The sequence below is a fragment of the Corynebacterium sp. c24Ua_83 genome (assembly GCF_039907245.1).
GTDB lineage: Bacteria > Actinomycetota > Actinomycetes > Mycobacteriales > Mycobacteriaceae > Corynebacterium.
On record NZ_JASBOI010000001.1, the window covers coordinates 115,344 to 341,101 of the forward strand.

Genomic DNA, 225,758 nt, shown 5'->3' on the forward strand with positions numbered 1-225,758 from the left:
TGGCGTCGGCACCGAAGACCAGACGAACAGGCAACCGCCGTGGAGTGCAACGCAAGGTAACGCAGAAAGGCGATTGCGAAACTCCATTATGAGTACGAAGAAGCAGAACATCCAAGCAGAGCTCGTTGACCCGGATGCCGGTGTGTGGGAAGTAGAGGCCACCATTGATAACGGCGACTTCGGCACCCGCAGCATCCGCTTTGAAACCGGGCTGCTGGCCCGCCAGGCCGCTGGGGCAGTGACGGCCTACCTGGACGAGGACACGATGCTGCTGTCCACCACCGCCGCCTCCCGCCAGCCGCGCGAGGGCATCGATTTCTTCCCGCTGACCGTGGACGTGGAAGAGCGCATGTACTCCGTCGGCCGCATCCCGGGTAGCTTCTTCCGCCGCGAAGGCCGCCCCGGCACGGATGCGATCCTGGCCGCCCGCCTGATCGACCGTCCGCTGCGCCCCACCTTCGTTCGCGGCCTGCGTAACGAGGTGCAGGTCATCGTGACCGTCCTGTCGATGGATCCGAAGGATCGCTACGACGTGCTGGCTATCAATGGCGCTTCCGCCTCCACCCAGCTGTCCGGCCTGCCGGTTTCCGGCCCGGTGGGTGGCGTGCGCATGGCGCTCGTCGTGGACGCCGACCACCCGGATGGTCAGTGGGTTGCTTTCCCGACGCGCGAGCAGGAAGAAAAGGCCATCTTCGAGCTGGTCGTGGCTGGTCGTGTAACCGAGCCGGTGAAGCCCGCCCGTGGCCGCGGTCGCGGTCGTGGCAAGGGGGCGGGCAGCGGCGAGCCGAACGTTGCCGTCATGATGGTCGAGGCCGGCGCTACCGACACCGTCGTTGAGCGCATCGCCGAGGGTGCACCGGCGCCGACCGAAGAGGTTGTGGCGCAGGGTATCGAGGCCGCTAAGCCGTTCATCGCCACGCTCTGTGAGGCGCAGGACGCTCTGGCCAAGGCTGTGGACGCCGAGACGCGCGAATTCGAGCTGTTCCCGCCCTACGGCGAGGACGTTTTCGCCTCTGTCCAGGCGGAAGCACTGGATGCGCTGGAAGACATCATGGCCATCGCTGACAAGCAGGAGCGCGACGAGGCACTGGCCGCGAACATGCAGGCCAGCGTCGATGACCTGCTGCCGGAATTCCCGGAGCGCGAGGCGGAGATCCGCGCGGCCCACAACGAGGTCACCAAGACCGTGGTGCGTCGCCGCATCCTGGAGGATGGCTTCCGTATCGACGGCCGCGACAGCACCACGATCCGCGACCTGGGCATCGTCGTCCAGCTGCTGCCGCGTGCGCACGGCTCCGCCCTGTTCGAGCGCGGCGAGACCCAGATCCTGGGCGTGACCACGCTGGACATGCTGAAGATGGAACAGCAGATCGACTCTCTGGGCCCGGAGACCACGAAGCGCTACATCCACCACTACAACTTCCCGCCGTACTCCACCGGCGAGACCGGCCGCGTGGGCTCCCCGAAGCGCCGCGAGATCGGCCACGGTGCACTGGCGGAGCGCGCATTGACGCCCGTGATCCCCAGCCGTGACAACTTCCCGTACACCATCCGCCAGGTCTCGGAGGCTCTGGGCTCCAACGGTTCGACCTCCATGGGTTCCGTGTGCGCCTCGACCCTGAGCCTGTACAACGCCGGCGTGCCGCTGAAGGCGCCGGTGGCGGGTATTGCAATGGGTCTGGTGACCGGCAAGGTTGGCAAGGCCGGCAAGGACAAGTACGTCACCCTGACCGACATCCTGGGCGCCGAGGATGCCTTCGGCGACATGGACTTCAAGGTCGCGGGTACTCCCGACTTCGTGACGGCTCTGCAGCTGGATACCAAGCTCGACGGTATTCCGTCCGACGTGCTGGCCGAGGCACTGCAGCAGGCGCGCACCGCGCGCCTGGAGATCCTGCAGCTGATGGGCGAGGCCATTGACTCGCCTGATGACATGAGCGACCTGGCCCCGCAGATCACCAGCATTAACATTCCGCAGAACAAGATCGGTGAGGTCATCGGCCCGAAGGGCAAGACCATCAACCAGATCACGGAGGAGACAGGCGCGAACATCACCATCGAGGACGACGGCACGGTGTTCATCTCCGCCGTCGGCGGGGAGGCTGCGCGCGAGGCGGAGGAGAAGATCAACGCCATCGCGAACCCGCAGCAGCCGAAGGTGGGCGACCGCTTCCTGGGCACGGTAGTAAAGACCACCGCGTTCGGTGCATTCGTTTCCCTGCTGCCGGGGCGCGACGGCTTGATCCACATCTCCAACCTGGGTGGCGACCGCCGCATCGAGCGGGTGGAGGACGAGGTCTCGGTGGGCGACAAGCTCGAGGTGGAGATCGCGGACATCGATAACCGCGGCAAGATCTCCCTGGTCCTGGTCGAAGACAACTAGCCGCTAGCTACGGGCTAATTGAGAGCTATTAAGGAGCGATTGATCTATGACTCGCATTGGTGTTTTGGGTGTCCGCGGGCGTGTGGGCAGCGCCGTTGTAGCCGCCGTTGAGGCTGACGCGAACCACGAGCTGGTGGCCGCCATCGACCATGGGGATGACCTGCAGGCGCTGGTGGATAACAAGGCTGAGGTCGTGGTGGACTTCACCGTTCCGGATGCCGTGATGGGCAACCTGGAGTTTTGCATTAATAACGGCATCCACGCCGTCGTCGGTACCACCGGCTGGACGGAGGAGCGCTTCGAGACCGTCCGCGGTTGGCTGCAGGAATCCCCGGAGACTGGGGTGCTCGTTGCCCCCAACTTCGCCATCTCCGCCGTGCTGACCATGAAGTTTGCGGAGATCGCAGCGCCCTTCTTCGAGTCCGCCGAGGTCGTGGAGCTGCACCATCCGAACAAGGTGGACGCGCCTTCCGGTACTGCGGTGCACACCGCGGAAGGTATCGCGCGCGCTCGTAAGGCCGCCGGTCTGGCCGAGCAGCCGGACGCCACCACGCAGTCCCTGGACGGGGCGCGTGGTGCTGACGTGCAGGGAGTACCGGTGCACGCCGTGCGCATGACCGGCATGGTTGCCCACGAGCAGGTCATCTTCGGCACCAAGGGGCAGACCTTGACCCTGAAGCAGGACTCCTACGACCGCGAGTCCTTCGTGCCGGGAATCATGATCGGCGTGGACAAGATCGGGGAGAACCCGGGTCTGACCATCGGTTTGGAGAATTTCCTGGGCCTGGACGGCGACGTCAACGGCGGTGCTAAGGCCTAGTTCATGGCTACTGTTGCACCCCTACAGATCGACCTGGTGGGTCACACCGCCTTCGATTCAGTGCCGGACCTGGACTGGCAAACCGACGCAGACGACAGTGCCGCTTTGGTCGAGTTCGCGGGCAGGGCTTGCTACGAAACGTGGGATAAGCCCAACCCGCACACCGCGACGAATGCGGCCTACGTCCGCCACATTATGGACGTCGGCCACACCACGCTGCTGGAGCACGCCAGCGCCTCGATGTACCTGCGCGGGGTTTCTCGCTCCTGCAGCCACGAGATCATGCGCCACCGGCACTTCAGCTTCAGCCAGCTTTCGCAGCGCTACGTGCCCGCCGACGAGGCACGGGTCGTGGTGCCCGAAGCGGTAGCCGGCAATGAGGACTTGAAGAAGCTATTCTTGCAGGCAGCGGATGTGGCATACGACGCCTACCGGGAGATCCTGGATGGCCTGGGCGAGGACTTCGCCGAGGAGCCAAACGCCGTGTTGCGCACGAAGCAGGCGCGCCAGGCGGCCAGGGCGGTGCTGCCGAACTGCATCGAAACCCGTTTCGTCATGAGCGGCAATTTCCGTAGCTGGCGGCACTTTATCGCCATGCGTGCCGCCGAGCATGCGGATCCGGAGATCCGTCGGATCGCTGTCGCGTGCTTGCGTAAACTGCAGGAAGTAGCGCCAAACGTGTTCGAGGACTTCTCGATCACGCAATTGCACGACGGCGGGGAGATGGCGACGAGCCCGTACGTAGGCGAATCCTAAGGGCGGCGGGTCTTAGGGCCGTCAATTACAACCCGCCGAAATTAACCACCCAAATACGTGAGTTTCTCGCGAAGGAAGGTAGTCTGGGAAGTCATGAGTACAGGTAACGCAGCAACAAGGGGATCCGCGCACTTCGGAACTATCTCTCTTGCGATGGTGACCCCCTTCAAAAAGGACGGCTCCATCGACTTGGACGCGGGCGTGGCACTTGCTGGCCACTTCGTGGATGAGGGCTGCGATTCTTTGGTCTTGGCCGGAACTACCGGAGAATCACCCACCACGGGTGCGACCGAGAAGCTTGACCTGCTCAGAGCAGTACGATCCGAGCTCGGCGACCGCGTTAAGCTGATCGCCGGAAGCGGGTCTTATGACACAGCTGTCACCGTAGAAATGTCTCGCGCATCGCAAGAGGCGGGGGCTGACTCTCTGCTGGTTGTGACTCCTTACTACTCCCGTCCCAGCCAGGAGGGTATCTACCAGCACTTTAAGACCGTTGCGGACGCAGTGGATATTCCAGTGTGCGTCTACGACATTCCCTCTCGTTCCGTCGTCCCGGTGGAGCCGGAGACCCTGCACCGACTGGCCGATCATCCACAGATCGCCGCCGTCAAGGATGCAAAGGGAGACCTGGCCGCCGGCATGGAGCTGATTGAGAACACCGACCTGGCTTGGTACTCGGGCGACGACCCGCTGAACCTGCCCTGGTTGGCCGCAGGTGCCACCGGCTTCATCTCTGTGATTGGCCACGTAGCAACGCGACAGCTCAAGCAGATGAGGGATGCGTTCGACGCAGGCGACATTGCCACCGCCCGTAGCATCGCAGTGCAACTGCAGCCGCTACAGAAGGCACAGGCCCGCCTCGGGGGCGTGACATTCGCGAAGGCAGCACTGAAGCTAAAGGGGAAGGACGTGGGTGCACCGCGTCTTCCCATTATCGAACCAACAGCAGCTGAGATGGATCAGCTGGCTCAAGACCTGCAGGCAGCAGGGGTATAGGGAAAATATGACTGAACAACGTTCCCGAGGCCGCAAGGTTACTCGGAAGGCCGCTCCGCCGAGCGCGGAAGCGGAAGCACAATCGGATAACACCGCTGTCTCCAACGCTGAGGCTGCGACGGTTTTCAACGATGGTGGCGTCGCTAAGAACAACGCCAACAACAACTCCGGCGGCAACGATAACAACGGCTCTGCCGATAACGGCGGCAACAAGAACAACAACGGTGGCGGCAACCGCAACCGTAATCGTCGCTCCCGTGGTCGCGGCCGTGGCAACGGTGGTAACAACGGCAGCAATAACAGCAACAACAGCGGCAACCGGAACAACGGCGGCGGCAAGGGCCGCGGCCGGGGTCGTGGTGGCGACCGTCGCAAGGGCGCGCTGAAGACCATGCAGGGCGCGGACCTGACGCAGCGCCTGCCGAAGCCGCCAAAGCAGCCGAAGGGCAGCCTGCGCATCGTCGCGCTGGGCGGCATCTCCGAGATCGGCCGCAACATGACGGTTTTCGAGTACGAAGGCCGCCTGCTGATCATCGACTGTGGCGTGCTGTTCCCGAGCTCCGGTGAGCCGGGCGTGGACCTAATCCTGCCGGACTTCAGCTACCTGGAGGACAAGTGGGACCGCGTGGAAGCGCTGGTCATCACCCACGGCCACGAGGACCACATCGGTGCTATCCCGTGGCTACTGAAGCAGCGCGCGGACATTCCGATCATTGCCTCCCGCTTCACCTGCGCCTTGATCGCAGCGAAGACTCAGGAGCACCGCCAGCGCCCGAAGCTGATCGAGGTCGACGAGAACTCCCACGAGAGCCGTGGCCCGTTTGACCTGCGCTTCTTCGCAGTGAACCACTCCATCCCGGACTGTCTGGGCATCGCGCTGAAGACCGGCGCTGGCCTGCTGGTGCACACCGGCGACATCAAGCTGGACCAGACCCCGCTGGACGGGCGTCCGACGGATCTTCCTGCGCTGTCTCGCTTCGGCGACGAGGGCGTCGACCTGTTCCTGTGTGACTCCACCAATGCCACCACCCCGGGCGTTTCCGGCTCCGAGGCTGACATCGCGCCAACGCTGAAGCGCCTGGTGCGCGACGCTAAGCAGCGCGTCATCATCGCCTCCTTCGCATCGAACGTCTCCCGTGTGCAGTCGGCCGTGGATGCCGCCGTGGCGGCCAACCGCAAGGTTGCCTTCAACGGCCGCTCCATGATCCGCAACATGGAGATCGCAGAGCGCATGGGCTACCTGAACGTCCCGCGCGGCACCATCGTCTCTATGGACGAAGCCTCCAAGATGGCTCCGCACAAGGTCGTGCTGATTACGACCGGTACGCAGGGCGAGCCGATGGCCGCGCTGTCGCGCATGGCCCGCCGCGAGCACCGCCAGATCACCGTCCGCGACGGCGACCTGATTATCCTGTCCTCCTCCCTGGTTCCGGGTAACGAGGAAGCAGTGTTCGGCGTGATCAACATGCTGTCACAGATCGGCGCGACCGTGATTACGGGCCGCGACGCGAAGGTACACACCTCTGGCCACGGCTACTCCGGCGAGCTGCTGTTCTTGTACAACGCCGCCCGCCCGCGCAACGCGATGCCGGTGCACGGCGAGTGGCGCCACCTGCGCGCCAACAAGGAGCTGGCGATCAGCACGGGCGTGAACCCGAACAACATTCCGCTGGCGCAGAACGGCGTGGTTGTCGACCTACACAATGGTCACGCGAAGGTGGTCGGCCAGATCACCGTCGGTAACTTGTACGTCGACGGCACCCGCATGGGCGATATCGACAGCGGCGTTCTGGAGGACCGCACCGCGATGTCCGAGGGTGGCCTGATTTCCATCACCACCGTCATCGATAACCGCACCGGGCGTCCGCTGGAGGCTCCGAGCGTGCAGGCCAAGGGCTTCTCCGATGATGCCCGCGACATGCTCAAGGAGATCCAGGAGAAGGTCGACAACGTCATGATCGACCTGGCTGGCGAGGGCGAGAACGATCCCTACCGCATGGCACAGGCCATCCGCCGCAAGGTGGGCAAACTGATCTCCGACAAGTGGAACCGCAAGCCGATGATCGTGCCTACCGTTGTGCCGATGAGCTCCGAGATCGTCGAGGAACTCGAGGAAGAAGAGGCGCGCGAATCCGTATAGCCTAAGGTTTCGCTACGCTGGGGTGGCATGGAACACAACATGAACACCTCCCAAGCGGAACGCGAAGCCCTGGCGAACCTTCTACAGCAGTCCAGTCCAGACGCACCTACGTTGTGCGCGGGCTGGACTGCTCGCGATTTGGTGGTCCACCTCGTTATCCGCGAGTACCGTCCGGATGCTGCCGCTGGCATGTTCTTCAAGGGGCTTGCCAATCGTCTGGATTCCGTCAGCCACGATTACGAGTCCAAGCCGTACGCAGAGCTGGTGGAGATGTACCGCAACGGTCCGCCGACGTGGAACCCATTGCGACTGGCGGACAAGTACGCCAACCTCGCCGAGAACTTCGTCCACCACGAGGATCTGCGCCGTGGGGGAGGGGAGTACGCTCCCCGCGACCTACCGCAGTCCGCCCGGGATGACCTGTGGAAGGCAGTGGGGAAGATGGCGAGGTTTTTCCTGCGCTCCTCGACCATTCACGTGGTGCTGGAGCGTACCGACGCCTCCGCGCCGACGGTGGTTCGTGCGGGTGCCGACACCACCGACGAGGTGCGGGTAAGCGGCGAAGCCGGGGAGCTGCTGATGTGGCTCTATGGCCGCGACGGCGCGGTGGACGTGGTTCTGAACCCTGCGGATGAGGGCACGACCGCGCGCATTAAGCGCCACGTGTTCTAAAAAGTTTTCCGCTGAATCTGAGCATCTTTTTAGAACAAAGCGCGTGTTGCTCATGTGACTACTGTGATCAGTGCGACTAGAGTGGTGGCCATGTCTGTCACTAGTCGTTCTCGCAGCTCTGCGCCCCGCGGAAGGGGCGCACACGCCAACCGGCCGGGCTCCGGCCGTCGCGGTGGGTTTGAAGATACTCGATCCGCAGCGCCGGTCGGTGCCGGTTATTCTGGCTATGCCGGGGGCGAAGACTTCGAGAGGACCGGCAGCGCCTTCGGCGTGGTCGGCCACTCGCTGGGGTCTGCGTTTAGTGGAGCGGCACGGGGTATCGGTGGCTTGACTCGCCGCCTAGCGACCCGCCGTGACGCAGGTGACTTTGATTCTTATGACGACGCAGATTTTCTAGAGGAGGCGGAAACCCAGGTGATCTCCAAGAAGGGGAAGCAGCGGAGTTCGCGCAATAGTCAAGTCAAGAAGCTTGATTCGGGTCGTGGTTCGCGCGCTGGTGACGGTTGGACGCCGGACACTGAGGACGATGGTTTTGACGCCGACTTCAGCGCCCAAGACCCCAGCGAAGGTGCAGGACCGATGCGCATCGGCGGCTCCTACGACGGTGCGGCCATCGGCGTGTTCGCCGTAGCCCTAATCCTGGCTGGAACCCTCTGGTTTGGAGTGGGCGGTGCCGTGGGTAACGGCATCGCGGGAATTCTCACCTGGATCATCGGCGCGGGCGGATACGTAGTCCCGATCGCCATGGTCTTCGCCGCCTGGGTATTGATGGTCGGCATCGAGCGCACCCAGCGTTCCACCGTCCGCCTGTGGATCGGCTCCGCGCTGGTAGTTCTGCCGATGCTGGGGCTCATTCATATCTTCGCCGGCCAGCCCACTGATAGTGCCGGAAAGGCGAGCGCGGGCGGCCTTGTCGGCCAGGCTATCGGTACGCCGATGGCCGTTGGCTTTAGCGTCTACCTGGCCGTTCCTCTGCTACTGCTGGCCATTGTGTACGGCGCACTGCAGCTCACGGGTCTGACGGTAAAACAGATCTATACCCTTGCAGCTGACTTCCTGGGTGTGGGCAGTTGGCGTGATGGTCGCGGTAGCGATGGTTACGCCGACTACGAAGACCAATCCAACGACGTTGACGAGGACGATCAGTATGGCCACGTCGATCGTCAGATCACCCGCGCCGCCCGCCGGACGCCGATGGACAACTACCCGGTGGAGGAACAGGGGAGCGACGTAGACGACGCGGCTGACTCCAACGAGACCCTGGTGCTCGACACTGCGTCCTCCCGCGCACCGCAGCGTCGCAAGCGCACCCAACCGAAGTGCCCCCAGCCAAAGCGCCCGGAGTCTAAGCGCACCCAGCCGAAGCCTGCACCACAGGTAGAGGACGTCGCAGAGCTGCTGGATGACGACGAGGCAGAGTCCAAGCCTGAGCCCAAGCGGGATCCCGTAGCCGACTCCCGTGACTCGGTGCGACAGGCCATCATCGCCCGCTCGGGGATCGACGCTGCTGCGGTTCCAGCCTCCACGCCGAAGTCGGAGCTGGAAGAGGACGTGGCTGAGGGCGTCACAGATAAGGTCGCAGAGAAAGCCACAACGAACAAGGAAGAAAGCGACTACGCGCTGCCGTCGACGGACCTGCTGCTCAACGGCGATGCGCCGAAGACCCGCAGCGAAACCAACGATCGGATGATCGAGGCGATCACCGAGGTGTTCGAGGAGTTCAACGTCGACGCGCAGGTGACGGGCTTTAGCCGCGGGCCGACAGTGACCCGCTACGAGGTAGAACTCGGCCCGGGCGTGAAGGTCTCCAAGATCACGAACCTGCAGTCCAACCTGGCGTACGCGGTGGCGACCGACAACGTGCGCCTGCTGACCCCGATCCCGGGCAAGTCCGCAGTGGGCATTGAGGTGCCCAACACCGACCGCGAAATGGTGCGCCTCGGCGACGTGCTGGAGGCGCCGAAGGTGCGCGGTGATGCCGACCCGATGGTCATCGGCCTGGGCAAGGACATCGAGGGCGACTTCGTGGCCCACTCGATTCAGAAGATGCCGCACCTGCTGGTGGCCGGCTCCACCGGTTCCGGTAAGTCGGCCTTCGTGAACTCCATGCTGGTTTCCCTGCTGACCCGCGCCACGCCGGACGAGGTACGCCTGATCCTGGTGGATCCGAAGATGGTGGAGCTGACCCCCTACGAGGGCATCCCGCACCTGATTACGCCCATCATCACCCAGCCAAAGAAGGCGGCTGCCGCTCTTACTTGGCTGGTTGAGGAGATGGAGCAGCGCTACATGGACATGAAGGCCAGCCGCGTGCGCCACATCAAGGACTTCAACCGCAAGGTTAAGTCCGGCGAGATCACCACCCCGCTGGGCTCGGAGCGCGAGTACCGCCCGTACCCGTACATCGTGTGCGTAGTCGACGAGCTGGCCGACCTGATGATGACTGCCCCGCGCGAGATCGAGGACTCGATCGTGCGCATCACCCAGAAGGCGCGCGCCGCCGGTATCCACCTGGTGCTGGCAACGCAGCGCCCGTCCGTGGACGTGGTCACCGGCCTGATCAAGACGAACGTTCCTTCCCGACTGGCCTTCGCCACCAGTTCCTCCACCGACTCCCGCGTGATCCTGGACCAGGGCGGCGCAGAGAAGCTGATTGGCATGGGCGATGGGCTGTTCATCCCGCAGGGCGCGGGTAAGCCGCAGCGCATTCAGGGCGCCTTCGTGACGGACGAGGAGATCAACGCCGTCGTGGAGGCCGCCAAGGACCAGGCCGAGCCCGACTACACCGAGGGTGTCACCGAGGACAAGGCCGCCGAGGCGAAGAAGGACATCGACCCGGACATCGGCAACGACCTGGAGGATCTACTGCAGGCAGTGGAGTTGGTGGTCACCAGCCAGTTCGGCTCGACCTCGATGCTGCAGCGCAAGCTGCGTATCGGCTTTGCCAAGGCCGGGCGCCTAATGGACCTGATGGAGACCCGCGGAGTGGTCGGACCGTCCGAGGGTTCGAAGGCGCGTGAGGTGCTGGTAAAGCCCGAGGAGCTCGACACGATGCTTTGGATGATCAAGGGCGCAAACCCCGAGGACGCACCCAAGGAGGTCATAGAGGCAGATGCCGAGGGTGTCGAAGGCGTTCACGACGGCGATGATTCCGGCGATGACGGCACGCGCGTGGTCGCAGCTAACCCGCCGAGCGGAGCCGTGTAGCTCCTATGGCGCAACCGGCCTCTGGCGGGTGTAGAGTAGTCGGCAGTTGGAGGGGAGTACCCTAACGCCAAGTATGCTTGGCGCCCTCGACATTGATCGTCAGCACGGAAGGTTGCGGTAAAGCCGCGGACCTCCCGGTCATGTCGGCTCGTAACTTTCATGGAACGGGCAGGGGAGACCTCCGGTCTATTTAGTGATGAGTTTTTATCGACCGGAGGTTTTCCATGGAAGTAAATGCCTTAACGTGGACCATCACCATCCTGGTGGTCGCCGGATTCTTTGTCTTCGATTTCTACAGCCACGTCAAAACACCCCACGAGCCGAGCATCAAGGAGTCGGCGCTGTGGAGCCTGTTCTACGTGGCTCTCGCCTGCCTCTTCGGCGGCTTCCTCTGGCTAACCTGGGGTGAGCCAGGTAACCCGCACCAGCACGGCCTGGAGTTCTTTGCCGGTTATATCACCGAGAAGGCCTTGAGCGTGGATAACCTCTTTATCTTCGCGCTTATCCTGAGCTCCTTTAAGATCCCCCGCAAGTACCAGCAGAAGGTGCTGCTCATCGGCATTGCGCTGGCGCTGATCCTGCGTGGTATCTTCATCGCCCTGGGCGCGGCGATCATCGAGGCGTGGTCCGACGTCTTCTACCTGTTCGGCCTGTTCCTGCTGTGGACCGCGGCGAAGCTGCTGTGGGACGAGGTCTCCGGCGAGGAGGAGAAGGACCCGCAGGACATGATGGTCATCAAGATGACCCGGAAGTTTATCCATGTCTCGGATCACTACGAGTCGGACCGTTTGTGGTTTAAGGAAAACGGCAAGAGGGTTTTGACGCCACTTTTCATCGCCCTAGTGGCCATCGGCTTCGTGGACGTGCTGTTCGCCCTCGACTCCATCCCTGCCATCTACGGCATTACCAGCGAGCCGTACATCGTGTTCACGACCAACGCCCTGGCCCTGATGGGGCTGCGACAGCTGTACTTCCTGCTGGATGGCCTGCTGGAACGCCTGGTGTACCTCGGCTACGGCCTTTTCATTATCCTGGCCTTTATCGGTACCAAGCTGATCCTGCATGCGCTGCACGAGAACAACCTGCCGTTTATCAACGGGGGCAAGGGAGTTGCCGTTCCTGAGGTTTCCGTGGAGCTGTCGCTTATCGTCATCGTCGGCGTGCTGGTGGTTACCACGGTCCTGAGCATGACGGTCGGCAAGAAGAAGCTGGCCGAAAACGAAGAGAGCTCCACGGTAGGATAGGTACTTGTGAATACTTCAGCACCGCGATCTTCGTTTGGCACGTTCGTCCACAGCGTGAGCTTGCCGAATGTACTCACGTGCATTCGCATCGCCCTGATCCCGGTGTTCCTCTGGCTGATCCTGACCTCGGGGGATTGGGACGTAGCGGGAGCCGAGCCTGACCGCGCCCACCGTTGGTGGGCACTGCTCGCCTTTAGCCTGCTGATGTTCACCGACCAGCTGGACGGTTACCTGGCTCGGCGCTACGAGGTCATCACCGACTTCGGCAAGCTGGCCGACCCGATCGCGGATAAGGCACTGATGATCTCCGCTTTCGTCAGTCTGAACATTTTGGGCGAGCTGCCGTGGTGGGTCACCGCGATCGTCGTGGTACGCGAGCTGGGCATTACCGTTTGGCGCATGGTGTTGGCGCGCAAGGGCAATGTCGTTCCGGCCTCCAAGGGCGGAAAACTGAAGACGGTTCTGCAGACCCTGGCGGTGTTCCTCTACATCCTGCCGTTCGGCGGGGTCGTGCAGACCATCGCTGTGATCGTGATGGGTGTGGCCGTGGTGCAGACCGTTGTCACCGGCGTGCAGTACATCCTTGACTCGCGCAAGGAAAACGCTTAAATGACGGTGAACCCTGCCGCCGAACACCTGGTCCGGGAGTTCACCCGGCGAGGGCTGACAATCGCGACGGCGGAATCCCTGACCGCAGGGCTGTGCGCGGCCACGATTGCAGAGGTGCCTGGGGCTTCGGCGGTTTTACGCGGTGGCGTCATTGTCTATGCAACAGAGCTCAAGCACGACCTGGCGGGAGTGAGCGAGGAAACCCTGCGCGCGCATGGACCGGTGGCAGCGGAGACCGCGGCGGAGTTGGCAAAGGGGGCGGCGCGGCGTTGCGGAGCAGATGTTGGCGTGGCGCTGACGGGCGTGGCCGGGCCCGACCCGCAGGATGGGCACCCGGTGGGAGAGGTCTTCATTGGGATCTACGATTATGCGCGGGGGGCGCGGGTGGAGAACCTGTACGCAGAGTTCGTGCGGCGGCAGAGCGAAGGAGAGTTCGCAGGGCTGGATGCGGCGCAGCTGCGTGCGAAAATTCGCCAGTTCAGCGTAAACCGCGCGCTGGAAATGGCTAGCGCGTAAACTGGCGGGAACAAATGCGCCGCCCGAGACGTTGGGATGATTGATGAGTCACAATACTATGGTCATGGATACGGTTGCGGTGGAGCGTCCGGCCGAGCGGATGCCCGCGGACGAACCGCTGCTGCGGGAGGCGCTGGGGGCGACCCTGAAGGAATACCGCACCAATAACGGTTTTACGTTGCGGCAGCTGGCCTCGCTGGCAAATGTCAGCCCGGGCTACCTGTCCGAGCTGGAGCGTGGCCGCAAGGAAGTTTCCTCTGAGCTGCTGGCCAGCGTGTGCCATGCGATGGCCGTTTCGGTGGCTTCGGTGATCCTGGAAGCTGCGTCGATGATGGCTCTGGATGCGGCGGCTGCCGAGCTGGCTGCGAACATGGCGGCGGGGGCTGTCGAACGAGCCTAAGTGCAGGGGTGTGCGACGGATTCTTGGTAGTATTATCCGCGCAAAAGAAATATTTTTAGCCCGTTTTTACCTCTCAATGAAGGAGCAATAGCTCATGGCCAATCCGTTCGTGAAGGCGTGGAAGTACCTGATGGCGCTCTTCGACAACAAGATCGAAGAAAACGCTGATCCGAAGATTCAGATCGAACAGGCCATCGCAGAGGCGCAGAAGCAGCACCAGGCACTATCCCAGCAGGCAGCGGCTGTTATCGGTAACCAGCGTCAGCTGGAGATGAAGCTGAACCGCCAGCTCGAAGAGGTAGAGAAGCTGCAGGCCAACACCAAGCAGGCGCTGAACCTCGCCGACAAGGCTCGCGCACAGGGCGACCAGCAGAAGGCCATGGAGTATGAAAATGCCGCCGAGGCCTTTGCTGCACAGCTGGTGACGGCGGAGCAGTCGGTGGAGGACATGAAGAGCCTGCACGACCAGGCTCTACAGCAGGCCGCGCAAGCCAAGCAGGCCGTGGAGCGCAACTCCATGCAGCTGCAGCAGAAGGCCGCAGAGCGCACCAAGTTGCTGAGCCAGCTCGAGCAGGCGAAGATGCAGGAGAAGGTCGCCGATTCCCTGCAGTCCATGAACGCCGTTACCTCGAATGGTTCCCCGAACCTGGATCAGGTGCGCGAGAAGATCGAGCGCCGCTACGCCAACGCTTTGGGGCAGGCCGAGCTGGCACAGAACTCCGTGCAGGGCCGCATGGCGGAGGTCGAGCAGGCGGGCATCCAGATGGCCGGACACTCCCGCCTGGAGCAGATCCGTGCGGAGATGCAGGGCGGCGCGAACAATCAGCTGGGCGGCGCGCAGCAGCAGGAGGCCATCGAGCAGGCCCAGCCGCAGGCGGGCAACGTCAGCCAGGACGCAGTGGCCGAGCGTATGCGCCAGCTGCGAGGCGAAAGCTAGTTTTCAGCTAGTTACCGACTCCGCGGGACTTCAGCGCCTCGCCGAGGCGGCGGGCTCGCAATAGGCTACGAACAATCACCGGCACGCCGAAGGCAAGCACGGAGCGCGATGCGCCCCGTGCTTTTCTTGCGTCTAGCACCTCGTTGACCGTCAGCGCCGTCAGCGGAATCAGGCGGATGGTCAGCGCCACCAGCAGACTGATCGTTTCCACGGGCAGGCCTATCTTGCCCAGCGGGCGCAGGCCCGCCTCGACTGCATCCATGAGCTGCCCAATGGTGGTGGTCAGGGTCAGCAGGGTCGCCATGGCCACCGCACAGAGGATCACCACAAAGTAGGTCAGCGCGGTGGGGAAGTCCCGCTGCCACCACAGCAGCGCGGCGAAGGCCAGCAGCAGCACGGCGGGCGCCAACAGCTGGCGCAACGCTAAGCTCACCGGGATTCGCGCCACCACGTAGCACGCGACGGTGAATCCGGCGACAACCCCTGACTGCCACGGCGCGGTCGCCCAGATTCCGCTGCCGACCAGGAAAAAGAAGAGCAAAAAAATTTTTAGACCCGGGCGGGCGCGGTGCAGAATCGACTGCCCCGGGTGGTACACCGACAGCGGAACGTTGATGTGCAGGGACTTTGCCATAACTTACCTACCCGCCGAAGCTCGCCACGTAGTCGGCAATCACGCGGTCGGGCGGGCCGTCGCCGCGTACCTCGCCATCGGAGATCCACAGAACGCGGTCCATGCCTTCTACAAGCTCCAGGTCATGAGTCACCACGATCAGCTGCTGCGGTAGCTCCGCCAGCCTGCGGGCGATCATTTTTCGGTTGCCGAGGTCCAGCAGGGTGGTGGGCTCATCTGCGATCACCAGCTCTGGCTCCACGACCAGCACCGAGGCCAGAGCCAGCAGTTGTTTTTCGCCACCGGAAAGAAAATGGGGGGAGGCGTCCGCGAGGTGCTCCAGCCCCATGGCGCGCAGCATGGCGGTTGCCCTTTCTTCTCTTTCGCGGCCACTTTTGGTGGTTGCGCGCAGAGAGAACGCGACGTCCTCGGCAACCGTGGGCATGATGATCTGGTTGTCGGCGTCACTAAAGACGAACCCCACCTTGCGCCGCACCTCGCGTCCGCGTTTGGCTACATTGAGCCCAGCGACGCGCACCTGCCCGCTGGTGGGTTCGGCGAGTCCGTTGATGAGACGCACCAGGGTGGACTTGCCGGAGCCGTTAGCGCCGATGATGCCGATTCGGCGTTCGTTGAGGGAAAGGTTGATGTCTCGGAGGACGGTCCGCTGGCCTGTTGAGGTATCGAAGGTGACGCCCACGTTTTCGAACTCGATTTGGGGCATGTTCTAGGCCTTGCGCTTCGTTGGCAGCAGGTCTGGCACTGCCTTGGTGACGGTCAGCGCGATGGCGACGGCGATTGTGACCTTGATGAGGTCTCCGGGGATGAATGGGGTGTTGGCCGCCAGGGCGGTGCTGAAGTCGTAGCCGAGGCGCACCATCAGGCCGATCGAACCACAGAGGTATTGGATGATCACGCCAACGATGCCCGCGAGGAAGAACACGGCGGTACGTGCCCTCGCGTTGCGTGGAGCGTACTGGGCGATCAGGCCGATGACGAAGGCGGCGATGATGTAGCCGACGATGTAACCGACGGTGGGACCCGCGACGGCTGCGGCTGCGGGTTTCCAGCCGGCCATGTTGGGGACGCCGACGAAGCCCACGGCGATGAAGAGGGTAGTGGCCAGGCCGCCGCGCCAGAAGCCGAGGATGAGGGAGGCCAGGACTATGCCCATGTTTTGCAGGACGATAGGCACGCCGGCCACGCCGACAGGCAACTGCACGCCGCCGAGGACGATAATGAGTGCTGCGAAGACAGCGATGTACGCGAGATCTACCGCCTTAAATTTTGTAGTTTCTGAGGATGACATAAGTATGATGATAACCCAGATGAGCCAAAACTTGAACACCGTTCAAGGCGAGGCTCTTGGGTGGGGGTGTACATTGGTAGACCATGCGCAGAACAGAGTTTGATCGGCTGACTTTGGGCGAGTTCGGCGATAGCTTTCGGGCTTTTATTGCGGATACTCACGTGCTGAGTTCGCTAGGGGATACGCCTGCTGCTCTAATCGAACAGGGGTATGATCCGCGCGATGTGTGGTTGGCGCTGTGTGATGATTTCGACGTGCCCGAAGAGCGTCGCCTGGGTGAGGATATCTAGCCTTTTCTTTATTGACGCCCACAGTCTGGACTGGTGGGATGGTCAGTTAAACAATCGAACAAAGGTTCGTGTAGGGTGTGTGTCGGAAACGATGGTTGTCCGCGCGGTCGAGTACAACTATCAATGAACCTTTTCGGAGTACTCCCGGTCTAAGGAGATCGGGGGTGCGAAGAAGATGACGATATTGAATACACCGGAATTGAACACACCGGACGTCACAGCAGATGTAAGGAGCAGCAACTCTATGCCACCGAAGAAGAAGCAGACCGCCGCGGCGGGGAAGGATCGGTCGAAGGCGCTGGAGCTTGCGATGGCGCAGATCGAGAAGGATTTCGGCAAGGGTGCGATCATGCGCCTGGGCGACGACACTCGCCCGCCGATCCAGGCGATTTCTTCTGGCAACATCGCAATTAACGCGGCGCTGGGCATCGGCGGTTTCCCGCGCGGTCGTGTGGTGGAGATCTACGGGCCGGAGTCCTCCGGTAAGACCACCGTGGCCCTGCACGCAATCGCGGAGGCGCAGCGTGTCGGCGGCATCGCGGCTTTCGTGGATGCGGAGCACGCGCTGGACCCGGAGTACGCCCGCGCGCTGGGTGTGGATACCGACGCGCTGCTGGTCTCCCAGCCGGACACGGGCGAGCAGGCGCTGGAGATCGCGGACATGCTGATCCGCTCGGGCGCCATCGACATCATCGTGGTGGACTCCGTGGCGGCGCTGACGCCCAAGGCGGAGATCGATGGCGAAATGGGCGACTCGCACGTTGGCCTGCAGGCCCGTCTGATGAGCCAGGCGTTGCGCAAGATGACCGGCGCGCTGTACCAGACGGGTACGACCGCGATCTTCATTAACCAGCTGCGTGAGAAGATCGGCGTGATGTTCGGTTCTCCGGAAACCACCACCGGTGGTAAGGCGCTGAAGTTCTACGCTTCCGTACGCTGCGATATTCGCCGTATCCAGGCGCTGAAGGATGGCCAGGACGTGGTGGGCAACCGAACCCGCCTGAAGATCGTGAAGAACAAGGTCTCGCCGCCGTTCAAGATCGCGGAGTTCGACATCCTCTACGGCGAGGGCATTTCGCGGGAGGGCTCCATCATTGACCTGGGTGTGGAGACAGGCCTGATTAAGAAGTCCGGTTCCTGGTTCACCTACGACGGCGACCAGCTGGGCCAGGGTAAGGAGAAGGCCCGCGAGTTCCTCAAGAACAACCCGGGCCTGTCCGCGGAGCTGGAGGACCGTATCGCCCGCGAACTGAAGATCGGCCCCTACGCTAAGATGAAGGGCGAGACGGCTGGGGAAGCCGCTGAGGATCAGGCGGACGAGGACAAGCCCATAGAGCTGAGCCCGAACTTCGACGATGACGATGCCAACTGACGATGCCGATTAGGCAAAGCGAGCGCGACCAAAAGGTAGAAGCGCTACGGCAGGCGATCGCCAACTACTCGCCCGGCGAGGGCGAGCTGTTCCTGGATGCGGCGGAGGAGGAAAGACTCGCGCCGATCAAGGCCAAGGCGGTGCGCTTGATCAATCACCGAGCACGCTCCACGGAGGAGCTGCGCCAAAGGCTGCTCGATGCGGAGTTCGAGCCCGAGGGCGTGGAGGAGGTCATCGACCGCTGCACGGCAAACGGGATGCTCGACGATGCTCAGTTCGCCAAAGAGTGGGTGCGGCAGCGGGAGAAGAATCAAAAGAAGTCCGTCGCCGTGCTGCGCCGGGAACTACAGCGCAAGGGCATCGCCGCAGTACTGATCGAGGACGCGCTGGCACAAGTGGACGAGGAATCCCAGGAGCAGATCCTGGAGGAGCTCGTAGCCAAGAAGGCAGCCAGCGTAAAAACCCGCCCCGCCGACCGCAAGGAATACGACAAGGCACTGCGCCGAGTAGTGGGCGTGGCCGCCCGCCGCGGATTTCCGCAAGGCGTAGCCCTGGCATATGCTCGCCGCGCGCTAGACGCACGAATAGAGGAGCTGTAGCGGGCGTCACTAGCTAAGACCTCACTTTTCTAAACGCGGTGGGCAAAGGGGTAGGGTAATCCACGTGACACAGACGATTCAGACGCAAACGAGCGAGAACTCTGGCGCCGGTCGCACCTACGAAGTGCGCACCTTCGGCTGCCAGATGAACGTCCACGATTCCGAGCGACTGTCCGGCCTGCTGGAAGACTCCGGGTACGTGCCCGCAAACGAGGGCGCCACGCCGGACGTCGTGGTGTTTAACACCTGCGCCGTCCGCGAGAACGCGGACAAGCGCCTCTACGGAACCCTGGGTCAGATGAAGGCCATCAAGGACGAGCACCCCGGCATGCAGATCGCCGTGGGCGGATGCATGGCGCAGAAGGACAAGCAGACCGTGGTGGACAAAGCCCCCTGGGTCGACGTGGTCTTCGGCACCCACAACCTAGGCTCGCTGCCCACCCTGCTGGAGCGCTCGGCGCACAACCACAAGGCAGAGGTGGAGATCTTCGACGCGCTCGAGGAATTCCCCTCCGTGCTCCCCGCCAAGCGTGAATCCGCCTACGCCGGCTGGGTTTCCGTATCCGTCGGCTGCAACAACACCTGCACCTTCTGCATTGTGCCCTCGCTGCGAGGCAAGGAGCAGGACCGCCGCCCTGGCGAGATCCTGGCCGAGGTCAAAGCGCTGGTGGAGCAGGGCGTGAGCGAAGTGACGCTGCTTGGGCAGAATGTGAACGCCTACGGCGTGAGCTTCGCCGACGAAACGCTGGAGCGCGACCGCACCGCATTCTCCAAGCTGCTGCGCGCCTGCGGGGAAATCGAAGGCCTGGAACGCCTCCGCTTCACCAGCCCACACCCGGCCGAGTTCACCGATGACGTGATCGACGCGATGGCGGAGACCCCCGCCGTGTGCCCGCAGCTGCACATGCCGCTGCAGTCCGGGTCGGACAAGGTACTGAAGGACATGAAGCGCTCCTACCGCTCCAAGAAGTTCCTGGCGATCCTCGACAAGGTGCGCGAGCGCATCCCGCACGCGGCGATCACCACCGACATCATCGTCGGTTTCCCCGGTGAAACTGAGGAGGACTTCCAGGCGACCATGGACGTAGTGGAGAAGGCCCGCTTCGCCAGCGCCTTCACCTTCCAATATTCTCCGCGACCCGGCACTCCGGCCGCGGAGATGGAAAACCAGGTGCCGAAGGCCGTCGTGCAGGACCGCTACGAGCGCCTCCTCGCACTGCAGGAGCGCATCAGCGAAGAGGAAAACCGCAAGCTCATCGGCACCACGCAGGAACTGCTGGTGCAGGCCGACGGGCGTAAGAACGACCGCACCCACCGCCGCTCCGGGCGTTCCCGCGACGGCCGCCTCGTGCACTTCACGCCCGAAGGCGACATCCGGGCAGGTGACGTTGTGGAGGTTGTTATTACTGACGCCGCGCCGCACTTCCTCATCGCCGACGGCGGAGTCGCGAGCCACACGCGCACCCGGGCGGGGGACATGACAGAGTTGGGAGAGACTCCGACTACGGCGCCTGTGGGCGTCGGACTAGGAATGCCGAGCATAAAGAAGCCCGAGCCGACGGCGGCGGGCGGATGCAGCACGGGAGGATGCGGCTGTGAGTAGTGAGAGCAAGAGCGCCAAGAGCTCCGAACAGGAAGCCGGAGATGACGCGCTGGCGCAGTACCGAGGCGACCTCAGCGGTGCCGAGCGCAAGATAGCCGGGCGCGTGGTGCTGGGCCGCTACGTGCCGCTGATCGTCTTCGGCTTCCTGGTTCCCCTCGTTATCATCTTCCTGCCGCACGCGGGCGACGTGCGCGGCTACGACGTGCTGTTTAACACCCAGGTGGCGCAGGACGGCGCGACGGCTAAGCCGGAAATGATTTTCTCCTGGCTGCGCCTTATCGCGATCCTTTTGACCATCGGAACCCTGGTTTCGAAATCGTGGATCGTGGCGTGGGTGAACTGGGCCTTTGCAGGTGTGGCCTGGTGGTACAACGTGTTTGCGATTTGGGTGCGCCAGACCCAGCCGCCGACGGAGTCGGGCGACGGCCCGGCCATCCCGCTGCTGTTCAGCCTGGTGGGTCTAACGGTGCTTTTCTACGCACTGTCTGCGGTTGTATTTCAAAAGAATCCCCTGCAGCGGGCGCTAGCTGCAGCGCGCCGCGAGGAGGCCCACCGCGACGAAGAATCCCGCCTGGCACAGCAGCGGCTGCGCACGGGCATCGAGGACCGCGAGGATGCGGAGATCGTCGATGACCGCCGCGCCCGGGCGAAGGCCCGCCGCGAGCGCAAGGCCGAGCTCGAAAAGAAGGAGAGCGAGCCCCAGCAGGAGAGCGAGGAGGACTAGCCCTCCACGGCGGCAGCGGCGGCGTTTGCCCACTCCTGCCACTGCGCGGCCTGGCCGCGTAGCTTCTCCGCCTTCGCGGACTTACCGGCCTTCTCCGCGGCCTCGGCCTCGCGGTTGAACTGGTCCACCTTTGCCTGGAACTGGGCCACGCGCGCCTGGGCCTCCGGGTCGGTGCGGCGCCACTCGGCATCCGCAGCCTCCTCCACACGGGCCTCAATGGCCTTGATCTTGTCCTCGAATTCACGCACGCGGCCGCGCGGTACGAAGCCGATCTGTTCCCACTTTTCCTGCAGCTCGTGCAGAACCTTGCGGGCCTTGTCCACTCCGTGCGCCTGCGGATCAACCTTCGGGGAGTACTCGTCGATGAGGGCCTGCTTGGCTTCCGCGTTGGCCTCGAACTCCTTGTCGCGCTCGGCGGAATCCGCCTTGCGGGCGGCGAAGAACACGTCTTGTGCCTTGCGGAATCGCCCCCACAGTTGGTCGTCCACGTTGCGCGGGGCGCGGCCTGCGGCCTTCCACTGGCTCATCAGGTCACGGTACTTGGCGCTGGTTGGCCCCCAGTCAGTGGAATCCTGCAGCGCCTCGGCCTGTTCGATCAGATCTTCCTTCTTTAGCCGCGCCCGCTCGCGGTTGCGGTCCAGCTCGTCGAAGTGCGCCTGACGCTTGCGGTTGAACTCGGAGCGAGCCTTAGAGAAACGCTTCCACAGCTCGTCGTCGGTGGAGCGCTCCACGCCCTTGATGCTGCGCCACTGCTCTACGATCGCGCGGATGCGCTCGCCGGAGCGCTTCCAGTTCACGGTGGACGGGTCGGCTGCGGCGATGTCCTCGACCTCTCCCAGCAGCTCTTCCTTCTGCGCCAATGCGGAATCGCGGCGCTCCTGCTTCGCCTCCGCGACCTGCTTCTCGGCGGTCTGGGTGCGCTGGGAAACTTTTTCTAGGCGGGCATCCAGCGCGGCAATGTCGCCGATGACGGCTGCGGTGGGAAGGGAATCCTGCAGAATCTTCGCGTCGTGGCGGATAGTCTGGGCTTGTTCCGGGTGGCTTTGCAGACGCGCCTCGAGCATCTGCACCTCGGTGCTGAGGTCGTCGTAGCGGGCGCCGAAGTGCTTCAGCCCTTCTTCGGGAGTACCGGCCTTGAACTCGCCGATCTGGCGCTCGCCGTCGGCGGTCTTCAGCCATGCCACGCCGTCCGCATCCACGCGGCCGAACTTCGCGGGGTCGTTCTTGGGGATGCTGACACCCCCGGTCTGCACTCCCTTCAGCCCAGGCTTGGCGCCTGGCTTGGGCCCCGGCTTTGGGCCGGGCTTCGGGACCGGACGAGGATTCGTGGGATCAGTCATTGCGGGTACTCCTACCTAAAACCAAAACATGCCAATCGCCTTATACGCTTTCTAGCCTTGTAGCCTCTTAGCCTCTCAGCTTCGTATAGGGCAATGAAGTAATTATTACACCAGCCGCACCGCTAGACTGGGTTTCTATGAGTTCTTCCACTGAGATCCGCCCGATCGCAGTCGTTGGCCCCACCGCCTCTGGCAAGACGGCGATCTCCCTGGAGCTGGCCAAGCGGCTGGACGGGGAGGTGGTGAACATCGATTCCATGCAGCTGTACAGCGGCATGGATATCGGAACGGCCAAGGTTCCGCCGTCAGAGCGACAGGGGATCCCGCACCACCAGCTGGATATTTGGCCGGTGACCAAGCCCGCAAGCGTCGCAGAGTACCGCGCGGGGGCGATCGAGACGGTGGAAAAAATTTTTTCCAGGGGCAAGACGCCCATCATCGTCGGCGGCTCCATGATGTACATCCAGGCGCTGGTGGACGAGTGGGACTTTCCTCCCACGGATCCGATGGTGCGCGAGAAGTGGCAGCGCGAGCTCGACGTCCGTGGGGTGGCCGCCATGCACCAGCACCTGGCGACGATCGACCCCGAGGCCGCGCGCATTATCGAGGACAACGATCCGCGCCGCACCGTCCGCGCCCTCGAAGTCATCGAGTTGACCGGCAAGCCTTTCGCGGCCTCACAGCCGCCGAAGAATTCCACGCCCCGCTGGAACATGCGCCTGTTGGGGCTGAACGCGCCTGCCGAGTGGCTGAACCCCCGCATCGAGTTGCGCGTGCGCCAGATGTTCGACCAGGGTCTGGTGGATGAAGTACGTGCCCTGGTTGCCGATGGGTTGGTCCGCGAGTCCACCGCCGGTCAGGCCATCGGATACGCGCAGGTGCTGGACTATTTCGCGGGCGAGCTCACTTTTGAGGAAGCCGTGGACCGCACGATAACCGGCACCCGTCGCTATGCTCGACGGCAGCGTTCCTGGTTCCGCAGGGATAAGCGCATTATTTGGATTGACGCCAACTCGCCCGACCCGGTCCGCGCGGCCACGGAAGCGCTAGGGATTGGCAGCCAGCAGTAAGCAAGGCCATTATTAAGCAAGGGAAGTGTTCCGCATGATCGAATTCATCAAGGCCCACGGCACGGAGAACGACTTCGTTGTCCTGATGGACGAGGCGACCCAGATAAAGCTCACCGAGGAGCGCGTGCGGCACCTTGCTGACCGCCGGGCCGGGATCGGCGGCGACGGCGTGATTCGCATTGCCACCGGCGACGCGCTGGTGGGTGCGGGCGTGCTGGCCGAACTGCCCGCGGGCGTGCGCGGTGACGAATGGTTCATGGACTACCGCAACGCCGACGGCTCCCTGGCAGAAATGTGCGGCAACGGGGTACGTGCCTTCGCCCATGTGCTGTGCCGACAAGGGAAGATCACCGTCGGTGAACAGTTCGGTATCGGCACCCGGGCGGGCCGCAAGCTGGTGGAGGTTCACGAGCTGAGTGGGGAGAACCAGGAGCACGCGATCGTGAGCGTGGAGATGGGCGCCCCGGAAGTGCTGGGCGTGTCCACCGCACAGGTGGGAGACATGAAGGTCGCCGGCCTCGGCGTGGATATGGGCAACCCGCACCTAGCCGCGGTGGTGCCGAACCTCACGGCGCAGGAACTGCAGGAGCTGCCGATCGACCAGCAGGTGCAGTTCGACCCGGAGTTCTTCCCGGCGGGGGTCAACCTCGAGGTACTCACGCCCCTGGACGATGCGGGCGCGGTGCACATGCGCGTCCATGAGCGCGGGGTGGGGGAGACTCGCTCCTGTGGCACCGGCACTGTCGCCGCCGCTGTTTCTGCCCTTGCTGACGCCGAACTGGCAACAGGCACCGTCACCGTGCACGTTCCAGGGGGCACCGTGGAGGTGGAGGTCTCCGAGGATGGCTCGGTACTCCGCGGGCCCTCGGCGATTGTGGCCTGGGGCCAAACAGTCCTCTAGTGGCCCCCGCAGCCGCAGCTACCGGAGCCGCAGGCGCCGCCGCAGCCAGCGGCATCCACGGTGCTGGCGGTGAACTGCACGGTACCGGCCACGATCAACGGGGCATCGGACTGTGCGAGCTCCTCGTCGACCGCATCCTCGGGTAGCACCACCGTGAACTCGAAGGGGGAGGTCACGGTGGCAGTCCAGAACTTCTGCCCCGTCAGAGCGTTGACCTTGCGGGACCAGTCAGTGGCCTCCACCGCGATCTCCGCCGTGGCATGCGGGGCAGCAGACGGGGAGTTGATGTCCCGCAAACCACTCGAATCCACCACGCCGACCTTCAGGCCGCCGTCCTTGGCGAACTCAGTCGAGTCCCCGTACACGCGCACGGAATTGGCCAGAGCCCCAATGTGGAACTGGTGGTACTCCAACGAGGGGGCGTCCACAAGCAAAGGGCCTTGAGCGATGGTGGCGGTGAGGGAAGCGATCGTCGGGGCCTGCTGACCGGAGATCTGCAGCATGGGGCTATCGTCCACAACGTCGAGCACGCCGATGATGTCGTTCAGCATCGACAGGTGCGCCGTGGCGGGCACTCCGCCGGTGTAGCTGGCGAAGGAGCCGAAGGGCTCGACGGCAAGCACGACCATGCGGGCGCCCGAGGGGTCGTCGAACTGCAGAACCTGGCCGCCGCGAACCTCACCCGACACGCCCAGGTTGCCGGAGCCATATGCGGCCTCGAGGGCCTGCTGCCACTTGGGGAAATCCATACCAATGCTGCGGAGTTCAGGAATCATGCCCACCACTCTAGTCCGCCGCACCAAATTTCCTATTTACCGCCCCTGACAGGTAAAAATAGAGCGTAATGACGGAAAAGATGGATAAAACCGAACACACTACACACCTTTATGATTCGCACGCGGCGCCCACGGTCGGCGAGCTCGATCTGGAGGAGCGCTCGAGCCTCCGACGGCTATCCCGCGGAGTAAATACCTACACAGACGAACAGTCCGACGGCTACGACGTTGAGTACCGCAAGCTGAGGCTGGAGAAGGTCGTGCTGGTCGGCGTGTGGACCACCGGGACGATCGCGCAGGTGGAGGCGAGCCTGGAGGAACTGCGAGCCCTAGCCGAAACCGCAGGCTCCGAGGTGGCGGAGATGCTCTACCAGCGGCGCGACAAGCCCGACTCCGGAACCTACATCGGCCGCGGCAAGGTCGAGGAGCTGAAGTCCGTGGTGCAGGAAACCGGCGCCGATACGGTGGTCTGCGACGGTGAGCTGAGCCCGGGCCAGATGATCGCGCTCGAGAAGGCACTGGACGTCAAGGTGATCGACCGAACCATGCTGATTCTGGATATTTTCGCCCAGCATGCGAAGTCCAAGGAGGGCAAGGCGCAAGTCTCGCTGGCGCAGATGGAGTACCTCATCACCCGCGTGCGCGGTTGGGGTAGCGCGCTGTCCCGGCAGGCGGGCGGTCGCGCGGGGTCCAACGGTGGCGTGGGCCTGCGCGGTCCGGGTGAGACGAAGATCGAGGCGGATCGCCGCCGCCTGCGTTCCGACATGGCGAAGCTACGCAAGGAGATTGCGGCGATGAAGACCTCTCGCGAGGTCAAGCGAGAGCGGCGTGACGCCTCGGCCATCCCTCAGATCGCGATTGCGGGATACACGAACGCGGGCAAGTCCTCCCTGATTAACGCACTGACGGGTGCGGGTGTGTTGGTTGAGGATGCCCTGTTCGCCACCCTGGATCCGACGACGCGCCGCGCGAGCCTGGCGGACGGTCGCACAGTGGTGTTCAGCGACACGGTGGGCTTCGTCCGTCACCTGCCCACGCAGCTGGTGGAGGCGTTCCGTTCCACTCTGGAGGAAGTCCTGGCCGCCGATGTGGTGCTGCACGTTGTGGATGGCTCCGACCCGTTCCCGCTGGAGCAGATCAAGGCAGTGAACACCGTGATCGGTGGGATCGTGGAGGAATCCGGGCAGGAGGCGCCGCCGGAGATCTTGGTCATCAACAAGATCGACGCAGCCGACCCGCTGGTGCTGGCGGAGCTGCGGCACCGCATTCCGGATGCCGTGTATGTGTCCGCGAAGACAGGGGAGGGCATTCCGGAATTGGAGGCCCAGCTGGAGTTGTTCCTCAACTCGCTGGATTCTCACGTGACCCTGCACGTTCCATTTGACCGTGGCGATGTGGTGGCCAAGGTCCACGAGCTGGGAACGGTGATTGCGGAGGATTACGACGCGGCCGGAACCAAGCTGGACGTCCGGCTGCCGAAGGTGGTCGCCGCCGAGCTGGAGGAATTTGTCGTCACTGAGTAGCTAGTCGGGCGGAGCTAGTCGGCAAAGGTGACGTCGATGCCTAAGCTTCTTAGTTCGTTGACGTACAGCTCGGGGGCGCCGCGGTCGGTGACGATGGCGGCGATGTCATCGATGCTGGCGAAACTGACGAGGTAATCGAGGCCGAACTTGGTGGAATCGCACAGGGCGACTACCGAATCGGAGTTGGCGACCATGGCGCGCTTGATTGCCCCCTCTTGAGCATCTGGGGTGGATAGGCCGTGGTCGATGGTGAGCGCGTTGGTGCCGATAAAGGACACGTCCGCATGTAGTACACCGAGGGCGCGGGTGGCTAGGTCGCCGACGACGGCCTGGGAGGCCGCCCGGACGTGCCCGCCGATCAGCTGCACATCGCAGCGCGAGGATTCCGCCAGGGTAGTGGCGATGAACAGCGAGTTCGTGACGATGTTCAGCTTCGGCGCCATGAGCTTCGGGTCGTTCGTTGCGTTGGCTTCCGCGATTGCTTCGGCGAATACGCCCGTGGTGGTGCCTGCGTCGATGAACACGGTTCCAGAGGGTGGCAGCAGCTGCACCGCTGCCCGGGCGATTGCGCGCTTGGCCCCGAGGGCGGCCTTCGACCTGGTGGCGAGCGTGGTGAAGTCCGTACGGAAGTTTTGTACGGGCACGGCGCCGCCGTGGACGCGGAAGAGCTCGCCGCCGTCGTCGAGGACCGCTAGGTCTCGGCGAATTGTTTCTGCGGTGACGCCGAACTTCTCCGCCAATTCATTCACAGTTACCCTGCCGTGAATGGCGGTGAGGGAGAGTATCTGACGGCGCCGTTCTGCTGATTCCATAAGCGTCATTTTAGTTGCTTGCGGGCTGGAAACGGCGGCGTCAGAACCAATGGGGGGAACCTAGATCTTGCGCAGGACCGCGGCGACCTTGCCCAGGATCGTCGCTTCCTCGGCGGGAATGGGTTCGAACAGCGGATTGTGGGGGATCAGCCACAGGCCGTCGGAATCCTTTTGGAACTCCTTGACCGTTGCCTCCCCGTCGATCATTGCCGCCACGAAGTCGCCGAACTCGGCGACGGACTGCGAGCGGACGACAACCCAGTCACCGTTGAAAATGCCCGCGTCGTGCATCGATTCGCCCACGACCTGAAGCAGGAATAGCTCGCCATTCCCCACGAGCTCCTGGGGGAGGGGGAAGTGAGCCTCAACGTTCTGCTCTGCGAGGATCGGGGCGCCGGCAGCGATCTGGCCGACGACCGGAACGTAAGTTGCCTCCGGCATGATCTCGCCGTCGGCGGCCGGCTCCGGAGCCGAAGCGTTGGCCTTGGGCTTGCTGGTGTTGTTCTTCGTGCCCTCGTTGCCCAGCTGGCCACCGTCGAATGCCCGCACGTCGACGGCGCGGGGGCGCTTGCCATCACGGCGAAGGTAGCCGCGCTTCTCGAGTTGGGTGAGGTGGTAGGAAACCGAAGATGTGGAGTGCAGCCCCACTGCGTCCGCAATCTCGCGGATGCTCGGTGGATAGCCACGGATGACCGTCGAATCCTTAATGACCTCCAGAATGCGGCGCTGGCGGGTGCTCAAGGCAGGCTTCTGGCCATCCTTCTGGGCCTGCTTCTCCGCACGCTTGTCGGCTTCCGACTTCGGCGGGCGGCCAAGCCGCGGGCGCGGTGTGGGGCTATCGGTGGAATCGTCGGTGCTCACGGGATCTACCTCGCTCGGTATTCGGTGTGGATTCGGTACTCGGCAGTAGCTGTTCGCTTCAGCTGTCTCAATCGACTTTACCCGATAAAAGGAGAATTTCTAGTGTGTGTGTTCGAAAAAGTTTAGATTCCGCTAGACACGTTCGAACGGGCGTGCTAAATTTCTGAGTGCAACCGGAATTAGAACACGTGATCTAGTGTTCTATTAAGTATCCACAACATGTCTGGCGCGGATGGTTTACTGTGAATCGCAGCGAAGCAAGTCTTGTGCACCGCCTCGAAGGTGGCGCCGATGCGCTGCTGATATGCCGCCAATACACCAAGGAGTAAGTAGATGACCACCTCGATCGTACGCCCTGCAACGTCTCGCCAGTCTGCGACCTTCCGTTCTTCTGCCACGCGCGCCCGGGTGACGCGCCACGATCGGGTAGCCCCGCTGCGCCAGCCGCGGGTGCTTAAGCCGGATTGGGATCAGGTGAGTGAGGGGCGCAAATCGAACACCTACGGCTACTCTACGGCGCCGGTAGCCCGTTCGATATCCAGGGAGAGGGCTGCGCGGATTTCGGGCGCTAACGAAAGGGTGTTCGAAGTACAGCCGAACCGTATCGAGGCGATTCGGGCGCGTGTGGATCGCGTGGTTCACTCTCCGGGTGCGACCATGGTGTCCTTGGGGGCAATGTCCGCACTAGTTGGCCTCGCGCCCATGCTGATCCCTTAAGGAGGATCCATCTAGGTGGCGAACAAGTCTGTCGCGTCTGTAGCTTCTGTATCTTCTGTCCCGTTGAGGTGAAGGACTAAGCTGGGTGGCGTGTTGTGCCCCTCTTGCAGTTCTGAATCCTCCCGCGTAGTCGACTCGCGCTCTATCGAAATGGGCGTATCCATTCGCCGCCGCCGTGAGTGCAGCGAGTGTCAGACGCGTTTCACGACCATCGAAAGATCCGTCCTGTTGGTGGTCAAGCGAAACGGGGTGACCGAGGAGTTCAGCAGGGAAAAGGTCATCAAGGGCGTTCGGCGGGCATGCCAAGGGCGAGACGTCTCTGATGACGCTTTGAAGCGCCTTGCACACGAGGTGGAGCAGGCAGTGCGCGTGGCACATGGGTCACAAGTCCCCGCTAACCAGATCGGCTTGGCGATCCTCGACCCGTTGCGCACCCTAGACGAGGTTGCATATCTGCGCTTTGCCTCGGTGTATAAGTCCTTCAACTGCGCCGAAGACTTCGAGCAGGAGATCGAATCCCTGCGGGCGCACCGCCACGCCCTAGCTGAGCCTCAACTGGAACCCACCGACGAAGAAAACTAGCGGCGAGGATAACCTAGCGAATCTTCTCCAGCTTCTTCCGGATTCGCTGCAGGGAAACCGAATGAGCCGTGCCGAGGTTCTGGGCGAAGAGGCTGACCCGGAGCTCCTCGATCATCCAGCGCACCTCCTTAATCTGCGGCGAGGCAGCCCGCGCAGTAGGTAGGCGCTTCTTGGTCTTTTCTAATAACTCGAAGGCCTCCTGGACCTCATCGTCCAGATCCTCCTCCTTGTCCGGATCCGTCTTCATCAGCTCCAGGCGTGCACGCATCGCCTCCACATAACGCGGAACATGGCGCATGTGCTCAATGCCATTACGAGCGATAGCGTGCTTGCCCAAGAAGAAGTCGAGTTGTGCGCGCATATCGTCGATAGCCTCGCCCGACCAGCCCTTAAGCTCCGCTGACATATCGGCTACCGCCAGCACCGCAGGAGCCAGGGCAACGACATACTGCCGCACCCGGCCCGGCCCCTGGGATCGTGCGGTCCCAACTACCTCCTCGCACTTCTCCGGATCGCGGATCACCGGCCCCAGCTTCATCAGCATGTCGCGGCATGCCAGCGCCACAACGTCGTTCACAAGGCCGTCCACGCCCCCGGGAGTATTCTCCATGGCCACCCGCTGGCGCAGCGGCAGCCCCTTGATCATCTGCTTCGGCGACACAGTGCAGGCCGCAACCATCATGTTCAGCACCGTCGTAAACTGCTGGCCGTCCGCCGCCTGCTTGGTGGGGAAGGCCTTCAAGGTCACCCGGTCCTTGGCTGCTCCCTCTGCGCCGCGCTTAGAGATGACGATCGCAGGGTAGGTGTTGAGGGTCTGGCCATCCACCACCGTTTCCACCGTCTCCGGCAGCACGCCGATGCCATCCACGGTCCACTCATCTGCAGTGGCCAGCACGCCGGTGGACGTTCCGGCCTGCTTCTTCGACCCCTTCCGGCGCGACGGCGTATGCTGCGCCGCATCGCTCGGGGCAGCGGTCTTGGAACGCGCGGCGGCCTGCGCAATCGCGGACGTGACCTGCCCGGCCAGCTTGTTCTGCAAGTACTGCAGGTCGCGCGATTTCTCGATCACATTGCCACGGCGGTCGATGGCGGCAAACTGCATGCGTAAGTGCCCGGGAACCCGAGACCAGTCGAAGTCCTGTGCAGAGATCCCCTGGCCGCCGAGCTCGCGCAGCGCCTCGGCCAGCGCAAACCCAAACTCCCCGTCAAAGGGAACCATCCGACGCAGAGCAGCAGCGGCGAAGTTGCTGGCGGGCACCACACTCGTGCGCAAAGGCTTGGGCAGGGAACGGATAAGGGCGATCGCCAGCTCCTCCCGCATACCGGCCACCAACCAGCGAGTTTCCGGTTCGGAGACGTTCGCCAGCAGGGGTATCGGCACGCGCATTGTCATGCCGTCGTCCGGGTCGCCAGGCATAAAGACATAGCTGAGCTCGAACTCCAGGCTGCCCTGCCGCCACACGTCGGGGAACTCATCGGCAGCCTTCGCCGCCTCCTCCGAGTCGATCAGCGCGTCGAGCGTGAAATCCAGCTGGTGCGGGTCTTTATGGCGAGCCTTCTTCCACCAGGAATCAAAGTGCCGGGAGGAAACGATCTTCTCTGGCAAGCGGGCGTCATAGAAATCAAAGAGCGCTTGATCGTCGACGACGATGTCGCGGCGGCGAGCCTTGTCCTCCAATTCGGTCGCCTCGGAGAGAAGGTTCTGGTTGTGGGCGAAGAAATGGTGGCGGGTTCTCCAATCGCCCTCCACAAGCGCGTGCCGAATGAACAACTCGCGCGCCAATGCCCGGTCCACCTTCGACGCATTGACCATCCGGTCGGCGACGATCGGCAACCCCAAAAGCAGCACCTTTTCGTGCACCATTGCCGCCCCGCGGGAGGACGACCACACCGGCTCGGAATAGTTGTACTTCACCATGTGCGGGGCGATTGCCTCGATCCAGCTCGGGTCGATGGGCCCTACGGTGCGGGCGAACACCTGCGAGGTTTCCACCAGCTCAGCGGCCATAAGCCACTGCGGGGGCTTCTTGGACACGTGCGAGGAAGGGTGCACCACAAAGTGCGAGCCGCGGGTGCCGGTGAACTGCTTGGAGTTGCCTTCGCGCATTCCCACGTGTGTCAAAAGGCCGGTAAGGATGGACTTGTGAACCAGATCCTCGTCGATCGCCTCCGGCTCGAAAACCAGCTCCCTCACGTGGCGAATATTCGGAATCTTCCAGCTAAGGTCCTGCACGACAGACAGCATCTGGCGCACCAAATCCATCCACTCGCGGACGCGCACGTAGTGGATAAACTCCCGCTGGCACAGCTTGCGGAACTTGTTCGCGGACAGCTCCTGGCGCTGTTCCTGCAGGTAGTTCCAGAGCTTCAGCAGGCTCACAAAGTCGGAGTTCGCCTTAAAACGCGCGTGCATTTCGTCAGCCTGTTGCTGCTTTTCCAAGGGGCGTTCGCGCACGTCCTGGATGGACAGGGCGGACACGATGACCGCGATGGGCTCGATGATGTTGTTCGCATGCCCGGCCGCCAGCATGCGCGCGAGCCGCGGATCGGTGGGGATGCGCGCCATGTCGCGGCCGATGGGGGTAAGCGCCGCGTCCTTTGTTGACGCCAACGCTCCGAGTTCCTGCAGCAGAGCCACACCGTCACGGATGGATTTGCTGTCGGGTGCCTGGAGGAACGGGAAGCGTTCAATATCGCCCAAGCCGAGGGCGGCCATGGACAGGATCACGCTGGACAGGTGGGTGCGCAGGATCTCCGGGTCGGTGAACTCGGGGCGCGCCTCGAAGTCCTCTTTGGAGTACAGGCGGATGGCGATGCCGTCGGCGATGCGGCCCGAGCGGCCGGAGCGCTGCTTGGCGCTGGCCTGGCTGATGGGCTCCACCGGCAGGCGCTGAACCTTGGTGCGGTTGGAGTAGCGGGAGATGCGGGCATAGCCAGTGTCCACGACGTAGTGGATGCCAGGAACCGTCAGCGAGGTTTCCGCGATGTTGGTGGCCAGCACGATGCGGCGGCGTGGCCCGGTGCGGAACACACGATGCTGCTCGGCGTTCGAAAGGCGGCCGAACAGCGGTAACACGTCTACTTTGCGTGCCCCGCCGGCGCCGGCGAACTCACCTTCCAGTGCCTCGGCGGCATCGCGGATCTCGCGTTCGCCGGAGAAGAAGCACAGGATGTCGCCCTCGCCGGCGCGCATCAGTTCCTTACACGCAGCGACGAGTCCGTCCAGGGGGTCGGTCTCCACCTCGATGACCTCGCCGGTTTTCGGGTTCTCCCGTTCCGTCACGAGCGGGCGATAGCGAATCTCCACCGGGTAGGTACGCCCCGAGACCTCGATGATGGGGGCGGGGGAGCCGGAGGCGTCCGCAAAGTGCTTTGCGAAACTCTCAGGGTCGATCGTCGCGGAGGTGATGATGACCTTCAGGTCGGGCCGCTTCGGCAGTAGCTGCTTGAGGTAGCCGAGAAGGAAGTCGATGTTAAGGCTGCGCTCGTGGGCCTCGTCGACAATGATCGTGTCGTAGTCGCGCAGCAGGCGATCACGCTGGATCTCGTTGAGCAGTACGCCATCGGTCATGAGCTTTACGGCGGTGTGCTTCGAGATGGTATCGTCAAAGCGGATTTTGTAGCCGACCAGGGAAGTATCGTCGCTGATCTGTTGGTCGAGTTCCTCCGCGATGCGCTCGGCCACGCTGCGGGCCGCGATGCGGCGCGGCTGGGTGTGACCAATGACCTTGGTGCGTCCGCGGCCGAGTTCCAGGCACATCTTGGGAATCTGGGTGGTTTTACCCGAGCCGGTCTCACCGGCGATGATGACCACCTGGTTGTCCTCGATGGCCTTTTTGATGTCTTCTCGCCGCTCAGAGACCGGCAGGTCGGGGTAGGTAATCGGCGGAATGGTGCGGATGAATTGCGGGCGGCGGCGCTTGTTTGAGCGTCGCCGGGAGCGCCTGCGCCCCTGCGGCTTGCCCTGGGCGCGGCCTTCGTTGGTGGGGGAGGCCGACCCGTGCGCGTCCGTCATGTGTGAATCACCCGTCTCGCTTGCCAGAATTTCCCCGTGTTAAAGGGGCTGAACAGGCCGATTCTAGCAATGAGCCTCCAGGGGAGGAACCTGCACCCCTGAACAGTTTTTACCCCCAAACAATATTAGAGGACCATAAATGTTTGATTAATATACACAAACTATCCCGTAGCCCCATGGATTCGGTCTAGTCTTTCGCTAGTCAAAACAATCTAATCTTTTAAGTAGTTTTGAGAAGCGAGAGACCTCATGTGTGAACACGGCCAGAACGCCACCCCGAACAATCTGCAGAACCCGCTGAAGTCCCAGCTCAGCCGCCGCAACTTCTTCCGTGGAATGGCTGCGGTATCCGGCACCGTACTCTGGGTCTCCGCCGGTGCGCCAGGAGCAAGCGCGCAGGAAGCTAGTGGCAGCAGTGGAGGAGGCTTCCACGTCGGCCGCGGTCTGGCGGACATGACCGGCGAGCCATGGGGCGCCGGTATGTTCGGCTACGCCGTGGACGAGCAGAAGACCGTCGGCATCCAGCGCCGCCAGTACGCCCGCGCGTTTATTTTTGTTGACGCCAACCACGACAACTCCCGTTTCGTCCACGTCACCTGCGACGTTGGGCTGATGTTCCAGTCTATTCACCTGGAGGTGCTCCGCCGCCTCAAGGAGAAGTTCGGGGATCTGTACGACCAGACCAACGTCCTACTCACGGCCACCCACACTCACGTGGCTCCAGGTGGCACGTCCCAGCATTTGATGGTCGATATCACCCACGGTGGCTTCCGCCCGAAGACCTTCGAGGCCACGGTGGCGGGCATTGTTACCGCCATTGAACGCGCGCACGCGGACATCCAGCCCTCAGACGTCACGGTTGCTGAGACGACGGTCGCTGATGCGGGCGTCAATAGGTCAAAGACCTCGTGGGACCGCAACCCCGAAGAGGACAAGAAGGCGCTACCCAACGGGGTGGATACCCGCAGTGTGACCCTCCATGTTTCGCGCGGCGGCAAGCAGGTTGGCTTGATCAACTGGTACTCGCTGCACCCGACGAGCTTCGGCGCGGAGTACAAGCACATCGCAGGCGACAACAAGGGCTACGCAGCCTGGGCGACCGAGGAAGCTCACGGAGTGGTGCACCGCTATCCTGAGGACGCGCCGTTTGTCGCTGCCTTCGCCAACATGACGCCCGGTGACATCACGCCGAACATGGGGTTGACGCCCAACTCTGGGCCGGGAGCAGACGAGCGCGTATCTGCGCAGATCCTCGGCGAGCGGATGATGGCGGCGACCAATGACCTAGGCAAGGACTGGTCGGCAGGCGGTATCGACGGGCGCATGCGATGGGTGAACTGCCCGCAGCTGGTGGCCAGCCCGCGCTTTACCCCGGACAAGAAGGAGCACAAGCTGGGGCCGGCGATTCTGGGTGCGGCTTTTGCTGCGTCTTCGCAGGAAGACGGCGGCGGTGTGCCCATCCTGGGTTTCAATGAGGGCGAGCGCGGCGGTAACCCGTGGGTGCGCGACCTCAACAACTTCCTTTCGCCCCAAGAGATCAAGGATATCCACGGCCCGAAGGAGGGCCTGCTGCCGATGGGCTACATCGACGGCATGATTCAGCAGGTTCACCCGTTCACGATCCACCGGCTGGGCTCGTTTGTACTGGTGAGCCTCGGTTTCGAACCGACGGTCACCAGTGGCTTGCGCATGAAGCGAACGGTCGCTGCGGCGCTGGGTGTGTCGGAGAACACCATCGTGGTGCAGGGGTACACCAACGCCTACGGCCACTACATCACCACGCCCGAAGAGTATGAGGCGCAGAGTTACGAGGGTGGCGCGACAATCTTCGGCCAGTACCAGCTGCCCGCATTCCAGGACGTTCTCGATGAGATGGCGCGGGCGATCAAGGAGGGCAAGCCGGTGGAGGTCGGGCAGCCCGCGGGTGATCTGACGGGGCTGATCCCGAACGTGCCGGGCAGCGACAACTGGATGGATGCGCCGCCGCCGGGCAAGAAGTTCGGAGAAGTGCTGGAGGCGCCTAAGGAAGTGAAGGCCGGCTCGCAGGCGCGGGTGGTTTTCGTAGGTGCGAACCCGAACAACGACATGCGCCACGGCGAGGGCTACATGACGATCGAGGACGCCAGCGGGAAGGTGGTTGCGGACGACTCCAGCGAGAACACTCTGATTACCTTCGAAAACTCTTTCGGGCAGACCCGCACCACCGTCGAGTGGGGCACGCGCGATGTGCGGCCCGGCAAGTACACGGTGCGGCTTAAGGGGGATTGGAAGGCGTTCTTGGGCAAGCTTTCGCCCTTTGAGGGGACCGCTGAACTACAGGTGAGCTAGATATAGGGCAAAGGTACTTATTTTTCCGATGGTAATTATACTTTTCTAATAATTGCTGTAGAGTTGAGGACGTGGTTCAAAGAGAGTATCGACCAACAGTTGCCCAACTACGTACCTTCGTGACCATCGCCGAACACGGTCACTTCGGCACCGCCGCCTCGCACCTGGGGATCTCCCAGCCGTCGCTGTCTCAAGCGCTGGCAGCGCTGGAGGCGGGGCTTGGCGTGCAGCTGATCGAACGATCCACTCGCAAGGTCATCGTCACCCCGGTGGGGCGGGGACTGCTGCCATTCGCGCAGGCGACGCTGGAGAGCTTGGAGACCTTCGTCACCCACGCCCGCGGCGCCCACGGCGGCCTGGTCGGCTCGCTGGCCATCGGCATGATCCCCACCGTCGCGCCGTACATCCTGCCCGACGTGCTGCACACGGTTAACGACGTTGCCCCGAAGCTGGAGCCGCGCATCGTGGAGGAAAAGTCCCCGCTGCTGGTCGACGCACTACGCCAGGGCAAGATCGACGTTGCCGTGCTCGGCATGCCTGGTGAGGGAGGCGGGTTGAACACCGTTGACCTGTACACCGAAGAGTTCGTCCTGGTTCTGCCTGAGGGGCACCCTCTGGCCGGTCGGAAGGATCTGGCGGTCGACGAGTTGAAGAACATCGAGCTGTTGCTGCTGGACGACGGGCACTGCCTGCGCGACCAGATCCTGGAGCTGTGCCGCACCGTGGACATGGCCAACGACCCGCGCCATTCCGTGACCCGCGCCGCAAGCCTGTCCACGGTAATCCAGCTGGTAGCTGCCGGTTTGGGTGCGACCCTGGTGCCGCTGTCCGCGGTGGCTGTGGAGTGCCAGCGCCCGGGAATTTCCCTGGCGACGTTCGCCGGCGGTGCCGTGCGCGCCGGCCGTACGATCGGCATGGCCTACCGCTCCAGCTCCACGCGCATCGACGACTATGCGGCGCTGGGGGAGATCGTGGCGCAGTCCTTCAACCACGTGGCGAAGGATAGCCGCCGCGTGTTGGAGACCTTCCTCTAAGCCAGTGGGTTAAGCCAGTGGATTCAGCCCGGGGTTAAACCTGCGGGCTAGCCCTGCACGATCGTGAGCTCCGACAGGCGGATCTCACCGGCCTCGTCCGTCGCGGCGAGGTCCACCACACCCTCGAGCGCCCAGCCGTGGTCGCCTTCCGGATCGTCGATGATCTGACGGACGAACCAGCTTCCGGCCTCGGAGCCGGTGCCCCGCTTGATAAGGATGTTCTTATTTGACCGCGCGGCGGCGTCCACACCAACATCCGCATACTCGTCGAAGTAGTCGTCCATCGCGGCGGGCCAGTCCGGCGGCGAGTCCAGGTATTCGTCCATCTCCGCAAGCTCGCGCTCCTTCTCGAAGGCGAAGAGCTCCACGTGGCGGAAGAAGTAGTTGCGCACCATGCGGGTCAGGGCCTGCGGGTTCGCGGACAGCAGGTTCGTATCCTCCACCCCATAGGCGTGCTCGGCGACCTGATCCTCCGTCAGCGGGGCATCCGGGTCGGCCATCTGCACCCACTCGTCGATGAGGGAGGAATCTACCTGGCGGATCAGTTCGCCCAGCCACACGAGGATGTCGTCGAACTCCTCGGAGCGGTAGCTTTCCGGAACCGAGTGCTCCAGCGTGCGGTAAGCGTCCGTCAGGTAACGCAGCACCACGCCCTCGGAGCGGCCCAGCCCGTAGGTGGACACGAAGTCGGAGAAAGTCATGGCCTTTTCCACCATGTCGCGCACGATGGATTTCGGGCTGATCTGAAAGTCCCGAGCCCAGGGGTTTCCTTCGCAGAAGGTGTCGTAGGCCTGGTCTAGCTCGTCGGCCAGCGGCATGGGCCAGGTGATGTCTTCGACGATGGCCATGCGTTCGGTGTAATCGACGCCCTCTGCCTTTAGCGCCGCGATCTCCTCACCCCGCTCCGCTTTCTGCTGGGCTATAAGCACTTGTCGGGGATCCTCCAGCACGGCCTCAAACGTCGAGATGACGTCCAGGGCGAAGGTTTCGGATTCCGGATCCAGCAGCTCCAGGGCGGCCAGAGCGAAGGGGGAGAGCGGCTGGTTCAGCGCGAAGTCGCGGCTTAAGTCCGCGGTCAGGCGTGCATCCTTGCCGCTGGGAGTATCGGCCGCATACTCCTCGACCACGTCGGCGTTGATAAGCCCGCGATACAGTTCGATCGTTCGCAGGATGGCCTTGTTCTGCTTCGATCGCGTGTCATGGTTGGTACGCAGCAGGTGCTTGAGCGCCTCGAAGGTCCACTGGTCGCGGGCAACCACGTTCAGCAGCATCGAGTTGCTCATGCGGAACTGACTGGTCAGCTCCTCTGGCTCCGCGTGGGTGAGCCGCTCGTAGGTCGACTCGCTCCAGGTTGCTTGACCCTCCGGAGCCGAACGCTTGCGCAGCTTCTTGATCTTCTTAGGGTCGCTTCCGGCGCGTTGGCGGAGGCGGAAGTTCTCGATCTCGTGTTCCGGGGCTTGGACCACGACGGTGCCTTCCGTGTCGTAGCCCGCGCGGCCTGCTCGCCCGGCGATCTGGTGGAACTCGCGGGACTTCAGCACGCGGTGCTTCATCCCGTCGTACTTCGTGAGCCCCGTCATCAGTACGGTGCGGATCGGCACGTTGATGCCCACGCCCAGGGTGTCGGTGCCGCAGATGATCTTCAGCAGGCCCTTCTGGGATAGGCGCTCTACCAGGCGCCGATACTTCGGCAGCAGGCCCGCGTGGTGCACACCGATGCCCTTGCGTAGCAGGCGGGAAAGGGTCTTTCCGAAGGCGGATGTGAAGCGGAAGTCGCCGATTTCCTCGGCGATGGCGGCCTTTGCTTCGTCGTTCACCAGTTTCATGCTGGTCAATGCCTGGGCGCGCTCGATGGCCTCGCGTTGGGTGAAGTGGACAATGTAGATCGGAGACTTACCGTCGCTAATAAGCTCTTCCACCGTCTCGTGGACGGGGGTGTAGACGTAGTGAAAGTCCAGCGGCACGGGCCGGGTGGTGCCCGTCACCAGGGTGGTCTGGCGGCCCGTGCGCTCAGTGAGGTCATCCTCCAGCCACTTCGTATCGCCCAGGGTGGCGCTCATCAAAAGGAACTGCGCCTTGGGGAGTTCCAGCAGCGGAACCTGCCAAGCCCAGCCGCGATCCGGCTCGGAATAGTAGTGGAACTCGTCCATCACTACCTGGTCGATCTTCGCCTTCGCGCCATCGCGCAGGGCAATGTTGGCAACGATTTCGGCGGTGGCGCAGATGATCGGTGCCCCGCCATTCACTGTGGCGTCACCAGTCATCATCCCGACATTCTCCGGGCCGAAGGTTTGGCAAAGGTCGAAGAACTTCTCGCTCACCAGGGCCTTGATCGGCGCGGTGTAAAAGCTGCGCTGCTTGCGTGCCATGGCGATAAAGTGCGCGGCGATGGCGACCATGGACTTGCCCGAGCCGGTGGGGGTGGCCAGAATGACGTTGTCCTGGGCGACCAGCGCGGTGGCCGCCTCCTCTTGGGCGGGGTAGAGGCTAATGCCGCGGTCGCGCGTCCAGCCGAGGAAGGATTCCAGAATTGCGTCGTCGATTAGCGACTCTGGAACCTCGTCCAGGTCCGGAAGTAGTTCTGCTAGTTCGGCGGCAATACCCACTGTTTTCTAGTTATCCTCTTGCTCGTCGGCGTCAGCGCCGGTGTCGGGCTGGTCGGAGTCAGCGCGGTTCTCGTCGGACATGTTCTGCAGGAACGCCTCGAACTCCGCGCCCAGCTCTTCGCCGGTTGGGATGTCCTGGCCCGGCTTCAGCAGGTTGTTCTCTCGCTTGCGACGCATGCGTTCCATCTCTGCGTCGTATTGGTGCTCGAGGGCGCTGACGACCGTGGCGATCTCCTGGGAGTCCTCCACCTGGTCCTGGAGCTGGTGCTGCACCCGCTCCAGTTCCTTCTCCAGCGCCTTCAGCGGCAGGTCGCGGTCCGCGACTTCCCCGAAGGCCTGCAGTAGGCGCAGCGTCGCCTCCGGGTAGTCCGAGGCCGCAATGTAGTGCGGTACGTGGGCGGTCAGCCCGATCGTCTCGAACCCGTGGCGGTTCAGCTTCTTCTCCGTCTCCAGCGCGGCCGCGCCCGGGACGATCATCCGGGAGTCCCAGGTGTGGAAGTCCTGGATCAGCGAGGAATCCGAAGCGTGCGCGGAGATCACCAGCGGCCTGGTGTGCGGCACCGTCATCGGCGCTGAGTATAGGGAGGCAACCATGCCTACTTGGCCACGCCGGGCCAGGTCCACCACGGCATCGCTAAACGCGCCCCACTTCAGATCCGGCTCGAGTCCACTGAGCAGCAGGAATGGGCGACCCTGCGTGTCCTTCACAAGGTGCAGGTCCAGGCGCACATCGTCGCTATCCACAACCTTGGAGTTATCGATGGTCACACCGGGCCGGCGGGAGCGGTAATCGATCAGCTCGTCTACCTTGAACGAGGCCACTGGGCTGTGTTCCAGGGCGGCTAGCAGGTGGGAGCTGGCGCTGGAAACGGCCTGTCCCGCGTCGGCATAGCCCTGCAGCGCGACCAGCATCGGTAGCTCTTCGGCGCCGTCCTCAGCGCCGCCAAGCCCCGCGGTAGCGTCCGCAATGGAGGGGCGGTCGAACTGGATCGGAGCCGGGTATTCCATCTCGTACATCCGACCCGCGGCCTTGCGCTCGTGGCGACCATTCATAGTTTCGCTCTCCCTTCCGGCGGAACCCTTGTCCAACCAAGCACTGTCTGCCAAGCCTATCAGGCAGTTCGGACAACCTAGCCCGAGACGGCGCGTATTTCGAACAGCTAGAAAGCTGTATTCACAGTTTTGAGTTATCCACAGGCCCCTGGGGCAACGCCTAGTCCAGCGGCCTCCGCGGCCGCGTCAAAAAATTTTCTCGGCGAGTATCTGCGGTATGAGCAACTCACCAGAACACAACGATCAGAACGCACAATCTATTCCCGCGCCCGCCACCTCCGCTACGCCAGCTCCCTCGGTTCACCTCGGGGCCGACAAAGGAAAGCTCATTGCGGCCATTCCGTCGCTGTTGGGCTTCCCGCCCGTCGATTCGATGGTCATCATCGGCCTCGTCGCCTCCACCGAACCCACCGAACCGATCAACACCGGCACTACCGGCCCCGCCCCGCTGCCAGAGAACCACCGCCGTTTCCGCATCGGCCCCGTCCTACGCTGCGACCTTATCCCCGCAGCCGTGACCGAAGCGGCTCGCGGCCTCATCAATATTCTTTGTGACGCCCCAGCGGCAGAGGCCATCATTCTGACCATCGGAGACATGGATGATCGCCTGCGTGCCTGTGTAGCCTCCGCCATCAAGCAGCTTCAGGACGGATGTGTGGAAGTTCAGTCGGCATTGGAGGTGTCGCGAATTGCGACGGGGGAGGCATGGACTGACGTGTTGGACGGCGAGACGGGCACCGTCGCCAGCGTGGAAACCAACGAGCTGGCGGACATCAGCGCACTCAGTGGTGCGCGCCGCATGGGCGACAGAGAGGAAATGGAACGCTGGCTAGATCCCGCGAACATCGCAGCACCGGATTGGATGTTGCAGGATCGCGGGGAAGCCACGACGGTCGACCTGATCCAGGTACTAGTCGGGGTGGCTGCCGTGGCGGAAGGCCAGCGAGTGCTGGAGGAGGAGTGCGAAGACGAGTACCTGATCGATAGCCTCGCCGCGATCTGCTGCGACGAATTTCTGCACACGGTAGTTATCGCATGGTCGCTCGGTGTAAACAGCGCCATCCTGCGGGAGATGTTGGCAAGTACCGCGCGGCGGACGACGGGATCGGTGCGACGACGGGTGATGTTGATTCTGGCACTGGTGGCGTCGGCTAACGACGAAGGAGTGCTGGCCTACCACACGCTTACGCGCCTGCTGGAGGAGCTCGAGGCGGACCTCTACACCGAGGATGCGTGCGCGAAGCTGGATCTGTTGGAGCACGCCGACGATCCGGCTGCGCTGGCTGCCGACCCCGAAGCAGCGCTGGAAGACATTTTGCGTGGCGTGGAGGATGCCGATGAGTCCGACATGCAGCCACAGCTCAGCACCCTCGATGAGTTCACCGCCGACATCGCGATCGCGGCGCTGGACGCGCACCAGAGGGGCAAGATCAAGCTGCTGCTGTCCAAGGCCGTGCGCGCGGCATGTACGGTCATGGCGAATGTGCAGATGGATCTGGACGCAGCGGAGGATCCAGATGATCCGCGCAGCCAAGGCGATACGGACGATTCTGGCGAGTCGGAAGGAGCCGGGTGGGTTCCGGAGCGCAGCTACATCACAGTCCGGGAGTATGCCGGACTTGATCTCGCCTGGGAGTACGAGCGCCTACTGCAGACCGTGGACTGGGATGCGGTTAACGCTGTGCGGAATGCAACCTATCACCCAGTTGTCCGCTAAACGCCCAGGCATCCGAAATGATCGTATGCAGGTCGGAGCGGGTCGGGTTCCATCCGAGCTCGGCCTTCGCCTTGGCGGAGGAGGCGATGAGGGTGGCGGGGTCGCCTGCACGGCGCGGGGACTCCACGGCCGGAATCGGGTGGCCAGTTACCTCGCGGCAGGTGTCGATCACCTGGCGCACGCTAAAGCCATCACCGGAGCCGAGATTGAAGATGCGGTGCTGGCCGGCAGCGTTAGAGGCCGCGGCTAGCAGGTGTGCGTCCGCCAAATCCCGAATATGAATGTAATCGCGCACCGCAGTCCCGTCAGCGGTGGGGTAGTCGGTGCCGAAGATGGAGATGTGCTCCCGGTGGCCGAGGGCTACCTGCAGCACCAGCGGAATCAGGTGCGTCTCTACCTTGTGGTTTTCCCCAATGTCGCCGTACGCGCCGGCGACGTTGAAGTAGCGCAGGGAAGTCGCGGCCAGCCCGTAAGCGTTGGCATAGGAGGTGATCATGTGGTCGATCGCCAGCTTGGATGCGCCATAGGGGTTGGTGGGGGCGGTGGGCATATCCTCTGTAATCGGAACCTGCTCGGGTTCCCCGTAGGTAGCGGCGGTGGAGGAGAACACGAGGTTCTGCACTCCGTGCTCGCGCATCTGATCCAGCAGGTACAAGCTGGTTCCCACGTTGTGGTGCCAGTAGATGTCCGGCTTTTCCACCGACTCGCCGACCAAAGAGCGGGCGGCGAAGTGCATCACGGCGGCAACGTCACCGGCTGCGAAGACGTCGGAAATGACGTCGCGGATGTCACCCTGAACAAAGGTAGCGCCCTCTGGCACGGCGTAGTCGTTGCCGGTGGACAGGTCGTCGACGACCGTCACGCGGAAGCCGTGTTCCAGCAGCACGCTGGCACACACGCTGCCGACATATCCGGCACCGCCGGTGACGACAATGTGGGAGGAAGGGGATAGGGCAGAAGAGGAAAGATCGATGCTACTCACATGCCCCACGCTACCGCACTGATTAGCTAACCTTCTCCACTCGCACGGCGTGGCCGAGTTCTTCCGGAATTACCATGGCGCCGTTGTCGTTGCTGAACTCCAGGCCGTCCTCGGTGGCAACCAAGCTCACAACGCTGCCCGGGCGCATGTCAAGCGCATGGAACTTAGCCATCAGCTTGTACTCGACCTGGATGATTTCGTTGATGCTGAGGATCTTCACCTGGATCGGCTCCGACGGCTCAATGTCGGAGGCGCGCTGCGAGGTTCCCTCCTGCAGGGCGTTAACCTTCTCCAGCATCTCCGCGCGCTCGGCCTCCGGGATGCCCTCCACCAGCTCGTCCAGCCCCGGGATCGGGTTGCCGAACGGGGAGGTGGCGTATTCGCTGAGCACCTTTACCAGCTGCACCTCGACCTCGTCGCCCATGACGTGTTCCCAACGGCAAGCCTCGTCATGCACCTTTTCCCACGGCAGGCCGATCACATCAGTAAGCAGGCGCTCTGCCAAGCGGTGCTTTCGCATCACGGCGGTGGCCAGTGCGCGCCCCTGCGCGCTGAGCTTTAGGGAGCGATCCTTCTCGACGGTCAGAAGTTCGTCGCGCTCCATGCGGGCGACGGTCTGGCTCACGGTCGGACCGGACTGGTCGAGCCTCTCGGCGATACGGGCGCGTAGCGGTGGGATGCCCTCTTCTTCCAACTCGTAAATCGTTCGGAGATACATCTCAGTGGTATCGACGAGATCCCTCACGTGCGCTACGCCCTTTCTGTGCTTGTTGACTTCTCACGATTATAGCCCCGTCCACATTGGGAGCGGGGCAGAAGTGTAGGTACTGGTTCTACAGCGGGGTTAAACCGCGTACTCGCGCAGCTTGTCCGCCCGGTCGCCTTCGCGCAGCTTCGCCATGACCTCGCGTTCGATCTGGCGGACGCGCTCGCGGGACAGCCCGAAGCGACGGCCGATCTGGTCCAGCGTGCGGGGCATCCCGTCATCCAGGCCGTAGCGTAGCTTGATCACGTCCTGCTCGCGCTCCTCCAAGGTGCCCAGGACTGCGCGCACATCGGAGTGGCGCAGGGAAGCAACCACGGCGGTTTCCGCGTCAGTCGCCTCGGAATCTTCGATGAAGTCGCCCAGCGGGGCTTCCTCGTCGCTGCCGACTGGCATGTCCAGGCTCACCGGATCTCGGGACTGCTTCAGCAGCATCTCGATCTTGGACTCCTCGATGCCGGACTCCTCCGACAGCTCTTCGTTCGTGGCTTCGCGGCCCAGCTGCTGGTACATCTCCCGCTTGATGCGGGACAGCTTGTTGACCTGCTCGACGAGGTGGACGGGAAGGCGGATGGTGCGGGACTGGTCGGCCATGCCACGGGTGATGGCCTGGCGAATCCACCAGGTCGCGTAGGTGGAGAACTTAAAGCCCTTGGTGTAGTCGAACTTTTCCATCGCGCGGATCAGGCCCAGGTTGCCTTCCTGGATGAGATCCAGCAGCGGCATTCCGCGGCCGGTGTAGCGCTTCGCTAGGGAGACGACCAGGCGCAGGTTTGCCTCCAGCAGGTGGCTGCGGGCTGCCTTGCCCTCGCGGGCGAGAACCTTCAGGTCGCGCTTCTTTGCGCGGGTTAGCTTCTCGGCGTTGGCCAGCAGGTACTCGGAGTACAGGCCTACTTCGATCCGCTTCGACAGTTCGACTTCGTCCTCGGCGGTCAGCAGCGCGGTCTTGCCGATGCCGTTGAGGTAAACGCGAACCAAGTCCGCCGACGGGTTCTCGTTGTTGCCGCGCCGCCGACCCTTGTCTTCCTTTTTATCGCTATCGTCGGCCGAACCGCCGTTGCCCCTACCGCTGTTGATGCCGTTGTACTCGTCATCAATCATGGAGTTTTTCATAGTGCTGGTGTGCCTCCCGTGGCTCGATAGCGCTCAAGCTCTTCAAGATTTTTCTCGTTTTGTGCCGAAGCTCTAAGGGGTTAACGGACATCTTCGATGAATTGTTCCCCACCCACCCCCTAGGAGGGAACCGTGCTTACCCCCGCAATAGGGTTTAGCGTCGCGTTTCGCCGCAGATGCGGTCGCTAATATGCCCTTCTAACTGGCGAAATGCGGGTCGGTGCGGGCCGGTCTACGTTTCTACCAGCACGGTGAACGGCCCCTCGTTTACGCTAGAGACCTTCATCATGGCTCCGAATCGGCCTGTTTCTACAACTATTCCCCGCTGGCGCAGTAGTTCGGCGATGCGGTCGAACACCGGTTGCGCGGCCTCGCCCGGTGCCGCGTTCGCCCAGGAAGGTCGCCGCCCCTTCTTTGTCTCGCCCATGAGCGTGAACTGACTGACCAGTAGAATCTGCCCGCCCACTTCCTCAACCGAGTGATTGCGCGGGCTATCCCATGGCTCGCCAGCAGCGGGCAGTAGGCGCAGTTCGGCGATCTTCCGCGCCATCTTTTCCACAGCCGCCTCTGCCACGCTCTCGTCTGCAATGTCGGCCACGCCGATGCCGACGAGGGCCAGCAATGCAGGGCCTTGTACCGATCCGACGACCTCGCCGTCCACGGTCACCTCTGCACTGCTGACTGTGCTCACTACTGCTTTCACCGTTGTTCTGCCTTCCTTCCAAAAAATTTTTCCGGGTTCTAGAGCATCCAGGTTCTAGAGGTTGCCTCTAGTACAGATCACGCAAATCTTCCGGCACGATCATTCCGTGCCGCACTAGGTCCACCGCGATCGGCACCAGTTGATCCACCAGCTCCTCGGCGCTGATCCCCAGCTCGTCGCCGTGCACCGCGTGATAGAACTCGGCCACGTCGCGCAGGTTTAGCCCCTCCCAGCTGAGCCCTGCCAGAATCGTTGCCAGCACACCGTCGACCTCGTGCGACCAGCCCGGGCCGTCGATGCGGGTTAGTCGCGCGCTCTCGTCGCCGAACCCCTGGTCGGTGGCGCTCGCTGTTTTTTCTAGTATGACGCCCCGTCCCAGCCGGTAGCGGCTCTCCGCCACCGCTGTGGCAGCGGAGCGGCCGGGAACCTCCAGCTGGTCGATCCACCGGCAGCGAGCGAACCACTGGGCGGCCTCCAGGCCGAGGTACGCCCCGGCCGGTAGCGCATGGTCGAGCGACTCGACGGTCAGCTCGGTGGCACCCTCGAACTTTTCAATGTGGATCCAGCCCAGGCCGATGCGGGTGATCTGGTGGTGGGCGAAGAAGTCCAGCCATTCCGTGGTTCGTAGTTGGCCCGCGGTGCTCCGGGGATCGATGCTTTCATCGCGCAGCCAGGTGGTCACGTAAGTGGCAACGTCCACCTCGTCGCGCTGCAAAACCCAGGCGCGGGCGCCCTCGTCGGGCAGCCAGCCGAGGATCCGTTCGGCGGCGGAGCTGGCAGCATTGCTGCCTTCCTCGCCGAGCGCCCAGCCGATCAGCAGGTGCGCGTGGCCTCCCGGCGCCAGGTGCTGAACTGATTGTTCGACCACTAGCTTGCTGGCTGCGTCGAGTGGCAGGCCGGAGTCGCGGTACACGTGCCCTTCTTCCGCATCCAGATCCACGGAAGGGCCGATGACGAAGGGAGGGTTGGCGACGATGACGTCGAAGGACTGAGCGCTAAAGGGCTCGAACCAGGAGCCCTGCACCCAGCTGACCAGCGGTGATTCCAGGCCTTGTGCAGCGGCGGCCACGCAGGCGTAATCCAGGGCGCGGGCGTGGATGTCGCTGCCAAAAATTTTTGGCGGCTCGGCTCCGGCGTTGGCGGCCAGCACCAATGCGAGTACGCCGGAGCCCGTGCCGAGATCCAGCACCCTTGCATCTGCAGGCAGCTGGGGGATGGAGTTGAGCAGTGACAGGGGAGCGTTGCCGACTCCGGGAACGTGGCCCGGGCCGGGAACGCGCTCTTCCAAGGAAGCGTCCGGATCCGACAGCACCAGCACCTCTGTGTCACCGTGAGCCGGGTGGTGGACAGGCCGGATGTCCAGGTTCAGGCGTAGCAATTCTGCACTGTCATCTGCGTCTTGCGCGGATTGCTGCTCCACGGGGATCAGCGCATTCTCCGCCACCAAGCCGGAGGTCACCTCGGCCCCGACGAGATCCCGGAAGAAGGCGGCAGGCTGGGGGCGTCGTAAATAGACAGCAGCGACGAGCTGGGCGGCCGCGGACCCGCGCCGCGACAGGTGCCACGTGGCGGCCGCGGGCGAACCCGATTGGGCGGCGGCCACTCCCTCCACGCCGAGCGCCTCCAAGATCAACACAGAGCCGTATCCTCGCTCGACTAGGGTGCGAACCAGCTGTTCAGTGGCTTTACCGGGCGTGCACAGGGGAAAGTCGGGCATTGAAGTTCCTTGATGAGTCAGTGCTAGTTGGGCGCTAGATCGGCGTTAGGAAGAGGACTGATCGGGGTTGTACTCGATGATCTCCGGGTGCGAGGAGTTGGATTCCAGCATGGGGCGGGAAGTCTCCCCGGCAAGAGCAGCGCGCTGGGCACGACGCTGCTCACGGACGAGGGCAGGCTTGTAGACCTTGTTCGTGGTCTCGTCCACCTGGCCGGATTCGTTGGCTAGCAGCACGGCGATCCAGGGCAGAGGCAGGCTTACCGCCGCCACGCACACCGCGAGGGCGGCGTTATGGGTGAGCAACATCACCAACGCGGCGAGGGCGAGGATGGGAATGCGCAGAAGCTGCAGCACGGCGTAAAGCCTGCGACGGTGGTGCCATCCCTGCAAACGCGAACTCTTGGCATCGGTGATAATTTCCACCTGTGAAGCTCGCTTGGCCCGGGACTCACCTCCCGTTTTCCTTTTTCGTGCATCAGCCATAGACCTAACGCTAGTACGCAGCTGGAAAACAAGCAGATTCAGGGGCATGATGGTGAACTGTGAGTAACCCAAGTACGACAACGATTGAGCGCCCCGAAGTCAACACGGATACGACGACGGATGACGATGTACCGAAGTTCTTCCACTACGTGAAGAAGGACCAGATCGTCGAATCCGCCGTGATGGGCAAGCTGGTCGTGGCTCTGTGCGGCGAGACCTTCCCCGTGCGCAAGCAGGCCAAGCCGGGATCGCCTGTCTGCCCGGATTGCGAGCAGATCTACAAGGGGCTGCGCAAGAAGTGAAGCACCTCCGCCTATGGCAGCAGGAGGCACTGAACAAGTACGTCGAGGCCAGCCCGAAGGACTTCCTGGCCGTGGCGACCCCGGGGGCGGGTAAGACGACCTTCGCCCTGACGATTGCACGGTTGCTACTAGATACCCGTGCAGTGGACCGGCTGGTTATCGTGGTGCCCACCGAACACCTGAAGGTGCAGTGGGCGCAGTCCGCCGCGGAGCGGGGAATCGCGCTCGACGCCGAGTTCACCAACTCCTCGCCGTTCAACAACGCCTACGACGGCGTGTGCGTGACCTATGCCCAGGTGGGCATGAAGCCTACGAAGCACTACCAGGTAGCCACCGCCAAGAAGGCGCTGGTGATCCTGGACGAGATCCACCACGCCGGCGACGCAAAAAGCTGGGGAGACGGCGTGCGCATGGCCTACGAGCACGTGGAACGCCGCCTCGCGCTGACGGGTACGCCCTTCCGCTCCGACGATTCCCAGATCCCCTTCGTGCGCTACGAAGCCGTGGAGGGCGCCGACGGCGCGCTCGTGTCCTCCGCCGACTACACCTACGGCTACGCGGATGCGCTGAAGGACGGAGTCGTCCGCCCGGTGGTGTTCCTGGCCTATTCCGGCCAGGCACGCTGGCGCAACTCCGCCGGCGAGGAGTTTGAGGCACGCCTGGGCGAGCCGCTGAACGCAGAGCAGACCGCGCGGGCGTGGCGCACCGCGCTGGACCCAAAGGGCGACTGGATCCCCGCCGTACTCAATGCCGCGCAGACGCGCCTGCAGCAGCTGCGCGAGACCATTCCCGACGCGGGTGGCCTGGTGATCGCCACCGACAAGACCACGGCGCGCGCCTACGCGCGGATTCTGGAGCGGATCAGCAACACCCCAGTGACGGTGGTGCTCTCCGACGAGGCGGGGGCTTCCGAACGCATCAAGGAGTTCTCCGCCAGCACCGACGAGTGGATGGTCGCCGTGCGAATGGTCTCCGAGGGCGTGGACGTACCGCGCTTGGCCGTGGGCGTGTACGCCACATCTTCTTCCACACCACTGTTCTTCGCTCAGGCCATCGGCCGTTTCGTGCGCTCCAGGAGGCCAGGGGAGTCGGCGTCAATCTTCCTCCCCAGTGTGTCCGTACTCCTAGAGCTAGCATCCAAGATGGAGCAGCAGCGCAACCACGTGCTCGGCAAGCCCCACCGACAGAACGAGGGCTGGGACGACCAACTCCTACAACAAGCCAACCAGGAGCAAAACGAGCCGGAAGAGGACAAAGGCTACGAGTCCGTCGGCGCCGAGGCCGAGCTAGACAGTCTCATCTACGACGGTTCGACCTACGGCACGGCCACCTTGAGCGGGTCGGAGGAGGAACAGGCATACCTTGGCCTACCCGGTCTTCTGGACGCCGAACAGATGCGTACGTTGCTGCGTCAGCGCCAAGCCGAGCAGTTGGACGCGCGGGCGAAGGAAGAGGAAGAGCGCCGCAAGCAGGAGAAGCAGAGGCCGGCCGAAGAGGGCAGTGGCGCGGACTTGCGCAATAAGCGCGTGGCCAGCGAGGAACTCCCGGCCCTGCGCAAGGAGTTGAACGCCCTGGTGTCTATGAAGTCCGCCCGCACCGGCAAACCGCATGGGCAGATTCACAACGATGCGCGGAGAAACTGCGGCGGGCCGTCCACGGCGCTGTGCACGGCACAGCAGCTGCGCGACCGCATTGCTTACCTAAGAGACTGGTGAGGATGGATAAGGGGGACACCGGGAAAGTGGGGTAAGATACACCGCGGCAAGCAACGGCGGTGTATCGCCGGATGCCTAGAGGCAAGCGATCCCGGAGGGAAGGAAACGGCACGATGGCTCGAGAAGACTACATCGATCTGGATAAGTCCAACGCGCAGGAGGTCGAACTCCAGAAGATCGCGCCGCGCAAGGTCAGCGGCCTGAGCCTGGCTGCCCTGATCGTGGGCATCCTGTCGATCCCGGCGGCGATGTTCCCCCTGATCGGCATCGTGGTGGCAGCGGTGGCGATCTTGGTGGGAATCGCGTCGGTGGTCATCGCGAACCGCCGGGGCACGCAGCGCAGCTACGCGATTATCGGCCTGGTGCTGGGGGTATTGGCCATGGCCATCGCGATCTTCTTCACCCAGGTGGCCATGAAGAGCATGGAGGGTTGCGAGGATCTGCGTGGCACGGAGTTCTCCGACTGCGTGAAGAACAACCAGGACTAGCGCAGAGCTAGTCTAGAGCTGGCCCAGAACTAATCCAGGTAGTCGCGCAGCACCTGGGACCGCGACGGGTGGCGCAGCTTGGACATCGTCTTCGACTCGATCTGGCGGATGCGCTCGCGGGTAACCCCGTAAACCTGGCCGATTTCGTCTAAAGTGCGCGGCATCCCGTCGGTCAGGCCGAAGCGCAGCTTCACCACGCCGGCCTCGCGCTCGGACAGTGTGTGCAGCACATCCTGCAGCTGATCCTGCAGCAGGGTGAACGAGACCGCGTCGACGGCCACGACGGCCTCCGAGTCCTCGATGAAGTCGCCCAGCTGGGAATCGCCCTCGTCGCCGATGGTCTGGTCCAGGGAAATCGGCTCGCGGGCGTACTGCTGGATCTCCAGCACCTTGTCCACGGTGATGTCCATCTCGCGCGCCAGCTCCTCCGGAGTGGGCTCGCGACCCAGGTCCTGCAGCAGCTCGCGCTGAATGCGGCCCAGCTTGTTGATGACCTCGACCATGTGCACCGGGATGCGGATGGTGCGGGCCTGGTCGGCCATGGCGCGGGTGATCGCCTGGCGAATCCACCAGGTGGCGTACGTGGAGAACTTGTAGCCCTTCACGTAGTCGAACTTCTCGACTGCGCGGATAAGACCCAAGTTGCCCTCCTGGATCAGATCCAGGAACGCCATGCCGCGGCCGGTGTAACGCTTGGCCAGGGACACCACGAGGCGCAGGTTGGCCTCCAGCAAGTGGTTCTTAGCGCGGCGCCCGTCGCGGTCGATTTCGCGCAGGTCGCGGCGGTGCATCGGGGAGAGCTTCTCGCCCGACTCCTTGATCTCCTGCAGACGATAAGCGGCGTACAGGCCGGCCTCGATGCGCTTGGCCAGGGAGACCTCTTGCTCCGCGTTCAGCAGCGCGACCTTGCCGATCTGCTTCAGGTACGCACGCACCGAGTCCGCGGAAGCCGTGAGCTCGGCATCCTTTCGAGCCTGACGCAGCGCTGCGGATTCGTCTTCATCCCAGACGAAGCTGCCGTCCTTCTTGTCGTCTTCCTCGTCGGAATCCTCGGAGTCTTCGTCGTCCTCGTCATCATCGTCGAGGTCGTCGTCATCGTCCTCGAGATCGTCGAGATCCTCCAGGTCGTCGAGGTCTTCGTCCTCATCCATGTCCTCGAGCGCATCGAGGTCATCCGGAGCATCTGCGTCCTCGTCATCGTCGAAGTCGTCCCGTTCTTCTACGCTATCCGGCGCATCCTGCTGCTTGGCCGAAGTAGCGGCGGTGCCGGCTGCAGCTACGTCCTCCTCGAGGACCTCCTCAGCCGCCTTTGCCGCCTTGGTGCCGCGCTTCGCGGTAGTCTTCTTCGCCGTCTTCTTGGCAACCTTGCGCGTGGTCTTCTTCGCGGTTTTCTTGGTTGCCTTCTTGGCCGTCTTCTTCGCGGCCTTGCGCGCAGTCTTCTTGGCAGCCTTCTTTGCGGTTTTCTTCGCCGCCTTCTTTACGGGAGTGGACGCCTGCTCCTCCTGCTCGGCAACAGATTCAGCAGCCTTTGCCGTAGCCTTCCGCGCGGTGGCCTTCTTGGCAACCGTCGACTTCTTCGCCACCTTTCGGGCAGTTTTCTTCGCTGCCGTCTTCTTTGCAACCTTGCGCACAACACCCTCGGTGCTGTCTTCGCCGGTGGTGGTCGAGTCGTTCGCTGCCACGGAAGCCCTTTCACTCGTATTGCATGGTGCACTGAAATGGCCTCCCTAAAAGGCCACATTCCTAAAAGGAATTAGGGTGCACCGGGTTGCGGCATACCCGCAACCGGATGGTCTAGGAGGGTCGTTGAAACCCCTGCTGTGCTAATCGACCGCCCATTATAACTCAAATTGCAGCATGGCGTTGCAACCATCCCTGGTACGAAGCGGTTGCTTTCTAGCGGGTACTAGGGCTTGATGCCATCTTGTACGGCCATTGCAGCGCCGATAATGCCCGCCTGATTGCGCAGCTTCGCCGGGATAACTTCCTCTTCGACAGTCAGCAGCGGAACCCACTTGTCGGCCTTGCGAGAAATACCGCCGCCGACGATAAACGTCTTCGGGCTGAACAGAGCGCTGTAGGCGTGCAGAACCTCGTCCACGCGCGCGGCCCACTTCTTATAGGACAACTCCTCGCGATCCTTCGCCGCGGAGCTGGCATACCACTCGACGTCACCGTTCTCGTCGTGGGGCAGGTGGCCGAGCTCGGAGTTGGGGAACAGGTTTCCATCACACAGCATGGCCGAGCCGATGCCGGTTCCGAAAGTGAGCATCAGCACCGCGCCTTCCTTTGCGCTTTCCTCGCCGTACTTGACCTCGGCCAGTCCGGCTGCGTCGGCGTCATTAAGAACAGCGATCTCCCGCTCGCCGAGGTGGCGCTTGAACAGCTCCTGCATATCGGTATCGATCCACGACTTGTCGATGTTCGCCGCGGAGCGAGCCTTCTGATCCTTGACCACGGCGGGCACCGTTACGCCCACAGGGCCATCCCATTCGGCCATGTCCATCAGCTTGCGCACGACCTCCGCCACTGCATCCGGGGTGGAGGGCTTCGGGGTGAGGATCTTAAAACGCTCGGTGACCAGCTCGCCGGTGTTGAGGTCTACTACGGCGCCTTTCACTCCGGATCCACCGATGTCTACGCCGAAACTCAGGTTCTGCTCTGCCTTGTCCTCAGTCATGCCCATAACACTACCTTGAAGATATTGGGCTGCGCTCGGCATCGGGGTCTAGCAGTCTGCCCCGTGGAAGGTGGCTGTGAAGAGTGATCAGGAATGGCAAGGTGGAGAACATGGAAAACACGGGTTCAGCAAGTATGAGCGCTAAGGCGCGTGAGGTAGCGACGATTCTCCAGCGGGCAGAATCCAACCAGGCGCCCCTGCGAGTGTTCGACGAGGTGTCGACGGCGGGGGAGGCTGGGGCGTCCACAAGAGAAAAAACCCTTAGCCCTGCCGACCTGGAGGCAGTAGCCCTCGAGGTGGCGCGCGAGGCGGCTGTCCTTATTCGACGCCGTCGTGGCGAACTCGCCGACGAGCACGGTCACGTCGGCGTGGTGGGGACGAAGACCTCCGAGGTGGATCCGGTGACGGAGGTAGACCAGGCCAGCGAGAAACTCATTACAGAGCAGCTGCTGCAGCGGGTGCCCGGATCCCGCGTGCTCGGTGAGGAAAGCGGCTTGAGTAGCGAGGACAGTGCCCCGGGGGAGGTTCTATGGATCGTCGATCCGATCGATGGAACAGTGAACTTCCTCTACGGGGTTCCGGCCTATGCCGTGAGCATCGCCGCAGTGGTGAACGGTCAGCCAGTAGCCGGAGTGGTGGTGGACGTGACAGGCCAGGTTGCCTACGTGGCGCATGCGGGCGGGCCGGCGCGGCGCTTGAAGGACATTGCCGATAAGGGCGCGGCCGTTACTCTGCGCGTGGAACCGGCGGAGCAGGAGGCAGCGCCTGGTGGAGCACTGGGGAAGGCGCTGGTTGCAACCGGCTTTTCGTACGTGGCTGAGGATCGCCGCCGCCAGGCGGAGCGGCTGACCCGCCTGCTGCCGCAAGTCCGCGACATTCGACGGATCGGCTCGGCCGCACTGGACCTGTGCCGTGTGGCAAGTGGGGAAGTAGATGCCTACTTTGAACACGGGTTGGGCCCGTGGGACCACGCTGCGGGGTGCCTGATTGCCGCGCGTGCCGGAGCCATTAGCGTGGCCCCGGATTATGACGTGACGAAGGAGGCGAAGGCGCTTGTATTGGCAGTGAAGCCGGGGGTGGCTGCGGAGCTGGCTGAACTGCTGGTGGAATAGCCGCGGGGGGAGCCATTTACCCCTATCGGGCGCCAGTGCGCGCGTGAAGGTGACAAGGGGCGTGCATGTGCTCTAGGATCCGCGAACAGTGAGACGAACTAAGGCAATTTTCAGCCAGCCCTGCTGGCTGTTTTGCACTCCATCTGATCGACACAACCGACGTGAGTAAGGACCCAATATGGCCACTGACTACGACGCGCCGCGCCGACGTTCCGAAGACGACATCGAGACCGACTCCCTGGAAGGCCTGAAGGCCGCAGAGAAGGCCGAACCGGCCGTTTCCGATACGGATGATGGAGAGATCGTCGAGCCCTTCGACGTACCCATGGCGGATCTTTCCGGCGAGGAGCTGTCCGGCTCTGTAATCCCGCGCCAGAGCGACGAGTTCACCTGCAGCGTGTGCTTCCTGGTGCAGCACCGCAGCTGCATTGCAGAAACCGTCGCCGACGGCGAGTACATCTGCAAGGACTGCGCTTAAGCTGCGTTAGTAGATCGGGCGACCAAGCTGCTCCAGAACCTCCTGAGGTTCCTTAGTGGAGATCAGCCAGTAGGGGGTTGGGTCGTCCGGATCGTCCAGGACGAGCATCGCCATCGTCGGGATCCAGTTCTTGTGCACAACATAGGCGGCCGGATCCAGCTGGCGGCCCATAGCGGCGCGCTTGGCGGTAGGGGGAATAACTAGGCTGCGGCTGACCACACTTGCGGGGAGTCTTGCCGGGCCGACATGCAACCAACGCTCGCCGGAGCTATCTTCCGTGACCTCCACCTTCGTGCGGGAGAAGTAAATAAGCGCCCACACTGCCAGCGCGCCGGAAACCACGAGGGCGACGTAGAAGGCCCACATCGGACGGCCCATTTGCGCCTGCCACGCAATGATTGCGACTACGCCCGCGGCGAACAGCCACCACACTAGGGGTACGCGCTGGTGCTCCGAATACAGCAGCTTTTCCTGCTGAGTGTCCGATGCCAATTGAATATCTCCTGATAGATCTGTTCGCTTTGCGTGCTGCCTAGTAATTCTAGCCCGTGGGGGTTCGGACATCGTAACTTCGGTTGGGTACTTGTAGTCTTGGTGACCGTGACCCTTAAGCAAAATGGACAAACCGGAAATGACGCCCCGCTGCGTATCGTTCGCCTGGACAAGGAGCTGCCCTTGCCGCGCCGCGCCCACCCGACGGATGCCGGCATAGACCTCTACACGGCCCAGGATGTGACCATTGCCCCTGGGCACCGGGAGCTGGTCGGCACAGGCATCGCCATCGCATTGCCTGTAGGCACAGTGGGGCTGGTGCACCCGCGCAGTGGGCTCGCGCTGAAGAAGGGGCTTTCCATCGTCAATGCCCCGGGGACGATTGATGCGGACTATCGCGGGGAGATCAAGGTATGCCTGATCAACCTGGATCCTGAGCAGCCCATTGAATTGGCGCGCGGGGAGCGGATTGCACAGCTGCTGGTGCAGGAAGTCAGCCTGTGCGACGTCGAAGAGGTCGAGAGCGTAGAGCAACTGGGGGAGACCGTGCGGGGCGAGTCCGGCTATGGCTCCACTGGGGTTTAGACTCGCAACGCTTAGCTGCACTCGAAGTAACTTAAGAAGCCAACAGAAGACGGAGTTTTGAGATGTTTGGTCGCAAGAGTAACGACGACAAGAATCAAGTAGAGGAAGCTGTTCAGCCGCAGCAGGATCAGCCAGAAAACGACTTTGGTCCGTTTGACGGCGACACGGTGAACTTCCAGGACTTCGACTTCTCGGATTTTGCCGCGGGAGCTTTGGATCTGGGCTCCATGCTCATTCCGGTGCCGCACGGCGGTGAGGTCAAGGTGGATATGGGGCCGGAGGGGCCGCAGATGATTCACCTGGAGATCGACGGTGGGCGCATTACCCCGATTGCCTTCGCTGCACCGCGAAACGGTGACCTGTGGGCCGAATCTGTCGAGGAGACGGTCGCGGGCATGACGAAGGACGGCCTGGACGTTCACGTCGAGGACGGCCCGTGGGGCCAGGAGATCTGCGCGGTAGCCGGTGAGGGGCAGATGCGCCTGATCGGCGTGAACGGTCCACGTTGGATGTTCCGGGCGACGCTGGCCGGAGAGAAGTCCAAGGCGGACGAGTTGGCCAAGGTGGGCCGGGAGATCATCGCACGTACCTTTATCCGCCGCGGCAGCGACCCAATTCCGGCCGGCCAGCCTTTGCCGGTGTTGATGCCGCAGGCCATGGCGGATGCTCTGCAGGAGCAGCTGCAGGAGCTGGCCCACCGCCAGAATGCCGAATCCCAGGGAGCTACCCGGAATCTGGGCGAGGATCTGCAGTAATGGCAGGAAAGACAGAGCCGCAACAGGGCGGCGATGCAGCCCAGGCCACCCTGCTGGAGCAAATGGGAGGCCTGTCCGGACTGGTCTCCTCCACGTTGCCCGTGCTGGTTCTGGTGCCGGTAAACAGCCAGTGGGGTCTGGGACCCGCGCTGATTTCTGCGCTGGCGGTTGCAGTGTTGATTCTGGTGTGGCGCGTAGCGCGCAAGGAGAACCTGCAGCCGGCGATCTCCGGCTTCCTCGCGGTCGCGCTGTGCGCAGCGATCGCCTGGATCATGGGGGATGCAAAGGGCTATTTCGCCTACGGCATCTGGTACTCGCTGGTGGCGGGCATCGCATCCATTATTTCGATCTTTGTTCGCTGGCCGCTGGTCGGCGCGGTATGGCGCGGCATCAATGGTGACGATCACCGCTGGCGCACGAACCGCCGAGCAGTGCGGGCCTTCAACATTGCCACCCTTGCATGGGCCGTGGTGTTCTTCGCCCGCTTTGCCGTTCAGCAGTGGCTCTATGCTGGCGATAAGACTGACGCCCTCGGGTACACCCGCATCGCAATGGGATGGCCCCTGACGCTGGTAGCAGTGGCGGTCACCGTTTGGGCAGTGAAGGCAGCGAACCGAGCGGAGGGGCGGCACTCGGAGAAGCCGGGCGAAGACACGCAAGACCTACAGCAGGTCGAGGCGGAAAGCATGGAAGAAGGTATCGAAGAGGTGGAGACCGATGGGCGTCACTAAGAAGGAAGAAGTAGTGATCGACCTGGCGGGTCCGGCGAACGGCGGCACCGTGATCGGCCGACTGGACGGGCAAATCGTGTTCGTGCGCGGTGGACTGCCGGGCGAGAAGGATGTGACGGTGGCGCTGGATCCGGCGCGGAACTCGAAGTCTAAGAAAGGTTTCCGCAACGGCGAGGCTGTAGCCATCGGACAGCCGAGCCCCCACCGTGTGTCCCCGGCATGCCCGGCAGCGCAGGCCGGGGCGGGATGCTGCGACCTGGATTTCGTGGACGCCGCCGGGTCGCTGGACTATAAGAAGCAAGTGGTGCTGGATCAGCTGGCTCGCGTGGGGAAGATTGATGCCGAAGCCTTGCAAGAGGTCACGGTCAACGCCGAGAGCCTGCAGCCCTTCGCAGGCTCGCGCACGCGCGTGCGTCTCGCCGTGGATGGGGAGGGCAACGTCGGCCAGCGGGCGCGTGGCTCGCACCAGGTGGTGCCGGTGGAGAACCCCTGCGCGCAGTGGAGCGAAGCCCTGCGAAAGGGGCTGGCGGAGGAGATCGAACAGCTGCGAGCGGCCGGGAAGCTGGTTTTCAACTCCGAGATCGCCGTCGCCGTGGCAGACGACGGCACCCGGAAGATGGTGCAGCTGCGGGGCAAGGCCACTGATGGTGCGGGTGAGATTCCCACCGTTTCCCGTACCGTGCACTTTGGTGCCGGCCTTGACAGGGAGTTCGACGTGCGGTGGGAGAGCCAGGTGCAGGATTTCTGGCAGGCGCACCGCGCCGCTCCGGAGTTCTACTCCGCCTGGATCGCCCGCCACATCCCGCCGGTGGCGCAGGGGGAGAAAACGCAAGGGGCAAAGCCTAAGCAGTCGATTGCGTGGGATCTGTACGGCGGCGCCGGGGTATTCAGCGCGGCACTGTCCCGCAAGGCCGACCGGGTTATCTGTGTGGACGTGGCAGGCAGCGCCAGCGAGGCGGGGGCACGGGCCCTGGCGGCAGCTGGCATCGACAATGTTGAGTTCGTCGGCGGTGACGTGGCGGGTCTGGTTCCCCAACTGCCAAGCGGAGGATCCGTGCACGCTGTGGTTCTGGACCCGCCGCGCACGGGTGCGGGCACGCAGACGGTTGCCGATATTGCCAAGGCCCGCCCGCGGCACGTCGTTCACGTGGGATGCGACCCGGCCACCGCCGCCCGCGACCTCGCCGCTTGGATCGACAACGGCTACGCAATTAAGGAGCTGTGCGTGGTGGATGCCTTCGGCCTTAACCACCACGTAGAACTGCTGGCATATTTGGTTCCGGACCGCCGCGGTCGCGCCGGCTCTTAAACCCCGGTGGGGGATTCTTTCAAAACACTTGAGCGCAGTTAGAATGGACGGACACAACATTCGGCGCGAGACATGAGGACGGAGAAGAGTAGTTTCACATGGGAATTCTCGATAAGGTGTCTTCGCCCGCTGACCTCAAGGGGCTGGACACAGACCAGCTAGAGCAGCTGGCCGCGGAGATCCGCGAGTTTCTTATCCAGAAGGTCTCCGCAACCGGCGGCCACCTGGGACCAAACCTGGGCGTTGTAGAGCTGACGATCGCCATGCACCGGGTATTCGACTCGCCTTCGGACCCGTTGATTTTCGACACCGGCCACCAGTCCTACGTGCACAAGATCTTGACTGGTCGCCGGGATCTATTCGACACGCTGCGTCAAAAGGACGGGCTCTCCGGCTACCCGGATCGGGCGGAGTCTCCACACGACTGGACTGAGTCCTCCCACGCTTCCGCCTCGCTGTCCTACGCCGATGGTCTGGCCAAGGCTTTCGAGCTGACCGGCCAGGTCCACCGCCACGTTGTCGCCCTAGTTGGCGATGGCGCGTTGACCGGTGGCATGACGTGGGAGGCGCTGAACAATATCGCCGCCGCGAAGAAGCGCAGCCTAGTCATCGTCGTCAACGACAACGGCCGCTCCTATTCGCCCACGATCGGCGGTCTCGCCGAGAACCTGGCCGCGCTGCGCCTGCAGCCGATGTACGACCGGGTGATGGATACCGGCAAGTACGCCCTGGGTCGAATGGGCTGGGTGGGCGACCGCGCCTTCCAGGTGATTCACGGCCTCAAGGAGGGCGTGAAGCACACCGTCATCCCGCACGAGATGTTCCCGGAGCTGGGCCTGAAGTACATTGGCCCCGTCGATGGCCACGACCTCAAACAGGTCGAGAACGCTCTGCGCTACGCCAAGGACTACGGCGGCCCCGTGATCGTCCACACCGTCACGCAGAAGGGCAAGGGCTTTGACCCCGCCGAGCAGGACGAGGCCGACCAGATGCACTCCACCGGCGTGATCGACCCGATCACCGGTGAGTCGATGGCGAAGAAGACCGAGGGCGCGATCAGCTGGACCAAGGTGTTCTCCAACCATCTGATCGACATTGCCAACGAGCGCGAGGATATCGTCGCCATCACCGCCGCCATGGCTGGTCCGACCGGCCTGGCCGACTTCGCGAAGGTGCACCCCAGCCGCACCTACGACGTCGGTATCGCCGAGCAGCACGCGGTGACCTCCGCCGCCGGCCTGGCTCTCGGTGGTCTGCACCCGGTGGTGGCCGTCTACTCGACGTTCCTCAATCGCGCGTTCGACCAGCTCTTGATGGACGTCGCCCTGCTGAAGCTGGGCGTCACCCTCGTCCTCGACCGCGCGGGCATCACGGGCTCCGACGGCGCCAGCCACAACGGCATGTGGGATCTGTCGATCACCGGCATCGTCCCCGGCATCCACGTCGCCGCCCCGCGAGACGCGCGAACCCTGGAGCTGGCCCTCGACCGCGCAGTGGCCATCGACGATGCTCCGACTGTCGTGCGCTTCCCGAAGGGCAATGCCCCCGCCGACGTGCCCGCGGTCCGAGAAGAAGCCGACTACGACCTGCTGTTCGAGCAGGGCGGCGAGCAGACCGACGGTCGCGTGCTCATTGTCTCTTTCGGAGCTCTTACGGACCAGGCTTTGGGCGCTGCGCAGGCTCTTTGTGACGCCAACTTCTCCGCCACCGTCGTGGATCCCCACTGGGTAGTCCCCACTGCGGAAAGCTTGCTGGAGCTCGCCCGCGACTTCGACCTCATCGTCACGATCGAGGACAACGGCGTGCACGGCGGAGCGGGCAGTCGCCTGCACTACGACCTGTCCCAGGCGGGCATCGACGTGCCCGTCCGCAACCTGGGCGTGCCGCAGGAATTCCTGGCCCATGCCTCGCGCGGCGAGGTGCTGGAGGAGCTTGGCCTGGACGTCGAGACGGTCGCCCAGACCGTCGTTGGATACGCGGAGAAGCTCTAGCCCGCGTACACCGCCGCGACGGCGGGCGTTGTTGCGTTAAGCAACACCTCCACCTGCCAGGGCCGCAGGCCCAGGGCGGTCCACTTGTCGCCGAGTAGTTGCTCCCATTCCGCGACCGGGTCCTCGGCGCCTTCCAGCGCGCCGGTATCTTCGGCCAGCCAGCAAGACCAGGCGGCTTGGCGCAGATTCTTCCTCGTCACAATCGTGTCCAGGCGGATCTGTAAGGCATCCGCTGCGTTATCGGCCGCGGAGAGAATCGCTTCGGAGTAGGCAGCCGCGCGGGGGTATTCCTCAGGCCAGACCTTGTGGTCCGGGATGCCGCGCGTGGGGTTTCGCGGCGGCAGGAACTGTTGGGTCTCGAGATCCTGGGGATCGGACATGAGGGCGTCCGAAAGAAGCTCGGCCAATTGCCTGCGAGCCCGAGGTTTCATGCGCGCCCGGGAGTGATGCAGGCAGGAGTTTAACTGCCGCAGCGCACCGGCCCGGTCCCGATCGGCGCGGCCGGCGATGTCCACGAGGTCGCGGCTGCGCAGGATAGCCTCCGGGGAGATGTCGCCGCGGCGGGCCATGACATCACGGGATTCCCAGAGGTCGTGGGCGATCCGGCGGGGCAGGGCGCGGCGCAGCGAACTCAAACCCTTGAGGCCCGTCCAGTCGTTGGCGGACAGGGGAGAGGCAGAGGCCAGCACGTGTGCGCACTCCTGGGCATACCACTCGGTGCGGCCGGTCTCGGCGAGGTCATCCAGGCAGCGTTCCAGCAGCTCCAGCAGCCATTCGACGTCCAGGGCGGCGTAGTTCAGCATCGCCTCGCTCAGCGGCCTGCGCGACCAGTCCGCGTTGCCCTTATCCTTGGGCACCTCAATGTCGAAGTAGGCCTTCAGCATGCCGGAAAGACCAATGCGCTCGGCACCGAGGATCTGCCCGGCAATCTGCGTGTCGTGCAGTACCTGTGGGTGCCAATCCAAGGCCAGCAGGCAGGGCAGGTCGGTGTGCGCTGCGTGGAGCACCCATTCGGCTTCGTTCACGACCTTGGCCATGTCGCGGGTAGCTCGGGGTTCAGCCTCGGGATCAATCAGGAAAGTGCCGGAGCCGTGGCGGCGCAGTTGGATCACGAACGCGCGATCGTCGTAGCGGTAGGCAGAGGCGCGCTCCGTGTCGATGGCGATGGGGCCAGTGCCCGCGGCGAGTGCGCGGGCGACGTCGTCGATGTGCTGCGGGGTATCCCGCAGAACCGGGGTGCCGGTGGCGGGGACAGAGACAAAACTCACGGCTATAACGATACGTCAGCCCGCCGGCTGGCTCGCCCCGGAGCCTCTCGCCGGTACTAGGAGTCGTTTGCGGCCGCGGTGCTTGCGGGGCGGGCGCCGAAAGCCAGGCTGGTCACGCCCTCGGGCGGCAGACCTGCGACGTTAGCCAGCACCTCCGCGAAGGCTTGGACGTGGCCGGTGAGGTCGGAACCGGTGGCGGTCCAGGAGGCGCGCATCTCCAGCTGGAAGGCGCGCGGCGGGCCGCCGATCTCGCCGTAGCGGACGGAAGCGGTGGAGGTCACCGTGCCGCCGAGGTCGGTGTATTCGCAGCTGGGGGAGTCCAACTGCTCCTTGAGCCAGTCCCACGCCACGTCCGGCAGCAGGGGGTCGGAGGCCACGGCGGCATCCATGTCCGCCTGGATGTAGGCGACCATGCGCATGCGCTTGCCCTGCCACTGCTCCTCGCCCTGCGGGTCGTGCAGCAGGATCAGGCGGCCGAAGGCATCGCCGGCGGGGGTTCCGGTGCTCTCGTCGCTGTCTTCGTCGGCGGGCAGCACCTCGAGGCCGATGGCGTGGCTGAGGGGTGCGAGGTTGCGGGGTGGTCGGATGTCTCCGACGCTGATGCCACGACGCACTTGTGCTTCCGACATGGAGCGCACCGCTTCGTGGAAGTACTCTGGGATCTCAGTCTCTTGGCTCACAAGGCCTAAACCTAGCCTTTAAGGTTTGTCGCGTTTGTGAGGCGCGCCGAGGGCGCTGGCATAATGGCATCTATGACGAGTGAGCCTTTTGATTGCCCCATCCAAGCTGATACTGCTGCCGCGGAGTCGCGGCGTCGCGCCCACAAGGACGCGCCGTTCCTCGCCGCAGCGCGCGGAGAAACCCCAAGTCGCCGCCCGGTGTGGATGATGCGCCAGGCCGGCCGCTCCCTGCCGGAGTACCGCGAGATCCGTAAGGATTACGGCATGTTGGAATCGTGCTTTAATCCGGAGCTGCTTGCGGAGATTACCTTGCAGCCGGTTCGCCGGCACGACGCTGACGCTGCGATTCTGTTCTCCGACATCGTGGTACCGCTAAAGGCGGCAGGCGTGGACTTGGATATCGTTGCCGGCCGCGGCCCTGTTGTGGAGCATCCGGTGCGCACGGCAGAGGAGGCAGCTGCCCTGCCGATCGTAGAGAGCAGTCAGCTCGACAGCATCGTCGAAGGTATCGGCGGTGTGCTACAGGGACTGCGTGACGACCAGGTTCTCATCGGTTTCGCAGGCGCGCCCTTTACCCTCGCCTCTTATCTCGTTGAGGGTGGCCCCTCGAAGAACCACGAGGTCACGAAGGCTCTGATGTACTCGCAGCCGGATGTGTGGCACGCCCTGATGCGCCGATTGACGCCAACTATTATCCGCTTCCTGCAGGTTCAGGCGGAGGCTGGCGTGGATGCCCTGCAGTTGTTTGACTCCTGGGCCGGCTACCTGACTGCGCGGGACTACCGTGAGTTCGTCCGCCCGTACTCCACCGAGATTTTCAATGCGATGCGCGCCTACGGCGTGCCGATGATCCATTTCGGAGTGGGCACCGGGGAGCTGTTGGGCGACATGGCTCTGGCCGGCCCCGACGTGGTGGGCGTGGATTGGCGCGTGCCGCTGGATTCCGCCGCCACGCGCGTATCCGCCGCGCTGCAGGAGGCCGACCCGACTGCGGAGCCGGCCACCCGCGCCAAGGCGCTGCAGGGCAACCTGGACCCGGCCGTACTGTTCGCCGGTTCGGACGTTGTAGAGGCGCAGATCGGACGCATCTGTGCCGAGGCCGACCGCGCCATCGAGCGCGGCCAGGCACGCGGACATATCTTCAACCTGGGCCACGGCGTTTTGCCGAACACCGATCCCGATGCCATCACCTGCGCCTTCGAGGAGGTTCACAAGCGATGAAGGCCAACCAGTTTTCCTGCCACTTCGAGAAGCTAGACACGTCCGGTCTTGAGGGGATGCGCGTCGCCGTGATCGGCGGCGGCATCGCGGGTCTGGCCGCGGCCTGGGAGCTGCGCCGCCAGCTGGGTCCGAACGCCCGCATCCTGCTGACCGAGGCCTACGACCGCCTGGGCGGGAAGCTCAAGACCGTGAACTACGCCAACGGTCCAGTGGACATGGGAGCGGAGGCCTACATGGGCTTCCGCGAGGACTTCACTGAACTGGTTGAATCCGTTGGGCTGGGGGATCAGCTGTGCGTGCCCTCTGGCCTGCCGAGCGGTTTCTATGTGGACGGCGCGCTGGTGGATATTCCGCGGCGCACGTTGATGGGCATCCCTTCCCGCGGTGCCGACGTTTCCGAGGTCGTGGGGCAAGACGGTGCTGCGCGCATCGACGGCGAGCGTAACGGCCAGCCGATGACCTGGACGCCGGGGCAGGACACGTCGGTCGGACAGTTGGTGGAAGCCCGCTTGGGCCGCATCGTGGTCGACCGTTTGGTCTCCCCGCTGCTGGGCGGCGTGTATTCCTGCAATGCTTTCGACCTGGGAGTCCGCGCCACGCTTCCGCAGCTGGCGGCGGAGTTGGATCGCCGTGGCGCGGAGGGCCAGCCGTTCTTCCTGGTCGATACCATCGAGCACCTTCTTTCCCAACGCCCCGAGCCCCAGGAGGGCGAGAAGCCGAAGCCCGTCTTCCGCAGCCTGCGCGGGGGTTACGCCAGCCTGGTAGACGCGCTGGTGCGCCACGCAAATCCGGAGCTCCTGCGCAACACCGCCGTGGAATCCATCGGCCGGACTCGCGGCGGGTACTACATCGATCCGATCGGCGAGTTCGATGCCGTCATCGTCGCCACCCCGGCGCCCACCGCGTCGGCCATCTTGCAGTACATGGCTCCCACCGCCGCGGGCGTGCTGGGTGAGATCGATCTCGCCAGCAGCGTAGTCGTCGGCATGCGCATGGCTTCCGCCCACGGCATCCCGGAGCGTTCGGGGGTTCTTTTGGGTAGTGACGCCCCTACGGAGGCGAAGGCCTTCACGTTCTCGTCTCGTAAGTGGCCGCACCTGGCCGAGCGCGGGGGCGCCTTTGTGCGGGCTAGCTTCGGCAGCTTTGGCAACCCGTGGCACTTGGACGTAGATAACCGAGCCCTGCTGAGCTTCGCGGTTGAGGATCTGGAGCGCATCACCGGCGAGCGGAAGACCCCGGAGGAATACTTCGTCCAGCGCTGGTGGGGTGGCCTGCCGCGCTATGGCGTGGGCTACATGGATGCAATGTCCAAGGCTTACGCCGAGGTGTTGGACATTCGCGGGCTGGCATTGGCCGGTTCGATGCTCAACGGCGTGGGCGTGCCCGCAACCGCCGCTTCGGGCGTGGAGGCCGCGCGGGAGATCATCCGCGAGATGGCGTGATCCACCCCACGCCTAGCTCCTCCGGAGGGTGATCTCGCGTAGATTGGATTTGGTATAAGCCGTTAACGGCTGCCATAGAACCTATGAATGGAACTCAGAAAGGCTAAAGAGGCTAAACACCATGACTGAACTGAACGCGCAGGAAATCAAGCGTCTCAACGCCGTCGTTCGCTTCGCCACCTACTCGGTCTTCAAGATCGAGCCGGGCGTGCTGGGGGATCGCGCGGAGGTAGCTGCTGATTTTCAGGCATTCATTGATTCCTTTGAGGATGAGGACCTGGTTATCCGCGGTGTCTACGACCTGTCCGCACTGCGCGCCGAGGCCGACGTCATGATCTGGTGGCACGCGGAGAAGATGCAGGATCTGCAGGTGGCCTACCGCCGCTTCCTCAAGGAAACCAAGCTGGGGCAGGCCTGCGAGCCGGTATGGTCCAACACCTGCCTGCACCGCCCGAGCGAGTTCAACAAGGCTCACCTGCCGTCCTTCATTATGGGCGAGGAGCCGGGCGATTGGATTTGCGTCTACCCGTTCGTCCGCAGCTACGAGTGGTACACCATGGATCGTGCGGAGCGCTCCCGCTTGCTGCGCGAGCACGGCAAGGCCGCCCTGGGCTTCGACGAGGTTCGTGCTAACACCGTCCCCGCCTTCGCACTGGGTGACTACGAGTGGATCCTGGCCTTCGAGTCCCCGACGCTGGAGCGCATCGTCGAGCTTATGTACAAGATGCGCTACACGGAGGCGCGTCACCACGTGCGCGAGGAAATCCCGTTCTTCACCGGCCGCCGTGTCAACGGCGATAAGGAGGAGCTGGCCAGCTTCGTGGAGTCGCTGGCCTAGCCGCCTAACTAATCGGCCGGATCTTCGGCCGGCTGCAGCGTCAAAGCAATGCTGTTGATGCAATAGCGCAGATCGGTGGGCGTGGGGTAACCCTCGCCCTCGAAAACGTGGCCCAGGTGGCCCTCGCACTGCGCACAGAGAACCTCGATGCGGCGCATGCCGAGGGAATCGTCGACGCGGGTAATGACCGCTTCCGAATCCTTCGGGTCAAAAAAGCTCGGCCAGCCGCAGTGCGAATGGAACTTCTCGGTCGAGCGGAACAGCTCTGCCCCGCAGCCCTTGCAGGCGTACACACCCTCCGTCTCCGTGTCCGTGTATTCGCCCTTGAAGGGGGCCTCAGTCCCGGCCCGGCGGAGCACAGCGAACTCCTCGGGGGTCAGACGCTCGCGCCACTGCTCGTCAGTGAGCTTGCGGAAATCAGCGGTCGGGTTCAACTCAGCCATCAGTATCTTCTCCTGTCCTAGTCTTGTCCCGGTAGAAAAGACCGTTCGTGTGTACATCGCCTAGGGGGTGGACGTTGTGGCGTCGTTCCCTAAAGAACCACATCGTAGAGACCACCGCAGCGGCGACCAGTAACAGTGACCAACCAATAGTGCCGCGCGTATATTCCGCCACCCGGCCGTAGTTGACCCACCGATCCGAGGACCAGGAGTCGTGGCTGAAGAAGAAGTACACCCCCAGCCACGCCACGGGGGTGTGCATCACGGAGCGGGGGGACAGAACCGTGAAGAGCAGCGGCAGCAGCAGCATAGAGTAGTACATCTGGCCCAGGCTGCTAATCAGGAACACGCCCGTCAGAAGCACGCCGGCGGTGCTTGCGGCCCACATCACCGGATCACGGTCGCGGAAGCGCAGCAGCATCGCCAGCGCCACGAGGACGCAGATCTCGGCCAGGATGCGCCACAGCCAGATCGTCCAGTCCGGGAAGCCGAAATACACGCCCACGCCGGGGATCGACGAATTGGCGAAATCCCGCACCCCGCCGAGGTAGGGCAGTAGCTTGTCGATGTAATCGCCCGCGTTTGTGGTGAGCGGCCAGGCGATGACGTTCATGGCGACCGGGATCGCCAGTCCAGTGGCGATGGTGGACAGCTGGCGGCGCATCAGGGGAATGAAGAGCAGCGGCAGGAACTGCGGCTTGATCGTAATGGCTAGGCCGATGACAATACCCGCCAGCACGCCTCGGTTGTTGATAAGCAGCCACAGGAACAGTGCCTCGGCCAGCAACAGTACACCGTTGATGTTGCCGAACCCGAGGGTGTTGGCGATCGATTCGGAGCTGAAGAGGAAGAAGATGCCGACGGGCAGAACCCAGGAGCGCAGGGAATAATCAAAGAGCTTCGTGAGCACCACGACCGCCAGCACCGCCGCAACGCCGTTGCCGACCACGTACACGGCCCGCGCGAGGTCGACGTTCGTTAGCAACGACAGGGGGCTCAGCAGCAGCGTGGCGCCGGGGGAGTAGAGGTAGTGCGGATCCGTGGAGGAGTAGTCCTGGTCGTAGATCGCCTCCTGGGCGCGGAACTTGTACAGCGCTGAGATAACCGTGCCGAAGTCGTCGGTGAGTCGCGAGTTCCAAGGGTGAACGAATACGCGATGGATAAAGGTCATTACAGCCAGCGGCCAGAACACCCAGCAGAGGATCTGGGAGGTGTCCACGCGGCTTTCTGCACGTGTAGAGGAAGATTTCTCGGCGTTCATCGCCGACTAATTTTAGCCCCCGAATCTCCCCGGGAGCGCTGCCACGCCGCTGCTGAGAGATGAAAAAGGGGCCCGCGGGCCCCAAAAAAGTTTGGAGCGGATGACGAGACTCGAACTCGCGACCCTCACCTTGGCAAGGTGATGCGCTACCAACTGCGCTACATCCGCGTGCGAAAGGTTCTAATCTTTCGCAGGTGGATCCGAAGATCCTGTGCGCGATACTGGGATCGAACCAGTGACCTCTTCCGTGTCAGGGAAGCGCTCTCCCGCTGAGCTAAACGCGCCTAAAGTTCACTATGTGTAAAAGAATGTGGAGGTGGAAACGGGAATCGAACCCGTGTACACGGTTTTGCAGACCGTTGCCTAAGCCACTCAGCCATTCCACCGCGGCAAGAGATTCTTGCTCGTGGCCCACTTTAGTGAACCGTGGAGCGGATGACGAGACTCGAACTCGCGACCCTCACCTTGGCAAGGTGATGCGCTACCAACTGCGCTACATCCGCGTGCGAAAGGGTTTAAAGCCTTCGCAGGTGGATCCGAAGATCCTGTGCGCGATACTGGGATCGAACCAGTGACCTCTTCCGTGTCAGGGAAGCGCTCTCCCGCTGAGCTAAACGCGCTAAAACAACAACCCAAGCCCCGAAACTAGCTCGGGATATTGCTTGAGCGTGGAGCGGATGACGAGACTCGAACTCGCGACCCTCACCTTGGCAAGGTGATGCGCTACCAACTGCGCTACATCCGCATAAGCGACCTCGAACGCTAAAAAGCAATTCTTCGTCGCTGCGACAACAAACACTAGCCTGTTAGTCGCCTAGTTCACAAATCCCCAGGTAGATAAGGGCTTCGGGAGGCTGCTCTCGCGCCGATTAAACACCGCTGAACTACAGTCTTGCAATTCAACGATGTGGCACGAGGGCGGCTAGAAAGTGGCACCTGCCTACGGGTTTTGGTCTTGTTTAGCGCCTAGTGGTACCTTTCTCTCTTGAAGGTTCCATAGCTCAGTGGAAGAGCGTTCCGCTCACACCGGAAAGGTCGCTGGTTCGAACCCAGTTGGAACCACAATTCACCGCCTGGCATTCTCGCTGGGCGGTTTTCTTTTTCTCCCCCAGGTGCCCCCGAGGGGGGTATGGCCTGGGAACTCTTTGCCCGCGGCGCCCGACTACTTGGGTAGCGCCGGGAAAACTCGCAGGATTGAGCTCAGTCTTTTCGGCGCTATGGTGTCAGCAGTGTCGTGACAGAAAGGTTCACCGTTTACATGCCTCGCCGTTTTTCTTCTTTTGGACGCCCCTTCGCCCGCATCCTCGCGGCGTCTGGAATGGTTGCCGCCGTTTCCGTGGGTTTCAGTGCTCCAGCCTCTGCCCATGACGTCGTGGTGAAGTCCACCCCGGAGGCCAACTCCACGGTCGATCATCTGCCGGAAAAGATCGTCCTGAATTTCTCGGGCGAGCCGCAGGAGGGCTTCAACACCATCGCGCTGTCGCACGATGGTGAGGTGCTTTTCCGCGACGAGCCGACGGCCGATGGCCGGGAGTTGTCCGTCGATGTTCCGGCTGATGTGCAGGAGAAGAAGGACGGTGGCGAGTACACCGTTGGCTACCAGATCACTAGCTCCGACGGTCACTCCACCCGTGGCAGCCTGAAGTTCAATCTGGCTTCCGCGGATGGCGGCGAAGGTAGCAGCAGCGGCGGAAGCCAGTCCGAAGGGGGCTCCGAGGAGGGGGCACAGGGGGAGCAGTCCCTGAGTGTTCCTTCTTGGTTATTGCCTTTGGGCGGTATCGTCGTAGTTGTGGGTGCTTTGGCAATCGCCATCGCACGCTTTCGCGACTTGAAGGACGACTAGCCGACAGTAGGGTAGAGCGTTCCTCATGTCCGATTAGTTGACGATTACCTGATCAGGAGATTTCCCGTGAAGAAGTTCCGCTCTGCAACCGCTGCCGCTCTGGCTCTGACCACCGCCCTTGCACTGTCCGCTTGCACCCCTCCTAATGAGAATGACGGCGACCAGCGCGAGGACACCGCAACCACCGGCCCGGCTAGCCCGAGCATCCAGTCCACCGAGGAAGCAGCTACCGACTCGTCCGAGTCCGAGGCTGAAGAGACCGACGCTACCGATGCGGAGGAGACCGACGCTTCCGTAGAGACTGAGATGGACGGCGCTGAAGTGGCCACCGATAACGCCGAGGCAACCGCCACCGGCGCAGCATCCGCGTCGGGTGCCACCAACTAGCACGCGAAACGCTAGAGATCGCGTATAGCGTGTCCGGGATTGAGCCCCGGACACGGCAATGGTTGGGAAGCCCGCACGCCTTTTAATTGAAAGGTTTGTTATGTCCCTGACCTCCCTGAATAACACCAAGAAGCGCGCCGCAGCCGTGGCCGCCGTCGCCTTGAGCAGTGCGCTGTTCCTTTCCGCGTGCTCGGACGATGGGGAAGACAAGAACGACGCTTCCACCTCGGCGGAGGCTACTGAGTCCGCAGAGTCCACTGAATCTGCTGGGTCCGCGGACGACAAGGCTGCCGACGAGCAGGCGCTGGAGTTCGAGGACTCCTATGTCACCGCCAAGCCTGCAGACAAGAACATGACGTCTGTGTTTGGCACTCTGCACAACACCACCGACAAGGACATCACCATCACCGAGGTGAAGGGCGACATTGACGGTGCGAAGTACGAGCTGCACGAGGTCAACGCTGACGGTGAGATGCAGCAGATCTCCAGCCTGACTATCCCCGCGGGCGAGGATAGCGTGCTGGAGCCGGGCGGAAACCACATCATGATCATGGACGTCTCCGACGAGATCGCCGCCGGCGATGCTCTGTCCTTCACCCTGGTCGACGAGGACGGCAATGAATACAAGCTGGAGAACGTTCCGGTGCGTGTCCAGCAGTCCACCCACGAGCACTACGGTGACGAAGATGGCGGCAACATGGAAGGCATGGAGCACGGCGGCAACATGGAAGGCATGGACGGCATGCAGCACGGCGAAGAGCACGGACACGAGCACTAATACCCATGCATGACCCCGCACGTTTTCGTTCTTCCATTTCTGACGCCCCCACCCCCGAGCCTGCCCAAGGTGTGAAAGTCACTCGCCGCGGCTTCTTTGCGGGACTGGGAATGACCGGCGCCGCATCCGTCCTGGCAGCTTGCAGCACGGCAGAAGACTCTGCTGGAACAGCTGGCAATGGTGGTGCTGGCGATGGGGCGTCAATAAGAAAGATTGATTTCGACGGCCCGCACCAGGCGGGCATCCGGGAAGACTCGCAGAACCACGCGCTGTTGGTGGCCTTTAACCTCAAGAGGGACGGGCTACCGCGCGGTGGGCTGAAGAAGAACCTGGAACGCCTGATGCGCATTTGGACCGGTGATGCGCGCTCCATGACTCAGGGGCAGGTCGCCCTGGCGGATCTGGAGCACGAGCTATCGATCGCTCCGCAGAATCTAACGGTGACTGCGGGGTGGGGCCCCAAGTTGATCAAGGATGCGGGCTTGATCGACGAGGCTCCTTCCTGGGTGAAGAAAAACCTCAATGGGCTGCCGAAGTTCAAGGGAGACAAGCTCGACCCGGACTTTGGTGGCGCCGACGTGGTCCTGCAGATCTGTGGCGACGACCTAACGGCCGTGAGCCATGCCGCGCGCGTGCTGACCCGTGGCGGTCGTGACTATGCGACGCCGAAGTGGACCCAGCGCGGATTCGTGGACTCGCCGACAGGCGAAACCCCGCGCAACCTGCTGGGCTTCAAGGATGGCACCGCCATTCCCCGCACCGACGAAGAATACGACGAATCTATCTGGGACGATCAGGGCGGCAGCGCCATGGTTGTCCGCCGGATCGTGTTCGACATGCCGGGGTGGGAGCAGCTGGATCGCAAGTCCCGCGAGGTCGTGTTCGGACGGCACGCAGACACTGGTGCACCGGCGGGAGCGAAGGACGAGTTCGACCCGGTGGATCTGAACAAGACCGGCGATGATGGTTTGCCGATGATCGATGAGCGCAGCCACGTGGGCATCTCCGCAGGCGAGGGCACCCATATGCGGCGCCGCGCCTACAACTGGGACAACGAAGTCACGCCCCTGGGCAACAGCGGGCTGATTTTCATCTGCTTCCAGGCCGACCCGGACGAGGCATTCACGCCTCTGCAGAAGCGCCTCGCGGAGAAGGACCGGTTGAATACGTGGATCACCCACGTCGGTTCAGCGGTGTTCTGGGTACTTCCCGGCACGCAAAACGGGGCGTACTGGGGGCAAGAGATCCTGGAGGGGTAGAATCTACGGGCGTTGAGGACTGTCACCAGGTATGTGACCGTCACTAAAGCCCGAGAAGGAGCACGATCCACAAGTGAGTACCCCCGAAATCACCCCAGTCGCCGTTACTTTCCGCGTTCCGGCCGGCACCCCGGCCGGAGCCGCCATGCGCGAGCTGGGCCTTCCCAACAAGGGTCCGGAAGCCATCGTTTGTGTGAAGGAGACCGAGGGGGAGGATGCCGGCCAGCTGCGCGACCTCTCCTGGGCGCCCCAGCAGGATGCGGAAGTCGCCGCCGTTCCGGCGAACACCGATGAGGGGCGCGGCGTAATCCGCCACTCCTGCGCCCACGTGCTCGCGCAGGCAGTGCAGAAGGAATTCCCCGGCACCAAGCTGGGAATCGGCCCGGCCATCGACAATGGCTTCTACTACGACTTCCAGGTTGCAGAGCCCTTCACCCCGGAGGATCTGAACAAGCTGGAAAAGACGATGAAGAAGATCATTAAGTCCGGCCAGAAGTTCGAGCGCAAGGCTTATGCCGACGCAGAGCAGGCTCGCGCGGAGTACGCAGACGAGCCCTTCAAGACCGAACTGATTGCCGACAAGGGCAACGTGGATCCGGACTCCGACGAAGCCACTGAGGTCGGAACCGGCGAGCTGACCGCCTACAGCAACGTAAACCCGCGCACCGGGGAGGTCGAGTGGTACGACCTCTGCCGCGGCCCGCACGTGCCGACCACCCGCTACATCCCGGCTTTCGCCCTGACCCGTTCCTCCGCCGCCTACTGGCGCGGTGACCAGTCCAAGGCCGGGCTGCAGCGCATCTACGGCACGGCCTGGGAGTCGAAGGAAGCCCTGGCGGAATACCAGACGATGATGGAAGAGGCCGAGAAGCGCGACCACCGTCGCCTGGGCCAGGAGCTGGACCTGTTCAGCTTCCCCGACGAGATCGGCTCCGGCTTCCCGGTATTTCACCCGGACGGCGGCATCGTGCGCCTGGAGATGGAGGAGCACTCCCGCAAGCGCCACATCGCCTCCGGCTACAGCTTCGTCAATACCCCGCACATCACGAAGGGCGACCTGTTCCAGAAGTCCGGCCACCTGGATTTCTACTCCGACGGCATGTTCCCGCCCATGCAGCTGGATGGGGAAACCGACGACGAGGGCAACGTCACCAAGCCGGCGCAGGACTACTACGCCAAGCCCATGAACTGCCCGATGCACAACCTGATCTTCGCCTCGCGCGGGCGCTCCTACCGCGAGCTACCGCTGCGACTGTTCGAGTTCGGCACGGTGTACCGCTACGAGAAGTCCGGTGTGATTCATGGCCTCACCCGTGCCCGTGGTTTCACCCAGGACGACGCGCACATCTACTGCACCGAGGATCAGCTGGAGCAGGAGCTGACCACCGTGCTGGAGTTCATCATCTCCCTGCTGCGCGACTACGGACTGGATGACTTCTACCTGGAGCTATCCACCAAGGATCCGAACAAGTTCGTGGGTACCGATGAGATCTGGGAGCGTTCCACGCAGATCCTGGAGCGCGTGGCCACCAAGTCCGGCCTGGAGCTGGTGCCGGACCCGGCAGGCGCGGCCTTCTACGGCCCGAAGATCTCCGTCCAGGCCCGCGACGCCATCGGGCGTACCTGGCAGATGTCCACCGTGCAGTTGGACTTCAACCTGCCGGAGCGCTTCAACCTGGAGTACACCGCGCCGGACGGCTCCAAGCAGCGCCCGATCATGCTTCACCGTGCGCTTTTCGGCTCCATCGAGCGCTTCTTCGGCGTGCTGCTGGAGCACTACGCCGGTGCGTTCCCTGCATGGCTGGCCCCGCATCAGGTCGTGGGCATCCCGGTCGCCGACGAGTTCAACGAGTACCTGGAGAACTTCGCCGCAGACCTGCGGGCTCAGGGCATCCGCGCGGAGGTCGATACCTCCGACGACCGCATGCAGAAGAAAATCCGCAACCACACCACCGGCAAGGTGCCTTTCATGCTGCTGGTCGGTGGGCGCGATGTGGAGGCGAACGCGGTGAGCTTCCGCTTCCTGGACGGTACCCAGGTCAATGGCGTGCCGCGCGAGGATGCGCTGCGCATCATCTCCACCTGGATCGCTGAGCGCCGCAACGACCAGCCAAGCTCGGAGCTGGTCCAGCCGTTGGTGGAGGCTTAACACCGCAGTGGAGCAGCAGCAACAGCAGACCGAAGCGTATGTGGACTTAGGCGTGGGCTCCCAACCCGACCTGCAAGGCGGGCTGGAGCGACTGTGGGCGCCCTACCGCTCCCAGTACATCGCCAAATCCAAGCGATCTGCCGACCCCTTCGCCACGCTGCCGGAGCTTTCGGACGAGGAGGCGCTGATTGTCGCCCGCGGCAAGTCCGTCTACTGCGTGCTGAACCTGTACCCGTATAACCCCGGCCATATGCTGGTGGTTCCTTATCGCCAAGTGGCCGATTACACGGAGCTCAGTGACGCAGAAACCGCAGAGCTGGCGGAGTTTACGAAGATTGCGCTGAAGGCACTGCGGGCGGTTTCCAAGCCCGATGCGGTGAACGTTGGCCTCAATTTGGGCAAGGCCTCCGGAGGCTCCATTCCGACACACCTGCACCAACATATAGTGCCCAGGTGGGCCGGTGATGCTAACTTCATGACAGTCATGACGGGCACCAAGGTGTTGCCACAGACGCTGCGGGAGACCCGTGCGCTGCTGGCGAAGGCCTGGGAAAGCGTTACCCGTTCCACCGACTAGCGGTTCAAACCATTAGGGAGAATAACTTCAGCGATGCTTAGCGTGCACGGCCGTGGCCCCGCCGCGGTCATCATTGAACCGATCGCCCGGGTGCTGCACAAGATGGGGATTACCCCCAATGCAGTGACCGTTTTCGGCACCCTGCTGGCGATCGGTTTCGCGCTCTGGCTGATTCCCTCTGGTCACCACTTCGCCGCCGCCGTACTCATCGGTCTGACGGTCGCCACCGACATGGTGGACGGCACGATGGCTCGCATGCGCGGCGGCGGCACCCGCTTCGGCGCCACGCTAGATGCCACCTGCGACCGCCTCAGCGACGGCGCCATCTTCGGCGCCCTGGTTCTCTGGTTTGGCCTGCAGGAGCCCGCGAACGTGGTGATGATGAGCGTCTGCCTGGTCATCCTTGTCGCCAGCCAGGTCACCAGCTACGTCAAAGCCCGCGCGGAGGCCTCGGGCATCAAGGTCGTGGGAGGGCTCATCGAGCGGCCGGAACGCCTCATTATTTCCCTGGTCGCCGTCGGTATCGGCGGCCTCGGCGTGCCTCACGTTCTGGCGTGGGGGCTGTGGATCCTCGCCGCTGGTTCGCTGTACACGGTTGTCGAGCGGTTGGTGATTGTTGCTCGTTCGGACGCCGCGTCCCAGACCATCGCCGCCCCAGAAGGGGCCCGCGAGTTCCCCGCCGAGGGGAGTGAGGGTTAATGGGCGAGCGGCTATCCGCCGCGGCGTATATCGCTGGCTGGAAGATAACCTCCAAGCTGCCGAAGCCGGTGGCGAAAGCATTGTTCGAATGGGGCGCGGACGTGGCGTCCAAAAAGGGCAAAGGCCCAGAACAACTGCGCCGCAACCTCGCCCGAATCGTCGGGCCGGAGAACGTCACGCGCGACCTGGTGCGCCGCTCCATGCGCAGCTACATGCGCTATTGGCGCGAGGCCTTCCAGCTGCCGGCGATGGCCGGACGCGAGCTGGCGGAGGAGCTCAACCGAAACTTCGTGCCCGGCTCGCTGGGGCTACTGCACGCGAGTGCCGAATCCGGCCGGGGCACCGTCATCGCCTTGCCGCACGCGGGCAACTGGGACATGGCCGGGGTGTGGCTGGTGCACCACTACGGGACCTTCACCACCGTGGCCGAGCGCCTGAAGCCGGAGATCCTGTTCGAGGCTTTCGTGGATTATCGCGAGTCGCTGGGCTTTGAGATCATCGCGCTGACGGGCGCGGACGTGCCGCCCTTGGAGCGGATGGAGGAAGTGCTGCGCGGCGGCGGGACCGTGTGCCTGATGGGGGAGCGCGACCTGACCGGCCACGGGATAGAGGTGGAGTTCTTCGGGGAGAAGACCTCCATGCCTGCCGGGGCGGCGCTGCTGGCACAGCGCACCGGGGCGAACCTGTTCACCGCGCGAGTGGCGTTCCGCGGCGGGTCCACGGACCCCCGTCCCGAGCGTCGAGGCACGCCGGAGACCTGGGAGCACGAGGTCACTCCCGTAGAGGTGGAAGGGCGGAGCCTGCAGCAGATCGTCCAGCAGATGGCGGATAACTTTGCCCGCGGCATCGCCATGGATCCGCAGGATTGGCACATGCTGCAGCCGCTGTGGTTCTCGGACCTATCGGAGGCGCGCCGCAAGCGCCTGGGGTTGGGTGAAGAAGACCAGCCGGAAGGGCAGGGCCAATGAGGGTAGGAATGGTTTGCCCGTACTCCTTCGACGAACCGGGCGGCGTGCAGATCCACGCCATCGACCTGTGCACGGAGCTGCGCAAGCGCGGACACGAAGTCAGCCTGATCGGCCCCGGCAAATCCACCGAGGGGCTGCCGGATTTTGTGGAGCTGGGTGGTTCCAGCATTCCGATTCGCTACAACGGCTCGGTCGCACGCCTGAGCTTCGGCCCGCGGACGAAGAAGCACCTGAAGCAGTGGATCCGCGATAACCAGTTCGACCTTTTGCACATCCACGAGCCGAACTCCCCGTCCTATTCGATGATGGCCATGGCCGTGGCGGAAGGGCCGATCGTGGCGACGTATCACGCCTCGGCCAGCGAGTCGAAGATCCTTAAAGTGGCGCTGCCTTTCCTTCGCCCGTACCTGGAGCGCATCCACGGTGGCATCGCGGTTTCCGAGGAGGCCCGCCGCTGGCAGGTGGAGAACCTGGCGGGCGACCCGGTGCTGATCCCCAACGGCGTGGAGACCTCCGTCTACCGGAACGCTGAACCCCTGGCCGGGCTGGGAACAACTGGGCAGCCCCGGCCGCGTCCGCGCCTGATGTTCTTGGGCCGTTTCGAGGAACCCCGCAAGGGCCTGCAGATCCTGTTGGAGGCCATGCCGCGGATCGTCGCGGAGGTGCCGGACGTGGAACTGCTGATCGCCGGTGGCGGCGACATTGACGCCCTGGTTGAGCGCGTGCGGAAACTCGGTCTGTCCGTCTGTGTGGGGTTGGGGTCCAGCGCTAAACCTAGTGACACCCACGTGCGCGTTCTCGGGCGTGTCAGCGACGCGGACAAGGCCAGCGCGCTGAGCGCAAGCGATGTCTACGTGGCTCCGAATACGGGCGGCGAGAGCTTCGGCATCGTCCTGGTGGAGGGCATGGCGGCTGGGGCGGCGGTGCTGGCCAGCGACATCCCGGCCTTTGAAGCCGTCGGCCAGCACGGAAGGTCTGCGCGCCTGTTCCGCAATGGTTCGGCCGAGGACCTGGCCGAGAAGGCTATCGGCCTGCTGCGCGACGACGCGGGCCGAGGCAAACTCATCGCGGCCGGGGCGCAGCGCGCCGTAGATTTCGATTGGCAGACGGTCACCGACCAGGTGGAGCAGGTGTATGACACGGTGACGGTCAAGGGGCGAAAGGTGACACTCGCATGATCACGATTCCCGTGTGGGGCTTCATTGTCGCGGTGGTTTTGATCCTCGCGATCGTTGCGGGCGTGTGGGCTTCAGGGATGGCCAGCCGGCTGAACCGGTTGCACATCCGCACGGACTCCGCGCGCGTGAGTCTGGAGGGGGCGCTGCACTCCCGCTCGAGCGTGGTTGCCACGCTGCAGCCGGAGCTAGGGCAGGACGTGGCGCACGTGAACCGCGTGGCACTGCGGGCCACCGACATGGGCGCGCGGAGCGAGGCGGAGAACGAGCTGCTGAGCGAGCTGGATTCGCAAGTGTGGACCAACCCGAACTTCCTGGAAGCCTCGGCGAAGGTAGATCTGGCGGCCCGCTTCTACAACGATGCGGTCTCCGATACCTTGAGTGTGCGTTCCCGCCCGCTGGTGCGCGCCCTGCGCCTGGCCGGCCGGGCGCCGCTGCCGGAGTATTACGAAGCCCTTCTGTCCAGCCCCGCACCCAACGAAGATTCCGCCGATAACGGGGGCTCAGCGGAGGGTAAGTTCTAATCCAATCCCGATAGTGGGATTGGAAAGTAGACAGGTTAGACTAGAGCCGATCTAAAACTCTTCATAGATGGGAAGTTAAGCATCGTGACCAATAACTCTTCTGCTGCGAACACCGGTACCGCTCGCGTGAAGCGCGGCCTGGCCGACATGCTCAAGGGCGGCGTGATCATGGACGTCGTTACCCCGGAGCAGGCAAAGATCGCCGAGGATGCCGGCGCTACCGCCGTTATGGCGCTGGAGCGCGTGCCCGCCGATATTCGCGCCGAAGGTGGCGTTTCCCGCATGTCCGACCCGGACATGATTGAGGGCATCATTAATGCCGTCTCGATCCCGGTTATGGCCAAGGCCCGCATCGGCCACTTCGTCGAGGCACAGGTTCTGCAGTCCCTGGGCGTGGACTTCATCGACGAGTCCGAGGTACTCACCCCGGCCGACTACAAGAACCACATCGACAAGTTCGACTTCGAGGTTCCCTTCGTCTGCGGCGCTACGAACCTGGGCGAGGCGCTGCGCCGCATTAACGAGGGTGCGGCCATGATCCGCTCCAAGGGCGAGGCCGGCACCGGTGACGTCTCTAACGCAGTCACCCACATGCGCACCATCCGGGCGGAGATCAACCGCCTGACCTCCATGGCCGAGGACGAGCTGTACGTGGCCGCCAAGGAGCTGCAGGCTCCCTACGAGCTGGTGCGCGAGGTTGCTGCCAATGGCAAGCTGCCGGTCGTTCTGTTCACCGCCGGTGGCATCGCCACCCCGGCTGACGCTGCGATGATGATGCAGCTGGGCGCCGAGGGTGTCTTCGTCGGCTCCGGCATCTTCAAGTCCGGCAACCCGGAGCAGCGCGCCCGCGCCATCGTGCAGGCCACCCAGAACTACGACGACCCGGCTACCATCGCCAAGGTCTCCCGCGGCCTGGGCGAGGCCATGGTCGGCATCAACGTCGACGAGATCCCGCAGCCGCACCGTCTGGCGGAGCGCGGCTGGTAATGTCTCCGCACCGTCCGAAGATCCTGGATGTCCTGGATCTAGAGCGCATCGACCGCGACATCTTCCGCGGCAGCCCGCTGCCGTCGAAGCTGGCGCGCACGTACGGCGGCCAGGTTGCCGCGCAGGCCCTGGTCGCGGCCACCCGCACCGTCAGCGAGGATTTCGTCGTGCACTCCCTGCACGGCTACTTCGTTGGCCCGGGCAACCCCGATGCATCGACGGTGTTCTTGGTCGACCGTGTCCGCGACGGTCGGTCCTTCGTCTCCCGTTCTGTGAAAGTTGTGCAGGACGGCAAGGCGATCTTCAGCATGCAGGCCAGCTTTCACATCCGCGACGATCACGGCCCGCAGCACTCCGACGAGATGCGCGCGGTGCCGGATCCTGAGTCGATTGCGATAGATACCGAGTCGCTAACCAGCGTCCAGCGCCTGTTCCGCGACGAATGGGCCGACTGGGACGTGCGCATCGTCCCGTCGGAGGACTACGAGCACAACAAGTACACGGCCTCCCAGCAGGTGGTGTGGTTCCGCACGAAGTCTAAGCTGCCGGATATCGACACCCTGCACGTCTGCACCCTGGCCTACATGTCGGACATGACGCTGCTGTCGTCGGCGCTGGTGCCGCACCGCCCGGCGGAGTTCCAGGAGGCCTCGCTGGACCACGCCATGTGGTTCCTGCGCCCCTTCCGCGCCGACGAGTGGCTGTTGTATGACCAGGTTTCCCCGTCCGCCCACGGTGGCCGTGCGCTGACCCACGGGAGGATCTTCAACCAGCAGGGCGACCTGGTGGCCGTGGTCACCCAGGAGGGGCTGACCCGCACCCTGCGCGACGGTGCCCAGTCGGTGCCGTTGAAGGATCAAAAGGAGCAGTAGGCAGATGATCATTGGTGTGTTGAGCGTGCAGGGCGGATTCGTCGAGCACATGCGTAGTATCGAGCGCCTGGGCCACGAGGCCCGTGCTGTTCGCCGCCCCGAACACCTCGAAGGCCTCGACGGGCTGATCATGCCCGGCGGCGAGTCCACCACCATGTCCAAGCTGCTGGAACTCGGCGGAATGCTGGAGCCTCTGCGGACGCTGGTTGCCGACGGCCTGCCCGTGTTCGGCACATGCGCTGGGCTGATTCTGCTGGCCGATCGGGTCTTGGACACTCGTAGTGACGCCCACAGCTTGCACGCCATGGACATCACAGTGCGGCGCAACGCCTTCGGCCGGCAGGTGGACTCCTTCGAGACCCAGCTGCCGTTCGGGGACATCGACACGCCCGTCGAGGCCGTTTTTATCCGCGCACCCAAAGTGGAGGAAGTGGGCGACGGGGTAGAAGTTGTGTCCACTTTGCCGGATGGCACGGTCGTCGGCGTGCGGCAGGGGCACGTGCTGGGATGCAGCTTCCACCCGGAGCTTTCCGAGGATGACCGCGTGCACGAGTACTTCCTACGGATGGTTAAGCAGTACGGCGTGGAATAGCTGCCGCATAGCTTCGGCGGTTGGGACGTGGGGGCGTCATAAAGAAAAAGCGACGTGCGTGACGGCGGCTACACCGTAGGGGTCTAGTATGGAAGCGAAACAGACGAACCCGACTACCGAAAGAGGATCATGGCCGGCCACTCCAAATGGGCAACTACCAAGCACAAGAAGGCTGCCAACGACGCAAAGCGTGGCAAGGAATTCGCCAAGCTGATTAAGAACATCGAAGTGGCGGCCCGTACCGGTGGTGGTGACCCCAGCGCAAACCCGACGCTGCAGGACGCGATCACCAAGGCCAAGAAGTCCTCGGTGCCCAACGACAACATCGAGCGCGCTCGCAAGCGCGGCTCCGGTGAAGAGGCCGGCGGCGCTAACTGGGAAACCGTGATGTACGAAGGCTACGGCCCGAACGGTGTGGCCATGCTCATCGAGTGCCTGACCGATAACCGAAACCGCGCCACTACCGACGTGCGCACCGCCATGAACAAGAACGGCGGCAATATGGCGGACGCGGGCTCCGTTTCCTACCTGTTCACCCGCAAGGGCGTGGCAGTGCTGGACAAGGGCGAGAACACCGAGGACGACATCCTGCTCGCCGTGCTGGACGCCGGCGCGGAAGAGGTCAACGACATCGGCGAGAAGTTTGAGGTCGTGTGCGAGTCTTCCGACATCAACGCGGTTCGAGACGCGCTGAAGGATGCCGAGATCGACTACGACTCCATCGAGCTGGACTTCCGCGCGTCCATGGAGGTTCCGGCGGACGCCACCACCGCGAAGAAGGTGTTCAACCTGATCGACGCGCTGGAGGATTCCGACGACGTGCAGAACGTGTTCACCAACATGAACATGCCGGATGACGTGCTGGCGGAGCTGGACAGCGAATAATTAAAACACGTGTGCTATTCTTAGCTACACGATGAACACTCCACATAATTCCGCCTGGGGTAGCCCCACCGGTGGCCCGACCTCGCTGGCCGGGCTGCGCGTGATGGGAATAGACCCTGGGCTGACGCGCTGCGGACTATCCGTGGTGCAGGCGGGGAAGGGGCGGGCCGTGTACCCCGTGGCCGTGGGGGTGGTGCGCACTCCGTCGGACATGCCGGTGGAGCGGCGCCTCAACAAGCTCTTCGACGCGGTGGAGGAGTGGTTTGACGACTACCAACCGCACGTAGTGGCGCTGGAGCGCGTGTTCGAGCGCTCCAATGTTTCCACGGTGATGAACACCGCCCACGCCTCCGGTGTGTTGATGCTGGCCGCCGCCAAGCGCGGGGTAGATGTGCACATGTACACCCCCAGCGAGGTGAAGAAGTCCATCAGCGGCAACGGCCGGGCGGATAAGGCGCAGATGACGCGCATGATTACCCGTATCATGGGGCTGAGCGAAGCACCCAAGCCGCCGGATGCGGCCGATGCGCTGGCGCTGGCCGTATGCCATTGCTGGCGGGCGCCACTGAACCATCTAGTAAAGGGGAAACCATGATCGCATCGCTGCGCGGAACTGTGATTGATAAGGGCCTGGACTACGTGACCATCGAGTGCGCGGGCGTGGGCTACCAGTGCACCGGCACCGCCACCACCATCGCGGAGCTGCCGCGGGGTGAGGAAGTCTTCGTGACGACCACGATGGTGGTGCGCGAAGACTCGCAGACGCTGTACGTGTTCAAGGATGCGGACGAGAAGCGCGCCTTCGCCACCCTGCAGTCCGTCTCCGGCGTGGGCGCACGCCTGGCGTTGGCGATCCTGTCGGTTATTAGCCCGCAGGAACTCGCCCGGGCGGTATCCAACGGCGACCACAAGAAGCTGCAGAAGGCCCCCGGCGTGGGCAAGCGTTTGGCCGAACGCATGGCTGTGGACCTGAAGGGCAAGGTCGCGGACCTGGTAGAGATCGCAGATGCTGGGGGTGACGGAGTGGCCGGTGCCGCGGGCGTTGCCGGGGATGGCCAGGCCGTGGCGGCGGACGTGCGGGAACAGGTCCTCGAGGCGCTCGTGGGGCTCGGGTTCACGGAGTCCAAGGCCGGTACCACCATCGACGCAGTATTGGCCCAATGGTCCGCCCCGCAAGCCCCGGATGCTTCCGGGCTGCTGCGCGCCTCGCTGGCGGCAATTAAATAGGCACATGTAAATAGGCACATGCAAGCCCAAGTACGCTGCCGAAGAATAGGGGAGACTGGAGACCATGAGCGACACCGAGCGCACAGAGTTTGAACTTCCACCGGGCGTGGGGCCGGGCGCCGCACCCGGTGGCCAAGGCTTTGCACAGAACGCGGATCTGGACCCGCAGCGGTCCGCCGGGGAATCGGACATTGATACTTCGCTGCGCCCCAAGTCACTGGATGAGTTCATCGGCCAGCCGAAGGTGCGCACGCAGCTGGACCTGGTGTTGGGCGGCGCGCGCTCCCGCGGGGTAGCCCCCGATCACGTGCTGTTGGCCGGCCCGCCCGGGTTGGGCAAGACCACCATGGCGATGATCATCGCCCAGGAGCTCGGCAGCTCGCTGCGCATGACCTCCGGCCCCGCCCTCGAGCGCGCGGGCGACTTGGCCGCCATGCTCTCCAACCTGATGGAGGGCGACGTGCTGTTTATCGACGAGATTCACCGCATGGCCCGCCCCGCCGAGGAGATGCTCTACATGGCGATGGAGGACTTCCGCATCGACGTGATCGTTGGCAAGGGCCCGGGCGCCACCTCCATCCCCATCGAGATCGCCCCGTTCACCCTGGTGGGCGCCACCACCCGTGCGGGAATGCTCACCGGGCCGTTGCGCGACCGCTTCGGCTTCACCGCCCAGATGGAGTTCTACGACACCGCCGATCTAACCCGGGTCGTCACGCGCGCTGCGGGAATCTTGGGGGTAGAAATTACTGGTGACGCCGCAGCGGAGATCGCCTCCCGTTCCCGCGGAACCCCGCGCATCGCCAACCGACTGCTGCGCCGGGTGCGCGACTTCGCGGACGTGAATGCCGACGGAAAGATCACCGTCGAGGTTGCGCGTGCCGCGCTGCTGGTCTTCGACGTGGACGAATCTGGTCTGGATAGGCTCGACCGGGCGGTCATCGAAGCCCTGGTGAAAGGCCACGGTGGTGGCCCTGTGGGCGTCAATACCCTTGCGCTGGCGGTAGGCGAAGAACCGTCAACGGTCGAGGAAGTCTGCGAGCCCTACCTCGTGCGCGCCGGAATGGTCAGCCGCACCCCGCGAGGGCGCGTAGCGACGGCGGCGGCGTGGCGGCACATCGGTTTGGAACCGCCTGAGGGCACAATCGGGCTATAGCGGGGTAAAGAGGATGTGGAACGGGCATATGGCAAAATTGTCACTATGCCATTTGAAATTATTCTCATCGTCCTTGTCCTACTTGTGTTCGTCGGCTTGCCGCTGGTCCAGATCCGCAAGCAGAACAAGCGGATTCAGCAGATCCGCCAGTTTCAGGATCAGCTGGGCCCGGGCATGGTCGTAAAGACCACCTCCGGCCTCCACGGCCGCGTGGTCCACGTGGGGGATACGACCGTCGACCTGGAGATCGCGACAGGCGTGGTGACCACCTGGGAGAAGGTTTCCATCCTGGAGACCGTCGACTCTGTGGAGCCGGGCTCGCAGCAAGAGACGCAGCTGACCGAAGAAAAAGAAGACTAACTAGCTGGTTCGGTATTCCGTTTGTCCGAACCCAGGCGTTAGTATCACGGGGTTAGATTTTTTAGTACACCGGCCGCGCGTGTTCGCGGCTGGATTGCAGGAGACTTAAAGCGGTGGCAAAGAAGAAAAAGAGAACTGCTGCACAGGGCGGCTTCGCGTGGCCGAAGCGGGCGCTCGCCGCATTCGTGGTGCTCGTCCTCATCGTACTGGGCTTGATCATGTTTACGGGAAACAAATCCTTCGAGCCCAAGCTGGGTATCGACCTGCAGGGCGGTACCCGAGTGACGTTGGTTCCGCAGGGGGATACGCCCACGCCGGATCAGCTGAGCCAGGCGCGCACCATTCTGGAAAACCGCGTGAACGGCATGGGCGTTTCCGGTGCCTCCGTGGTGACCGACGGCAACAACCTGGTCATTACCGTTCCTGGATCGGACGCGGGCGAGGCGCGCTCGTTGGGCAAGACCTCGCAGCTGCTGTTCCGCCCCGAATCGCAGCCGGGGCAGCCCAGCAAGGACTTCCCACAGGCCTTGAAGAAGATGGCGAACCGCTGGGTGGAGAACGGAATTATCACCCCAGAATTCGCCAACGAGCGCCTTGGGCAAATGGTTAAGGCATTCCCACAGCTCGGCCTGGAGGATGCGCCGAAGGAACTGAAGGTCTCCGCCAAGCCACCGGCGGAGCCAAAGGATTCTGTCGAGGAGCAGGAACGCCGCGACAAGCAGGTCGAGGTGCTGAAGGCAGACCGCCAGAGCATGGACGGAAACAAACAACAGGCAGCCGGTGCGCTGCTGGACTGTGAAGCTAACGATCCCATGGCAGGCTCCGACGATGCGGACAAGCCGTTGGTCACCTGTAGCGACCAGGGCCCCATGGTTCTGGGCCCGGCGCCGCTGCTGAAAGGCGAGACCGACGAGAAGAACGGCGAGCGCCTGACCGGCGAGATGATCGACACGAACTCGCAGATCACCGGCGGCCTGCAACCGAATTCGGCGCAGATGGCCATCACCTTCAAGTTCAAGACCGGCGAGCAGACCCCGGGTGGCGAGACCTGGTACGCACTCGGCCAGCAGATGATGGGCAAGCGAGTGGCCATCACCCTGGACTCCAAGGTCATTTCCGCACCTGAGATCCAGTCGCCGACGCCCCCGGGCGAGGTCTCCCAGATCACGGGTAGCTTCTCCGAAAAGGAAGCCCAGGATCTGGCCAATAACCTGCGCTACGGCGCGCTGCCGCTGAGCTTCGTCGGTGAGAACGGCGAGCCGGGTGGCACTACCACCACGATCTCCCCATCGCTGGGTGCCGCCTCCCTGAAGGCCGGCATCATCGCCGGTCTGGTGGGCCTGGTTTTGGTTGGCCTGTACGCACTGGCCTACTACCGCGGTCTGGGTGTTGTGGCCATCGTGTCCCTCGTCGCGGCGTTCGCCCTGGTGTACGGATTCATTGTTCTGCTGGGGCGTTGGATTGGCTACAGCCTGGATCTGGCGGGCATCGCCGGCCTGATTATCGGCCTGGGCACCACGGCCGACTCCTTCGTGATCTACTTCGAGAGGATCAAGGACGAGATCAAGAACGGCGCTACGTTCCGCTCCGCAGTGCCACGCGCCTGGCAGCGGGCCCGCAGCACCATCGTCACGGGTAACATCGTCTCCCTGATCGCCGCCGTGATTCTGTACTTCTTGGCTGTCGGAGACGTCAAGGGCTTCGCGTTCACCCTGGGTCTGACGACCGTGTTCGACCTGGTGGTGGCGTTCCTGCTGACCGCCCCGCTGCTGATCCTGATGTCCCGCCGACCGCACTTCGCCTCGCCGAAGCTTAACGGCCTGGGCGCGGCCTACCGCGTTGCGGAGCGCAAGTACGGGCGGAAGCCCCACGAGCGCGCCGTGCGGGCTAAGTCGGCCAAGAAGGCTGATAAGGCCGACAAGGCAGAGAAGCCAGAGAAGGCTGAAGACCCGGATGATTCGCAATCTAAGGCGTCCACAAAGGCAGACACCCCGGCCACCGACGACAAGGAGGGGAAGTAAGTGAGTAACCCCGAAACCCTAAGCGTGAAAGAGTCCGAGGCCGTGGAGTCCGCGGAGCTTTTGGCGGCCGAAGCCACCCCGGTCGACGCGCCCGATACCGAGGCGGCGGGCTTCTTCGAGAAGCTCTATAACGGCAACGGCGGGTTCGCCATTGTGCAGAACCGCGGTCGCCTCTATGGCATCCTCGTCGCGGTGGTAGTAGCTTGTCTGCTGTCCATCCTGGTGCGCGGCTTCTCGCTGGGCATCGACTTCGAGGGCGGTACGCGCATGACGATGCCACCGGCAGGCGGGGCCACCGAATCTAGCGTTTCCGAGGTCTTCGAGGAGGCCACGGGCATCGCCCCGCAGTCCACTCAGACTGTCGGTAGCGGTGATGCCGAGTCCATCGAGATCACCTCCGAGCGCCTGAGCGAGGAGCAGATCCGCGAGGCCCGCTCGGCGCTGTTTAACGAGTACCACCCGAAGAACAATGTGGGCGAAGTAACCCAGGATGCGATTAGCGATTCCACCGTCTCCGAGTCGTGGGGTAGCAGCATCACCAAGAAGATGCTCATTGCCTTGGGCGTATTCCTGCTGGCGGTGTTCCTCTACATCGCGGTCCGCATGGAGCGCGACATGGCCGCCGCGGCCATCATCTGTCTGCTGATCGACCTCACTGTCGTCTCCGGTATCTACGCGCTGGTCGGCTTCGAGGTTTCGCCCGCTACCGTGATCGGCCTGCTGACCATCCTGGCGTACTCGCTCTACGACACGGTCGTGGTGTTCGACAAGGTGCAGGAAAACACGTCCGGCCTGTTTGGCTCGACGCGCGCCACCTATGCCGAGGAAACGAACCTCGCCATCAACCAGACGATCATGCGCTCGATCAACACATCCATCTTCTCCCTCGTGCCGATTGCCTCGCTGCTGATCGTGGCCGTGGGCATCATGGGTGTGGGCACGCTGAAGGATCTTGCTCTGGTGCAGTTCATCGGCGTGATCGCCGGTACGTTTAGCTCCATCTTCTTCGCTGCACCGCTGCTAGTGACGTTCAAGATGCGCCAGCAGAAGTACAAGCAGCACGAGGCTCGAGTAGAGCGCGCCCGTTCCCTCGCGGTGTCGAAGGAGGGTTCTTCTGATGAGGACGCCGCCGTGGAGACTGCCGAAGACACCAGCGAAAAGGTGAGCGTTTCCGCCGCAGGCGCGGATGCAGACGAGGCGAAGAAGGCCGGAAAGCGTAGTGTATCCAGCCCGAATGCCCGCCTGGCAGATGATTCCACGGAGGACTTCAAGCGCGAGACCCACAACGAAGATGCCGGAAGGTCCTGGCGCCCTGGCATGTAGCTGGGAAAATCCGCAGGCCCTAAACGTTTAGATGTGTTGGAAGAAGGAAGGCGACCAGTGAACCGCAAGCGGCATGCAGTACGGTCTACCGCAGCCTTGACGCTAACCGCAGCCCTGGCTACTGCCGGGCTGGCTGCCTGCTCCGGGGACTCCCCGCTGAGTAACCCTCCGGAGCAGTTTGGGTACGTGCTCACGAGCGACCTGGTGACTTCCAACGCGGGCACGACGGTGGGGGTGGCGACGGATGCCGCGAAGGTTTCCGCCCGCCTCTACCCGGGAGCTTTCATCGCCGGGCCGCGCGGACAGAACCTGCCGAATGGCGACTTGGTGACGGCTAAGCCGGCCCCCGGGAATCCTCGACAGGTGGACTACACCATCAACGAGAAGGCCACCTACTCGGATTCAAAGCCGGTGGTCTGCGATGACTTTCTGCTGAGCTTGCAGGCCAACTCTCGCCCGGATCTCTTCGGCTCTGACATGCCGTTGTTCGGCCAGGTGGAGAAGATTGATTGCGCAGCGGGCGCCAAGCAGTTCAGTGTGCACTTCGCCGACAAGCGAGGTGAACGTTACCGCGAGCTGTTCGGTCCAGGCACGGTGCTGCCTTCCCATACCGTGGCCGAGAAGGCCGGGGTGGAGGACGTTGTATCCGCCATTGAAAATAAGGACGAACAAGCGCTGACGGAGCTGGGTAAGGCCTGGCAGGATGTGTTCACCTTCTCGAAAACTGATCCTTCTCGGGTGCCGACCTCCGGGCCGTACAAGATTACCGCGCGGAAGGTAGATGGCTCGCTGAAGCTGGAGAAGAATCCCGAGTGGAACGGCGTGGAACCCGCCCAGTCTCCGGTGTACCTCTGGCCGCAGGGGGCGGACGTAAAGGAGCTGGCGGAGCACAATCAGCTTTCCGTGGTGGATACTAACCGCGGCGCCGGGGAAACCCCTGGCAAGGTGGCCGAGGAGTTCGGGCTAAACGGTGATGAGTTCCGCGTGGTTGAGAGCAACTCGGAGCGCGTGGATACTCTGCGGATCTCCGACCTGGGCCCGCTGCAAGCCCCCGAGACTCGCAAGGCCCTGAATGCCTGTATCGACCGCGAGGCTATCGCTAAGGCCGTGGAGGAGGAGGCCGGCGCCGCTGTGCAGCCAACCGGCCTGCGGGTGATCGGCACTGAGCACCCGCTACGCGCCTACTTGGACGACATCAATGGGCGGAACACCAAGGTCAATGTCGATGCGGCTCGCTCTAAGCTCGACGGGATGACTATCCGCCTGGACTTCCTCGATTCGGTGCCGCGGTATAAGAAGATTGTTGACGCCCTTAAGTCCCAGTGCGCCAAGGCAGGGGTAAACATTGAACCCGTGCCCCGCTCGGCCGATGACTACGGCCTGCTGGGCGTGGATTACGACGTTGCCCTCGACACCCGTTCCGCTAACGGTCGGAATTCGGCGGTGAACGCCACGCCGGGCTCCGGGCTCAAGGAGATCCGGGGTGCGGAGACTGCGTTGGCTGACGACGCCATGACCCTGCCGCTGGCCACCGAGCCGCGCACCATCCTGGCCGAGGTTCATGCGGCTAACATTCTGGATAGCTCCTCGGATACTGGGGTGAGCTGGAATATGGATCGCTGGGTGGAGTCCGACGAGCCAGTGGCGACCGGCCGTGCCTCTGACGAAGGCAGCGACGGGGCAGAGGGAACGGACGCTAGTGAGCCCCCCGTAGCTCCCGAAGAGGAAGAACCCAGCAAGTAAGCCCCCACCTGTAAGGCTGGCTGGGGCGTTAAGGTAGGAAATGCCCGTGCCGCCGCAGATCCCTCGCAGCCAAAAGAGAGAAAGAGACCCAAGAGCTTGACTTCCGCCTCCCACGCCGACCACGCCGGCCAAGACAGCAAACCGCAGCGAGCAGAAAGCGCGGCGAGCGCATTGCGCCGCAGCATCCGGGTTGTCCCGGACTTTCCCTCGCGAGGCATTGTTTTCGAAGACCTGACCCCCGTGCTGGCAGATCCGCATTCTTTCAAGCTCTTGGTGCAAGACCTGGCGGAGCACTGCCGCAATTTTGACATCGATCTGATCGGCGGATTGGATGCCCGCGGCTTCCTGCTCGGAAGTGCCGTCGCCTACGAGCTGGGCGTGGGCATCCTGGCAGTTCGAAAAGGCGGCAAACTGCCGCCCCCTGTCCACCATGTGGACTACGCTTTGGAGTACGGCACGGCCTCACTAGAGATCCCGGCTGACAACGCGATCCCGCTGCAGGGCAAGAACGTCTTCCTCATCGACGACGTGCTCGCTACGGGCGGTACGCTCGCTGCCTCGCGCGAGCTGTTGGAAAACGCCGGGGCAAAGGTCTGCGGACTCGGCGTGGTGCTCGAAGTATCCGCGTTGGACGGTCGCGATCGTCTGAAGGATCTTCCGCTCTACGTGGTCGACCAGGCCGTCTGATAGCCCTCAGGGGTAATTGGCGCAGGTGGCGTCAATAAAAAGAAGAGAAGAAACAGGCAGGACTTTAAGCGGCTATGAGCAACGAGAAGGGTTCGCTGTGGATGGCGGCTCGCATTGCGCGAAGCCTCACCGGCACCGGTAAGCCAAAGATCAACCCGGTACTGGGGCCGCTCATTTCCGTGCACAGGCGCTTTCACCCGCGCGCCGACCTCGCCCTGCTGAACCGCGCTTATGCCACCGCCGAGAAGCTGCACGAGGGCGTGAAGCGCAAGTCCGGCGAGCCCTACATCACGCACCCGCTGGCGGTGGCGACGATCGCCGCGGAGATCGGCATGGACACAACCACCGTGGTAGCGGCGCTGCTGCACGACACGGTGGAGGATACGGACTACTCCCTGGAGGAGCTCTCCCGCGACTTCGGCAGCGAGGTCTCCCGCCTGGTGGACGGCGTGACGAAGCTGGACAAGGTGGTGCTGGGATCCGCGGCGGAGGCGGAGACCATCCGCAAGATGATCGTCGCCATGGCGGAGGATCCGCGCGTGCTGGTGATCAAGGTCTCCGACCGCCTGCACAACATGCGCACCATGCGCTTCCTGCCGCCGGAGAAGCAGGCGAAGAAGGCGCGCGAGACGCTCGAAGTTATTGCCCCGCTGGCCCACCGCCTGGGCATGGCGACTGTGAAGTGGGAGCTGGAGGATCTGGCTTTCGCCATCCTCTACCCGAAGAAGTACGACGAGATCGTGCGCCTGGTTGCCGACCGCGCCCCGAAGCGCGACCAGTACCTGGCGAAGGTGAAGCAGGAGATCGAGCTGGCCATGTCGCGCAGTTCGCTGCACGCCACTGTGGAGGGCCGCCCGAAGCACTACTGGTCGATCTACCAGAAGATGATCGTCCGCGGCCGCGACTTCGACGAGATCTTTGACCTGGTGGGCGTGCGCATCCTGGTGGATAGCGTGCAGGATTGCTACGCGGCTGTGGGTGCCATCCACACCCTATATCAGCCGATGCCGGGGCGGTTCAAGGACTATATTTCCTCCCCGCGCTTCGGCGTGTACCAGTCGCTGCACACCACCGTGATCGGCCCGGACACTAAGCCGCTGGAAGTGCAGATCCGCACCCACGAGATGCACCACAACGCCGAATACGGCATCGCGGCGCACTGGCGATACAAGGAAACCCGCGGCAACAACAACAGCGAGTCCGCAGAGGTGGACCAGATGGCGTGGATGCGCCAGCTGCTGGACTGGCAGAAGGAGGCCGCGGATCCGAACGAGTTCCTGGATTCGCTGCGCTACGATCTGTCGACGAACCAGATCTTCGTGTTCACGCCGAAGGGCGATGCCATTACGTTGCCGAACGGTTCCACGCCGATCGACTTTGCCTATGCGGTGCACACGGAGATCGGGCACCGTTGCATTGGTGCGAAGGTCAACGGCAAGCTGGTGGCGCTGGAATCCAAGCTGAACACCGGCGACAAGGTGGAGGTCTTTACCTCCAAGGACCAGAACTCCGGGCCGTCGAAGGACTGGATGAATATCGTCGTTTCGCCGCGCGCGAAGGCGAAGATCCGCCAGTGGTTCGCCAAGGAGCGGCGCGAGGAAGCGGCGGAGAAGGGCCGCGACCTGCTGGCCGCCGAAGCGCAGCGGGGTGGCCTGGCGGTGCACCGCCTGTTTACTCACGAATCCCTGCGCCTGTTGGCCAGCGACATGAACTACCAGGATGTCGAGGCGCTCTACACAGCAATTGGTCGGGGAGAGGTCACCGCCGGGCACGTCTGCCATCGACTGGTTGAGGGGATGGAGCCGGAATCCGAGGCCGATGATGTTCTGCAGTCGGGCTCGGCGACCTCGAAGATTGCGAACACCCCGCAGGAAGGCCGCGGCGATGGTTCCGGCATTCTGGTGCAGGGCGAGGCGGATTTCTCCGCGAAGCTGGCGAAGTGCTGCACCCCGGTGCCGGGCGATAAAATCTTCGGGTTCATCACCAAGGGCGGTGGTGTAAGCGTGCACCGCACGGACTGCACCAACGCTGAGAAGCTGCACCAGGAGTCGCAGCGGATCATCGAGGTCTCGTGGGCCAGCAGCTTCCACAATGCGGTGTTTATGGTCACGATCCAGATCGAGGGGCTGGATCGCAACGGTTTGCTCTCTGATGTGACGCGCGTGGTCTCTGACCAGAAGGTGCCGATCATCGCCACGAACTCGCACACCGCGGGCGATAGAGTGGCGACGATCCGCTTCACCTTCGAGGTGTCGGATACGAAGCAGCTGGGCTACATGATGAACCAGCTGCGAAACGTCGAGGGTGTCTACGACGTCTATCGCGTCACGACGGGCGGCTAGCCCAGAAGGCTAGCCCAGCAAACTAACCCAGCACTGCAGACTCGATGTTGATGTCCTCGGACGGGGAGGCATCGCCCTCAGGCGCCTTTTCCATCAGCTTGTCCAGCACCTTCAATCCGGCCTCGTCGATGGTGCCGAAGACGTTGTAGCTCGGCGGCAGGGTGGTGTCGCCGGTGACCAGGAAGAACTGGCTGCCGTTGGTATCCGGGCCGCTGTTGGCCATCGCCAGGGTGCCGCGCTTGTAGTTGGCCGGGGAGTCGGCCTTGTCCTCGTCCACGCCATTGCTCGGGAATTCATCCGCGAAGGAGTAGCCCGGGCCGCCTGCGCCGGTACCCTCGGGATCGCCGCACTGCAGGATCGTCATGGAATCGGACTTCACGGAGCGGTGGCACTTGGTGGAGTCATAGAACTTCTTCTCTACCAGGTGCTTGAAGGAGTTGGTGGAGCACGGGGACTTGTCGTTGGCCAGCTCCAGGCCGACCTTCTGGCCGTTCATGGTCAGGGTGACCTTCTCGGTTCCCTTGGCAGTCACGTCCTCGCCGTTGGGCAGTCCGGCGTCGCTGAGCTCGCCCTCCGGATCCTTCTTGTACTCGCACTTCACCGTGTCACCGTAGGGCTCCTTGGGGCCTGCCGGCAGCGCCACGGGCTTCACATCCGGCTCTTCGGACTGCTGCTGCTCGCTCTCGGCGACCTGGTCTTCCTCTTCGTCAGAGGAGTAGGTGGCGGCGAACCAGATTCCGCCGACGATGACCACCAGCACGGCGAGGGTTGCTGCGACCACGCCCAGCGGCGCGATTTTGGCCTTGCGCTCGCGGGACTTTAGAGCTTTCTCTAGCTCCGACAGCGCCTGGTCACGCTGGGCCGCGTTCGGGTAGTTGTTGTCAGACACGTTTTTCTAGGACCTTTCTTGTGCTAGATACGGTGCTCCATTATGCCCTACGTACTGGCCGATTCGGGTGAAGGGGCACGGGCTCGTTGCTGTTTTCGCTAGGGTTTAGTGGCATGAGCACAGACGCAACCCTCCTGCCGGATACTACGCAGATCCTTTCTTTTCCTGCCGGCCCTTTCGAAACCAATTGCTATGTGGTGATTGATGGTTCGGACGCCACCAGCGGAGAAAACTCCCCGGCGGTCGTTATAGACCCGGGGTTGGGGGCGTTCGAGAACATCCAAAGGCTCGCCGAGGAGCACAAGTTCTTCGTCGAGAAGGTCGTTCTGACCCACGGGCACATCGACCACATCCGCGACGCGGGAGCGTTCGGGGTGCCGGTGTACGTCCACGAGTTGGATCGCTTCATGCTAGAGATGGATCAGTCCGCCGGGCCGCTGTCACAACATTTCGACGTGGCCAACATGCCGGCGATTGAGGACATTCGTCACCTGGGAGATTCCATCAGTATTGGCGGCGCGGAGTTCGAGATTCATCACATGCCGGGCCACTCACCGGGGCATGTCATGTTCCGCGCGAATGGGCTGATCTTCGGCGGCGATGTGCTGTTCCGCGGGGGAGTGGGCCGCACCGACCTTCCGGGATGCTCGCCCGAGGACATGATGCTGAGCCTCAAGAAGCTCACCACCGATTTCGCCGACGAGGACATTGTGCTGCCGGGGCACGGCCCGCACACGACCATCGGGGAGGAAAAGCGCACCAATAGCTTTCTGGCGGCAGTGCAATAGCCGTTTAGTAGACTGTTTACTTGTGACTGAGAGCGAGAAGAAGCAACAGAAGTCCCAGAAGGCTCAGAAAGACAAGGCCGAGAAGTTTAAGGCGCTCAGCGCGCCGAAGGGCGTGCCGGACTACGTGCCGCCAACATCGGCGGAGTTCAAGGCGGTCAAGGATGCGTTCACCTCCGCCGCGCACGCCGCAGGCTACGAGCACGTGGAGCTGCCGATCTTCGAGGAGACCTCTCTGTTCGCCCGTGGCGTCGGCGAATCCACCGACGTCGTGTCGAAGGAAATGTACACCTTCGCCGACCGGGGCGGCCGTTCGGTGACCCTGCGGCCGGAGGGCACGGCGGGCGTCATGCGTGCCGTCATTGAGCACAACCTGGACCGCGGCCAGCTCCCCGTCAAGCTGGTCTACAACGGCCCCTTCTTCCGCTACGAGCGCCCCCAGGCCGGCCGCTACCGCCAGCTGCAGCAGGTGGGTGTGGAGGCTATCGGCGTGGACGACCCGGCTCTGGACGCCGAGGTTATCGCACTGGCGCACCGCTGCTTTACCTCAATCGGGTTGAACGGCTTTCGTCTGGAGCTGACCAGCCTGGGCGACTGGGACGACCGCCCCGCTTACCGGCAGAAGCTGCAGGACTTCCTGTCCACGCTGCCGCTGGACGAGGAGACCGAGCGTCGCGCGCAGCTGAATCCGCTGCGCGTCCTGGACGATAAGCGCCCCGAGATGCAGGAGATGCTGGCCGAGGCTCCCTTGATGCTGGACCACCTCAGCGATTCCTCCCGCGAACACTTCGAGACCGTGACCGGGCTGCTGGACGACCTGGGCGTGGGTTACACCATCAACCCGCGGATGGTGCGCGGCCTGGACTACTACACGAAGACCTGCTTTGAGTTCGTCCACGACGGCCTGGGCGCACAGTCCGGCATCGGTGGCGGTGGCCGCTACGACGGCCTGATGGCTCAGCTGGGCGGGCAGGATCTTTCCGGAATCGGCTTCGGGCTGGGAGTTGATAGGGCGTTGCTGGCGCTCGAAGCGGAGGAGAAGAGGGCGTCAACAGGAAGAAGGGTCGATGTCTACGGCGTGGCACTCGGCGCGGAGGCCAAGCGGCGGATGGTGGGCATCGTGGACGACCTGCGTGAGCGTGGGGTCGCCGCCGATATGTCCTACGGCGACCGCGGGCTGAAGGGAGCCATGAAGGGCGCCGACCGTGCTGGTGCGCTGTATGCCCTGGTGCTGGGGGATAAGGAGCTGGCCGAGGGCACGGTGACGGTGAAGGATCTCGGCGCTCACGAACAGCACGAGGTGGATCTGACCGCCGTCGTGGAGCTGCTGGCCGAGAAGACGGCAGAAAAAACTGCTGGCGTCTAGCAGAACGGCTGAGCACAAGACCGAGGTAACACCGGTCACATCCTTACTCTCGCGTAACACCACGCGGGGGTATTTTTGGTGAATTAAAGTTTAAGTCTTTGATTACTCTATGTGAAGCGCCTGGTCACAGTGTAATTTGCGCAAAGGTTTGCGCGGACAAGAACAGGTAACGGTGGTTAGCTCTCCTTCGTTGCAGCACGCCTTTGCTGCGCAACCTTTAGTGATTCGTTTCAACGAGGAGAAACCCAAAGTGTTCAAGCTGTCTCGCCGCAGTTCCCGTGCCGTCATGACCCTGGCCATGGCGCCGACCCTGGCCCTCGCGGGGCTGAATGTTCCCGCATACGCCGCTGAGGCTGACCAGGTAAGTCTTAACATCATCGGCGTCACCGACTTCCACGGCCACCTATCCCAGGCTAAAGATCGCAAGGGAGAGATCAGCGAGCCCGGCGCGGCCGTGATGGCTTGCTACGTGAACAAGGAACGCAAAGAGAACCCGAACACCAGCTTCGTTTCCGCAGGTGACAACATTGGTGGTTCTCCTTTCGAGTCCTCCATTCTGAAGGACAAGCCGACCCTGGATGCGCTGAACGCCATGGAACTAGAGGCTTCCGCCGTGGGTAACCACGAGTTCGATAAGGGCTGGTCAGACCTGAAGGATCGCGTAGGTGTTGACGGCGACAAGCTTGCGAAGTTCCCCTACCTGGGTGCAAACGTCAAGGGAAGCGACATGGCGCCGTCCACGGTTATCGAAAAAGGCGGCGTGAAGATCGGATACGTCGGCACCATCACTGCGGACACCCCGAACCTGGTTTCTCCGGACGGCATCCAAGGTCTCAGCTTCTCCGAACCGGTGGCTGCGACTAACGCAGAAGCCAAGCGACTGAAGGAATCTGGTGAGGCGGACGTAGTCATCGGCCTGGTGCATGAGGGGATGGACAACACTAAATTCTCCGAGGACGTGGACGCAGTTATTGCCGGCCACACCCATGTGCTACGCAAGCTCGACGGTAAGCCAGTGCTGGTGCAGCCGGCCAACTACGGCATGGATCTGGCCGACATCGACATCGTTTACGACAAGGCGGCCAAGAAGGTTGTGTCCGTCACCGCCGAAAACCGCAGCGCCAAGGACATGATGGACGTATGTGGCGATACTCCGGATGAGGACGTGGCGAAGATCGTTTCCGCGGCAAAGGACTCGGCGAAAACCGAGGGCGAAAAGGTCGTTACCACCCTGAAGAACGACTTTTACCGCGGCGCGAACTCCGACGGCGAATCCGGCGGTAACCGCGGTACCGAGTCCTCCCTGAACTCCATGATCGCGGACGCCACCCTGTACGGCGTTAACAAGCTGACCGACTTGAAGGCCGACCTCGGCGTGATGAACGCCGGTGGCGTCCGCGCTGACCTGGCCTCCGGTGACGTGACCTACGCAGAGGCTTTCGCAGTTCAGCCCTTCGGCAACTCCCTGGGTGTTGTGGAGATCACCGGTGAGCAGCTGAAGCAGGCCCTCGAACAGCAGTGGAAGCCGGGCGGGGAGCGCGCAATGCTGGCGTTGGGCTTGTCCAAGAACGTGCAGTACGCATACGACCCGGATGCCGAGCAAGGCAAGCGCATCACCTACGTTTCCGTCAATGGCAAGCCTCTTGACCCGAGCAAAAAGTACCGCGTGGCCGGGTCCAGCTTTCTGCTGAACGGTGGTGACAGTTTTGATGCATTCAAGGGCGGCAAGTTCCAGGACGCGGGTCAGATGGACATCGATGTGTTCAACCGCTACCTGAAGGACAATAAGGACATCGCCGTTCGCCCGAACCAGACCTCCGTCGGCGTGCAGCTGTCCGGCGCGGCCGTGGATGAGGCGCAGATTTCCGATGAGGCCCTGCGCGGGAACGTACTGGCTCCGACAAAGGACGTCACCGTCAATCTCAGCTCTCTGGCTTACACCGGCAAGGAAAAGAAGCCGACCACGGCGACCGCTAAATTCCTGCGCTGCGAGGGGGAGAAGGCCATCACCGTCGGCGAGGCCTCAGCCAACACCGACAACACCATCACCGATGGCCTTGACGAAACCGGTAAGGCCAAAGTCAACCTGACGGTTCCAGAGGAGGCAGCGTTCCTGCAGATCACCACCGATGCTGGCTCTAAGCTCAACTATCCGATTTCGGTTGAGGGCAAGCTCGACGTCGATCGTGGCTGCGGTGCAACGTCGGACGAGAACTCGGGTGCAGAAGGCTCCCTATCCGGTTCCTCCACCGGCGGCATCATCGGCGCCATCCTGGGCATCCTCGCCTTGATCATTGGTGGTGCTACGGCCATCGCATGGGTGCAGAACAACGGTGGCGTTCCGACTCATGTCTTGCCGAAGTGGGCCCGCGACCTGCTGAAGATCTAACCCGCCGTAACCAAATCCCCAATCACATCTAGCTCCCGCTTCACCAGCGGGAGCTATCTTCACCAGAAAGCAGGATCTAGATCCATGAAGGCTCGTTTCAAGACCATCACCTCCGTGGCCACCTTCAGCGCGCTGGCCCTGGGAGCCAACGTCCTCACCGTCCCGACTGCCCTGGCTACCCCGGACGGCGATAACGTCGTCATCAGCGCTGTCTATGGCGGCGGCGGAAACAAGGGCGCGACCCTGAAGAACGACTACGTTGAGCTGTTCAACCCCACCGATAAGCCGATCGAACTCGATGGGTGGACCGTCCAGTACCTCTCCGCCAGCGGTAACAACAACGGCAAGCCGATCGCGCTATCCGGCACCATCCAGCCGAAGGGCTTCTATCTGATCAAGGGCGCTGCGGGTAAGGGCGGTACCCAGGATTTTGTTGCTGACGCCACCGGGGACGATTTGGCCATGGGCGGTACGAACGGCACCGTCGTCCTGGCTGACTCTTCCGAGAAGTGGGCCGCTGGAAACCCAGCAATCGACATCGTGGGTTATGGCAATGCGCAGGTGAACGAGACCGCTGGCACCGCGGCTCTCTCTAACACCACGGCTGCTGCCCGTAATGGAGATGGGAAGGACACCGACGACAACAGCGCCGACTTCACCGTCGGCGATCCGAAGCCGCGTTTCAGCGGTGGCGACGCCCTGGATCCGAACGCGGAAGCCCCGGACAATCCGGGTAATCCAGAAAACCCAGAGCAGCCGGAGAACCCGAAGCAACCTGGCGAACCGGAGCAGCCGGGAGACGCCGAGGAACACAAGATCTCCGATATTCAGGGAACGGGGGAGAAGTCCCCGCTGGTGGACAAGAAGGTCAAGACGGCCGGCTGGGTCACCGCAAGCTACCCTTCGGGTCGCCTGGATGGCTTCGTCATCCAGGAGGGCGGCGCGACACAGTTGCGTAAGGCTGGCGAAGCATCCCAGGCAGTGTTCGTCTACACCGGCAAGGGCGGCACCCCGGCGGACCTCGGCAAGTGCGTCGTAGTCACCGGCGAGGTGGGGGAGCACTACGAGTCCACCCAGCTCGGCTCTGCCGAGTACACCGAGTCCGACAACCCGTCAAAGGACTGCGGCGAGAAGCCGGAGCCGATCACGGATGCTGTTCCTTTGGACGAGGCGACCCGCGAGGCCAACGAGCACATGATGTTCCAGCCTTCCGCTACCTACACCGTCACCAACAACTACGAGCTGAACCAGTACGGTTCCGTAGATCTTGTGGAGGGTAACGAGCCGCTGTACCAGGCGACCTCCAAGGTGGCACCGGGGAAGGAAGCCCAGGACTATGAGGCCGAGAACGCCAAACGCGTAGTCACCCTCGACGACGGCGCTACGCTGAATTTCTTCCGCAACAAGGATGCGCAGAACACCCCGCAGCCCTACCTGAAGACCGCCGAGGGCATCAAGTCCCTTCGCGCCGGCGACCAGGTGAGCTTCTCCCAGCCGACGGTGCTGTCCTATGGCTTCAACAAGTGGTCCCTGCAGCCAACCTCCCAGATCACGGGCGAAACCGCGCAGGCGGATCTGCCGATCAGCTGGGAGGACTCCCGCCCCGCCGAGGAGAACGGCCCCGAAGAGGTCGGCGGCAGCCACTCCATCGCCAGCTTCAACGTTCTGAACTACTTCACCGATCTGGGTCAGGATCAAGGCAACTGCGGCTCCTACAAGGATCGCGAGGGGAACCCTGTTACCGCCGACAAGTGCGACGTTCGCGGTGCCTACTCCGAGCAGGCGTTCAAGGATCAGCAGGCCAAGATCGTCAAGGCGATCAACACCCTGGATGTTTCGGTCCTGGGCTTGGAGGAGATCCAGAACTCCGCCAAGTTCGGCAAGGACCGCGACGCAGCGCTGAAGCACCTGGTCGACGAGCTCAACGCGGCCGGTGGCAAGTGGGAGTACGTTAAGAGCCCGGCCACAGTCGCCAAGAACGAGGATGTCATCCGCACGGCCTTCATCTACCAGCCGGACAAGGTCGAGCCGGTCGGGGAGTCCAAGATCCTCGACGTAGAGGCTTTCGACCAGATCGCTCGCCAGCCGCTGGCGCAGCAGTTCAAGAACAAGGGTGCGAAGGACGAGCAGGCTTTCGTCGCCGTCGTGAACCACTACAAGTCCAAGGGCAGCGTGGCTCGCGGCGACGCGGATAAGGGAGATGGTCAGGGCAACAACGCCCAGCTGCGCGCAGAAATGTCCAGCCAGCTCGTGAAGTGGCTGAGCGAAGACGCGGACTTCAAGGACAAGCCGCAGTTCATCCTGGGCGACTTCAACGCCTACGCGAAGGAGGATGCCATCCGCCTCATCGAGGAGGCCGGCTACACCAACCTCGAGACCAAATTCGACGCCGGCCATTCCTACCAATTCGGTGGCCGAGTGGGCTCCCTGGACCACGTCCTAGCCAACGAGAAGGCCACCGAGATGGCCACCGGCGCGGACGTGTGGGACATCAACGCCGACGAGTCAGTTGCCTTCGAGTACTCTCGCCGCAACTACAACGTAGTGGACTTCTACGAGCCGAACGTGTTCCGTGCCTCGGACCACGACCCGATCAAGGTGGGCTTCAACGCCCCGGGCGCGGCCCCGCAGCCAGGCCCGGCCCCTGACGACTCGACCAACCCGGACAAGCCGGGCGGGTCCTCGGGTTCCACTGGTTCCACCGGGTCCTTGGGTGGTTCCAAGACGGAGCTCAGCGGCTCCGCTAAGGCAGGCATCATCACCACGATCATCCTGGGCATTATCGGACTGGGCGCCGCCGGTGCGGGCCTGTGGGGATGGGTGAACCACCTGATCCCGGCCAGCGCAGTGCCGAACTGGCTGCGCCCGTACCTGCCACCGCAGCGTTAAGAGCGCTGCAGGCGGGGCGCCGCAGGGCTACGTGTGCGGGGCTTAGCGCTGGAAGTCCTGGTGGCAGGACTTCATGGTGCCGCCCTGGTAGCCGCGCATGAACCAGTCCACGCGCATTTCGGAAGACCCGTGAGTCCACTTGTCAGGATTTACTTCTTGTCCGGCGCTGGACTGGATGGCGTCATCGCCAATAGAGCGAGCAGTAGTGATGGCCTGCTCGACCTGCTCCTGGGTGAGGGGCTCCAACAGAGCGTCCTCGCCCTTGTCGGCGTTCTGGGCCCACACTCCGGCGTAGCAGTCGGCCTGGACCTCCATTTTCACCGCGTTGGAATCCTCACCCGGGTTATCGTAATCGCTCAAGCCCAGGGTGCCCTCCAGGTTCTGAATGTGGTGGCCGAACTCGTGGGCGGTGACGTACATCTGCGCGAATGGGCCGTTGGATCCACCCATTTGCTTCAGCTCGTCGAAGAATGGGACGGACATGTAGACCGTCTCGTCGCCGGGGCAATAGAACGGGCCGGTACTAGCGAGGTTCGCAGAGCCACAGCGGGTGCTGGTCTGCCCCTCGGCGAGCACCAGGCCCGGCTCGCTGTACTTCTTGCCAGCCTCCTCGGGCAGAGCCGAGCTCCAGAACTGGTCGACCGACTTCGCCGTGGCCAATACACGGCAATCGTCGTTGTTGTTGGCGTCTTCGGCAGTTTTGCAGTGCTCGAAGCCTTCGCCCGTGCGACTGTTGCTGACGCCCGCACGTTGATCCGCGCTGTTGTTCCCGCTCAGCATTCCCAATCCACCGTTGAAGAGGAACACGAGAACAGCGGCAACGATGATTCCGGGAATGCCGAAGCGGCGGGCGAGGGCGCCAAAAAGCAGGCCGGTGAACAAGCCGCCACCTCCACCCTGATTGCCACCCCCACCGCCGAAGCCGAATCCGCCCCCGCCGGATCCCGTGCCTCCGCGCTGCCCACGATCGGAATAGTTGTTCAGATTGTTGTTAAAAGTCACATGTGAATCGTGCCATACCCGGGCGACGTATACACCCTATTGCAGACAAGGTAAGCTGTAAGGCCGAAAAGGCTAAAAATCGAGGAAGGACTATAGGAACGTGCTGCGCACACACCTGGCGGGCGAACTGCGCCCAGAGAATATTGGTGATGAAGTGACCCTGACCGGCTGGGTTGGTCGTCGACGCGACCACGGTGGCGTCATTTTCATCGACCTGCGCGACCGCAGCGGCGTGGCACAAGTCGTCTTCCGCGAGTCCGAGGTGGCGGAGCGTGCGCACGACCTGCGCAGCGAGTACTGCCTGAAGGTAACCGGCGTGGTCGAGGCTCGCCCGGAGGGTTCCGAGAACCCGAACCTGGCCTCTGGCGGCATCGAGGTCAACGTGTCCGCGTTGGAGGTTCTGAACGAGGCGGCGGCGCTGCCGTTCCAGATCGACGATCCATCTTCCTCCGGCGAGGTAGGCGAAGAGACCCGCCTGAGGTACCGCTACCTGGATCTGCGCCGCAAGACCCAGGGCGATGCGCTGCGCCTGCGCTCCCGTGTGAACCAGGCTGCCCGTGGGGTTCTGGCCGAGCACGACTTCACGGAGATCGAAACCCCGACGCTGACCCGCTCCACCCCGGAGGGCGCCCGTGACTTCCTGGTACCCGCACGCCTGCGCCCGGGAACGTTCTACGCCCTGCCGCAGTCCCCGCAGCTGTTTAAGCAGCTGCTGATGGTGGCTGGCATGGAGCGCTACTACCAGATCGCCCGCTGCTACCGCGACGAGGACTTCCGCGCCGACCGTCAGCCGGAGTTCACCCAGCTGGACGTCGAGATGTCCTTCGTGGACCAGGAAGACGTGATCTCTCTGGCAGAGGAGATCCTGGTGGCGATCTGGAAGGAGATCGGCTACGAGATCTCCACCCCGATCCCGCGCATGACCTACGCCGATGCCATGAAGTACTACGGCTCCGACAAGCCGGACCTGCGCTTCGACATCCAGATCACCGAGTGCACCGACTTCTTCAAGAACACCACCTTCCGCGTGTTCCAGAATGAGTACGTCGGCGCCGTCGTCATGGACGGCGGTGCTGACCAGCCTCGCCGCCAGCTGGATGCCTGGCAGGAGTGGGCTAAGCAGCGCGGCGCGAAGGGGCTGGCCTACATTCTGGTGGGCGAGGACGGCGAGCTGTCTGGCCCGGTGGCCAAGAACATCACTGACGAAGAGCGTGCGGGCATTGCCGAGCACGTCGGTGCCAAGCCGGGCGACTGCATCTTCTTCGCCGCAGGCGAGGCCAAGCCGTCCCGCGCCCTGCTGGGCGCTGCCCGTGGCGAGATCGCTAATAAGCTGGGCCTGATCAAGGAGGGCGACTGGGCCTTCACCTGGGTTGTCGACGCCCCACTGTTCGAACCGGCTGCGGATGCCGCCGCGTCGGGCGACGTGGCCCTGGGCCACTCCGCCTGGACTGCCGTGCACCACGCCTTTACCTCTCCGAAGCCGGAGTACCTGGATAGCTTCGACGAGAACCCGGGCGAGGCCCTGGCCTACGCCTACGACATCGTGTGTAACGGCAACGAGATCGGCGGCGGTTCCATCCGTATCCACCAGCCGGACGTGCAGGAGCGCGTGTTCAAGGTCATGGGAATCACCGAAGAGGAAGCCCGCGAGAAGTTCGGCTTCCTGCTGGATGCGTTTGCCTTCGGCGCCCCGCCGCACGGCGGCATCGCTTTCGGTTGGGATCGCATCGTCTCCCTGCTGGGCGGCTTCGATTCCATCCGCGACGTCATCGCCTTCCCGAAGTCCGGTGGCGGCGTGGATCCGCTGACCGACGCCCCGGGCGAGATCTCCGCGGAGCAGCGTAAGGAATCCGGTATCGATTTCAAGCCGAAGAAGGGCCCCAAGGGCCAGAAGGAAAAGTAGGCGAGTAGTAGTGCAATCAGTCGAGTCCACTGTCGAGGCGGCAACCCAGGTTTTGGCGAACCGCTTCGGAGGTTCACCCGAACTCAGCGATCCGCAGGATCTGGGTGGGAGTGGCTCCTCGATGGTTCTGCGCTGCCGGATTTCCGCCGACCCCTTCCTGCAGGAACGCACGGTGGTTATCAAGCAGCTGCCGCCGGAAAGCGAAGGGGACGCGGGCGCCGCGAACGCTCATGGCAGCGGCGGGGCCGGCGATGGCTCCAACGAGGGTGCCGGCGACGCAGGGGAGTTCGGCCCGGATGCCCTGGGCATGCTCCGTGAGGTCGTGGCCTACCAGTACACCAACACCCTGGCGGAGACGGTACGCCCCGGCCCTGTACTGCTGGCTTATGACATCGACCAGCGCCTGCTGGTGCTGTCGGACGCGGGCGATGGCACGAGCTTTACAGACGTGCTGACCCTGCAAGATTCCAAGTCCCGCATCGGAGCCCTGCGTAAGCTCGGCCGTTCGCTGGGCAAAATGCACGCCGCCACGTTCGGTGGCGCGCAGTCTTACTCCACCCTGATGCGCCGCCAGTGCCAGCGCCATAACATCAGCCCCGAGGTGATTGAAGAGTCCGACATCGACGTCGGCGAGCTCATTCAGTCTGGCGTGGACCTCATGATTTCCAACGGGCTGACTATCGACCCGGTGGTGCAGCGCTATGCCTCTAAGGCCGCCGAGCGGCAGAGCAAGTCCGAGTTCCTGGTCTTCACCCCCTTCGACCTGGCGCCGGACAACGTCATGCTCACGGACAACATCGTGCTGCTGGACTACGAGTGGGCCGGCTTCCGAGACGCGGCCTTCGACGTCGCCTGCGTGGTGGCGGGGTTCCCGCAGGATAATTCCACCCCGGCTTTGGATGAGCCGGAGACCACGGAGTTCCTCGCTGCCTGGCGGGCGGAGGCGCAGCAGATCTGGCCTGCAATCTCCGACGACGAGGTCTTCCACGACTGGGTCATGTCCGCGCTAATCGGCTGGGCTTTCTTGTCGCTGATCATGATGTACTACGGTCGCCTTTCCATGGCCAAGCACTCCTCGTTCGTCTTCGGTGAAGAGTCCGACAACCAGGAGGTTTCGCGCTCTATCCGCCACATGTCGGAGGAGCAGCTTGAGGATTTGGCCACGACGGTGGAGGCCATCCAGCGCTTCTCCCGCCGACGCGAGTCCAAGAGCTTCGCGGCGATCGGCGAGTTTGCGCAGGTTCTGTTGAAGGTGCTGTCGCAGCTGGGAGCCTTCCCGAACGAGCGCGAAGACTAGCGCCCGCCGACTAAAGCCGATGGACGATCTGTTTTCCCAAGGTCAGCAAGGCAACGGCGCCGATCCCACAAACGGATCCGGCGCACACTCCGCCGAGGCCTACTTTCACCCCGGCTCCCACGCCCCACTGGCGGTTCGCATGCGCCCCCGCAGCCTCGACGAGGTGGTCGGCCAGGACAAGGTTCTCGGCCCGGGCTCGCCGCTGCGCCGCCTGATCGAGGGCCACGGCGATACCTCCGTCATCCTCTACGGCCCGCCTGGCGCCGGCAAGACCACCATCGCCAGCCTCATCTCCCAGGCTTCCGGCCGCCGCTTCGAGGCCTTGAGCGCCCTGAACTCCGGCGTCAAGGAAGTCCGCGCGATCATCGAGCAGGCCCGCAAGCGCCTGGTCATGGGCGAGCACACCGTGCTGTTCATCGACGAGGTGCACCGATTCTCCAAAACCCAGCAGGACGCGCTGCTCTCCGCCGTCGAAAACCGCACCGTGCTGCTGGTCGCCGCCACCACCGAGAACCCCTCGTTCTCTGTGGTCTCGCCGCTCTTGTCGCGGTCGTTGCTTGTCCAACTTTCTTCTCTTAGTGACGCCGACATCCGCACCGTACTGCAGCGCGCTCTCGACGATGAGCGCGGATACGCCGGCCGACTGCGGGTGACCCCCGAGGCCATGGACCAGCTCGTCGCCATGGCTGCCGGTGATGCCCGCCGTAGCCTGACGTACCTGGAGGCCGCGGCCGAGGGAGTCGAGCCGGAAGGGGAGGACGGAGTGGCGGAGCTGGTGGCGTCACAAGTAAAAAAGTCCCTTAACAAGGCAGTGGCGCGATACGACCGCGACGGCGACCAGCACTACGACATCACCAGTGCCTTCATTAAATCCATCCGCGGTTCGGATCCGGACGCCGCGCTGCACTACCTAGCCCGCATGCTGGAAGGCGGCGAAGATCCGCGCTTCATCGCCCGTAGGCTGGTTATCCACGCCAGCGAGGACATCGGCATGGCCGACCCGCAGGCGCTTCAGGTGGCGGTGGCGGCGTATCACGCGGTGAGCTTCATCGGCATGCCGGAGGCACGGCTCAACCTGGCGCAGGCTACGATCCACCTGGCGACCGCGCCGAAGTCCAACGGGGTGATCGCGGCCATCAACTCCGCCATTGGGGACGTGCAGGCGGGCAAAGGCGAGGCCGTTCCGGCTCACCTGCGCGACGGCCACTACCAAGGGGCGAAGGCGCTGGGTAACGCGGTGGGATACGTCTATCCGCACGACGATCCGAAGGGCGTGGTGCCGCAGCAGTACCTGCCGGACGATCTGAAGGACGCGGTGTACTACCGGCCGACAACCCACGGCAACGAAAAGACCATTGCCGCGCGCTTGAGTAGCCTTAGGGCTATCGTTCGCTCCTTCCTGACCCGGGGGTAGAATGTACGCATTCCATTTACAGTCGACATAGAACTCTACGAGGTAAAGCCACCGTGCAAACGCATGAGATCCGCCAGCGCTTCATCGAGCACTTCACCAAGGCCGGGCACACCGAGGTACCCAGCGCATCGCTGATCCTGGACGACCCGAACCTTCTGTTCGTGAACGCCGGCATGGTTCCGTTCAAGCCCTACTTCCTGGGCCAGCAGAACCCACCGTTTGAGAACGGCACGGCGACCTCCATCCAGAAGTGCGTGCGCACTTTGGACATCGACGAGGTTGGCATTACCACCCGCCATAACACGTTCTTCCAGATGGCGGGCAACTTTTCCTTCGGCGCGTACTTCAAGGAAGGTGCGATCACGCACGCCTGGACGCTGCTGACCGATCCGGTGGAAGAAGGCGGTCTGGGCCTCGACCCGGAGCGGTTGTGGGTCACCGTCTTTACCGACGACGACGAGGCTGCGGAGATCTGGAACAAGAAGATCGGCGTACCCGAGCACAAAATCCAGCGCCTCGGCATGGAGGATAACTACTGGTCCATGGGTATTCCCGGCCCGTGCGGCCCCTGCTCGGAGATCTACTACGACCGCGGCCCGGAGCACGGCCAGGAGGGTGGCCCGATCGTCGACGACACCCGCTACATCGAGATCTGGAACCTCGTGTTCATGGAGAACGAGCGCGGCGAGGGCCTGGGCAAGGGCAACTTCGAGATCGTCGGCAAGCTGCCGAAGAAGAACATCGATACCGGCCTGGGCATCGAGCGCGTCGCCTGCATCCTGCAGGACGTGGACAACGTGTACGAGACCGACCTGCTGCGCCCCGTCATCGACGTGGCCCAGGAGGTCACCGGCGCGAAGTACGGCGCAGACCAGGCCAACGACGTGCGCTTCCGCGTGATCGCCGACCACTCCCGCACCGGTCTGATGCTGATGCTCGACGGCGTGACCCCCGGCAACGAGGGACGCGGCTACATTCTGCGCCGCCTGCTGCGCCGCATCATCCGCTCCGCCCGCCTGCTGGGTGCAACGGGGGAGACCCTGGAGAAGTTCATGGACACCGTGCGGGAGACCATGACGCCCTCCTACCCGGAAATCGCCGAGAACTACGAGCGCATTCGCGCCGTAGCTCTGTCCGAGGAGAAGTCCTTCCTGAAGACCCTGGAATCCGGCTCCCAGATGTTCGACAACTGGGCCCACGGCGCGAAGGAACGCGGCGAGGATACAGTCCCGGACGACGTTGCTTTCTCCCTGCACGACACTCACGGATTCCCGATCGACCTGACCCAGGAGATGGCCGCCGAGGCCGGTCTGAAGGTGGACATCGACGGCTTCCACGACCTGATGGCGGAGCAGAAGGCCCGCGCCAAGGCCGATAACAACGCCAAGAAGCTGGGCCACGTGGATCAGACGATCTACCGTCCATTCGTGGATAACCACCCGACCGTGTTCACCGGCTACGAGAACCTAGCTGACGAAGCTTCCGTGCTGGGCATCATCCGCGACGGCGCACTGGTGGAGACTGCCCCGGAGGGCGCTGCCGCTCAGGTGATCCTGGACCGCACCCCGTTCTACGCCGAGGCCGGCGGCCAGATGGCCGACCGCGGCGAGCTGTCCACCACCTCCGGTGCTGCCCGGGTGGAGGACGTGCAGAAGGTCGGTAAGAAGGTCTGGGTACACCACGTGACCGTCAGCGGCGGCGAGCTGGCCGTGGGGCAGAAGGTGCAGGCCACGGTGGACAAGGCGTGGCGCCACCAGGCACGCCAGGCGCACTCCGGCACGCACCTGATCCACGCCGCCCTGCGTGAGGTGCTGGGGCCGACAGCCGTCCAGGCGGGCTCCATGAACAAGCCGGGCTACCTGCGCTTCGACTTCAACTACGGCGAGCAGCTGACCGAGCACCAGCTGAACCAGATCGAGGAGATCGCCAACGGCGCCGTGGATAGCGACTACCAGGTGAACACCATCGAGACCTCCCTGGAGGAAGCCAAGGCGATGGGCGCCATGGCTCTGTTCGGCGAGAATTACGGTTCCGAGGTGCGCGTCGTGGAGATCGGCGGACCGTTCTCCATGGAGCTGTGCGGCGGTATCCACGTGGAGCACTCCTCCCAGGTCGGCCCGATCTCTGTACTCGGTGAGTCCTCCGTCGGCTCCGGCGTGCGCCGCATCGAGGCCTACACCGGCATGGATTCCTTCCGCTTCCTCAGCACCGAGAAGTCTCTGGTGGCCGGCCTGGCAACCAGCCTGAAGACCCCGAGCGAGGAACTGCCGGAGCGCATCGACGCGCTCACCGCCAAGTTGAAGGCCGCCGAGAAGCAGATCCAGCAGCTGCGCGCCCAGCAGCTGCAGGGGCAGGTAGGCCAGCTGGTAGAGAAGGCTGAGACTATCGGCGAGGTCAAGGTCCTGGCCGAGGAGCTGCCGGAAGGCGTGGCCGCAGGCGACCTGCGCACCCTCGCCATGGATGCGAAGAACCGCCTGGGCTCCGAGCCCGCCGTCGTGGTATTCGCCTCCGTGGACGGGGAGAAGGTTCCTTTCGTCGCCGCTGCGAACGATGCTGCCGTGGACAAGGGCATCAAGGCCGGCGAGCTCGTCAAGGCCTTCGGGGAGAAGGTTGCCGGTCGCGGTGGCGGTAAGCCGGCCATGGCGCAGGGCTCTGGTTCGGACGCCGCCGGCATCCCCGCCGGCATCGAGGCTGTCAAGAGCGCGCTGCGCGGATAGTCGGCCGGGGAGTTTTCGCTGATGCAGACCGAAAGGCCAGACCCAGCCACCGACCCCGGCCGTGGCCGGAGGCTCGGCCTCGACGTGGGCACCGTGCGCATTGGGGTGGCGATCTCGGATCCGGACTGCATCCTCGCCACACCCGTGGAGACCGTCCAGGCCACCGCGGACGACGCGGATGTGCAGCGCGTGGCGGAGATCTGCCGCGAGAATTTCGTGGTGGAGATCGTTGTTGGTCTGCCGGTCGCGCTGCGCGGGAACCATACACAAAGCACCCTTAATGCCGAGGAATTTGCCCGCTTGGTTAAAGATGAATTGCCGGACATTCCGCTGCGCATGGTGGACGAAAGAATGTCTACGATGGCCGCTACGCAGGCGTTTCACGCCTCTGGCGTCAATAGTAAAAAAGGCAGAAAGAAGATCGACCAGGCAGCAGCGGTACATATTCTGCAGGGGTGGTTAGACACGCGGCGGCGCGCGCTTTCCTAAAATTTACCAATTCGTGAGAAAATGACCGGCGACGCTTAACACCGTCAGGCTCAGCTTGTATCTGACGTCAAAGAGAAAACCTAAGAGTTTAACCCGGTACGAAAGGCCACACTGACCTATGGGACCGACCCGTAAAATGCAGCCGAAGTTTAGACGGCGCCGTCAGCTTGCCGCCGCGCTGGCTCTCGCTCTGGTCGTCCTCCTGATCGGTACATGTGCCTACGTCTGGTACCAGCGCGACGTTGTGGCTGTGCGCGACTACGAGGGTGAGGGTAATGGCAACGTCGTCATGGTTCGCGTGAGCCCCGGTGACTCTGTGGATAGCTTGTCAGAGCAGCTGGTGGAAAAGGACGTGGTGGGTTCCCGCCGAGCGCTGATGTCCGCTGCGGAGCGTAAGGAACCGGAGCTTCAGGCAGGCTACTACTCACTGCAAGAGCAGATGTCCGCCGACAAGGCCCTGGAGTGGCTGTCTAGCGATGAACGCCGCCGGGGCGTGGTTGACATTCCGAATGGCCTGACCCTCCATGACGTCCAGGTGGTAGACGGAGATAACCGCAAGGGTATCTTCACGTTGGTCTCCGAACAGACTTGCCAGGACGAACAAAACTGTGTGTCCGTCGAGGATCTGCAGAAGGCGGCGGCACAGACCCCGCCGGAGCAGCTAGAGATCGCTGATTGGGCTTTGGATAAGGTGAATGCGCGCGGCGATGATCCGAAGCGCATCGAGGGCTTGATTTCTCCCGGCGTGCATCTCTTCGACCCGACCAGCAGCCCGGAAGAAATCCTCAAGACTCTGCTGAAGACTTCCAAGGAGCAGTACGAAAACACCGGCTTGTTGTCTTCCGCAGAAAAGGTTGGCTTAAGCCCCTACGATATGCTGGTGGCGGCATCTCTGGTGGAGCGCGAGGCTCCGGAAGGCGACTTCGACAAGGTCGCCCGCGTGATCCTGAACCGCCTGCACGAAAGCCAAAAGCTGGAGTTCGACTCGACGGTGAACTACGACCTGAGCGAGGTTGAGGTCGCCACCACGGACGAGGATCGTAGGCGGTCGACCCCGTGGAATACCTACGCCAAGGAGGGCCTGCCGGAAACTCCGATTTCCTCGCCTGGCCTACAGGCTCTGCACGCAATCGAGAACCCGGCCGAGGGCGACTGGCTGTACTTCGTTACGGTGGACAAGGACGGTCGAACGGTCTTCAACCGCGATTTCGATGCCCACGAACGGGCTATTGAGGAATCCCGCCGCAACGGTGTGTTGGATTCGAACCGCTAGTCTTCGAGCTAAACCGCTAGCTAGCCAGAACTAGCTAGCACTGGCTAAAACTAGCCGAGACTCAAGAGCAATCTTCATAAGCAAAGGGTGAATCTGTATGTCCGCCGCAGGCCACGTGCTGTCGGTAGATGAGTTCCTGGAGACGCCCGGTATGCGCTGCGCGGTGCTGGGCAGCCCGATCGAGCACTCGCTGTCCCCGCAGCTGCACAGCGCCGGGTACGGCGCGCTGGGGCTGGAGATGGATTATTACCGCGTGGAGGCGGGGGAATCGCGCGATATTCGCCGCCTGTTGAGCGAGTCCGGCGATCAGGTCCGCGGCTTCTCCGTGACGATGCCCGGCAAGCAGGCGGCCTTGGAGTTGGCGGATTTGGCGACGAACCGTGCCCAGGAGATCGGCTCCGCCAACACGTTGGTGCCGCAGGGCGATGGCCAGTGGCTGGCCGACAATACGGACGTGGACGGTGTGACCCGCTGCCTGGAGCACCTCTACGACGGGGACACTTCCGCTCTGCAGGGTGCCAAAGCGGTGATCGTCGGCAACGGAGGCACTGCCCGCCCGGCCGTTGCAGCACTGGCGGCAGCCGGGGTCACCGAGATGACGGTACTGGCGCGTTCCGAGCGCGCCCTGAACCTGCAGGCCGTGGTGGAAACTATGGGCATGGAGTTTTCCTGGTCCCGCTTCGAGGAGGCCGACATCGCTGGGATCTGCGCCGATGCCGCCGCCGTGATCTCCACGATCCCAGCCCATGCCGCCGAGGAGCTGGCCGAGGGGCTGTGCGCGGCCGCGGGCATCGTGGACGTGATATACGATCCCTATCCCACGCCGCTGCTTTCCGCGGCCAAGGCGAAGTCGATCCCGCACGCCGACGGTCTGCGCATGCTGGCGGGCCAGGCTGAGGAACAGTTCCGCCTGTTCACGGGCCACCCGGCTCCGGAGGGGCTGATGCTGGATACCGTGCTGCGAGCCAAGGGGCAAGCCTAGTTTCTCGCCCTTGTGGATAACTTTTCGCTATCCACAGGCCGGACTTTCTCGAGGCCGTGCGCACGGGGTCTGTCCGCGCGCCTGGCTATTCTTCCGAAGCGTGAATGCATTCCAGCTTCTTTCCTGGTGGCCGCTGCTGCCTTTCGTGCCGTGGGGTATCGCCCTTTTTATTATTGACGCCCGCACCTCCCGCCTTCCGAACCATTTGACTCTTCCCGCCATACCCGCTGCCGGGTTCGTGTCCGTGCTCATCCCCGGGGCGAACGGCTGGGCTCTGCTCGGCGGGGTAGCCTGGTGGGCGGTGGCCTTCGGGCTTCCGCTGCTGCACCCTCGGCTGGCCGCCGGTGGTGGGGATGCAAAGCTCGCGCTTACGACGGGAACACTGGCCGCTATCGTCACTCCTTTGGGCGCCCTGGCCGCGATGGGTTTGAGCGGTGTGTTGCACTGCTTCCTTAGCGGTGGGCAAAGAGAAGGCGGCGATAGGGCCAGCCCCCACGGCCCGGCGATGTTGGTGGCGACGGGGGCGGTGGTGGTGGCGTCATTAATCCTCCGTTAATAATCCGGGACGTCATTGAAGCTAAGGCTGCATATGGCCTGTATCATGCTCTTTATGCTTCGTTGGACTACTGCAGGTGAATCGCACGGCCAGGCCCTTATTTCGATGATCGAGAACCTCCCGGCCGGTTTGTCGGTAACTCGGGAAGATGTTTCTTATCAGCTGGCCCGCCGCCGTCTGGGATACGGTCGCGGAGCGCGCATGAAGTTTGAGGCTGACGAGGTGACTTTTGTCGGTGGTGTGCGCCACGGCAAGACCCTCGGCAGCCCGGTTGCCGTCATGATCGGTAATACCGAATGGCCGAAGTGGACGACGATCATGTCCGCAGACCCGATCGACGAGTCCGATCCGGAGATCGCAAAGGAGATGGCCAGTGGTCGCGGTGCGAAGCTGACCCGCCCGCGACCGGGTCACGCCGATTTCTCTGGCATGGTGAAGTACGACCACGAGGAGGCACGCCCCATTCTGGAGCGTTCCTCCGCCCGCGAGACTGCCGCCCGCGTGGCCGCCGGTACTTTTGCCCGCGCCCTGCTGCGCGAGGTGCTGGGTGTGGAGGTGCTCTCGCACGTCATCAGCATTGGCCGCTCGGAGCCCTACGAGGGGCCGAGCCCGGAGTTCTCCGACCTTGAAGGCATCGACGCTTCACCGGTGCGCGCCTTCGATTCCGCAGCGGAAGAATCCATGATCGACGAGATCAAGGCCGCCAAGAAGTCCGGCGATACTCTCGGCGGCATCGTCGAGGTCGTTGTTAAGGGCCTGCCGATCGGCCTGGGCTCCCACATTTCCGGTGACGAGCGCCTGGATGCCCAGCTGGCCGCCGCCCTCATGGGTATTCAGGCGATCAAGGGCGTGGAGATCGGCGATGGGTTCGAGGAGGCCCGCCGCCGTGGCTCCGAGGCGCACGACGAGATGGAGGCAGCTGCTGGCGGTGGCGTACACCGCCTGAGCAACCGTGCCGGCGGCTTGGAAGGCGGCATGACCAACGGCGAGGAGCTTCGCGTCCGCGCCGCCATGAAGCCGATCAGCACAGTCCCGCGCGCGCTGAAGACCGTGGATATGGCCACTGGCGAGGCCGCCACGGGCATCCACCAGCGTTCCGACGTGTGCGCAGTGCCGGCTGCCGGTGTGGTGGCCGAGACCATGGTCGCCCTGGTGCTGGCCCGCGCCGTACTGAAGAAGTTCGGCGGCGACTCCGTGGAGGAGACTAAGCGCAACGTGCAGTCCTACCTGGAATACGTAGATACCCGCCTCGACTGGTCCGCTGACGCCAGCGACGTGGCCGACGGGGAAGTGGCGGACGGAGAAATCCGATGAGCCCCCGCGCGGTACTGGTGGGGCTTCCGGGCTCCGGTAAGACGACCATCGGTAAGCGCCTGGCCAACGCGCTAAACCTGCAGCTCGTGGACACCGACCACATGCTCGAGGAGAAGCTCGGCAAGACCTGCAACCAGATCATGGGCGAGCTCGGGGAGCCGGGTTTTCGCGAACAAGAGGCCATCGTGGTGGCTGAAGCCCTGCAGACCGACGGAATCGTCTCCCTCGGGGGCGGGGCAGTGGTCACCGAAAGCACCCGAAAGCTGCTCGCCGACCACACGGTGGTGTACCTCAACGTCTCCATCGACGAGGGCGTGCGGCGCACGTCCGGCTCTAACACCCGCCCACTGCTGAACGTCGCCGACCCGCGTGGCAAGTACGCGCAGCTTTTTGCGCAGCGGTCGGCGTACTACGAGGAAGTCTCCAACTTTATGGTGCGCTGCGACGGCAAGGAGCCCCGCCGCGTGGTCACCGACATTCTGATGTTCATCGAAGAAGTGCGCCTGGAGCGGCTCAACGAGCGCGATGCTTCCCACCCAACCCGGACCATTTAGTCCGGGTCCAATATTCCGGCCCCGTAATCAGAACTCACATAAGGATCCTCTCCAACCATGACCAACACACAGCCCGCAGACTTTCAGCAGCAGCGCATTAAGGTGGCCTCCCAGTCGCCCTACGAAGTGGTCATCGACCGGGGCATCGACTTCGCCACCGAGGAGATCCTGAAGGCCGCGGGAACCACGGCCAACTACCTGATCATTCACCAGCCCGCACTCGCAGACCGCGCCGCCGAGCTGTCCCAGCGCCTGACCGATGCCAGCTACGCCGCGCACACCCACCAGATCGAGGACGCAGAGTCGGCGAAGACGGCGCAGTCCGCCGCCGAGTGCTGGGATGTCTGCGCGCAAGTTGGCCTGAGCCGCGCCGATACCATCATCGGCCTGGGCGGCGGCGCCGCCACGGACCTAGCGGGCTTCATCGCCGCCACTTGGATGCGCGGGATCAAGGTCGTGCACTATCCCACCACCTTGCTGGCGATGGTGGACGCTGCAGTCGGCGGCAAGACCGGCATCAATACGCCCGCCGGCAAGAATCTGGTGGGCGCTTTCCACGAGCCCAGCGCGGTCATCGTCGACCTGGAGGTTCTGGAAACCTTGCCGGATGCAGAGATGGTCGCCGGCTCGGCAGAGATCGTCAAGGCGGGCTTCATTGCGGACACGGAGATCCTGGACATCTACGAGGCCGACCCGCAGGCCGCGCTGGATCCGCACGGCAGCTTGCCGGAGCTGATCGCCCGAGCCATCCAGGTGAAGGCCGACGTTGTGGCGGTGGACCTGAAGGAATCCAGCCTGCGCGAGATCCTCAACTACGGCCACACCTACGGCCACGCGGTCGAACACCACGAGGACTACCGCTGGCGCCACGGCCAGGCAGTTGCCGTGGGCATGATCTTCGAGGCGGAACTGGCCAAGGCGGCTGGGCTGCTGAGTGAGGCAGACGTTCGGCGTCACCGCGACATCCTTAACGCGATAGGTCTGGCGACCAGCTACGACGGCGCCGAGCTCGACGAGCTACTGGCGGCGATGGGGCGCGACAAGAAGAACAAGGGCGGCAAGATCCGTTTCGTGGTGCTCGAGCAGATCGGCAAGCCCACCCGCCTGGAAGGCCCCAGCGAGGAGCTGCTGCGCGCGGCCTACGCCGCTAGCGTGGAAGCATAAAAGGGCCGACAACCAACTAGGAGGAGACAGCGATGAATGCAGCACAGCCGCAGGCGCCGAAGGTGTGCGTGATCAACGGCCCGAACCTCAACCGCCTAGGCAAACGCCAGCCGGAAGTCTACGGCACCACCACGCTGGCCGATGTGGAGGACCTGCTGGCCCGCGAGGCGGCGTCCTTGGGCATCGAGGTAGACTTCTTCCAGTCCAACCACGAAGGCGAGCTGCTGGATCGCGTGCACCGCGCCGCCGACGAGGGAGCCGCGGTAATCATCAACCCCGGCGGCTTTACCCACACATCCGTCACGCTGCGCGACGGGCTGGCGGAGATCGCCGACGGAGCGGGCTTCGTGGAAGTTCACATCTCGAACGTGCACGCACGCGAGGAGTTCCGCCACCACAGCTACCTAAGCCCCCTGGCCAGCGGAGTGATCGCCGGCTTGGGCATCTACGGTTACGTCGCCGCCCTGCGGTTCTTCGCACAGTAGAAACTGTCGGAAGGAGAGTTGGAAGTTTATGTCTAAAGAATTTTTTGACGCCTATCGCGCCCGCCGCAACAAGGCCACCGCAAAGATCCAGGATTCTGAGCACGCAGCCTTGCTGATCAGCGACTTGAAGAATGTCCGCTACTTGACCGGCTTCTCTGGATCGAACGCGCTACTGGTAATCCGCGAGGACGGCCAGCACCTGCTACTGACGGACGGGCGCTATGACACGCAGATCCGCGTCGAGACCGGCGAGCCGGAAGACATCTCCATCGAAATCGGCGGCAAGCTGTTCGACCGTGCGGCCGAGTTTGCGGGGAAGGACTTCGCCGTGGAGCCCAGCCTGGACTACGGGCAGGCCCGGGCACTGGACAACCCGCCGGTGCTTTCCTCAGTGGTAGAGGATCTGCGCCTGGTCAAGGACGAACTGGAGATTGAGGCTCTGGCCGCGGCCGGCGAGCTGGCCGATAGCGTATGGCGCTCCTTCATCGAGGACGACGGCATCCGCGAGGGCATCACGGAGATCCAGGCGGCAGCCGAGTTGGAGTTTCAGCTGCGCACCGCCGGCGCCGACGGGCTGAGCTTCGACACGATCCTGGCCAGCGGCTTGAACGCCACTAAGCCGCACGCGGGAGTCTCCCGCGAAAGAATCGTTCCCGGCCTGGTGACCGTGGACTTCGGCGTGTACCTGGACGGCTACGCCTCCGACCAGACCCGCACGGTCTGCGTGGGCGAGCCCGACGAGCTGGCCCGCGAACTCTACGACGTGGTCTACCGCGCCCAGAAGGCCGGCGAGGCGATCCTGGCCCCGGGGGTGGCGCTGCGCAACGTGGACGCCGCCTGCCGCGACGTGATCACCGACGCCGGCTACGGGGAATTCTTCGTGCACTCCACGGGACACGGCGTGGGCCTCGACGTGCATGAAGCCCCGCGGGCAGCGGCGGGCGTCAATCCCGAAGACGAGCTAGTAGAAGGCATGACGGTAACGGTCGAACCGGGCATCTACATCCCCGGCAAGACGGGCCTGCGCATCGAGAACACGTACGTCATCACCAACGATGGGGCGCGTAGCTTCAACGTCTCGCCGACGGAACTCATCGTCGTTTAGGTTTGGGCGGCTGCTAGACTGTAGCAGCCAAAAATTTTTAATACTCGCAATCGCAATCTCAATAAGGAGACCATTCGTGGCAACCACCGCTGACTTCAAGAACGGCCTTGTGCTCAAGGTTGATGGCAAGCTGCAGCAGATCGTCGAATTCCAGCACGTCAAGCCGGGCAAGGGCCCCGCATTCGTGCGCACGAAGCTCAAGGATGTCGTCTCCGGCAAGACCATCGACAAGACCTGGAACGCAGGCGTCAAGGTGGAGACCGCTACCGTTGACCGTCGCGACATGACCTACCTGTACAACGATGGCACCAGCTTCGTTCTGATGGATGAGAAGACCTATGACCAGATCGAGCTGGCCCCGCACCTGATGGGCGACGGTGCTAAGTTCCTGCTGGAGAACACCAGCGTCCAGGTTTCCTTCCACGAGGGCGAGCCGCTGTTTGCCGAGCTGCCGGTATCCGTGGAGCTGAAGATCGAGCACACCGACCCGGGCCTGCAGGGCGACCGCTCCACCGGCGGCTCCAAGCCCGCCACCCTGGAGACCGGCGCCGAGATCCAGGTGCCGCTGTTCCTCGAGACCGGCAACGTCGTTAAGGTGGACACCCGCACGGGCGAGTACCTGTCCCGCGTAAACAACTAAGGCAGCGACTGTTTTTCACCCATGACTGAAGAACGCACAGCTGATAACAAAGCAGCTAAGGCCGCTGCCTTTAAGCGCCACGGCTCGCGCTACAAGGCGCGTCGTCGCGCCGTGGACATCTTGTTCGAGGCAGAGTTCCGCGATATCGACCCGGTGGAGATCGTCGAGGAGCGCATTTCCCTGGCTAAGGACTCGGCAAATCAGGTCAAGCCCGTACCGGAGTACACCCAGCAGATCGTGCCCGGCGTGGCTACAAATCTGGATGCGCTCGACGAGGCCATTGCGCTGCACCTGTCCAGCGACTGGCAGTTGGATCGTCTACCCGCAGTCGACCGCGCGGTGCTGCGAGTGGCGGCGTGGGAGCTGAAATTCAACGATGACGTGCCCCCGCAGGTAGCTGTGGTTGAGGGAGTTGAGCTGGCCAGCGAGTATTCCCACGATAAGGCGCCCAGCTATATCCACGCGGTGCTGGATGGCATCAATAAGGACCTGCAGCTGCAGGCGGATATGAAGATCGCCGACGCGGCCGCGGCTCAGCGAGCTGAGAATGCTGAGGGCGCTGCTGCCGACGCCGCTACAGCGAGCGATGACTTGGACGGGTTACTCGACGGAGTCGTTCAAGAGTCCGACGAAGCGTGATAGACTTCTAGTCGTCAAAAAGTAGACATCCTTTAACGGACCGCACAGAGAGGCGGGAAAGGAGGTCACGATGAACTCGACGGCTGGGGAAGCTGACGTCACCCTACTCGACGCAGATCAAGTTTCCCGTACTGTCGCGCGCATCGCGCACCAGATTATTGAAAAAACGGCGCTGGATGGAGAAGACTCCCGGCGCGTAGTTCTACTCGGCATTCCATCGGGGGGAGTGCCGCTTGCGGCCCGCCTGGCCGAAAAGATTCAGCACTTTACGGGGGTTGAAGTATTCCAGGGTTCCCTGGACATCACCCTGTATCGCGACGATTTGCGGAACACCGCCCACCGTGCGCTCAAGCCCACCAAGGTCCCCGCGGAGGGGATTGATGACGCCATCGTCGTCCTGGTCGACGACGTCCTCTACAGTGGCCGTTCCATCCGTGCCGCACTCGATGCACTCACGGACATCGGTCGGCCGTATTCCGTCCAGGTGGCGGTGCTGATTGACCGCGGTCACCGCAAACTGCCGATCCGCGCGGACTACGTGGGCAAGAACATTCCGACCGCCGCGGACGAGGACGTGACGGTGAACCTCGCGGAGCTGGACGGGGTAGACAACGTGGTGTTGACCCGCAGGCCAGGCACTGGGGAAGGAAGCAACTAAGCCATGAGGCACCTGATTAGCATTGCCGATCTGAACAAGTCTGAGATCTTAGGCCTGATGGACGAGGCCGACCGCTTCGCCGAGGCCCTCGAGGGCCGCGAGATGAAGAAGCTGCCTACGCTGCGCGGGCGCACAATCTTCACCCTGTTCTACGAGAATTCCACCCGCACCCGATCTTCTTTCGAGACCGCGGGCAAGTGGATGAGCGCGGACGTCATCAACATCTCCGCCTCCAGCTCGTCGGTGAAGAAGGGCGAGTCCCTGCGCGATACCGCGCTGACCCTGAAGGCCGTGGGTGCCGACGCGATCATCATGCGCCACCCGTCTTCCGGCGCGGCTCGGCAGGTAGCCGGTTGGTTGGACGATACGGCCATCATTAACGCAGGTGACGGTTCCAACCAGCACCCCACCCAGGCTCTTTTGGACGCCACCACGATGCGCAACCGCATCGGGGAGATTAGCGGCACGAAGGTAGTGATTGTCGGGGATATCCTGCACTCCCGCGTGGCTCGCTCGAATGCGCAGCTGCTCACAGCCCTCGGAGCGGAGGTGGTGTTCGTGGCACCCCCGACGCTGGTGCCGCTGGGTATTGAGCACTGGGGTGCGGAACCGGACAGCGTGCGCGTGAGCTACGACTTCGACAGCGAGATCGCCGACGCGGACGTGGTGATGATGCTGCGTGTGCAGGCCGAGCGCATGCACGGCGGTTTCTTCCCCTCGCACCGCGAGTACGCCACTCGCTACGGCCTTTCCCAGGCCCGCACGGAGCGTATGCAGGAGGGCGCGATCATCATGCACCCGGGGCCGATGCTGCGCGGCATGGAGATCAACTACGACGTTGCCGATGCCCCGCAGACCGTGGTGCTGAACCAGGTTACCGCGGGCGTGCACGTGCGCATGGCGGTGCTGTTCACCCTGCTAGTTGGAGAAGAGGGCTAGGCGCACATGGCACAGACGGATAAGAAGACTTTCGATGAAGGAGCTTTGACGATGACCTCCGAGTACCCGGCCACCGGCGAGCTGGCGGGCCACCCCACCGGCGCCGAGAACGCAGTGCTGCTGCGTGGCGTTTTGCTCTACGGCGAGGGGGAGAAGCAGGACGTGCTGATCCAGGACGGCGTGATCGCCGAGATCGGCGCGGACCTGGCTAGCTCTGCACCGCTGGGCGTGGAGGTGCTGGACCTGGACGGCCAGGTGCTGCTTCCTGGCCTGGTAGACATGCACGTTCACCTGCGCGAGCCGGGTCGCGAGGATACCGAGACCATTGCCACCGGCTCCGCGGCCGCCGCCCAGGGCGGCTTCACGGCCGTGTTCACCATGGCGAACACGGCACCGGTCACGGACAACCCCGCCATCGCGGAGATGGTGTGGTTCAAGGGCCAGAACACGAACCTGTGCGACGTGCACCCGATCGGCTCGATCTCCAAGGGGCTGGAGGGCAAGGAGCTCACGGAACTCGGCATGATGGCCGATTCCGACGCGAAGGTGCGCATGTTCTCCGACGACGGCAAGTGTGTCGACGACCCCCGCCTTATGCGCCGCGCCATCGAATACTCCAAGGGTATGGACGTGCTACTGGCCCAGCACTGCGAGGAGCCCCGCCTGACTGAGGGCGCCGTGGCCCACGAGGGCGAGACCGCCGCCCGCCTGGGCCTGGGTGGCTGGCCGCGCGTGGCCGAGGAATCCATCGTCGCCCGCGATGCCATCATGGCCCGCGACTATGGCGGCCGCCTGCATATCTGCCACGCCTCCACGGAAGGCACCGTGGAACTGCTGCGCTGGGCCAAGGCCCAGGACATTCCGCTCTCCGCGGAAGTCACCCCGCACCACCTACTGCTCACCGACGCGCGGCTGGAGACCTACGACGGCGTGAATCGCGTGAACCCGCCACTGCGCGAGCAGCGCGACGTGGAGGCCCTACGCGCCGCCCTGATCGACGGCACTGTCGACTGCGTGGCCACCGATCACGCCCCGCACGGCTCCGAGGACAAGTGCTGCGAGTTCGACCAGGCTCGTCCCGGCATGCTGGGCATCGAGACCTCGCTGGCGCTGATCGCCAAGATCTTCGTCATCGACGGCGACGAGGACTGGCGCTTCGTCGCCAAGGTGATGTCCGAGCGCCCGGCGGAGATCACCAAGCTGCCCGGCCACGGCCGCCCGATCGCGGTAGGGGAGCCGGCGAACCTGTGCGCGGTGGACATGAACCAGAAGTGGACGGCGCACGGCAAGGACATGGCCTCCAAGGCCAACAACACCCCGTACGAGGGAATGGAAATGCCGGTCAAGGTGACCACCACGCTGTTGCGAGGCAAGGTGACCTGCAAGAACGGCTCAGCAGTGAACTAAGTACCCACGAGTGGGCGTCAATACAAAAGAACCAAACACAACAGCTAAGAGTTAAAGGAAACAAGCACAATGAGCTACACGCCAGCAGCACTGGTTCTCGCCGACGGGAAGATCTTCCGCGGCCGCGCATTCGGCGCGACGGGCCGCACCCTGGGCGAGGCAGTATTCACCACCGCAATGACCGGCTACCAGGAGACCATGACCGACCCCTCCTACCACCGTCAGATCGTGGTGGCGACCGCCCCGCAGATCGGCAACACGGGCTGGAACGACGAGGATTCCGAGTCCCGCGGCGACAAGATCTGGGTCGCCGGCCTGGTTATCCGCGACCTGTCCCGCTCCGTGAGCAACTGGCGCGCCGACCGCAGCCTGACTGACGAGATGGAGACCCAGGGCATTATCGGCATCCAGAACGTCGACACCCGCGCCATCGTGCGCCACCTGCGCGACAAGGGCTCCGTCGCCGCGGGAATCTTTAGCGGTGACGCCCTCACCTCCGACGAGGACATGCTCAGCCAGGTGCAGGCTCAGCCGTCCATGGCGGGTGCGGACCTGTCGGCGGACGTCAGCACCGACGAGCTGTACGTGGTGGAACCGGAGGGGGAGACCAAGTACACCGTCATTGCCTACGACATGGGCATTAAGACGAACACCCCGCGGGAGTTCTCCAAGCGCGGCGTACGCAGCGTGGTCGTGCCCTCCAACACCAGCTTCGAAGAGGTGCAGAAGCTGATGGCCGAGTACAACGCCACGGGCGTGTTCATCTCCAACGGCCCGGGCGACCCAGCGACGGCCGACGCGACGGTGGAGGAGCTGAAGAAGATCCTGGCGGCCAAGATTCCTTTCTTCGGCATCTGCTTCGGCAACCAGCTGCTCGGCCGCGCTCTGGGCATGGAGACCTACAAGCTGAAGTTCGGCCACCGTGGTACCAACGTGCCGGTGCTAGATCACCAGACCGGCCGGATCGACATCACCGCGCAGAACCACGGCTTCGCCCTGAAGGGCAAGGCGCTGGAGAAGTTCGACACCCCGTTCGGCGAGGCGCAGGTGACGCACACTTGCCTGAACGACGACGTCGTCGAGGGCGTGGCACTGCTGGACGGCAGCGCATTCTCCGTCCAATACCACCCAGAATCTGCAGCCGGCCCGCACGACGCAAACCCACTTTTCGATAAGTTCTTCGCGAACCTCGAGAAGAACAGCTAACGCAACAGAGCCAAGTTAAGCAACAGCCAGCAACAGCTAGTAACACCGAATTAAAGGGAAAACCAATGCCACGTCGCGAAGACATCAACCACGTACTCGTCATCGGCTCCGGCCCGATCGTCATCGGCCAGGCCTGCGAGTTCGACTACTCCGGCACCCAGGCCTGCCGCGTGCTCAAGGAAGAGGGCCTGCGCGTTACGCTGATCAACTCGAACCCAGCGACCATCATGACCGACCCGGAGTTCGCCGATAACACCTACATCGAGCCGATCGCCCCGAAGTACATCGAGAAAATCTTCCAGGAGCAGCAGGCCGCCGGCCACAAGGTCGACGCAGTCCTGGCCACTCTGGGCGGCCAGACCGCACTGAACGCTGCGATCCAGCTGGATCGCCTGGGCATCCTCGACAAGTACGGCGTGGAGCTGATCGGTGCGGACATCGACGCCATCGAGCGCGGCGAGGACCGCCAGAAGTTCAAGGACATCGTGGCGAAGATCGGCGGCGATTCCGCCCGCTCCCGCGTGTGCCACAACATGGACGAGGTCCACGAGACCGTCGCCGAGCTGGGTCTGCCAGTCGTCGTTCGCCCGTCGTTCACAATGGGTGGCCTGGGCTCCGGCCTGGCCTTCAACGAAAAGGACCTGGAGCGCATCGCCGGCGGCGGCCTGGCTGCCTCCCCGGAGGCCAACGTTCTGATCGAGGAGTCCATCCTCGGCTGGAAAGAGTTCGAGCTAGAGCTGATGCGCGACGGCAAGGACAATGTCGTGATCGTCTGCTCCATCGAGAACGTGGATGCGCTGGGCGTGCACACCGGTGACTCCATGACCGTCGCCCCGAGCATGACCCTGACCGACCGCGAGTACCAGGTGATGCGCGACCAGGGCATCGCCATCCTGCGCGAGGTCGGCGTGGATACCGGCGGCTGTAACATCCAGTTCGCCGTGAATCCGAAGGACGGGCGCATCATCACCATCGAGATGAACCCGCGCGTGTCCCGTTCCTCCGCCCTGGCCTCCAAGGCCACCGGCTTTCCGATCGCGAAGCTGGCCGCCAAGTTGGCCATCGGCTACACCCTGGACGAGGTCCGCAACGACATCACCGAGGTCACCCCGGCCGCCTTCGAGCCGACCCTGGACTACGTGATCGTCAAGGCCCCGCGCTTCGCCTTCGAGAAATTCCCCGGCGCCGACGACACGCTGACCACCACCATGAAGTCCGTCGGCGAGGCCATGGCCGTCGGCCGCAACTACATCACGGGCCTGAACAAGGTCATGCGTTCCCTGGAAACCAAGCAGGCCGGCTTCTGGACTGTTCCGGACGAGGAGTTCGCCGGCGAACGCGCCACCGACAAGCAGGCCGTGCTGGAGGACCTGAAGCGCCCGACCGAGGGCCGCATGTACGACGTGGAGCTGGCCCTGCGCCTCGGCGCCACCGTCGAGGTGGTCTACGCGGCCTCCGGCATTGACCCCTGGTTCCTGCATGAGCTCGCCGGTCTGGTGGAGTTCCGCAGTCGTCTTATCGACGCCCCAGTCTTGGACGTCGACCTTCTCCGCGAAGCGAAGTACATGGGTCTGTCGGATAAGCAGATTGCAGCGCTGCGCCCGGAGCTGGCGGGCGAGGACGGCGTGCGCGCACTGCGCTGGGCCCAGGGCATCCGCCCGGTATTCAAGACCGTGGACACCTGCGCCGCTGAGTTCGAGGCGAAGACCCCGTACCACTACAGCTCCTACGAGCTGGATCCGGCCGCCGAATCCGAGGTTGCCCCGCAGCCGGACAAGCAGAAGGTGCTGATCCTGGGCTCCGGCCCGAACCGCATTGGCCAGGGCATCGAGTTCGACTACTCCTGCGTGCACGCCGCCCTGGAGCTGTCTCGCGTGGGCTATGAGACCGTCATGGTCAACTGCAACCCGGAGACCGTCTCCACGGACTACGACACCGCCGACCGCCTGTACTTCGAGCCACTGACCTTCGAGGACGTCATGGAGGTCTACCACGCAGAGGCCGAGTCCGGCGAGATCGCAGGCGTGATCGTGCAGCTGGGTGGCCAGACCCCGCTGGGCCTGGCGCAGCGTCTGGCAGACGCTGGCGTGCCGGTCGTTGGCACCTCCCCGGAGGCCATCAACCTGGCCGAGGATCGTGGCGAGTTTGGCAAGGTGCTGGAGCAGGCTGCCCTGCCGGCCCCGGAGTTCGGCACCGCCACTAGCGTGGAGGAGGCACACGACGTGGCCGCCCGCATCGGCTTCCCGGTGCTGGTTCGCCCGTCCTACGTGCTGGGCGGACGCGGCATGGAGATCGTCTACGACGACGAGAGCCTGTCCAACTACATCCAGCGCGCCACTGAGATCACCAACGACCACCCGGTTCTGGTGGACCGCTTCCTGGACTCTGCCATCGAGATCGACGTGGACGCCCTGTGCGACGGCGAGCACGTGTACCTGGCCGGCGTGATGGAGCACATCGAGGAGGCCGGCATCCACTCCGGCGACTCCGCCTGTGCGATCCCGCCGATGACCCTGGGCGCGGAGGACATCGACAAGGTGCGCAAGGCCACCGCCAAGCTGGCTCACGGCATCGGCGTGAAGGGTCTGATGAATGTTCAGTTCGCGCTGAAGGACGACATCCTCTACGTCATCGAGGCCAACCCGCGCGCCTCCCGCACCGTGCCCTTCGTCTCAAAGGCCACGGGCGTGCAGCTGTCCAAGGCGGCCGCGCGCATCATGCTGGGCACCAGCATCCCGGACCTGATCGAGGAGGGCATCCTGCCGCACGACCGCGACGGCGGCTCCCTGCCGCAGGGCCACCCCATCGCCGTGAAGGAAGCCGTGATGCCCTTCAACCGCTTCCGCAGCCCGGAGGGCCACGTGCTGGACTCCTTGCTGAGCCCGGAGATGAAGTCCACCGGTGAGGTCATGGGCCTGGACGACGACTTCGGCACCGCCTTCGCAAAGTCCCAGGAAGCCACCGGCGACCTGCCGACCGAGGGCACCGTCTTCGTCTCGGTGGCCAACCGCGACAAGCGCACGGTGCTCCTGCCAATCCAGCGCCTGTACTCGCTGGGCTTCAAGATCCTGGCCACCCAGGGCACCGCCGCCATGCTGCGCCGCAACGGCGTGGAGTGCGAGGTCGTGGCCAAGATCTCCGACGAGCGCCGCGCCGCCGCGGAGAACACCCCGCTGGTCGATGCTAACGGCGAGCCACTGCGCACCGTGGGCGACTGGATCAAGGACGGCGACGTCGACCTGATCCTGAACACGCCGGCGGGCTCCGCCGGGGCGCGTCACGATGGTTACGACATCCGCTCTGCTGCGGTGAACATGGGCGTGCCGTGCGTGACCACCGTCCAGGGAGCCGTGGCAGCCGTCCAGGGTATCGAGGCCCTGCAGGGCGCCGAGCCGACCGTGCGTGCCATTCAGGAGGTCGATCACTCGTGACCACGAGTGCGAGCTCGGTAGGCCGCCCAACCTTCGGCGAGCGCTTCCTGGAGCGTTCCCAGGACCACGGGCAGCTCTGTGTGGGCATGGATCCGCACGTGGGCATCCTGGAAGACTGGGGCTTAAAGGCCGACGTGGCCGGACTGGAGGCCTTCAGCAAGACCTGCGTGGAGGCCTTCGCGGACGTCGCCTGTGCGGTCAAGCCCCAGGTGGCCTTCTACGAGCAGTTCGGCTCGGCCGGTTTGGCCGTGCTGGAGCGATCGATCGCGGAGCTGCGGAAGGCCGGGGTGTTGGCTATTGCCGACGCCAAACGGGGCGACATTGGCTCGACCATGGCCGGGTACGCACGGGCGTGGTTGGATCCGGATTCCCCGCTGTGCAGCGACGCTGTGACCGTATCCCCGTGGTTGGGCTTCGACTCCCTGCGCCCCGTTATCGACTTGGGTGAGCAGCACGGCAGGGGAGTGATCGTCCTGGCCGCCACATCTAACCCGGAGGCGCGGGGTCTGCAACGCTCCTGCTTTGACGGCACAGACACTAACTTGGCCCAGTACATTGTGGACCGCGTGGCCGCGGAAAACTCCCAGCATCCTGGGGCTGGCAACCTCGGCGTAGTCGTAGGCGCGACTCTGGCGGAGCCACCGCGCTTGGACGAGGTGGGCGGCATGGTTCTGATGCCGGGAGTCGGCGCCCAGGGAGGCACCATGGACGATGTGCGACGTATCGCTGGGGGAGACCAGACGGCGTCACTAGTATCGCCCAACGTTTCCCGCGGCGTACTGCGCGCAGGGCCTGAGGTTGCGGATCTGCGCAACGCCGTGGCCGAGCAGGCGGCAACGCTACGGCTCTAGAGCTGTGGCTTTCGGTCCCGTTGTTCTGATGGCCATAATCGGCCATTAGCAGGGGCTTTTGCTACTCGTCATGGATTCAGGTGTTACACTGATACACATTGTTTGAAAGCTGCTCGCGTAGCGCCCCGCCTGCACATATAGGCGGTTCGGGTGAAGCGTGTACAGTAGTCGAGAACATGAGTCCGAAAAATGAATCTCGGTGTGTCAGCTTGGCATTTTCCACCGAGAGGATTTAATATCCAGCGTTGCTTGGAATACCGTTTGGGCTCTACAGCATGCTGGTTATAGACCAGAAAAACTTTCCATCCTTTAAGACGAGAAAAATTTAACGGAGGCACCCGTGGCACTTCCCCAGTTGACCGATGAGCAGCGCGCAGCAGCGCTGAAGAAGGCAGCCGAGGCACGCAAGGCACGCGCAGAACTGCGCGAGAAGCTGAAGCGTGGCGGCACCGACCTGAAGCAGGTCCTGAAGGACGCCGAGACCGACGAGACCCTGGGCAAGATGAAGGTTTCCGCCCTGCTGGTTTCCCTGCCGAAGGTTGGCAAGGTGAAGGCCAAGGAGATCATGGAGCAGCTTGAGATCGCCGAGACCCGTCGCATCCGCGGCCTGGGTGACCGTCAGCGCCGTGCGCTGCTGGAGCACTTCGGTTTCGAGGAATAGTCTTGAGCCAGGACCTGAATAGCGGACGGATCGTCGTACTGGCGGGCCCTTCTGCGGTGGGTAAGTCCACTGTTGTGCGGCGCCTGCGCACCGACGTTCCGGACCTGTTTTTCAGTGTGTCCATGACGACCCGCGGCCCGCGACCTGGCGAAGTCGATGGCGAGGACTACATCTACGTCACCCGCGAACAGTTCGAACAGAACATTGCGGCAGACAAGATGCTCGAATGGGCGGAGATCCACGGAGGCCTACAGCTTTCCGGCACGCCGCGCGAACCCATCGAAAAGGCGCTGGCTGAATCCCGTCCGGTACTCGTCGAGGTAGACCTCGAGGGCGCGCGCAACGTCAAGAAGATGCTGCCCCAGGTGCAGACCGTCTTCCTGGCTCCGCCGTCGTGGGAGGTACTGGTTGACCGTCTGACCGGTCGCGGAACCGAGACGCAGGACGTCATAGAGCGCCGCCTGCAGACCGCGAAGGTCGAGATGGCCTCGCAGTCCGAGTTTGATCACGTGGTTGTGAACGACGACGTGGATCAGGCTGTGGCAGCCATCAGCGAGATCCTTCGCTAGCTGGCCGCAGAGGGAACAATACAGCCCATAAGCTCCAGTGACGCACACTCCAGTCCCGCGCTTTGAAGAACTAAATAAATAATCAAACAACCCACCAAAGAAAAGGTGAATACCGTGGAAAACCAGGACGTGAATGCGAACGATAGCGTGTTCGATCCTCCTGTAGGCATCACCAATCCACCGATCGACGAGCTGCTGACGAAGGTCTCCTCCAAGTACGCCTTGGTCATCTTCGCCGCTAAGCGCGCACGTCAGATCAACGACTACTTCCAGACGGTCGACGAGGGCGTCTTCGAGTTCGTCGGACCTCTGGTGACCCCGGATGTTCACGAGAAGCCGCTGTCCATCGCCCTGCGCGAGATTAACCGGGATCTGTTGGAACACACCGAGGGTTAAACCAGCTAGGCTGATTCGTTGTGAACGTTGCATCAGCTGAATTGAACACCAAGCCGCTCCGCGTCGTCATCGGCGTAGGGGGCGGCATTGCTGCGTATAAGGCCGCTCATCTGGTCCGCTACTTCACCGAGCGCGGCCACCAGGTGCGGGTGATTCCCACCCGCTCTGCACTGAACTTCGTGGGTGCCGCCACCTTCGAGGCTCTCTCGGGCCAGCCGGTGGCCACCGATGTTTTTGACGCCGTGGACAAGGTGCAACACGTCCGCCTGGGGCAGGAGGCTGACCTGATCGTCGTGGCTCCGGCCACCGCGGACCTGATGGCGCGGATCGCCCATGGTCGCGCTGATGACCTGCTGACCGCCAGCTGCCTGGTCGCCACGTGCCCCGTGGTGCTGGCACCCGCGATGCACACCGAGATGTGGCTGAACCCGGCGACCGTGGACAACGTCGCCACGCTGCGCCGTCACGGCCTAACGGTGCTGGACCCCGCCCACGGGCGGTTGACGGGTACGGATACCGGTGCGGGGCGCCTGCCGGAACCGGAGCAGATTGGCGAGCTGGCGCTCACCGTCCTAGCAGACCGCGAGGCCTTCACCCGCGACCTGGAGGGCAAGAAGGTCGTCATCAGTGCCGGTGGTACGCACGAGCCCCTGGATCCCGTTCGCTACCTCGGCAACGCCTCTTCCGGCCGCCAGGGCTACGCGCTAGCGGAGGTTGCCGCCCAGCGCGGCGCCGAGGTCACCCTGGTGGCCGGTGTCACCGAGAATCTGCCCACTCCCATCGGCGCTGAGGTGGTGCGGGTGAAGACCGCCCGCGAGATGCAGCAGGCCGTCATGGAGCACGCGCCAACCGCCGACGTCGTGGTCATGGCCGCGGCTGTGGCCGACTACCGTCCCGCAGAGGTGGCGGGGTCGAAGATGAAGAAAGGCTCGGAGGCCGACCTGTCCACCATCCAGCTGACCGAGAACCCGGACATCCTCGCGGGCGTGGTTGAGGCGCGCAGGCGGGGAGACGTGGCGTCCACAACAAAGATCGTGGGCTTCGCGGCAGAAACCGGCGACGAAAACAGCACCCCGCTCGACTTCGCCCGCAAGAAGCTCGAGAAAAAGGGCTGCGACATGCTGATGTGCAACGCAGTGGGCGACGGCAAGGTCTTCGGCCAGCCGGATAGCTCGGGCTGGATCCTGCGCCCGGACGGTGAGGTCATCGACGTGCCGCAGGGGCCAAAGACTGGGGTCGCTGCCGCTATCTGGAAGGCCGTGTGCGAGACTCTCTAGGCAGCTACGTGACAAATACAGACAGCTTGGTCTAGTATGTGTCCATTGACTTAAAAGTCTTCAGTAATTCAAACGTATAAAAGGAAGATCCACGTGTCTTTGCGCCTGTTTAGTAGCGAGTCCGTCACCGAAGGGCACCCCGACAAGATCTGCGACGCGATCTCCGACAAGATTCTCGATGCGCTGATTGCCAAGGACCCCGAGGCGCGCGTGGCCGTTGAGACCGTCGTGACCACCGGCCTGGTGCACGTCGTCGGCGAGATTCGCACCACCACCTACGTAGAGATCCCCGCGCTGGTGCGCAAGACCCTGCTGGAGATCGGCTTCAACAGCTCCGACATGGGCTTCGACGGCTCCACCTGTGGTGTCAGCGTGGCCATCGGCGAGCAGTCCCAGGAGATCGCCCAGGGTGTCGATACCGCCCTCGAGCACCGCTCGCACGACGCGGAAGGCGGGACGGAGCTGGACGAGATCGACCGCCTCGGCGCCGGCGACCAGGGCCTGATGTTTGGCTACGCCACCAACGAAACCCCGGAGTACATGCCGCTGCCGATCGCGCTGGCACACCGCCTGTCCCGCCGCTTGACCGAGGTGCGCAAGAAGGGCATTGTCCCGCACCTGCGCCCCGACGGCAAGACCCAGGTGACCTTTGCCTACGACGCGGAAGGCGCCCCGGTGCGCCTGGATACCGTAGTGGTCTCCACGCAGCACGACGCGGGCATCGAGCAGGAGTGGCTGCACGAGCAGATCCGCACTCACGTCGTCCAGCACGTGCTGGACGAGGCGGGCTTGAGCGGCAACCTGGCGGACACCGACTACACGCTGCTGGTGAACCCCTCTGGCTCCTTCGTGTTGGGCGGCCCGATGGGCGACGCGGGCCTGACCGGCCGCAAGATCATCGTGGACACCTACGGCGGTATGGCCCGCCACGGTGGCGGCGCGTTCTCCGGCAAGGATCCAAGCAAGGTGGACCGCTCCGGCGCCTACGCCATGCGCTGGGTTGCCAAGAACATCGTCGCCGCCGGCCTGGCCGACCGTGCGGAGGTGCAGGTGGCCTACGCCATCGGCCGGGCGACACCGGTGGGCCTATACGTGGAGACCTTCGGCACCGAGAAGGCGCCGGTCGAGGCGATCCAGGATGCCGTTCGCCAGGTGTTCGACCTGCGCCCGGCCGCGATCCTGCAGGAGCTGGATCTGAAGCGTCCGATCTACGCCCAGACCAGCGCCTATGGCCACTTCGGCCGCACCGACTTGGACCTGCCGTGGGAGCGCACGGACCGGGTGGAGGCGCTGCAGAAGGCCGTCGCCGCCGCTCAGCAGGCCCAGCAGGCTCAGTAGTTTAAGCAGGTTTAAAGCACAGTGGACCAGCCCGTCGCCCGCGTACTGCCGATGCTCGGCGTGCCACACCTCGACCGGCTTTTCGACTACGCGGTGCCTGCAGACATGGACGCGCATGCCCAGCCGGGTGTGCGCGTCCGCGTTCGTTTCTCCGGCCGGTTGGTCGATGCGTTCGTCATCGAGCGCCGCCGCCGAAGCGACCACCCTGGCGAGTTGCGCCAGCTGGAGCGCGTGATCAGTCCCATCGAAGTGTTGCCGAAGCCCCTGTGGGAGCTCGTGAACACGCTCGCCGAGCGCTACGCGGGCGTGCGTTCGGACATCTTGCGTTCCGTCGTGCCATCCCGCCACGCTTCGGCGGAGAACGCTGGGTTGTTCGCCGACGGCGCAGCCTGGGAGGACCTCGGGGCCAAGCTCCAGTCGGTCGAGCAGGCCGCCACCGATTCCTACGCTGCCGCCGAGGAGGCTTTGGCGCCCTATACTCACGGCGCGGCGTACCTGTCCGCGCTCGTCGAGGGCAAGGCTGCGCGCGCTTGTTTATTGACGCCCCCAGGCCGCGACATCCCCACCCTCATCGCGGCCATCACCGCCGCCGTGGCCTGGAATACGCAGGGGAGCGTACTGGTGGTGACTCCCAACCAACGTCTGGTGGATCGACTGGTGGCGGGGCTGAAGGAGCACATGAACCCCGCCCAGGTGATGGAGCTAACGGCACAGGTGGGGCCGAATGCGCGCTACCGCCGCTACCTCTCAGTTCTCGCGGGCCAGGCGCGCGTGGTGGTGGGCACACGCTCTGCGGCGTTGCTGCCCGTTGTCGCGCCCCGACTGATGGTTCTAATAGGCGAGGCTGACGACAACCTGGTGGATCCTCGCGCCCCGTACATTCACGCGCGGGAGGCGCTGGCGTTGCACGCGCAGCGCACCGGGGCGGGGTTATTGATCGCCGGGGTGCATCGCTCGGCCGAGGTACAGCAGTGGGTAGATAGCAGGTTGGTGTATCCGCTGCTTCCTACGCGGGAGGTTCTGCACGATGCCATGCCGTGGATCCGCGGCCTGGGGGAGACCGATAGTGCGACGGAGCGGGAGCTTCACGCGCCCGGGGCGCGCATTCCCTCCATGGGCTTCGAGGCGCTACGCGAGTGCGTGGATAACGGCGTGCCCGCGTTGGTGCAGGTTCCACGGCGGGGATACGCGCCCGCGCTGGCGTGTGCGAAGTGCCGTACGCCCGCCCGCTGCCGGCACTGCAACGGGCCTTTGGAGTTGCCCACGAGCGCCGAGGCCGCCCCGCCGCGCTGCCGCTGGTGCGGGCTGACCGCCGGGCTGTTTACGTGTTCCGATTGCGGCAACCACAGCGTGCGACTGTCCGTGATTGGCCACGACCGGACGGTGGAGGAGCTGGGGCGGGCATTCCCCGGGGTGCCGATCATCGCCAGCGGCGGTAAGAACGTGATCGATAACGTCCGGCTGCGCAAAAGTATCGTCGTGGCCACACCCGGTGCAGAACCTACCGTGGAGGGTGGCCTGTATGGCGCCGCGATCCTGGTGGATCCGTGGATCCTGCTGGGCAGGCAGGATCTCCGCGCCGCGGAGACCGCGCTCCGGCACTGGATGGAGGCCGCCGCCCTCGTCGCCCCGCGGAGCCAGGGCGGCAAGGTGGTCTTCGCCGGGGCTGCGAACCTGCCGACGGCTCAGCAACTGATCCGCTGGGATCCCGTCGGATCTGCGCGCGGGGAGCTGGCGCACCGGGCCGAGGCCGCCTTCCCGCCCGCCTTTAGCGTGGCCGCGATCGACGGCACCACCGCTGCCATCGAAGCGCTCGAGGCGGCGTGGGACTTGCCCGAAGGCGCGGAGGCGCTGGGTCCGGTGGAGCTGCCGCCCGGCGTGCGACTGCCCGCGGGGATCGACCCTCACGACCCACAGGCCAGAAAGTCCGCACGCAGGCTGCTGGTGCGCGTGCCCGCCGACCAGCGGATAGCCCTCGGCCAGGCCCTGCGCAGCGCGCAGTCGGTGCGGACCATCCACCGGGGCTCTCGAGCTGCCCAACCGGAGGCCCTGCGGGTTGTCATGGATCCCGTGCGCATCGGTTAGGGTTAATAACCATGACCGTGCTTAACATGCGCTACTTCGGGGACCCGGTTCTCAAGACCGTGGCGGACCCCGTCAAGCCAGAACAGATCCAGGATGCCGGAACCCGGCGGCTGGTCGAGGACATGCTGGAAACCATGGATCACTACGGGGGAGTGGGCCTGGCCGCCAACCAGATCGGCATCACCCGCCGCATCTTTGTTTTCGATTGCGACGGCGACCGCGGCCACGTGATTAACCCCACCTGGGAGGCCGTGGGCGACGAAACCCAGACCGGCGGCGAGGGCTGCCTTTCCATCCCCGACGTCCACGGAGACGTCACCCGCGCCCAGCGCGTGCGCCTGCGGGGCGTGACCGTCGACGGCGAGCAGGTAGACCGCGAGGTCACGGACCTTATGGCCCGGTGCGTGCAGCACGAAACCGACCACCTGGACGGCGTTCTGTTCATTCAGCACCTCTCGGCTGAGCAGCGCCGCGAAGCAATGAAGCAGATCCGCGAATCGGAGTGGTTTAAGCAGTGAAGATCGTCTTTGCCGGAACCCCGGAACCAGCCGCCGTGGCCCTCGAGCACCTCATCGCCGATGAGCGCATCGAGGTCGTTGCGGTGGTTACCCAGCCGGACGCCAAGCGGGGCCGCGGCCGTAGCCTGCGTCCATCGAAGGTCGCGGAGGTCGCCGAGGAGGCCGCCATCCCGACCTACAAGTGGCCGAGTCTTAAGGCCGGAACCGAATCTGGTGACGAGGCCCGGGCCGTTCTGAGCGACCTCGCAGCGCAGGGGGTAACCGCAGCCGCCGTCGTAGCCTACGGAAACCTGATCCCCAAGTACATCCTCGACGTCTTTGAGCACGGCTGGGTGAACCTGCACTACTCGCTGCTCCCACGCTGGCGCGGTGCCGCGCCCGTGCAAGCCGCCCTGGCGGCGGGCGACGAGACCACTGGCGCCTCCATCTTCCGCATCGAGGAAGGCCTGGACACCGGGCCTGTCGCCGCCCAGCTGACACAGACGATCGGCCTGGAGGACACCGCCGACGACCTGCTGGCCAGCCTGACCTATGCCGGCCGGGAACTGCTGGCCGATACGCTCGTCGCCATGGACGAAGGCACGGCCGAGCTTTCCCCGCAGGAAGATTCGCAGGCCACCCACGCACCGAAGATTCACCCCGCGGACGCGCAGATTGACTGGTCTCAACCGGCCGAGGTGATCCAGCGTGTCGCCCGCGCCCACACCCCGGCACCCGGTGCGTGGACCTTGCTGGACGGCCAGCGATACAAGATCGGCTTGCTGCTGCCCGGTGACACAGCAGAGTTTGCTGGGCTTGGCGCTGGCGAAGTGGTGGCGTCACCAAAAAAGGTTTTTGTCGGCACCGGCACCGACCCGCTAGAGATCACCCGCATCCAGCCTCCGGGCAAGAAAATGATGGAAGCCGCAGCGTGGGCGCGCGGCCAGCAAGAGCTGCTGGCAGGCCGCCCGACGTTTAGCGCGCAGGAGACGGGGGAGTAGGGCCATGGGAGGCTTCAGGTCTCGTTCCGAATCCGCCCGCAGCGGCGAGGGGCAGCGCAAGAAGGCGACGGGCTACCAGCAACGCCGCCCCGAGCACAGGCAGCGAAAGAGCAGGTCGCGGGGATCCGGAGACAAGGTGCGCGACGTGGTTTTCGGCGTGCTGCGCGATGTCACGGTCGACGGTGCTTTCGGCAACCTCGCACTGCCCAAGGCGCTGCGGGAGTCGGGTATCAAGGGGCGTGACGCCGCGTTTGCGACCGAGCTGACCTATGGCACGCTGCGGGCGCGGGGGTTGCTGGACGCGATCATCGAGGACGCCGCCGGGCGCAAGATCGAGAAGATCGATTCCGTGGCCCTGGACGCTCTGCGCCTGGGCGCGTACCAGATCCTGCGCACGCGGGTGGAGAACCACGCCGCGGTGAACACCTCGGTGGAGTTGGTGAAGGCCTTCAGAGCAGGCCAGGCCTCCGGGTTCGTCAACGGCGTGCTGCGGGCGCTGACGCGCAAGAAGCCGGAGACGTGGATCGAGCGCGTGGCACCCGGCGACAGCCTGGCCGACCTAGCCCTCCGTAACGCGCACCCCGAGTGGATCGCCGAGGTCTTCGCGGAAGCGCTGGGCGTGGACCCCGCGACTGATGCCGGCCGCGCCGAGCTCGAGCGCGCCCTGGCTGCCGACGACGCCCGCCCGATCGTGCACCTGGCCGCCCGCCCCGGGCAGATCAGCGGCGAGGAACTGGCGCTAATCACCGGCGGCACGGAGGGCAAGTTCTCGCCCTACGCGGTCTACCTGGACGAGGGCGCCCCAGGCGAAGTCGCCCCTGTGCGCGAGGGGATGGCCAGCGTGCAGGACGAAGGCTCCCAGCTGATCGGCTTGGCCACCACCCGCGTTCCCGTCGCCGACAATCTGCCCGCTCGCTGGCTGGACTTGTGCGCGGGCCCGGGCGGCAAGACCGCCTTCATCGCCTCAGTGGCCATGTCGGAGCAGGCCACCGTGGATGCAATTGAGATCGCAGATCACCGCGCCAAGCTGATTGAGCAGACGACTCGCGACCTGCCCGTGCGCGTGCACGTCGGCGACGGCCGGAAGCTGGAATCCATCGGCCTGTATGCCCCGGAGGGCGGATTCGCGCGCGTGCTTATCGACGCACCCTGCTCCGGCCTGGGGGCGCTGCGCCGCCGCCCGGAGGCTCGCTGGACCAAGGATCCGCAGGACGTCGCCCCGCTGGTCACGCTGCAACGAGAGCTGCTGGTCAGCGGCCTTGCGGCCACCGCCCCCGGCGGCGTGGTGATCTACTCCACCTGCTCGCCGCACCCCAAGGAAACCTCGGAGGTCGTCCGCTCCGTCGCGGCCCGCACGGGCGCGGAGATCCTGGACGTCACCGAGCTTCTACCCGAGCTGGCAGAGACGAACACCGCCCAGACCGCACCATTCGTGCAGCTCTGGCCGCACATCCACGGCACGGACGCGATGTTTTTCGCCGCCCTGCGCCCCGCCAACAACGGTACAAACACAAGCATTAGCACTAGTACTAGCCAAGAGTGAGGAAGCCCAACCCATGTCCGATTCCCGCACCCCGCTGATCGCCCCATCCATCCTCGCCGCCGACTTCGCCAATCTGGCCCAAGAGGTTGCCCGCGTGCCGAACGCCGACTGGTTGCACATCGACGTGATGGACAATCACTTCGTCCCGAACCTCTCCTTCGGCCTGCCCGTGGCCAAGTCCCTGCTGGCGCACACGGACAAGCACCTGGACGTGCACCTCATGATCGCGAACCCGGAGAAGTGGGCGGAGGACTACGCCGACGACTTCCAGTCCGTGACCTTCCACCTGGAGGCCGTCGCGGACGTCGATACCGCCATCGCTCTGGCCGATAAGCTGCGCGGTCACGGCACGATGGCGGGCATCTCCATCAAGCCCAACACCCCGGTGGAGCCGCTGCTGGACCACCTGGATCGCTTCGACCTCGTGCTCGTCATGAGCGTGGAGCCCGGCTTCGGCGGCCAGAAGTTCATGCCCGAGGTACTGGACAAGGTCCGCAAGCTGCGCAGCCGGATCGATGCCGACGGCCTGGATACCCTCATTGAGATCGACGGTGGCATTGGGGCTGAGACCGCCGCCGAGTCCGCCGCCGCGGGCGTGGACGTGTTCGTCGCCGGTTCCAGCGTGTTTGGCAAGCCGGACCCCGCCGCGGCGGTCGATGAGATCCGCGCCAGCGCCAAGTAGCTCTATGGATCTTTCTCTTTTTTCTGACGCCCACAGTCTCGGCTGGCAAGCGGCCCAGCTAGCCAGCCCGAACCCGCCGGTGGGCGCGGTGATCGAGGATTCCTCCGGGCAGGTGGTGGGCCGCGGGTTCACGCAGGCCCCCGGCGGGGCGCACGCGGAGGTCGGCGCCCTGCAGCAGGCAGGGGAGAAGTCGCGGGGTGGCCGGGCGATAGTCACCCTGGAGCCCTGCAACCACACTGGCCGCACTGGCCCGTGCGCAGAGGCCCTCATCCGTGCCGGCATACAGCGGGTGGACTTCCTTTTCGCGGACCCAAATCCAGCTGCTGAGGGTGGCGCCGCCACGCTCCGCGCCGCGGGCGTGGAGGTTCACGGCCCCTATTTGCCGCATCCGACGGCCAGCGATGAAGCAAAGCTGCCCGCGTGGTCGGAGATGTACAGCGTGGAGCCCTGGTTGATTTCCGAGGCCCAGCAGCGCCCGCACGTGTGCCTGAAAATGGCCTCCACGCTGGATGGCCGGGTGGCCGCAGTGGATGGAACCAGCCAGTGGATCACCGGCGAGCCAGCGCGCGTGGCGGTGCACGAGGATAGAACCCGCCGCGACGCGATCCTGGTGGGCACCAGAACCATTGCGGCGGATAACCCGCGGCTGACCGCCCGCGATGCTGACGGGCGGCCCTTCCCCGAGGAGCTACAGCCGCTGCGGGTCATCATGGGGACTAGCGACATTCCCGCAGAGGCGGCGGTGTTCGCCGCGCCCGGGCACGCCCTGCATCTGCCAACCCGCGACGTGCACGAAGTACTGGCGGAACTCTGGAAGCGCGAGGTGCGCACCCTGTTGGTGGAAGGCGGAGCTCAAGTAGCCGCAGCGTTTGTGAAAGCCGGCGTAGTGGACGAGGTTCAGTACTACGCGGCCCCGGCGGTATTGGGGGCGGGGGTGGCGTCACTAAGCGATGGCGAGAACCGCCTCGGCCAAACGATCGGGGACATCCGCCGCTTCGTCCCGCGTGAGCTGCAGGTTTTCGGCCAAGACCTGCGCTGGACGATGACCACGCCCGGGCGCACCCCCTGATACTGGGATCAACCCACAGTGGGATAATGTGTATGTAATCACATACACAAAATTTAAGGAGCGCGTATGTTCACCGGGATCATCGAGGAGGTCGGGCGGGTAGCCGCGATCGAAGAAGCCGGGGATTCTTTAAGGATGCGCTTCACCGCACCGGGTGTGCTGGTAGACGCTAAGCGCGGCGATTCCATCGCCATCAACGGCGTGTGCCTGACCGTGGCCGAGCTTGCGCCCGAGGAGTTCACCGCCGACGTGATGCAGGTGACGCTGGACTACAGCGCCTTAGGGCACGTTTCCGTCGGCGACCGGGTGAACGTGGAACGCGCCATGGCCAGCGGCCAGCGCTTCGGCGGGCACATCGTACAGGGCCATGTGGACGGCACAGCGACCCTGCGGGAGCGCCGCCCCTCGGAGCACTGGGAGGTGTTTCGCTTCCAGCTGGAGGATCCCCAACTGGCGCGCTACGTGGCCAAGAAGGGTTCCGTGGCGATCAACGGCACGTCGCTGACCGTGGCGGAGGTGGCCGAAGCAGGCGGGACTAGCCCGGCCGAGGCGTGGTTCGAAGTTTCCCTGATCCCGACCACCCTGGCGGACACGATGCTGGGGGATCTGAACCCGGGCGATACGGTGAATGTGGAATGCGACGTGCTGGCAAAGTACGTCGAGCGGCTGGCACAGCACGGCGCGCAGGATAATCAGTAAAAGGCATAGAGGGCATCAATGAGCACGAGCGAAACTAGCGAACCCCAAGACATCGAACTGGATTCCGTGGAGCGCGCCATCGCTGACATCGCGGCGGGCAAGGCCGTGGTGGTCGTCGACGACGAGGACCGGGAGAACGAGGGCGACCTCATCTTCGCCGCGGAGCTGGCCACCCCGGAGCTGATGGCCTTCATGGTGCGCCACAGCTCTGGCTATGTGTGCGTGGGCATGGATAGCGCCGACTGCGACCGCCTGGGGCTGCCGCCGATGGTGGCCCGCAACGAAGACGTCCGCGGCACCGCCTACACCGTGACTGTTGACGCCGCCGAGGGCGTGGATACCGGCATCAGCGCCACCGACCGCGCCCGCACCGTGCGCCTGCTGGCCGACCCTACGTCCACCGCCGCCACCTTTAACCGCCCCGGTCACGTGGTGCCGTTGCGCGCCAAGCGCGGGGGCGTGCTCGTGCGCCAAGGCCACACCGAGGCCGCGGTGGATCTGGCCCGCGCGGCGAACCTGGCGCCGGCCGGCGCGCTCTGCGAGATCGTCTCTGAGGAAGATCCCACGACCATGGCCCGCCTGCCGGAGCTGCGCCGCTTCGCCGACGCACACGACCTGGCCCTGATCAGCATCGAGCAGCTTCAGGACTGGCGCCGCCACCACACCCAGACTCTCGAGCGCGCCGTGGAAACCCGCCTGCCGACCGTCCACGGCAACTTCCGGGCCATCGGCTACGTCAACATCATCGACGGCACGGAACACGTGGCGCTGGTCAAGGGCGATGTGAGCGCAGCCAACGAGGAGCCAGTTCCGGTGCGCGTACACTCCGAGTGCCTGACCGGCGACGTCTTCGGTTCCCGCCGCTGCGACTGCGGCGACCAGCTTTCCGCCGCCCTGGACTACATCGAGGCCAAGGGCCGGGGAGTGGTCATCTACCTGCGCGGCCACGAAGGCCGGGGCATCGGCCTGCTGCCGAAGCTGCGCGCCTACGTGCTGCAGGACGAGGGTCTGGATACCGTCGACGCAAACCTGGAGCAGGGCCTTCCGGTGGACGCCCGCGAGTACAGCGCCGCCGCGCAGATCCTCAAGGACCTGCAGGTGCAGGCGGTCGCGCTGATCTCCAACAACCCGGACAAGATCCACGACCTGGCCAGCCACGGCGTGAACGTGACCAAGCGCATCCCGGTGGAGCTCAACGCCAACGAGGACAATGTGGTGTACCTGCGCACGAAACGCGACCGCATGGGCCACCAACTCGATACCCTGGACTAGAACCCACTAGAAGAAAGAAGGAGCCCGGTAACCGTGGCACATAACGGAGTCGCCGACGTCCAGCTCAAGGCCGGTTCTGCCTATGGCATGACCGTGGCCGTCATCAGCGCATCCTGGAACGCCGACATCACCGACCAGATGCACGAGCACTCGATCGCCGCCGCCAAGGAGGCCGGGGCGCAGGTCTCAGAGTGGCGGGTCGCCGGGGCACTGGAGCTGCCGGTTGCCGTCGCCGCGGCATGCAAGCGTTTTGACGCCGTAGTGGCGAACGGCTGCGTGATCCAGGGGGAGACCGAGCACTTCCGCGTGGTTTGCGATGCCGTCACCTACGGCCTGACGCGGGCGGGCATGGACTCGGGAACGCCCGTTGGCAACGGCGTGCTGACCGTCGACACCCATGAGCAGGCGGTGGACCGTGCGGGTGGCGTCGATGCGAAGGAGGACAAGGGGCGCGACGCAGCGGTCGCCGCTATCCACACCGCGCTGGTGCTACGCCAGATCGAGCGTGGCGTTTAGGGGCTACCACCCCGGACAGAGTAGGGTGGATTGCCGTGAGCGATAAGGAGAATTGGGAGCTTGAAGTATCCTCGCCCTTCTTGAAGAAGCTGGCGTGGATTCTGGTCGTGCTGATCATGACGGTGCACATCTTCATGGCCATCGTCGTGGCCGTGGGCGATACCGGCGTGACGGTGACGAAGGCCGACCAATGGGGGTTCATCGGCATCGGCCTGGTCTTCTCTTTCGTAGCGTTATCCCTGCTGCGCCCGCACGTCAAGGTGAACAGTGAGGGCGTGGAGGTGCGCAACATCGTGAACGGGCAGTTCTACCCGTGGGAGATCATCCACGGGCTGTCCTTCCCGCAGGAGGCCAAGTGGGCCCGCCTGGAACTGCCCGACTTTGAGTTCGTGCCGATGATGGCGCTGAACATCTACGACAAGCAGCTGATCGCCCAGCGTGTAGAGGACTTCCGCCAGCTGGAGGATCGCTACATGCCTTTCGATGACTAGCGTTTCCTACCGCCCCGAACCCGGCAGCATCCCCACCGACCCGGGGGTTTATACCTTTCGGGACGCCCACGAGCGCGTCATTTACGTCGGCAAGGCCAAGAACCTACGCGCCCGGCTGTCCAACTACTTCCAGGATCTCGACCAGCTGCACCCGCGCACCCGGGCGATGGTGCAGTCCGCTAGCCACGTGCAGTGGACGGTGGTTTCCAGCGAGCTGGAAGCGCTGAACCTGGAGTACACCTGGATCAAGCGCTTCAACCCCCGGTTCAACGTGATGTACCGGGACGACAAAACCTATCCCATGCTGGCGATCAGCGTGAAGGAGCAGATCCCGCGCGCATTCATGTACCGCGGGCCCCGGCGCAAGGGCGTGCGTTACTTCGGGCCGTACCCCAAGGCGTGGGCGATTCGGGAGACCCTCGAGTCGCTGACGCGCGTGTTTCCGATCAGAACGTGCTCGGCTGGGGTGTATAGGCGTCACGAAGCATTGGGAAGACCCTGCCTCCTGGGCTACATCGATCGCTGTAGTGCCCCGTGCGTGGGCAAGATCACCCCGGAAGACCACCGCGCGCTGGTGGATCAGTTCTCCAGCTTCCTGGCGGGCAACACCGAGCCCGTGCTGCGCAGGGTGCGTAAGGAAATGGAGCAGGCCAGCGAGAACCTGGACTTTGAACGCGCCGCATCCTTGCGCGACCAGCTACAGGCCATGCAGAAATCCATGGAGCGGCAGGCGGTGGTGTTCTCCGACAACACGGACGCCGACCTGATCGCCTTCGTGGCCGACGAACTGGAGGCCGCGGTGCAGATCTTCCACGTCCGCGGCGGCCGGATCCACGGCCAGCGTGGCTGGGTGGTCGAGCGCGAGGACTTGAGCGAGGAGAAACTGGTCGCGGACTTCATCACCCAGTTCTACGGCGAGACCGCGGAGCTGGCGAAGGCGACGGAGACCCAGGTGGGAGGTGCCTCCGGCCCGGAGGTGGACCGGGACCTTGCCCGCGCCATCAACCCGGCCGCCGCACAGGACCTGGGCGACCTGGTGGGTGACGTGCAGGTAACACCCGTGCCCCGCGAAATTCTGGTCCACGCGATGCCGGAAGATGCCGACGACCTGGCAGCGTGGCTGACAAGCCTGCGCGGCTCCAATGTGCAGATCCGCGTGCCTCAGCGCGGCGACAAGAAGGCGCTGATGACCACCGCGGAGACGAATGCCACGCAGGCGCTGGCGCAGCACAAGCTGAAGCGTGCGGGCGACATCACGGCTCGTTCGGCGGCGCTCAAGGAACTGCAGGAAGCACTGTGGATGGACGAATCCCCGCTGCGCATCGAGTGCACCGACATCTCCCACATCCAGGGCACCGACGTGGTGGCCAGCCTGGTGGTCTTCGAGGATGGCCTGCCGAAGAAGGCCGACTATCGCCGGTACAAGATCCGCGACGCAGCGGGTGACGGGCACTCCGACGACGTCGCCAGCATCGCAGAGGTCGTGCGCCGTCGATTCAAGCGCTATCAGCAGGACAAATCCGCGGTGCCCGCGGGCGACGATGCGGGCGATCTGCTGGAAGGTGAGACGGAGCTGGAAGACAGCGCCCCGGAAGGCACGGACCCAGCAGCCGAGAAGCGCAAGTTCGCCTACCCGCCGCAGCTTTTCATCGTGGACGGCGGCCTGCCGCAGGTAAACGCCGCCCAGGAGATGCTCGACGAGTTAGGCGTGAACGACGTCACCCTGGTGGGCATCGCCAAGCGCCTGGAGGAAATCTGGGTGCCGGGGGAGGAGTATCCGATCATCGTACCCCGCAACTCTCCCGCGCTATACCTGGTGCAGAACCTGCGCGACGAGGCGCACCGCTTCGCCATCACGTTCCACCGCCAGCAGCGCAGCGCCCGCATGCGCCGCAGCAAGCTGGACGATATTCCAGGGCTGGGACCGAAGCGCCGCAAGCAGCTGGTCAAGGAGTTCGGCTCCGTGGCGAGGGTCAAAGAAGCCAGCGTGGAGGACATTGCCGCGCTGCCGGGCTTTGGCCCCAAGTTGGCGCAACTCATTCACGATGCGCTGAATGCTGGGTAGGATCGGGGACATGAGCGCATCAACGCAGCAAGAGCCCAGTTTGATCCTTATTACGGGCATGTCTGGGGCGGGGCGTCGAGCCACTGCCGCAGCCCTGGAGGAGCTCGGGTGGTACGTCGCAGACAACCTCCCGCCCGAGCTCATTGTGCGCATGGTCGAGCTCAGTTTCTCTGAGGATTCGCCGATCGAGAAGCTGGCGATCGTCACCGACGTGCGCTCCCGCGACTTCGCCGGCAACCTGACCAGCGTGCTGCATGACCTGCACACCGGGGGCCGGCGCCCGACGGTGCTGTACCTGGATGCCACCGACGAGGCGCTGATCGCCCGCTTCGACGCCGTCCGCCGCACCCACCCGCTGCAGCAGAAGGGCACATTGCAGGACGGCATCGACCGCGAACGCGAGATGCTGACCAGCATCCGCGAGCGCGCCGACATCGTGCTGGACACTACCAACCGCAGCATCCACGATCTGCGCCGCGAGCTGGAGAAGTTCTTCGCCGCCGCCGACCACTCGAGCGTGCGCATCAACGTGCAAAGCTTCGGCTTCAAACACGGTCCGCCGAAGGACATCGACATGTTGCTGGACGCTCGTTTCTTGCCGAACCCTTATTGGGATCCGGAGCTGCGGCCCTTTAAAGGTATTGACGCCCCCGTCTCCGACTTCGTGCTATCTCAGCCGGGCGCGGAAGCGTTCCTCGACCACATCGTCGGGCTCATCCATTCGGTGCTGCCGGGATACCGCAAGGAGGGCAAGTTCTTCGTCTCCGTGGCCATCGGCTGCACGGGTGGCCACCACCGCAGCGTGGCAATTGTCGAAGAGCTGACCCGCCGCCTGGCCGACGACGGCGTGCTGGTGAACCTGTCCCACCGGGACCTGGAACGTTAGGAAAGGGGCCGGAGACAAACCATGAATACTTCCGAGAAACCCGGCAAGCCCATTGCGAACATCGCTTGCCTTGGCGGCGGGCACGGGCTGTTCAACACACTGCGTTCGGCGCGCACCATTGCCGACTACGTTTCCGCCATCGTGACGGTTGCCGACGACGGCGGCTCTTCGGGCCGCATTCGCCGCGAGCTGGGATCGCTCCCGCCGGGCGACCTGCGCATGGCGCTGGCGGCTTTGACCAAGGATAATGAGCGCGGGCGAATGTGGGAGGAAGTCCTCCAGCATCGCTTCGGAGGCTCCGGGGCGCTGAAGGGACACGCGCTCGGCAACTTCCTGATCACCGGCGTGGCGCAGGTGATGGGCAGCGAAATGGACGCACTCGACGAGATCGGGCGCCTGCTGGGCGTCGAGGGGCGGGTGATCCCCATGAGCAACGAGCCGCTGGACCTCGAGGCCGAGGTGCTGGGGCTGGAGGAGGATCCGCGCGAGGTCGTGGCCGTCCGCGGCCAGGTGGCGGTTGCCTCTACCCTCGGCGAGGTGCGCCGCGTGAAGCTGTACCCGGAAAACCCGCCAGCCTCGAAGGAGGCCGTGGAGGCGATCCTGACCGCCGATCTGGTTTCCATGGGACCGGGATCCTGGTTCTCGAGCGTTATCCCGCACATACTCGTGCCGGAGATCGTGGACGCGCTGAACCAGACAAAGGCCGTCAAGGCGCTGGTGCTGAACCTGGTCCCGGAACCGGGGGAGACCGCAGGCATGTCCTTGGAACACCACATCCACATGGTGCGGCAGCACTGCCCGAGCCTGCAGATTGACGTTGTCATCGTCGATCTGTCAACGATGCCAGTGGCCGCCACTCGGCGTCATATCGATAGAGCCGCAGCAGCACTCGGCGCCAAAGTCATCTACCGTGACGTGCGAGAGGACGACAACCGGGGGCGCTGGACCGACCGGCACAACCCGGCGAAGCTCGCCGCCGTGTTGCAGGAGGTATCCGGGGGCGTGCAGGACCTCCCGGAGCGGGAGTAGCTTTCCCGGCTATAATCAGATGCTTTGAGCACTGATTGCATACGACCAATCGGGACAATCGAAACCAAAGAGACCAAGGAAGGGAAGCCCGTGGCACTGACGGCTGATGTGAAGGCAGAGCTAAACCGAGTTCTGGTGACCCGCCACGACGTGATGACCGCCGAGGTCGCCAGCCTGCTGCGCTACACGGCCGCCCTGCACCTGGTGGGCAAGAAGATCGTGGTGGAATCCGAAGTCGACTCGGCAGAGACCGCCCGGCGCCTGACCGACATGGTTGAGCAGCTGTACAAGATCGAGCCGGAGCACCAGATCATCGGCGCCGGGAACCTACGCCGCCGCCCGCGCCACGTTCTGCGCTGGACTGAGGGCGGCATGGAGCTGGCCCGCCGCACCGAACTGATCGACCGCGTGGGCCGGCCTGTTCGCGGCCTGCCGCGCTTCATCATCGGCGGCACCTCGGAACAGTGCGTGGCGGCCTGGCGCGGCGCCTTCCTGGCCCACGGCTACATCACCGACCCTGGGCGCTCCTCGGCGCTGGAGGTACAGACGCCCTCCAACGAGGCGGCACTGGCGCTGGTGGGAACCGCCCGCCGCATCGACGTGACGGCCAAGACGAAGGAGGCCCGGGGAGTTAACCGCGTGGTCATCCGCGACGGCGATTCGATCGGGCGGCTGCTGATGCTCATGGGAGCCAAGGAGACCCGCGAGGTCTGGGAGAAGCAGCGCCGCACCCGCGAGAACCGGGCTAAGGCCAACCGGTTGGCCAACTTCGACGATGCCAACCTTCGCCGTAGTGCGCGTGCCGCCGTGGCCGCCGCGGCCCGCGTAGAGCGCGCCCTGGAGATCCTGGAGAACGACGTGCCCCAGCACCTGGCCCAGGCCGGCCAACTGCGCGTGGAGCACAAGGAGGCCTCGTTGGAGGAGCTCGGCCGACTGGCGGAGCCGCCGATGACGAAGGACGCGGTGGCGGGCCGCATCCGCCGCCTGCTGTCTATGGCGGACAAGCGCGCGGAGGAGCTGGGGCTGCCGGATACGCACTCCGCGGTGACCTCTGAACTGTTTAACGACGTGGACTAGTACCCCCGTCCCAAAGGGGGTTAGTAATCCCTGCGAAGCTGGTGGGGCGCAGGTACTCTCGGAGGTGTCGGCGTGAGGGTCGAGGGCTTGGTTTATTGAGCCGTGGGCCTTGGCGTCTAGATCGAAGTAAATGTAGACGCTCTGTTTAGGAGATCAACTTATGACTATCCGTGTTGGCATTAACGGCTTTGGCCGCATCGGCCGCAACTTCTTCCGCGCTATCCGTTCCCAGGGCGCTGACATCGAGGTCGTCGGCATCAACGACCTGACCGACAACAAGACCCTGTCTGTGCTGCTGAAGAACGACTCCGTGATGGGTCGCCTGGACGCAGAGATCGAGTACGACGACGAGTCCATCACCGTCGACGGCAAGCGCATCGCCGTTTCCGCTGAGCGCGAGCCGAAGAACCTGAAGTGGGGCGAGCTGGGCGCGGACATCGTCATCGAGTCCACCGGCTTCTTCACCGACGCTGAGGCTGCCAAGGCTCACATCGAGGCCGGCGCCAAGAAGGTCATCATCTCCGCCCCGGCGAAGAACGAGGACGCAACCTTCGTCGTCGGTGTTAACCACACCGATTACGACCCGGAGAACCACCACATCATCTCCAACGCATCCTGCACCACCAACTGCCTGGCTCCGCTGGCTAAGACCCTGGACGAGGAGTTCGGCATCGTCAAGGGCCTGATGACCACCGTCCACGCTTACACCGGCGACCAGCGCCTGCACGACGCTCCGCACAAGGATCTGCGCCGCGCCCGCGCCGCAGCCGTGAACCTGGTTCCGACCTCCACCGGTGCTGCAAAGGCCGTCTCCCTGGTTCTGCCGCAGCTGAAGGGCAAGCTGGACGGCTACGCAGTCCGCGTTCCGGTTATCACCGGCTCCCTGACCGACCTGACCTTCGAGGCTGAGAAGCCGGTCACCGTCGAGGCCGTGAACGCTGCGTTGAAGAAGGCCGCCGAGAACGAGCTGAAGGGCATCGCTAAGTACTCCGACGACGCTCCGCTGGTCTCCACCGACATCGTCGGCGACCCGCACTCCTCCGTCTTCGACTCCGGCCTGACCAAGGTCATCGACAACCAGGTCAAGGTTGTCTCCTGGTACGACAACGAGTGGGGCTACTCCTGCCGCCTGGTCGACCTGGCCACCTACGTCGGCGAGCGCCTCTAAGGCGCTTACCGGCTGAAAGTCCCCTTTAGGACGATTTAGGACAATGACGGGTTCGGCTCCGATCGCCGCACGTTAGCGCGTCGCGCCGATCGAGTCGACCCGTTTTCTCTTATTCATACAAACCCGCTTTAACCCCATAAGAATCAACCCCAGCAGAAAATTCAAGGAGCTTCCCATGGCCATCAAGACCGTTCAAGATCTGATCAACGAGGGCGTACAGGGCCGCCACGTCCTGGTCCGCGCTGACCTGAACGTCCCGCTGTCCGACGGCAACATCACCGACCCGGGTCGCATCGATGCCTCCGTGCCCACACTGAAGGCTCTGCTGGAAGCCGGCGCCCGCGTCGTCGTCTCCGCCCACCTGGGCCGCCCAAAGGGCGAGTTCAAGGAAGAGTTCTCCCTGGCCCCTGTCGCCGAGGCTCTGGCCGAGCGCCTGGACCAGTGGGTACCGCTGGCCACCGACGTCACGGGCGAGGATGCCCACGAGCGCGCCAACGGCCTGGACGACGGTGACATTCTGCTGCTGGAAAACGTCCGTTTCGATGCCCGTGAAACCTCGAAGGACGAGGCTGAGCGAACAGAGTTCGCCGCCGAGCTGGCAGCCCTGACCGGCGACAACGGCGCCTTCGTCTCCGACGGCTTCGGCGTGGTTCACCGCAAGCAGGCCTCCGTGTACGACGTGGCTAAGAAGCTGCCGCACTACGCCGGCGGCCTGGTGGAGGCCGAGCTGAACGTGCTGCGCAAGGTGTCGGAGAACCCGGAGAAGCCCTACGCCGTCGTGCTGGGTGGATCCAAGGTCTCTGACAAGCTGGGCGTCATCGAGGCTCTCGCCCCGCGCGTGGACAACCTCATCATCGGCGGCGGCATGTGCTTCACCTTCCTCGCTGCCAAGGACTACGAGGTCGGCGGCTCCCTGCTGCAGGAAGACATGATCGACACCTGCAAGGACCTGCTGGAGCGCTTCGGCGACGTCATCGCGCTGCCTACCGACGTTGTGGTCGCAGAGCGCTTCGACAAGGACGCTGACCACCGCACCGTCGACCTGAACTCCATCCCGGCGGGCTGGATGGGCCTGGACATCGGCCCGGAGTCCGTCAAGGCCTTCGCCGAGGTTCTCTCCAAGTCCAAGACCGTCTTCTGGAACGGCCCGATGGGCGTATTCGAGTTCCCTGCGTTCGCTGAGGGTACGCGCAGTGTTGCTCAGGCGATTATTGACGCCACCGCTGCGGGTGCTTTCTCGGTCGTCGGCGGCGGCGACTCGGCTGCAGCTGTGCGCACCCTGGGGCTGGACGAGGAGGGCTTCTCCCACATCTCCACCGGCGGCGGCGCCTCCCTGGAGTTCCTGGAGGGCAAGGAGCTGCCCGGCGTTTCCGTCCTGGAGAGCTAAAGCAGCCCCCGACGTTTGCAACAAGAACAAGCTGCGCCAAGCAGCAGCCATCTAGAAAGAACCAGATCTAGAAAGAACTAGAGAGGCATAGACTTTCATGACCGCACGCAAGCCCCTAATCGCCGGCAACTGGAAGATGAACCTGAACCACCTGGAGGCCATGCAGGTCGTCCAGAAGTTCGTCTTCGCACTGCCGAAGGAATACTACGAGTCCGTTGACGTGGCCTTCATCCCACCGTTCACCGACATCCGCTCCGTGCAGACCCTGGTCGACGGGGACAAGCTGGCCATCACCTACGGCGGCCAGGATGTTTCCCAGCACGCCTCCGGCGCCTACACCGGCGAGGTCTCCGGCGCGATGCTGCAGAAGCTCGGCTGCACCTGGGCCATCGTCGGCCACTCGGAGCGCCGCCAGTACCACAGGGAAACCGACGAGGTAGTGGCAGCCAAGGCCCGCGCCGCACTGGATAGCGAGCTGCAGCCAATCGTGTGCGTCGGCGAGCAGCTGGACATCCGTGAAAAGGGTGAGCACGTCGAGTTCGTCAAGGAGCAGACCAAGGCCTCCCTGGCCGGCCTGTCCGCGGAAGATTTGGCCAAGACGGTCATCGCCTACGAGCCGGTCTGGGCCATCGGCACCGGCAAGGTTGCCTCCGCCGAGGACGCGCAGGAAGTCTGCCACGCCATCCGCGCGCTCGTTGCAGAGCTGGCGGGCGAGGAGGTTGCCGCTGGTATCCGCATCCTCTACGGCGGTTCCGTGAAGACCGACTCCGTCGGAGAGCTGGTCAGCCAGCCTGACGTCGATGGCGGTCTGGTCGGCGGGGCGTCACTAGACGGCGAAGACTTTGCCCGTCTAGCTGCCGCAGCGGCTAAGGCAACCGCTTAAGAAGCGATAGAGATGAGCAAAGACACGATCCGCGGCACCGCAATTCCCGTCGCTCCCGAGGAGATTGCCCACCCCGAGATCAGCCCAACGGTGCGGGACGATACCCGCTACCTGGGGCGCATCTTGGGTGAGGTCATCCGCGAGCAGGAGGGCGACTACACCTTCAACCTGATCGAAAACACCCGCAGCGCGGCGTTCGACCTGCGCTACGGTGAGATGCCTATTGAGGAGCTCGCCGAGCAGTTCAACACGCTGCCGACAGAAAAGGCGCTGCCGGTTATCCGCGCGTTCTCGCACTTTGCGCTGATGGCTAACCTGGCAGAAGACCTGTACGTCGAGCGGGTGCGCGACCTCGAGGAGGACCGCGGCAACACCGCGCCGCGCTCCACGCTGGCCTACACCTGGCAGGAACTGCACAACCGCGAGGTGCCGGTGGAGAAGGTCGCCGAGACCATGGCGAACGCCCTGGTAGCGCCGGTACTGACGGCGCACCCGACGGAGACCCGCCGCCGGACCGTGTTCGACGTGCAGACCGACATAATCAAAATGATGCGTCGGCGCGCACGGGTGCTCAAGGAGCTGAAGCTCAACCCCGATTCGGTGCGTTCGGCACGCCAGCTGGCCGAGATCGAGCTGGTGATCCGCCGCAGGATGACGCTGCTGTGGCAGACTTCCCTGATCCGCAGCGTGCGTCCGCGCATCGAGGACGAGATCAAGGTGGGGCTGCGCTACTACGGCATCAGCCTGCTCAGCGAGATCCCGGCCATCAACCGCCGCGTGAACGAGCACATGAAGGAGCAATACGGCGACGTGGTGCCCCGTACCGCGGTCGCGCGCCCCGGCTCGTGGATCGGCGGTGACCACGACGGCAACCCGTACGTGACGGCGGAAACGGTGAGCATAGCCACGACCTTCGCCGCTCGCACTATCTTCGACCACTACCAGAAGACCATCTACGCGCTGGAGCACGAGCTCAGCTTGTCCTCCAAGTTCATTGACACGACCGAAGCGCTGGAGCAGCTGGCCGACCGTGGGCGCAACGACGTGCCTTCCCGCGTGGACGAGCCCTTCCGCCGCGCCCTCCACGGTATGCGTGGGCGGGTGGCTGCCACGGCCAAGCACACCCTGGGCGAGCCGGTGGTCTCCGGAGGCATCCACAAGGGCCACGAGCCCTATGCCAACCCGGCGGAGCTGCTGGCGGACATCGACACGGTGGATCAGGCCCTGCGCCATTCCATGGACGACCTGCTGGCCGATCACACCCTGGCGGATCTGCGGGAAGCCGTGGAGACCTTCGGCTTCAACCTGTACTCGCTGGACCTGCGCCAGAACTCCGAGAGCTTCGAGAACGTGCTGACGGAAGTCTTCGCCCGCGCAGGCGTGGCGGAGAACTACGCCGAGTTGGACGAGGACGCGAAGGTGGAGTTGCTGCTGACCGAGCTGGCCAGCCCGCGGCCCCTATCCGATCCGGAGGCCGAATGGTCGGAGGAGACGGCCCGCGAGCTGGGCATCTTCCGCGCCGCGGCGCAGGCTGCCAAGAAGTTCGGCGTGGAGGTGGTGCCACATTGCATTATCTCGATGGCCTCGTCCGTCTCCGACGTGATCGAGCCGATGATCCTGCTGAAGGAAGTCGGTCTGATCCAGGCGAACGGCGAGAACCCGCAGGGGTCCGTGGACATCATCCCGTTGTTTGAGACGATCGATGACCTCTCCGGTGGTGCGGACATCATGCGCCAGCTCTGGCAGTTGCCGCTGTACCGCAACTACGTAGCGGGGCGCGGCGATATCCAGGAGATCATGCTCGGCTACTCCGATTCCAACAAGGACGGGGGCTACTTCGCCGCCAACTGGGCGCTGTACGACGCGGAGTTGGCGCTGGTCGAGGCCTCCCGCGAGGCCGGGCTGTTTCTGCGCCTGTTCCACGGGCGTGGTGGCACCGTCGGACGCGGCGGCGGCCCTTCCTACGACGCAATCCTGGCGCAGCCGAAGGGCGCGGTGCAGGGTGCGGTGCGCATCACCGAGCAGGGCGAGATCATCTCCGCCAAGTACGGCGACCCCGCCAACGCCTCCCGCAACCTGGAGGCCCTAGTGGCCGCCACCCTGGAGGCCAGCCTGCTGCCCGTCGACGATCTCAACGATCCGGACGTCGCCTTCGAAACCATGCGGCAGATCGCGGAGGAATCGAGGAAGGCCTACTCCGCACTCATGCACGAGGATCCGGGCTTCATCGAGTACTTCACCACCTCTACGCCGCTGGCGGAGATCGGCAGCCTGAACATCGGCTCCCGCCCCTCCTCGCGCAAGCAGACCACCGCGGTCTCGGATCTGCGCGCCATCCCGTGGGTGCTCAGCTGGTCGCAGTCGCGCGTGATGCTGCCCGGTTGGTTCGGCGTGGGCAGTGCCCTGAAGCGGTGGATCGAGGATGGTTCTTCTGTTTCTGGTGACGCCACCTCGCGCCTCAACTACCTGCGGGAGCTCCACAGGCGCTGGCCTTTCTTTGACTCGGTGCTTTCTAATATGGCCCAGGTGATGTCGAAGGCGGACCTTTCCATCGCGCAGCTGTACTCCGAGCTGGTGGGCGATAGGGAAGCGGCGGAGCGAATCTTCGGCGTGATCGTCGAGGAGTACAAGCTGACTGTGGATATGTTCCTGCAGATCACCGAGCGGGAAACCCTGCTGGCGGACAACCCAGAGCTGGTCAGCTCCGTGCGCAACCGATTCCCGTACCTGGTGCCGCTGAACCTGCTGCAGGTGGAGCTGCTGCGCCGCTTCCGCGCCGGCGACGATTCCGATAGCGTGCGCTCCGGCATCCAGCTAACGATGAACGGTCTGGCCACCGCGCTGCGCAACTCGGGTTAGGTAACTCGAGATAGCAAGGGAGCTAGTACGCCGCACCCCGCGTGGCAGGTTGTCACGCGGGGGCTACAGCGGGTAAATTCGTGGTGTTAATTGAAAGTTTTAGTTAGTCGATTTCAAAAGAAGAGTTGAGGGTAGGGCATTGATCCTAACGCTGCAGATCATCCTGGTTATCACCAGCTTGCTGATGGGCCTTTCCGTGTTGCTGCACAAGGGTAAGGGCGGCGGCCTGTCCAGCCTGTTCGGTGGCGGCATGCAGTCCAACCTGTCCGGTTCCACCGTGGCGGAGAAGAACCTGGATCGCCTGACCGTGGGTACCGCAGTGATCTGGCTGCTGGCCCTGATCGGCCTGAACCTGGTTCTGCACTACGGCCTGGCCTAGCAGCCAGACCGCTTAAACAACTTAAAGCAGCGGGTTGGCGGCCTCGTCAACCCACAGCAGCGTCGCCTCCGTTCCGGAGGCCAATGCTGCGGGCCACTCGGCGCCATTGCCGCCGTTAAACACCTGGCCCGCAGCTTCTTTCTTTTCCTCGCCGCTGACCAGCAACCACACCTGCCGGGAGCGATTAACCGCCTGCATGGTCAGGCTGATGCGCTCCGCCGGGGGCTTCGGGCACTCGCGCACCGCGACCACCGAACCCTCGGCGTGCAGTAGCGCGTCGGTGTGCGGGAACAGCGAGTTGATGTGCCCCTCCGGCCCCATCCCCAGCAGGTGAATGTCGAAGCCCTCGGGGGCCACCTGATCCACCGTCTTGCCGTAGAACTCGGCGGCGGAATCCAGCGCCGGGCCGTCGGCCTCCTCGCCGGCGGCCAGGGCTGGGACACGGAACACGTTCAGCGAGGGGATGTTCACATGGCGCAGCAGTGCATCGAAGGCCTGCTTGTCGTTTCGCTCCGGGTCGCCGGCGGCCAGGAAGCGCTCGTCGCCGAAGAAAACATATACCTGGGACCAGTCGATCGCGGTGACGGGGAAGTCCTCCGCCGTCTGCTGCGCTGCGTGATCCAGGGCGGCGATCTCCGCCAGGGTGTCGATGCCCGCCCCGCCGCCGGTCAGCACCACGCGGACCATGCCGTCGCCCGTCACGGTATCCCCGGTGCGCTGCAATTCCGCCACGGTGTTGATGAACTCGCGGGCCGCGGCGGTTGCGAGATCCTGCTTGTTGTCGCGGGGGCGCAGCTCCACCCCCGTCTTGTCGCTGACAACTGCGGTGCGGCGGCTATTCTGCGTGGGCTTCATCGTAGAGACTCCTGACCATCGAAGGTGTTATAGGTTTCGCGGGCATCGCGGGAGGTCCAGCGGTCCAGCTTGTCCTCCTGCGGCCCGGGGGTTTGCGCGCCACGATACTGGGAAGTGCGGGGACCGCGGTCCGGGCGGTTCACGCGCACCAGGCCGCGGAGGGCATGCCCGAAGGCGTAGTCCGGATCCAGGTGGCGCAGCTCCTCGGCCAGGCAATCGGCCAGTGCACGCCTGCCGAGGGTGACCATGGACTTCTGGTCGCCGACGGTCAGCGATACCGTGTTGGCGTCAATAGCCTCAACCTCAATGGCCCCCACCTGGCGGTGCAGCACCGCCTTTTCGATAGAGATCAGGCGATTGCCCTCCGCGTCCTCGCCATAGCGCCCATCGACCGTAACGTGCCTGGTCAACGGCACATCCAGGCGCTCGGCCAGCCAGCCGGCGGCGATGTCCACGGACGGGTCGTGCTTCGGCCCCCACACCTCGGCGGACACGATCGGGTGGTGCGGCGGCTGGTCCAGCGCGGAGGCCAGGAGCCCACGCCACAGGGTGATGCGGCTCCACACCATGTCCGAATCCCCGCGGGTGTAAGTCATGCGACGGCGGTAGAGGGCATCTTCATCCTCGTCCGTCAACGAGTCGGTTATGCGGCGGGTCGCCAGCGCACCGATGGGGTCGGCCGCCGGGTTGCGTGGCCCAGTGCCAGGCCACCAGGCCACGATAGGAGTGTCGGGCAGCAGCAGGGGAGTCACGACGGAGGCGCGGTTGGCGGACAGCTCGCCGTGCAGGTGCATGATGATGATCTCGGAGGCGCCCGCATCGCCGCCAATGCGCAGCTGCGCGTCCAGCAGAGACTCCTCGCTGCGGTGCGTGACCAGCACGATCACGCGGGCGGGGTGCTCGCGGGAAGCGTCGTGGGTGGAGCTGATGATGCGGTCGAGATCGTCGTCCTCACTGGTGACGACGATGAGAGTAAGCACGCGCCCGCTCGTGACGTCGCCGCGTTCCTCACGCAGCGCGCGGATGCGCCGCTCGATGTCTTTGGTCTTGGTGTTCGGAAGGTCGATGATCATGGGCGTTTAGTGAGCGCTCCTCGCGCGGTCGGAGGGGTAGGTGGGGGAACGAAAAAGGTTCTAAGGGCGACGCCACTGCCGCCCGGACCGGGACAGGATCTCTTCGGCGCCCTTCGGCCCCCACGTGCCGGCGGGGTAGTCTTCCGGGCGCCCGTGAAGGGCCCAGTGGTCCAGGATCGGATCCAGGATCTTCCAGGAGAGCTCCACTTCCTCGTTAGTGGGGAACAGGCTCGCCTCGTCCAGCAGGGCATCCAGGATCAGGCGCTCGTAGGCCTCGGGGGATTCCTCGGTGAAGGACTCGGAGTAGCTGAAGTCCATGTTCACGTCGCGGACTTCCATGGCCGAGCCCGGCACCTTGGAGCCGAAGCGCACCAGCACGCCCTCCTCGGGCTGCACACGAATGACCAGCATGTTGTTGCCCTGGGCGGTAGTCTGGCCCGGGCCGAACGGCAGGTGCGGAGCCTCCTTGAACACGATGGCGATCTCCGTCACGCGGCGCCCCAACCGCTTGCCGGTACGCAGGTAGAACGGCACCCCGGCCCAGCGACGGGAGGAGATCTCGAAGGTCGCGGCAGCGTAGGTCTCCGTGGTGGACTCCGGGTCGAAGTCGTCCTCTTGGCGCAGCCCTTTCACCGGGATCGAGCCCTGCCAGCCAGAGGTGTACTGCCCGCGGGCCGTGGTTTGTGCGAAAGGCCCCACCGGGGTGGTTGCGCGCAGCACCTTCACCTTCTCCGCCTGCAGCTCCTCCGGGTTGAACGTCACCGGCTCCTCCATGGCGATCAGCGCCAGCAGCTGCAGCAGGTGGTTCTGAATCACGTCGCGGGCCGCGCCGATGCCGTCGTAGTACCCAGCGCGTCCGCCCAGGCCAATGTCCTCGGCCATGGTGATCTGCACGTGGTCCACGTAGTGCGCGTTGAACATCGGATCGAACAGCTGGTTGGCGAAGCGCAGCGCCAGGATGTTCTGCACCGTCTCCTTGCCCAGGTAGTGGTCGATGCGGAACACGCTGGATTCCGGGAACACGCTGTTCACGATCTCATTGAGTTCGTGGGCCGACTGCTCATCGTGGCCGAAGGGCTTCTCAATGACCACGCGGCGCCAGCCGTTGTGCAGCTCGCCCAGCTCCGGATCCGGCTTGGCCAGCCCCGAGCGCTCGAGTTGGTGGCATACGCTGGGGAAGTGGTCCGGCGGGACGGACAGGTAATAAGCCCAGTTGCCGGCGGTGCCGCGTTCGTTGTCGATCTCCCGGGTTTTCTCCGCGAGGGCGTCAAAAGCAGAATCGGTGGTGAAGTCGCCGGTGACGAAGAAGATGCCCTCGGCGAGGCGATCCCACACGTTCTGGCGCCACGGGGTGCGCGCGCGATCCTTGACGCACTCCAGAACCTGCTCCTCGAACTGCTCCTTCGACCAGTCCCGGCGGCCGTAGCCGATCAGGCTGAAGCCGGGTGGCAGCAGGCCGCGGTTCGCCAGGTCGTAGACGGCGGGCAGCAGCTTCTTGCGCGCCAGGTCGCCGGTTACGCCGAAGATCACCAGGCCGCAGGGGCCGGCGATGCGCGGCAGGCGCTTATCCAATTCGTCGCGTAACGGGTTGCGCCATTCCTCGGCGGAAAAGGGAAGTTGCACTTGTCTAAAGTCCTATTTTCCTTGGTTGGTGGGTGGGTGAGTGCCGGTCGAGCTGTTTTGAGCTACTTGGCTTCTAGCTGCGCGGAGAGGGTGTCCAGCAGCTCGTTCCAGGAGTCCACGAACTTCTCCACGCCCTCGTCCTCCAGCACGGTCCACACCTCGGCCAGGTTTACGCCCACCGCGTCCAGGCCGGCGAAGACTGCGCGTGCGTCCTCCGCTGTACCGCTGAGGGAATCGCCGCGGATCTCGCCGTGGTCTATCGTCGCATCCAGGGTGTTCTCCGGCATCGTGTTCACGGTGCGCGGTCCGGCCAGCTCGGTCACGTACAGGATGTCTGGGTACTCGGGGTTCTTTACTGAGGTGGACGCCCACAGTGGTCGCTGTACATGCGCTCCCTTGTCGGCCAGCGCGGTCCAGTCGGGGTTGTTGAGCAGGCGCTCCTCAAAGGCCGCATAGGCCAGCTGCGCGTTAGCCACGCCCGCCTTGCCCTTGAGCTGCTTGGCCTCGTCGGTGCCGATGCCATCCAGGCGCTTGTCGATTTCGGTGTCCACGCGGGAGACGAAGAAGCTGGCCACGGAGTGGATCTTGGTGAGGTCCTTGCCCTCCTCGGCAGCGCGGGCAATACCGGCGATGAAAGCCTCCATGACCTGGATGTAGCGGCTGACGGAGAAGATCAGGGTCACGTTCACGCTGATGCCCTCGGCCAGCACGTCGGTGATGGCGGGCAGGCACTCCTGCGTGGCGGGGATCTTGATCATCAGGTTCTCGCGGCCCACCTTCGCAGCCAGCTCCTTGGCCTGGGTGACGGTGGCCTCGCGCTCATTGGCCAGGCGCGGGTCCACCTCGAGGGAGACTCGGCCATCCACCCCATCGGTCTTCTCGTAGATGGGCAGGAAGACGTCGCAGGCGGCCGCCACGTCGTCCGCCGCCATCTCGAACACCGCGCTTTCGGCAGGGGTACCAGCGGCGGCGAGCTCGCGGAGCTGCTCGTCGTAGGCCGTGCCCTGGGACATCGCGTTGGCGAAGATGGCCGGGTTCGTGGTCACGCCGACCACGCCCTTGTTCTCAATGACCTCGGCGAGGTTGCCGGTGCGCAGGCGGTCGCGGGACAGGTCGTCCAGCCATACGGAGGTACCGGCTTGTGCAAGTGCGTCGATGTTGGCGGGGGTGCTCATATAAGGAATCAGTCCTTGCTGTGGGGGTGGGGTTGTGGGGTTTACTTGTTCGCCGCGATGGAGTCGTGCGCGGCGGCGACGACTGCCTCGGAAGTGATGCCGAACTCGCGGTAGAGCGTCTGGTAGTCCGCCGAAGCGCCGTAGTGCTCCAGGGAGACCGTGCGGCCGTTCAGGCCGACGAAGCGGTGCCACGGCATGGAGATGCCAGCCTCGACGGAGACGCGAGCCGTCACGCTGCTTGGCAGGACCTGCTCCTGGTACTCGGCATCCTGCTCGAGGAACCACTCCATGACCGGCATGGAAACCACGCGGGTGCCCACGCCCTGGCTCTCCAGCTCCTTGGCGGCCTCCACGGCCAGCTGTACTTCGGAGCCGGTGGCCAGCAGGATGACCTCCGGGGTGTCCGTCGATTCCTCGACCAGCACGTAGCCGCCGCGGACCACGCCCTCGGCGGCCTTGTCCTGGGTTCCCTCCAGCACGGGCACGTTCTGGCGAGTCAGGACCAGAGCCTTCGGGGACTCCTCGGCCTGCAGGGCAGCCACCCAGCCGGCAGCGGTCTCGTTGGCGTCCGCCGGGCGGATAACCGCCAGGTGGGGGATGGCGCGCAGGGAGGCCAGGTGCTCGACCGGCTGGTGGGTGGGGCCGTCCTCACCCAGGCCGATGGAGTCGTGCGTCCACACGTGGTAAACATCCGACTTCATCAGGGCGCCCAGGCGCACCGCGCCGCGGGCGTAGTCGGAGAACTGCAGGAACGTTGCGCCGTACGGGCGAGTCGGGCCGTGCAGGGCGATGCCGTTCAGGATGGCGACCATGCCGTGTTCGCGGATACCGAAGTGCAGGTTGCGGCCGCCCGGTTCCGCGGTGAAGTTGCGGGTGCTGATGGCCTCCGGCCCGAAGCTCGGGGAGCCCTTAATGATTGTGTTGGTGGAGCCGGCCAGGTCGGCAGAACCGCCCCACAGCTCCGGCAGGGTCTTACCCAGAGCCTGCAGGGTGGCCTCCGAAGCCTTGCGGGTAGCCAGGGACTCGCCGGCCTCCCAGCTGGGAACCTCGGCATCGAAGCCCTCCGGAAGTTCGCGGGAGTACAGACGGTCGAACAGAGCCTTGTTCTCCGGGTTGTTCTCCGCCCAGGCGTCAAAAAGAACCTGCCACTGCTTGTGCGCCTCCGCGCCACGATCGATCAAACCGCGGGTGTGGGCAATTACGTTGTCCTCCACCGGGAATGGCTCGTCCGGGAAGTCCAGCGCCTGCTTGATGCCCGTGATCTCCTCCGCGCCGAGGGCAGCGCCGTGGGAGGCTCCGGTATCCATCTTCGTCGGGGCGGGGTAGGCGATGACGCTGCGCAGGCGGATGAAGGTGGGGCGGGAAGTCTCGGCCTTGGCGCGCTCGATTGCGTCCAGGATGCCCTCGACATCCTCGCCGGTGACCTCGAGGGTCTGCCAGCCGTATGCGGCGTAGCGGGCGGAGACGTCCTCGGTGAAGGCGATCTCGGTCTGGTCCTCGATGGAGATGCCGTTGTCGTCCCAGAAGACAATGAGGTTGCCCAGCTGCTGGGTGCCCGCCAGGGAGGAAGCCTCGGAGGTTACGCCCTCCTGCACGTCGCCGTCGGAGGCGATTACGTAGATGAAGTGGTCGAACGGGGACTCACCGGCAGGTGCCTGCGGGTCGAATAGGGCGCGCTCACGGCGTGAAGCCATCGCCATGCCCACCGCGGATGCTAGACCCTGGCCCAGCGGGCCGGTGGTGATCTCTACGCCATCGGTGTGGTGCACCTCCGGGTGGCCCGGGGTCTTGGAGTCCCAGGTGCGCAGCGCCTGCAGGTCCTCCAGCTCCAGCCCGAAGCCGCCCAGGTACAGCTGGATGTACTGGGTCAAAGAGGAGTGGCCGGCCGACAGGACGAAGCGATCCCTACCTACCCAGTGCACGTCTTGCGGATCGTGGCGCAGCACCCGCTGGTAGAGGGTATATGCCAGCGGCGCCAGACTCATTGCCGTGCCGGGGTGGCCCGAGCCGCACTTCTCCACGGCGTCTGCGGCCAGCACACGGGCAAGGTCGACCGCACGCGTGTCGGTCTCCGTCCAGTCCGCCGGGTAGTTACGCACCGTGAGTGCCTGCTGTTCTGGGGAGAGAGTCACTGTCAGTTGCCTTTCTTCATCAAGCCGAATACCCCATACATACTAATGGTCGTAGTCGCTCGCCGTGGCTAATGGGCGCAGTTGCAGGCTGGATTTTCGGGGCAAAAATTTCTTGCAGGCCGCGGGAACTATTTGGAGCTCCCGTACGACCATATGTAGATGGGCGAGTGCAGGCTCTGTTTCGGCCTGCACCCCGCGCTCGGGTAGCGTTAGACGCGATTCGGAAAATATTCGAGAAGGTGGAGGCGAGGCAGCCGGTGAAGACATTCGCTGAGACGGCCAAGGCGTATCTAGCACTGACCAAACCCAGGGTCATTGAATTGTTGCTGGTGGCCACTATTCCTGCGATGTTGCAGGCAGCGCGCGGCGAAGTGAACTTCGGCCTAATCCTTCTCACACTCATCGGCGGTTGGATGGGCGCCGGCGCGGCTAACACGTTCAACAACGTGGTCGATCACGACATCGACCAGCTGATGCGCCGCACCCGTCGCCGCCCCACCGCCCGCCAGACCGTCTCCGTCGGGGAGGCTCGCGTCTTCGCCTGGGTGCTGCTGATTGCCTCTGTGCTGTGGCTGGGCTTCTTGTGCCACTCGTGGCTGGCTGCCGGCTTTATCGTGCTGACGAACTGGTTCTATGTTTTCGTCTACACCAAGTGGCTGAAGCGCCGTACCTGGCAGAACGTCATCTGGGGCGGTGCTGCGGGCTGCATGCCGGTGATTGTTGGCTGGGCCGTCATCACCGATAACAACGGCGGTGCCTTCCACGCCGGGTGGTCTTCGTGGCTTCAGGCGCTCATTTTGTTCATGATTATTTTCTTTTGGACGCCGCCGCATACCTGGGCTCTGGGAATGCGTTACCGCGAGGACTACGAGGCCGCAGGTGTGCCCATGATGCCTGTGGTCAAACCCCCGCTGCAGGTCACGCGTCAGATCCTGGCTTACACCTGGGCGACCGTGATCACCTCGCTTCTGCTGGTTCCGGCCGCCAGCTGGATCTACTTGGCTGCCGCACTGATCTCCGGCGGCTGGTTCATCATCAAGGCTCACATGCTGTACCAGGGCGTGAAGAACGGTACGCCGGTGAAGCCGATGCAGCTGTTCTTCCTGTCGAACAACTACCTGTCTATCCTCTTCGTCGCCCTCTCCGTAGACGCAGTGCTGGGTTGGCAGACGCTCGCCCAGGCAGTGCTCGGCTGAGAGATTCCCGACTAAAGATCACCAGGCCGTCCTGAGCCAGTCGGCCTTGTGCTTCATCTCAAACTCAAAAGACTGAGTCTTTCGTGCTGTCTGAGCCGTCTTAAGCGTCAACGGTCTCCTGACGCTGGCAGTCGCCGGCCGTCGTACCCGTCAGGCTGGCGTTGCCGCCGCTGTAGCGGTACTTCAGAGCCCAGAGGAAGCCGGTGGCCGCGGTGGTAAGTCCGGAGCCGATAACGTGGATCGGCACCGACCAGCGGGGGACACCCAGCCAGTACTGCATGATGCCGACGATCGCCTGCAGAATGATCGCTGCGATCACCCAGTAGGAAGCCGTCTTGATGCGGTGCTCCAGGTTCAGCGCGAACACGCCCGCCAGCAAGCCAACGGTCAAACCCAGGTAGAGATACATGAAACCGGCGTGGATGTGCGCCATGTCGATGAGTGGCACCTGCAGACGGTGCTCCGGAAGAATCGCCTCATCGCCCGCGTGCGGACCGGCGCCGGTCACCAGGGTGCCGGTAATCAGGACGATTGCCAGGCTCAGCGCGGATCCGTCGGTGAGAATGCGCAGGGGGCGTGGCATCAAGGGTTGCATCTCGCCATCGTCGGGCTCACCGATGCGCACCACCAGCTTCGCTGCCAGGAAGACCAACAGCATGCTGGGCAGGAAGTGCAGGGCAACGGTCCACCACATCAAATCCATGTGCACAGTGATGCCACCAATAACGGCCTGGACGATAATGCCAATGCCCTGAATGAAGGCCAGGTGGAGAATCGCGGAGCGCCGCGCGGCGCGCACCACGGAAATGAAGCACACCAGGGCGGCGATGATCAGCACAAAGGTCAGGGTGCGGTTACCGAACTCGATCAATTGGTGAATCCACGGCGCGGAGCCAGCAACCGGGAACAGGGAGCCCGGGTGGCACTGCGGCCACGTGTCGCAGCCCAAACCGGAGCCCGTAACGCGCACCAAAGAGCCGGTGAAGGTAATTCCCGTCTGGCAAGCCAACAGGATGATGGCGAAGAGCCGCTGGCGCCGGATAGTCGGGGCGGTAACGGGCCGAGGGAAGCCAAACCTGCGGTCGGCTGCATGTGCAAAGGCGTACAGCTTCAGCAGCGCTCTGACGAAGGGATTGTTCTCCTCCGCGGCGCGTTGTTTCATAGTCTCAAGCACGCCTTTAAGACTATCGGAAGCCCACGTGACGGGGCTAATTGCGGCTAGGCGTCCTTGCGTTAGTCGCTCTCCATGGTGAAGCGGAAAAGCTTTAGCGCGAGGACCGAGCCGATCACGGCCCACACGGCCAGGCTCAGCAGTGCCAACCAGTTGAAACCACCGGCAACCACTGCGGTGTGGAAGCCTTCCATCAGCGCCACCGAGGGAACGGCCATGAAGAGCGCATTGACGTTTTCACCTGCCGGGGTGGTCATGGTGGCGTACACAGCCGCGCCCAGCAGAACGAACCAGATCGTATTGCCCAGCGCCAGCACCAGCTCCGAGCTCAGTGTGCCGCCCAGCAGCAGCCCCAGGCTGGTGAAGGCCGCAACTCCGAGCACCGCCGTCACCAGAGCCGCGGGCAGCCCCACGAGGTCCGGGCGCCACCCCAGCGCGAACGAGGCGATGGAAAGCACCAGCACCTGCAGCAGCACCACGATGCACACCGCGACGACCTTACCCGCGATCAGCGCCCAGGTGGGCACACCCGCCGCGCCGATGCGCTTCAGAGCCCCGTAGCGGCGGTCGAAGGCCACCGCGATGGCTTGCCCCGTGAAGCCCGCGCCCATCAGCGCAATCGCCAAAGCCATGGGAAAAATGCGGGTCACGGCGTGGGAGGCGTCATCGCCGGGAACTAGCGTCAGACCAATAAGCAGCCCCAGCGGAATGACCATAGATAGCAATTGCTGCTCGCCGTGGCGCAAGAACAACAGCGATTCGATCTTGGCCTGAGCCTTTACGATGTCGCCGGACTTCGCCTGCTGGGGTGCGGGGGCAAAGAATCCTGGCTCGAAGCGGCTGGTGGTACTCATGAGCGGATGTCCTTTCCGGTGATAGAGAGGAAGACGTCCTCCAGCGACTGCCTGTTGACCTCGAGTTGGCTGATCATCACAGATTCATCGGCGAAAGCCTCGGCCACCGCTGCGACCAACTGCGGGCTCAGCTCCTGGGCTTCAATCCTGAAGTGGCGGGGGCGCAGCTCGTCCACCGTCACCGGCTCCTCCGCGCGCTTGGCAATGGCCGCGGAGACATCGGAGAGTGCGGCGTCGGAATCAACCTGCACCGCGAGCCACGCACCGGTGGAGTCCGGGTCACGGCTCGACATCATCTCCTCGGGCGTGCCGGAAGCGACCACGCGACCGGAATCAATGATGACTACTTGATCGGCCAGCGCCTCAGCCTCGTCCATCAGGTGGGTGGTCAGCACCACCGCCACGCCGTCGCGCTTCAGCGAGACCACCAGATCCCACACCGCCAGGCGGGACTGGGCGTCCAGGCCGGCGGTCGGCTCGTCCAAGAACACCAACTCGGGCCGCCCGACCAGAGCGCAGGCAAGGCTCAGGCGCTGCTGCTGACCGCCCGAAAGGCGCCGGTAGGGTGTCTTTTCGTGGCCGGTCAGCCCGACGGTCTCGAGCAGCCAGTCGGGGTCCAAGGGGTTTTTCGAGTATGACGCCACCAGCCGCAACATCTCGCCCACGCGGATTCCGGGGTAGGCGCCGCCACCTTGCAGCATTACCCCGATGCGACTGCGCACCTCGTCCGACTCGACGGCCGGATCCTTGCCGAACACGCGGATGGTGCCCTCGGTGGGGCGAATGAAGCCCTCGCACATTTCGACGGTCGTGGTTTTGCCTGCGCCGTTCGGGCCTAGCAGTGCGAGCACCTGTCCGGCGGACAGCTCAAGGCTCAGCCCGTCGACGGCGCGGCGCTCGCCGTAGGTTTTGACTACGTCGCGGAGCTGAAGCACGGGAGAGCTCGCCCGTGCCTGGGTTGCCTGGGTTTCAGGTCTTGTGGTCATGATGTGAAAGTCTAGCCCCCTGGCAGCGTTTTACGTAGTAGCGGCTACTGCTCGCCGGAGTTTGTCGGAGCGAAACGACAGGGCCTCGGCCAGATCTGCGTTGCGGGCCGCAAGAGCCCGCAGGATCACCAGCGCTACCAGGAAGAACACGAGGTTCATCGCGTAGATGTAGATCACGGTGGAGGTAGGCAGGGAAAGTCCGCGGGGGAGGATGAAGAAGCTGAACACCACCGAGTAGATCACGGCCGTGAGGTGGAACGCCCGCCGGTTCGCCCAGGCCGCGAGGGGGAGGATCGCCCACAGGAGGTACCAGGGGTGAACGACGGGAAAGAAGAACACCAGGATGAGGGTGGCCACGCCCAGTCCGCCTACGGGGTGGATACGGCCGCGGAAAGAGGCCCACAGCATGCGAACGACCCAGAACGCACCCACGAGCAGACCGAGGGTGCGGAAGATGATCAGCGCCGAATCGGTGTGATCGCCCAACCCCAAGAGGGCACCGAGCGCGCCGGAGGTCAGGCCGAGGGAGGTGGTGATCGACATCCAGGAGATGATCTCCGCAGCGCCACCCTGGGAAGCGATCCAGCCGAAGCCGACCCCGGTGAAGAGGGAGAATGCGACGGAGGTTACAACTGCGACCACTACGGCGACGGCCGCAGCAGAGAAGAGATCCACCAGACGCCCGCCGAACCAGAGGGCGAGTGCGACACCGGCAAAGCCCAAGCCGATGAAGGTCGTGACTTTGACCAGGCCGGCCATTGTGATCAGGCCAAACCCGCCGATGATGAGTATCCAGCGGCTGGTGAGGGGGCGCTCTTCGTTATCCACGCCGCGCAGCACAAGCTCCAGGCCTGCGAGCAGAAGGCCGATCAGGGCAGCCTCGTTGTGGATGCCACCGACCAGGTGCAGGATCGCCAGCGGATTCAACACACCCAGCCACAACGCAGCTCCACTGGACACGCCACAACGCCGCGCCAACCGGACGAGCGCCCAGCCGCTTAACGCCAGCCCCAGAATGGCCACCAACCGGTGAAGCACGATGCCGAGGATGATGGAGTTGCCGGTCAGCATGGAAATGACCTCGCCATAGCCCAGCGCCACCGGGCCGTAGGGGGCGGGGGAGTGCGCCCACATCAGCGGCACGGAACGGGCCAAGGGATCGTCAATGCCCAGCAGGTCTACCGGTCCGGCGCTGTAGGGGTCCCAGCCCTTCGCGGCGATCGCTCCCTGCGCCAGGTAAGAGTAAATGTCCTGGGTGAACAGCGGCGGGGTGACCATAAGCGGGGTGACCCATACGAAGAAGGTGCGCCAGTAGGTCCGCACTGGGATTGGGTGATTGGGTCTGCCGGATGCAGAGACGGCGAAGGTGAAAAGCAGCAACCAGCCGTAGACCAGGAAGCCGATGCCCACGAAAACCAGAACGGTGGTGGAATGCAGCATCCGCGCCAGCGTGTTCACGCCGGGGAAGTCCCAATAGGGATTGTGAATCACGGGGAACGCGCCGGCGCCCAGGCCGCCGACTGTGATCAGCATGGTGCCGAGGGCGCCGAGGAAAACGGCAGCGTAGAGCCGCATAGAAAGGGCGCGGCTCAGGGGCTGGAGCTGCAGGGAGCTCTCCGGCACATTGTCGCCGTCAGACTCGGAGTGCAGCTGTGCCGAACGCGACCCCGCCAGGCCCAGTTGAGGCAATTGCTCCTGGATCCTCCGCCAGGGCGTCAGGAGACGCGACCCCCGAGACGAGCTCGGGGTGGCTGAGGTGGGGGTAGTCATAGGTGCAGATACTACCGAATGCCTCAGACAATCTTCTTCAGCCATGGCCGTGACCAGCGCCACAAAGAAAACGCGCGAGCTCTGTGACAGTTAGGCAGGGTTACCTTAGTAGACAAGCGGGAATATTTACGACACACTTTTGTTGTCTAATCATGTAGGCACAACTTTAAGTTGCACAGGCGCACTCTAACAGAAGCTAAAGGAGGTACTAGCGTGGCACGGACATCTGAGGAGCGGGCAACCCAGCCCACTCCAGAGCACGACACGCGGCACCGCATTCTTCTGCACGTGCTGCGCCACGGTCCGGTGAGCGCATCGGACATAAGCGAGGCATTTGGGCTAAGCGCCGCCGGCGTTCGGCGTCACTTAGACAACATCGTCTCCGACGGCCTCGCCGAGGTCGTCGAGGCACCTCGTTCCGGGCAACGTGGACGGCCCGCCAAGCTCTTTAGGCTGACCGACGAAGGCCGGGCGGAGTTTGGACATGATTACGACACGCTCGCCTTGCTGGCGCTGCGCGCTCTTCGCTCTGCTGGCGGAGAGGAAGCGGTGGAGGACTTCGCCGCCCAGCGCATCAACGATCTGCTGCAGGACGTCTCCGACTCCGACGCGGACGTAGCCGCCAAGGCCCAGGCCATTGCCGATGCATTGACCAAGAGGGGCTACGCTGCCACTGTCGGTCACGCAGGCGGTGGCGTACAGATTTGCCGTCATCACTGCCCGATCCAAGATGTCGCTCACGAGTTCCCAGAACTGTGCGCGGCGGAGCACCGGGTGGTTGCAGAGCTGCTGGGACAGCACACTCAACCTTTGGCGACAATCGCCGACGGCAACGGTGTCTGCACCACCTATATTCCGCTTAGAACCATTGACCCTTCCCCCAAGAAGGAAAGTTAAACCATGACTCAAGCTGCACAAACACCTGAAACTAAACCCCAGACCGACGAAGAGATTATCGATTCCATCGGCGCGTACGGCTACGGCTGGCACGATTCCGATGTCGCCGGCGCCTCCGCCCGCCGCGGCCTGAACGAGGACGTCGTCCGCGACATCTCCGCGAAGAAGAACGAGCCGGAATGGATGCTGAAGCGCCGTCTGAAGGCTCTGGACATCTTCGACAAGAAGCCGCTGCCGACGTGGGGCGCGGACCTCAGCGATATCGACTTCGACAACATCAAGTACTTCGTCCGCTCCACCGAGAAGCAGGCTCAGACCTGGGAGGATCTGCCGGAGGACATCAAGAACACCTACGACAAGCTGGGCATCCCAGAGGCCGAGAAGCAGCGTTTGGTCGCTGGCGTGGCCGCCCAGTACGAGTCCGAGGTTGTCTACCACCAAATCCGCGAGGATCTGGAAAAGCAGGGCGTGATCTTCGTTGATACCGATACCGGACTGCGCGAGTACCCCGAGCTGTTCGAGGAGTACTTCGGCACCGTGATTCCGGCCGGCGACAACAAGTTCTCCGCGCTGAACACGGCCGTCTGGTCCGGTGGTTCCTTCATTTACGTGCCAAAGGGCGTGCACGTGGACATTCCGCTGCAGGCGTACTTCCGCATTAACACCGAGAACATGGGGCAGTTCGAGCGCACGCTGATCATCGTCGACGAGGACGCTTACGTCCACTACGTCGAGGGCTGCACCGCACCGATCTACAAGACCGACTCCCTGCACTCCGCAGTGGTCGAGATCATCGTGAAGAAGGGCGGCCGCTGCCGCTACACCACGATCCAGAACTGGTCGAACAACGTCTACAACCTCGTCACCAAGCGCACCAAGTGCGAAGAGGGCGGCACGATGGAATGGGTCGACGGCAACATCGGCTCCAAGGTGACCATGAAGTACCCGGCCGTGTGGATGACCGGCCCGCACGCGAAGGGCGAGGTGCTCTCCGTGGCTTTCGCTGGCGAGGGTCAGTTCCAGGACACGGGCGCGAAGATGGTGCACATGGCTCCGCACACGAGCTCGAATATCGTCTCCAAGTCCGTCGCCCGCGCCGGTGGCCGCGCTGCCTACCGCGGCCTGGTGCAGGTGAACAAGGATGCGCACCACTCCGCTTCGAATGTCGAGTGTGACGCGCTGCTGGTCGACTCCATCTCTCGATCGGACACATACCCGTACAACGACATTCGTAACGACCACGTGACGCTGGGCCACGAGGCTACCGTCTCCCAGGTCTCTGAGGATCAGCTGTTCTACCTGATGTCGCGAGGCATCGAGGAGGAAGAGGCAATGGCGATGATCGTCCGTGGCTTCGTGGAGCCCATCGCCAAGGAGCTGCCCATGGAGTACGCCCTGGAGCTCAACCGTCTAATCGAACTGCAGATGGAAGGATCGGTGGGTTAAACCAAATGACCACCCCACTCAACGAAACCGAAGCGACTATCACACCGGTTCAGGCTGGTACGGATCACCAGACCAAGGGTGACCGTTTCACCTCCTTCTCGGCCGCGGACTTCTCCGTGCCGCGCGGTAAGGATGAGGATTGGCGCTTCACCCCGCTGCGTGAGCTGCGCGGCCTGCACGATGGCTCGGCCGTAGCTGACAAGCGCGCTGCCGTCGCTGTCGGTGTTTCTGATGATGACGCCCCCAGCGTGACTGTCGAGCAGTTGGAGCCGGGCGACGAGCGCCTCGGCCGTGCGGGTGCTCCCGTGGATCGTGCCGCAGCCCAGGCGTGGGAAAACACCGAGTCCGCGGACTACGTGCACATCTCCAAGGATGCGGCGCTGAAGGCTCCGGTGACCATCACCGTCGACGGCCCGGGGGAGGACGAGGTCTCCTACGGCACCCTGGTCGTGGAGCTCGAGCCCCACGCTGAGGCCGTGGTGTTCGTCCGCTACGAGGGCTCCGGCGCGCACTCCGACAACGTCGAGTTCGTCGTTGGCACCGGTGCGAAGCTGACCACCGTGGTTTTCGAGGACTGGAACCACGATGCGGTGCACCTGTCGAACTCGCACATCCAGGTTGGCCGCGATGCAACCGTTCGCCACTACTACGCAGCCTTCGGTGGCCACGTGGTGCGCTCCGTGCCGCACGTGCGCTACACGGACACCGGTGGCGATGCTGAGCTGCTGGGTCTGTACTTCGCGGATGCGGGTCAGTACTTCGAACAGCGCCTGCTGGTGGATCACTCGATCCGCAACTGCCGCTCCAACGTGCTGTACAAGGGTGCGCTGCAGGGCGAGCCGGAGAAGGGCAAGGATGCCCGTGAGGCACGCACGGCGTGGATTGGCGACGTGCTGATCCGCCCGGATGCCACGGGCACCGACACTTACGAGAAGAACAACAACCTGCTGCTGACCTCCGGCGCCCGCGCTGATGCGGTGCCGAACCTGGAGATTCAGACCGGCGAGATCGTCGGCGCAGGCCACGCCGCCACCGTCGGTCGCTTCGACGACGAGCACATGTTCTACCTGCAGTCCCGTGGCATCGACCCGGCTAGCGCCAAGATGCTGATCGTCCGTGGTTTCTTCACCGACGTCATCAAGCGCATCCCGGAAGAGTCCATCCGCGAGCTGCTGGAGGACAAGGTCGAGGCCGAGCTGCAGCACACGGTTCTATAAATTCATTCAACCCGTCAAACACCCAAAGAAAGCTTTTTACACACCATGAGCACTCTGGAAATCAAGAACCTGCACGCGCAGGTCGTCCCCGCCGACGAGAACGAGGATCCGAAGCCGATCCTGCACGGCGTGAACCTGACCATCAACTCCGGTGAGACTCACGCCATCATGGGCCCGAACGGCTCCGGCAAGTCCACCCTCTCCTACGCCATCGCTGGCCACCCGCGCTACGAGATCACCGAGGGCGAGGTGCTGCTGGACGGCGAGAAACTGCTGGATATGGAGGTCGACGAGCGCGCCCGTGCGGGCCTGTTCCTGGCCATGCAGTACCCGACCGAGGTGCCGGGCGTTTCCATGGCCAACTTCCTGCGTTCTTCCGCCACCGCCGTGCGCGGCGAGGCACCGAAGATCCGCGAGTGGGTCAAGGAGGCCCGCGGTGCGATGGAAGAGCTGGCGATCGACCCGTCCTTCTCCGAGCGCTCCATTAACGAGGGCTTCTCCGGTGGCGAGAAGAAGCGCCACGAGATCCTGCAGCTGGGTCTGCTGAAGCCGAAGTTCGCAATCCTCGACGAGACCGATTCCGGCCTGGATGTCGACGCACTGCGCGTCGTCTCCGAGGGCATCAACCGCTACCAGGAGCGCGAGAACGGCGGCGTGGTAATGATCACGCACTACCAGCGCATCCTGAACTACGTGAAGCCCGACCACGTGCACGTCTTCGCCGGCGGTCGCATCGTGGAATCCGGTGGACCGGAGCTGGCTGAGCAGCTCGAGGCCGAGGGCTACGAGAAGTTCATCTAAGCCTGCGCGTCACCCCCCTCCCATCCGTTTACTTCCAACCAACCTCGCTCGGCCTAGCCTGAGCTGGGCAGAAAGTGTGAACTCGTGAGTTCAAACAGTTCCCTGGACACCGCGAAAATCCGCAGCGACTTCCCGATTCTCTCGCGCACCGTGCGCGACGGGAAGAAGCTGGTGTATCTGGATTCCGGAGCTACCGCCCAGCGGCCGGTGCAGGTGTTGGATGCGGAGCGGGAGTTTTTGACAACCCATAACGCTCCGGTGCACCGCGGTGCCTACGAGATCGCGGAGGAGGCCACCGAGTCCTACGAATCGGCTCGTGAGGCCATCGCCGCCTTCGTCGGCGCCGAGGACCGGGAGATCGCCTTCGCCAAGAACGCCACCGAAGCGCTCAACGAGGTCGCTTACATGCTGGGCGACGCTCGGGCGGGGGAGTTGCAGGTCACCGAAGGCGACGAGATCGTCGTCTCCGAACTGGAGCACCACGCCAACCTGGTGCCGTGGCAGGAACTCGCCCAGCGCACCGGCGCAACCCTGAAGTGGTACTCCGCCACTCCGGATGGCCGCATCGACCTGGACAGTCTGGAGCTCAGCGAGCGCACCAAGGTGGTTGCGCTGACGCACCAGTCGAACGTCACCGGTGCCGTGCTGGACGTCAAGGAGGCCGTGCGCCGCGCCCGCGAAGTTGGGGCGATCTTCGTCCTGGACGCCTGCCAATCCGTGCCGCACATGCCCGTAAACTTCCACGAACTGGACGTGGACTTCGCCGCCTTTTCCGGCCACAAGATGCTGGGACCTAACGGCGTCGGCGTCCTTTATGGCAAGACCCAGCACCTCGACCAGCTACCTCCTTTCCTGACCGGCGGCTCGATGGTGGAGAAGGTCACGATGGAGCGCACGACCTTTACTGAGGCTCCGCAGCGGTTCGAGGCGGGCACGCAAATGACTTCCCAGGTCGTGGGCCTGGGCGCTGCCGTGAAGTACCTAGAAGAACTGGGGATGGACAAGGTTTCCGCCCACGAAGCGGAGCTGACGGCCTATGCCCTGGAACAGTTGCAAACCATCGAGGGCTTGCGCATCATCGGCCCCACCGACACGCAGAACCGCGGTAGCGCCCTGAGCTTCGTCATGGAGGGTATCCACCCGCACGACCTCGGCCAGGTCGTCGACGATCAGGGTGTGTGCATCCGTGTGGGCCACCACTGTGCATGGCCGGTACACACGTGCATGGGCGTGCAGGCCACCGCCCGCGCCAGTTTCTACATCTACAATGACTTTTCGGAAGTCGACGCGCTGGTCGCTGCCATCCGCAAGGCGCAAGAGTTCTTCGGCGCGGCGTAGAAAGCGTAAAAGGCACAACGTAGAAGAAACAGCGCAGAAACGGCGATTGAAGAAAGTACTAGAGGATACTGGGTCCCTATGAAACTTGAGCAGATGTACCAGGAAGTAATCCTGGACCACTACAAGCACCCGCAGCACGCGGGCCTGCGCGAGCCCTTCGAGGCCGAGGTGCACCACGTGAACACCTCGTGCGGCGACGAGCTCACGCTGCGCCTGCACCTCAGCGAGGACAACCAGACGGTCGAAGATATTTCCTACGACGCGGTGGGCTGCTCCATTAGCCAGGCCTCGACGTCCGTCATGGCTGAGGAGCTGGTCGGCCGACCCGTCGCGGAAGCCTTTGCCAAGCTGGCGGAGTTCGAGCGCATGGTCACCTCCCGCGGCAAGATCGAAGGCGACGACGAAATCATCGGCGACGGTATCGCCTTCGCAGGTGTCTCCAAGTACCCCGCCCGTGTGAAGTGCGCCCTGCTCGGCTGGAAGGCCTTCGAGGCCGCTGCCGCCGAGGTCGGCGTGAGCGCTAACACCAACACAGAGTAAGGAACACACCATGACTGAGAACGCAGAACCCACCGCCCCGGAGATGGATCCCTCGCCTTTGGACAAGGCCCCGGAGGGGCCGTCAGAGCGCAGCCCGGAGGACATGGCGCTGGCTGGCAAGGTCGAGGAGCACCTGCTGGACGTTATCGACCCGGAGCTCGGCATCAACGTCATCGACCTGGGCCTGGTCTACGACATCTGGATCGAGGACAAGACCGCAGTACTGAACATGACCCTAACCTCCCCGGCCTGCCCGCTGCAGGACGTGCTGGAGGATCAGGCGCGCGATGCTGTGATCAACAACGTCGACGAGGTCTCCGACCTGCAGATCAACTGGGTGTGGAGCCCGGCCTGGGGCCCGCACATGATCAACGAGGAAGGCCGCGAGCAGCTGCGCTTCCTCGGCTTCACGGTCTAACCCGAGAACAGCCTCTTACACACCGCCCGTCCCACCGACCAGGGCTGGTGGTATAGAGGACGGAGGAACTCGTGGCGCAGCCCGGTTCCCTTCCTGAGCGCCCACATCGTGCGCGCCACGGCCAGCCCGTCGCGCCCGCTTAAATAGGCCAGCTGTGCCCGCGATTCCAGGGCAAAAAAGTGCCCGAAGAAGTCCTGCAGCGTGGCACCGTCCGCCCGCGCGATGAGCTCCCCACCGACCTGGCGCAGCACGTACGCCAGCCACCCGCCAGCGCGTTTGCCGTCTAGGAAATCGTTGGCAGACTCCATGGCATGCCCCAGCGAGTAGCCCGTCGCCGGATTGATAAACCCAGCCGCGGCGCCAAACTTTCTTTCTTTATGACGCCGCCTGGTCCCCATCGGGATCGCGACCCGTTCTTCGCGCAGTACAGTCTGGGTGCCTATGCGGTCTGCCAGTCGCGCCCGCAGTACCTCGAATACTTCTTCCTGTTTCACTGCGACAGCGCTGCAATGCGCCGCCAAGATGGTCTCCTCGAAAAGCCAGCCTTCGTCGGTGCGCTGGATGTAGCAAAAGCTAGGTGGGCAATCTCCGGCCTGGGTAGCCGTCCCGGTCCAATCCATGAATGTGGGGGTGGATTCTGAAAGGGCCTCAGTAAGAGGCAAGAACCAGCCGACCGCCAATTGCCACAGCGCGGTGTCCGTCCGTGGGGCGCCGGTGCAGTCGACGGCAGATGTTCCCTCCGGAAGTGGTTTGGCTTCGATCCGCACACGCGCGGCACGCAAGGCCTCGACTACCGCCGCCTGGTCCAGCATTCGATAGCTAAACCCTAGGGTGCGGCGGTTCAGGGGAGTACCTGCGACGACCTCCAAAGACTCAGGTGCGGCAAATAGGTGGTCGGCCCACGAGGGAATCTGCGTGGAGAACACCCCATAGGTGCCGGGAAAGGGGGTAGAGCTGTGCACATCGAAGGCAGGATCATAAGCGGTGATGTGAAAACCGCGCTGTGCAGCTCGAATGGCCAGGAGTGCACCGGCTGGCCCGAGGCCTTTAAGCACAAGCTGTTGGGTCACTACTTACCTCCGATGTGGGATCCTTACCCCCGAACTTACACAGCCGTGTTTTACTCATCTTTTCTTCAGGAATCTTTTGCGCCTGAATGATTTACCTATATATATAAGACGCACCTAATAGAATAAATAGCTTTGCAAGCTCAGGTTTAAGTTTAGGGTTTGGGGGACAGGCCACAGATCAGGTGTAACGCTTGACCTGCGGGCATCAAAACCAGTTTCTAACATAAACGTTGTCCTACTCGGTACGAACATACCGAAAGGTGGGGCACGAGAAGAAGACAACCCCGTCGGTGGCACACGCCGGCTGCGACTCGGGAGTATGGGGGACCCGGGCAGCGCGACTCCGGTGTTCATGGGGTGGGAAGGGTCGCCGACGGGGATGGCTGATAGGCTTCTTCCTTGTGATTGTTACTAATGACCTCGAGGTTCGAGTGGGGGCTCGAACCCTGCTGAACGCCCCTGGGCAGCATCTACGTGTGCAGCCCGGCGATCGCATCGGCCTGGTCGGGCGCAATGGTGCGGGTAAGACCACCACCATGCGCATCCTGGCGGGCGAGGGCGAACCCTATGGGGGCACCGTCACGCGCAGTGGCGAAATGGGCTATTTGCCACAGGACTCCAAAGAGGGAGACATCGAGCAGAGCGCGCGCGACCGAGTGCTTTCCGCGCGTGGACTAGACCGCATCCGGCACTCCATGGAACGCCAGCAGGAGATCATGGAGACGAGCGAATCCACTAGCCAGCGCGATGCAGCGATCCTCAAATACAGCCGCCTGGAAGAGAAATACCACGCCCTCGGAGGCTACGAGGCCGACAGCGAGGCCGCGCAGATCTGCGACTCGCTGGGACTACCCGAGCGGGTGCTAGACCAACCGCTAAAGACTCTCTCCGGTGGTCAGCGCCGCCGTGTGGAGCTGGCGCAGATCCTCTTTGCGGCCACCGCAGGATCCGGTCGTTCGCAGACCACCCTCCTTTTGGACGAGCCGACCAACCACCTGGACGCGGATTCCATCACCTGGCTGCGCGGTTTTTTGGCAAAGCACGAGGGTGGGCTGATCATGATCAGCCACGACGTAGAACTGCTGGATGACGTCTGCAACAAAATCTGGTTCCTCGACGCGGTCCGCGGAGAAGCAGACGTCTACAACATGGGCTGGACCAAATACAAGGACGCCCGCGCGACCGACGAGGCACGCCGGCGCCGCGAGAAAGCCAACGCAGAGAAGAAGGCCAGCGCGCTGAAGCAACAGGCCGAGAAGCTGGGAGCGAAGGCCACCAAGGCGAAGGCCGCTAAGCAGATGGCCGCCCGCGCGGAAAAGATGCTGGGCAATCTGGACGAGATTCGCGTCGAGGACCGCGTGGCCAACATCAGCTTCCCGGAGCCAGCACCGTGCGGCAAAACTCCCATGAACGCCAAGGGGCTGACCAAGATGTACGGCTCCCTGGAAGTCTTCGCCGGGGTGGATCTAGCCATCGATAAGGGATCCCGCGTGGTGGTGCTCGGCTTCAACGGCGCGGGAAAGACCACCCTGCTGAAGCTGCTAGCCGGAGTGGAACGCACCGACGGCGAGGGCGGCATTGTCACAGGCCATGGCCTGAAGGTCGGCTACTTTGCACAGGAGCACGACACGATCGACCCGGACAAGTCGGTCTGGGACAACGCCATCGAGGCCTGCCCCGATGCCGGCGAGCAGGACCTCCGCGGTCTACTGGGCGCGTTCATGTTCTCCGGCGAGCAGCTGGAGCAGCCTGCCGGCACTCTATCCGGCGGCGAGAAGACTCGCCTGGCCCTGGCCACCCTCGTCAGCTCCCGGGCGAACGTGTTGCTCCTGGACGAGCCAACCAACAACCTGGATCCGCAGTCCCGCGAGCAGGTGCTGGACGCGCTGCGTACCTACACCGGCGCGGTCGTGCTGGTCACCCACGACCCGGGCGCGGTGAAGGCCCTGGAGCCCGAGCGGGTGATCGTGCTGCCCGACGGGGTGGAGGACCTATGGAGCGACGAGTACATGGAGATCGTCGAGCTGGCCTAGCCCAGCCAGCTAGCTTACCATCCCCAGCGAGCTGCGGGAGTGCTCCACGAAGCGCCGCAGCAGCGAATTCGCCGCCGCCGTATCCTGCCCCTCGAAGCGGGCGTAGGTCTCCGCTATCTCCGCGGGGTCGCAGTAGCCCTCGTCCTCGTAGAAGCTGAGTCGCCGGGTGATACCCGCCGCATCCATCTCCGGGTGGAATTGGCTGGTCCAGACGTTCTCGCGGTAGCGGTAGATCTGCACCGGGCAGGTCTCGCCGGTGGCCAGCAGCGTGGCTTCCTCGGGCACGCGCACCACGGAATCCTTGTGACCCGTCAGCGCGGTGAAGCGGTCGGGGAGCGCACCGGTGATGGGGTCGACGCGCCCGGCGTCAGTAAGAGAAACCTCGCTGGTGCCCGCTGATTCCGAGTACTTACTGTTGACCTCGCCGTCCAGGTAGTGCGCCAGCATGGAGGTGCCGTAGCAGGTGGAGAAGATGCCGAAGCGCTGCCGTTCGGATTCGATCTCGATGAAATCCACCAGCTTTTGCGAGATCGCTTCCTGCCACTCCACGTCGACCGGGCGGGTGATTGTAAACGGCGAGCCGCCGATGAACACGCCCTCCACGCCATCGAAGCTTCCCAGGTCGGCGCTGGGGTTATCCAGCGGTCGCTGTTCGAGCTCGGCGGGTGTGAGGCCGCTGTAGCTGAGGAAGTCGGCGTATTCCGCGGCGAGCACCTCGGCGCCGCTGCGGGGGCATAGCAGTACGAAAGTCACATTCGTTACTGTAACAGACCGCTTGGTCTATTTGCTATTTTTTGACGCCCGCGCGCCCCAACTTTTGCAGCAACTCCTGCGCACTGTCGATCTTCTTTTGCTCGAATCCCCGAACTCCGTCGGCCTCAGCCGCCAGGGAAGCTAGCTCCGCCGCCTGCTCAGGCGTGTGCAGGTTCCGCGCCCGGCTCAGGATCTCCTCCCGGTAGGCATTGACAAGCTTGCGCTCCAACTTGCGCACCTCCGCGTAGCCGAAGATGTCCAGGCGCGTGCCACGCAGCCCCTTGGCTTTGGCCAGCGCACTGAGCACTGGGCGCATCCGCGGGCCAAGGCCGATCTTGCGGTTCAGCCCCAGGGAGCGCAGCAGCGGCGGCTGGAATTGTACCGTGACCTTGCCGCCCTTCTGGGCCTCCGCGAATCCGGGGTCCAGCGCCAGGCGGGCGACCTCGTACTCGTCCTTGTAGGCGGATAGCTTATGCAGTCCGGCTGCGAAGCTGCGGGTCAGTTCTGCGGGGCCATCCGGGTTCACGCGCCGCTCGTGGGCGTAGACCGCGCGCACGTCGGTCAGGTAATCCTGGGCGTCCTGCTCGGAACCCCAGCGGCGCATCTCGTCGAAGTACACCGCAACCTCGTCCACCAGGCTCGGCTCCAGCGCCTCCTCGATCTTTTGGCGGGTGCGATCCAGAGGCTGAACCTCCTGGTACTGGGCGTAGTCGGGCTCCACGCCCATCAGCTCGATCAGCGCCTCCGGGCGGCTGACTAACTGACGGCCGCGGCGGAAGGCCTGGATGTTGGCCTCGGCCTTCTTGCCGTTGATCCGCAGCGCCTTCTCCATCGACTCCGGGGTCACCGGCAGGGCACCGGCCTGCACCGCAGCGCCGATCAGCAGCATGATTTGGAAGGTGGATTCGCCGAAGAGCTTGGTGGATACGCGGATCGCGTCGGTGATGATCGCCCGCTTCGCCGCATGCCCCAGCGCACCGGTGATCTGCACGCCGTCGGGGCGGGTGGCCTTAACGTCGGTGCACATCTGCCCTGTGGGAGTCTCGGAATTCGACAGCACGGCAACCGTCCGCGCCGCGTTGAGTACCGAGGTGCTGGCGTCTTCTGCACCCGTCACGCCGTCCAACGCGATCAGCAGGTCCGCGCTGCCGCGCGGCACCGTGCCCGTGTGCTGGCCAATGCTCCTAGAGATGCGCAGGTCAGAGACCACCGAGCCGCCCTTTTGCGCCAGGCCCGTCATGTCCGTGCCCCGCACCGCAAGTCCATCCAGGTGCGCGGCGGTGGCGATCACTGCAGAGGCCGTCATCACTCCCGTGCCGCCCACACCCGAAATGCGTATGTTCCACGGGTGCTTGCTGTCCAGTGTGCTCTCCGGCACCGGGTCGAGCGCGGTGGCGTCAATAGGCGGCACCTCGCGCTTCTCCTCGACCGCAACGACGGTCGTGAAGGCCGGGCAGTCACCGGACAGGCACGAGCGGTCGGTGTTGCAGCTGGTCTGATCCACGCGGGTCTTGCGGCCGAACTGCGTGTCCACCGGCTGCAGGGACAGGCAGCCGGACTTTTCGCCACAGTCGCCGCAGCCTTCGCAGATGCGCTCGTTGATCACGATCTTCTCGGTCGCCTGGGCCCGCTGGTTGCGGTTGCGGGCGCGGCGCTTCTCGGCGGCGCACTCCTGGTCGTGGATGAGCACGGAGACACCCTGTAGGGCCTCCAGCTCCTTCTGCACCTTGGCCAGATCCTCGCGCGGGCGCACCTGCACGCCGGAACCCCGCAGGGCGCGCCGCGTGCGCCGCACATCGTCACTGGTCACAACGATCCTGGCCGGGTTTTCGGCCCGCACCATGTCGACCAACCCCGCCAGGCTCGGCTGCCCCACGGGATCCTGCCCGCCCGTCATCGCCACCGTGCCGTTGTGCAGCAGCTTCAGGGTTGCGTTTACCTTGGACGCCACCATTGCCCGCAGCGCCAGCGATCCCGAATGCAGGAACGTTCCGTCGCCCATGTTCTGCACGAAGTGCTCCTCGGACACGAAGCTGTGCATTCCGATCCAGTGTGCGCCCTCGCCGCCCATCTGCGCGGTGCCCATGATCTTGCCCACGCGCTTGTCGTCCATCAGCATCACCATGGCGTGGCAGCCGATTCCAGCGCCGACCAGCGTGTCCTCGTCCGCGCGGGTGGAGAGGTTGTGCGGGCAGCCGGAGCAGAAGTGGGGCACGCGGTTGGGGACCGCCAGCGGCAGGGAGATCCGGGTGGGGCCGCTTGTCACTCCGGCCACCTCGATGCCCTCGTTGCGCAGCAGCTTGGGCAGCTGCTTCAGCGGATCATTCACATGCTCGATAGCGGGGCGTACCGGGAGGTCGTAGAGGCACGCGCGGACGGATTCCAGCAGGTGAGTACCGAGCTCCTCGGCGACCACGAGCGTATCCAGCCCCTCACAGAAGCGCTCCAGCTCCTGCGGGTCCAGCGGGTAGGTCATCGCCAGCTGCAGAATGCGCACGCGCGCCTCGCCCACGACCTCCGCGACCTCCAGGGATGTGTTGCCCGCGCAGATCACGCCCACGTGGTCGCCGTCCCACGTGCCCCACCAGCGGTTCAGCTGGTGCTCGCGGGCGTATTCCAGGGCGCGCTGGATGCGCTCGCCGACGCGGGTATCCTCCAGGTCGAGCAGTCGCTTGCCCAGCAGGCGGGCCTCCGGCACGTGCTCGCCGCCGCGCTCCAGGCCGCGGGCCGTCGTGGCCGTGCGGATGGCCTCCAGGTCCACGCTGGCGGAGCCGTCGGCCACGGGAGTGGTGATGCGCAGCGCCGTCCACAGGCCGCTGTAGCGCGACATCCACACCGCGTGCGTGCCGAGGCGCAGCACGTCGCCCGCGTCCGCCGGCACGAGGGTCGGCAACCCCAGGTCCGCCAGGATCCGCCCGGAGGCAGACGGGATCGTCGAAGACTTCGCCGTCGGGTCGTCGCCCACGAAGGCCACCGCACCGCCCGTGCCGCTGGTGCCGGTCATATTCGCGTGCCGCAGCGCATCGGCCGCCCTATCCAACCCCGGCGCCTTGCCGTACCAGTAGCCGACCACGCCGTCGATGCCTTCCTTGACCGTCGCCCGATCCGTCATCTGCGATCCCGCTACGGCCGTGACGCCCAACTCCTCGTTGACGGCAGGGAAGTGCTGCACATCAAACTGGCCGAGTAGCGACCTGCGGCGCCCCAGCTCGAGGTCGTACCCGCCCAGCGGGGACCCCTCGTAGCCGGAGACGAAGCTGGAGGTCTGCAGCCCAATCTCGCGGTCCGCCTCCGCCCGATCCAGCACGGTGCGCACGAGCGCCTGGATGCCGGTTAAGTGGATGTGCCCGGTCTTCTCCCGGTAGCGCGACTGGGTGTAGTCGGGGAGATCCTGGACGGGGGAGATTGAGTCGGGGATGAAGGTGGAGGTCATCGCTGTTCACCCTTTCGTGCGAGCTGTCAGTTTGTGGTTTGAATCACATTAAGCGACAGCGAACCGCACTCGATAGCGCCTACGGAAAAATAGTTCACTTAGCAAAGATTTTTTGGGTTCCAACCCTAAAAACTAAGCCAATGGCCTAAAATCCCACCCAAGCGACAACAGATTTGCACACAAAAGTAGATGTTTCTTGCCAACAGGCCGCGAAGGGGCGTCACAAAGAAAGGTCAGAAGAATGAGGGATCTCGACCGGACAGACATCGAACTCTGCATGCTACTCAACGAAAGGCCCAAGGCCGGGGTGCGCGAGTACGCGCGGGTGCTCGGGGTGGCGCGAGCGACGGTGAGCAGCCGCATAGACAAGCTCGTGGAAAGGGGAGTGATCGGCAGCTTCGCCCCGCACTTCGACCCGGGTGCGCTAGGCTTCCCGCTGGGCGCCTTCGTGCACGTCACGCTGGACCAGCGGGCGCTCGACCAGGCGACGGCGGCGATCCTGAAAATCCCGTGGATCACGGAGGCGCATTCTATCGCCGGGCCTTACGACCTATCGTGCCGGGTGGTGGCGCGCGACCACGAGCACCTGGAGCAGATCACCCTCAAACTGCAGGAGGTCGAAGGCGTGCAGCGCACGCGGACGGAAATCATCCTGCGTTCCCGCATCCCCGCCCGCCACGGCCAGCTGCTGCGGGCGTTAGCGGATCTGCGAAACCTCTAGCGCCGCCTTGACCTGCTTGGCCGACAGGTCAGTAGAAATAGTGGCCGTTTCCGGCTGGCCCGCGATGTACCGGCAGATGGTCCAGCCGTTGGTGAACTCGGGCTCCAGCACGTCCATGGGGCCGTCGGCCATGTGCAGGTTATAGGGGCGCCCCTCCCAGTTGGCCGGGGCGTTGAACTCGCTGGTGCGGAACGTGAACGGCTCGGTGCCGTCGGTGGGGTAGGCCTGCACCATGGCCTTGTAGTAGTAGCGGCGCTCTGTGTTCATGCGCTCCCCGTTGTCGTTGTGGGTAGACACCCGCGTTATCCACACGCCGCCCACGCGGGCGGGCGCAAAGCGCAACCAGCCATTTCCCCAGGCCTTGCCCAGGATCCGCAGCTGACCGCGACGCTTGGAGGCGCTATAGAGGGCAACGCCCGCCATCAGCAGGCCAATGGCCCCGATCACCAGACCAATGACCAGAGTCTGGGTGCCTCCGCGGGCGGCCAGGAAGCCACCCAGGCCAAACAGCACCACGCCGATTGTCAGCACCACCGTCTGCACCACGCTAAAGCCCGCAGTGTTGCCGGCAACGGGCATGCGGCCGTTGTTCGACAGCGCTGCGTTCAGCGCGACCGACCCGGCGGGGAGGGTGCACCGCTGATCGAATGTGCCCGACTGGTCGCCCCGCACGAGCCCGTCGAGCGGATCGTCGATGACAACCGAGGAGCGACCGTACTTGAAGACCTGCACCATGCGAGCGAGTAATCCTTCCTAGTTGCGGTAGCCGTGCAGCGGGGCGGGGATGAAGCCACCGCGGTTGATGAACTCGGCACTGCTTGCACGGTTCACGCCGATCACCGGTGCGTAGCCCAGCAGGCCACCGAAGTCCACGTCGTCGCCAACCTTTGTACCGACGGCGGGGATCACGCGCACGGCGGTGGTCTTATGGTTCATCACGCCGATGGCGGCCTCGTCGGCGATCATTCCAGCAATCGACTCCGCGGGGGTGTCGCCCGGGATGGCGATCATGTCCAGACCGACGGAACAGATGGCCGTCATGGCCTCCAGTTTGTCGATGCTGATGGCTCCGCTGCGCACAGCGTCAATCATGCCCTTGTCCTCAGAGACCGGGATAAACGAACCCGAGAGGCCGCCGACGCGCGAGCAGGCCATCATGCCGCCCTTCTTCACCGCATCGTTCAGCAGCGCCAGGGCAGCGGTGGTGCCGTGGGTGCCCACCTGACCGAGCCCCATGTGCTCCAGAATGTGCGCCACGGAATCGCCGAGCTCCGCGGTGGGCGCCAGGGACAGGTCCACGATGCCGAAGGGCACGCCCAACCTTTGGGCGGCCATCACGCCGACCAGCTGGCCGGTGCGGGTGATCTTAAACGCCGCGCGCTTGATCTCCTCGGAGACCTCGTTGAGCGTTGCACCTTCCATTCCGGCAACCGCGCGGTCGACCACGCCGGGGCCGGATACGCCCACGTTGATCACACAGTCCTGCTCTTCCACCCCGTGGTAGGCGCCAGCCATAAACGGGTTGTCGGAGACGGAGTTGGCAAACACGACCAGCTTCGCGCAGGCCAGCGTGCCGCCCGGCCCATAAGTGGAGGCATCCTTGATGACGTGCCCCATCTCGCGGACCGCATTCATGTTGATGCCGGCCTTCGAGCTGCCGACGTTCACGGACGCGCAGACGACATTAGTTTCGTTCAGCGCCTCGGGCAGCGAGCGGATCAGGTCCAGCTCGCCGCGCGTGGCCCCCTTGTCCACCAGGGCCGAGTAGCCGCCGATGAAGTTCACACCCACCTCGGTGGCCGCGCGATCCAGCGCTTCGGCAATCCGCACCGGGTTGCCCTCTACCGCGGAGGCGAGGACGCCAACCGGGGTCACGGAGATGCGCTTGTTCACGATGGGGATGCCCAGCTCCCGCTCGATCTCCTGAGCCACCGGCACGAGGTTCCGCGCGTAGTCCACCACGCGCTCGAACACCGCCTCGGCGGTGGCCTCCATCGTTTCGCGGATGCAGGGCATGAGGTTGATGCCCATCGTTACCGTTCGGATGTCGAGACGGTACTTCTCGATCATCTCGATGGTTTCTAGGATGTTGTTGCTTTGGTTTGTGACGCCACGACGTGGATTCATTCTTTAACCCTCCAGAACCCTTACACGTCGTGCATGGCGGAGAAAATGGCCTCCGACTGCACTCGGATGACGAGCTTCTCCTGTTTTTCGACCTCCGCCATGCGGTCCTGCACGTCGGCGATCCCGTGCTGGGAGTCGTCGATACGAACGTGCAGGATCATGGTGAAGTAGTCGTCCATGATGGTCTGGGAGACGTTGAGGATGTTGACGTCTAGCTCGGCCAGGGCGGTGGACACGGCAGCGATGATTCCGGTGTGGTCCAGCCCGGTGACGGTCATGATTGCGATCATGCACTACATGCTACTCACCGGGTTGGACAGCCTACTGTCCGGGGGAACGCAGCGCGCTTTCTACGAAGTCCAGCGCGTCGGACAGCCCCTCGGTACCCTGCCGCTGGGCAAGCCGCCCAAGCACACCCTCGAGCACCAACTCCAGGGTTTGGGCGATCGTCTCTACCTCCACGTCCCTGCGGATTCGCCCGCTGGCGCGCTGCTCCCGCAGGCGGGTGCGCACGGTTTCGCGCAGCGCCAGCTGATCCAACTCCCACTTGGCCGCGAAGCAGGGGTCGATGTTCACCCGGCGGGTGATCTCCACACGCATACCCCACCAATCTGTCAAGTCATTTGACTTGACGAGCGCACGAATGGCGCCGATAAGACCCTCGTCGGCCGCTAGTTCGGCCATCTTGCGCATGTCCTCGTGGGCAACCTCGAGAAACAGCTGATCCTTGTTGCCGTAATGGTGGAAAATCGCCCCGCGGGACTTGCCGATGGTTTCTTCCAACCGGGCGACGGTCGCGCCGTCGTAGCCGTAGGTAGCGAAGCAGTGGCGCGCGCCGGACAGGATCTCGACCTTCCGCTCTGCCAGGTCCGTGTCGCTTACTTTGGGCATCTGCTTAAACCTCGTTGAGTTGTCTAAGAGCACAAAGGCGGTGACCCGCGCTTCTCTCCCCTTAGGGGAAGAGGGCGCCGGTCACCGCCTCATGCCAGGCCTATAAGGAGTTATTCCTTACTTGCCGGACATCATGTTGCGCAGAACGAACTGCAGGATGCCGCCGTTGCGGTAGTAGTCTGCCTCACCGGGGGTATCGATGCGGGTCACGGCGTCGAACTCAATCTTCTCGCCGTTCTCCTTGGTGGCAGTTACCTTGACGGTCTTCGGGGTGGAGCCGTTGTTGAGCTCCTCGATGCCCTCGATGTCGAAGGTCTCGGTGCCCTCGATGCCCAGGGACTTCCAGGACTCACCCTCCGGGAACTGCAGCGGGACAACGCCCATGCCGATCAGGTTGGAGCGGTGGATACGCTCGAAGGACTCGGCGATGACGGCCTTCACGCCCAGCAGCAGGGTGCCCTTAGCAGCCCAGTCGCGGGAGGAGCCGGTGCCGTACTCCTTACCACCCAGAACGACCAGCGGAGTGTTCTCCTTCTGGTAGTTCATAGCGGCGTCGTAGATGAAGGACTGCGGGCCGCCCTCCTGGGTGAAGTCGCGGGTGTAGCCGCCGGAAACACCGTCGAGCAGCTGGTTCTGCAGGCGGATGTTAGCGAAGGTACCGCGAACCATGACCTCGTGGTTACCACGACGTGCGCCCAGGGAGTTGTAGTCCTTGCGCTCCACACCGTTTGCATCCAGGTACTGAGCAGCCGGGGTGCCCGGCTTAATGGTGGAAGCAGGGGAGATGTGGTCGGTGGTCACGGAGTCGCCCAGCAGAGCCAGGACGCGAGCGCCCTTGACGTCGTTGACGTCCTCCGGCTCCTTGCTCATGCCGTCGAAGTACGGAGCCTTGCGGATGTAGGTGGACTTGGGATCCCAGTCGAAGGTCTTGCCGGACGGAACCTCCAGGGAGCGCCAGCGCTCGTCGCCCTCGAAGACGTTTGCGTAGTCCTCGGCGTACAGGTCCTTGGTGATGGAGGAAGCGATAACTTCCTCGATGTCCTCGGTGGACGGCCAGATGTCCTTCAGGAAGACATCGTTGCCATCCTGGTCCTGGCCCAGCGGCTGGGTCTCGAAGTCGAAGTCCATCGTGCCGGCGATCGCGTAGGCGATAACCAGGATCGGGGACGCCAGGTAGTTCATCTTGACGTCCGGGTTGATGCGACCCTCGAAGTTACGGTTACCGGACAGGACAGCGGTGGCGGCCAGGTCGCCCTCGTTGATGCCCGCGGAGATCTCCTCCGGCAGCGGGCCGGAGTTACCGATACAGGTGGTGCAGCCGTAGCCGACCAGGTAGAAGCCCATGGCCTCCAGGTCCTTCCACAGGCCCGCCTTCTCGTAGTAGCCGTTAACAACCTGGGAGCCCGGTGCCATGGAGGTCTTAACCCACGGTGCGGACTTCAGACCCTTGGCAGCAGCGTTGCGTGCCAGCAGGCCAGCGCCGACCATGACGGACGGGTTGGAGGTGTTGGTGCAGGAGGTGATGGAAGCGATGGCAACCATACCGTGGTCCAGCTCGATGTCCTCGCCGTTGTAGTTGACGGTGACCGGGTTGGACGGACGGCCCTCTGCGCCTGCAGCTGCGGAAGGAATGTTGCCCTTGGCGTCCGCAGCGGATGCCGGGGTGCCGGCAGCCTGGGCAGAAGTGTTCTCGGTTGCCGGACCCTCTGCGTCGAAGTCCGGGGTAGCGGCAGAAGCATCGGCGTCGATGTAGTTGTGCAGATCCTTGCGGAACTGTGCCTTGGAGTCGTTCAGCTCGATGCGGTCCTGCGGACGCTTCGGGCCAGCGATGGAAGGAACGACGGTGGACAGGTCCAGCTCGAGGTACTCGGAGTACTCGACTTCCTTCTCCGGGTCCAGCCACATGCCCTGTGCCTTGGCGTAAGCCTCGACGCGGTCCAGGGTCTCCTGGTCGCGGCCGGTCAGCTCCAGGTACTTCACGGTCTCTTCGTCGATCGGGAACATAGCCGCGGTGGAGCCGAACTCCGGGGACATGTTGCCGATGGTTGCGCGGTTAGCCAGCGGCAGCTCGCCAACGCCCTTGCCGTAGAACTCGACGAACTTGCCGACCACGCCGTGCTGGCGCAGCATGTCGGTGATGGTCAGAACGACGTCGGTGGCGGTAACGCCAGCCGGGATCTCGCCGGTCAGCTTGAAGCCAACGACGCGCGGGATCAGCATGGAGATCGGCTGGCCGAGCATTGCAGCCTCAGCCTCGATGCCGCCGACACCCCAGCCCAGGATGCCCAGGCCGTTTTCCATGGTGGTGTGGGAGTCAGTACCAACACAGGTGTCCGGGTATGCCAGGCCGTTGTTGTCAAAGACAGAGCGGGCCAGGTACTCGATGTTCACCTGGTGGACGATGCCGGTTCCCGGAGGAACAACGCGGAAGTTCTCGAAGGCGCCCGTGCCCCAACGCAGGAACTTGTAGCGCTCGTCGTTGCGCTGGTACTCGATCTCGACGTTCTTCTCCAGAGCGTCGGCGTTACCGAATGCCTCGATGATCACGGAGTGGTCGATGACCATCTCAGCCGGGTTCAGCGGGTTAACGTCGTCTGCGTTGCCGCCCAGGGCAACAACGGCGTCACGAATGGTAGCCAGGTCAACGATGCAGGCCACGCCGGTGAAGTCCTGCATGATAACGCGGGCCGGGGTGAACTGGATCTCGAAGTTGGGCTCTGCGGAAGGATCCCAGTTGGCGATGGCCTCAATGTGCTCGCGAGTGATGTTCTTGCCATCCTCGTTGCGCAGCAGGTTCTCGCCGAGAACCTTCAGGGAGTAGGGAAGCTTCTCCATTCCCGGCACAGCGTCCAGCGCGAAGTAGTCATAGGACTTCTCGCCGACCTGCAGAGTGCTCTTGGAATCGAAGGAGTTGATGCTTTCAGCCACAGTGAGCTCCTTTAATCTCTTCTCTTAGTCGAAATGTCGTCGTCGTTGTGGTCGCCGCCACGCACGGGACAGCCGCCCGCGGCGGAGGCTCTGCTTACCATTGTGGCAGCATTCTTGCCGCGACGTCACTAGAAATTTTAACAGTACGATTGTCCTGCTGCGAATCCTGCAGGTTTAAGCGTGTCGCCGATACCCCCACCCCTCTTTTGGTGCTAAAAACGTCCCATGACCGATACGCCTAACCCCGCCCCTTCGGACGACGTTGCGCAGCTCATTGCCTCTCTTAATGACGCCCCAGTCTTCGTCGCCGAGGGTTTCCCGACTGAGGTGGAGTCTGGATCGGCCGGCCTATCCAAGAGCCTCAACGAGGTGGTTGAGGCCACCGGGAGGGGAGAGTCGGCGTCCAAAATAGGCACCCTAAAGATCGGCTACATCAACCAGGACGGGGAGCGCCACAACAATCTTCGCGACATGGCGCAGAAAGTGCTGGACGGTACGGGCGCGGACACGGTGATCCTGAAGTCGCCAAGTCAGGCGACGGCAGTGTCGGAGAATCTGTCGCGCTATGCCATCGAATCGAACTACACGGTTCTCTCTAGCGCTAACAGCCATCCAGAGGCGACTCAGGAGTTCCTCAACCAGGCGGCGGGGTACGAAACTCCCACAGGCCTGGCCAACGTGGGAGTGGTCCTGGCAGTGGCAGTCGCAGCCGTAATCGCTTCGTTATCAAAGCCATGGACCAAGCAGAAGTAGGTAACGGTTTAAAATAGTCAATCCTGGGGGCTTGACTAACCTTAAGGGTAAATCTAGAAAAACGGGGGCTTTCTACAGGTGACGCAATGCGACACGCCTACGCGCTCATAAATGTGCCATAAATCACACTTGTAACTTTTCCGTTACTATTCGCAGGTCAAGGCAATTGCCGTTACTTATGTGACTAGTGCGATTCATGGGATTCATGGTGAAAAAGTTTACGGCCTTGACTCGTGTGCTCTAGGGTTCCCAGTGTCAACTTTTGAAACGAGTTGATCTCGAAGTGATTTTTGAGAGTCACCCGACGGGACCTGTACTGGTCGCATGGGGAAGTGCGGCCAGCTGGACCGAGGGTTTCGCTCGCTTCAAAGCCAGTTGTATAAACACCAGGAGAATCGATCGTGACACCACGACCACAAAGCCGTAAGCGAACGGTGTTGGCCGTCGCAGTGACCGCTGGAGTGACGCTCCAGTCGACGACTATGGTCGCCCAGGCCGACGACAAGCGTACCGTTGAAAGCTTCCTGGCCGACCTCGTCGGCCAGGTTTCTCGCGCCAAGTCCCAGGTCTCCGAGATGGAGACGCTCATGGGCTCGCTGCGAGAAGATGCCAACAAGGCCCGCGTCGACCTCGTCAACAGCCAGTCCGCCGCCCAAACGGCCCAGGACAAGGTCGTGGACGCACGCGGACGCCTCAAGGATTCCGACACCGAGGTAACCAAGGCACAGTCGAAGCTGAACGACATCGCGCGTTCCGCCTACGCCCAGGGCGGCGACGCCTCCGCCGTGAACCTGGCTGCCGGCGGCAGTGACGCGGTTGGTGACACGCTCGATCGCTCCTCCTACATCGACGCAGCCTCCAAGAAGCAGAAGGACGAAGTCGACCGCCTCGACCTGGCGCGTACCCAGAACGCCAACGAGGAGTCCTCGCTGCGCGACTCCCGCGATAAGGCGAACTCCGCCGTCGACGACGCGGTAAGCAAGTACAACACCGCGCGCGACACCTTGAACAACTCCCAGAAGACCCTCACCGAGAAGCAGAAGGAATACAAGCGCCTGCTCGATGAGAAGTCGAAGGCGGAAAAGGCGCTCCGCGAGGCTCGTGCCGCCGTGGAGACCTTCACCAACACCCACCCGGAGGCTTCTAGCTGGGACAAGCGCAAGGTCGCCGAGAAGGCAGCCGAGAACGCGGGTGCCAAGGTCGAGAAGGCCGATGAAAAGGCGGAGGAGACTCAGTCCACTGAGGACTCCACAGAGAACACTCAGAACACTGAGAACACTGAGAACACTGAGGATGCTCAGCCGGCTGAGGCTAACGAGACCACTGAATCTGACCAGTCCGACCAGTCCGACGAGTCCCCGGCACAGGGCTCCCTCGGCAACCCGGCAGGCCTGCCGGAGCTCCCGGCGGAGCTGCAGTCCTCCTACGACCTGAACCCCAGTGGCGATGAGCAGCGCCAGGCTGCCCTCGACGGTCTGCGCAAGGCCGGCGAATCCGCACTGATGGCCGGCTTCACCACCGCATTGTCCGGCAACCCGGATGGTGCCGTGGATGCCGCAGCCCGCGCGGGCCGCGAAACCGCCGGCCAGGAGTATGACCGCGCCATGGGCGCCAGTACTAGCACCGCGCCGGCGGCGCAGGAGGCCCCGGAAGCTGCAGAGACCCCAGAAAACCCAGAGACTCCGGAGACTCCCGAAACTCCGGACGAGGCCGTTACTCCGGAGACCCCGGAGGCCCCTGAAAGCCCAGCTGAGGCCATCGCCGATGCACTGGATCCGAGCAGCCCCGATACCTCCGGCACCGCCGAGGAGAAGATCGAGCGCGTCATTAAGCGCGCTGAAAGCCAGCTGGGCCTGCCCTACGCATGGGGCGGCGGTAACTTCCACGGCCCGACCAAGGGTATCCGCGACGGCGGCGTAGCCGACGCGCACGGCGACTACAACAAGGTCGGCTTCGACTGCTCCGGTCTGATGATGTACGCCTTCTACGGCGTGGGCATCGAGCTACAGCACTACTCTGGCTACCAGTACACGGCCGGCAAGCAGGTTCCTTCCTCGCAGGCCAAGCGCGGCGACATGCTGTTCTGGCCGGGCCACGTCGCCCTGTACCTGGGCGATGGCAAGATGATCGAGGCTCCGCAGTCCGGCGATGTCGTCAAGATCTCCGACGTGCGCTGGGGCGGCATGCAGCCCATGGCAGTCCGCATGATCGAGTGATGATCTAACGCAGTAGCTCCCGCTGCGCATAATCCACAGCCACCATCCGGGCGGTTCTTACCGCCCGGAGCATTGGCATTAGATGGGGGTCCAGGCTCGCACCCACCTCGGAGCGCTTCGTGACCTCCACAATCGCCGCCACCTGATCGGCCCTGGCCATCAGCTTGGCGGCGCGACTGGGCACTCCCGGCGGCATTCCGGGGAGCCCGAAGGCATCGTTCAAGGCGCCCACCGCCAGCTCGGCGCGCTGAAACGCCGCGCCACCGCTCGGCACGTGCCCCGCGTTCCGCACCATCCTCGTTGCATTATCCGCAGCCTCACGCAGCAGCTGATCCGCCTCGCCCGGCGAATAGACCGGCAGCGGCGGAACCGGCCCCTCCACCTGATCCCAGGACCAGCTGACCAGGTGGGCGTCAATAGCACGAGGGCTAAGCACGTGACTGACCAAGGGGTCGCGGTCGGCAAGGATTAGTGACGCCCCCTCCGGGCCAACCGGCAGCACGGTCGCGTCGCCGGGGCCGGAGAGTGCCAGCTGGATCAGGGGACGTTCGTCCAACCCGACTGGCGCCTCGTCCGCCACGGAGCGGATCTGGCCGAGCATCTCCACGAGTCCGCCGCCGTCGGGCTCCAGGCGGTGGTGCTTGCCCTGGGTGGCGTGGAAGGCGTCGATCACTTCGTCTGCCCCGATGATCCCGTGCAGCCACCAGGCCAGCCATAGGGAGGTGTTCTGCACGGGCGACCACAGTTGCGCCCCAAGCCACGTCGGTACCGGATCAGTCATTTTTCCTAGCCTAAGCTGGTTGCCCATGAGCTTCAATTACGGTGACATCATGAAGGGCCACTCTCGCAACCAAAAACCCAGCATTCCGCGCGTCACGCCGGAGCTGGGCATGGTGGTGGAGGTAATCGCCGATGACTTCGTCGGCGCCGTGGTGGGTGGGGAGAAGACCGCCGATGGGGACTTCATTCGCCTGGAGGACCGCTATGGAAAGACGCGCCTGTTCAAGCTCCGCGAGGGCGCATTCCTCCTTGAGGGCAAGCCTATTACCTTGACTCGCTACGTGGATCCCAGGTTGCTTCCACCGAAGCAGCGCACCTCTAACTCCGGCTCGCGGCGCGTGGAGAACGTGCAAGCCAAGGTTGCGGCACCCTCGCGCATTTGGGTGGAGGGCATTCACGATGCGGCGATCGTCGAACAAGTCTGGGGGCATGACTTGCGCGTGGAAGGCGTGGTCGTGGAGTACCTGGAGGGCCTCGACAATCTGCCGGAGAGGCTCGCCGAGTTCCAGCCCTCCGCCACCCGCCGCGTCGGGGTGCTTGCGGATCACCTCGTCGAGGGGACTAAGGAGGCGCGGCTGACCGAATCCTTAGGCCCGCACGTGATGGTCACCGGCCACCCGTACATCGACATCTGGGAGGCCGTGAAGCCGCAAAGCGTGGGCATCCGCGCGTGGCCGAAGATCCCACGCGGCACCGACTGGAAGACCGGCGTGTGCCAAGAGCTCGGCTGGGGCAGCCCGCAGGACGGCTGGCGCCGGGTGGCAGCTGCGGCTAAGACCTTCCGCGATCTGGACTCCACTTTGATTGGTGCGGTGGAAAGGTTGATCGATTTCGTTACTGTCCCACCGGAATACTGAACCACCAACTAGGATCCTGACTATGGGTCCGATCATTTGGTTAATCGCGGCAGGAGTGCTGGCTCTCGGCGAGCTCCTGGTAGCGGACATGTCCTTGCTCATGCTCAGTGCGGCCGCGCTGATCACCGCCGGAGTTTCGCTAGCGGATATTCCGGTATGGGCGGAGATTCTGGTTTTCGGCGTGGCTTCGCTAGCGACCACCCTGGCGATCCGGCCCATCCTGCGCAAACGCTTCCTGCAAACGGCCCCGACGCGCACGTTTGACTACGCCGAACTGACGGGCAAGAACGCCGAGGTAGTTGAGGCGGTCACCGACGATGTGCAAAGCGGTGGCATGGTGCGCATCGCCGGCGAGCTGTGGTCAGCGCGTTCGGCAAACATGGGGGATACTTACCCCCAAGGAGAGTCCGTGCAAGTGATAGACATCGACGGCACGACTGCGGTCGTTTGGCGAAACAATTAGAAGGGCTTAAGACATGAGCTTCACAATTTTCTTGGTGATCTTACTGGTCATCATTGCGACGATCATCATCAAGATGGTCGCCCTCATCCCGCAGGGTGAGGCGGCAGTCATCGAACGCTTGGGTACGTACACCCGCACTGTTTCTGGCGGCCTGACGATCCTCGTTCCGTTCGTCGACCGTATCCGCGACAAGGTCGATACCCGTGAGCAGGTCGTGAGCTTCCCGCCCCAGGCCGTGATCACGCAGGATAACCTGACCGTCGCCATCGATACGGTGGTTACCTTCCAGATCAACGATCCGGCCCGCGCCATCTACGGCGTGAACAACTACATCGTCGGCGTGGAGCAGATTTCCGTCGCCACGCTGCGCGATGTGGTTGGTGGCATGACGCTGGAGGAGACCCTGACTTCCCGTGAGGTCATCAACCGCCGCCTGCGCGGCGAGCTGGACGCGGCCACCACCAAGTGGGGCCTGCGCATCTCCCGCGTGGAGCTGAAGGCCATCGACCCGCCGGCATCCATCCAGCAGTCGATGGAGATGCAGATGAAGGCGGACCGCGAGAAGCGCGCCATGATTCTTACCGCCGAGGGTCGCCGTGAGTCGGACATCAAGACCGCCGAGGGTGAGAAGCAGGCCCGCATCCTGGCCGCCGAGGGTGAAAAGCACGCGCACATCCTGGCCGCAGAGGCCGAGCGCCAGGCAGCCATCCTGCGCGCGGAGGGTACCCGCGCTGCCCGCTACCTGGAGGCCCAGGGTGAGGCCAAGGCCATCCAGAAGGTCAACGCGGCCATCAAGTCTGCCCAGGTCACGCCGGAGGTGCTGGCCTACCAGTACCTGGAGAAGCTGCCGGAGATGGCGAAGGGCTCTGCCAACAAGACCTGGATGATCCCAATGCAGTTCGGCGACTCCCTGGAGCAGTTCGCCAAGGCCCTGGCCAAGAAGGACGACGAGGGCGTGTTCCGTTACGAGCCGAAGCCGGTGGACGATGCCACTCGCGAGCAGGCCAACGAGTCGAGCTCCGAGGATTGGTTCAACACCGCCTCCTCGCCCGAGATCGCCGAGGCCGTGGCCGCCGCCAATGCCGTGGCGAACAAGCCCGTCGACGAAGCTGCGCTCGACAATCCCTACAACGAGGGCTAGTTCTTTAGCTCGTCTGCCCTGGCCAGCATGTGCACGGCCAGGGTCCAGCCGGCCTGCTCCGCATGCCAGCCCGCCGCGGCCAACCGCTGGCTCATCGCCTGCTTGCTGATGCCCACAATCTCCGCAGCCTCTGCTTGCAAGTGCCCAGCTCGCAGCAGGGCAGTGGCCTCGCGGCCTTCCTTCGTGCGCCGTGCCAGCACGTGCGCCAGCAGGGTAAAGGCCGCCGCGATGTCCTGGGCAACTTCGGCCGCCCGCCCCGGGGCGATCACGCCGCCCGGCCCCGGCTTCTCAATCCGCACCGATACCGCACCCGCACGCTGCGAGCGGGTCACCGCACGGGTGGCTGCGCCGATGGTCTCTTCCACGGACGACGGGGCGTCACCATCAACCTCCGCAACCACCGAGCCAATGCCGAGCGCGAAGTCACCCGCCTGCAGCAAAGACATAACCAGACCGCCGGCCTCGTCGGGGCCGGGCGCGATGCAGACGAAATCCTCAATGCCCTTCATCTCCACGGACTCGACCATCGAGGATCGCTCCAGCGCCGCCGCGACGTCGCGGACGTATTCTCCACGACGTTGCGAACGGCCCCGGTAGGCGGCATACACGGCAAACATGTTTATAAACCTACTTCATTGGCCTTGCGCAGCTGGCGCCAGAGTCGAATCTCGTTCGCGGCAAGCGCGAAACCGGCGCACACCACCACAATGCTGAGGAGCAGAATCCACGGCTGCCCACCCGTAGCGAGCGCGTCGGAGGCCATGGCCGTGGCAATTGTATTCGGCGCCGAACCCAGAATCGTGGCCAGCACATAGGGCACAAACGGGATGCGGCTCAGCCCACAGGCGTAGTTCAACAGCGAGAAGGGGATGGCCGGCACCATGCGTAGCCCCAGCACGGCTATCCAGCCGCGCTCGGCGATCCTTTCCTGCAGAAACTGGATGCGCTGTGCATCGCGGGTCTTCTTTTCCACCCACTTGCCGCCGACGGCATGCACCAGGACCAGCGACAGCGCGGCAGAAGCGCCCACGCCCACCAGCGCCAGCACCGAACCCCACAGGGATCCGAACACCACGCCCGCGGCGATAGTCCAGATCGTGCGGGGGAGCGGCAGCTGGGTGAAGGCGACCAACAGCACCACAAAAGTCAACGGCGCCCACGCGCCCGTGGAGGCCACCCAGGTGCGAATATCCTCCACCGCGGGTTTCGGGACGAAGCAGACGAAAGCGACCAGCAGGATGGGCACGAGGACGCTTAGGAAACGGTACCGCAGCTTTAGCCCCCACCACGCGCTAAAGGCGTGGCCTACAAAGCGTGGGATTTTCATGTTGTGTCCGGAGGGGGACTTGAACCCCCACGTCCGTTAATAGGACACTAGCACCTCAAGCTAGCGCGTCTGCCATTCCGCCACCCGGACTTGGGTTGCGCACACCACAGTAAGTGGTGGCAACTCCCGTCACTTTAATGCCAAGCCAGTGATTTACACAAATACCCAGGTCACAGGGAGTTACTTGTATATGGATAAGCACTTTAGTGCGCTCGCCCAAAGCTTTGACTAGCGTGGTGCTATGTCCGATAACAACGCACAGCACCAGCCCACTTATATCGACGACCGCTTCCCCGGTCCGGACCCATACGCGCCGCTGACGGATCTGCCCGCGCTGGAGGTCACTAGCGAGACCTTCGCCGACGGCGATCGCCTGCCCGCGGATCAGCTGGGAGGCAACGACGTCTCGCCCCAGCTGAGCTGGTCTAAAGGCCCGGAGGGCACGAAAACCTACGCGGTTACCTGTTTCGATCCGGACGCCCCCACGGCCAGCGGCTTTTGGCACTGGGCCGTCTTTAACATTCCGGCGGACGTAACCTCCCTGCCTCTCGGTGCTGGCAACGAGGACCTCAGCGGCCTGCCCGAAGGGGCAGTGGCGCTACGTGGCGACAGCCGTTCCTGGGGCTACTACGGCGCCAACCCGCCGGCTGGCCACGGGCCGCACCGCTACCTGTTCGCCGTCCACGCGGTGGGCGAGGAGCTGGACATCGACGACCGCCAGACCCCGACCGTCCTAGGCTTTAACCTGAACTTCAAGGCCACCGCCCGCGGCATCATCTGGGGATGGGCAGAAAACTAGTTTAGGCCTACACCCACGGCAACCCGCTGCCCACGGCCTGCGAGATATTCTCCAGGCCGTGGGCCTTCAGCTGTGCGGCCAGGCCTTGGTGGATCTCGCGGATCCAGTCCGGGCCGCCGTAGATGAACGGCGTGTAGCCCTGGATCAAGCTTGCGCCGGCGGCGATGCGCTCCCACGCCGCCCGCGGGGAGTCGATGCCGCCCACACCGATCAAAACCAGCTTCCCGTCGGCGCGGGCCGCCAGGCGGCGCAGCACCTCCAGCGCGCGGGCTGCCACCGGGGCCCCGGAAATTCCGCCCGCGCCCATGGCCACCACCTCGTGTGCCGGGGTCTTCAGGCCTTCGCGGCTGATGGTGGTGTTCGTGGCGATCAGGCCCGTCACTCCCATCTCGATAGCCAGGTCGCAGACCTTGTCGATGTCCTCGTCGCTCAGGTCCGGGGCGATCTTCACGAACAGAGGGCGGCTGCTTTCTTCCTGCACCGCGCGGATGATCGGACGCAGGGATTCCACCGCCTGCAGGTCGCGCAACCCCGGGGTGTTGGGGGAGGAGACGTTGATAACCAAGTAGTCGGCCACCCCGCCAATAGCCTTGGCGGACTCACGGTAGTCGCGGTCCGCAATCTCGGCGGCCACCAGTTTGGACTTGCCCAGGTTCGCGCCCACCGGGATGTCCGTGCTGCGCTTCTGCAGGCGCATAGCGGCTGCGCGGGAGCCCTCGTTGTTGAACCCCATGCGGTTGAGGATGGCCTTGTCCTCCGGTAGGCGGAACAGTCGCGGGGTGGGGTTGCCCGGCTGCGCCAGGGCGGTGACGGTGCCGATCTCCGCGAAGCCGAAGCCCAGCGGGCCCCAGGCGTCGACCTCCTTGGCATCCTTGTCGAAGCCCGCGGCCAGGCCGAGCGGGCGCGGGAAGGTCAGCCCGGCAATCTTCTGGCTCAGCGCGTAATCGTGCACGGCCAGCGCGCCGTCCATCGCGGACAGGGCCGCCCTGGAGCCCGCCACCTGCTGCAGCCCGCGGGACATCAGCCCGTGGATGCGCTCTGGGCGCAGGGTAAACATTCCCTTCAGCGCCACCTGGTAGGCGCCGTGGCGAATCTTCTTCAGCATTTCTGATCCCCTTTTATTCCTTCTCCGCCGGGTACTCGTCATCCGGCGTAGTCTGCTTATCCTGCACCGCGTCATCCACGCTCTGCGCGCTGTACACACTGACCTTTCCGTCCTCTGTGACCAGCACCAACGCGCCATCGGCGGCGTCCAAAACCTCGCGCACCTTTCTCGGCGCCTCGACCTCGGCAACCTTCACGGGCGCGCCGCTGTCGATGCGGAAGGACGTCAGCTTGTTCTCGCCTGCCGACCCGACCCAGGCCAGCTGGCGCTTCGCGTCCCACGCCACACCCCACGGAGAGGCCTTCGTGGGGATCGCCTGGTGCAGGCGCACAACGTCGTTCATGGTGTAAATCAGCATCTGGTCCTGGCGCGCGTCGCTGGCAACCACCACGCCGTCGTCGCCGCGCCCGGTGGCCACCTGGCCCACGCCCTGGCCGATGCGCAGGGAGGCGTTCAGTGAGCCATCGTCCACGTCCACGTCGTTGATGCTGGTCTGTCCCCGGTCGATCAGCGCGGCGCGCTGTCCGCGGCCGTGCGGCTTGACCAGCACGGCTTCGTCCAGGCTGCGGCTCACGATCGCCTCGCCGGTCTCGTTGCCGTCCTTGTCGTAGAAGCGCGCCTTGTCCTCGCCGGCCTTGCCCAGCACTGCCTTGCCGTTTTCCAGGAAGGTCACGGTGGTCACCTTGCCATCCACGTCCAGGCTGCGGGTCTCCTTGCCGTCCGGGCCCAGCTCGATGGCCTTGTCCTGGCAGGCCACCGCCACGCCCGTTGCGGTGGTGGAGATGTTGTCGCAGGAATCGTCGACATCTACCTGGCTCGGCTCGTCCTTGGGGCTGGTGGCGTCAATAAAGTGCACCTTGCCCTTCGTTAGCACCGCAACCAGGTTCGCTCCCGGCGCGTTCTCGTCGGCAGAAAGGCCCACGCGCGCGGCTCCCAGGGTGGATTCCCCCAGCTCGATCTGCTCGCCCAGACCGGACGAATCATCGGGGGAATCCTGCGGCTGCGCGGGCTCACCCGCAACGGGCGCGTTTTCTTCCGGCTCTTCGGATCCACAGGCGGAAAGTGACCCCAGGGCCAGGGCGGCAGCGGCGGTCACGCAGAGGGTTCGGCTAAAGCGATTGACGTGCACATTCACAACTTCTAACGCTACCAGCCCGGCCACGTCACTCTTTCACGACGGGGGAGAAGGACTAGGCTCAATCCCCATGACTACAGATATGACTTGGGCGCAGACGATCATTCTGTCGCTTATCCAGGGTTTGACGGAGTTCCTACCTGTGTCTTCGTCCGGCCACCTGCGCATCTTCTCCACCCTGCTGTGGGGCGAGGATGCCGGCGCGTCGTTCACGGCCGTCATCCAGCTGGGCACAGAGCTGGCGGTGCTGGTGTTCTTCGCCAAGGACATCTGGAATATCGCCAGCGCCTGGTGCAAGGGTGTGTGGGAGTGGCTCACCGACCTCACCGGAAAGCACGGCCGCCGCGTTCACCGGGAGACCTTCGACTACCGGATGGGCTGGATGGTCATCGTCGGTACCCTGCCCGTGGCCGTCCTGGGGTACCTGGGCAAGGACCTGATCCGCGATAACCTGCGCAACCTCTGGATCACTGCCACGATGCTGGTGCTGTTCTCCTTTGTCTTCATCCTCGCCGAGCGCATGGGCCGCCGCGAGCGCAGCTTCGACCAGCTGACCATGCGCGATTCGGTGATCATGGGCTTCGCGCAGTGCCTGGCGCTCATCCCGGGTGTGTCCCGCTCCGGCGGCACGGTCTCGGCTGGCCTGTTCTTGAACCTGGATCGCGAGGTCGCCACCCGTTACTCTTTCCTGCTCGCCATCCCTGCTGTGCTGGCCTCGGGGCTTTTCTCGCTTCCTGACGCCTTTAGCCCCGACGCCGGACAGGCCGCCTCGGGCGCCCAGTTGTTCGTGGGCACCGCAATTGCCTTTGCCGTGGGCTATGCGTCTATCGCCTGGCTGCTGAAGTTCGTGGCCAACCACTCGTTTGCCTGGTTCGCACTGTGGCGCATCCCGCTGGGCCTGGCGGTCATGGCCCTGCTCGCATTCGGGGTATTGCCAGCCTAGAATCGGAACCCATGCACTCTTGGCCCGAACCGGAAGTCCCACAGCTGCCGGGTGAAGCCCCGCAGCTTCGCCTGTACGACACCGCGGACGACGTGGTGAAACCCGTCGAGATTCCCGCCGGGGAGGTGGGGATGTACGTCTGCGGCATTACCCCGTATGACTCCACCCACCTGGGCCACGCAGCCACCTACCTGACCTTCGACCTGATCCACCGCTACCTGCGCGCGGGCGGCCACGGCGTGCACTACGTGCAGAACATCACCGACGTGGACGATCCGCTGTTCGAACGCGCCGAGCGGGACGGGGTGGATTGGCAGGATCTGGGCACCAGCCAGATCGACCTGTTCCGCTCCGACATGGAGGATTTGGCGGTCATCCCGCCGCGCGACTACATCGGCGCTATGGAATCCATCGACGAGGTCATCGAGATGGTGGCCAAGCTCCTGGAAGTCGGTGCTGCCTACCAGCTGGAAGGCGACGAGTACCCGGACATCTACGCCGACTACACCTTCCTGCCGCAGTTTGGCTACGAGTCCCGCTACGACGAAGAACAGATGGCGGAGTTCTTCGCCGAGCGCGGGGGAGACCCGGAGCGCCCCGGCAAGCGGCACCCGCTGGACGCGCTACTGTGGCGCGCGCACCGCGACGGCGAGCCGAAGTGGGAGTCCCCCTTCGGCGCCGGCCGCCCCGGCTGGCACATCGAATGCTCAGCCATCGCCGTCAACCGTTTGGGCGCCCCCTTTGCGATCCAGGGCGGCGGGAGCGACCTGCGCTTTCCGCACCACGAGTTCTCCGCCACCCACGCCGAGGCCGCCCACGGGGTGGACCGCATGGCCCACCACTACGTCCACACCGGCATGATCGGGCTGGACGGCACCAAGATGAGCAAGTCGCTGGGCAACCTCGTGTTCGTCTCCAAGCTCACCGCCGCCGGCCACGAGCCCGCGGCCATCCGCCTGGGCGTGTACGCGGGCCACTATCGCCAGGACCGCGACTGGACCAAGGATGTGCTGGCCCACGCCGAGCATCGCCTGGCCACCTGGCGGGCTGCCCTGGCCGCAGGCTCCACCACCGCGGATGAGGCCCGTGAGCTGGTCGCCACCGTGCGCGGCCACCTGGCCAACGACCTCGACACGGCGGCGGCTCTGGAGGCGCTCGACGACTGGGCCACGGCCACCAAGGCTGGGGTGGCAGGTGATGAGGCTGCGGCGTCAGAAATAAAAACCGCAATCGATGCGCTGCTGGGCGTGCGCCTCTAGCTCACACAGGGCAGACTGTCTCTTATGAGCACCACACAGCTGAGCACAGCCACCACATCCGCCCGCGAAGAGTTCCTCGACAACCTGCGCCAAATGGCGACAGGCAGCTACCTGCGCGACGAGGATCGCGAGTTTTGGGAGGCCCCGTACCCGGAGTCGGCGGTGGAAGACGCACAGGCCATCGTCGACGGCATGCTGCAGGCCGCGCAGTCCGTGGCCGCCAGCAGCGAAGCGGAGCTGAAGAAGATCGCGGCCTCCCTGCACCTGCAGAACACCGAGGAGAGCACCGACGAGCAGCCCACCGCAACCACCCTGGCGATTACCGCCGTCATCAACCAGCACATCGAGAAGCTCAAGGCGCTCTCCGCCCGCCATGAGGACGCGCTACTGGAGGACGAGGAGATCAAGGACCTGCTCGCCCTGGTGGAGAGGCTGGCCGTGGACCTGGATGCCGACGATATGTTCGTGACCAGCCAGGCCGAGGCCGTCTGCGAAGCCTAGCGCTGGGCCAGCATAATCCCCTGGTTGCAGGTGCCGATGAGCCCCTGCTCGTCGTAGATCCGCGTGACGGTAGTGCCGATGCCGTCGGTGCCGTAGTTGGCCTCCGCGGATAGGCCCAGCCACTCACCGCGCATCTCGTGGTGCAGGTAGACGGTGGTATCGACGTTCATGTACGTCCACTTGTCCGTATCCAGCAGGTTATTCAGGCCGTTGGCGATGTCCACCGTCTTCATCAGACGCACCCATGTGGAATCTTCCTTGCCCTCGACTGCAGGAAGGTCGGTGCGCGACCAGTAGATCGCGGGGTTGCGGGATTCGTCGACGTTCAGGTGGCGCTCGCCCAGGTCGGCACGGCGGGCCTCGATGGAGTTGATATAACCACTGGCCCAGCGTTCGAGGAAGTCGCTGCCGTCCCCGGCGCCGGCAGGGCCAGGCATGGGTTCGCCGACGGTGCGCTCGATCTCCTGCGTATCCCCGCGGCGGATCCACCAGCCGGAGCCGCGGATGAACTCGCGGCCGGATTCGTCAGTGACGATGGCTTCCAGGAAGCTGATGCGCTTGCCGGGGCGCACAACTCGTGCATGGGTTCGCAGCTCGCTGAGCGGCACTGCGCCCAGGATCTCGACGGTCATTCTGCTGAAACGCCCCTCTTCCAGGGACAGCCCGGCATCGCGCGCACCATCCTCCAGCACCGTAGCCACCAGCGCGGCGGGCGGGGAGCCGTGCTGAAAGCCTGGCCCCCAGGGACTTTCCGTGTGTTCGGTGGGGTGGTAATTGCGGTAGATCTGGCCTTCTTCCTCCGTGACTGTGCCGGGAACGAAGTATGCCGCCTGCTCGCTCATCGCGCTCCTTACTTCTGGAGTGTGTCCTACGTCACTAACTATGGCATAGGGGCGCCGGTGAGACGCGCAATTGGCCTAAACTGAACGTCATCATGAAAGCAATACTTTGGGACATGGACGGCACCCTGGTCGATACCGAACCTCTGTGGGGCATCGCAACCTTCGAGATGGGCGAGAAGATGGGGCGCCCGCTGACCGCGGAAGTGCGGGAAAAGACCGTCGGCGCGACCACCCCCACCACCGTTGAGATCTGCGCGGCACATGCGGGGTTGGTTCTTGATGACGCCGCCAAGGCCGAATGGCTGAACTTCATGTACACGCGCGTCGAGGAGCTCCTTGCGGGGCAGCTGGAATTCCGCCCCGGTATCAGGGAGATTCTTAGCGAGGCCAAGGCCGCCGGGTTCCCGATAGCGCTGGTGACAAACACGAACCGCGCCCTGACGGAGGTTTCGCTGAACTCCATTGGCCGCGAGTTCTTCGACTTCACCCTGTGCGGCGACGAGGTGCCCAATGGCAAGCCCGCCCCTGACATCTATGCCACCGCCGCCGCGCGCTTTGGTTTCGCCCCCGAGGAGTGCCTGGTGGTGGAAGATTCCACAACGGGCATGACTGCCGCCCGCGACGCGGGCTGCCGCGTGCTGGGCGCTCCCACCGACCCGGAGACCGCAATCCCGCGAGGAGTGCGCACCCTGGCCGAACTGCGCGAGGGAGCCCAGGACTTAAGCGGCTTCACGCTGGAGGATCTGCGCCGGATCCACGCAGAGCTGGGGCGCACTGCACCGGCAGGTGTGCGATCTGCCACAATGGAAGATGTGAACGAACAAGAACTCAAGACCTTCGATTCCCTTTTCGCCGAACTGTCTTCCCGCGCCAAGGCGCGCCCCGAGGGCTCCGGCACGGTCAAGGCTCTGGATGCCGGGGTGCATTTCCAGGGCAAGAAGATCGTCGAAGAGGCCGGCGAAGTGTGGCTGGCCGCGGAGTACGAGTCCGACGAGGAGCTGGCCGAGGAGATCTCCCAGCTTCTGTACTGGCTGCAGGTCGTGATGGTTGGCCGTGGCCTGACCCCCGCTGACGTTTACAAATACCTCTAAGCTCAAGAAAGGCAGCCACCACGATCATGCTGCGCGTCGCAGTCCCCAACAAGGGTTCCCTGTCCGAGACAGCCACCTCGATCCTCAAGGAGGCCGGCTACGCCACCCGCGGCGATTCGAAGTCCCTGACCATCGCCGACGAGGACAACGGGGTGGAGTTCTACTTCCTGCGCCCCAAGGACATCGCGATCTACATCGCCTCCGGCCACCTGGACATCGGCATCACCGGCCGCGACCTGGCCGCGGACACGCGCGAGGAGGTCGACGAGCTGCTACCCCTGGGCTTCGGCGCCTCCACCTTCCGCTATGCCGCTCCGAAGGACGAGGACTGGACGGTAGAGCAGCTCGCTGGCAAGCGCATCGCCACCAGCTACCCGAACCTGGTGCGCAAGGACCTCGCCAACCGGGGTCTGGAGGCACAGGTGATTCGCCTGGACGGCGCCGTGGAGATCTCCATCCGCCTAGGTGTGGCCGACGTCATCGCCGACGTGGTCTCCACCGGCCGGACGCTGCGCCAGCAGGGCCTTAAGCCCTTTGGCGAGCCGCTGTGCGTCTCCGAGGCCGTGATCGTCGGCCGCAAAGGCGCGGAGGTGACCGCTGAGCAGCGGGTGCTCATCAAGCGCATCCAGGGCATCCTGCACGCCCACAACTACGTGATGCTGGACTACAACGTGGCTCGCGAGAACCTGGACAAGGTCGCCGCCATCACGCCGGGTCTGTCCGCCCCGACAGTCTCCCCGCTGGCCAACGACAGCTGGGTGGCCGTCCGCGCGATGGTGCCAAAGACCCAGGCCAACTCCCTGATGGACGAGCTTTCCGCCCTCGGCGCGGAGGCAATTCTGGCTACCGACATAAGGATCGCGCGCATCTAGGTCCAATTTCGTTAGGGTGGGGGAACAGAAAGTTGTTCCCCAACCAGAGGACGAATCGTGACCGATAAACCAATTCCGTCAAAGGCAGCGGCAGAGGTTCACGGCGATGCAGTCGTGAGCTCCACTGACATCATCACGTCGGCTGAAACACACTCCCAGCTGGCGCGCGCTGCGAAGAGCTTCCGCACCGAAGAAGATCTGCTGGGCACCATGGAGGTGCCGGACCACGCCTACTACGGCGTGCACACCCTCCGCGCGGTGGACAACTTCCAGGTCTCGCGCACCACGATCAACCAGATCCCGGAGTTCATCCGCGGCATGGTGATGGTCAAGAAGGCCACCGCCATCGCCAACAACGAGGTCTTCGCCCTGCCCGATGAGAAGGCCAAGGCCATCATCTGGGCCTGCGACCAAGTGCTGGAAGAGTACCGCTGCATGGATCAGTTCCCGATCGACGTCTTCCAGGGCGGCGCGGGCACCAGTGTGAACATGAACACCAACGAGGTGATCGCCAACCTCGCCTTGGAATACCTGGGGCACCCGAAGGGCTCCTACGACGTCATCAACCCCAACGATGACGTCAACATGTCCCAGTCCACCAACGACGCTTACCCCACCGGTTTCCGCCTGGGCTTGCATTTCGCAATCGACCAGCTGATCAAGCACCTGGACGCGCTCGAGCGCGCGTTCTTGGCCAAGGGCCACGAGTTCCGCAACATCCTGAAGATGGGACGCACCCAGCTCCAGGACGCAGTGCCCATGTCCCTGGGCCAGGAGTTCCGCGCCTTCGGCTACAACATCGCCGAGGAGCGCCTGCAGCTGGAGCGTGCGCAGGAGCAGCTGCGCGAGGTGAACCTCGGCGCCACCGCCATCGGCACCGGCGTGAACACCCCGCCCGGCTACCAGAACGCAGTTATCCGCGCGCTCAGCGAGGTCAGCGGCCTGAAGATCCAGCCGTCCCGCGACCTCATCGAGGCCACCAGCGATACCGGCGCGTACGTCAATGCCCACGCCGCAGTGAAGCGCGTGGCCATGAAGCTGTCGAAGATCTGTAACGATCTGCGCCTGCTGTCCTCCGGCCCGCGCGCCGGACTGAACGAGATCAACCTGCCGGAGCGCCAGGCCGGTTCGTCGATCATGCCGGCCAAGGTGAACCCGGTCATCCCCGAGGTCGTGAACCAGATCTGCTTCAAGGTTTTCGGCAACGACCAGACGGTCTCCATGGCCGCCGAGGCCGGCCAGCTGCAGCTCAATGTCATGGAGCCGGTCATCGCCCAGTGCGTGTTCGAGTCCGTGCGTTTCCTGGCTCGCGCCTGCACCACGCTACGCACCCTGTGCGTCGTGGACATCACGGCCAACGCCGACGTGTGCCGCCGCTACGTGGAGAACTCCATCGGCATCATCACTTACCTGAACCCGCTGATCGGCCACCACAACGGCGACCTGGTGGGCAAGGAGGCCGCCCGCACTGGCAAGCCCGTGCGCGACCTGGTTCTGGAAAAGGGCCTGCTGGACGAGGAAACCCTCGACGAGGTCTTGAGCCCGGAGAACCTGCTGAACCCGACGTTCCAGGGCAAGCTCTACACGGACTACGAAGAGGAAACCTCCAAGGGATAGTCCGGCGGGGTGCCGCCAAAGGCGGGGCAGAGGTCCTGGAAGTGGCACCACCCGCACAGCTTGGTGGTGCGCGGCTGGAAGTTTCCGCTGCGCACGTCCGCCAGGATGCGCGCCCACAGCTCGCCCAGCTCGCGCTCGAAGGCAGCCAGCTCGGTGGCGGTGGGCTGCAGCACCATGTCGTCGCTGACCTTTAAGTACATCAGCCGCAGCTGGGTGGGCAGCTCGCCCGTCATGCGCCACCACACCAGGGCGTAGAACATCATCTGAAAGCGGGCCGAGTCCGCGAAGCGGGGCGCGGGCTTCTTGCCCGTCTTGTAGTCCACCACGCGCACCTGGCCGGTCTCCGCGATGTCCACCCGGTCGATGAAACCGCGCACCGGCACCTCGTTGGGCAGCGTTAGATTCACGAATTGCTCGCACTCGTGGGCGTCAAAACCATCCGGGTTTTCCATCTGGAAGTAGCCCTTCACCAGCTCGCGGCATTCCTCCCAAAACTCCACGGTGGACTGCTCGGGCACCAGCTCCGAAAGCTCCGGGTCCTTGGCCAGCATCTTCTCCCACTCCGGGCGGATCATCTTCACCGCCGCCGGGTAGGTGCGGCTGCCGCGGGGCAGCTGGTGCAGGTTCTCCAGCACCGCATGCACGAGCGTGCCCTTCACCTGGGCGATCGTGTTCGGCTCCTCCAACTTGTCGATGGCCCGAAAGCGGTACAGCAGCGGGCACTGCTTGTAGTCGTTGGCGCGGGAAGGGGAGAGAGCTAGTTTCGTAGTCACCCGACCCACCCTAGTAAAATGAACCGGATCTCTTAAAGCAGGAAGGAAGACCACATGGCATATTCCGGCCGTTTCACCGAAGGCGATCGCGTGCAGCTCACAGACGCCAAGCGCCGCCACTTCACCATCACCCTGGCCAAGGGCGAGAGCTTCTTCACCCACAAGGGCGAAATCCGCCACGACGACATCATCGGCCAGCACGAGGGCACCGTGGTCAAGTCCTCCGGCGCCGCCGAATACCTGTGCTTCCGCCACCTGCTGGTCGATCACGTGCTCTCCATGCCCCGCGGCGCGGCGGTTATCTACCCGAAGGACGCCGCCCAGATTCTCGTAGAGGGCGACATCTTCCCGGGCGCCACGGTGCTGGAGGCCGGCGCGGGCTCCGGCGCCATGAGCACCTGGCTGCTGCGGGCCGTGGGGCCGAAGGGCAAGGTCATCAGCTACGAAATCCGTGAGGATCACCTGGCCTACGCCAAGGAAAACGTGGAGGACTACTTCGACGGCCACCCCGACAATTGGGACCTGCGCTTGGGAGACTTGAAGACCGTCACCAAGGAGGATGTCGGCGACGTGGACCGCGTGCTGCTAGACATGCTGGAGCCCTGGGAGATGCTGGATACCGTCAAGGACGTGCTGATCCCCGGCGGGGTGTTCATGACGTACGTCGCCACTGTCCCGCAGCTGATGAAGGTCATGGAGGGCATCCGCGAGACCGGCTGCTTCACCGAACCAAAGGCCTGGGAATCCCTGGTGCGTGAGTGGAAGGTCGATGGCCTGGCCACCCGCCCCGAGCACCGGATGAACGCACACACAGCATTCCTGATCCTGGCGCGCAGGCTGGCTGATGGCGTCACCGCACCTCGACCGCAACGCCGCGCGCGCCGTTAGTAGACTGGTCAGTATGACCGAGAACACATCAGCGGAAGGGCCACAGACTCTGCGCGAGCTGCAGATCGCGAACCGACAACTCGGCGCGCGCAATGCGAAGCTCGTGGAGCTGCTGCAGGCCAGCCGCACGAAGCTGGAGGAGATCAACGGTCGGCTGGAAGCGCTGGCCGAACCGCCGAGCACCTACGGCACGCTGCTGCAGGCCAACCGGGACTTCACCGCCGAGGTCTTCACGACCGGCCGCCGGATGCGCCTGATGGTCTCGCCGCACGTCCCGCAGCACGAGCTGGTACCCGGCGCGATGGTGCGCCTGGGGGAGGGCCAGCAGGTCGTGGAGGTCACCGGCCAGCCAGACTTCGGCGACATCGCACAGGTCGTGGAGGTTACCGGCGACCGGCTGATCATCGCCGACAAGGTGGGTGAGGAGTACGTGGTCAAGGCCGCCGGCGACCTGGCAGGCGATGTGGTCACTGGGGACTCCGTGATCGTGGACCGCAAGTCCGGCTGGGCCTTCGAGGCCGTGCCGCGCGCGGAGACGAACAACCTCATCCTGGAGGAAGTCCCGGACGTCACTTACGACGACATCGGTGGCCTGGGCCAGCAGATCACGCAGATCCGCGACGCGGTCGAGCTGCCGTTTCTGCACCCCGAAATCTACACCCGCTATGGCCTGCGCCCGCCGAAGGGTGTGCTGCTCTACGGCCCGCCCGGCAACGGTAAGACCCTGATTGCGAAGGCCGTGGCGAACTCCCTGGCGCAGTCGGATTCCCCGTACTTCCTGAACATCAAAGGCCCTGAGCTGCTGAACAAGTTCGTGGGCGAGACCGAGCGCCAGATCCGCACGATCTTCGAGCAGGCCCGCCGCGTGGCCAGCTCCGGCCGCCCCGTCATCGTCTTCTTCGACGAGATGGAGGCGCTGTTCCGCACGCGCGGCACCGGCGTGAGCTCCGACATGGAGTCCACCGTCGTCCCGCAGCTGCTCGCCGAGCTCGACGGCGTGGAGGCTTCGGGCAACGTCATCGTCATCGGCGCCTCGAACCGCGAGGAGCTCATCGACCCGGCCATCCTGCGCCCCGGCCGCCTGGACGTGAAGATTCGTATCGCCCGGCCCGACGCTGACGGTGCGGCCGCCATCCTGTCGAAGCACCTCGATGCTTCTCTACCTATTGACGCCGACTTCTCCGCCGCTGCCGGCTCCAACGAAGCGGCAGCGGAGGCCCTGCGGCAGAGCATCGTCGACGAGCTGTTTACTCGGGACGAGGCGCACCGCTATGTCACGCTCCACTACGCCGACGGCAGCCGCGAGGATCTGTACTGGGCGGACTTCGTTTCCGGCGCGATGCTGGCGAACATCGTGGACCGGGCGAAGACCCTGGCCATCAAGGACGCACTGCACAACGGCACCGACGGCCTGCGCCCGGAGCACGTGCACGCGGCCGTTCTGGCCGAGGTGGGGGATTCCGAGGATCTGCCGGATACCACCAACCCCGCGGAGTGGGCGCGCATCTACGGCCACGGCACGAAGCGCGTCGTGGACATCGACGTGCACAAGGTCTAGGAGGGAAGAATCTTGTTTGGTCCGCACATCATTGGCTCGGAGACGGAGTACGGCATCGTCGCCGTGGACGATCCGTCGGCCAGCCCGATTCACACCTCCACCCAGGCCGTCGTGGCCTATGCGGAGCACAGCGGCCAGGGGGTGAACCGCCGCACCCGGTGGGACTACGAGAACGAATCCCCTCTGCGTGACATCCGCGGCTTCGACCTGCGCCGCTACCGTCGGGGTGCCGCCCCGGTGCTGGATCCGAATGCCCTCGGCGCGGCGAACGTCATCACCGCCAACGGCGCGCGCTTCTATGTGGATCACGCGCACCCGGAGTATTCCTCCCCGGAGACCACGACTGCCCGCGACGCGGTGGTGTGGGACAAGGCCGGGGACATCATCATGCACCGCGCCGCCGAGGCCGCCGAGCCGGAGCTGAAGATCTACAAGAACAACGTGGACGGCAAGGGCGCCAGCTACGGCTCGCACGAGAACTACCTGTACCCGCGCGACCTGGACGTCGAGGACGTGCAGGCGGCTTTAATCCCGCATTTCGTCACCCGGCAGGTCTACTGCGGCGCCGGCCGCATCGGGCTGGGGCAGCAGGGGGAGCAGCCGGGCTTCCAGATCAGCCAGCGCGCCGACTACATCGAAACGGAGGTCTCGCTGGAGACCACGCTGAACCGCGGCATCGTGAATACCCGCGACGAGCCGCACGCGGAGGCCGACAAGTGGCGCCGCCTGCACGTGATCATCGGGGATGCGAACTTGAGCGAGTTCTCCAACTACCTGAAGTTCGGCACCACTGCGCTGGTGCTGGCGGCGGTAGCCGAGGGCGCTTACTTCGGCGACCTGCGTCTGCTGGAGCCGGTGGCGGACGTCCAGCGCGTCTCCCGGGATCTGGACTGCACCTACCGCCTGCGCTTCTACGGCCAGGCGGAACGCACCGCCATCGAGACCCAGCGGGAGATCCGCAAGCGCGTGTGGGAGATCATGGAGCTGCGCGGCGACAACCTGGAGGTCTTCGAGCTGTGGGGCAAGATCCTCGACGACCTCGAGGCCGATCCGCTGTCCACCGCCGACCGGCTGGACTGGACGGCCAAGCTGCAGCTGATGAACGCCTACCGGGCGCGCGGCCTGGAGTGGACCGACCCGCGCCTGGCCCTGGTGGACCTGCAGTACTCGGACATCGACCCGCGACGCGGGCTCTACCATGCGCTGGTGCGGAAGGGCCGGATGCAAACCCTGCTGGACCCGGCAGAGATCGAGGCCGCGGTGGACACCCCGCCACAGGCCACGCGCGCGTGGCTGCGCGGGCACCTGGTGGCGAACTACTCCGCCGACATCCTCTCGGCGAACTGGGATAGCGTCATCGTGGACACCCCGGACGGCGCAGCACAGATCACCATGGACGACCCCCGCGGGTTCAACCAGTTGGAGCTACGCGCGCTGCTGGAAACGCAACCGCGCCCCGGCATCGGCGAGCTCGTGGCAGGCTTGAAGGAAATCAACCCGGACAAGATCTCCGGGGTTGGCAGAAAGGAAGATTAATCATGGCACAGGGCGGACAGGTCAGCGCCGGCGGCGGTCGGCGCGACGACGACGAACCCATCGAGCAGGCCTCCGGCGCGGGCACCCAGCAGGTGAACGTCACCGGTACCGACGATCTGCTGGACGAGATCGACGGACTGCTGGAGAACAACGCGGAGGAGTTCGTCCGCTCCTACGTACAAAAGGGCGGCCAGTGACCGCTATCCGCCGCCGCATCATGGGCCTGGAGACCGAGTATGGAATCGCCAACATGCAGGATTCCTCCCGGCGCCTCGGTCCCGACGAGATTGCCCGCAAGCTCTTCGCCCCCGTGGTGGAGGAGCACCGCAGCTCGAACATCTACACCGAGAACGCCTCGCGCCTCTACCTAGACGTCGGCGCGCACCCGGAGTTCGCTACCGCGGAGTGCGATAGCCTGCACCAGCTGATCGCCTATGACCGCTCTGGCGACCTGTTGTTTCACGAGCTGGCCGACCGCGCCGAGCAGGCCGTCGGCGGCAAGGTATACCTGCTGAAGAACAACACGGACTCCCTGGGAAACTCCTATGGCTGCCACGAGAACTATCTGGTCAGCCGCGATATTCCCCTGAAGGGCCTCAGCAAGCAGCTGCTGCCTTTCCTGGTTACCCGCCAGCTGATCTGCGGCGCGGGCAAGCTCGCGATCCCTTATCCCGGCGCGCCGAACGAGAACTTCGGCCCGGGCTACACCATGAGCCAGCGCGCCGACCACGTCTGGGAGGGCGTGTCCAGCGCGACGACCCGCTCGCGCCCCATCATCAACACCCGCGACGAGCCGCACGCCGATTCTTCCAAGTATCGCCGCCTGCACGTCATCGTCGGCGATTCGAACATGTCGGAGGTCACCACGGCCCTGAAGGTCGGCTCCACGCTGCTGGTGCTGGAGATGATCGAGGCCGGCGTGGCCCTCCCGGACTTCGAGATGGCCAACGAGATCCGCTCTATCCGCGAGATCTCCCGCGACTTCACCGGCCAGGTGGACATTGCTCTGCGCAGCGGGTCGACTGCCACGCCGCTGGAGATCCAGCGCGCTTTTTATGACGCCGTCTGCGCCTACCTCGCCTCGCGTGAAGACCCGGAGCGGGGCACTCCCAACGCAGAGCTAACCCCCGTGGTGGACCTGTGGGGCCGCGTGCTGGACTGCTTCGACACGGGCGACTTTTCACCGGTCTCCACGGAAATCGACTGGGTCATCAAGAAGTCGCTGCTGGACCGCATGGCCGCCGCCCGCGGCCTGGATCCCATCGACCCGCGCCTGGCGCAGCTCGACCTGATGTATCACGACATTCACCCCACCCGCGGCCTGTTTAACGTCCTGGCCCGCCGCGGCCTGGCGCGCACGTTGTTGGCTTCGGAGACGATCGAGCAGGCCGTCCGCCAGGCCCCGCCGACGACCCGCGCCGCGGTGCGCGGTCGTTTCATCGCGGCGGTCCGGGCCCACCCGGAGCTGTCCTACACAGTGGATTGGATGCGCGTGAAGGTCAACGGCGAGGACGGGGCCGAGGTCCTGCTGGCCGATCCCTTTGCCAACACCAGCGAGGACGTCGACCGCATCATCGAGACCCTGGGAGCCCGATGAACCGCAACCGCCCCGTCGAGACTCACTGGATTCCGGGCGCCACGCGCCTGTTTAACCTAGTGATCGCGCTGCTGAACTCCGACGGCCCGCGCTCCATCGAGTGGGTGCTCGCCAACGTCGAGGGCTACCAGCACGCCAAGGACGGCTCCGCCCGCAAGCAGCTCGGCCGCGACCGCCAGGACCTTGCCGAGCTGGGCGTGCGCATCACGGGCGAGGACATGCTCACCCTCGACCCCGCCCAGACCTTCCTGCCGGACATCGAGTTCACCGACGGCGAGGCCACTGTCCTCGCCGCCGCCAGCCGGTGGGCCCAGTCGGGGGAGATGCAGCACGCCGCCCGCTCCGCCTACACCAAGCTGGCCGCAGCGGGCATGCAGCACCGCGTTTCCACCGGCGAGGTCGCCGTCCCGAGCGTCCCGGACCACACCGCCCTGGACGGCGATTCCCTCGACGCGATCTTCCGCGCCCTCGACAACGGCCTGGTCTTGGAGTTCAACTACTATCCTTCGCTGGTCGATACTCCCCAGCAGCGTCGACTGGAGCCCTGGGCTTATGGAGCCAAGGATGGCCTGGTCTACGTCACTGGTTTCGACCCGGACCGCGAGGCCCAGCGCACGTTCCGCTTAGCGCGCATCGATTCCGTCACGGCCCTGCCGGAGTTCGCCCAGCACCCGCGCCCGGAGGGCACCCCGCAGCAGCTGATCCAGCAGGGGCTGTTAAGCAGCCGCCAGATGGTCACCGCAACCGTCGAGTTCCCCGAGCCCGGCGCCTGGGAGCTACGCCGATTGGCCGACGAGAACGGCCAGATCGGCCCCGTGGAACGCGACTGGTTTGTCCGCACCGCCGCGGCCTACGCGCCCCATGTGGTGGTTACCTCGCCGCCGGATGTCGTCGCCGATGTTGTTGCCGTTTTAAAGGAGGCTGCTTCATGACGCCCCCTCGTTCCAATGCCGAACAATTCCTCCGTACCCTGTCCGTCCTCGCCTGGTTCCGGTCTCACCCGGATAGCAGCCTGATGGCGGCCTCTCGCGCGTTGGACCTATCCACCGCGCAGATCGCCCACGAGCTCGGTCAGGTTTCTCAGTGCCGCGTGCCCGCCAGCATCCTCGACATGCCGGTGGAGGTCACGGTGGATCGCATGCGTGCCTCCGTGGAGTTCTCCGCCGGCCTGGACCGCCCGCTCGCCCTGACCGCGATGGAGGCCGGTGTGCTGCTGCTGAACTTGCAGGCACTGCGCTCCACCGCGCCGGCGGAGGCACAGGCGGACATCGACTCCGCTAGTGAGAAGATTCAGGCTCTCTTGCGCTCCCGGCGTGAGTACACGGATTCCTTCACCCCCGAATCGGCGCCCTCAACCCCCGCCTATGTGCAGCTGCGCCGTCAGCTCTCGGAGGCCATCCAATCCCGCCGCCAGGTCACGTTCAACTACCAGTCGATATCCAGCGATAGCTTCAGCACCCGCACGGTAGACCCCGACCATGTGGCTCTCGTGGACGGCGAGTATTACCTGTGGGCGCGGGAACGTGGCGTCACCACAAAAACCTTTGCGCTTGCGCGCATCGACGAGCTCGACCTGGGGGAGGAAGGTTCGGCCAGTGCCCAACAGGTACCCGAGATCGACCCGGAGGATCCCTTCGATTTCGGTCTCAGCGACAACTGGGCACGCCTGGAGCTAGACGAGTCGCTGCGGTGGATGTTGGAGTACTTCCCCATGTGGGTAGTCGAAGACGAAACCCGGCTGGTCGTCGACGTGCCCGACACCGGTGAATGGTTTTTAAGGTTCCTGCTAGGTTTTTCATCCGGTATTCGCAATGTAGAACCGCTACCATTGGCCGAGAACTTAAAAGCCCTAGCCCGGCGTGGCCTCGATGCCTACGAGGCTCGCGAGCTAGGATAGTAAGACCAATCCCAACGACAGAAAGCTCGTAGATAATGCCGAACCTTGGCGTTCCTGAACTACTCATCATCGCTCTGGTCATTTTCCTGCTGTTCGGAGCGACCCGCCTGCCCAACGCAGCGCGTTCCCTGGGCCGTTCGATGCGCATCTTCAAGTCCGAAATGGACGAGATGAAGACTGACGGCGACCAGAAGGAGCTGGCAAAGAAGCAGGCTCCGACCGCCGAGCAGCAGCAGGCCCAAGACCTGGCTCAGCCCAAGTCCGAACAGCCGAACGAGCACAACGCTTAAAAATTAAGTGGCTAAGAAGCTAAAGAAGCCCGCCGATGGTTCGATGACCATCGTCGAGCACATCAATGAGCTGCGCAAGCGCGTATTCATTTCCCTGGTTGCCATCTTCATCGGCACGATTATCGGCTACATCTGGTACAACGTCGAAGTCGGTCCGATCCCTTCACTAGGCGAGGTGCTGCGCGGACCGTACTGTAACCTGCCGCCGGAGGCCCGCTTTGGCTCCGAGGCGGGGGAGTGCCGCCTGCTGGCTACCAGTCCTTTTGAGATGTTTATGCTGCGTCTTAAGGTTGGCGCGTTGGCAGGCATGGTCTTTTCCTCGCCAATTTGGTTAGGCCAGATCTGGGCGTACATCACCCCGGGCCTGCACAAGAACGAGAAGCGCTGGACATTAGGCGTGGGTATTTCCGCAGGCCTACTGTTCACCGTCGGCGCGGTGCTGGCTTACTTCGTGCTTGCCTTCGGCTTGGAGTTCCTGCTGACCATCGGCGATGAGGCGCAGATTGCTGCCCTGAACGGCGAGAAATACTTCAGCTTTGCCATGGCGCTGCTGCTAATTTTTGGCGTGAGCTTCGAGGTGCCGCTCATTACCGTGCTGCTGAACCTGGCACACGTGGTCACCTACCAGCAGCTGAAGGATAAGCGCCGCTTCATCTGGGCTTTCCTGTTCCTCTTCGCCGCGTTCGTCACCCCGGGCCAGGACCCGATCTCGATGGTGATCCTGGCGATCTCGCTGTGCGCGATGATGGAGATCGCCACGCAGATCGCCCGCCTGAACGACAAGCGCCGCCAAAAGAACCAGGCGGACTGGCTGGAGGTCGAAGACGACGAGTCCACCGACATCGCCGCCCCGGAGCCCATTGCCCCGGTGACGGCAACCCCGGCACCGCAGTCCACCAGCGCGGCTCGCCCAATTGACTCGCCGAAGCGCCAAGATCCAAAGGCTCAAGACTTCACCCGCAGCGATTTCGATGACATTCTCTAGCCCCCAGGTAGAGCGCTTCTGCGCCCAGTACGACTTCCTGCTGGACGACTTCCAGGTCCAAGCGGCCGAAGCTATCGCCCGGGGCAAGGGGGTGCTCGTAGCCGCCCCGACAGGCGCGGGCAAGACCATCGTCGGCGAGTTTGCCGTGTTCGCCGCCTTCCACGGTGACGGCACCTGTTTCTACACCACGCCCATCAAGGCCTTGAGCAACCAGAAGTTCCACGATCTGGTGGAGCGCTACGGGGAGGCCAACGTTGGCCTGCTCACCGGCGACGTCACCATCAACGGCGACGCACCCATCGTTGTGATGACCACCGAAGTCCTGCGCAACATGATCTACGCCGACTCCGAACGGCTGGAAACCCTCACGCACGTCGTCATGGACGAGGTGCACTTCCTGGCCGACCGTTCCCGCGGTCCGGTCTGGGAGGAGGCCATTCTCAACCTGGACCCCCGCGTAATCCTCGTATCCCTGTCGGCCACCGTCTCCAACGTCGAGGAGTTCGGCGGCTGGCTATCCGCCGTCCGTGGCGATACCGAGATTATCGTCACCGAGAAGCGGCCGGTGCCGCTGACCCAGTTCATGATGGTCGGCCGCCAGATCCTGCCCCTTTTCGAAGGCTCGGAGCAGCACCTCGGCGCCATCAACCGCAAGGTCGTCGCCGCTGCTGCGAAGGCCGAGGAAACTGGCAAGCGCCGCGGGCCGAAGCGCGGCGACGTGGTGCAGCACATGGCCACCGCGGGCATGTTGCCTGCGATTTACTTTATCTTCTCGCGCGTTGGTTGTGACGCCGCCGTCCGCGCCCTGCTGATCGATCGCGTGGACTACTCGTCTCCGTCGGAAAGGGAGGAGATCCTGCGCACGATCGACGCAGGCGTTTCCGACCTGACGGAGGAAGACCTGAACGTCCTGGGCTTCCGCCAGTGGCGGCGCGCCCTGTCGCGCGGTTTCGCCGCTCACCACGCCGGCATGCTGCCGGCCTTCCGCCACATCGTGGAGGACCTGTTCGCCCGTGGCCTGCTGAAGGTCTGCTTCGCCACGGAGACCCTGGCGCTGGGCATCAACATGCCCGCCCGCTCGGTGGTGCTGGAGAAGCTGGTGAAGTTCAACGGCGAGACGCACGCCGACCTCACCCCCGGCCAATACACGCAGCTCACCGGTCGCGCCGGCCGCCGTGGCATAGACACGAAGGGTAACGCGGTGGTGCTGTGGAGCCAGGGGCTGGACCCTTATGGGGTTGCAGACTTGGCGTCAACAAGAACCTATCCGCTGGATTCCACCTTCCGTCCCGGCTACAACATGGCCGTGAACCTCATCGGCACGATGGGGCTGGACGAGGCCCACCGGCTGCTGCTGCGTTCCTTTGCGCAGTACCAGACCAACGGCGCGGTGGTGGAAAGCGCCGAGCAGATTGAAAAGCGCCGCCGTGAGCTGGCCCAGCAGGAAAAGCAGCTCAAGGCCACCATCCGCGAGGTGCGCCGCCCGTCCAACAGCCTCAACGAGGACTTCCAGCTGGTCACCGAATACGGCCAGCTGCGCCGCGAGCTCTCGCAGGAGGAGCGTCGCGCCAAGCGCATGGTCATCGACGAGGCCTCGGCGGAGACCACGGCCCTTCTACAGTCCCTGCAGCCCGGCGACGTGATCGCGCTGCCCACTGGCAAGAACCCCACCACCGCCGTGATTGCCCGTGCCGACCACCGCGGCCGGCCGACGATCATCACCGACGACGGCTGGGTGGAGCGCATCAACCCCGACATGTTCGGCAACACTCCGGTACACATCGGCCACATGCGTCTGCACAAGGGCGTGGCGCGCAACCCGAAGCGTCAAGCCAGGGGAGTGGCCGCCAACCTTCGCCGCCTGCAGCTGGATAAGCCGAAGAAGCTTAAGCCCCGGGCGCGCCGCCGCTCCCTGCGCGCCGTCGAGCTGCGCGAGCAAGTGCACGCTCACCCAGTGCATGCCTGGGAAGGCCGCGAGGAGCTCTGCCGTGCCGCCGAACAGTACCTGAAGGCCGCCCGCCGCCTGGAGTTCGAGCAGAAGGAGCAGCCCCAGGAGTCCGATTCCCTCTCCGCCCAATTCAACCGCATTCTTGCGCTGCTGGCGGAGCTGGACTACGTGGAGCTCGAGGGTAACACCGCCCGCATCACCATGGAGGGCGAGCGCCTTTCCAAGATCCACCACGAGTCCGATCTGCTGGTCGCCCAGTGCCTACGCCGCGGGATCTGGGACGAGCTGGACCCGGCGGAGCTGGCGGCCGTGGCCAGCACTTGCGTATTCGAGAACCGTCGCGACTCCGGCGCCAAGGACGATGGCGTGCCCACCGAGCCGCTGGCCGAGGCGATCAGCCAGACGTGGCGCATCTACCAGGAGCTTTCCACCGACGAGCAGCGCCACCGCCTCGCCGTGACCCGCGAGCCAGAGCTGGGCTTTGCCACCGCGGTGCACCAGTGGACCGCCGGCGCCCCGCTGGAGTACTGCCTGCGCGCGGCCGAGGCCAGCGGCGCCACCCTGACCCCCGGCGATTTCGTGCGCTGGTGCCGCCGCGTGATCGACCTGCTGGATCAGATCAAGCTGACTGGCTATTCCAATGAAGTGAAGGCGGCCTCCCGCAAGGCGGTCGCCGCGATGAGACGAGGAGTTGTGGCCCTCGATGGCTAAGAAAATTGCAATCTTCGGCGCGACCAGCGAGATCGGCGGCGAGATCGCCCGCCTGCTCGCCCCCGGCAACCACTTGGTGCTCGCCGCCCGCCGCACCACGGATCTGGCCGATGAGCTGTACCGACTCGGCGCCACGCAGGTCGATTCCTTCTTTTTTGACGCCACCGACGTGGATTCCCACGCAGACCTCATCGCGGAGATCGAGGCCACCGGCCCGCTGGACGTGGCGCTGGCGATGTTCGGCGTGCTGGGCGACCAGAAGCTCGCGGAGCGCGATTCCTCCGAGGTCTACCGCGTGCTGCACACGGACTTCACCGCCCAGGCGGTGCTGCTGACGGAGCTGTCCCGGGTGATGAAGTCCCGCGACAGGGGAGTGCTGGTGGCCTATTCCTCCATCGCCGGGGCTCGCGTGCGCCGCCCGAACTATGTCTACGGCTCGGCGAAGGCCGGCCTGGATGGTTTCTGCCAGGGCATGCAGGACGCGCTGCAGGGCACCGGAGTGCGCCTGGTGATCGTGCGCCCGGGTTTCGTGATCGGCCGGATGACCCGCGGCATGGATCCGGCGCCGCTGTCCACCACGCCGGACGTGGTCGCCGAGGCCACGGTTCGCGCCATCAACGACGAAAGCGCGGAATCCGTGTGGATCCCGCGCTCCCTGAAGCTGCTGGCCGCCGCCATGCAGGTGGTCCCGCGTTGGCTGTGGCGGCGCGCGCCACGCTAGACGTGGAAGATGTTGTAGAAGATCGTCCGCAGGATCCCGAAGGCCACGGAGATGCCGGTGGCCGCAGCGATGCCGATCGCAACCTTTGCAACCGGGTGCAGGCCGTCCCACCACTCGTCGGAGTCGCTCGAGCTGGTGCTGGAGCTGGAGCTCGTGCTCTGGGTGTCGGTTTCTGCCACTGCCGGGGTGACGGATGCCAGGGCAACCGTGGGTGCCAGAACTGCAGCGAGGATAGAGCGGCGTAGACGCATCGAAGTACTCCCTAAAACGTAGTTAAGCTATCGCGTGTAGGAACTATTCTTCCCACACTTTCGTTATCGTTATGTAAGCACGCTTTCGTTACAAAGATCGCGTTTTCATAACAATTTTTCAGACGGATACTTTAGGAGTTTCCTTACAGCCATGCAATTCTTACCCGCCGTGTATCTCGTCGTGGAAATCATCGCCTTCATTCTCTTGGGAGTGTGGATCGGCTGGGGCTGGGCACTGCTGTTTCTGTTGGGCCTGTTTGTGCTGGGTATCGCCCTGGCCACCTGGCAGATGCGCGAGCTCACCGTCCGCGCACTGCAGCAGAAGGATCACCCCGGCGAACTCACGGCCGACATGGCGCTATCCATGGTGGGTGCAGTGGGCGTGGCCGTTCCCGGCATCGTTACGAGCTTCTTCGGCATCTTCTTCCTGATTCCGCCGACCCGGTCCCTGATCCGCAAGATGCTGGGCCAGGCCGCGCGCCGTTCCCTGGAACGCTTCGGCGTGACCACCTATTCGCGCGTTAGCCACATCCAGAACTCGGGCGGTTGGGGAGACGTCATCGACCACCGCGCGGGCGAGAACGGATGATTTTAAGGCTCCTCGCCGCTGCCTTTAGCGGCGTGATGGTCTTTGCCGCCTTCGAGCCGACCGGCCTGTGGTGGGCCGCACCGCTCGGGTTCGCGCTGCTGTTTTACTTCGCCGACCACCGTCACGCCATGCTGATGGCCTGGGTGCAGGGCCTCACCATCTACGGCCTGTTGCTGCCGTGGGTCGGGGAGTTCGTCGGCCCGGCCGCCTGGATCGCGTTGGCGCTGATCCAGTCCCTCTACAGCCTGCTATTCGGCGCAGGCCTGAAGCTTTTGGTTCGACGCCCCCTCGCGGCCCAGATCATCGGCATTCCGACCTGGTTCGTCGCGACTGAGTGGCTGCGCTCTTCCTTTCCCTTCGGGGGCTTTCCATGGGGGCGCATCGCATGGGGCCAGGCCAGCGGCCCGATTAGCTGGCTGATCCGCCTCGGTGGCCCCGCGCTGGTCACCTTCGCCGTGGTGCTGATCGGCCTGCTCCTGGCTTTGAGCATCCGCAAGCACCGCGCGCCCGCGTATTCCTTGGCTGGAGTGGTGGCCCTGATCGCCGCCTACGCGTTGCTGATTCCCGCCACGCCCACCGACCGCACCGTGGACGTCGTCGCCGTGCAGGGCAACGTTCCGCGCCTGGGCCTGGACTTCAATGCCCAGCGCCGCGCCGTGCTGGATAACCACGTGCGGCGGACAGAGCAGTTGGAGTCAGATCCGGACATCGTCATTTGGCCGGAGAACTCCTCCGACGTCAATCCTTTCACCGACCCCGCCGCCCGCCAGCAAATCGAGCGCGCCCAGCGCTCCGTCGACGCGCCGATCCTCGTCGGCACCGTCAGCCCGGAGCACAACACGATGGTGGTGTGGGATAGCGACGGCCCAGGGGAGAGCCACGTCAAGCGCTTCCTGCAGCCCTTCGGCGAGTACATGCCCTTCCGCGATTTCTTGCGCAACTTCAGCGAGCATGTCGACCGCGCCGGCAACTTCCAGCCTGGCGACGACAACGGAGTGGTCCACATGAACGGCGTCCCCGTCGGCGTGGCCACCTGCTACGAGGTCAGCTTCGACGGCGCGTTCCGCATGGCTGTGCAGGGCGGCGCGCAGATTCTCACCAGCCCGACGAACAACGCGACCTTCGGGTTTACAGACATGACGTATCAGCAACTCGCCATGTCTCGCATGCGCGCCAAGGAGTATGATCGCGCCGTGGTGGTCGCCGCGACCTCGGGTGTGTCGGCGATCGTCGCGCCCGATGGCTCGGTGGAGCAGCGCACTGCCATTTTTACTTCTGACGCCCTCGAGGCCGAGTTGCCCCTAAGCGATACAATGACACTGTCAGCCCGCGTCGGCCCATGGGTGGAATGGATTCTAGCTATTCTGGGTCTGCTGTCCGTGGCATTTACTTATAGGAGAGGTAAGAAAGCTTTTCATGACTAAGCTGAGCGATAAAACACTGGTCATCATCCCGACCTACAACGAGAGGGAAAACCTTCCTCTGATCATCGGTCGACTGCTAAAGGCCGAGCCCGAGCGCGTGGACGTCCTCGTCGTCGATGATTCCAGCCCGGACGGCACCGGAGATCTGGCCGACGAGATGGCCGCTGAGAACTCGAAGATCCACGTGATGCACCGCGGCGGCAAGGGCGGCCTCGGTGGCGCTTATATCGCCGGCTTCCGCTGGGGTCTGGAGCGCGACTACGAGATCCTGTGCGAGATGGATGCCGACGGCTCCCACGCTCCCGAGCAGCTGTACCTGCTGCTGGACCGCATCGACTCTGGCGCGGAGATGGTCCTGGGTTCCCGTTACGTCAAGGGCGGCAAGACCGTGAACTGGCCGGTCAGCCGCGAGGTTCTCTCCCGCGGCGGCAACTTTTACGCCTCTCTGGCGTTGGGCGCGGGCCTGTCCGACATCACCGGCGGCTACCGTGCATACCGCCGCGAGGTGTTGGAGGAGATCGACCTGGATGCCGTCGATTCCGCCGGCTATGTCTTCCAGGTGGATCTGGCTTGGCGCGCCGTCGAGGCCGGCTTCGACGTGCGCGAGGTTCCGATCACCTTCACCGAGCGAGAGATCGGCGACTCCAAGATGAGCGGCAACATCGTCTCCGAGGCTCTGCTGCAGGTGACGAAGTGGGGTGCCGCGCACCGCTTTAACCAGTTCAAGAACCTGGCTCAGGAGTCTTGGCGCATCGGTGCCGGCACCGTGCGTAGCTACTTCTGATTCGCTTCCTGCTGCTCCTTCATGAGCTTCACCGCAGTGCGGCGGCGCTTACGGAGTAGCTCGATGCGCTCGTCGAGCAGCTCGTCGAGCTCCTCGAGGCTGCGGCGCTCGCGCAGCATGTCCCAGTGAGTGCGCGGGGGCTTCACCGGCTTGGATTCCTGGCCTTCGCCCTCGACCAGCGTGCCCATCTGGCCGTTCTTGCACATCCACTCCTGTGGAACCTCCGCATCGTCGGCGAAGGGAACCTCGTAGATTTCCCCAGCCTCGGTGCGGTATTTCACCATGCGGCGGGGAGCTAGGTCGTGGTCGCGGTCCGTCTCATAAGAAACGGCACCCATGCGACTTCCACGCAGTACGCGATCGGCCATTCTTCATCACTCCTAAATCAGTTCGAACTAATCCATCATAACAACGAAGTTTCGTTAAGAATTGTTCCATGCCTCGACCAAAGCACTGCGCCTGGTGCGGCAGGGTAGTTGAACCCGGCCCGACGAACCGGCCCCGCAAGTTTTGCAATCAATCGTGCCGCCAGCGCGCCTACGAGCAGCGCGCCCAGTTGGCGGGCACCTCAATCCCGGCGGATTCCGTCATTATGTCTGCCAGCGCGGCCGAGAAGTTCCACGATGACCTCTTCGAGCTGCGCTGCGCCGCCGAGGACCTGTGCACCGCCGCAAAGGAAGGGGAGTCCGCCGAGGTGGTGGAGGAGTTGGCGTCAGAACTAGAGAGCATGGCCCGCCGCATCGAGCAACTTAGGGGTCGCAGGTAGGAGGGGCTATGCTATAGGGCATGCGTAAGGGAATCATCACTCTCGCCGTAATTGGCATGATTGTCGGTGTGCTGATGGCTTTCGGGCCGCTGGTGGCGAATTACTTTAGCGACCGAGGCTTGCGAACCGCCGACATAACCGCAGGTGGCGAGCCTGCCAGCGTGGGAATGGACGGCTCCTGGCACGTGGTAAGGGGAGCCGGTGACAACGTTTCGCAGGCTGGCTACACCTTCGACGAGAAGCTGCCCGCCGGCTCCAAGACCACCTCGGGCCGCACCGAGGACGTTGAGGGCGACGTTAAGGTTGAGGATAAGAAGCTCACCGAGGGCAAGATCACGGTCGACGTTGCCAGCATCAGCAGTGACGTGGAAAAGCGCGACATCAACGTGCGCAAGAGCATCCTGCACACCGATAAGTTCCCGAAGGCCACGTTTACGCTGACAGAGCCCGCCAACGTCTCCAATCTGCCGGACGATGGCACGACCGAGAAGGTAAAGGTCACCGGCGACCTCGAGCTGCGCGGCAAGAAGAATCCGGTGACCGCCGAGCTGAAGGTTCTGCGCACCGGCGAGCACGTGATCCTGCAGGGCAACATCCCGTTCAAGCGCAGCGACTTCGACATCCAGACCCCGCAGTTCGTCGCCGCGACGATCGCCGACGAAGGCACCATCGATCTGCTGCTGGTTCTCGAGCAGGATAAGTAGGCGGCGGTCACATGTCTCCGGAGATGCTCAAGTACTCGCGCATCATGCGCATCGTGGTGCTGTTGTTCTTTATCGGCTACCTGCTGTGGCAGGGCACGGGCCTGACGTATTTCTTCGCCGCGGTCTGCGCGCTGTTCCTGGCCGCCACCTGCTATCAGCTGTGGCAGTCCAGGGATTAGCCGATAATATACATTATGACACTTTAGCTTCCTGCCACGTTGGGTAGCGCTGCGCTGCCTTCCACGGATCCCTGCAGCTGCCCCACCGGCGCCTCACACGTGCGCCCCAGCGGCTCGCCGCGGAAACGCTTCAAGATGAAGTCGATGCCGCACGCTCCGCCCGTCACCGCCTGGATGAAGTGATTGTATTCGCCCACCGGCGGCATAATGTCGTCGCGGTACTCGACCTGCGCGCCCTTCTCGCACCACGTGCGCGCCAGTTCCTTCGCCTGGTTGTACTCGACGTTCTTGTCGTGACGCCCAGATATCACCATCACCGGCGCCACCGGACGCTTAAGCCCAATTCGCTGATCTTCCATAGCTTCCCGCGCCTCAGGCATCTCCTTCAACAACTCATCGAGCGTCTTGCCCGACTTTGTCCACTCACTCGTCTTCTTGTGCCCGTACTTGTCCGTGATCTCCCCGGTACACATCGTGGATAGATCCTTCAGCGCCTGCTTGCCCTCATCATTGAGGTGCTTATCCAGCAGCGGCTGCAGATGCGGATATCGCTCCAGCAAGCCGTTGATCGTGAAGCCGATCGCTCCCATAAGATCCGAACCGTCGATGTTCCGCTGCACCGCCTCCAGATCCGCAGGCGGCGCCGAGGCATAGGCGCCCACCACGTTGAGCTCCGGAGCGTACTCAGCCGCCGCCTCGACCGCCGCAGCCGACGCACCGCCGCCCAGCGAATGCCCGTAGAACGCCACCGGCCCGTCGCCCACGCCCGCTGCGCGCGCCGCATCCAGCATCGCGTGCGCCTGATCGTCGCGGTTCATGTACGTATGAATCCCCGGGGTTCCCATACCGATGTAGTCGGTCACCACCACGCGCACACCCTTGGAAGCAAACACCCAGTCGTAGATGCCCTCCAGGTTCACCGCTCGCTTCGCCTTGATCGGATCCGGCTGCCCGTCCAGTGGCCAATTCTTACTCGGTGCACACTGATCGCCCTGCCCGACCGTTCCGCGGCCAATCACCACGGTCGGGCGCGGCCCCTTGCCTTTCCACTCAACGATAGGTTCCACAATGTAGCCGCTGACCTGGGTTTCCTTCCCCTCCGACGTGGTCGTCGTGTTTTCGATTCGGTCCACCGTCTTCGGCAACCTCATGTGCAGGTCGCCGAAAACATTGGAATATGCGACCTTCTCCCTCTTTGTTATCTGCGCCGCCTCGGCGGGCGACGCGAATCCGGCAAATGCAATGACTGTTGCGCATGCGAGCGCTGCTGTTTTCTTGAGCATTACTTTGTTGTACCAAACCAAGTACCCCCGAAGGGGTAAAAACCGAAAAGTTAGCCAACGGAAACTAAGGGCGTCAATAAGTTAAGTGCATGGACCTCAGCAACATCCGCATCGGTACCGCATCGGCCGGGCTGCAGATCGAGGGATCTCCGCGCCCTAACAATTGGAGTGAGTGGGTCGCCAAGGACGGCACCACCCCACACCCCACCACCGACCACTGGCGCCGCTGGCGCGAAGACAACCAGCTCATGAGCGACCTCGGCCTGCAGATCGCGCGCGTCGGCGTGGAGTGGTCGCGCGTGGAGCCCGAGCCCGGCCGTAACGACCACGACGCGCTCCAACGCTACCGGGAAGAGTTTCTTGACCTGCGCGAACGCGGCATCGAGCCGCTAGTCACCCTGCATCATTTCGGCCACCCCGCCTGGTTCGAAGCCACCGGTGCATTCACCCGCGAGGCGAACGTGGAGATCTTCCTGCGCTATGTCGACGTTGTGCTCGACCACCTGGGCGACGTAGTCACCGACTGGATCACCATCAACGAGCCGAACGTCTTCGCCACCGAGGCCTACCTCTTTGGCTCTACTCCACCCGGCCGCGGCGGCCTGCCCAAGGTGCGCCCCTGCCTGCGGAACATGGCAGCGGCACACCTGCTGGCCTACCAGCGCATCCACTCACGCTTGGACAGTCCGCGCGTGACCTTCGCCCACCACCGCCGAGTCTTCGCCCCCATGAACCCGCGCAACCCCTTCCACCGGCTACTTACTCCCCTGGTCGAGTGGCTTTTCCAGGGCGCGATCGAACCCGCCTTCTTCGAGGGCCGCTTCCACCCCGTGCTCGGTCGCCCCAGCCTCGACCTGCCCAGCGGCGGGGTCTTCGCCGATGCTGTGGCCATTAACTACTACTCGCGCACGGCGGTGCGCGGTTTTTCTGACGCCACCTTCCCCGGCACCCCAACCAATGACCTCGGCTGGGAAATCTACCCGCCGGGGATTGCAGAGGTCTCCGCCGATCTTGCGAAGCGCTACCAGCTGCCAGTGTGGATCACGGAGAACGGAACCGCCGATGCCGACGAACGCTTCCGCTGCGCGTTCATCCTGGACCATCTGGCGGAGCTTTCCCGCGTGCCGGAAGTGGAGCGCTACTACCACTGGTGCTTCGTGGACAACTGGGAGTGGTCCGAGGGGATGGCGCAGAAGTTTGGCGTGGTGGACGTGGATCGGCAGGTCAAGCCCGCTGGACGTCTACTGCAGGCGCTGATCCGCGAGGGCGCCATCACCCCGGAAATTGATGCCGAGTTCAGAGAGAAGGGTCACTGATGTTGCAGACTCTCACCGCCGCTGAGCGCGAGCCGAAGTGGTTCTATTGGAAGTTCGGCGTGGCCTTCTTCGGCTCCGTCTTCGCCTGGGCCGGCCCCACGCAGCTGCTGCTGGGCTTGCAGATGATCGAGCTGCGGCCGGACACCAAGGAGGATTCCCTCGCCCTCATGATGATGCTCGGCGGCGCGACCGCCGTGGTTACCAGCCTACTGACCGGCTATATCGCCGACCGCAGCTGGTTCTGGGTGGGCCGCTGGGGCAAGCGCCTGCCGTGGGTTCTGCTGGCCGCGCCACTGGTCACGCTGGGTTTGCTGCTGATGTCTTTCAGCCCCGACTTCTGGGTGCTCACCGGGCTGTGGTGCCTGGTGCAGGTGTTCGTGGCGTTCGTGACGAACAACCTGATGACGGTCACCGCGGATGTTGTCCCCCAAGAAAAGTTCGGGTTAGTTTCCGGAATCGTCGGCGCGACCTACACCTTCGGAATCGTCGGCGGGACCGCCGTTGCAGCAGCTTTACCGATCCAGCAGGCGTACTGGGTTGTGGGCGTCATTTCCCTTCTCTTTATCTTCCAATTCGCTTTCGGGCGCGGCCACGTGGACGTGCACGTACGCCCGTACAATTCGCTGTCCGCGACGGTCGGCGACGAGGGTTCTTACCGCAATTACTGGCTTGTCTTCTGCAGCCGTTTCGTGATTCACCTGGCCAACTACACCAGCTTGTTCTACCTGCTGTATTACCTGCGGGATCACATCGGAATACCCGACCCGGATGCGGGCGTGCTGGAACTGACTTTGCTGTATGCGATGTTCACCATCATCACTGCGTTTATCAGTGGCGGCGTGTCGGATCGGTTGGGGCGGCGGAAGATTCTGGTGGTCGTCTCGGCGCTTGGTGTCGCTGTTGCTACGGGCATGATGACTATCGCCACCAGCATGGGTTTGGTTTATGCCGCGGCGATGCTGTTGGGGTTGAGCTGGGGCGTGTTCAGCAGCGTGGATCAGGCCATGGTTAACGAGTCGCTGCCCAGCAAGAAGAACCGTGCGCGCGACGTGTCACTGATGTCGCTCACCCAGGGGGTCAGCAACATGTTCTGCGGTGGCCTCGCGGCCCTCGCGTTGAGGCATTTCGATTACCCCGGCATGTTCCTGATGTGCAGCATCATCTGCGTGTTCGGCGCGCTGCTGGTGCTGCCCGTCACCTCCTCAAAGTAGTGGTTAGAACGGCGGCTCCTCTTCGTCCTTCTGCAATTGTTCGAGCTGCTTGATCTGGCTGTTCAGTTCCTTTCGCGCCAGCTCGGCGATGGCGTTGGCGATCGTAACCTCACTGTTGATCCGCCGCTGTAGCTCTTCCTTGATTTCTTCGACGGAGGCGCAGTTCAGCATTTTCTGCAGCTCCTCGCGGGTGATAGACAGCCCGCGCGGCATCATCGGATCGGCGTTGAGCTTCTCCTCGTTGAGTTGGCGCACCACTCGCGCCTTGCGAACCCCGCGCTCGGCGAAGTTCTCGCGCGCCAGTGGCCCGTCGGGCACGGTCACAACCTCGTGGCCGTCTCCGTGCGAGGTCCACACTTCGGTGCCATCGGCGTGCAGCGCAACGTCCCAGGTACCG

203 protein-coding genes, 8 tRNA genes and 1 pseudogene are annotated in these 225,758 nt (G+C 64.0%); 152 read left to right on the forward strand and 60 right to left on the reverse strand.

The annotated features are described in order from the left end of the window. Positions 1-88: 88 nt before the first annotated feature. The 12 genes from QKE30_RS00530 to QKE30_RS00585 all read left to right on the forward strand — a co-directional run bounded on the left by QKE30_RS00530 (position 89) and on the right by QKE30_RS00585 (position 14,680). Complete coding sequence (locus tag QKE30_RS00530) at positions 89-2,383, forward strand: polyribonucleotide nucleotidyltransferase (protein ID WP_239199678.1); 2,295 nt, start codon at positions 89-91, stop codon at positions 2,381-2,383. Between the two features lie 46 nt (positions 2,384-2,429). Further along, the gene (gene dapB / locus QKE30_RS00535; protein ID WP_239199658.1) at positions 2,430-3,203 is read left to right on the forward strand and encodes a 4-hydroxy-tetrahydrodipicolinate reductase; all 774 of its coding nucleotides are present in this window, start codon (positions 2,430-2,432) and stop codon (positions 3,201-3,203) included. A gap of 3 nt (positions 3,204-3,206) precedes the next feature. Beyond that, a complete protein-coding gene (gene thyX / locus QKE30_RS00540) occupies positions 3,207-3,959 on the forward strand; it encodes an FAD-dependent thymidylate synthase (RefSeq protein WP_239199637.1) in 753 nt (250 codons plus the stop codon). A gap of 93 nt (positions 3,960-4,052) precedes the next feature. Beyond that, positions 4,053-4,955 carry a 4-hydroxy-tetrahydrodipicolinate synthase gene (gene dapA / locus QKE30_RS00545; RefSeq protein WP_035003691.1) on the forward strand — a complete coding sequence of 301 codons (903 nt, stop codon included), beginning with the start codon at positions 4,053-4,055 and terminating at the stop codon, positions 4,953-4,955. A gap of 7 nt (positions 4,956-4,962) precedes the next feature. Further along, positions 4,963-7,095, forward strand: coding sequence for a ribonuclease J (locus QKE30_RS00550; RefSeq protein ID WP_239199618.1), 2,133 nt, complete (start codon positions 4,963-4,965; stop codon positions 7,093-7,095). A gap of 39 nt (positions 7,096-7,134) precedes the next feature. Then, complete coding sequence (locus tag QKE30_RS00555; protein ID WP_239199615.1) at positions 7,135-7,767, forward strand: TIGR03085 family metal-binding protein; 633 nt, start codon at positions 7,135-7,137, stop codon at positions 7,765-7,767. 90 nt (positions 7,768-7,857) lie between these two features. Beyond that, complete coding sequence (locus QKE30_RS00560; RefSeq protein ID WP_347933830.1) at positions 7,858-10,974, forward strand: DNA translocase FtsK; 3,117 nt, start codon at positions 7,858-7,860, stop codon at positions 10,972-10,974. Positions 10,975-11,198: 224 nt separating this feature from the next. After that, positions 11,199-12,218, forward strand: a complete 1,020-nt coding sequence (locus tag QKE30_RS00565; protein ID WP_347933831.1) for a TerC family protein — start codon at positions 11,199-11,201, stop codon at positions 12,216-12,218. 6 nt (positions 12,219-12,224) lie between these two features. Further along, positions 12,225-12,827 (forward strand): CDP-diacylglycerol--glycerol-3-phosphate 3-phosphatidyltransferase, encoded by a 603-nt coding sequence (pgsA, locus tag QKE30_RS00570; RefSeq protein WP_034964962.1) that lies wholly within the window; start codon positions 12,225-12,227, stop codon positions 12,825-12,827. Then, a complete protein-coding gene (locus QKE30_RS00575; protein ID WP_347933832.1) occupies positions 12,828-13,343 on the forward strand; it encodes a nicotinamide-nucleotide amidohydrolase family protein in 516 nt (171 codons plus the stop codon). Positions 13,344-13,401: 58 nt separating this feature from the next. Continuing rightward, a complete protein-coding gene (locus QKE30_RS00580; protein WP_034987723.1) occupies positions 13,402-13,743 on the forward strand; it encodes a helix-turn-helix transcriptional regulator in 342 nt (113 codons plus the stop codon). A 94-nt stretch (positions 13,744-13,837) separates the two neighbouring features. Then, a complete protein-coding gene (locus QKE30_RS00585; RefSeq protein WP_034987728.1) occupies positions 13,838-14,680 on the forward strand; it encodes a PspA/IM30 family protein in 843 nt (280 codons plus the stop codon). A gap of 7 nt (positions 14,681-14,687) precedes the next feature. Here the strand turns inward: QKE30_RS00585 and QKE30_RS00590 are convergent, their stop codons facing one another. Genes QKE30_RS00590 through QKE30_RS00600 form a run of 3 tightly spaced genes read right to left on the reverse strand, consistent with a single transcriptional unit; the run spans position 14,688 to position 16,602 of the window. After that, positions 14,688-15,314: an energy-coupling factor transporter transmembrane protein EcfT gene (locus QKE30_RS00590; protein WP_347933833.1), complete on the reverse strand. Its 627-nt coding sequence runs from the start codon at positions 15,312-15,314 to the stop codon at positions 14,688-14,690. Between the two features lie 7 nt (positions 15,315-15,321). Further along, on the reverse strand, positions 15,322-16,017 hold the full coding sequence (locus tag QKE30_RS00595; protein ID WP_347933834.1) for an ABC transporter ATP-binding protein: 696 nt from the start codon (positions 16,015-16,017) through the stop codon (positions 15,322-15,324). Between the two features lie 3 nt (positions 16,018-16,020). Then, positions 16,021-16,602: a biotin transporter BioY gene (locus QKE30_RS00600; RefSeq protein WP_206540416.1), complete on the reverse strand. Its 582-nt coding sequence runs from the start codon at positions 16,600-16,602 to the stop codon at positions 16,021-16,023. An 83-nt stretch (positions 16,603-16,685) separates the two neighbouring features. On the opposite strand from QKE30_RS00600, the gene QKE30_RS00605 reads away from it, so the two are divergent. From QKE30_RS00605 to QKE30_RS00625, 5 genes are all read left to right on the forward strand, one after another. Continuing rightward, complete coding sequence (locus QKE30_RS00605) at positions 16,686-16,892, forward strand: DUF3046 domain-containing protein (RefSeq protein WP_035003702.1); 207 nt, start codon at positions 16,686-16,688, stop codon at positions 16,890-16,892. 244 nt (positions 16,893-17,136) lie between these two features. After that, entirely contained in the window at positions 17,137-18,264 is a 1,128-nt protein-coding gene (gene recA, locus QKE30_RS00610; RefSeq protein ID WP_347933835.1) for a recombinase RecA, read from the forward strand. A 2-nt stretch (positions 18,265-18,266) separates the two neighbouring features. After that, positions 18,267-18,863: a recombination regulator RecX gene (gene recX / locus QKE30_RS00615; RefSeq protein WP_347933836.1), complete on the forward strand. Its 597-nt coding sequence runs from the start codon at positions 18,267-18,269 to the stop codon at positions 18,861-18,863. A gap of 64 nt (positions 18,864-18,927) precedes the next feature. Beyond that, the gene (miaB, locus tag QKE30_RS00620) at positions 18,928-20,466 is read left to right on the forward strand and encodes a tRNA (N6-isopentenyl adenosine(37)-C2)-methylthiotransferase MiaB (RefSeq protein ID WP_347933837.1); all 1,539 of its coding nucleotides are present in this window, start codon (positions 18,928-18,930) and stop codon (positions 20,464-20,466) included. Beyond that, the gene (locus QKE30_RS00625) at positions 20,459-21,190 is read left to right on the forward strand and encodes a hypothetical protein (protein ID WP_347933838.1); all 732 of its coding nucleotides are present in this window, start codon (positions 20,459-20,461) and stop codon (positions 21,188-21,190) included. The genes miaB and QKE30_RS00625 overlap by 8 nt, the downstream gene beginning before the upstream one ends. On the opposite strand, the gene QKE30_RS00630 is transcribed toward QKE30_RS00625, so the two are convergent. Beyond that, entirely contained in the window at positions 21,187-22,530 is a 1,344-nt protein-coding gene (locus QKE30_RS00630; RefSeq protein WP_347933839.1) for a DUF349 domain-containing protein, read from the reverse strand. The two genes, QKE30_RS00625 and QKE30_RS00630, sit on opposite strands and share 4 nt — an antisense overlap. A gap of 137 nt (positions 22,531-22,667) precedes the next feature. Here QKE30_RS00630 and miaA point away from each other — a divergent pair, with 137 nt between their 5' ends. Then, positions 22,668-23,600 (forward strand): tRNA (adenosine(37)-N6)-dimethylallyltransferase MiaA, encoded by a 933-nt coding sequence (gene miaA / locus QKE30_RS00635; RefSeq protein WP_347933840.1) that lies wholly within the window; start codon positions 22,668-22,670, stop codon positions 23,598-23,600. 34 nt (positions 23,601-23,634) lie between these two features. Further along, positions 23,635-24,501 (forward strand): diaminopimelate epimerase, encoded by an 867-nt coding sequence (dapF, locus tag QKE30_RS00640; protein ID WP_347933841.1) that lies wholly within the window; start codon positions 23,635-23,637, stop codon positions 24,499-24,501. On the opposite strand, the gene QKE30_RS00645 is transcribed toward dapF, so the two are convergent. Continuing rightward, positions 24,498-25,277 carry a hypothetical protein gene (locus tag QKE30_RS00645; RefSeq protein WP_347933842.1) on the reverse strand — a complete coding sequence of 260 codons (780 nt, stop codon included), beginning with the start codon at positions 25,275-25,277 and terminating at the stop codon, positions 24,498-24,500. The two genes, dapF and QKE30_RS00645, sit on opposite strands and share 4 nt — an antisense overlap. Positions 25,278-25,345: 68 nt before the next feature. Between QKE30_RS00645 and hflX the strand changes: the two genes are divergently transcribed. Then, positions 25,346-26,800, forward strand: coding sequence for a GTPase HflX (hflX, locus tag QKE30_RS00650; RefSeq protein WP_347933843.1), 1,455 nt, complete (start codon positions 25,346-25,348; stop codon positions 26,798-26,800). A gap of 14 nt (positions 26,801-26,814) precedes the next feature. Here the strand turns inward: hflX and QKE30_RS00655 are convergent, their stop codons facing one another. Next, positions 26,815-27,612: a DeoR/GlpR family DNA-binding transcription regulator gene (locus QKE30_RS00655; RefSeq protein ID WP_347933844.1), complete on the reverse strand. Its 798-nt coding sequence runs from the start codon at positions 27,610-27,612 to the stop codon at positions 26,815-26,817. Between the two features lie 60 nt (positions 27,613-27,672). After that, a complete protein-coding gene (gene lexA / locus QKE30_RS00660) occupies positions 27,673-28,473 on the reverse strand; it encodes a transcriptional repressor LexA (protein WP_035003725.1) in 801 nt (266 codons plus the stop codon). A 333-nt stretch (positions 28,474-28,806) separates the two neighbouring features. Here lexA and QKE30_RS00665 point away from each other — a divergent pair, with 333 nt between their 5' ends. Next, the gene (locus QKE30_RS00665; RefSeq protein ID WP_035003728.1) at positions 28,807-29,190 is read left to right on the forward strand and encodes a hypothetical protein; all 384 of its coding nucleotides are present in this window, start codon (positions 28,807-28,809) and stop codon (positions 29,188-29,190) included. A gap of 90 nt (positions 29,191-29,280) precedes the next feature. Continuing rightward, on the forward strand, positions 29,281-29,772 hold the full coding sequence (gene nrdR, locus QKE30_RS00670) for a transcriptional regulator NrdR (RefSeq protein WP_035003731.1): 492 nt from the start codon (positions 29,281-29,283) through the stop codon (positions 29,770-29,772). Positions 29,773-29,785: 13 nt separating this feature from the next. Here nrdR and hrpA read toward each other — a convergent pair whose 3' ends face one another. Next, entirely contained in the window at positions 29,786-33,787 is a 4,002-nt protein-coding gene (hrpA, locus tag QKE30_RS00675) for an ATP-dependent RNA helicase HrpA (RefSeq protein ID WP_347933845.1), read from the reverse strand. 249 nt (positions 33,788-34,036) lie between these two features. Between hrpA and QKE30_RS00680 the strand changes: the two genes are divergently transcribed. Together QKE30_RS00680 and QKE30_RS00685 are read left to right on the forward strand one after the other, a co-directional pair. Continuing rightward, on the forward strand, positions 34,037-36,115 hold the full coding sequence (locus QKE30_RS00680) for a neutral/alkaline non-lysosomal ceramidase N-terminal domain-containing protein (protein ID WP_347933846.1): 2,079 nt from the start codon (positions 34,037-34,039) through the stop codon (positions 36,113-36,115). Positions 36,116-36,186: 71 nt separating this feature from the next. Next, positions 36,187-37,149 carry a hydrogen peroxide-inducible genes activator gene (locus tag QKE30_RS00685; protein WP_239199544.1) on the forward strand — a complete coding sequence of 321 codons (963 nt, stop codon included), beginning with the start codon at positions 36,187-36,189 and terminating at the stop codon, positions 37,147-37,149. Positions 37,150-37,196: 47 nt separating this feature from the next. Here QKE30_RS00685 and QKE30_RS00690 read toward each other — a convergent pair whose 3' ends face one another. Both QKE30_RS00690 and QKE30_RS00695 read right to left on the reverse strand, forming a co-directional pair. After that, positions 37,197-39,755 (reverse strand): DUF3516 domain-containing protein, encoded by a 2,559-nt coding sequence (locus tag QKE30_RS00690; protein WP_347933847.1) that lies wholly within the window; start codon positions 39,753-39,755, stop codon positions 37,197-37,199. 6 nt (positions 39,756-39,761) lie between these two features. Then, positions 39,762-40,808 (reverse strand): PAC2 family protein, encoded by a 1,047-nt coding sequence (locus QKE30_RS00695; RefSeq protein WP_347933848.1) that lies wholly within the window; start codon positions 40,806-40,808, stop codon positions 39,762-39,764. 217 nt (positions 40,809-41,025) lie between these two features. On the opposite strand from QKE30_RS00695, the gene QKE30_RS00700 reads away from it, so the two are divergent. Beyond that, positions 41,026-42,525 carry a DUF4192 domain-containing protein gene (locus tag QKE30_RS00700; RefSeq protein WP_347933849.1) on the forward strand — a complete coding sequence of 500 codons (1,500 nt, stop codon included), beginning with the start codon at positions 41,026-41,028 and terminating at the stop codon, positions 42,523-42,525. Here the strand turns inward: QKE30_RS00700 and galE are convergent. The 6 genes from galE to QKE30_RS00730 all read right to left on the reverse strand — a co-directional run bounded on the left by galE (position 42,482) and on the right by QKE30_RS00730 (position 48,286). Then, positions 42,482-43,516 (reverse strand): UDP-glucose 4-epimerase GalE, encoded by a 1,035-nt coding sequence (gene galE / locus QKE30_RS00705; RefSeq protein WP_192816638.1) that lies wholly within the window; start codon positions 43,514-43,516, stop codon positions 42,482-42,484. The genes QKE30_RS00700 and galE overlap by 44 nt on opposite strands. A 13-nt stretch (positions 43,517-43,529) precedes the next feature. Continuing rightward, positions 43,530-44,252: a metal-dependent transcriptional regulator gene (locus QKE30_RS00710; RefSeq protein WP_035003749.1), complete on the reverse strand. Its 723-nt coding sequence runs from the start codon at positions 44,250-44,252 to the stop codon at positions 43,530-43,532. A gap of 99 nt (positions 44,253-44,351) precedes the next feature. Further along, a complete protein-coding gene (locus tag QKE30_RS00715; protein WP_239199923.1) occupies positions 44,352-45,371 on the reverse strand; it encodes a sigma-70 family RNA polymerase sigma factor in 1,020 nt (339 codons plus the stop codon). Between the two features lie 244 nt (positions 45,372-45,615). Beyond that, positions 45,616-46,086 carry a D-aminoacyl-tRNA deacylase gene (gene dtd / locus QKE30_RS00720; protein WP_035003752.1) on the reverse strand — a complete coding sequence of 157 codons (471 nt, stop codon included), beginning with the start codon at positions 46,084-46,086 and terminating at the stop codon, positions 45,616-45,618. Between the two features lie 67 nt (positions 46,087-46,153). After that, a complete protein-coding gene (locus QKE30_RS00725; protein ID WP_347933850.1) occupies positions 46,154-47,803 on the reverse strand; it encodes a methyltransferase in 1,650 nt (549 codons plus the stop codon). A 45-nt stretch (positions 47,804-47,848) separates the two neighbouring features. Continuing rightward, positions 47,849-48,286: a DUF3099 domain-containing protein gene (locus QKE30_RS00730; RefSeq protein WP_239199520.1), complete on the reverse strand. Its 438-nt coding sequence runs from the start codon at positions 48,284-48,286 to the stop codon at positions 47,849-47,851. Positions 48,287-48,345: 59 nt separating this feature from the next. On the opposite strand from QKE30_RS00730, the gene QKE30_RS00735 reads away from it, so the two are divergent. From QKE30_RS00735 to QKE30_RS00745, 3 genes are all read left to right on the forward strand, one after another. Beyond that, positions 48,346-48,588: a DUF3039 domain-containing protein gene (locus QKE30_RS00735; protein ID WP_005295046.1), complete on the forward strand. Its 243-nt coding sequence runs from the start codon at positions 48,346-48,348 to the stop codon at positions 48,586-48,588. Then, positions 48,585-50,303, forward strand: coding sequence for a DEAD/DEAH box helicase (locus QKE30_RS00740; RefSeq protein ID WP_049050496.1), 1,719 nt, complete (start codon positions 48,585-48,587; stop codon positions 50,301-50,303). Before QKE30_RS00735 ends, QKE30_RS00740 begins: the two co-directional genes overlap by 4 nt. A gap of 113 nt (positions 50,304-50,416) precedes the next feature. Beyond that, complete coding sequence (locus QKE30_RS00745) at positions 50,417-50,791, forward strand: DUF308 domain-containing protein (RefSeq protein WP_347933851.1); 375 nt, start codon at positions 50,417-50,419, stop codon at positions 50,789-50,791. A gap of 29 nt (positions 50,792-50,820) precedes the next feature. Here the strand turns inward: QKE30_RS00745 and QKE30_RS00750 are convergent, their stop codons facing one another. Both QKE30_RS00750 and ppgK read right to left on the reverse strand, forming a co-directional pair. Continuing rightward, positions 50,821-52,473 (reverse strand): RNA polymerase sigma factor, encoded by a 1,653-nt coding sequence (locus tag QKE30_RS00750; RefSeq protein ID WP_239315955.1) that lies wholly within the window; start codon positions 52,471-52,473, stop codon positions 50,821-50,823. Between the two features lie 224 nt (positions 52,474-52,697). Beyond that, complete coding sequence (gene ppgK, locus QKE30_RS00755) at positions 52,698-53,477, reverse strand: polyphosphate--glucose phosphotransferase (RefSeq protein ID WP_269944172.1); 780 nt, start codon at positions 53,475-53,477, stop codon at positions 52,698-52,700. 77 nt (positions 53,478-53,554) lie between these two features. Here ppgK and QKE30_RS00760 point away from each other — a divergent pair, with 77 nt between their 5' ends. Then, a complete protein-coding gene (locus QKE30_RS00760) occupies positions 53,555-54,583 on the forward strand; it encodes an inositol monophosphatase family protein (protein ID WP_347933852.1) in 1,029 nt (342 codons plus the stop codon). Between the two features lie 178 nt (positions 54,584-54,761). Further along, positions 54,762-55,061, forward strand: coding sequence for a DUF4193 domain-containing protein (locus tag QKE30_RS00765; protein ID WP_269944170.1), 300 nt, complete (start codon positions 54,762-54,764; stop codon positions 55,059-55,061). 6 nt (positions 55,062-55,067) lie between these two features. On the opposite strand, the gene QKE30_RS00770 is transcribed toward QKE30_RS00765, so the two are convergent. Continuing rightward, positions 55,068-55,553: a DUF3093 domain-containing protein gene (locus QKE30_RS00770; protein ID WP_049050499.1), complete on the reverse strand. Its 486-nt coding sequence runs from the start codon at positions 55,551-55,553 to the stop codon at positions 55,068-55,070. Between the two features lie 108 nt (positions 55,554-55,661). On the opposite strand from QKE30_RS00770, the gene dut reads away from it, so the two are divergent. The 5 genes from dut to dxs all read left to right on the forward strand — a co-directional run bounded on the left by dut (position 55,662) and on the right by dxs (position 60,924). Next, the gene (gene dut, locus QKE30_RS00775; protein ID WP_049050519.1) at positions 55,662-56,138 is read left to right on the forward strand and encodes a dUTP diphosphatase; all 477 of its coding nucleotides are present in this window, start codon (positions 55,662-55,664) and stop codon (positions 56,136-56,138) included. 62 nt (positions 56,139-56,200) lie between these two features. Next, positions 56,201-56,893 (forward strand): DUF3710 domain-containing protein, encoded by a 693-nt coding sequence (locus QKE30_RS00780; RefSeq protein WP_347933853.1) that lies wholly within the window; start codon positions 56,201-56,203, stop codon positions 56,891-56,893. Continuing rightward, on the forward strand, positions 56,893-57,624 hold the full coding sequence (locus QKE30_RS00785; protein ID WP_269944168.1) for a DUF3159 domain-containing protein: 732 nt from the start codon (positions 56,893-56,895) through the stop codon (positions 57,622-57,624). The genes QKE30_RS00780 and QKE30_RS00785 overlap by 1 nt, the downstream gene beginning before the upstream one ends. Next, positions 57,611-58,933, forward strand: a complete 1,323-nt coding sequence (locus QKE30_RS00790; RefSeq protein WP_347933854.1) for an RsmD family RNA methyltransferase — start codon at positions 57,611-57,613, stop codon at positions 58,931-58,933. Before QKE30_RS00785 ends, QKE30_RS00790 begins: the two co-directional genes overlap by 14 nt. A 98-nt stretch (positions 58,934-59,031) precedes the next feature. Continuing rightward, complete coding sequence (gene dxs, locus QKE30_RS00795; protein ID WP_297667363.1) at positions 59,032-60,924, forward strand: 1-deoxy-D-xylulose-5-phosphate synthase; 1,893 nt, start codon at positions 59,032-59,034, stop codon at positions 60,922-60,924. Here dxs and QKE30_RS00800 read toward each other — a convergent pair. Further along, complete coding sequence (locus QKE30_RS00800; protein ID WP_347933855.1) at positions 60,921-62,192, reverse strand: ribonuclease D; 1,272 nt, start codon at positions 62,190-62,192, stop codon at positions 60,921-60,923. The two genes, dxs and QKE30_RS00800, sit on opposite strands and share 4 nt — an antisense overlap. Positions 62,193-62,248: 56 nt before the next feature. After that, positions 62,249-62,872, reverse strand: a complete 624-nt coding sequence (locus QKE30_RS00805) for a DUF3000 domain-containing protein (RefSeq protein ID WP_297667360.1) — start codon at positions 62,870-62,872, stop codon at positions 62,249-62,251. Positions 62,873-62,935: 63 nt separating this feature from the next. Between QKE30_RS00805 and hemE the strand changes: the two genes are divergently transcribed. From hemE to hemQ, 3 genes are all read left to right on the forward strand, one after another. Next, a complete protein-coding gene (gene hemE / locus QKE30_RS00810) occupies positions 62,936-64,093 on the forward strand; it encodes a uroporphyrinogen decarboxylase (RefSeq protein WP_347933856.1) in 1,158 nt (385 codons plus the stop codon). Then, the gene (hemG, locus tag QKE30_RS00815) at positions 64,090-65,535 is read left to right on the forward strand and encodes a protoporphyrinogen oxidase (RefSeq protein ID WP_297667357.1); all 1,446 of its coding nucleotides are present in this window, start codon (positions 64,090-64,092) and stop codon (positions 65,533-65,535) included. Before hemE ends, hemG begins: the two co-directional genes overlap by 4 nt. A gap of 121 nt (positions 65,536-65,656) precedes the next feature. Further along, entirely contained in the window at positions 65,657-66,373 is a 717-nt protein-coding gene (gene hemQ / locus QKE30_RS00820) for a hydrogen peroxide-dependent heme synthase (protein WP_035003773.1), read from the forward strand. A gap of 8 nt (positions 66,374-66,381) precedes the next feature. Here the strand turns inward: hemQ and msrB are convergent, their stop codons facing one another. From msrB to QKE30_RS00860, 8 genes are all read right to left on the reverse strand, one after another. Next, the gene (gene msrB, locus QKE30_RS00825) at positions 66,382-66,816 is read right to left on the reverse strand and encodes a peptide-methionine (R)-S-oxide reductase MsrB (RefSeq protein WP_297667354.1); all 435 of its coding nucleotides are present in this window, start codon (positions 66,814-66,816) and stop codon (positions 66,382-66,384) included. Further along, positions 66,809-68,074, reverse strand: coding sequence for a glycosyltransferase family 87 protein (locus tag QKE30_RS00830; RefSeq protein WP_297667353.1), 1,266 nt, complete (start codon positions 68,072-68,074; stop codon positions 66,809-66,811). Before QKE30_RS00830 ends, msrB begins: the two co-directional genes overlap by 8 nt. A gap of 92 nt (positions 68,075-68,166) precedes the next feature. Beyond that, positions 68,167-68,242: transfer RNA gene (locus tag QKE30_RS00835), tRNA-Gly, on the reverse strand. Positions 68,243-68,286: 44 nt separating this feature from the next. Next, positions 68,287-68,358 (reverse strand) — tRNA-Val (locus tag QKE30_RS00840). Between the two features lie 27 nt (positions 68,359-68,385). Further along, positions 68,386-68,460 (reverse strand) — tRNA-Cys (locus tag QKE30_RS00845). 41 nt (positions 68,461-68,501) lie between these two features. Continuing rightward, positions 68,502-68,577 (reverse strand) — tRNA-Gly (locus QKE30_RS00850). Positions 68,578-68,622: 45 nt separating this feature from the next. Then, a tRNA-Val gene (locus QKE30_RS00855) sits at positions 68,623-68,694 on the reverse strand. Positions 68,695-68,743: 49 nt separating this feature from the next. After that, positions 68,744-68,819, reverse strand: a tRNA-Gly gene (locus tag QKE30_RS00860). A gap of 245 nt (positions 68,820-69,064) precedes the next feature. On the opposite strand from QKE30_RS00860, the gene QKE30_RS00865 reads away from it, so the two are divergent. The 24 genes from QKE30_RS00865 to QKE30_RS00980 all read left to right on the forward strand — a co-directional run bounded on the left by QKE30_RS00865 (position 69,065) and on the right by QKE30_RS00980 (position 92,628). Next, positions 69,065-69,136: transfer RNA gene (locus tag QKE30_RS00865), tRNA-Val, on the forward strand. A gap of 196 nt (positions 69,137-69,332) precedes the next feature. After that, on the forward strand, positions 69,333-69,917 hold the full coding sequence (locus QKE30_RS00870; RefSeq protein WP_239198638.1) for a copper resistance CopC family protein: 585 nt from the start codon (positions 69,333-69,335) through the stop codon (positions 69,915-69,917). A gap of 66 nt (positions 69,918-69,983) precedes the next feature. After that, positions 69,984-70,304, forward strand: coding sequence for a hypothetical protein (locus QKE30_RS00875; protein ID WP_239198635.1), 321 nt, complete (start codon positions 69,984-69,986; stop codon positions 70,302-70,304). Positions 70,305-70,404: 100 nt separating this feature from the next. Further along, the gene (locus QKE30_RS00880) at positions 70,405-71,082 is read left to right on the forward strand and encodes a copper chaperone PCu(A)C (protein WP_239198632.1); all 678 of its coding nucleotides are present in this window, start codon (positions 70,405-70,407) and stop codon (positions 71,080-71,082) included. A 5-nt stretch (positions 71,083-71,087) separates the two neighbouring features. After that, positions 71,088-72,341, forward strand: a complete 1,254-nt coding sequence (locus QKE30_RS00885) for a Dyp-type peroxidase (RefSeq protein ID WP_347933857.1) — start codon at positions 71,088-71,090, stop codon at positions 72,339-72,341. Between the two features lie 145 nt (positions 72,342-72,486). Beyond that, complete coding sequence (gene thrS / locus QKE30_RS00890) at positions 72,487-74,490, forward strand: threonine--tRNA ligase (RefSeq protein WP_239198674.1); 2,004 nt, start codon at positions 72,487-72,489, stop codon at positions 74,488-74,490. A 7-nt stretch (positions 74,491-74,497) separates the two neighbouring features. Next, entirely contained in the window at positions 74,498-75,067 is a 570-nt protein-coding gene (locus tag QKE30_RS00895; RefSeq protein ID WP_297666574.1) for an HIT domain-containing protein, read from the forward strand. Positions 75,068-75,100: 33 nt separating this feature from the next. Continuing rightward, on the forward strand, positions 75,101-75,766 hold the full coding sequence (gene pgsA / locus QKE30_RS00900; RefSeq protein WP_070487582.1) for a phosphatidylinositol phosphate synthase: 666 nt from the start codon (positions 75,101-75,103) through the stop codon (positions 75,764-75,766). Further along, positions 75,766-76,734 carry a phosphatidylinositol mannoside acyltransferase gene (locus QKE30_RS00905; RefSeq protein ID WP_239198626.1) on the forward strand — a complete coding sequence of 323 codons (969 nt, stop codon included), beginning with the start codon at positions 75,766-75,768 and terminating at the stop codon, positions 76,732-76,734. Before pgsA (QKE30_RS00900) ends, QKE30_RS00905 begins: the two co-directional genes overlap by 1 nt. Then, the gene (locus tag QKE30_RS00910) at positions 76,731-77,912 is read left to right on the forward strand and encodes a glycosyltransferase family 4 protein (protein ID WP_239198623.1); all 1,182 of its coding nucleotides are present in this window, start codon (positions 76,731-76,733) and stop codon (positions 77,910-77,912) included. Before QKE30_RS00905 ends, QKE30_RS00910 begins: the two co-directional genes overlap by 4 nt. After that, entirely contained in the window at positions 77,909-78,433 is a 525-nt protein-coding gene (locus tag QKE30_RS00915) for a hypothetical protein (RefSeq protein ID WP_239198620.1), read from the forward strand. Before QKE30_RS00910 ends, QKE30_RS00915 begins: the two co-directional genes overlap by 4 nt. An 84-nt stretch (positions 78,434-78,517) precedes the next feature. Then, entirely contained in the window at positions 78,518-79,420 is a 903-nt protein-coding gene (gene pdxS, locus QKE30_RS00920) for a pyridoxal 5'-phosphate synthase lyase subunit PdxS (RefSeq protein ID WP_297666572.1), read from the forward strand. After that, positions 79,420-80,292 (forward strand): acyl-CoA thioesterase II, encoded by an 873-nt coding sequence (locus QKE30_RS00925; RefSeq protein WP_239198617.1) that lies wholly within the window; start codon positions 79,420-79,422, stop codon positions 80,290-80,292. The genes pdxS and QKE30_RS00925 overlap by 1 nt, the downstream gene beginning before the upstream one ends. A gap of 4 nt (positions 80,293-80,296) precedes the next feature. Beyond that, positions 80,297-80,884 (forward strand): pyridoxal 5'-phosphate synthase glutaminase subunit PdxT, encoded by a 588-nt coding sequence (gene pdxT, locus QKE30_RS00930; protein ID WP_239198614.1) that lies wholly within the window; start codon positions 80,297-80,299, stop codon positions 80,882-80,884. A 129-nt stretch (positions 80,885-81,013) separates the two neighbouring features. After that, positions 81,014-81,769: a YebC/PmpR family DNA-binding transcriptional regulator gene (locus QKE30_RS00935; protein ID WP_239198611.1), complete on the forward strand. Its 756-nt coding sequence runs from the start codon at positions 81,014-81,016 to the stop codon at positions 81,767-81,769. 31 nt (positions 81,770-81,800) lie between these two features. Then, entirely contained in the window at positions 81,801-82,364 is a 564-nt protein-coding gene (ruvC, locus tag QKE30_RS00940; protein WP_239198608.1) for a crossover junction endodeoxyribonuclease RuvC, read from the forward strand. Further along, positions 82,361-82,996, forward strand: coding sequence for a Holliday junction branch migration protein RuvA (gene ruvA, locus QKE30_RS00945; RefSeq protein WP_239198605.1), 636 nt, complete (start codon positions 82,361-82,363; stop codon positions 82,994-82,996). Before ruvC ends, ruvA begins: the two co-directional genes overlap by 4 nt. Positions 82,997-83,060: 64 nt before the next feature. Next, entirely contained in the window at positions 83,061-84,152 is a 1,092-nt protein-coding gene (gene ruvB / locus QKE30_RS00950; protein WP_239198602.1) for a Holliday junction branch migration DNA helicase RuvB, read from the forward strand. Positions 84,153-84,197: 45 nt separating this feature from the next. Further along, complete coding sequence (yajC, locus tag QKE30_RS00955; protein WP_239198599.1) at positions 84,198-84,512, forward strand: preprotein translocase subunit YajC; 315 nt, start codon at positions 84,198-84,200, stop codon at positions 84,510-84,512. Positions 84,513-84,625: 113 nt separating this feature from the next. After that, positions 84,626-86,533 (forward strand): protein translocase subunit SecD, encoded by a 1,908-nt coding sequence (gene secD / locus QKE30_RS00960; RefSeq protein ID WP_239198596.1) that lies wholly within the window; start codon positions 84,626-84,628, stop codon positions 86,531-86,533. A 150-nt stretch (positions 86,534-86,683) separates the two neighbouring features. Then, positions 86,684-87,856, forward strand: coding sequence for a protein translocase subunit SecF (gene secF / locus QKE30_RS00965; protein WP_239198668.1), 1,173 nt, complete (start codon positions 86,684-86,686; stop codon positions 87,854-87,856). A 96-nt stretch (positions 87,857-87,952) separates the two neighbouring features. Then, entirely contained in the window at positions 87,953-89,599 is a 1,647-nt protein-coding gene (locus QKE30_RS00970) for an ABC transporter substrate-binding protein (RefSeq protein ID WP_347933858.1), read from the forward strand. Between the two features lie 96 nt (positions 89,600-89,695). Continuing rightward, on the forward strand, positions 89,696-90,286 hold the full coding sequence (locus QKE30_RS00975) for an adenine phosphoribosyltransferase (RefSeq protein WP_239198590.1): 591 nt from the start codon (positions 89,696-89,698) through the stop codon (positions 90,284-90,286). 74 nt (positions 90,287-90,360) lie between these two features. Beyond that, positions 90,361-92,628 carry a bifunctional (p)ppGpp synthetase/guanosine-3',5'-bis(diphosphate) 3'-pyrophosphohydrolase gene (locus QKE30_RS00980; protein WP_297666570.1) on the forward strand — a complete coding sequence of 756 codons (2,268 nt, stop codon included), beginning with the start codon at positions 90,361-90,363 and terminating at the stop codon, positions 92,626-92,628. Between the two features lie 22 nt (positions 92,629-92,650). On the opposite strand, the gene QKE30_RS00985 is transcribed toward QKE30_RS00980, so the two are convergent. Further along, positions 92,651-93,517 carry a peptidylprolyl isomerase gene (locus QKE30_RS00985; protein WP_347933859.1) on the reverse strand — a complete coding sequence of 289 codons (867 nt, stop codon included), beginning with the start codon at positions 93,515-93,517 and terminating at the stop codon, positions 92,651-92,653. Between the two features lie 113 nt (positions 93,518-93,630). Between QKE30_RS00985 and QKE30_RS00990 the strand changes: the two genes are divergently transcribed. From QKE30_RS00990 to QKE30_RS01005, 4 genes are all read left to right on the forward strand, one after another. Next, on the forward strand, positions 93,631-94,305 hold the full coding sequence (locus QKE30_RS00990; protein ID WP_297666568.1) for an MBL fold metallo-hydrolase: 675 nt from the start codon (positions 93,631-93,633) through the stop codon (positions 94,303-94,305). 22 nt (positions 94,306-94,327) lie between these two features. Continuing rightward, a complete protein-coding gene (gene hisS / locus QKE30_RS00995; protein ID WP_297666567.1) occupies positions 94,328-95,668 on the forward strand; it encodes a histidine--tRNA ligase in 1,341 nt (446 codons plus the stop codon). Positions 95,669-95,918: 250 nt separating this feature from the next. Further along, positions 95,919-98,057, forward strand: coding sequence for a bifunctional UDP-sugar hydrolase/5'-nucleotidase (locus tag QKE30_RS01000; protein WP_347933860.1), 2,139 nt, complete (start codon positions 95,919-95,921; stop codon positions 98,055-98,057). An 84-nt stretch (positions 98,058-98,141) separates the two neighbouring features. Continuing rightward, positions 98,142-100,946 (forward strand): ExeM/NucH family extracellular endonuclease, encoded by a 2,805-nt coding sequence (locus QKE30_RS01005; protein ID WP_347933861.1) that lies wholly within the window; start codon positions 98,142-98,144, stop codon positions 100,944-100,946. Between the two features lie 42 nt (positions 100,947-100,988). On the opposite strand, the gene QKE30_RS01010 is transcribed toward QKE30_RS01005, so the two are convergent. After that, complete coding sequence (locus QKE30_RS01010; protein WP_347933862.1) at positions 100,989-101,948, reverse strand: neutral zinc metallopeptidase; 960 nt, start codon at positions 101,946-101,948, stop codon at positions 100,989-100,991. Positions 101,949-102,048: 100 nt separating this feature from the next. Here QKE30_RS01010 and aspS point away from each other — a divergent pair, with 100 nt between their 5' ends. From aspS to secG, 45 genes are all read left to right on the forward strand, one after another. Next, positions 102,049-103,851, forward strand: coding sequence for an aspartate--tRNA ligase (gene aspS / locus QKE30_RS01015; RefSeq protein WP_297666563.1), 1,803 nt, complete (start codon positions 102,049-102,051; stop codon positions 103,849-103,851). Positions 103,852-103,861: 10 nt separating this feature from the next. Continuing rightward, positions 103,862-105,148, forward strand: coding sequence for a phosphotransferase (locus QKE30_RS01020; protein WP_297666562.1), 1,287 nt, complete (start codon positions 103,862-103,864; stop codon positions 105,146-105,148). Between the two features lie 19 nt (positions 105,149-105,167). Beyond that, positions 105,168-106,562, forward strand: coding sequence for a replication-associated recombination protein A (locus tag QKE30_RS01025; protein ID WP_347933863.1), 1,395 nt, complete (start codon positions 105,168-105,170; stop codon positions 106,560-106,562). Positions 106,563-106,615: 53 nt separating this feature from the next. Continuing rightward, a complete protein-coding gene (alaS, locus tag QKE30_RS01030) occupies positions 106,616-109,279 on the forward strand; it encodes an alanine--tRNA ligase (RefSeq protein WP_347933864.1) in 2,664 nt (887 codons plus the stop codon). 21 nt (positions 109,280-109,300) lie between these two features. Further along, positions 109,301-109,768, forward strand: a complete 468-nt coding sequence (ruvX, locus tag QKE30_RS01035) for a Holliday junction resolvase RuvX (protein WP_239198560.1) — start codon at positions 109,301-109,303, stop codon at positions 109,766-109,768. Positions 109,769-109,886: 118 nt separating this feature from the next. Further along, entirely contained in the window at positions 109,887-111,041 is a 1,155-nt protein-coding gene (gene mltG / locus QKE30_RS01040; RefSeq protein ID WP_347933865.1) for an endolytic transglycosylase MltG, read from the forward strand. Positions 111,042-111,138: 97 nt separating this feature from the next. Beyond that, positions 111,139-112,023 carry a shikimate dehydrogenase gene (locus tag QKE30_RS01045; RefSeq protein ID WP_347933866.1) on the forward strand — a complete coding sequence of 295 codons (885 nt, stop codon included), beginning with the start codon at positions 111,139-111,141 and terminating at the stop codon, positions 112,021-112,023. A gap of 100 nt (positions 112,024-112,123) precedes the next feature. Next, a complete protein-coding gene (locus QKE30_RS01050; protein ID WP_347933867.1) occupies positions 112,124-112,579 on the forward strand; it encodes a prepilin peptidase in 456 nt (151 codons plus the stop codon). 54 nt (positions 112,580-112,633) lie between these two features. Continuing rightward, positions 112,634-113,893 (forward strand): chorismate synthase, encoded by a 1,260-nt coding sequence (aroC, locus tag QKE30_RS01055; RefSeq protein ID WP_297666558.1) that lies wholly within the window; start codon positions 112,634-112,636, stop codon positions 113,891-113,893. Further along, positions 113,890-114,447 (forward strand): shikimate kinase, encoded by a 558-nt coding sequence (locus QKE30_RS01060; protein WP_239198548.1) that lies wholly within the window; start codon positions 113,890-113,892, stop codon positions 114,445-114,447. Before aroC ends, QKE30_RS01060 begins: the two co-directional genes overlap by 4 nt. A gap of 57 nt (positions 114,448-114,504) precedes the next feature. After that, positions 114,505-115,611 (forward strand): 3-dehydroquinate synthase, encoded by a 1,107-nt coding sequence (gene aroB, locus QKE30_RS01065; protein ID WP_347933868.1) that lies wholly within the window; start codon positions 114,505-114,507, stop codon positions 115,609-115,611. 32 nt (positions 115,612-115,643) lie between these two features. Beyond that, complete coding sequence (aroQ, locus tag QKE30_RS01070) at positions 115,644-116,096, forward strand: type II 3-dehydroquinate dehydratase (RefSeq protein ID WP_347933869.1); 453 nt, start codon at positions 115,644-115,646, stop codon at positions 116,094-116,096. A 28-nt stretch (positions 116,097-116,124) separates the two neighbouring features. Further along, positions 116,125-117,201: an aminopeptidase P family protein gene (locus QKE30_RS01075; protein WP_347933870.1), complete on the forward strand. Its 1,077-nt coding sequence runs from the start codon at positions 116,125-116,127 to the stop codon at positions 117,199-117,201. A gap of 76 nt (positions 117,202-117,277) precedes the next feature. Continuing rightward, on the forward strand, positions 117,278-117,841 hold the full coding sequence (gene efp, locus QKE30_RS01080; protein ID WP_005294892.1) for an elongation factor P: 564 nt from the start codon (positions 117,278-117,280) through the stop codon (positions 117,839-117,841). A gap of 21 nt (positions 117,842-117,862) precedes the next feature. After that, positions 117,863-118,480, forward strand: coding sequence for a transcription antitermination factor NusB (nusB, locus tag QKE30_RS01085; protein WP_297666555.1), 618 nt, complete (start codon positions 117,863-117,865; stop codon positions 118,478-118,480). A 70-nt stretch (positions 118,481-118,550) separates the two neighbouring features. Beyond that, positions 118,551-119,138, forward strand: a complete 588-nt coding sequence (pyrR, locus tag QKE30_RS01090; RefSeq protein WP_297666554.1) for a bifunctional pyr operon transcriptional regulator/uracil phosphoribosyltransferase PyrR — start codon at positions 118,551-118,553, stop codon at positions 119,136-119,138. A gap of 3 nt (positions 119,139-119,141) precedes the next feature. Continuing rightward, positions 119,142-120,077, forward strand: a complete 936-nt coding sequence (locus QKE30_RS01095; RefSeq protein WP_297666553.1) for an aspartate carbamoyltransferase catalytic subunit — start codon at positions 119,142-119,144, stop codon at positions 120,075-120,077. Between the two features lie 45 nt (positions 120,078-120,122). After that, positions 120,123-121,484 (forward strand): dihydroorotase, encoded by a 1,362-nt coding sequence (locus QKE30_RS01100; RefSeq protein ID WP_347933918.1) that lies wholly within the window; start codon positions 120,123-120,125, stop codon positions 121,482-121,484. A 69-nt stretch (positions 121,485-121,553) separates the two neighbouring features. Next, complete coding sequence (gene carA / locus QKE30_RS01105; protein ID WP_239198527.1) at positions 121,554-122,690, forward strand: glutamine-hydrolyzing carbamoyl-phosphate synthase small subunit; 1,137 nt, start codon at positions 121,554-121,556, stop codon at positions 122,688-122,690. Positions 122,691-122,755: 65 nt separating this feature from the next. Next, positions 122,756-126,121 (forward strand): carbamoyl-phosphate synthase large subunit, encoded by a 3,366-nt coding sequence (gene carB / locus QKE30_RS01110; RefSeq protein ID WP_347933871.1) that lies wholly within the window; start codon positions 122,756-122,758, stop codon positions 126,119-126,121. Further along, positions 126,118-126,972, forward strand: a complete 855-nt coding sequence (pyrF, locus tag QKE30_RS01115; RefSeq protein WP_347933872.1) for an orotidine-5'-phosphate decarboxylase — start codon at positions 126,118-126,120, stop codon at positions 126,970-126,972. The genes carB and pyrF overlap by 4 nt, the downstream gene beginning before the upstream one ends. Before the next feature lie 340 nt (positions 126,973-127,312). Beyond that, the gene (gene mihF / locus QKE30_RS01120; RefSeq protein WP_005294871.1) at positions 127,313-127,633 is read left to right on the forward strand and encodes an integration host factor, actinobacterial type; all 321 of its coding nucleotides are present in this window, start codon (positions 127,313-127,315) and stop codon (positions 127,631-127,633) included. A 2-nt stretch (positions 127,634-127,635) separates the two neighbouring features. After that, on the forward strand, positions 127,636-128,202 hold the full coding sequence (gene gmk / locus QKE30_RS01125; RefSeq protein ID WP_239198521.1) for a guanylate kinase: 567 nt from the start codon (positions 127,636-127,638) through the stop codon (positions 128,200-128,202). A 114-nt stretch (positions 128,203-128,316) separates the two neighbouring features. Then, the gene (gene rpoZ / locus QKE30_RS01130) at positions 128,317-128,598 is read left to right on the forward strand and encodes a DNA-directed RNA polymerase subunit omega (protein ID WP_034988049.1); all 282 of its coding nucleotides are present in this window, start codon (positions 128,317-128,319) and stop codon (positions 128,596-128,598) included. 20 nt (positions 128,599-128,618) lie between these two features. Next, the gene (gene coaBC / locus QKE30_RS01135; RefSeq protein WP_347933873.1) at positions 128,619-129,875 is read left to right on the forward strand and encodes a bifunctional phosphopantothenoylcysteine decarboxylase/phosphopantothenate--cysteine ligase CoaBC; all 1,257 of its coding nucleotides are present in this window, start codon (positions 128,619-128,621) and stop codon (positions 129,873-129,875) included. Positions 129,876-129,968: 93 nt separating this feature from the next. Then, entirely contained in the window at positions 129,969-131,213 is a 1,245-nt protein-coding gene (gene metK, locus QKE30_RS01140; RefSeq protein WP_347933874.1) for a methionine adenosyltransferase, read from the forward strand. Between the two features lie 21 nt (positions 131,214-131,234). After that, positions 131,235-133,298: a primosomal protein N' gene (locus tag QKE30_RS01145; RefSeq protein ID WP_347933875.1), complete on the forward strand. Its 2,064-nt coding sequence runs from the start codon at positions 131,235-131,237 to the stop codon at positions 133,296-133,298. 11 nt (positions 133,299-133,309) lie between these two features. Further along, the gene (def, locus tag QKE30_RS01150) at positions 133,310-133,816 is read left to right on the forward strand and encodes a peptide deformylase (protein WP_347933876.1); all 507 of its coding nucleotides are present in this window, start codon (positions 133,310-133,312) and stop codon (positions 133,814-133,816) included. Next, positions 133,813-134,796: a methionyl-tRNA formyltransferase gene (gene fmt / locus QKE30_RS01155; protein ID WP_347933877.1), complete on the forward strand. Its 984-nt coding sequence runs from the start codon at positions 133,813-133,815 to the stop codon at positions 134,794-134,796. The genes def and fmt overlap by 4 nt, the downstream gene beginning before the upstream one ends. A 4-nt stretch (positions 134,797-134,800) precedes the next feature. Continuing rightward, the gene (locus QKE30_RS01160; protein WP_347933878.1) at positions 134,801-136,339 is read left to right on the forward strand and encodes a transcription antitermination factor NusB; all 1,539 of its coding nucleotides are present in this window, start codon (positions 134,801-134,803) and stop codon (positions 136,337-136,339) included. Between the two features lie 13 nt (positions 136,340-136,352). After that, positions 136,353-137,021: a ribulose-phosphate 3-epimerase gene (gene rpe, locus QKE30_RS01165; protein ID WP_347933879.1), complete on the forward strand. Its 669-nt coding sequence runs from the start codon at positions 136,353-136,355 to the stop codon at positions 137,019-137,021. 4 nt (positions 137,022-137,025) lie between these two features. After that, entirely contained in the window at positions 137,026-138,090 is a 1,065-nt protein-coding gene (gene ribD / locus QKE30_RS01170) for a bifunctional diaminohydroxyphosphoribosylaminopyrimidine deaminase/5-amino-6-(5-phosphoribosylamino)uracil reductase RibD (protein ID WP_347933880.1), read from the forward strand. Between the two features lie 66 nt (positions 138,091-138,156). After that, a complete protein-coding gene (locus tag QKE30_RS01175; protein ID WP_347933881.1) occupies positions 138,157-138,789 on the forward strand; it encodes a riboflavin synthase in 633 nt (210 codons plus the stop codon). A gap of 18 nt (positions 138,790-138,807) precedes the next feature. Beyond that, positions 138,808-140,061 (forward strand): bifunctional 3,4-dihydroxy-2-butanone-4-phosphate synthase/GTP cyclohydrolase II, encoded by a 1,254-nt coding sequence (locus tag QKE30_RS01180; protein WP_347933882.1) that lies wholly within the window; start codon positions 138,808-138,810, stop codon positions 140,059-140,061. 87 nt (positions 140,062-140,148) lie between these two features. Continuing rightward, positions 140,149-140,577 (forward strand): 6,7-dimethyl-8-ribityllumazine synthase, encoded by a 429-nt coding sequence (ribH, locus tag QKE30_RS01185; RefSeq protein WP_239198650.1) that lies wholly within the window; start codon positions 140,149-140,151, stop codon positions 140,575-140,577. Between the two features lie 35 nt (positions 140,578-140,612). Then, on the forward strand, positions 140,613-141,068 hold the full coding sequence (locus QKE30_RS01190; RefSeq protein ID WP_347933883.1) for a PH domain-containing protein: 456 nt from the start codon (positions 140,613-140,615) through the stop codon (positions 141,066-141,068). Next, positions 141,061-143,133, forward strand: a complete 2,073-nt coding sequence (gene uvrC, locus QKE30_RS01195) for an excinuclease ABC subunit UvrC (protein WP_347933884.1) — start codon at positions 141,061-141,063, stop codon at positions 143,131-143,133. Before QKE30_RS01190 ends, uvrC begins: the two co-directional genes overlap by 8 nt. 10 nt (positions 143,134-143,143) lie before the next feature. Further along, on the forward strand, positions 143,144-144,019 hold the full coding sequence (rapZ, locus tag QKE30_RS01200) for an RNase adapter RapZ (RefSeq protein ID WP_239198491.1): 876 nt from the start codon (positions 143,144-143,146) through the stop codon (positions 144,017-144,019). A gap of 21 nt (positions 144,020-144,040) precedes the next feature. Then, on the forward strand, positions 144,041-145,048 hold the full coding sequence (gene yvcK, locus QKE30_RS01205; protein WP_239198488.1) for a uridine diphosphate-N-acetylglucosamine-binding protein YvcK: 1,008 nt from the start codon (positions 144,041-144,043) through the stop codon (positions 145,046-145,048). A gap of 90 nt (positions 145,049-145,138) precedes the next feature. Next, positions 145,139-146,125, forward strand: a complete 987-nt coding sequence (gene whiA / locus QKE30_RS01210) for a DNA-binding protein WhiA (protein ID WP_239198485.1) — start codon at positions 145,139-145,141, stop codon at positions 146,123-146,125. A gap of 160 nt (positions 146,126-146,285) precedes the next feature. Continuing rightward, the gene (gene gap / locus QKE30_RS01215; protein ID WP_035010416.1) at positions 146,286-147,293 is read left to right on the forward strand and encodes a type I glyceraldehyde-3-phosphate dehydrogenase; all 1,008 of its coding nucleotides are present in this window, start codon (positions 146,286-146,288) and stop codon (positions 147,291-147,293) included. A gap of 175 nt (positions 147,294-147,468) precedes the next feature. Then, positions 147,469-148,680, forward strand: coding sequence for a phosphoglycerate kinase (locus QKE30_RS01220; RefSeq protein WP_239198482.1), 1,212 nt, complete (start codon positions 147,469-147,471; stop codon positions 148,678-148,680). Positions 148,681-148,777: 97 nt separating this feature from the next. Next, positions 148,778-149,563 (forward strand): triose-phosphate isomerase, encoded by a 786-nt coding sequence (gene tpiA / locus QKE30_RS01225; protein ID WP_239198479.1) that lies wholly within the window; start codon positions 148,778-148,780, stop codon positions 149,561-149,563. A gap of 78 nt (positions 149,564-149,641) precedes the next feature. Next, positions 149,642-152,422, forward strand: coding sequence for a phosphoenolpyruvate carboxylase (gene ppc, locus QKE30_RS01230; RefSeq protein WP_239198647.1), 2,781 nt, complete (start codon positions 149,642-149,644; stop codon positions 152,420-152,422). Positions 152,423-152,561: 139 nt separating this feature from the next. Next, positions 152,562-152,801 (forward strand): preprotein translocase subunit SecG, encoded by a 240-nt coding sequence (secG, locus tag QKE30_RS01235; RefSeq protein WP_034987982.1) that lies wholly within the window; start codon positions 152,562-152,564, stop codon positions 152,799-152,801. A gap of 21 nt (positions 152,802-152,822) precedes the next feature. On the opposite strand, the gene pgl is transcribed toward secG, so the two are convergent. The 5 genes from pgl to tkt form a co-directional block, all read right to left on the reverse strand. Then, positions 152,823-153,656, reverse strand: coding sequence for a 6-phosphogluconolactonase (gene pgl, locus QKE30_RS01240; RefSeq protein ID WP_239198477.1), 834 nt, complete (start codon positions 153,654-153,656; stop codon positions 152,823-152,825). Continuing rightward, positions 153,653-154,729: a glucose-6-phosphate dehydrogenase assembly protein OpcA gene (locus tag QKE30_RS01245; protein ID WP_239198474.1), complete on the reverse strand. Its 1,077-nt coding sequence runs from the start codon at positions 154,727-154,729 to the stop codon at positions 153,653-153,655. The genes pgl and QKE30_RS01245 overlap by 4 nt, the downstream gene beginning before the upstream one ends. 60 nt (positions 154,730-154,789) lie before the next feature. Then, on the reverse strand, positions 154,790-156,352 hold the full coding sequence (gene zwf, locus QKE30_RS01250) for a glucose-6-phosphate dehydrogenase (protein ID WP_239198471.1): 1,563 nt from the start codon (positions 156,350-156,352) through the stop codon (positions 154,790-154,792). Positions 156,353-156,414: 62 nt separating this feature from the next. After that, entirely contained in the window at positions 156,415-157,527 is a 1,113-nt protein-coding gene (gene tal / locus QKE30_RS01255; protein WP_239198468.1) for a transaldolase, read from the reverse strand. 41 nt (positions 157,528-157,568) lie between these two features. After that, positions 157,569-159,659 (reverse strand): transketolase, encoded by a 2,091-nt coding sequence (gene tkt / locus QKE30_RS01260; protein WP_347933885.1) that lies wholly within the window; start codon positions 159,657-159,659, stop codon positions 157,569-157,571. A gap of 257 nt (positions 159,660-159,916) precedes the next feature. Here tkt and QKE30_RS01265 point away from each other — a divergent pair, with 257 nt between their 5' ends. Continuing rightward, on the forward strand, positions 159,917-160,855 hold the full coding sequence (locus QKE30_RS01265) for a heme o synthase (RefSeq protein WP_347933886.1): 939 nt from the start codon (positions 159,917-159,919) through the stop codon (positions 160,853-160,855). A gap of 100 nt (positions 160,856-160,955) precedes the next feature. On the opposite strand, the gene QKE30_RS01270 is transcribed toward QKE30_RS01265, so the two are convergent. The 4 genes from QKE30_RS01270 to mptB form a co-directional block, all read right to left on the reverse strand. Continuing rightward, positions 160,956-162,017, reverse strand: coding sequence for a heme A synthase (locus QKE30_RS01270; RefSeq protein ID WP_239198644.1), 1,062 nt, complete (start codon positions 162,015-162,017; stop codon positions 160,956-160,958). A 71-nt stretch (positions 162,018-162,088) separates the two neighbouring features. Further along, the gene (locus QKE30_RS01275; RefSeq protein ID WP_239198459.1) at positions 162,089-162,880 is read right to left on the reverse strand and encodes an ABC transporter permease; all 792 of its coding nucleotides are present in this window, start codon (positions 162,878-162,880) and stop codon (positions 162,089-162,091) included. After that, positions 162,877-163,866 (reverse strand): ABC transporter ATP-binding protein, encoded by a 990-nt coding sequence (locus QKE30_RS01280; protein WP_239198456.1) that lies wholly within the window; start codon positions 163,864-163,866, stop codon positions 162,877-162,879. Before QKE30_RS01280 ends, QKE30_RS01275 begins: the two co-directional genes overlap by 4 nt. 30 nt (positions 163,867-163,896) lie before the next feature. Further along, complete coding sequence (gene mptB / locus QKE30_RS01285; RefSeq protein ID WP_347933887.1) at positions 163,897-165,636, reverse strand: polyprenol phosphomannose-dependent alpha 1,6 mannosyltransferase MptB; 1,740 nt, start codon at positions 165,634-165,636, stop codon at positions 163,897-163,899. Between the two features lie 213 nt (positions 165,637-165,849). Between mptB and QKE30_RS01290 the strand changes: the two genes are divergently transcribed. The 7 genes from QKE30_RS01290 (at position 165,850) to QKE30_RS01320 (ending at position 172,293) form a co-directional block, all read left to right on the forward strand. Continuing rightward, the gene (locus QKE30_RS01290) at positions 165,850-166,533 is read left to right on the forward strand and encodes a metalloregulator ArsR/SmtB family transcription factor (protein ID WP_347933888.1); all 684 of its coding nucleotides are present in this window, start codon (positions 165,850-165,852) and stop codon (positions 166,531-166,533) included. A gap of 3 nt (positions 166,534-166,536) precedes the next feature. Then, the gene (gene sufB / locus QKE30_RS01295) at positions 166,537-167,979 is read left to right on the forward strand and encodes a Fe-S cluster assembly protein SufB (protein ID WP_034987621.1); all 1,443 of its coding nucleotides are present in this window, start codon (positions 166,537-166,539) and stop codon (positions 167,977-167,979) included. Between the two features lie 5 nt (positions 167,980-167,984). Beyond that, a complete protein-coding gene (sufD, locus tag QKE30_RS01300; RefSeq protein ID WP_347933889.1) occupies positions 167,985-169,196 on the forward strand; it encodes a Fe-S cluster assembly protein SufD in 1,212 nt (403 codons plus the stop codon). Positions 169,197-169,241: 45 nt separating this feature from the next. Then, the gene (gene sufC, locus QKE30_RS01305; RefSeq protein WP_347933890.1) at positions 169,242-169,997 is read left to right on the forward strand and encodes a Fe-S cluster assembly ATPase SufC; all 756 of its coding nucleotides are present in this window, start codon (positions 169,242-169,244) and stop codon (positions 169,995-169,997) included. 84 nt (positions 169,998-170,081) lie between these two features. Continuing rightward, positions 170,082-171,335, forward strand: coding sequence for a cysteine desulfurase (locus QKE30_RS01310; RefSeq protein WP_347933891.1), 1,254 nt, complete (start codon positions 170,082-170,084; stop codon positions 171,333-171,335). A gap of 78 nt (positions 171,336-171,413) precedes the next feature. Continuing rightward, the gene (sufU, locus tag QKE30_RS01315) at positions 171,414-171,875 is read left to right on the forward strand and encodes a Fe-S cluster assembly sulfur transfer protein SufU (protein ID WP_347933892.1); all 462 of its coding nucleotides are present in this window, start codon (positions 171,414-171,416) and stop codon (positions 171,873-171,875) included. Positions 171,876-171,885: 10 nt separating this feature from the next. Continuing rightward, positions 171,886-172,293 carry a metal-sulfur cluster assembly factor gene (locus QKE30_RS01320; RefSeq protein WP_239198435.1) on the forward strand — a complete coding sequence of 136 codons (408 nt, stop codon included), beginning with the start codon at positions 171,886-171,888 and terminating at the stop codon, positions 172,291-172,293. Here QKE30_RS01320 and QKE30_RS01325 read toward each other — a convergent pair. Further along, the gene (locus QKE30_RS01325; RefSeq protein ID WP_239198432.1) at positions 172,290-173,363 is read right to left on the reverse strand and encodes a lycopene cyclase family protein; all 1,074 of its coding nucleotides are present in this window, start codon (positions 173,361-173,363) and stop codon (positions 172,290-172,292) included. The genes QKE30_RS01320 and QKE30_RS01325 overlap by 4 nt on opposite strands. Before the next feature lie 401 nt (positions 173,364-173,764). On the opposite strand from QKE30_RS01325, the gene QKE30_RS01330 reads away from it, so the two are divergent. After that, entirely contained in the window at positions 173,765-175,396 is a 1,632-nt protein-coding gene (locus QKE30_RS01330; RefSeq protein WP_239198429.1) for an ABC-F family ATP-binding cassette domain-containing protein, read from the forward strand. A gap of 9 nt (positions 175,397-175,405) precedes the next feature. Here QKE30_RS01330 and QKE30_RS01335 read toward each other — a convergent pair whose 3' ends face one another. Both QKE30_RS01335 and QKE30_RS01340 read right to left on the reverse strand, forming a co-directional pair. Beyond that, positions 175,406-176,149: a glutamine amidotransferase gene (locus QKE30_RS01335; protein ID WP_239198426.1), complete on the reverse strand. Its 744-nt coding sequence runs from the start codon at positions 176,147-176,149 to the stop codon at positions 175,406-175,408. Between the two features lie 34 nt (positions 176,150-176,183). Then, positions 176,184-179,582 (reverse strand): DUF6537 domain-containing protein, encoded by a 3,399-nt coding sequence (locus QKE30_RS01340; RefSeq protein ID WP_347933893.1) that lies wholly within the window; start codon positions 179,580-179,582, stop codon positions 176,184-176,186. Positions 179,583-179,823: 241 nt separating this feature from the next. Between QKE30_RS01340 and QKE30_RS01345 the strand changes: the two genes are divergently transcribed. Beyond that, entirely contained in the window at positions 179,824-180,303 is a 480-nt protein-coding gene (locus tag QKE30_RS01345) for an Lrp/AsnC family transcriptional regulator (RefSeq protein WP_239198420.1), read from the forward strand. On the opposite strand, the gene QKE30_RS01350 is transcribed toward QKE30_RS01345, so the two are convergent. The 5 genes from QKE30_RS01350 to QKE30_RS01370 all read right to left on the reverse strand — a co-directional run bounded on the left by QKE30_RS01350 (position 180,280) and on the right by QKE30_RS01370 (position 186,249). Next, positions 180,280-181,038, reverse strand: coding sequence for a hypothetical protein (locus QKE30_RS01350; protein WP_239198417.1), 759 nt, complete (start codon positions 181,036-181,038; stop codon positions 180,280-180,282). The genes QKE30_RS01345 and QKE30_RS01350 overlap by 24 nt on opposite strands. Before the next feature lie 18 nt (positions 181,039-181,056). Then, positions 181,057-182,430: a PFL family protein gene (locus QKE30_RS01355; protein ID WP_347933894.1), complete on the reverse strand. Its 1,374-nt coding sequence runs from the start codon at positions 182,428-182,430 to the stop codon at positions 181,057-181,059. A gap of 20 nt (positions 182,431-182,450) precedes the next feature. Then, positions 182,451-182,720 (reverse strand): ACT domain-containing protein, encoded by a 270-nt coding sequence (locus tag QKE30_RS01360; RefSeq protein WP_005294749.1) that lies wholly within the window; start codon positions 182,718-182,720, stop codon positions 182,451-182,453. A gap of 31 nt (positions 182,721-182,751) precedes the next feature. After that, the gene (locus QKE30_RS01365; RefSeq protein ID WP_239198411.1) at positions 182,752-183,321 is read right to left on the reverse strand and encodes a TetR/AcrR family transcriptional regulator; all 570 of its coding nucleotides are present in this window, start codon (positions 183,319-183,321) and stop codon (positions 182,752-182,754) included. Between the two features lie 117 nt (positions 183,322-183,438). Next, complete coding sequence (locus tag QKE30_RS01370; RefSeq protein WP_239198408.1) at positions 183,439-186,249, reverse strand: aconitate hydratase; 2,811 nt, start codon at positions 186,247-186,249, stop codon at positions 183,439-183,441. 225 nt (positions 186,250-186,474) lie between these two features. Here QKE30_RS01370 and QKE30_RS01375 point away from each other — a divergent pair, with 225 nt between their 5' ends. After that, positions 186,475-187,002 (forward strand): DUF6676 family protein, encoded by a 528-nt coding sequence (locus QKE30_RS01375; RefSeq protein WP_239198405.1) that lies wholly within the window; start codon positions 186,475-186,477, stop codon positions 187,000-187,002. Between the two features lie 401 nt (positions 187,003-187,403). Beyond that, positions 187,404-189,218 (forward strand): NlpC/P60 family protein, encoded by a 1,815-nt coding sequence (locus tag QKE30_RS01380; RefSeq protein WP_347933895.1) that lies wholly within the window; start codon positions 187,404-187,406, stop codon positions 189,216-189,218. Positions 189,219-189,222: 4 nt separating this feature from the next. On the opposite strand, the gene QKE30_RS01385 is transcribed toward QKE30_RS01380, so the two are convergent. Continuing rightward, positions 189,223-189,999 carry a hypothetical protein gene (locus QKE30_RS01385; RefSeq protein WP_347933896.1) on the reverse strand — a complete coding sequence of 259 codons (777 nt, stop codon included), beginning with the start codon at positions 189,997-189,999 and terminating at the stop codon, positions 189,223-189,225. A gap of 25 nt (positions 190,000-190,024) precedes the next feature. On the opposite strand from QKE30_RS01385, the gene QKE30_RS01390 reads away from it, so the two are divergent. Genes QKE30_RS01390 through QKE30_RS01400 form a run of 3 tightly spaced genes read left to right on the forward strand, consistent with a single transcriptional unit; the run spans position 190,025 to position 192,459 of the window. Continuing rightward, positions 190,025-190,855 carry a DUF3097 domain-containing protein gene (locus QKE30_RS01390; protein ID WP_347933897.1) on the forward strand — a complete coding sequence of 277 codons (831 nt, stop codon included), beginning with the start codon at positions 190,025-190,027 and terminating at the stop codon, positions 190,853-190,855. A gap of 22 nt (positions 190,856-190,877) precedes the next feature. Next, positions 190,878-191,318: an NfeD family protein gene (locus QKE30_RS01395; protein ID WP_347933898.1), complete on the forward strand. Its 441-nt coding sequence runs from the start codon at positions 190,878-190,880 to the stop codon at positions 191,316-191,318. Between the two features lie 13 nt (positions 191,319-191,331). Beyond that, positions 191,332-192,459, forward strand: a complete 1,128-nt coding sequence (locus QKE30_RS01400) for an SPFH domain-containing protein (RefSeq protein WP_347933899.1) — start codon at positions 191,332-191,334, stop codon at positions 192,457-192,459. Here QKE30_RS01400 and QKE30_RS01405 read toward each other — a convergent pair. The 3 genes from QKE30_RS01405 to QKE30_RS01415 all read right to left on the reverse strand — a co-directional run bounded on the left by QKE30_RS01405 (position 192,456) and on the right by QKE30_RS01415 (position 193,876). Further along, on the reverse strand, positions 192,456-193,076 hold the full coding sequence (locus tag QKE30_RS01405; protein ID WP_005294724.1) for a hypothetical protein: 621 nt from the start codon (positions 193,074-193,076) through the stop codon (positions 192,456-192,458). The genes QKE30_RS01400 and QKE30_RS01405 overlap by 4 nt on opposite strands. Positions 193,077-193,078: 2 nt before the next feature. Further along, positions 193,079-193,705: a TVP38/TMEM64 family protein gene (locus tag QKE30_RS01410; RefSeq protein WP_347933900.1), complete on the reverse strand. Its 627-nt coding sequence runs from the start codon at positions 193,703-193,705 to the stop codon at positions 193,079-193,081. An 85-nt stretch (positions 193,706-193,790) separates the two neighbouring features. Further along, a tRNA-Leu gene (locus tag QKE30_RS01415) sits at positions 193,791-193,876 on the reverse strand. Positions 193,877-194,027: 151 nt separating this feature from the next. Here QKE30_RS01415 and QKE30_RS01420 point away from each other — a divergent pair. Continuing rightward, the gene (locus QKE30_RS01420) at positions 194,028-194,585 is read left to right on the forward strand and encodes a YbhB/YbcL family Raf kinase inhibitor-like protein (protein WP_347933901.1); all 558 of its coding nucleotides are present in this window, start codon (positions 194,028-194,030) and stop codon (positions 194,583-194,585) included. A gap of 7 nt (positions 194,586-194,592) precedes the next feature. Here the strand turns inward: QKE30_RS01420 and QKE30_RS01425 are convergent, their stop codons facing one another. Both QKE30_RS01425 and QKE30_RS01430 read right to left on the reverse strand, forming a co-directional pair. Beyond that, positions 194,593-195,690 carry a quinone-dependent dihydroorotate dehydrogenase gene (locus QKE30_RS01425; protein ID WP_347933902.1) on the reverse strand — a complete coding sequence of 366 codons (1,098 nt, stop codon included), beginning with the start codon at positions 195,688-195,690 and terminating at the stop codon, positions 194,593-194,595. 13 nt (positions 195,691-195,703) lie between these two features. Next, complete coding sequence (locus tag QKE30_RS01430) at positions 195,704-196,825, reverse strand: hypothetical protein (RefSeq protein WP_347933903.1); 1,122 nt, start codon at positions 196,823-196,825, stop codon at positions 195,704-195,706. Between the two features lie 70 nt (positions 196,826-196,895). Here QKE30_RS01430 and QKE30_RS01435 point away from each other — a divergent pair, with 70 nt between their 5' ends. Genes QKE30_RS01435 through QKE30_RS01445 form a run of 3 tightly spaced genes read left to right on the forward strand, consistent with a single transcriptional unit; the run spans position 196,896 to position 199,528 of the window. Next, a complete protein-coding gene (locus tag QKE30_RS01435; RefSeq protein ID WP_347933904.1) occupies positions 196,896-197,768 on the forward strand; it encodes an undecaprenyl-diphosphate phosphatase in 873 nt (290 codons plus the stop codon). Between the two features lie 11 nt (positions 197,769-197,779). Beyond that, the gene (mshC, locus tag QKE30_RS01440; protein ID WP_347933905.1) at positions 197,780-199,027 is read left to right on the forward strand and encodes a cysteine--1-D-myo-inosityl 2-amino-2-deoxy-alpha-D-glucopyranoside ligase; all 1,248 of its coding nucleotides are present in this window, start codon (positions 197,780-197,782) and stop codon (positions 199,025-199,027) included. 24 nt (positions 199,028-199,051) lie between these two features. Next, positions 199,052-199,528, forward strand: a complete 477-nt coding sequence (locus QKE30_RS01445; RefSeq protein WP_347933906.1) for a hypothetical protein — start codon at positions 199,052-199,054, stop codon at positions 199,526-199,528. Here the strand turns inward: QKE30_RS01445 and QKE30_RS01450 are convergent. Next, on the reverse strand, positions 199,525-200,370 hold the full coding sequence (locus QKE30_RS01450; RefSeq protein ID WP_347933907.1) for a thioesterase family protein: 846 nt from the start codon (positions 200,368-200,370) through the stop codon (positions 199,525-199,527). The genes QKE30_RS01445 and QKE30_RS01450 overlap by 4 nt on opposite strands. Before the next feature lie 92 nt (positions 200,371-200,462). Here QKE30_RS01450 and QKE30_RS01455 point away from each other — a divergent pair, with 92 nt between their 5' ends. From QKE30_RS01455 to aspA, 3 genes are all read left to right on the forward strand, one after another. Next, positions 200,463-201,461, forward strand: coding sequence for a phosphoribosyl-ATP diphosphatase (locus QKE30_RS01455; protein ID WP_347933908.1), 999 nt, complete (start codon positions 200,463-200,465; stop codon positions 201,459-201,461). A 26-nt stretch (positions 201,462-201,487) separates the two neighbouring features. Continuing rightward, complete coding sequence (hisG, locus tag QKE30_RS01460) at positions 201,488-202,333, forward strand: ATP phosphoribosyltransferase (protein ID WP_034987593.1); 846 nt, start codon at positions 201,488-201,490, stop codon at positions 202,331-202,333. 114 nt (positions 202,334-202,447) lie between these two features. Beyond that, positions 202,448-203,950, forward strand: a complete 1,503-nt coding sequence (gene aspA, locus QKE30_RS01465; protein WP_347933919.1) for an aspartate ammonia-lyase — start codon at positions 202,448-202,450, stop codon at positions 203,948-203,950. Here aspA and QKE30_RS01470 read toward each other — a convergent pair. Further along, positions 203,923-204,723 carry a RecB family exonuclease gene (locus QKE30_RS01470; protein ID WP_347933909.1) on the reverse strand — a complete coding sequence of 267 codons (801 nt, stop codon included), beginning with the start codon at positions 204,721-204,723 and terminating at the stop codon, positions 203,923-203,925. The two genes, aspA and QKE30_RS01470, sit on opposite strands and share 28 nt — an antisense overlap. A gap of 54 nt (positions 204,724-204,777) precedes the next feature. On the opposite strand from QKE30_RS01470, the gene QKE30_RS01475 reads away from it, so the two are divergent. From QKE30_RS01475 to QKE30_RS01525, 11 genes are read left to right on the forward strand one after another with little or no spacing between them, the layout of a single operon-like run. Next, positions 204,778-205,611 (forward strand): tRNA (adenine-N1)-methyltransferase, encoded by an 834-nt coding sequence (locus QKE30_RS01475; protein WP_035003956.1) that lies wholly within the window; start codon positions 204,778-204,780, stop codon positions 205,609-205,611. A gap of 13 nt (positions 205,612-205,624) precedes the next feature. Then, positions 205,625-207,169: a proteasome ATPase gene (arc, locus tag QKE30_RS01480; protein WP_347933910.1), complete on the forward strand. Its 1,545-nt coding sequence runs from the start codon at positions 205,625-205,627 to the stop codon at positions 207,167-207,169. Between the two features lie 12 nt (positions 207,170-207,181). After that, a complete protein-coding gene (gene dop / locus QKE30_RS01485; protein ID WP_035003961.1) occupies positions 207,182-208,705 on the forward strand; it encodes a depupylase/deamidase Dop in 1,524 nt (507 codons plus the stop codon). A gap of 2 nt (positions 208,706-208,707) precedes the next feature. Beyond that, complete coding sequence (locus QKE30_RS01490) at positions 208,708-208,902, forward strand: ubiquitin-like protein Pup (RefSeq protein ID WP_035003964.1); 195 nt, start codon at positions 208,708-208,710, stop codon at positions 208,900-208,902. Further along, a complete protein-coding gene (gene pafA, locus QKE30_RS01495; protein WP_347933911.1) occupies positions 208,899-210,302 on the forward strand; it encodes a Pup--protein ligase in 1,404 nt (467 codons plus the stop codon). The genes QKE30_RS01490 and pafA overlap by 4 nt, the downstream gene beginning before the upstream one ends. After that, the gene (locus tag QKE30_RS01500; RefSeq protein WP_049049986.1) at positions 210,299-211,234 is read left to right on the forward strand and encodes a WYL domain-containing protein; all 936 of its coding nucleotides are present in this window, start codon (positions 210,299-210,301) and stop codon (positions 211,232-211,234) included. Before pafA ends, QKE30_RS01500 begins: the two co-directional genes overlap by 4 nt. Beyond that, a complete protein-coding gene (locus QKE30_RS01505) occupies positions 211,231-212,199 on the forward strand; it encodes a WYL domain-containing protein (protein ID WP_347933912.1) in 969 nt (322 codons plus the stop codon). Before QKE30_RS01500 ends, QKE30_RS01505 begins: the two co-directional genes overlap by 4 nt. Positions 212,200-212,234: 35 nt before the next feature. Then, the gene (gene tatA, locus QKE30_RS01510; protein WP_034987575.1) at positions 212,235-212,489 is read left to right on the forward strand and encodes a Sec-independent protein translocase subunit TatA; all 255 of its coding nucleotides are present in this window, start codon (positions 212,235-212,237) and stop codon (positions 212,487-212,489) included. A gap of 7 nt (positions 212,490-212,496) precedes the next feature. Further along, positions 212,497-213,474 carry a twin-arginine translocase subunit TatC gene (gene tatC / locus QKE30_RS01515; protein ID WP_239198341.1) on the forward strand — a complete coding sequence of 326 codons (978 nt, stop codon included), beginning with the start codon at positions 212,497-212,499 and terminating at the stop codon, positions 213,472-213,474. Further along, the gene (locus QKE30_RS01520; protein WP_239198338.1) at positions 213,461-216,133 is read left to right on the forward strand and encodes a DEAD/DEAH box helicase; all 2,673 of its coding nucleotides are present in this window, start codon (positions 213,461-213,463) and stop codon (positions 216,131-216,133) included. Before tatC ends, QKE30_RS01520 begins: the two co-directional genes overlap by 14 nt. Next, a complete protein-coding gene (locus tag QKE30_RS01525) occupies positions 216,126-216,854 on the forward strand; it encodes an SDR family NAD(P)-dependent oxidoreductase (RefSeq protein ID WP_239198335.1) in 729 nt (242 codons plus the stop codon). Before QKE30_RS01520 ends, QKE30_RS01525 begins: the two co-directional genes overlap by 8 nt. On the opposite strand, the gene QKE30_RS01530 is transcribed toward QKE30_RS01525, so the two are convergent. Continuing rightward, the gene (locus QKE30_RS01530) at positions 216,851-217,105 is read right to left on the reverse strand and encodes a hypothetical protein (protein ID WP_035003984.1); all 255 of its coding nucleotides are present in this window, start codon (positions 217,103-217,105) and stop codon (positions 216,851-216,853) included. The two genes, QKE30_RS01525 and QKE30_RS01530, sit on opposite strands and share 4 nt — an antisense overlap. 151 nt (positions 217,106-217,256) lie before the next feature. On the opposite strand from QKE30_RS01530, the gene QKE30_RS01535 reads away from it, so the two are divergent. From QKE30_RS01535 to QKE30_RS01545, 3 genes are read left to right on the forward strand one after another with little or no spacing between them, the layout of a single operon-like run. Beyond that, complete coding sequence (locus QKE30_RS01535; protein ID WP_035003986.1) at positions 217,257-217,694, forward strand: FxsA family protein; 438 nt, start codon at positions 217,257-217,259, stop codon at positions 217,692-217,694. Then, positions 217,691-219,118, forward strand: a complete 1,428-nt coding sequence (gene lnt / locus QKE30_RS01540) for an apolipoprotein N-acyltransferase (RefSeq protein ID WP_239198329.1) — start codon at positions 217,691-217,693, stop codon at positions 219,116-219,118. Before QKE30_RS01535 ends, lnt begins: the two co-directional genes overlap by 4 nt. Then, the gene (locus QKE30_RS01545) at positions 219,111-219,902 is read left to right on the forward strand and encodes a polyprenol monophosphomannose synthase (protein ID WP_239198327.1); all 792 of its coding nucleotides are present in this window, start codon (positions 219,111-219,113) and stop codon (positions 219,900-219,902) included. The genes lnt and QKE30_RS01545 overlap by 8 nt, the downstream gene beginning before the upstream one ends. Here the strand turns inward: QKE30_RS01545 and QKE30_RS01550 are convergent. Further along, complete coding sequence (locus tag QKE30_RS01550) at positions 219,893-220,270, reverse strand: RNA polymerase-binding protein RbpA (RefSeq protein ID WP_011273522.1); 378 nt, start codon at positions 220,268-220,270, stop codon at positions 219,893-219,895. The genes QKE30_RS01545 and QKE30_RS01550 overlap by 10 nt on opposite strands. Positions 220,271-220,338: 68 nt before the next feature. Here QKE30_RS01550 and QKE30_RS01555 point away from each other — a divergent pair, with 68 nt between their 5' ends. Genes QKE30_RS01555 through QKE30_RS01565 form a run of 3 tightly spaced genes read left to right on the forward strand, consistent with a single transcriptional unit; the run spans position 220,339 to position 221,551 of the window. Further along, a complete protein-coding gene (locus QKE30_RS01555; RefSeq protein WP_070487460.1) occupies positions 220,339-220,668 on the forward strand; it encodes a hypothetical protein in 330 nt (109 codons plus the stop codon). A gap of 20 nt (positions 220,669-220,688) precedes the next feature. Continuing rightward, positions 220,689-221,372, forward strand: coding sequence for a YceI family protein (locus tag QKE30_RS01560; RefSeq protein WP_035003994.1), 684 nt, complete (start codon positions 220,689-220,691; stop codon positions 221,370-221,372). An 11-nt stretch (positions 221,373-221,383) separates the two neighbouring features. Then, the gene (locus QKE30_RS01565) at positions 221,384-221,551 is read left to right on the forward strand and encodes a hypothetical protein (RefSeq protein ID WP_005294641.1); all 168 of its coding nucleotides are present in this window, start codon (positions 221,384-221,386) and stop codon (positions 221,549-221,551) included. 23 nt (positions 221,552-221,574) lie between these two features. Here QKE30_RS01565 and QKE30_RS01570 read toward each other — a convergent pair whose 3' ends face one another. After that, positions 221,575-222,834 (reverse strand): alpha/beta fold hydrolase, encoded by a 1,260-nt coding sequence (locus tag QKE30_RS01570; RefSeq protein ID WP_347933913.1) that lies wholly within the window; start codon positions 222,832-222,834, stop codon positions 221,575-221,577. An 89-nt stretch (positions 222,835-222,923) separates the two neighbouring features. Here QKE30_RS01570 and QKE30_RS01575 point away from each other — a divergent pair, with 89 nt between their 5' ends. Together QKE30_RS01575 and QKE30_RS01580 are read left to right on the forward strand one after the other, a co-directional pair. Continuing rightward, positions 222,924-224,150 (forward strand): family 1 glycosylhydrolase, encoded by a 1,227-nt coding sequence (locus tag QKE30_RS01575; protein ID WP_347933914.1) that lies wholly within the window; start codon positions 222,924-222,926, stop codon positions 224,148-224,150. Then, positions 224,150-225,361 carry an MFS transporter gene (locus QKE30_RS01580; RefSeq protein ID WP_347933915.1) on the forward strand — a complete coding sequence of 404 codons (1,212 nt, stop codon included), beginning with the start codon at positions 224,150-224,152 and terminating at the stop codon, positions 225,359-225,361. Before QKE30_RS01575 ends, QKE30_RS01580 begins: the two co-directional genes overlap by 1 nt. Before the next feature lie 3 nt (positions 225,362-225,364). Here QKE30_RS01580 and QKE30_RS01585 read toward each other — a convergent pair. After that, a pseudogene (locus tag QKE30_RS01585) lies at positions 225,365-225,758 on the reverse strand (hypothetical protein); the annotation flags it as partial.

Coding starts and splice junctions, on each gene's coding strand:
- QKE30_RS00530 (WP_239199678.1), top strand. CDS start 89: ATGAGTACGAAGAAGCAGAACATCCAAGCAGAGCTCGTTGACCCGGAT.
- dapB (WP_239199658.1), top strand. CDS start 2,430: ATGACTCGCATTGGTGTTTTGGGTGTCCGCGGGCGTGTGGGCAGCGCC.
- thyX (WP_239199637.1), top strand. CDS start 3,207: ATGGCTACTGTTGCACCCCTACAGATCGACCTGGTGGGTCACACCGCC.
- dapA (WP_035003691.1), top strand. CDS start 4,053: ATGAGTACAGGTAACGCAGCAACAAGGGGATCCGCGCACTTCGGAACT.
- QKE30_RS00550 (WP_239199618.1), top strand. CDS start 4,963: ATGACTGAACAACGTTCCCGAGGCCGCAAGGTTACTCGGAAGGCCGCT.
- QKE30_RS00555 (WP_239199615.1), top strand. CDS start 7,135: ATGAACACCTCCCAAGCGGAACGCGAAGCCCTGGCGAACCTTCTACAG.
- QKE30_RS00560 (WP_347933830.1), top strand. CDS start 7,858: ATGTCTGTCACTAGTCGTTCTCGCAGCTCTGCGCCCCGCGGAAGGGGC.
- QKE30_RS00565 (WP_347933831.1), top strand. CDS start 11,199: ATGGAAGTAAATGCCTTAACGTGGACCATCACCATCCTGGTGGTCGCC.
- QKE30_RS00575 (WP_347933832.1), top strand. CDS start 12,828: ATGACGGTGAACCCTGCCGCCGAACACCTGGTCCGGGAGTTCACCCGG.
- QKE30_RS00580 (WP_034987723.1), top strand. CDS start 13,402: ATGGTCATGGATACGGTTGCGGTGGAGCGTCCGGCCGAGCGGATGCCC.
- QKE30_RS00585 (WP_034987728.1), top strand. CDS start 13,838: ATGGCCAATCCGTTCGTGAAGGCGTGGAAGTACCTGATGGCGCTCTTC.
- QKE30_RS00590 (WP_347933833.1), bottom strand. CDS start 15,314: ATGGCAAAGTCCCTGCACATCAACGTTCCGCTGTCGGTGTACCACCCG.
- QKE30_RS00595 (WP_347933834.1), bottom strand. CDS start 16,017: ATGCCCCAAATCGAGTTCGAAAACGTGGGCGTCACCTTCGATACCTCA.
- QKE30_RS00600 (WP_206540416.1), bottom strand. CDS start 16,602: ATGTCATCCTCAGAAACTACAAAATTTAAGGCGGTAGATCTCGCGTAC.
- QKE30_RS00605 (WP_035003702.1), top strand. CDS start 16,686: ATGCGCAGAACAGAGTTTGATCGGCTGACTTTGGGCGAGTTCGGCGAT.
- recA (WP_347933835.1), top strand. CDS start 17,137: ATGCCACCGAAGAAGAAGCAGACCGCCGCGGCGGGGAAGGATCGGTCG.
- recX (WP_347933836.1), top strand. CDS start 18,267: ATGCCGATTAGGCAAAGCGAGCGCGACCAAAAGGTAGAAGCGCTACGG.
- QKE30_RS00630 (WP_347933839.1), bottom strand. CDS start 22,530: ATGACTGATCCCACGAATCCTCGTCCGGTCCCGAAGCCCGGCCCAAAG.
- miaA (WP_347933840.1), top strand. CDS start 22,668: ATGAGTTCTTCCACTGAGATCCGCCCGATCGCAGTCGTTGGCCCCACC.
- dapF (WP_347933841.1), top strand. CDS start 23,635: ATGATCGAATTCATCAAGGCCCACGGCACGGAGAACGACTTCGTTGTC.
- QKE30_RS00645 (WP_347933842.1), bottom strand. CDS start 25,277: ATGATTCCTGAACTCCGCAGCATTGGTATGGATTTCCCCAAGTGGCAG.
- hflX (WP_347933843.1), top strand. CDS start 25,346: ATGACGGAAAAGATGGATAAAACCGAACACACTACACACCTTTATGAT.
- QKE30_RS00655 (WP_347933844.1), bottom strand. CDS start 27,612: ATGGAATCAGCAGAACGGCGCCGTCAGATACTCTCCCTCACCGCCATT.
- QKE30_RS00665 (WP_035003728.1), top strand. CDS start 28,807: ATGACCACCTCGATCGTACGCCCTGCAACGTCTCGCCAGTCTGCGACC.
- hrpA (WP_347933845.1), bottom strand. CDS start 33,787: ATGACGGACGCGCACGGGTCGGCCTCCCCCACCAACGAAGGCCGCGCC.
- QKE30_RS00680 (WP_347933846.1), top strand. CDS start 34,037: ATGTGTGAACACGGCCAGAACGCCACCCCGAACAATCTGCAGAACCCG.
- QKE30_RS00695 (WP_347933848.1), bottom strand. CDS start 40,808: ATGAATGGTCGCCACGAGCGCAAGGCCGCGGGTCGGATGTACGAGATG.
- QKE30_RS00700 (WP_347933849.1), top strand. CDS start 41,026: ATGAGCAACTCACCAGAACACAACGATCAGAACGCACAATCTATTCCC.
- QKE30_RS00715 (WP_239199923.1), bottom strand. CDS start 45,371: ATGATTGATGACGAGTACAACGGCATCAACAGCGGTAGGGGCAACGGC.
- QKE30_RS00725 (WP_347933850.1), bottom strand. CDS start 47,803: ATGCCCGACTTTCCCCTGTGCACGCCCGGTAAAGCCACTGAACAGCTG.
- QKE30_RS00730 (WP_239199520.1), bottom strand. CDS start 48,286: ATGGCTGATGCACGAAAAAGGAAAACGGGAGGTGAGTCCCGGGCCAAG.
- QKE30_RS00745 (WP_347933851.1), top strand. CDS start 50,417: ATGGCTCGAGAAGACTACATCGATCTGGATAAGTCCAACGCGCAGGAG.
- ppgK (WP_269944172.1), bottom strand. CDS start 53,477: ATGGGCATGACTGAGGACAAGGCAGAGCAGAACCTGAGTTTCGGCGTA.
- QKE30_RS00765 (WP_269944170.1), top strand. CDS start 54,762: ATGGCCACTGACTACGACGCGCCGCGCCGACGTTCCGAAGACGACATC.
- QKE30_RS00780 (WP_347933853.1), top strand. CDS start 56,201: ATGTTTGGTCGCAAGAGTAACGACGACAAGAATCAAGTAGAGGAAGCT.
- QKE30_RS00785 (WP_269944168.1), top strand. CDS start 56,893: ATGGCAGGAAAGACAGAGCCGCAACAGGGCGGCGATGCAGCCCAGGCC.
- QKE30_RS00790 (WP_347933854.1), top strand. CDS start 57,611: ATGGGCGTCACTAAGAAGGAAGAAGTAGTGATCGACCTGGCGGGTCCG.
- dxs (WP_297667363.1), top strand. CDS start 59,032: ATGGGAATTCTCGATAAGGTGTCTTCGCCCGCTGACCTCAAGGGGCTG.
- hemE (WP_347933856.1), top strand. CDS start 62,936: ATGGCATCTATGACGAGTGAGCCTTTTGATTGCCCCATCCAAGCTGAT.
- hemG (WP_297667357.1), top strand. CDS start 64,090: ATGAAGGCCAACCAGTTTTCCTGCCACTTCGAGAAGCTAGACACGTCC.
- hemQ (WP_035003773.1), top strand. CDS start 65,657: ATGACTGAACTGAACGCGCAGGAAATCAAGCGTCTCAACGCCGTCGTT.
- msrB (WP_297667354.1), bottom strand. CDS start 66,816: ATGGCTGAGTTGAACCCGACCGCTGATTTCCGCAAGCTCACTGACGAG.
- QKE30_RS00830 (WP_297667353.1), bottom strand. CDS start 68,074: ATGAACGCCGAGAAATCTTCCTCTACACGTGCAGAAAGCCGCGTGGAC.
- QKE30_RS00870 (WP_239198638.1), top strand. CDS start 69,333: ATGCCTCGCCGTTTTTCTTCTTTTGGACGCCCCTTCGCCCGCATCCTC.
- QKE30_RS00880 (WP_239198632.1), top strand. CDS start 70,405: ATGTCCCTGACCTCCCTGAATAACACCAAGAAGCGCGCCGCAGCCGTG.
- QKE30_RS00885 (WP_347933857.1), top strand. CDS start 71,088: ATGCATGACCCCGCACGTTTTCGTTCTTCCATTTCTGACGCCCCCACC.
- thrS (WP_239198674.1), top strand. CDS start 72,487: ATGCGCGAGCTGGGCCTTCCCAACAAGGGTCCGGAAGCCATCGTTTGT.
- pgsA (WP_070487582.1), top strand. CDS start 75,101: ATGCTTAGCGTGCACGGCCGTGGCCCCGCCGCGGTCATCATTGAACCG.
- QKE30_RS00905 (WP_239198626.1), top strand. CDS start 75,766: ATGGGCGAGCGGCTATCCGCCGCGGCGTATATCGCTGGCTGGAAGATA.
- QKE30_RS00910 (WP_239198623.1), top strand. CDS start 76,731: ATGAGGGTAGGAATGGTTTGCCCGTACTCCTTCGACGAACCGGGCGGC.
- QKE30_RS00915 (WP_239198620.1), top strand. CDS start 77,909: ATGATCACGATTCCCGTGTGGGGCTTCATTGTCGCGGTGGTTTTGATC.
- QKE30_RS00925 (WP_239198617.1), top strand. CDS start 79,420: ATGTCTCCGCACCGTCCGAAGATCCTGGATGTCCTGGATCTAGAGCGC.
- pdxT (WP_239198614.1), top strand. CDS start 80,297: ATGATCATTGGTGTGTTGAGCGTGCAGGGCGGATTCGTCGAGCACATG.
- QKE30_RS00935 (WP_239198611.1), top strand. CDS start 81,014: ATGGCCGGCCACTCCAAATGGGCAACTACCAAGCACAAGAAGGCTGCC.
- ruvC (WP_239198608.1), top strand. CDS start 81,801: ATGAACACTCCACATAATTCCGCCTGGGGTAGCCCCACCGGTGGCCCG.
- ruvA (WP_239198605.1), top strand. CDS start 82,361: ATGATCGCATCGCTGCGCGGAACTGTGATTGATAAGGGCCTGGACTAC.
- ruvB (WP_239198602.1), top strand. CDS start 83,061: ATGAGCGACACCGAGCGCACAGAGTTTGAACTTCCACCGGGCGTGGGG.
- yajC (WP_239198599.1), top strand. CDS start 84,198: ATGCCATTTGAAATTATTCTCATCGTCCTTGTCCTACTTGTGTTCGTC.
- QKE30_RS00980 (WP_297666570.1), top strand. CDS start 90,361: ATGAGCAACGAGAAGGGTTCGCTGTGGATGGCGGCTCGCATTGCGCGA.
- QKE30_RS00990 (WP_297666568.1), top strand. CDS start 93,631: ATGAGCACAGACGCAACCCTCCTGCCGGATACTACGCAGATCCTTTCT.
- QKE30_RS01005 (WP_347933861.1), top strand. CDS start 98,142: ATGAAGGCTCGTTTCAAGACCATCACCTCCGTGGCCACCTTCAGCGCG.
- QKE30_RS01025 (WP_347933863.1), top strand. CDS start 105,168: ATGGACGATCTGTTTTCCCAAGGTCAGCAAGGCAACGGCGCCGATCCC.
- ruvX (WP_239198560.1), top strand. CDS start 109,301: ATGCAGACCGAAAGGCCAGACCCAGCCACCGACCCCGGCCGTGGCCGG.
- mltG (WP_347933865.1), top strand. CDS start 109,887: ATGGGACCGACCCGTAAAATGCAGCCGAAGTTTAGACGGCGCCGTCAG.
- QKE30_RS01045 (WP_347933866.1), top strand. CDS start 111,139: ATGTCCGCCGCAGGCCACGTGCTGTCGGTAGATGAGTTCCTGGAGACG.
- aroC (WP_297666558.1), top strand. CDS start 112,634: ATGCTTCGTTGGACTACTGCAGGTGAATCGCACGGCCAGGCCCTTATT.
- QKE30_RS01060 (WP_239198548.1), top strand. CDS start 113,890: ATGAGCCCCCGCGCGGTACTGGTGGGGCTTCCGGGCTCCGGTAAGACG.
- aroB (WP_347933868.1), top strand. CDS start 114,505: ATGACCAACACACAGCCCGCAGACTTTCAGCAGCAGCGCATTAAGGTG.
- aroQ (WP_347933869.1), top strand. CDS start 115,644: ATGAATGCAGCACAGCCGCAGGCGCCGAAGGTGTGCGTGATCAACGGC.
- QKE30_RS01075 (WP_347933870.1), top strand. CDS start 116,125: ATGTCTAAAGAATTTTTTGACGCCTATCGCGCCCGCCGCAACAAGGCC.
- nusB (WP_297666555.1), top strand. CDS start 117,863: ATGACTGAAGAACGCACAGCTGATAACAAAGCAGCTAAGGCCGCTGCC.
- pyrR (WP_297666554.1), top strand. CDS start 118,551: ATGAACTCGACGGCTGGGGAAGCTGACGTCACCCTACTCGACGCAGAT.
- QKE30_RS01095 (WP_297666553.1), top strand. CDS start 119,142: ATGAGGCACCTGATTAGCATTGCCGATCTGAACAAGTCTGAGATCTTA.
- carA (WP_239198527.1), top strand. CDS start 121,554: ATGAGCTACACGCCAGCAGCACTGGTTCTCGCCGACGGGAAGATCTTC.
- carB (WP_347933871.1), top strand. CDS start 122,756: ATGCCACGTCGCGAAGACATCAACCACGTACTCGTCATCGGCTCCGGC.
- def (WP_347933876.1), top strand. CDS start 133,310: ATGACCGTGCTTAACATGCGCTACTTCGGGGACCCGGTTCTCAAGACC.
- QKE30_RS01160 (WP_347933878.1), top strand. CDS start 134,801: ATGGGAGGCTTCAGGTCTCGTTCCGAATCCGCCCGCAGCGGCGAGGGG.
- rpe (WP_347933879.1), top strand. CDS start 136,353: ATGTCCGATTCCCGCACCCCGCTGATCGCCCCATCCATCCTCGCCGCC.
- ribD (WP_347933880.1), top strand. CDS start 137,026: ATGGATCTTTCTCTTTTTTCTGACGCCCACAGTCTCGGCTGGCAAGCG.
- QKE30_RS01175 (WP_347933881.1), top strand. CDS start 138,157: ATGTTCACCGGGATCATCGAGGAGGTCGGGCGGGTAGCCGCGATCGAA.
- QKE30_RS01180 (WP_347933882.1), top strand. CDS start 138,808: ATGAGCACGAGCGAAACTAGCGAACCCCAAGACATCGAACTGGATTCC.
- ribH (WP_239198650.1), top strand. CDS start 140,149: ATGACCGTGGCCGTCATCAGCGCATCCTGGAACGCCGACATCACCGAC.
- uvrC (WP_347933884.1), top strand. CDS start 141,061: ATGACTAGCGTTTCCTACCGCCCCGAACCCGGCAGCATCCCCACCGAC.
- rapZ (WP_239198491.1), top strand. CDS start 143,144: ATGAGCGCATCAACGCAGCAAGAGCCCAGTTTGATCCTTATTACGGGC.
- yvcK (WP_239198488.1), top strand. CDS start 144,041: ATGAATACTTCCGAGAAACCCGGCAAGCCCATTGCGAACATCGCTTGC.
- gap (WP_035010416.1), top strand. CDS start 146,286: ATGACTATCCGTGTTGGCATTAACGGCTTTGGCCGCATCGGCCGCAAC.
- QKE30_RS01220 (WP_239198482.1), top strand. CDS start 147,469: ATGGCCATCAAGACCGTTCAAGATCTGATCAACGAGGGCGTACAGGGC.
- tpiA (WP_239198479.1), top strand. CDS start 148,778: ATGACCGCACGCAAGCCCCTAATCGCCGGCAACTGGAAGATGAACCTG.
- pgl (WP_239198477.1), bottom strand. CDS start 153,656: ATGAAGCCCACGCAGAATAGCCGCCGCACCGCAGTTGTCAGCGACAAG.
- QKE30_RS01245 (WP_239198474.1), bottom strand. CDS start 154,729: ATGATCATCGACCTTCCGAACACCAAGACCAAAGACATCGAGCGGCGC.
- tal (WP_239198468.1), bottom strand. CDS start 157,527: ATGAGCACCCCCGCCAACATCGACGCACTTGCACAAGCCGGTACCTCC.
- QKE30_RS01270 (WP_239198644.1), bottom strand. CDS start 162,017: ATGAAACAACGCGCCGCGGAGGAGAACAATCCCTTCGTCAGAGCGCTG.
- QKE30_RS01275 (WP_239198459.1), bottom strand. CDS start 162,880: ATGAGTACCACCAGCCGCTTCGAGCCAGGATTCTTTGCCCCCGCACCC.
- QKE30_RS01280 (WP_239198456.1), bottom strand. CDS start 163,866: ATGACCACAAGACCTGAAACCCAGGCAACCCAGGCACGGGCGAGCTCT.
- mptB (WP_347933887.1), bottom strand. CDS start 165,636: ATGACTACCCCCACCTCAGCCACCCCGAGCTCGTCTCGGGGGTCGCGT.
- sufB (WP_034987621.1), top strand. CDS start 166,537: ATGACTCAAGCTGCACAAACACCTGAAACTAAACCCCAGACCGACGAA.
- sufD (WP_347933889.1), top strand. CDS start 167,985: ATGACCACCCCACTCAACGAAACCGAAGCGACTATCACACCGGTTCAG.
- sufC (WP_347933890.1), top strand. CDS start 169,242: ATGAGCACTCTGGAAATCAAGAACCTGCACGCGCAGGTCGTCCCCGCC.
- sufU (WP_347933892.1), top strand. CDS start 171,414: ATGAAACTTGAGCAGATGTACCAGGAAGTAATCCTGGACCACTACAAG.
- QKE30_RS01320 (WP_239198435.1), top strand. CDS start 171,886: ATGACTGAGAACGCAGAACCCACCGCCCCGGAGATGGATCCCTCGCCT.
- QKE30_RS01340 (WP_347933893.1), bottom strand. CDS start 179,582: ATGACCTCCACCTTCATCCCCGACTCAATCTCCCCCGTCCAGGATCTC.
- QKE30_RS01345 (WP_239198420.1), top strand. CDS start 179,824: ATGAGGGATCTCGACCGGACAGACATCGAACTCTGCATGCTACTCAAC.
- QKE30_RS01350 (WP_239198417.1), bottom strand. CDS start 181,038: ATGGTGCAGGTCTTCAAGTACGGTCGCTCCTCGGTTGTCATCGACGAT.
- QKE30_RS01355 (WP_347933894.1), bottom strand. CDS start 182,430: ATGAATCCACGTCGTGGCGTCACAAACCAAAGCAACAACATCCTAGAA.
- QKE30_RS01360 (WP_005294749.1), bottom strand. CDS start 182,720: ATGATCGCAATCATGACCGTCACCGGGCTGGACCACACCGGAATCATC.
- QKE30_RS01365 (WP_239198411.1), bottom strand. CDS start 183,321: ATGCCCAAAGTAAGCGACACGGACCTGGCAGAGCGGAAGGTCGAGATC.
- QKE30_RS01375 (WP_239198405.1), top strand. CDS start 186,475: ATGACCGATACGCCTAACCCCGCCCCTTCGGACGACGTTGCGCAGCTC.
- QKE30_RS01385 (WP_347933896.1), bottom strand. CDS start 189,999: ATGACTGATCCGGTACCGACGTGGCTTGGGGCGCAACTGTGGTCGCCC.
- QKE30_RS01390 (WP_347933897.1), top strand. CDS start 190,025: ATGAGCTTCAATTACGGTGACATCATGAAGGGCCACTCTCGCAACCAA.
- QKE30_RS01395 (WP_347933898.1), top strand. CDS start 190,878: ATGGGTCCGATCATTTGGTTAATCGCGGCAGGAGTGCTGGCTCTCGGC.
- QKE30_RS01400 (WP_347933899.1), top strand. CDS start 191,332: ATGAGCTTCACAATTTTCTTGGTGATCTTACTGGTCATCATTGCGACG.
- QKE30_RS01405 (WP_005294724.1), bottom strand. CDS start 193,076: ATGTTTGCCGTGTATGCCGCCTACCGGGGCCGTTCGCAACGTCGTGGA.
- QKE30_RS01420 (WP_347933901.1), top strand. CDS start 194,028: ATGTCCGATAACAACGCACAGCACCAGCCCACTTATATCGACGACCGC.
- QKE30_RS01425 (WP_347933902.1), bottom strand. CDS start 195,690: ATGCTGAAGAAGATTCGCCACGGCGCCTACCAGGTGGCGCTGAAGGGA.
- QKE30_RS01435 (WP_347933904.1), top strand. CDS start 196,896: ATGACTACAGATATGACTTGGGCGCAGACGATCATTCTGTCGCTTATC.
- mshC (WP_347933905.1), top strand. CDS start 197,780: ATGCACTCTTGGCCCGAACCGGAAGTCCCACAGCTGCCGGGTGAAGCC.
- QKE30_RS01445 (WP_347933906.1), top strand. CDS start 199,052: ATGAGCACCACACAGCTGAGCACAGCCACCACATCCGCCCGCGAAGAG.
- QKE30_RS01450 (WP_347933907.1), bottom strand. CDS start 200,370: ATGAGCGAGCAGGCGGCATACTTCGTTCCCGGCACAGTCACGGAGGAA.
- QKE30_RS01455 (WP_347933908.1), top strand. CDS start 200,463: ATGAAAGCAATACTTTGGGACATGGACGGCACCCTGGTCGATACCGAA.
- hisG (WP_034987593.1), top strand. CDS start 201,488: ATGCTGCGCGTCGCAGTCCCCAACAAGGGTTCCCTGTCCGAGACAGCC.
- QKE30_RS01475 (WP_035003956.1), top strand. CDS start 204,778: ATGGCATATTCCGGCCGTTTCACCGAAGGCGATCGCGTGCAGCTCACA.
- arc (WP_347933910.1), top strand. CDS start 205,625: ATGACCGAGAACACATCAGCGGAAGGGCCACAGACTCTGCGCGAGCTG.
- QKE30_RS01490 (WP_035003964.1), top strand. CDS start 208,708: ATGGCACAGGGCGGACAGGTCAGCGCCGGCGGCGGTCGGCGCGACGAC.
- QKE30_RS01500 (WP_049049986.1), top strand. CDS start 210,299: ATGAACCGCAACCGCCCCGTCGAGACTCACTGGATTCCGGGCGCCACG.
- QKE30_RS01505 (WP_347933912.1), top strand. CDS start 211,231: ATGACGCCCCCTCGTTCCAATGCCGAACAATTCCTCCGTACCCTGTCC.
- tatA (WP_034987575.1), top strand. CDS start 212,235: ATGCCGAACCTTGGCGTTCCTGAACTACTCATCATCGCTCTGGTCATT.
- QKE30_RS01520 (WP_239198338.1), top strand. CDS start 213,461: ATGACATTCTCTAGCCCCCAGGTAGAGCGCTTCTGCGCCCAGTACGAC.
- QKE30_RS01525 (WP_239198335.1), top strand. CDS start 216,126: ATGGCTAAGAAAATTGCAATCTTCGGCGCGACCAGCGAGATCGGCGGC.
- QKE30_RS01530 (WP_035003984.1), bottom strand. CDS start 217,105: ATGCGTCTACGCCGCTCTATCCTCGCTGCAGTTCTGGCACCCACGGTT.
- QKE30_RS01535 (WP_035003986.1), top strand. CDS start 217,257: ATGCAATTCTTACCCGCCGTGTATCTCGTCGTGGAAATCATCGCCTTC.
- lnt (WP_239198329.1), top strand. CDS start 217,691: ATGATTTTAAGGCTCCTCGCCGCTGCCTTTAGCGGCGTGATGGTCTTT.
- QKE30_RS01545 (WP_239198327.1), top strand. CDS start 219,111: ATGACTAAGCTGAGCGATAAAACACTGGTCATCATCCCGACCTACAAC.
- QKE30_RS01550 (WP_011273522.1), bottom strand. CDS start 220,270: ATGGCCGATCGCGTACTGCGTGGAAGTCGCATGGGTGCCGTTTCTTAT.
- QKE30_RS01555 (WP_070487460.1), top strand. CDS start 220,339: ATGCCTCGACCAAAGCACTGCGCCTGGTGCGGCAGGGTAGTTGAACCC.
- QKE30_RS01560 (WP_035003994.1), top strand. CDS start 220,689: ATGCGTAAGGGAATCATCACTCTCGCCGTAATTGGCATGATTGTCGGT.
- QKE30_RS01565 (WP_005294641.1), top strand. CDS start 221,384: ATGTCTCCGGAGATGCTCAAGTACTCGCGCATCATGCGCATCGTGGTG.
- QKE30_RS01570 (WP_347933913.1), bottom strand. CDS start 222,834: ATGCTCAAGAAAACAGCAGCGCTCGCATGCGCAACAGTCATTGCATTT.
- QKE30_RS01575 (WP_347933914.1), top strand. CDS start 222,924: ATGGACCTCAGCAACATCCGCATCGGTACCGCATCGGCCGGGCTGCAG.
- QKE30_RS01580 (WP_347933915.1), top strand. CDS start 224,150: ATGTTGCAGACTCTCACCGCCGCTGAGCGCGAGCCGAAGTGGTTCTAT.